Source organism: Sphingobacterium hungaricum (assembly GCF_015210005.1).
GTDB classification, from domain to species: Bacteria; Bacteroidota; Bacteroidia; order Sphingobacteriales; family Sphingobacteriaceae; genus Sphingobacterium; species Sphingobacterium hungaricum.
In genome coordinates, this window is the sequence record NZ_MU158698.1 from 57672 (window position 1) to 288357 (window position 230686).

At 38.5% G+C, this 230686-nt stretch carries 214 protein-coding genes and 4 tRNA genes (2 of these 218 only partly in view); 140 read left to right on the forward strand and 78 right to left on the reverse strand.

The window, feature by feature from the left end:
- Positions 1 to 319, reverse strand: the beginning of a protein-coding gene (locus tag C4F49_RS03290) for an alpha/beta hydrolase (protein ID WP_196934458.1). Its footprint begins 587 nt before the window's first position; 319 of the gene's 906 nt are visible here — the first part of the coding sequence; it begins with the start codon at positions 317 to 319; the stop codon falls past the left edge of the window.
- Positions 320 to 1006: 687 nt separating this feature from the next.
- On the opposite strand from C4F49_RS03290, the gene C4F49_RS03295 reads away from it, so the two are divergent.
- Positions 1007 to 3256 carry a bifunctional alpha,alpha-trehalose-phosphate synthase (UDP-forming)/trehalose-phosphatase gene (locus C4F49_RS03295; protein ID WP_196934459.1) on the forward strand — a complete coding sequence of 750 codons (2250 nt, stop codon included), beginning with the start codon at positions 1007 to 1009 and terminating at the stop codon, positions 3254 to 3256.
- A complete protein-coding gene (locus C4F49_RS03300) occupies positions 3228 to 5033 on the forward strand; it encodes a glycoside hydrolase family 15 protein (RefSeq protein ID WP_196934460.1) in 1806 nt (601 codons plus the stop codon). The genes C4F49_RS03295 and C4F49_RS03300 overlap by 29 nt, the downstream gene beginning before the upstream one ends.
- 89 nt (positions 5034 to 5122) lie before the next feature.
- On the opposite strand, the gene C4F49_RS03305 is transcribed toward C4F49_RS03300, so the two are convergent.
- Positions 5123 to 7033: an amidophosphoribosyltransferase gene (locus tag C4F49_RS03305; protein ID WP_196934461.1), complete on the reverse strand. Its 1911-nt coding sequence runs from the start codon at positions 7031 to 7033 to the stop codon at positions 5123 to 5125.
- A gap of 101 nt (positions 7034 to 7134) precedes the next feature.
- Positions 7135 to 7650, reverse strand: coding sequence for a lipocalin-like domain-containing protein (locus C4F49_RS03310; RefSeq protein WP_196934462.1), 516 nt, complete (start codon positions 7648 to 7650; stop codon positions 7135 to 7137).
- Positions 7651 to 7774: 124 nt separating this feature from the next.
- On the opposite strand from C4F49_RS03310, the gene C4F49_RS03315 reads away from it, so the two are divergent.
- From C4F49_RS03315 to C4F49_RS03345, 7 genes are all read left to right on the forward strand, one after another.
- On the forward strand, positions 7775 to 8647 hold the full coding sequence (locus C4F49_RS03315) for a cupin-like domain-containing protein (protein ID WP_196934463.1): 873 nt from the start codon (positions 7775 to 7777) through the stop codon (positions 8645 to 8647).
- Positions 8648 to 8649: 2 nt separating this feature from the next.
- Positions 8650 to 9024, forward strand: a complete 375-nt coding sequence (locus C4F49_RS03320) for a YchJ family protein (RefSeq protein ID WP_231388193.1) — start codon at positions 8650 to 8652, stop codon at positions 9022 to 9024.
- Between the two features lie 97 nt (positions 9025 to 9121).
- Positions 9122 to 10264, forward strand: a complete 1143-nt coding sequence (locus tag C4F49_RS03325; protein WP_231388194.1) for an MFS transporter — start codon at positions 9122 to 9124, stop codon at positions 10262 to 10264.
- A gap of 192 nt (positions 10265 to 10456) precedes the next feature.
- Positions 10457 to 11698, forward strand: coding sequence for a PQQ-dependent sugar dehydrogenase (locus C4F49_RS03330; protein ID WP_196934465.1), 1242 nt, complete (start codon positions 10457 to 10459; stop codon positions 11696 to 11698).
- Between the two features lie 198 nt (positions 11699 to 11896).
- Positions 11897 to 12664, forward strand: coding sequence for a 5'-nucleotidase C-terminal domain-containing protein (locus C4F49_RS03335; RefSeq protein WP_231388195.1), 768 nt, complete (start codon positions 11897 to 11899; stop codon positions 12662 to 12664).
- Complete coding sequence (locus C4F49_RS03340; RefSeq protein ID WP_196934466.1) at positions 12639 to 13601, forward strand: bifunctional metallophosphatase/5'-nucleotidase; 963 nt, start codon at positions 12639 to 12641, stop codon at positions 13599 to 13601. Before C4F49_RS03335 ends, C4F49_RS03340 begins: the two co-directional genes overlap by 26 nt.
- A 38-nt stretch (positions 13602 to 13639) precedes the next feature.
- Positions 13640 to 14845, forward strand: coding sequence for an MDR family MFS transporter (locus C4F49_RS03345; protein WP_196934467.1), 1206 nt, complete (start codon positions 13640 to 13642; stop codon positions 14843 to 14845).
- A gap of 91 nt (positions 14846 to 14936) precedes the next feature.
- Here C4F49_RS03345 and C4F49_RS03350 read toward each other — a convergent pair whose 3' ends face one another.
- On the reverse strand, positions 14937 to 16847 hold the full coding sequence (locus C4F49_RS03350) for an ABC-F family ATP-binding cassette domain-containing protein (protein ID WP_196934468.1): 1911 nt from the start codon (positions 16845 to 16847) through the stop codon (positions 14937 to 14939).
- Positions 16848 to 17019: 172 nt separating this feature from the next.
- Here C4F49_RS03350 and C4F49_RS03355 point away from each other — a divergent pair, with 172 nt between their 5' ends.
- From C4F49_RS03355 to C4F49_RS03395, 9 genes are all read left to right on the forward strand, one after another.
- Positions 17020 to 18000, forward strand: a complete 981-nt coding sequence (locus C4F49_RS03355) for a hypothetical protein (RefSeq protein ID WP_196934469.1) — start codon at positions 17020 to 17022, stop codon at positions 17998 to 18000.
- Between the two features lie 30 nt (positions 18001 to 18030).
- On the forward strand, positions 18031 to 18570 hold the full coding sequence (locus tag C4F49_RS03360; protein ID WP_196934470.1) for a dihydrofolate reductase family protein: 540 nt from the start codon (positions 18031 to 18033) through the stop codon (positions 18568 to 18570).
- 62 nt (positions 18571 to 18632) lie between these two features.
- Positions 18633 to 18836: a hypothetical protein gene (locus C4F49_RS03365; RefSeq protein ID WP_196934471.1), complete on the forward strand. Its 204-nt coding sequence runs from the start codon at positions 18633 to 18635 to the stop codon at positions 18834 to 18836.
- Positions 18837 to 18925: 89 nt separating this feature from the next.
- Complete coding sequence (locus tag C4F49_RS03370; RefSeq protein ID WP_196934472.1) at positions 18926 to 19486, forward strand: Crp/Fnr family transcriptional regulator; 561 nt, start codon at positions 18926 to 18928, stop codon at positions 19484 to 19486.
- Positions 19487 to 19556: 70 nt separating this feature from the next.
- Entirely contained in the window at positions 19557 to 19886 is a 330-nt protein-coding gene (locus C4F49_RS03375) for a DMT family transporter (RefSeq protein WP_196934473.1), read from the forward strand.
- 90 nt (positions 19887 to 19976) lie between these two features.
- A complete protein-coding gene (locus C4F49_RS03380) occupies positions 19977 to 20366 on the forward strand; it encodes a DUF1398 domain-containing protein (protein ID WP_196934474.1) in 390 nt (129 codons plus the stop codon).
- 4 nt (positions 20367 to 20370) lie between these two features.
- Positions 20371 to 20931 (forward strand): YdeI/OmpD-associated family protein, encoded by a 561-nt coding sequence (locus C4F49_RS03385; RefSeq protein WP_196934475.1) that lies wholly within the window; start codon positions 20371 to 20373, stop codon positions 20929 to 20931.
- 41 nt (positions 20932 to 20972) lie between these two features.
- Positions 20973 to 21506 (forward strand): hypothetical protein, encoded by a 534-nt coding sequence (locus C4F49_RS03390; protein WP_196934476.1) that lies wholly within the window; start codon positions 20973 to 20975, stop codon positions 21504 to 21506.
- Between the two features lie 5 nt (positions 21507 to 21511).
- Entirely contained in the window at positions 21512 to 21712 is a 201-nt protein-coding gene (locus tag C4F49_RS03395) for a hypothetical protein (protein ID WP_196934477.1), read from the forward strand.
- 184 nt (positions 21713 to 21896) lie between these two features.
- Here the strand turns inward: C4F49_RS03395 and C4F49_RS03400 are convergent, their stop codons facing one another.
- The 4 genes from C4F49_RS03400 to rpe form a co-directional block, all read right to left on the reverse strand.
- Complete coding sequence (locus C4F49_RS03400; RefSeq protein ID WP_196934478.1) at positions 21897 to 22475, reverse strand: hypothetical protein; 579 nt, start codon at positions 22473 to 22475, stop codon at positions 21897 to 21899.
- 245 nt (positions 22476 to 22720) lie between these two features.
- On the reverse strand, positions 22721 to 23605 hold the full coding sequence (locus tag C4F49_RS03405; RefSeq protein WP_196934479.1) for a hypothetical protein: 885 nt from the start codon (positions 23603 to 23605) through the stop codon (positions 22721 to 22723).
- Positions 23606 to 23675: 70 nt separating this feature from the next.
- Positions 23676 to 25943 (reverse strand): aconitate hydratase, encoded by a 2268-nt coding sequence (locus C4F49_RS03410; protein WP_196934480.1) that lies wholly within the window; start codon positions 25941 to 25943, stop codon positions 23676 to 23678.
- Between the two features lie 198 nt (positions 25944 to 26141).
- Positions 26142 to 26822 carry a ribulose-phosphate 3-epimerase gene (rpe, locus tag C4F49_RS03415; RefSeq protein ID WP_196934481.1) on the reverse strand — a complete coding sequence of 227 codons (681 nt, stop codon included), beginning with the start codon at positions 26820 to 26822 and terminating at the stop codon, positions 26142 to 26144.
- Positions 26823 to 26945: 123 nt separating this feature from the next.
- Here rpe and C4F49_RS03420 point away from each other — a divergent pair, with 123 nt between their 5' ends.
- From C4F49_RS03420 to C4F49_RS03480, 13 genes are all read left to right on the forward strand, one after another.
- Entirely contained in the window at positions 26946 to 29069 is a 2124-nt protein-coding gene (locus tag C4F49_RS03420; RefSeq protein ID WP_196934482.1) for an HD family phosphohydrolase, read from the forward strand.
- Positions 29070 to 29197: 128 nt separating this feature from the next.
- Positions 29198 to 29284, forward strand: a tRNA-Ser gene (locus C4F49_RS03425).
- Between the two features lie 456 nt (positions 29285 to 29740).
- Entirely contained in the window at positions 29741 to 30028 is a 288-nt protein-coding gene (locus tag C4F49_RS03430) for a WYL domain-containing protein (protein ID WP_196934483.1), read from the forward strand.
- Between the two features lie 198 nt (positions 30029 to 30226).
- Positions 30227 to 32404: an ATP-binding protein gene (locus C4F49_RS03435; protein ID WP_196934484.1), complete on the forward strand. Its 2178-nt coding sequence runs from the start codon at positions 30227 to 30229 to the stop codon at positions 32402 to 32404.
- 1 nt (position 32405) lies between these two features.
- Positions 32406 to 33443, forward strand: coding sequence for a hypothetical protein (locus tag C4F49_RS03440; protein ID WP_196934485.1), 1038 nt, complete (start codon positions 32406 to 32408; stop codon positions 33441 to 33443).
- Positions 33444 to 33724: 281 nt separating this feature from the next.
- The gene (locus tag C4F49_RS03445) at positions 33725 to 34819 is read left to right on the forward strand and encodes a DUF695 domain-containing protein (protein WP_196934486.1); all 1095 of its coding nucleotides are present in this window, start codon (positions 33725 to 33727) and stop codon (positions 34817 to 34819) included.
- Positions 34820 to 34870: 51 nt separating this feature from the next.
- The gene (locus C4F49_RS03450; protein ID WP_196934487.1) at positions 34871 to 35305 is read left to right on the forward strand and encodes a GNAT family N-acetyltransferase; all 435 of its coding nucleotides are present in this window, start codon (positions 34871 to 34873) and stop codon (positions 35303 to 35305) included.
- 164 nt (positions 35306 to 35469) lie between these two features.
- Positions 35470 to 36915 (forward strand): circularly permuted type 2 ATP-grasp protein, encoded by a 1446-nt coding sequence (locus tag C4F49_RS03455; RefSeq protein WP_196934488.1) that lies wholly within the window; start codon positions 35470 to 35472, stop codon positions 36913 to 36915.
- Between the two features lie 9 nt (positions 36916 to 36924).
- Positions 36925 to 37860: an alpha-E domain-containing protein gene (locus tag C4F49_RS03460; RefSeq protein WP_196934489.1), complete on the forward strand. Its 936-nt coding sequence runs from the start codon at positions 36925 to 36927 to the stop codon at positions 37858 to 37860.
- 30 nt (positions 37861 to 37890) lie between these two features.
- Positions 37891 to 38883: a transglutaminase family protein gene (locus tag C4F49_RS03465; protein ID WP_196934490.1), complete on the forward strand. Its 993-nt coding sequence runs from the start codon at positions 37891 to 37893 to the stop codon at positions 38881 to 38883.
- Between the two features lie 194 nt (positions 38884 to 39077).
- Entirely contained in the window at positions 39078 to 39953 is an 876-nt protein-coding gene (locus tag C4F49_RS03470; protein ID WP_196934491.1) for an alpha/beta hydrolase, read from the forward strand.
- A 241-nt stretch (positions 39954 to 40194) separates the two neighbouring features.
- On the forward strand, positions 40195 to 41604 hold the full coding sequence (locus tag C4F49_RS03475; RefSeq protein WP_196934492.1) for a S41 family peptidase: 1410 nt from the start codon (positions 40195 to 40197) through the stop codon (positions 41602 to 41604).
- A gap of 53 nt (positions 41605 to 41657) precedes the next feature.
- A complete protein-coding gene (locus C4F49_RS03480) occupies positions 41658 to 42023 on the forward strand; it encodes a DUF2200 domain-containing protein (protein ID WP_196934493.1) in 366 nt (121 codons plus the stop codon).
- A gap of 172 nt (positions 42024 to 42195) precedes the next feature.
- Here the strand turns inward: C4F49_RS03480 and C4F49_RS03485 are convergent, their stop codons facing one another.
- The 3 genes from C4F49_RS03485 to C4F49_RS03495 all read right to left on the reverse strand — a co-directional run bounded on the left by C4F49_RS03485 (position 42196) and on the right by C4F49_RS03495 (position 44999).
- On the reverse strand, positions 42196 to 43122 hold the full coding sequence (locus tag C4F49_RS03485) for a DUF4350 domain-containing protein (RefSeq protein ID WP_196934494.1): 927 nt from the start codon (positions 43120 to 43122) through the stop codon (positions 42196 to 42198).
- A 9-nt stretch (positions 43123 to 43131) separates the two neighbouring features.
- Entirely contained in the window at positions 43132 to 43785 is a 654-nt protein-coding gene (locus tag C4F49_RS03490) for a hypothetical protein (protein WP_196934495.1), read from the reverse strand.
- Between the two features lie 122 nt (positions 43786 to 43907).
- Positions 43908 to 44999 (reverse strand): helix-turn-helix domain-containing protein, encoded by a 1092-nt coding sequence (locus tag C4F49_RS03495; RefSeq protein WP_196934496.1) that lies wholly within the window; start codon positions 44997 to 44999, stop codon positions 43908 to 43910.
- A 180-nt stretch (positions 45000 to 45179) separates the two neighbouring features.
- On the opposite strand from C4F49_RS03495, the gene C4F49_RS03500 reads away from it, so the two are divergent.
- The 13 genes from C4F49_RS03500 to C4F49_RS03560 all read left to right on the forward strand — a co-directional run bounded on the left by C4F49_RS03500 (position 45180) and on the right by C4F49_RS03560 (position 54492).
- Positions 45180 to 46571, forward strand: a complete 1392-nt coding sequence (locus C4F49_RS03500; protein ID WP_196934497.1) for an APC family permease — start codon at positions 45180 to 45182, stop codon at positions 46569 to 46571.
- An 82-nt stretch (positions 46572 to 46653) separates the two neighbouring features.
- Positions 46654 to 47061: a hypothetical protein gene (locus C4F49_RS03505; protein WP_196934498.1), complete on the forward strand. Its 408-nt coding sequence runs from the start codon at positions 46654 to 46656 to the stop codon at positions 47059 to 47061.
- A gap of 288 nt (positions 47062 to 47349) precedes the next feature.
- A complete protein-coding gene (locus tag C4F49_RS03510; RefSeq protein WP_196934499.1) occupies positions 47350 to 47859 on the forward strand; it encodes a cupin domain-containing protein in 510 nt (169 codons plus the stop codon).
- A gap of 9 nt (positions 47860 to 47868) precedes the next feature.
- Complete coding sequence (locus tag C4F49_RS03515; protein ID WP_196934500.1) at positions 47869 to 48378, forward strand: PPC domain-containing DNA-binding protein; 510 nt, start codon at positions 47869 to 47871, stop codon at positions 48376 to 48378.
- 6 nt (positions 48379 to 48384) lie between these two features.
- On the forward strand, positions 48385 to 48786 hold the full coding sequence (locus tag C4F49_RS03520; protein ID WP_196934501.1) for a VOC family protein: 402 nt from the start codon (positions 48385 to 48387) through the stop codon (positions 48784 to 48786).
- A 12-nt stretch (positions 48787 to 48798) separates the two neighbouring features.
- Positions 48799 to 49938, forward strand: coding sequence for an aldo/keto reductase (locus tag C4F49_RS03525; protein ID WP_196934502.1), 1140 nt, complete (start codon positions 48799 to 48801; stop codon positions 49936 to 49938).
- A gap of 15 nt (positions 49939 to 49953) precedes the next feature.
- Positions 49954 to 50805, forward strand: a complete 852-nt coding sequence (locus C4F49_RS03530; RefSeq protein ID WP_196934503.1) for an NAD(P)-dependent oxidoreductase — start codon at positions 49954 to 49956, stop codon at positions 50803 to 50805.
- A gap of 6 nt (positions 50806 to 50811) precedes the next feature.
- Positions 50812 to 51099 carry a putative quinol monooxygenase gene (locus C4F49_RS03535; protein WP_196934504.1) on the forward strand — a complete coding sequence of 96 codons (288 nt, stop codon included), beginning with the start codon at positions 50812 to 50814 and terminating at the stop codon, positions 51097 to 51099.
- Positions 51100 to 51145: 46 nt separating this feature from the next.
- A complete protein-coding gene (locus C4F49_RS03540; protein WP_196934505.1) occupies positions 51146 to 51622 on the forward strand; it encodes an LIC11966 family surface protein in 477 nt (158 codons plus the stop codon).
- A 92-nt stretch (positions 51623 to 51714) separates the two neighbouring features.
- Positions 51715 to 52389: a DUF421 domain-containing protein gene (locus C4F49_RS03545; protein ID WP_196934506.1), complete on the forward strand. Its 675-nt coding sequence runs from the start codon at positions 51715 to 51717 to the stop codon at positions 52387 to 52389.
- 87 nt (positions 52390 to 52476) lie between these two features.
- Complete coding sequence (locus tag C4F49_RS03550; RefSeq protein ID WP_196934507.1) at positions 52477 to 53061, forward strand: TlpA family protein disulfide reductase; 585 nt, start codon at positions 52477 to 52479, stop codon at positions 53059 to 53061.
- 4 nt (positions 53062 to 53065) lie between these two features.
- Positions 53066 to 54064, forward strand: a complete 999-nt coding sequence (gene gap / locus C4F49_RS03555) for a type I glyceraldehyde-3-phosphate dehydrogenase (RefSeq protein ID WP_196934508.1) — start codon at positions 53066 to 53068, stop codon at positions 54062 to 54064.
- Positions 54061 to 54492, forward strand: a complete 432-nt coding sequence (locus tag C4F49_RS03560; protein ID WP_196934509.1) for a GNAT family N-acetyltransferase — start codon at positions 54061 to 54063, stop codon at positions 54490 to 54492. The genes gap and C4F49_RS03560 overlap by 4 nt, the downstream gene beginning before the upstream one ends.
- Positions 54493 to 54522: 30 nt before the next feature.
- Here C4F49_RS03560 and C4F49_RS03565 read toward each other — a convergent pair whose 3' ends face one another.
- The 4 genes from C4F49_RS03565 to C4F49_RS03580 form a co-directional block, all read right to left on the reverse strand.
- Complete coding sequence (locus C4F49_RS03565; RefSeq protein ID WP_196934510.1) at positions 54523 to 55302, reverse strand: TIGR02757 family protein; 780 nt, start codon at positions 55300 to 55302, stop codon at positions 54523 to 54525.
- 18 nt (positions 55303 to 55320) lie between these two features.
- On the reverse strand, positions 55321 to 56319 hold the full coding sequence (obgE, locus tag C4F49_RS03570; RefSeq protein WP_196934511.1) for a GTPase ObgE: 999 nt from the start codon (positions 56317 to 56319) through the stop codon (positions 55321 to 55323).
- A gap of 20 nt (positions 56320 to 56339) precedes the next feature.
- Positions 56340 to 56909 carry an adenylate kinase gene (locus tag C4F49_RS03575; RefSeq protein ID WP_196934512.1) on the reverse strand — a complete coding sequence of 190 codons (570 nt, stop codon included), beginning with the start codon at positions 56907 to 56909 and terminating at the stop codon, positions 56340 to 56342.
- A gap of 69 nt (positions 56910 to 56978) precedes the next feature.
- A tRNA-Arg gene (locus C4F49_RS03580) sits at positions 56979 to 57052 on the reverse strand.
- Positions 57053 to 57282: 230 nt separating this feature from the next.
- Between C4F49_RS03580 and C4F49_RS03585 the strand changes: the two genes are divergently transcribed.
- Complete coding sequence (locus tag C4F49_RS03585) at positions 57283 to 58110, forward strand: alpha/beta fold hydrolase (protein WP_196934513.1); 828 nt, start codon at positions 57283 to 57285, stop codon at positions 58108 to 58110.
- Positions 58111 to 58112: 2 nt separating this feature from the next.
- On the opposite strand, the gene C4F49_RS03590 is transcribed toward C4F49_RS03585, so the two are convergent.
- Positions 58113 to 58913 carry a patatin-like phospholipase family protein gene (locus tag C4F49_RS03590; RefSeq protein ID WP_196934514.1) on the reverse strand — a complete coding sequence of 267 codons (801 nt, stop codon included), beginning with the start codon at positions 58911 to 58913 and terminating at the stop codon, positions 58113 to 58115.
- A gap of 138 nt (positions 58914 to 59051) precedes the next feature.
- Here C4F49_RS03590 and C4F49_RS03595 point away from each other — a divergent pair, with 138 nt between their 5' ends.
- The 3 genes from C4F49_RS03595 to C4F49_RS03605 all read left to right on the forward strand — a co-directional run bounded on the left by C4F49_RS03595 (position 59052) and on the right by C4F49_RS03605 (position 61878).
- A complete protein-coding gene (locus tag C4F49_RS03595; protein WP_196934515.1) occupies positions 59052 to 59642 on the forward strand; it encodes a TetR/AcrR family transcriptional regulator in 591 nt (196 codons plus the stop codon).
- On the forward strand, positions 59639 to 60268 hold the full coding sequence (locus tag C4F49_RS03600; RefSeq protein WP_196934516.1) for a nitroreductase family protein: 630 nt from the start codon (positions 59639 to 59641) through the stop codon (positions 60266 to 60268). Before C4F49_RS03595 ends, C4F49_RS03600 begins: the two co-directional genes overlap by 4 nt.
- Positions 60269 to 60399: 131 nt before the next feature.
- Complete coding sequence (locus C4F49_RS03605; RefSeq protein ID WP_196934517.1) at positions 60400 to 61878, forward strand: glycoside hydrolase family 130 protein; 1479 nt, start codon at positions 60400 to 60402, stop codon at positions 61876 to 61878.
- 13 nt (positions 61879 to 61891) lie between these two features.
- Here C4F49_RS03605 and C4F49_RS03610 read toward each other — a convergent pair whose 3' ends face one another.
- Positions 61892 to 64111 carry a glycosyltransferase family 4 protein gene (locus C4F49_RS03610; protein WP_196934518.1) on the reverse strand — a complete coding sequence of 740 codons (2220 nt, stop codon included), beginning with the start codon at positions 64109 to 64111 and terminating at the stop codon, positions 61892 to 61894.
- 133 nt (positions 64112 to 64244) lie between these two features.
- On the opposite strand from C4F49_RS03610, the gene C4F49_RS03615 reads away from it, so the two are divergent.
- Entirely contained in the window at positions 64245 to 64844 is a 600-nt protein-coding gene (locus C4F49_RS03615) for a sugar O-acetyltransferase (protein WP_196934519.1), read from the forward strand.
- Positions 64845 to 65085: 241 nt separating this feature from the next.
- On the opposite strand, the gene C4F49_RS03620 is transcribed toward C4F49_RS03615, so the two are convergent.
- Both C4F49_RS03620 and C4F49_RS03625 read right to left on the reverse strand, forming a co-directional pair.
- Positions 65086 to 65736 carry a YiiX/YebB-like N1pC/P60 family cysteine hydrolase gene (locus tag C4F49_RS03620; protein ID WP_196934520.1) on the reverse strand — a complete coding sequence of 217 codons (651 nt, stop codon included), beginning with the start codon at positions 65734 to 65736 and terminating at the stop codon, positions 65086 to 65088.
- 9 nt (positions 65737 to 65745) lie between these two features.
- Entirely contained in the window at positions 65746 to 66120 is a 375-nt protein-coding gene (locus tag C4F49_RS03625; RefSeq protein ID WP_196934521.1) for a YkvA family protein, read from the reverse strand.
- A 176-nt stretch (positions 66121 to 66296) separates the two neighbouring features.
- On the opposite strand from C4F49_RS03625, the gene C4F49_RS03630 reads away from it, so the two are divergent.
- Positions 66297 to 66920: a DUF5034 domain-containing protein gene (locus C4F49_RS03630; protein WP_196934522.1), complete on the forward strand. Its 624-nt coding sequence runs from the start codon at positions 66297 to 66299 to the stop codon at positions 66918 to 66920.
- The gene (locus C4F49_RS03635) at positions 66920 to 67717 is read left to right on the forward strand and encodes a hypothetical protein (RefSeq protein ID WP_196934523.1); all 798 of its coding nucleotides are present in this window, start codon (positions 66920 to 66922) and stop codon (positions 67715 to 67717) included. Before C4F49_RS03630 ends, C4F49_RS03635 begins: the two co-directional genes overlap by 1 nt.
- Here C4F49_RS03635 and C4F49_RS03640 read toward each other — a convergent pair.
- Positions 67714 to 68901, reverse strand: a complete 1188-nt coding sequence (locus C4F49_RS03640; RefSeq protein ID WP_196934524.1) for a class I SAM-dependent methyltransferase — start codon at positions 68899 to 68901, stop codon at positions 67714 to 67716. The genes C4F49_RS03635 and C4F49_RS03640 overlap by 4 nt on opposite strands.
- An 87-nt stretch (positions 68902 to 68988) precedes the next feature.
- Here C4F49_RS03640 and C4F49_RS03645 point away from each other — a divergent pair, with 87 nt between their 5' ends.
- Positions 68989 to 69777 (forward strand): Cof-type HAD-IIB family hydrolase, encoded by a 789-nt coding sequence (locus C4F49_RS03645; protein WP_196934525.1) that lies wholly within the window; start codon positions 68989 to 68991, stop codon positions 69775 to 69777.
- Between the two features lie 105 nt (positions 69778 to 69882).
- On the forward strand, positions 69883 to 70263 hold the full coding sequence (locus C4F49_RS03650; protein ID WP_196934526.1) for a DUF5856 family protein: 381 nt from the start codon (positions 69883 to 69885) through the stop codon (positions 70261 to 70263).
- Between the two features lie 71 nt (positions 70264 to 70334).
- Here the strand turns inward: C4F49_RS03650 and C4F49_RS03655 are convergent, their stop codons facing one another.
- The 3 genes from C4F49_RS03655 to C4F49_RS03665 all read right to left on the reverse strand — a co-directional run bounded on the left by C4F49_RS03655 (position 70335) and on the right by C4F49_RS03665 (position 73687).
- Complete coding sequence (locus C4F49_RS03655; protein ID WP_196934527.1) at positions 70335 to 71417, reverse strand: acyl-CoA dehydrogenase family protein; 1083 nt, start codon at positions 71415 to 71417, stop codon at positions 70335 to 70337.
- Positions 71410 to 72030, reverse strand: coding sequence for a nicotinamide riboside transporter PnuC (pnuC, locus tag C4F49_RS03660; RefSeq protein ID WP_196934528.1), 621 nt, complete (start codon positions 72028 to 72030; stop codon positions 71410 to 71412). Before pnuC ends, C4F49_RS03655 begins: the two co-directional genes overlap by 8 nt.
- A 163-nt stretch (positions 72031 to 72193) precedes the next feature.
- Entirely contained in the window at positions 72194 to 73687 is a 1494-nt protein-coding gene (locus tag C4F49_RS03665; protein WP_196934529.1) for a malate:quinone oxidoreductase, read from the reverse strand.
- A gap of 230 nt (positions 73688 to 73917) precedes the next feature.
- Between C4F49_RS03665 and fabG the strand changes: the two genes are divergently transcribed.
- Positions 73918 to 74661 carry a 3-oxoacyl-[acyl-carrier-protein] reductase gene (gene fabG / locus C4F49_RS03670; protein WP_196934530.1) on the forward strand — a complete coding sequence of 248 codons (744 nt, stop codon included), beginning with the start codon at positions 73918 to 73920 and terminating at the stop codon, positions 74659 to 74661.
- A 136-nt stretch (positions 74662 to 74797) separates the two neighbouring features.
- On the opposite strand, the gene C4F49_RS03675 is transcribed toward fabG, so the two are convergent.
- Complete coding sequence (locus tag C4F49_RS03675) at positions 74798 to 76141, reverse strand: PDZ domain-containing protein (protein WP_196934531.1); 1344 nt, start codon at positions 76139 to 76141, stop codon at positions 74798 to 74800.
- Positions 76142 to 76163: 22 nt separating this feature from the next.
- The gene (locus C4F49_RS03680; protein ID WP_196934532.1) at positions 76164 to 76580 is read right to left on the reverse strand and encodes an NUDIX hydrolase; all 417 of its coding nucleotides are present in this window, start codon (positions 76578 to 76580) and stop codon (positions 76164 to 76166) included.
- Between the two features lie 104 nt (positions 76581 to 76684).
- Here C4F49_RS03680 and C4F49_RS03685 point away from each other — a divergent pair, with 104 nt between their 5' ends.
- Positions 76685 to 77536 (forward strand): TraB/GumN family protein, encoded by an 852-nt coding sequence (locus C4F49_RS03685; protein WP_196934533.1) that lies wholly within the window; start codon positions 76685 to 76687, stop codon positions 77534 to 77536.
- 72 nt (positions 77537 to 77608) lie between these two features.
- On the opposite strand, the gene C4F49_RS03690 is transcribed toward C4F49_RS03685, so the two are convergent.
- Entirely contained in the window at positions 77609 to 78235 is a 627-nt protein-coding gene (locus C4F49_RS03690; RefSeq protein ID WP_196934534.1) for a hypothetical protein, read from the reverse strand.
- A gap of 42 nt (positions 78236 to 78277) precedes the next feature.
- Positions 78278 to 81196 carry an FAD-binding and (Fe-S)-binding domain-containing protein gene (locus tag C4F49_RS03695; protein WP_231388196.1) on the reverse strand — a complete coding sequence of 973 codons (2919 nt, stop codon included), beginning with the start codon at positions 81194 to 81196 and terminating at the stop codon, positions 78278 to 78280.
- A 203-nt stretch (positions 81197 to 81399) separates the two neighbouring features.
- On the opposite strand from C4F49_RS03695, the gene C4F49_RS03700 reads away from it, so the two are divergent.
- From C4F49_RS03700 to C4F49_RS03730, 7 genes are all read left to right on the forward strand, one after another.
- A complete protein-coding gene (locus tag C4F49_RS03700; RefSeq protein WP_196934535.1) occupies positions 81400 to 81876 on the forward strand; it encodes an Lrp/AsnC family transcriptional regulator in 477 nt (158 codons plus the stop codon).
- Positions 81877 to 81887: 11 nt separating this feature from the next.
- Positions 81888 to 83024: an EamA family transporter gene (locus tag C4F49_RS03705; protein WP_196934536.1), complete on the forward strand. Its 1137-nt coding sequence runs from the start codon at positions 81888 to 81890 to the stop codon at positions 83022 to 83024.
- Positions 83025 to 83131: 107 nt separating this feature from the next.
- Positions 83132 to 83506 (forward strand): 30S ribosomal protein S6, encoded by a 375-nt coding sequence (rpsF, locus tag C4F49_RS03710; protein WP_196934537.1) that lies wholly within the window; start codon positions 83132 to 83134, stop codon positions 83504 to 83506.
- Positions 83499 to 83762, forward strand: a complete 264-nt coding sequence (gene rpsR / locus C4F49_RS03715; protein ID WP_196934538.1) for a 30S ribosomal protein S18 — start codon at positions 83499 to 83501, stop codon at positions 83760 to 83762. Before rpsF ends, rpsR begins: the two co-directional genes overlap by 8 nt.
- A gap of 12 nt (positions 83763 to 83774) precedes the next feature.
- The gene (gene rplI / locus C4F49_RS03720; protein ID WP_196934539.1) at positions 83775 to 84218 is read left to right on the forward strand and encodes a 50S ribosomal protein L9; all 444 of its coding nucleotides are present in this window, start codon (positions 83775 to 83777) and stop codon (positions 84216 to 84218) included.
- Positions 84219 to 84304: 86 nt separating this feature from the next.
- Positions 84305 to 84598, forward strand: coding sequence for a LapA family protein (locus C4F49_RS03725; RefSeq protein WP_196934540.1), 294 nt, complete (start codon positions 84305 to 84307; stop codon positions 84596 to 84598).
- Positions 84599 to 84722: 124 nt separating this feature from the next.
- Positions 84723 to 84798: transfer RNA gene (locus C4F49_RS03730), tRNA-Lys, on the forward strand.
- Positions 84799 to 85310: 512 nt separating this feature from the next.
- On the opposite strand, the gene C4F49_RS03735 is transcribed toward C4F49_RS03730, so the two are convergent.
- A complete protein-coding gene (locus C4F49_RS03735) occupies positions 85311 to 86546 on the reverse strand; it encodes a hypothetical protein (protein WP_196934541.1) in 1236 nt (411 codons plus the stop codon).
- 389 nt (positions 86547 to 86935) lie between these two features.
- Between C4F49_RS03735 and C4F49_RS03740 the strand changes: the two genes are divergently transcribed.
- The 10 genes from C4F49_RS03740 (at position 86936) to C4F49_RS03785 (ending at position 96676) form a co-directional block, all read left to right on the forward strand.
- On the forward strand, positions 86936 to 87883 hold the full coding sequence (locus tag C4F49_RS03740) for a TolB family protein (RefSeq protein ID WP_196934542.1): 948 nt from the start codon (positions 86936 to 86938) through the stop codon (positions 87881 to 87883).
- Between the two features lie 171 nt (positions 87884 to 88054).
- Positions 88055 to 88948, forward strand: coding sequence for an alpha/beta hydrolase (locus C4F49_RS03745; RefSeq protein WP_196934543.1), 894 nt, complete (start codon positions 88055 to 88057; stop codon positions 88946 to 88948).
- Positions 88949 to 89262: 314 nt separating this feature from the next.
- Positions 89263 to 90015 (forward strand): hypothetical protein, encoded by a 753-nt coding sequence (locus tag C4F49_RS03750; protein ID WP_196934544.1) that lies wholly within the window; start codon positions 89263 to 89265, stop codon positions 90013 to 90015.
- A 353-nt stretch (positions 90016 to 90368) separates the two neighbouring features.
- Entirely contained in the window at positions 90369 to 90971 is a 603-nt protein-coding gene (locus C4F49_RS03755; protein WP_196934545.1) for an HD domain-containing protein, read from the forward strand.
- Between the two features lie 87 nt (positions 90972 to 91058).
- On the forward strand, positions 91059 to 91397 hold the full coding sequence (locus tag C4F49_RS03760; RefSeq protein ID WP_196934546.1) for a hypothetical protein: 339 nt from the start codon (positions 91059 to 91061) through the stop codon (positions 91395 to 91397).
- Between the two features lie 1512 nt (positions 91398 to 92909).
- Complete coding sequence (locus C4F49_RS03765) at positions 92910 to 93263, forward strand: hypothetical protein (protein ID WP_196934547.1); 354 nt, start codon at positions 92910 to 92912, stop codon at positions 93261 to 93263.
- A 73-nt stretch (positions 93264 to 93336) separates the two neighbouring features.
- Positions 93337 to 93537 (forward strand): hypothetical protein, encoded by a 201-nt coding sequence (locus C4F49_RS03770; RefSeq protein ID WP_196934548.1) that lies wholly within the window; start codon positions 93337 to 93339, stop codon positions 93535 to 93537.
- A 292-nt stretch (positions 93538 to 93829) separates the two neighbouring features.
- Entirely contained in the window at positions 93830 to 93994 is a 165-nt protein-coding gene (locus C4F49_RS03775) for a hypothetical protein (RefSeq protein ID WP_196934549.1), read from the forward strand.
- Positions 93995 to 95180: 1186 nt separating this feature from the next.
- On the forward strand, positions 95181 to 96305 hold the full coding sequence (locus C4F49_RS03780) for a DEAD/DEAH box helicase (RefSeq protein ID WP_196934550.1): 1125 nt from the start codon (positions 95181 to 95183) through the stop codon (positions 96303 to 96305).
- A 50-nt stretch (positions 96306 to 96355) separates the two neighbouring features.
- A complete protein-coding gene (locus C4F49_RS03785) occupies positions 96356 to 96676 on the forward strand; it encodes a hypothetical protein (RefSeq protein ID WP_196934551.1) in 321 nt (106 codons plus the stop codon).
- 88 nt (positions 96677 to 96764) lie between these two features.
- On the opposite strand, the gene C4F49_RS03790 is transcribed toward C4F49_RS03785, so the two are convergent.
- The 9 genes from C4F49_RS03790 to C4F49_RS03830 all read right to left on the reverse strand — a co-directional run bounded on the left by C4F49_RS03790 (position 96765) and on the right by C4F49_RS03830 (position 106941).
- Complete coding sequence (locus C4F49_RS03790) at positions 96765 to 97226, reverse strand: MaoC family dehydratase (protein ID WP_196934552.1); 462 nt, start codon at positions 97224 to 97226, stop codon at positions 96765 to 96767.
- A 124-nt stretch (positions 97227 to 97350) separates the two neighbouring features.
- On the reverse strand, positions 97351 to 99882 hold the full coding sequence (locus C4F49_RS03795) for an ABC transporter permease (protein ID WP_196934553.1): 2532 nt from the start codon (positions 99880 to 99882) through the stop codon (positions 97351 to 97353).
- Positions 99879 to 100544: an ABC transporter ATP-binding protein gene (locus C4F49_RS03800; RefSeq protein WP_196934554.1), complete on the reverse strand. Its 666-nt coding sequence runs from the start codon at positions 100542 to 100544 to the stop codon at positions 99879 to 99881. The genes C4F49_RS03795 and C4F49_RS03800 overlap by 4 nt, the downstream gene beginning before the upstream one ends.
- A gap of 20 nt (positions 100545 to 100564) precedes the next feature.
- Positions 100565 to 101251: an arylesterase gene (locus C4F49_RS03805; protein WP_196934555.1), complete on the reverse strand. Its 687-nt coding sequence runs from the start codon at positions 101249 to 101251 to the stop codon at positions 100565 to 100567.
- A gap of 182 nt (positions 101252 to 101433) precedes the next feature.
- Positions 101434 to 103029, reverse strand: coding sequence for a hypothetical protein (locus tag C4F49_RS03810; protein WP_196934556.1), 1596 nt, complete (start codon positions 103027 to 103029; stop codon positions 101434 to 101436).
- Positions 103030 to 103062: 33 nt separating this feature from the next.
- Positions 103063 to 103233, reverse strand: coding sequence for a hypothetical protein (locus C4F49_RS03815; protein ID WP_196934557.1), 171 nt, complete (start codon positions 103231 to 103233; stop codon positions 103063 to 103065).
- 687 nt (positions 103234 to 103920) lie between these two features.
- Positions 103921 to 105576: an ABC1 kinase family protein gene (locus tag C4F49_RS03820; protein WP_196934558.1), complete on the reverse strand. Its 1656-nt coding sequence runs from the start codon at positions 105574 to 105576 to the stop codon at positions 103921 to 103923.
- A gap of 7 nt (positions 105577 to 105583) precedes the next feature.
- Positions 105584 to 106249: a hypothetical protein gene (locus tag C4F49_RS03825; protein ID WP_196934559.1), complete on the reverse strand. Its 666-nt coding sequence runs from the start codon at positions 106247 to 106249 to the stop codon at positions 105584 to 105586.
- Between the two features lie 80 nt (positions 106250 to 106329).
- The gene (locus C4F49_RS03830; protein ID WP_196934560.1) at positions 106330 to 106941 is read right to left on the reverse strand and encodes a WbqC family protein; all 612 of its coding nucleotides are present in this window, start codon (positions 106939 to 106941) and stop codon (positions 106330 to 106332) included.
- A gap of 76 nt (positions 106942 to 107017) precedes the next feature.
- Between C4F49_RS03830 and C4F49_RS03835 the strand changes: the two genes are divergently transcribed.
- The 6 genes from C4F49_RS03835 (at position 107018) to C4F49_RS03860 (ending at position 112994) form a co-directional block, all read left to right on the forward strand.
- The gene (locus C4F49_RS03835; RefSeq protein ID WP_196934561.1) at positions 107018 to 107884 is read left to right on the forward strand and encodes a lysophospholipid acyltransferase family protein; all 867 of its coding nucleotides are present in this window, start codon (positions 107018 to 107020) and stop codon (positions 107882 to 107884) included.
- On the forward strand, positions 107881 to 108915 hold the full coding sequence (locus C4F49_RS03840; protein ID WP_196934562.1) for a glycosyltransferase family 2 protein: 1035 nt from the start codon (positions 107881 to 107883) through the stop codon (positions 108913 to 108915). The genes C4F49_RS03835 and C4F49_RS03840 overlap by 4 nt, the downstream gene beginning before the upstream one ends.
- 84 nt (positions 108916 to 108999) lie before the next feature.
- On the forward strand, positions 109000 to 111018 hold the full coding sequence (gene ligA, locus C4F49_RS03845) for an NAD-dependent DNA ligase LigA (protein ID WP_196934563.1): 2019 nt from the start codon (positions 109000 to 109002) through the stop codon (positions 111016 to 111018).
- Positions 111019 to 111054: 36 nt separating this feature from the next.
- Complete coding sequence (dapA, locus tag C4F49_RS03850; protein WP_196934564.1) at positions 111055 to 111936, forward strand: 4-hydroxy-tetrahydrodipicolinate synthase; 882 nt, start codon at positions 111055 to 111057, stop codon at positions 111934 to 111936.
- 171 nt (positions 111937 to 112107) lie between these two features.
- On the forward strand, positions 112108 to 112449 hold the full coding sequence (locus C4F49_RS03855; protein WP_196934565.1) for a YegP family protein: 342 nt from the start codon (positions 112108 to 112110) through the stop codon (positions 112447 to 112449).
- Positions 112450 to 112727: 278 nt separating this feature from the next.
- Positions 112728 to 112994, forward strand: coding sequence for a hypothetical protein (locus tag C4F49_RS03860; protein WP_196934566.1), 267 nt, complete (start codon positions 112728 to 112730; stop codon positions 112992 to 112994).
- A 114-nt stretch (positions 112995 to 113108) separates the two neighbouring features.
- On the opposite strand, the gene C4F49_RS03865 is transcribed toward C4F49_RS03860, so the two are convergent.
- Positions 113109 to 113193, reverse strand: a tRNA-Ser gene (locus C4F49_RS03865).
- Between the two features lie 62 nt (positions 113194 to 113255).
- Here C4F49_RS03865 and C4F49_RS03870 point away from each other — a divergent pair.
- The 5 genes from C4F49_RS03870 to coaA are packed head-to-tail and all read left to right on the forward strand — an operon-like array spanning position 113256 to position 117376.
- Positions 113256 to 114305 carry a patatin-like phospholipase family protein gene (locus C4F49_RS03870; protein ID WP_196934567.1) on the forward strand — a complete coding sequence of 350 codons (1050 nt, stop codon included), beginning with the start codon at positions 113256 to 113258 and terminating at the stop codon, positions 114303 to 114305.
- A 34-nt stretch (positions 114306 to 114339) separates the two neighbouring features.
- Positions 114340 to 115569 (forward strand): nucleoside recognition domain-containing protein, encoded by a 1230-nt coding sequence (locus C4F49_RS03875; protein WP_196934568.1) that lies wholly within the window; start codon positions 114340 to 114342, stop codon positions 115567 to 115569.
- A gap of 18 nt (positions 115570 to 115587) precedes the next feature.
- Positions 115588 to 115959, forward strand: coding sequence for a methylglyoxal synthase (locus C4F49_RS03880; RefSeq protein ID WP_196934569.1), 372 nt, complete (start codon positions 115588 to 115590; stop codon positions 115957 to 115959).
- Entirely contained in the window at positions 115959 to 116366 is a 408-nt protein-coding gene (locus C4F49_RS03885) for an OsmC family protein (RefSeq protein WP_196934570.1), read from the forward strand. Before C4F49_RS03880 ends, C4F49_RS03885 begins: the two co-directional genes overlap by 1 nt.
- A 56-nt stretch (positions 116367 to 116422) precedes the next feature.
- Positions 116423 to 117376: a type I pantothenate kinase gene (coaA, locus tag C4F49_RS03890; RefSeq protein WP_196934571.1), complete on the forward strand. Its 954-nt coding sequence runs from the start codon at positions 116423 to 116425 to the stop codon at positions 117374 to 117376.
- Positions 117377 to 117387: 11 nt separating this feature from the next.
- On the opposite strand, the gene C4F49_RS03895 is transcribed toward coaA, so the two are convergent.
- From C4F49_RS03895 to C4F49_RS03920, 6 genes are all read right to left on the reverse strand, one after another.
- Complete coding sequence (locus C4F49_RS03895; protein ID WP_196934572.1) at positions 117388 to 118692, reverse strand: hypothetical protein; 1305 nt, start codon at positions 118690 to 118692, stop codon at positions 117388 to 117390.
- 11 nt (positions 118693 to 118703) lie between these two features.
- Positions 118704 to 120743, reverse strand: coding sequence for a hypothetical protein (locus C4F49_RS03900; protein ID WP_196934573.1), 2040 nt, complete (start codon positions 120741 to 120743; stop codon positions 118704 to 118706).
- Between the two features lie 36 nt (positions 120744 to 120779).
- Positions 120780 to 121466 (reverse strand): hypothetical protein, encoded by a 687-nt coding sequence (locus tag C4F49_RS03905; protein WP_196934574.1) that lies wholly within the window; start codon positions 121464 to 121466, stop codon positions 120780 to 120782.
- Positions 121467 to 121990: 524 nt separating this feature from the next.
- Positions 121991 to 122953 carry a TQO small subunit DoxD gene (locus tag C4F49_RS03910; RefSeq protein ID WP_196934575.1) on the reverse strand — a complete coding sequence of 321 codons (963 nt, stop codon included), beginning with the start codon at positions 122951 to 122953 and terminating at the stop codon, positions 121991 to 121993.
- Positions 122954 to 123004: 51 nt separating this feature from the next.
- The gene (locus C4F49_RS03915) at positions 123005 to 123385 is read right to left on the reverse strand and encodes a hypothetical protein (RefSeq protein WP_196934576.1); all 381 of its coding nucleotides are present in this window, start codon (positions 123383 to 123385) and stop codon (positions 123005 to 123007) included.
- A 105-nt stretch (positions 123386 to 123490) separates the two neighbouring features.
- Positions 123491 to 125491 (reverse strand): M13 family metallopeptidase, encoded by a 2001-nt coding sequence (locus tag C4F49_RS03920; RefSeq protein WP_196934577.1) that lies wholly within the window; start codon positions 125489 to 125491, stop codon positions 123491 to 123493.
- A 113-nt stretch (positions 125492 to 125604) separates the two neighbouring features.
- Here C4F49_RS03920 and C4F49_RS03925 point away from each other — a divergent pair, with 113 nt between their 5' ends.
- Genes C4F49_RS03925 through C4F49_RS03935 form a run of 3 tightly spaced genes read left to right on the forward strand, consistent with a single transcriptional unit; the run spans position 125605 to position 127795 of the window.
- The gene (locus C4F49_RS03925; RefSeq protein ID WP_196934578.1) at positions 125605 to 126270 is read left to right on the forward strand and encodes a YgjP-like metallopeptidase domain-containing protein; all 666 of its coding nucleotides are present in this window, start codon (positions 125605 to 125607) and stop codon (positions 126268 to 126270) included.
- Complete coding sequence (locus tag C4F49_RS03930; protein ID WP_196934579.1) at positions 126239 to 126610, forward strand: hypothetical protein; 372 nt, start codon at positions 126239 to 126241, stop codon at positions 126608 to 126610. Before C4F49_RS03925 ends, C4F49_RS03930 begins: the two co-directional genes overlap by 32 nt.
- A 3-nt stretch (positions 126611 to 126613) precedes the next feature.
- Positions 126614 to 127795 (forward strand): oxygenase MpaB family protein, encoded by a 1182-nt coding sequence (locus C4F49_RS03935; RefSeq protein WP_196934580.1) that lies wholly within the window; start codon positions 126614 to 126616, stop codon positions 127793 to 127795.
- Positions 127796 to 127868: 73 nt separating this feature from the next.
- On the opposite strand, the gene C4F49_RS03940 is transcribed toward C4F49_RS03935, so the two are convergent.
- On the reverse strand, positions 127869 to 128183 hold the full coding sequence (locus C4F49_RS03940) for a hypothetical protein (RefSeq protein ID WP_196934581.1): 315 nt from the start codon (positions 128181 to 128183) through the stop codon (positions 127869 to 127871).
- A 119-nt stretch (positions 128184 to 128302) separates the two neighbouring features.
- Between C4F49_RS03940 and mazG the strand changes: the two genes are divergently transcribed.
- The 5 genes from mazG to C4F49_RS03965 all read left to right on the forward strand — a co-directional run bounded on the left by mazG (position 128303) and on the right by C4F49_RS03965 (position 134073).
- Positions 128303 to 129115: a nucleoside triphosphate pyrophosphohydrolase gene (mazG, locus tag C4F49_RS03945; protein ID WP_196934582.1), complete on the forward strand. Its 813-nt coding sequence runs from the start codon at positions 128303 to 128305 to the stop codon at positions 129113 to 129115.
- A 5-nt stretch (positions 129116 to 129120) separates the two neighbouring features.
- On the forward strand, positions 129121 to 130260 hold the full coding sequence (locus C4F49_RS03950; protein WP_196934583.1) for a serine hydrolase domain-containing protein: 1140 nt from the start codon (positions 129121 to 129123) through the stop codon (positions 130258 to 130260).
- Positions 130261 to 130552: 292 nt separating this feature from the next.
- Positions 130553 to 131404, forward strand: coding sequence for an ATP phosphoribosyltransferase (gene hisG, locus C4F49_RS03955; protein ID WP_196934584.1), 852 nt, complete (start codon positions 130553 to 130555; stop codon positions 131402 to 131404).
- A gap of 2 nt (positions 131405 to 131406) precedes the next feature.
- Positions 131407 to 132702 carry a histidinol dehydrogenase gene (hisD, locus tag C4F49_RS03960; protein ID WP_196934585.1) on the forward strand — a complete coding sequence of 432 codons (1296 nt, stop codon included), beginning with the start codon at positions 131407 to 131409 and terminating at the stop codon, positions 132700 to 132702.
- Between the two features lie 306 nt (positions 132703 to 133008).
- The gene (locus C4F49_RS03965) at positions 133009 to 134073 is read left to right on the forward strand and encodes a fatty acid desaturase family protein (RefSeq protein WP_196934586.1); all 1065 of its coding nucleotides are present in this window, start codon (positions 133009 to 133011) and stop codon (positions 134071 to 134073) included.
- A 148-nt stretch (positions 134074 to 134221) separates the two neighbouring features.
- Here the strand turns inward: C4F49_RS03965 and C4F49_RS03970 are convergent, their stop codons facing one another.
- The gene (locus tag C4F49_RS03970; protein ID WP_231388197.1) at positions 134222 to 134650 is read right to left on the reverse strand and encodes a cold-shock protein; all 429 of its coding nucleotides are present in this window, start codon (positions 134648 to 134650) and stop codon (positions 134222 to 134224) included.
- 256 nt (positions 134651 to 134906) lie between these two features.
- On the opposite strand from C4F49_RS03970, the gene C4F49_RS03975 reads away from it, so the two are divergent.
- On the forward strand, positions 134907 to 135098 hold the full coding sequence (locus tag C4F49_RS03975) for a cold-shock protein (RefSeq protein ID WP_196934587.1): 192 nt from the start codon (positions 134907 to 134909) through the stop codon (positions 135096 to 135098).
- Between the two features lie 88 nt (positions 135099 to 135186).
- Here the strand turns inward: C4F49_RS03975 and C4F49_RS03980 are convergent, their stop codons facing one another.
- From C4F49_RS03980 to C4F49_RS03995, 4 genes are all read right to left on the reverse strand, one after another.
- On the reverse strand, positions 135187 to 135906 hold the full coding sequence (locus C4F49_RS03980; protein ID WP_196934588.1) for a menaquinone biosynthetic enzyme MqnA/MqnD family protein: 720 nt from the start codon (positions 135904 to 135906) through the stop codon (positions 135187 to 135189).
- Positions 135893 to 136525, reverse strand: coding sequence for a histidine phosphatase family protein (locus tag C4F49_RS03985; protein WP_196934589.1), 633 nt, complete (start codon positions 136523 to 136525; stop codon positions 135893 to 135895). The genes C4F49_RS03980 and C4F49_RS03985 overlap by 14 nt, the downstream gene beginning before the upstream one ends.
- Positions 136526 to 136533: 8 nt before the next feature.
- Positions 136534 to 137730: an aminofutalosine synthase MqnE gene (gene mqnE, locus C4F49_RS03990; RefSeq protein WP_196934590.1), complete on the reverse strand. Its 1197-nt coding sequence runs from the start codon at positions 137728 to 137730 to the stop codon at positions 136534 to 136536.
- Between the two features lie 69 nt (positions 137731 to 137799).
- The gene (locus tag C4F49_RS03995) at positions 137800 to 139620 is read right to left on the reverse strand and encodes an ABC transporter ATP-binding protein (RefSeq protein ID WP_196934591.1); all 1821 of its coding nucleotides are present in this window, start codon (positions 139618 to 139620) and stop codon (positions 137800 to 137802) included.
- Positions 139621 to 139779: 159 nt separating this feature from the next.
- Between C4F49_RS03995 and C4F49_RS04000 the strand changes: the two genes are divergently transcribed.
- The 3 genes from C4F49_RS04000 to C4F49_RS04010 are packed head-to-tail and all read left to right on the forward strand — an operon-like array spanning position 139780 to position 142308.
- Positions 139780 to 140940: a pyridoxal phosphate-dependent aminotransferase gene (locus tag C4F49_RS04000; RefSeq protein ID WP_196934592.1), complete on the forward strand. Its 1161-nt coding sequence runs from the start codon at positions 139780 to 139782 to the stop codon at positions 140938 to 140940.
- 6 nt (positions 140941 to 140946) lie between these two features.
- On the forward strand, positions 140947 to 141786 hold the full coding sequence (locus C4F49_RS04005) for a prephenate dehydrogenase (protein ID WP_196934593.1): 840 nt from the start codon (positions 140947 to 140949) through the stop codon (positions 141784 to 141786).
- A gap of 6 nt (positions 141787 to 141792) precedes the next feature.
- Complete coding sequence (locus C4F49_RS04010; RefSeq protein WP_196934594.1) at positions 141793 to 142308, forward strand: GNAT family N-acetyltransferase; 516 nt, start codon at positions 141793 to 141795, stop codon at positions 142306 to 142308.
- Here C4F49_RS04010 and C4F49_RS04015 read toward each other — a convergent pair.
- The 3 genes from C4F49_RS04015 to C4F49_RS04025 all read right to left on the reverse strand — a co-directional run bounded on the left by C4F49_RS04015 (position 142305) and on the right by C4F49_RS04025 (position 144854).
- Entirely contained in the window at positions 142305 to 142841 is a 537-nt protein-coding gene (locus tag C4F49_RS04015; protein WP_231388198.1) for a DUF962 domain-containing protein, read from the reverse strand. The genes C4F49_RS04010 and C4F49_RS04015 overlap by 4 nt on opposite strands.
- 85 nt (positions 142842 to 142926) lie before the next feature.
- Positions 142927 to 144366: a dicarboxylate/amino acid:cation symporter gene (locus C4F49_RS04020; RefSeq protein WP_196934595.1), complete on the reverse strand. Its 1440-nt coding sequence runs from the start codon at positions 144364 to 144366 to the stop codon at positions 142927 to 142929.
- A 137-nt stretch (positions 144367 to 144503) separates the two neighbouring features.
- The gene (locus C4F49_RS04025; RefSeq protein ID WP_196934596.1) at positions 144504 to 144854 is read right to left on the reverse strand and encodes a 4Fe-4S dicluster domain-containing protein; all 351 of its coding nucleotides are present in this window, start codon (positions 144852 to 144854) and stop codon (positions 144504 to 144506) included.
- Positions 144855 to 145026: 172 nt separating this feature from the next.
- Here C4F49_RS04025 and C4F49_RS04030 point away from each other — a divergent pair, with 172 nt between their 5' ends.
- From C4F49_RS04030 to C4F49_RS04110, 17 genes are all read left to right on the forward strand, one after another.
- Entirely contained in the window at positions 145027 to 146040 is a 1014-nt protein-coding gene (locus C4F49_RS04030; protein WP_196934597.1) for an acyl-CoA reductase, read from the forward strand.
- A 63-nt stretch (positions 146041 to 146103) separates the two neighbouring features.
- Positions 146104 to 146307 carry a fructose-6-phosphate aldolase gene (locus C4F49_RS04035; protein WP_196934598.1) on the forward strand — a complete coding sequence of 68 codons (204 nt, stop codon included), beginning with the start codon at positions 146104 to 146106 and terminating at the stop codon, positions 146305 to 146307.
- Positions 146308 to 146312: 5 nt separating this feature from the next.
- Entirely contained in the window at positions 146313 to 146993 is a 681-nt protein-coding gene (locus tag C4F49_RS04040) for a cell division ATP-binding protein FtsE (RefSeq protein ID WP_196934599.1), read from the forward strand.
- A 156-nt stretch (positions 146994 to 147149) separates the two neighbouring features.
- Entirely contained in the window at positions 147150 to 147677 is a 528-nt protein-coding gene (locus C4F49_RS04045; RefSeq protein WP_196934600.1) for a nucleotide exchange factor GrpE, read from the forward strand.
- 9 nt (positions 147678 to 147686) lie between these two features.
- A complete protein-coding gene (gene dnaJ / locus C4F49_RS04050; protein ID WP_196934601.1) occupies positions 147687 to 148838 on the forward strand; it encodes a molecular chaperone DnaJ in 1152 nt (383 codons plus the stop codon).
- A gap of 162 nt (positions 148839 to 149000) precedes the next feature.
- On the forward strand, positions 149001 to 149909 hold the full coding sequence (gene rlmF / locus C4F49_RS04055; protein WP_196934602.1) for a 23S rRNA (adenine(1618)-N(6))-methyltransferase RlmF: 909 nt from the start codon (positions 149001 to 149003) through the stop codon (positions 149907 to 149909).
- A 449-nt stretch (positions 149910 to 150358) separates the two neighbouring features.
- On the forward strand, positions 150359 to 153283 hold the full coding sequence (locus C4F49_RS04060) for a SusC/RagA family TonB-linked outer membrane protein (RefSeq protein ID WP_231388199.1): 2925 nt from the start codon (positions 150359 to 150361) through the stop codon (positions 153281 to 153283).
- A gap of 11 nt (positions 153284 to 153294) precedes the next feature.
- Positions 153295 to 154800, forward strand: coding sequence for a RagB/SusD family nutrient uptake outer membrane protein (locus tag C4F49_RS04065; RefSeq protein ID WP_196934604.1), 1506 nt, complete (start codon positions 153295 to 153297; stop codon positions 154798 to 154800).
- Positions 154801 to 154810: 10 nt separating this feature from the next.
- Positions 154811 to 155911, forward strand: a complete 1101-nt coding sequence (locus tag C4F49_RS04070; RefSeq protein WP_196934605.1) for a fasciclin domain-containing protein — start codon at positions 154811 to 154813, stop codon at positions 155909 to 155911.
- 116 nt (positions 155912 to 156027) lie between these two features.
- Entirely contained in the window at positions 156028 to 157047 is a 1020-nt protein-coding gene (locus C4F49_RS04075) for a DUF5007 domain-containing protein (RefSeq protein ID WP_231388200.1), read from the forward strand.
- Between the two features lie 13 nt (positions 157048 to 157060).
- Complete coding sequence (locus C4F49_RS04080) at positions 157061 to 160204, forward strand: SusC/RagA family TonB-linked outer membrane protein (protein WP_196934607.1); 3144 nt, start codon at positions 157061 to 157063, stop codon at positions 160202 to 160204.
- Between the two features lie 13 nt (positions 160205 to 160217).
- Positions 160218 to 161759: a RagB/SusD family nutrient uptake outer membrane protein gene (locus C4F49_RS04085; protein ID WP_196934608.1), complete on the forward strand. Its 1542-nt coding sequence runs from the start codon at positions 160218 to 160220 to the stop codon at positions 161757 to 161759.
- An 11-nt stretch (positions 161760 to 161770) separates the two neighbouring features.
- Complete coding sequence (locus C4F49_RS04090) at positions 161771 to 162520, forward strand: fasciclin domain-containing protein (protein WP_196934609.1); 750 nt, start codon at positions 161771 to 161773, stop codon at positions 162518 to 162520.
- A gap of 10 nt (positions 162521 to 162530) precedes the next feature.
- Positions 162531 to 164147 (forward strand): DUF5008 domain-containing protein, encoded by a 1617-nt coding sequence (locus C4F49_RS04095; protein WP_196934610.1) that lies wholly within the window; start codon positions 162531 to 162533, stop codon positions 164145 to 164147.
- A gap of 5 nt (positions 164148 to 164152) precedes the next feature.
- Entirely contained in the window at positions 164153 to 165874 is a 1722-nt protein-coding gene (locus C4F49_RS04100) for a DUF4983 domain-containing protein (RefSeq protein WP_196934611.1), read from the forward strand.
- A 12-nt stretch (positions 165875 to 165886) separates the two neighbouring features.
- Positions 165887 to 167266: a discoidin domain-containing protein gene (locus C4F49_RS04105; RefSeq protein ID WP_196934612.1), complete on the forward strand. Its 1380-nt coding sequence runs from the start codon at positions 165887 to 165889 to the stop codon at positions 167264 to 167266.
- Positions 167267 to 167297: 31 nt separating this feature from the next.
- A complete protein-coding gene (locus C4F49_RS04110; protein WP_196934613.1) occupies positions 167298 to 168335 on the forward strand; it encodes a PKD domain-containing protein in 1038 nt (345 codons plus the stop codon).
- Between the two features lie 236 nt (positions 168336 to 168571).
- Here the strand turns inward: C4F49_RS04110 and glmM are convergent, their stop codons facing one another.
- Positions 168572 to 169954, reverse strand: coding sequence for a phosphoglucosamine mutase (glmM, locus tag C4F49_RS04115; RefSeq protein ID WP_196934614.1), 1383 nt, complete (start codon positions 169952 to 169954; stop codon positions 168572 to 168574).
- Between the two features lie 199 nt (positions 169955 to 170153).
- Here glmM and C4F49_RS04120 point away from each other — a divergent pair, with 199 nt between their 5' ends.
- Together C4F49_RS04120 and C4F49_RS04125 are read left to right on the forward strand one after the other, a co-directional pair.
- The gene (locus tag C4F49_RS04120; RefSeq protein ID WP_196934615.1) at positions 170154 to 170750 is read left to right on the forward strand and encodes a phosphatase PAP2 family protein; all 597 of its coding nucleotides are present in this window, start codon (positions 170154 to 170156) and stop codon (positions 170748 to 170750) included.
- Positions 170747 to 171583: a ZIP family metal transporter gene (locus tag C4F49_RS04125; protein WP_196934616.1), complete on the forward strand. Its 837-nt coding sequence runs from the start codon at positions 170747 to 170749 to the stop codon at positions 171581 to 171583. The genes C4F49_RS04120 and C4F49_RS04125 overlap by 4 nt, the downstream gene beginning before the upstream one ends.
- On the opposite strand, the gene C4F49_RS04130 is transcribed toward C4F49_RS04125, so the two are convergent.
- On the reverse strand, positions 171584 to 172045 hold the full coding sequence (locus C4F49_RS04130; RefSeq protein WP_196934617.1) for a MarR family winged helix-turn-helix transcriptional regulator: 462 nt from the start codon (positions 172043 to 172045) through the stop codon (positions 171584 to 171586).
- 109 nt (positions 172046 to 172154) lie between these two features.
- On the opposite strand from C4F49_RS04130, the gene C4F49_RS04135 reads away from it, so the two are divergent.
- From C4F49_RS04135 to C4F49_RS04155, 5 genes are all read left to right on the forward strand, one after another.
- Complete coding sequence (locus tag C4F49_RS04135; protein WP_196934618.1) at positions 172155 to 172391, forward strand: FeoA family protein; 237 nt, start codon at positions 172155 to 172157, stop codon at positions 172389 to 172391.
- Positions 172391 to 174493 carry a ferrous iron transport protein B gene (gene feoB / locus C4F49_RS04140; protein ID WP_196934619.1) on the forward strand — a complete coding sequence of 701 codons (2103 nt, stop codon included), beginning with the start codon at positions 172391 to 172393 and terminating at the stop codon, positions 174491 to 174493. Before C4F49_RS04135 ends, feoB begins: the two co-directional genes overlap by 1 nt.
- Position 174494: 1 nt before the next feature.
- Positions 174495 to 174647: a FeoB-associated Cys-rich membrane protein gene (locus C4F49_RS04145; RefSeq protein WP_196934620.1), complete on the forward strand. Its 153-nt coding sequence runs from the start codon at positions 174495 to 174497 to the stop codon at positions 174645 to 174647.
- Positions 174648 to 174724: 77 nt separating this feature from the next.
- Positions 174725 to 176038, forward strand: a complete 1314-nt coding sequence (locus tag C4F49_RS04150; protein ID WP_196934621.1) for a type IX secretion system plug protein — start codon at positions 174725 to 174727, stop codon at positions 176036 to 176038.
- 11 nt (positions 176039 to 176049) lie between these two features.
- Positions 176050 to 177486, forward strand: a complete 1437-nt coding sequence (locus tag C4F49_RS04155) for an amino acid permease (RefSeq protein WP_196934622.1) — start codon at positions 176050 to 176052, stop codon at positions 177484 to 177486.
- Between the two features lie 82 nt (positions 177487 to 177568).
- Here the strand turns inward: C4F49_RS04155 and C4F49_RS04160 are convergent, their stop codons facing one another.
- A complete protein-coding gene (locus tag C4F49_RS04160) occupies positions 177569 to 178120 on the reverse strand; it encodes a DUF1543 domain-containing protein (protein ID WP_196934623.1) in 552 nt (183 codons plus the stop codon).
- Between the two features lie 115 nt (positions 178121 to 178235).
- Here C4F49_RS04160 and C4F49_RS04165 point away from each other — a divergent pair, with 115 nt between their 5' ends.
- Positions 178236 to 179084: a serine hydrolase gene (locus C4F49_RS04165; RefSeq protein WP_231388201.1), complete on the forward strand. Its 849-nt coding sequence runs from the start codon at positions 178236 to 178238 to the stop codon at positions 179082 to 179084.
- Between the two features lie 13 nt (positions 179085 to 179097).
- On the opposite strand, the gene C4F49_RS04170 is transcribed toward C4F49_RS04165, so the two are convergent.
- The 3 genes from C4F49_RS04170 to recQ all read right to left on the reverse strand — a co-directional run bounded on the left by C4F49_RS04170 (position 179098) and on the right by recQ (position 183345).
- Positions 179098 to 180117: a hypothetical protein gene (locus tag C4F49_RS04170; protein ID WP_196934624.1), complete on the reverse strand. Its 1020-nt coding sequence runs from the start codon at positions 180115 to 180117 to the stop codon at positions 179098 to 179100.
- A gap of 197 nt (positions 180118 to 180314) precedes the next feature.
- Positions 180315 to 181130 carry a 3-deoxy-8-phosphooctulonate synthase gene (gene kdsA, locus C4F49_RS04175; protein ID WP_196934625.1) on the reverse strand — a complete coding sequence of 272 codons (816 nt, stop codon included), beginning with the start codon at positions 181128 to 181130 and terminating at the stop codon, positions 180315 to 180317.
- A gap of 22 nt (positions 181131 to 181152) precedes the next feature.
- Entirely contained in the window at positions 181153 to 183345 is a 2193-nt protein-coding gene (gene recQ, locus C4F49_RS04180; protein ID WP_196934626.1) for a DNA helicase RecQ, read from the reverse strand.
- A 98-nt stretch (positions 183346 to 183443) separates the two neighbouring features.
- Here recQ and C4F49_RS04185 point away from each other — a divergent pair, with 98 nt between their 5' ends.
- The 4 genes from C4F49_RS04185 (at position 183444) to C4F49_RS04200 (ending at position 186585) form a co-directional block, all read left to right on the forward strand.
- Complete coding sequence (locus C4F49_RS04185; protein ID WP_196934627.1) at positions 183444 to 184409, forward strand: KpsF/GutQ family sugar-phosphate isomerase; 966 nt, start codon at positions 183444 to 183446, stop codon at positions 184407 to 184409.
- Between the two features lie 124 nt (positions 184410 to 184533).
- Positions 184534 to 184908, forward strand: a complete 375-nt coding sequence (locus C4F49_RS04190; protein ID WP_196934628.1) for a DUF1573 domain-containing protein — start codon at positions 184534 to 184536, stop codon at positions 184906 to 184908.
- Positions 184909 to 185003: 95 nt separating this feature from the next.
- The gene (locus tag C4F49_RS04195; protein WP_196934629.1) at positions 185004 to 186206 is read left to right on the forward strand and encodes a pyridoxal phosphate-dependent aminotransferase; all 1203 of its coding nucleotides are present in this window, start codon (positions 185004 to 185006) and stop codon (positions 186204 to 186206) included.
- A gap of 85 nt (positions 186207 to 186291) precedes the next feature.
- Positions 186292 to 186585, forward strand: coding sequence for a hypothetical protein (locus C4F49_RS04200; RefSeq protein ID WP_196934630.1), 294 nt, complete (start codon positions 186292 to 186294; stop codon positions 186583 to 186585).
- 117 nt (positions 186586 to 186702) lie between these two features.
- Here C4F49_RS04200 and C4F49_RS04205 read toward each other — a convergent pair whose 3' ends face one another.
- From C4F49_RS04205 to C4F49_RS04245, 9 genes are all read right to left on the reverse strand, one after another.
- On the reverse strand, positions 186703 to 187272 hold the full coding sequence (locus C4F49_RS04205; RefSeq protein ID WP_196934631.1) for a gluconate 2-dehydrogenase subunit 3 family protein: 570 nt from the start codon (positions 187270 to 187272) through the stop codon (positions 186703 to 186705).
- An 11-nt stretch (positions 187273 to 187283) separates the two neighbouring features.
- Positions 187284 to 188717 carry a Gfo/Idh/MocA family protein gene (locus C4F49_RS04210; RefSeq protein ID WP_196934632.1) on the reverse strand — a complete coding sequence of 478 codons (1434 nt, stop codon included), beginning with the start codon at positions 188715 to 188717 and terminating at the stop codon, positions 187284 to 187286.
- Between the two features lie 16 nt (positions 188718 to 188733).
- Entirely contained in the window at positions 188734 to 190419 is a 1686-nt protein-coding gene (locus C4F49_RS04215; protein WP_196934633.1) for a GMC oxidoreductase, read from the reverse strand.
- A gap of 21 nt (positions 190420 to 190440) precedes the next feature.
- The gene (locus C4F49_RS04220; RefSeq protein WP_196934634.1) at positions 190441 to 191691 is read right to left on the reverse strand and encodes a nucleoside permease; all 1251 of its coding nucleotides are present in this window, start codon (positions 191689 to 191691) and stop codon (positions 190441 to 190443) included.
- Between the two features lie 82 nt (positions 191692 to 191773).
- Positions 191774 to 192682 carry a hydroxypyruvate isomerase family protein gene (locus C4F49_RS04225; RefSeq protein ID WP_196934635.1) on the reverse strand — a complete coding sequence of 303 codons (909 nt, stop codon included), beginning with the start codon at positions 192680 to 192682 and terminating at the stop codon, positions 191774 to 191776.
- A gap of 12 nt (positions 192683 to 192694) precedes the next feature.
- Positions 192695 to 193696: an FAD:protein FMN transferase gene (locus tag C4F49_RS04230; protein ID WP_196934636.1), complete on the reverse strand. Its 1002-nt coding sequence runs from the start codon at positions 193694 to 193696 to the stop codon at positions 192695 to 192697.
- Positions 193697 to 193698: 2 nt separating this feature from the next.
- Positions 193699 to 195021: a Gfo/Idh/MocA family oxidoreductase gene (locus C4F49_RS04235; protein WP_196934637.1), complete on the reverse strand. Its 1323-nt coding sequence runs from the start codon at positions 195019 to 195021 to the stop codon at positions 193699 to 193701.
- A gap of 25 nt (positions 195022 to 195046) precedes the next feature.
- A complete protein-coding gene (locus C4F49_RS04240; protein WP_196934638.1) occupies positions 195047 to 196030 on the reverse strand; it encodes a formylglycine-generating enzyme family protein in 984 nt (327 codons plus the stop codon).
- Positions 196031 to 196179: 149 nt separating this feature from the next.
- The gene (locus C4F49_RS04245) at positions 196180 to 197076 is read right to left on the reverse strand and encodes an AEC family transporter (protein ID WP_196934639.1); all 897 of its coding nucleotides are present in this window, start codon (positions 197074 to 197076) and stop codon (positions 196180 to 196182) included.
- A 135-nt stretch (positions 197077 to 197211) separates the two neighbouring features.
- Between C4F49_RS04245 and C4F49_RS04250 the strand changes: the two genes are divergently transcribed.
- The 6 genes from C4F49_RS04250 (at position 197212) to C4F49_RS04275 (ending at position 203073) form a co-directional block, all read left to right on the forward strand.
- Positions 197212 to 198342 carry an acyloxyacyl hydrolase gene (locus tag C4F49_RS04250; RefSeq protein WP_196934640.1) on the forward strand — a complete coding sequence of 377 codons (1131 nt, stop codon included), beginning with the start codon at positions 197212 to 197214 and terminating at the stop codon, positions 198340 to 198342.
- Between the two features lie 60 nt (positions 198343 to 198402).
- Positions 198403 to 198699 (forward strand): phosphoribosylpyrophosphate synthetase, encoded by a 297-nt coding sequence (locus C4F49_RS04255; RefSeq protein WP_196934641.1) that lies wholly within the window; start codon positions 198403 to 198405, stop codon positions 198697 to 198699.
- 25 nt (positions 198700 to 198724) lie between these two features.
- Positions 198725 to 199042 (forward strand): GNAT family N-acetyltransferase, encoded by a 318-nt coding sequence (locus C4F49_RS04260; protein ID WP_196934642.1) that lies wholly within the window; start codon positions 198725 to 198727, stop codon positions 199040 to 199042.
- Between the two features lie 64 nt (positions 199043 to 199106).
- Positions 199107 to 199868, forward strand: coding sequence for a sensor histidine kinase (locus C4F49_RS04265; RefSeq protein WP_196934643.1), 762 nt, complete (start codon positions 199107 to 199109; stop codon positions 199866 to 199868).
- A complete protein-coding gene (locus C4F49_RS04270; RefSeq protein WP_196934644.1) occupies positions 199837 to 200559 on the forward strand; it encodes a LytR/AlgR family response regulator transcription factor in 723 nt (240 codons plus the stop codon). Before C4F49_RS04265 ends, C4F49_RS04270 begins: the two co-directional genes overlap by 32 nt.
- A gap of 204 nt (positions 200560 to 200763) precedes the next feature.
- On the forward strand, positions 200764 to 203073 hold the full coding sequence (locus C4F49_RS04275) for a cation:proton antiporter (protein WP_196934645.1): 2310 nt from the start codon (positions 200764 to 200766) through the stop codon (positions 203071 to 203073).
- Between the two features lie 122 nt (positions 203074 to 203195).
- On the opposite strand, the gene C4F49_RS04280 is transcribed toward C4F49_RS04275, so the two are convergent.
- Positions 203196 to 203702: a GNAT family N-acetyltransferase gene (locus tag C4F49_RS04280; protein ID WP_196934646.1), complete on the reverse strand. Its 507-nt coding sequence runs from the start codon at positions 203700 to 203702 to the stop codon at positions 203196 to 203198.
- Positions 203703 to 203799: 97 nt separating this feature from the next.
- Here C4F49_RS04280 and C4F49_RS04285 point away from each other — a divergent pair, with 97 nt between their 5' ends.
- Positions 203800 to 205554 (forward strand): tetratricopeptide repeat-containing sensor histidine kinase, encoded by a 1755-nt coding sequence (locus C4F49_RS04285; protein WP_196934647.1) that lies wholly within the window; start codon positions 203800 to 203802, stop codon positions 205552 to 205554.
- Between the two features lie 52 nt (positions 205555 to 205606).
- Entirely contained in the window at positions 205607 to 206257 is a 651-nt protein-coding gene (locus tag C4F49_RS04290) for a response regulator transcription factor (RefSeq protein WP_196934648.1), read from the forward strand.
- 1051 nt (positions 206258 to 207308) lie between these two features.
- On the opposite strand, the gene C4F49_RS04295 is transcribed toward C4F49_RS04290, so the two are convergent.
- The 7 genes from C4F49_RS04295 to C4F49_RS04325 all read right to left on the reverse strand — a co-directional run bounded on the left by C4F49_RS04295 (position 207309) and on the right by C4F49_RS04325 (position 217620).
- On the reverse strand, positions 207309 to 207884 hold the full coding sequence (locus C4F49_RS04295) for a hypothetical protein (RefSeq protein WP_196934649.1): 576 nt from the start codon (positions 207882 to 207884) through the stop codon (positions 207309 to 207311).
- A 132-nt stretch (positions 207885 to 208016) separates the two neighbouring features.
- Positions 208017 to 208652, reverse strand: a complete 636-nt coding sequence (locus tag C4F49_RS04300) for a hypothetical protein (protein WP_196934650.1) — start codon at positions 208650 to 208652, stop codon at positions 208017 to 208019.
- 1407 nt (positions 208653 to 210059) lie between these two features.
- Positions 210060 to 213155, reverse strand: coding sequence for an efflux RND transporter permease subunit (locus C4F49_RS04305; RefSeq protein WP_196934651.1), 3096 nt, complete (start codon positions 213153 to 213155; stop codon positions 210060 to 210062).
- A 4-nt stretch (positions 213156 to 213159) separates the two neighbouring features.
- Positions 213160 to 214251 carry an efflux RND transporter periplasmic adaptor subunit gene (locus tag C4F49_RS04310; protein WP_196934652.1) on the reverse strand — a complete coding sequence of 364 codons (1092 nt, stop codon included), beginning with the start codon at positions 214249 to 214251 and terminating at the stop codon, positions 213160 to 213162.
- Positions 214252 to 214253: 2 nt separating this feature from the next.
- Entirely contained in the window at positions 214254 to 215528 is a 1275-nt protein-coding gene (locus C4F49_RS04315) for a TolC family protein (RefSeq protein ID WP_196934653.1), read from the reverse strand.
- Between the two features lie 67 nt (positions 215529 to 215595).
- Entirely contained in the window at positions 215596 to 216939 is a 1344-nt protein-coding gene (locus tag C4F49_RS04320) for a sensor histidine kinase (RefSeq protein WP_196934654.1), read from the reverse strand.
- Positions 216940 to 217620: a response regulator transcription factor gene (locus C4F49_RS04325; RefSeq protein WP_196934655.1), complete on the reverse strand. Its 681-nt coding sequence runs from the start codon at positions 217618 to 217620 to the stop codon at positions 216940 to 216942.
- A gap of 101 nt (positions 217621 to 217721) precedes the next feature.
- On the opposite strand from C4F49_RS04325, the gene C4F49_RS04330 reads away from it, so the two are divergent.
- From C4F49_RS04330 to C4F49_RS04340, 3 genes are all read left to right on the forward strand, one after another.
- Complete coding sequence (locus C4F49_RS04330; RefSeq protein WP_196934656.1) at positions 217722 to 218252, forward strand: hypothetical protein; 531 nt, start codon at positions 217722 to 217724, stop codon at positions 218250 to 218252.
- 312 nt (positions 218253 to 218564) lie between these two features.
- A complete protein-coding gene (locus tag C4F49_RS04335) occupies positions 218565 to 221837 on the forward strand; it encodes a SusC/RagA family TonB-linked outer membrane protein (protein WP_196934657.1) in 3273 nt (1090 codons plus the stop codon).
- 30 nt (positions 221838 to 221867) lie between these two features.
- Entirely contained in the window at positions 221868 to 223589 is a 1722-nt protein-coding gene (locus C4F49_RS04340; RefSeq protein ID WP_196934658.1) for a RagB/SusD family nutrient uptake outer membrane protein, read from the forward strand.
- 59 nt (positions 223590 to 223648) lie between these two features.
- On the opposite strand, the gene C4F49_RS04345 is transcribed toward C4F49_RS04340, so the two are convergent.
- A complete protein-coding gene (locus C4F49_RS04345) occupies positions 223649 to 225391 on the reverse strand; it encodes an aromatic amino acid hydroxylase (RefSeq protein ID WP_196934659.1) in 1743 nt (580 codons plus the stop codon).
- Between the two features lie 215 nt (positions 225392 to 225606).
- On the opposite strand from C4F49_RS04345, the gene C4F49_RS04350 reads away from it, so the two are divergent.
- The 3 genes from C4F49_RS04350 to C4F49_RS04360 all read left to right on the forward strand — a co-directional run bounded on the left by C4F49_RS04350 (position 225607) and on the right by C4F49_RS04360 (position 227825).
- Positions 225607 to 226182, forward strand: coding sequence for a Crp/Fnr family transcriptional regulator (locus tag C4F49_RS04350; RefSeq protein ID WP_196934660.1), 576 nt, complete (start codon positions 225607 to 225609; stop codon positions 226180 to 226182).
- Between the two features lie 58 nt (positions 226183 to 226240).
- Complete coding sequence (locus C4F49_RS04355; RefSeq protein WP_196934661.1) at positions 226241 to 226675, forward strand: carboxymuconolactone decarboxylase family protein; 435 nt, start codon at positions 226241 to 226243, stop codon at positions 226673 to 226675.
- A gap of 703 nt (positions 226676 to 227378) precedes the next feature.
- A complete protein-coding gene (locus C4F49_RS04360; RefSeq protein WP_196934662.1) occupies positions 227379 to 227825 on the forward strand; it encodes a nuclear transport factor 2 family protein in 447 nt (148 codons plus the stop codon).
- 68 nt (positions 227826 to 227893) lie between these two features.
- Here the strand turns inward: C4F49_RS04360 and dinB are convergent, their stop codons facing one another.
- Complete coding sequence (dinB, locus tag C4F49_RS04365) at positions 227894 to 228937, reverse strand: DNA polymerase IV (RefSeq protein ID WP_231388203.1); 1044 nt, start codon at positions 228935 to 228937, stop codon at positions 227894 to 227896.
- 222 nt (positions 228938 to 229159) lie between these two features.
- On the opposite strand from dinB, the gene C4F49_RS04370 reads away from it, so the two are divergent.
- Both C4F49_RS04370 and C4F49_RS04375 read left to right on the forward strand, forming a co-directional pair.
- Entirely contained in the window at positions 229160 to 229672 is a 513-nt protein-coding gene (locus C4F49_RS04370; protein ID WP_231388204.1) for a DUF421 domain-containing protein, read from the forward strand.
- Between the two features lie 91 nt (positions 229673 to 229763).
- On the forward strand, positions 229764 to 230686 hold the 5' portion of the coding sequence (locus tag C4F49_RS04375) for a peptidase associated/transthyretin-like domain-containing protein (protein WP_196934664.1). The gene runs 331 nt beyond the window's last position; the window shows 923 of its 1254 coding nt (coding positions 1-923); the start codon lies at positions 229764 to 229766; the stop codon falls past the right edge of the window.

Sequence of the window (230686 nt, forward strand, 5' to 3'; positions counted from 1 at the left end):
CGATCCGTTCATTATCAATAAAAGATAATGTCGTAAGATAATCTATCGCACAACGGATATCTTCGACGCGTGTTGCCGGGTCTTCTAAATATCGAGGTTCACCGCCACTCTCGCCTTGAAATGAAGCATCGAATGCCAAAGCAATAAAACGATTTTCAGCAAGTTGACGAGCATAAAGGCCTGCCGTCTGTTCTTTTACACTGCTTCCAGGATGTACGCAGACAATGCTAGGATACTGTTTGCTATCGTCAAAATTTTCAGGAAAATATAAATGTCCTGCTACATCCCATGTATTATTTTTAAAACTAACTCTTTCCATCGTTTTGTTATGTTTAATGTTACCATACAAAAGTCTGAAAATATACAGATGCGATTGTTTCCAAATCACGGTTAGGAGTGTCTATATTACTGCAATTATTTTGATTTTTTGTTAATACTGAATGCGACTTGCTATTACTGCAAATCCCGTTTATTCAAAGGTCGACACCTCCCTGTTTTCAAAGTAAAAATTAAAAATTTAAAAGTAAAAAAACATTTCTAGTCACTAATTTGAGACTCTTCGTTTCAGTTAGAGTGACAATATTCGCTATTCAGGATGTTCGGAAGGGTCATCCTGAATGTCTGATAACAGCGGATTTGCAATCCGCTCTATTTTGCGGGATTGCAAATCCCGTTTATTTAAAGTTCGACATCTCCCTGTTTTCAAAGTAAAAAGTAAAAATTTAAAAGTAAAAAACATTTCTAGTTGCTAATTGGAGACTCTTCGTTTCAGTCAGAGTGACAATTACACATATTGACATACTGAGCGCAGCGAAGTATCTAAAACCGAGAATCTTCATTTTATTCAGATTGACAAAATCCCCGATCCTTACTCCTTACTCTTTGCTCCTTACGCTCAAAAACCCATAAATTTCAAAAAAATTAAAACCATTCATCGTTAAATCAGTTATAGTAGTAGTTATCTAAACCGGTCACCTTGACCATCATCAACCTCATCTAGTACACTATGTTAAAAAAAAGAACTATTATTATTTCAAATCGACTACCCATACGCATTGAGAAACAGCATGATACTTTAGAATTTCTACCCAGCGAAGGAGGTCTCGCTACCGGTCTCGGCTCCATTTACAAACAAGACGACAACATTTGGATTGGCTGGCCTGGATACATTCCCGAAAATGAAAATGAAAAGATTCTGATTACCGAAAAACTTGCTGAATTTAACCTAATACCTGTCTTCCTTACCGCTGAAGAGCTGGAAGGGTATTATGAAGGGTTTTCAAATGAAATTTTATGGCCTATTTTTCACGATAGATTGCCTTACGCTATTTTTGACAAAGAGTATTGGCGACTGTACAAACAAGTCAATCAGAAATTTTGCGAAGCAACATCGCAGCAACAGCTGACATTAAAGGATGAAATATGGATACATGATTACCAACTGATGCTTTTGCCGCAGATGATTCGCGAACAGCACGAATTGATTTCGATTGGCTACTTTCAACATATTCCATTTCCATCGGAGGAGCTTTTCCGTTGCATTCCCTGGCGAGACGAAATCCTCAGCGGATTATTGGGAGCCGATATCGTCGGATTCCATACCTACAACGACACAAAGAACTTCCTCAACTCCTGCCTGCAAATCCTAAACCTTCCGAATACCAACAACAGTGTCATTAGCAGAGACCGGCAAGTATTTGTCGAGGTGTTTCCGATGGGAATTGATTTTGACAAATTTGATTCACTGGCGCAAACGGAAGCGGTGCAGAAGAAGGCAAATGAAATTAAAAACCAGTTTAAGGATTTGAAAATCATTCTGTCGATAGACAGATTAGATTATAGCAAAGGGATTATCGAGCGGTTGCAGGGTTTTGAAACCTTATTGCAAAAGCATCCCGAACTACGCGAACAGATTGTGTTGTACATGCTTGTCGTTCCCTCGCGAGACACGGTTCCGCAATACAAAGCTTTGCGAGATGAAATTGACCGCATGGTCGGACATATCAATGCCGTGTATGGATTTAATTCATGGACTCCGATTGCATATTTCTACAATTCATTTCCGCTGGAAAACTTATCAGCGCTCTATGTTGCGGCCGATGTATGTTTAGTCTCTTCGCTAAAAGATGGGATGAACTTAGTCTGCAAGGAGTACATTGCGAGCAAAGCCCATCGTTTGGATGGAGTTTTGATATTAAGCGAACTTGCTGGCGCAGCCAAAGAACTCACAGATAGCATTAACATCAATCCCTATTCAGTCGATAGCATTGCCTCAGCCATTCATCTGGCGATACACATGCCTGTCGATGAACAGCGAAAAAGGATGAAGAAAAGCGTGGAAATCGTTAAAAAATTTAATGTATTCCATTGGGTTAAAATCTTCTTTAACAGGCTTCGTGAAGTCAAGACAAGACAGAAAAAACATACCACGCGCAAGATTCAGGGCGAAGTCAAAGAAAGTCTTCTCGCTCAATTTAAAGCCAGCAAACGCCGTTTGTTCTTTCTCGATTATGATGGAACATTAATTGGCTTTCAACAAGATGCCGAAGCGGCAATACCGACGGATGTACTCCATGCGACGTTAAATAAATTACAGTCTCCAGATGAAAACCAAATCGTTATTATCAGCGGCAGGCCACACACGAATCTGGATGATTGGTTTGGAAAAACATCGTATTTCTTAGTCGCGGAACATGGCGCTTGGAGCAATTATCCCGACCAAGAATGGCATCCGAAGAACAACTTATCTACCCGATGGAAAATTCCAGTCAAGCGGATGATGAGCAAAATGACAAACCTCACTCCTGGTGCTTCGATTGAAGAAAAAACCTATTCGCTGGCTTGGCATTACCGACGCGTGCAGGCAGGTTTAGGACAAATGCGTTCGGAAGAATTGGTGGATAGCTTGCATTACTTGCTGCCACAATACGGCTTGCAGCTGTTAATGGGCGACAATGTTATTGAAGTAAAAAGTACTCATTTAAACAAAGGAAAAGCAGCAGTGGATATCGTTGCAGAATACCAGCCTGATTTTATATTCGCCATCGGCGATGATTCTACGGATGAAGATATGTTCTATGAACTTCCAGAAAATGCGGTTACGGTTAAAGTTGGGAATAAAAAATCAAAAGCACATTATTACGTGGAAAGCCAGGAAGAGGCGGTCGAGCTTATCTCCTACTTTGCTTCCTCGACAGAATTGAATACAACACTAAATACAAAAGACTATGACACACAAGAAACACACATACGATAGTGGGATTATAGGAAACTGTTCTTACATAGCGCATGTGGAGAAAAACAGCAATGTGAATTGGCTCTGCTGGCCAACATTCGAAGATTCGTTTATATTCGGAAGTATTTTGGATGATGAAAAAGGTGGCGAATTCAGTATTCTGCCAGTAAAAGAAATCACGCAATCTTCCCAGCACTATTTAGAGAACACCAACATATTATGCACCACAATAGAAAGCGAAGACGGCAGTTACAAAATCACTGACTTTGCTCCGCGCTTCGAACAATATGAGCGCTATCATAAGCCTCTGATGCTTATTCGCAAAATTGAACCCTTATCCGGACATCCGAAAATCCGAGTAACCTGTACGCCAAAGTATGATTACGGGTCACATGATTTTAGCAAAAGCCGGGGAAGCAATCATGTGCAATACGAATATGCCGACCAGAAAATCAGGTTGGTGACGAATATGCCTACAAGCCATTTTTTCGATGATAATGCCTATTTGCTCAATAAGCCTATTTATTTGATATTGATTTTTGGAAATTCTTTCGAAGCGTCCATAGAACGAACAGCAGAAGATTTTCTCACGAAAACAACGGCCTATTGGCAAAAATGGGTAAAACACGCTTCTATCCCTTCGTTTTATCAAAAAGTGGTCATCCGTTCCGCGCTGGCATTGAAGCTTCACCAATATGAAGATACAGGCGCAATCATTGCGGCGAGCACAACCAGTTTGCCGGAACATCCGGGTTCGGGCAGGAATTGGGATTATCGATTCTGTTGGGTCCGCGATAGTTATTATGTCCTGACGGCATTAAATCATATCGGACATTTCGAAGAAATGGAAAAGTATGCTTCTTATATTGCCAACATTACCCAATCCGACCTTGGAAGATTGCAGCCGCTTTATGGCATTATGGGCCAAAGCGAATTGGAAGAGAAAACACTGGATTATCTAAAAGGGTATTTGGGAAATCAGCCCATACGCATTGGCAATCAAGCCTCCGAACATATTCAGAATGATGTGTATGGACAAGCGATGATTGCTCTTCTACCTTTGTTCACGGACCATCGTTTTCGCCATCAGAATATGGCTTCGGCTAAAGAATGGACGAATTTTATTTTGAATAAAATTGAAATGACGATTGATGAGAAGGATGCAGGTATCTGGGAGTTCAGGAATTTTGAAAACAGGCATTGTTATTCCAATCTTTTCCAATGGGCCGGCGCAACCGCAGCCTTGAAGATTGCGAAACAATATGGTTTCAAAGAAATGGAAGAAAAAGCAATTGTCATCCGCGAGCAGGCCAGACAGCATATTGAAAGCTGTTATGATGCCGAACGTGGCGTTTATACCAATGCAGCAGGAAGCGATGATTTGGACGCCTCTACCTTGCAATTGATTATGATGAATTATTTAGACCCGAAATCTGAAAAAGCAAGACGGCATTTGGAAGTTTTGGAAAAAGAACTGAAAGGTGAGCATGGGTTATTCTACCGTTATGTGCATAAAGATGATTTTGGGAAACCCAAATCTACTTTCCTAGTCTGCGCATTCTGGTATGTGGAAGCATTGGCTTGCGTCGGTAGATTGGAGGAAGCGCAGGATGTGTTCAAGCAATTATTGTCCTTCGGAAATCACTTGATGCTGTTCAGTGAAGATGTGGACGAACAAGACGGCAGCCAGTGGGGAAATTTCCCTCAGGCGTACAGCCATGTCGGATTAATGAATGCAGCTTATCGCATTGGAGTTCAATTGGACAACCCGACCTTCTTCGAAAGTTTGTATGAATAATAGCGAACGGAATTTATTCTTCCAGCGAGCTTAAACAAAAAAATCCTTCTAATTTCTTAGAAGGATTTTTTGTGAACTTATGTATTTTCTTATACGCTAAAGTAAGCGCGGATATTCTTTCCTTCCATCCAGTTCATGTATGCACGATTAACGACTTTATTTCCTCCTGGAGTTGGATAATCCCCTGAGAAGTACCAATCGCCTTTATGATTCGGACACGCAATATGCAAGTTATCCAAAGTCTGATAAACGACTTCCAATTCAGCATTTAAATTATGCGGACGAATAATGCGAGCAATTTCTTCTGATATTTCTAAATCAGTAAACGGTTCGTAAATATCTTTTACATAATTTTCTACTTCATCTTTAGGCGTAGTGACCGAAGCCATACATTTCTGATAAACTTCGTCAATGATATGTGCCAATCCACGTTGTTTCAATAACGATATCGCTGCTTCGAAAGCAACAAATTCGCCCATTCTCGACATATCAATACCGTAACAATCTGGGTAACGGATTTGCGGAGCAGAAGAAACAATAACAATCTTTTTCGGCTTCAAGCGGTCAAGAATAGTTAGAATACTTTGTTTCAAGGTTGTTCCGCGAACGATGGAATCATCAATCGCAACAATCGTATCGACATCATCGCGCACAACACCATACGTGGTATCATACACATGCTGTACCATATCCTGACGGTCAGCATCTTGTGTGATGAACGTACGCAACTTCGCATCTTTGACATTCAGTTTCTCAAATCGAGGCGTAATGCTAAGCATATCATCCAGCTCCGCATCTGAAATTTTATCAGAACGGTTTAACAAAGCATGCTTTTGGAAATCCCTAACGTAGGTGTTGACACCTTCCATCATGCCGTAATAAGAAACTTCGGCCGTATTTGGAATAAATGAGAATACAGTGTTTTTAATATCGTAATTAATGGATTCCAATACTTGAGGACACAATAATTTACCTAATGATTTTCTTTCTTTATAAATATCGGCATCAGAACCTCTAGAGAAATAAATCCGTTCGAATGAACAAGATTTCTGCTCAACAGGCTGTCTGAACATTTCTTCCGTAATCGAACCGTCTTTCTTCACGATTAAAGCGTGACCAGGCTTGATTTCTTTTACTGCACCCAAAGGAACGTTAAAAGCAGTCTGGATAACCGGACGTTCAGAAGTCACGACTAAAATTTCATCATCTACATAATAGAATGCTGGGCGAATTCCGGCAGGGTCACGCATAACGAATGCATCGCCATGTCCAAAGATTCCGGCAATCGTATAACCGCCGTCCCAAGTTTTCGCAGAACGAGTCAGGATTTTCGCAACATCGATGTTTTTCGCAATCTGTGCAGAAATCTCAATGTTCGAAAGGCCTTTGTCTTTGAAGTGGTCAAACAGTTCCTGATTTTCATCATCTAGGAAATGTCCGATTTTTTCAAGAACCGTAACCGTATCCGCTTGTTCTTTCGGATGCTGGCCTAACTCATACAATTGCTGTAACAGCTCATCCACATTGGTCATGTTGAAATTCCCAGCAACAACTAAGTTTCTGGACATCCAATTGTTCTGACGCAAAAACGGATGGCAGCTTTCAATGCTGTTCTTCCCGTGGGTTCCGTAGCGCAAATGCCCTAAAAGAACCTCCCCCGTAAAACTTACATTGTCTTTCAACCATTGTGTATCCATTGATTGCTGAGGATAAGCCTTTTGAACTGCCACAAATTTCTTTTGCACATATTCAAAAATATCTGCTACCGCAGAAGAACCCATCGCACGATATCTCGAGATATACCGATTTCCTGGTTTGACATCAAATTTAATGGTTGCAATCCCCGCTCCATCTTGACCACGGTTATGTTGTTTCTCCATAAGGAGATACAGCTTGTTTATCCCGTAGTAGGGCGTACCGTATTTTTCTTGATAATAAGACAGGGGTTTTAGCAATCGAATAAGTGCAATTCCGCACTCGTGTTTTATAGCATCGCTCATAGCTTGAATTGATGTCGCAAAGTTACGTATATTTTAAAAAATTGTGAAATCAAAAATGGAGTTCTTTACATAAAAATGAATTAATTAATCTTACAAGCAAATTAATAGGTTTGATTCGCAACTTTTTGTTTCAAATCCATAAATCTATCCCGAGCAGAAGCCATTTCCACTTTCTCCACTCGCTGCCATGTTAAATAAGAATTAACCATCAATTTATTCGATAAAACAGGTTCTACGGATTTCAAACACAAAACATCTCCGTCGAAAACTGCTTTTCTCGTTAATCGCTGCCCTTCCCAATTTGGGTAAAGCGAATTTGAAATATCGTACGTAACAATTGCACTGTAGTTGTCGATTTCAAATTTTCCGCAATAAGCTACATAAGAATTCATACCCGCGATAACTTCTTCTTCAGGTGCAAAGAAACGGTCGCTAGTCGAATAGTGTGCCCGGTTCCCTGCCGAAATCTGAACAGACATGTAATCGTCCGCACCGTAGATTAAGATACCTTTCGGATTTTTCCCCATGGGAAAGATTGAATCTGCCCCGTTGATAGGAACTTCGATGTACGAAAGTAACGTCCAAGTCCCAATTAGTTCATTTTTAATAGATGTCATTATGTTTAGTATTTAGTGTTTCTTTATTAACGCTTAATTGAGCAAAAAAGTTTGTCACTTTCTTGTTGTGATTCTATGCTGACATTTGTAAATAATTTCTAATTTTAGGACAAGATTTAAGCGTATGATTTTATCACCGATAGATACCGTAACGACAATCAGCAAAGATGAATTTGTTGAGAAATACTATAAAGCGCAAAAACCTGTACTAATCAAAGGCTTAGCGCAGCAATGGGAGTCCTACGGCAAGTGGACATTAGACTACATGCACGACCATGTTGGGGAATTGGAAGTCGGTCTATACGACAACAAACCAGCGGACCCGAACAAAGCAACCGATAAACCTGTGAAGGTTATGAAATTCAAAGATTACATTTCATTGATTAAGTCACAGCCATCGGACCTAAGAATCTTCTTTTTTATTATCACGGACAAGCTTCCAGAACTGCTTAAAAACTTTACTTATCCTGATTTAGGGTTAAAATATTTCAAACGTATCCCTACCCTTTTCTTTGGCGGTTCTGAATCCCGGGTATTGATGCATTACGATGTGGACTTAAGCGACCTTTTGCATTTCCAGTTCGAAGGAAAGAAACGCGTACTGCTGTTTGACAATGCACAGTCACCTTATTTGTATCAAGTTCCACTATCGGTCCATACGGTATATGATATCGATTACGAAAATCCGGACTATGAAAAATTTCCGGCATTGCGCTACGCGAAAGGCTACGAAATCATTATGGAACACGGTGATGCTTTATTCATGCCTAGCGGTTATTGGCATTTCAACCGTTATTTAGAAGCTGGCTTCTCGATGTCATTGCGTTCTCTACCGAACACAGCAGGAAAATTTTTGAATATGCTGAATCACGTTTTTGTGATGCGCTACTCAGATAAATTGATGCGCAAATTGTTTAAAGCCAAATGGGTTAATTACAAACAGGAATCAGCGTACAGAAAAAGCCAGCGTGCTTTAGAAAACTCTCAAAAAGCCTAATCATGACTGAATGCCCTTGTGGTTCAGGAAAACCATACACAGATTGCTGTTCTAAAATCCATCAGGATTTACGCCTGGCCTCTTCTGCCGAACAGCTTATGCGAGCACGTTACGCGGCGTTCACCTTGCAACTGATTGATTTTATTTACGACAGTTTTTATTGGAAATCCAGAAAGCTTCAGAACAAATCCGATATTGCCGATTGGGCAAAAGCCAACAAATGGATGAAATTGGAGGTGTTGAACGCGACAGAAAACACAGTCGAGTTCAAAGCCTATTACCTAAATCCGCAAGGCGAAATGGAAATCCATCACGAACTTTCCAAGTTTAAACAAGACAATAAAATCTGGTATTACCTAAGCGGAAAACACGCATAAGCACTGAATTGTTACTTTCATAAAATTGAATTAGCAGTACCTTTGTGGCGTGGAAAAAATGTTGAATCAACCCCTCAGTAAATCCGTTCTGTGGATTATGACTATCTCTACAGGACTTATCGTTGCAAATAATTACTACAACCAGCCCTTGTTAGGCCTAATGGCCAAAGATTTCAATGTCCAGGAAAGCATGGTCAGTAAAATTGCTGTGCTGACGCAAATGGGTTATGCATTTGGATTATTGTTTATTATTCCTTTGGGTGATATGGTATTGCGGAAGCGTTTAATTTTAGTGGATTTAGTGTTGGTGATTGTTGCATTGCTAGGCATGGCCAAAGCACCGACTTTGAATTGGTTATTCGTGATGAGTTTTTTGGTGGGTTTTACTTCGGTTATTCCACAGATATTCGTTCCCATGGCAGCCGAACTTTCCTCTCCGGAAACAAGAGCCAAAAACATCGGATTGGTGATGTCTGGATTGCTATTTGGGGTTTTGCTGTCGCGCGTCGTATCCGGTTTTATTGGCGATGTGTTTGGCTGGCGTGATATGTATTACCTTGCCGCAGGCGTTATGGTCTGCATCTGGGTACTGGTGTATTTCACCATTCCGGAAGTAAAACCAAATTTCAAAGGAAGCTACCGCGAATTGATGAAATCGGTTTTCACGCTCGCTCGTACGCAACCGGTCCTGCAACTTGCTGCATTCCGCGGAGCGATGGGCTTCGCCGCGATGTCCGCGGTATTTACGACTCTAGTCTTTCATTTAGAGGAACCTCCATTTTATGCCGGTTCGAGCGTTGCCGGAAGTTTTGGCGTAATTGGCGCTGTCGGCGCTTTAGCAGCTGCATTTGTTGGTAAACTTACTTTCCGATTTACGACTTACAAGCTAATTTTGTATGCGTTACTCATCCTTCTAAGTTCTTGGGTTTTTATCTATTTTGGAGGTTATAGCTACATCGGATTGATTATCGGCATTATTTTGGTTGATTTAGGATTACAAGCTTCACATATTTTGAATCAAACGGATTACTTCGCCTTGAATATCGGTGCCAACAATCGGTTGAACACGGTTTATATGTTTTGTTATTTTGTAGGCGGCTCTATCGGAACATTGTCTGCAGCCTATTCTTGGGAACATTATGGATGGACTGGCGTTTGCGCTGTCGGTGCAGGATTTAGTTTAATGGCAATCTTAGCCCACGTTTTATTTAGCAAACGTATCCGAACAACAGCTAATTAAGCTTTTATCCATATTTGGCAAAACTTTCTTGCATACAGATTGTTTCTAATCACATGCGGTTGCTGTGAATGAATGTAAAGTAAAAATTACTTGATTGTTTTTTAATATTCACGTAATTATATTACTTTTAAGTCACATTAACTGGAATACAATCAAATCTTAACGAACAATCTATACTAAAATAAACACATAATGAATAAACTTTTCTCATCCCTGTGTCTAATCACAACCACGGCAATCATCGCATGCGGAAGTGGCAATGGACAAACAGATGGTCAGGCGACTCTTCCAACGGATAGCACCTATGCGCCAGTAGAAACTCAAAAAGCAAACACAGATTACAAACCTGCATTTGAAGGACAAACGCGCATCGCTGGTGTAAAAACAACAACTGCTGTCGAAGGTAAAGTCATTGCTGAAGGATTAAAATCTCCTTGGGGAATCGCTTTATTGCCAGATGGACGTTTCTTAATCACTGAAAAAGAAGGAACATTGCGTATTGCAACGTCTGCTGGACAAGTAAGTGAAGCAATCACAGGATTGCCTAAAGTAGATGCTAGAGGTCAAGGTGGCTTATTAGGATTAACGATAGACCCTAATTTTGCAAGCAACCGCTTGGTGTATTGGGTATTTTCAGAACCTGTAGCTAAAGGAAATTTAACTGCTGTCGCAAAAGGAAAACTTTCGGCAGACGAAAAATCAATCGAAGGTGCTCAAGTAATTTATCAAGCTACGCCTGGTTATGATTTAACTTTGCATTATGGCGGACGTATTATCTTCGATAAAGACGGAAACTTGTTCGTTAGTACAGGCGAACGTTCTGATATTAAAACTAGACCTGAGGCTCAAAACTTAAATTCAGGGTTAGGTAAAATCATGCACATCACGACGGATGGCAAACCTGTCGCTGGAAATCCTTTTGAAGGACAAAAAGATGCAAAACCAGAAATCTATTCGTATGGACACCGTAATCCACAAGGGTTGGCTATCCATCCAGAAACTGGAGATTTATGGGAAACAGAATTTGGACCTCGTGGCGGTGATGAGTTGAACATTGTTAAACCAGCTAAAAACTACGGCTGGCCAACTATTACGTACGGATTGGAATATAGCGGACAAGAAATTGGCTCGCCTCCGATTCAACAAAAAGATGGCTTAGAACAACCTGTTTACTATTGGGACCCAGTGTTGTCTCCAAGTGGAATTACCTTCTACACAGGTGATGCTGTTCCAGAATGGAAAAACAACTTGTTCATCACAGGTTTAAGCAGCATGCACATCGCTCGCCTTGTTATCAAAGACAACAAAGTCGTTGGCGAAGAACGTTTATTGGATAAAGAAGGACAGCGTTTCCGTGATATCACGCAAGGAAATGACGGTTACTTATATGCGATTACTGACCGTGGCGCTTTATATAAGCTGGGTAAGAAATAAGATAATTTAAGATATAGCAATACCGAAACCGCCTATACCTTAGGCGGTTTTTTTTGTTCTATCCTGTTTTGGATTTTGCAATAAGTACAATCAACATCCAAAAATGAATTGTAAAATTTCTAACATCACAATTAATTAACAGCTATAATTCGGTTTTTCTAAACTATTCTTAATAGTTTCGCATAATAATTTCGAAAAATGAGGTCTTTACACTTCCTACACAAAATTGCGTCAGCAGTTTTGTTGACTACAGTTTTATTCGTTTCTTGTAAAACATCGTACTACACTAAAGTCGCATCTAAACCGAGCATGCTCGAGATGAATAGCAACATCGCCATGGATTCTGCCATCGTCAATTACATCCAGCCTTACAAAGCACAGTTGGATGCGCGCATGAATCAGGTCATTGGACATTCGAATCTTCATTTAACCAAAACACAGGTTAGCGGACAAAGCTTAGTGGGAAATTTCTTTGCAGACGCTTTGTTGGCCATCGGCCAAAAAATAGACCCAGAGACACAGATTTCATTCGGAACGAAAGGCGGCATTCGTGCGGAATTGAAAGATGGAAATATAACCGTTGGGAATATTTTTGAAATTATGCCCTTCGAGAATTACATTACCATACTGGACTTAAAGGGCTCGCAATTAATTACTTTAGCAGAATTTATTGCGAAAGCAGATGGAAATCCGATAAGCAATATGCAATTAGTCATCAAAGACAAACAGCTGGTCGATTTCAAGATTAACAATCAAGCTGTCGACCCCAATAAAACCTATAAGCTGGTCACCTACGATTACTTGGCGAATGGTGGCGATTATGTCGTGGGCTTAGAAAATCCATCCGACCGCTTCACATCAGACATTCGCGTTCGCGAAGGATTGATTGATTACATAGAGAATTTAGAAAAGAATCACAAAACAATAGATGCAAAAATCGATGAAAGAATTAAACTCCTTAACTAGACGAAATTTTATTAAGAAAGCTTCATCGTTAGGTGCTTTGGCTTTCGTCGGAACATTGCCTGCTTTTGCGTCAGCAAAAGATAAAGAGACAATTATCACGATTTTGCATACCAATGATGTGCACAGCCGAATTGAGCCCTTCCCGATGGATGGTTCGAAATATCAAGGACTTGGTGGCGTGGCGCGAAGAAGCACATTGATTCAGAAAATACGTCAGGAACAGAAAAATGTTTTGTTGCTGGATGCTGGAGATATGTTTCAGGGCACACCCTATTTTAATGTATTTGATGGTCAGTTAGAGCTTGAACTGATGTCGACTTTAGGTTACGATGCTGGAACGTTTGGTAACCACGAATTCGATAATGGATTGCCGGGTATTCTAAAGCATTTTGACAAAGCAAAATTTCCTTTTATAACGTCCAACTATGATTTTACTGGAACGGTCTTGGAGAATAAAACAAAGGAGTACGTGCTCTTCGAACGCGACGGCGTAAAGATTGGCGTATTCGGATTGTGCATTGATGTGGAAGGTTTAGTCGACCCACGAAATCATGCAGGAGTCAAGTACTTAGACCCAATTGAAGTGGCAAACAGATTAACTAAGCTATTAAAGGAAACCTATAGATGTGACATCGTATTGTGCTTATCTCATTTAGGTTATACCTATCCTGACCCATCTAAAGTGTCCGACTTAGTTGTCGCAGCGAAAACAAAAGATATTGATTTAATTATTGGCGGACATACGCATACGTTTTTAAAGGAACCCACAGCCGTTAAGAATTTAGCCGGAGAAATCACCTTGGTGAACCAAACCGGATTCGCAGGAATCAACCTAGGAAGAGTTGATATTGTTGTTTCGAAACAGAAGGGCAAGAAGCGCCTTGTAGCGCAGAGTTACCTAATCGACCAGCAATACGACAAATCTTTGCTGGCTTAATTTATTAACACTTTCTACACTTTTAATTTCGTACTGGAATGAAACGTTTATTCCAAATCTATATCGATTCCTACAAAGGGCTGTCGCAAGCAGCTTGGCTGCTCGCCTTAGTGATGCTTATCAACCGAACCGGTTCGATGGTTATCCCTTTTTTGGGAATATACATGTCTTCTGAACTCGATTTCAGCAAACCTCAGGTAGGTATGGTGTTAGGCTGTTTTGGCTTGGGTTCCGTGTGCGGTTCGTACATCGGAGGATGGCTGACCGATAAGTTCGGAAGCTTTATTGTGCAAGCTTCCAGCCTAGTAATGACCATTCCCTTATTTCTAATCGCTCCTAACTTCCGAACATTTGAATCATTGGCAGTTATGATTTTTATCTTAACCTTAACTGCAGATATATTTCGCCCAGCAAACTCAGTTTCTGTCGCGCGATACGCAAAGCCTGAGAACCTGACGAGAGCTTATTCATTGAACAGAATGGCCGTCAATCTTGGCTTTTCAATCGGCCCTGCTTTGGGCGGATTTTTAGCTGGATTTTCATACAATTGGATATTTTACGGAAATGCATTGGCAGCAGGATGCGCTGCAATTGTCTTCTTCTACTTTTTCAGAAATCGCAAAGCGAGAACGGAACTTCCCCTGAAGCCTGCAAAAGAGAAAATCATCACAGGCAAAGACCGGAACGCCTATCGGGATTTACCGTTCATCGTATTTAATATCTTCTGCTGTTTGTTTGCAATGGCATTTTTTCAGCTTTTGAGCACATTGCCTCTATTCTATAAAGATGTGTACGGAATGAGTCCGAGTCAGATTGGACTGATTTTGGGATTTAGCGGTTTTGTAATTGTGGTGTTCGAAATGCTTTTGATACACAGTTTGGAGGATAGGTTTAGCATTCGGCAGGTGATGATTTTCGGAACGGCGGTCTCTGGCATTTCCTATTACATGCTGAATCTGCAATTCGGCATTCCTTGGCTTTACTTATCAATGTTTATCTTATGCATCGGCGAAATGCTGGTATTGCCTTACATGGCGACTATTTCCGCCAAAAGAGCGACGCCTAATACGCAAGGAGCCTATATGGGCTTTAATTCGCTAGCGTTCGCCGCATCGAATATTTTATCGCCTTATCTTGGAACTTATGCTGCCGACCATTTTGGATATCCCGTGCTCTGGCTGATTACTGGAACGGTGTTAATGGGAACGTCATTCGGCTTCGCCTGGATATTGAAGAAATTGTAAAAGCAAAAAGCTATTAGCAGAAAATCAGATAAGATTAAAAAGAAATGCCTTGCAAATATTCATTGCAAGGCATTTTTATAATGATTTGGAACTAACTTTCGAGTCCCATAATCTCTTCTGCCAATTCTTCCCATTGGGCTTGTGTTTTTTCGAAGGTAGCCTTTGCCGAATTATAGTTTCGCGTGTATTCTTGTAATTTTACCGCATCTGAATAAATATCTTCGTTCGCTAGCTCAAGCTCTAAAGCTTTCACTTCCGCTTCCTGTGTATTCATCAGCTGTTCCAACACATTTAATTCCCTATTCTTTTTTTGAATCGTTTGCTTAACATCGTCCGTTGGCGCAGGCTTTTCCTTTTTAGGTTCCGCTTTCGGTTTCTTCTCTTTCTTAGGCTCAGATTTTAAATCGCGTTTGCTGTTCCAGATTTCATATTCTTCGTATGTCCCTGGGTATTCCTTGATTTCTTTATCTTCAATAAACCAAATCTTATTCGCGACATTATCTAGGAAATACCTATCGTGAGAAACCACGATTAACGTTCCTTCGTATTGTTGCAACGCTTGAATCAAAATATTCACCGAAGCCATGTCCAAGTGGTTGGTTGGCTCATCCAGCACCAAAAAGTTTGCATCAGCTGTCAATGCTTTTGCTAATGCTACGCGCGATTTCTCGCCTCCTGACAGCACTTTAATCTTTTTGAATACATCATCGCCCGTAAACAAGAAACAACCTAAAATCGAGCGCAATTCTGTTTCAGTATGTTTTGGAGCAAAAGCCTGCAATTCCTGAATCAATGAATTTTCTAAATGCAAAGCTTCCAATTGATGCTGTGCAAAGAAAGTCTGAGAAACATTATGCCCTTTTAAGCTTGTTCCCTCAAATTCATCATCTGCATCAGCTACGATGCGCAATAAAGTCGACTTTCCTTTACCGTTCGCACCAATCAACGCAATCTTATCTCCTTTTTCAATCAAAGCATCCGTATCATCTAAAATTTCTAGATTCGGATACGACTTGCTTAAGTGTTCAATCGTGACGACGTGACGGCCTGAAGGCTTCGAAAACTTAAAGCTAAAGTTCACAACAGGATTGTCATCATCCACATCGTCAATCTTTTCCATTTTATCTAAAGCCTTGATGCGTGACTGAACCATTTTCGCTTTACTCGCTTTTGCACGGAAACGCTCAATCAATTTCTCTTCCTGCTTTATTTTTGCTTGTTGATTCTTAAATTGATTTCCCTGAATCTCTTCACGCAGGGATTTCTCTTCCAAATAAAAGGTATAGTTTCCAGCGTAGAGGTTCAGTTTTCCTTTTCGGGATTCCACCGTTTTATTGATAATGCGGTCAAGAAAATACCTATCGTGGGAAACAATAACGATAGCCCCTTCAAATCCTTGCAAATAAGTCTCGAGCCATTTAATGGACGGTAAATCCAAGTGGTTGGTAGGCTCATCCAGCAACAAGATATCAGGAGTCTGCAATAAAATCCGCGCTAACATCACGCGCATCCGCCATCCTCCAGAGAAGGTTGCTAAAGGGCGTTGTTGCTCATCTTCTGAAAAACCTAAACCTGCTAAAATCTCATGTGCTCGGAATTCGATGTTGTAGCCATCTAAAGCTTCGAACTCCATCTGCCGGTCGCTCAGCTTATTCAGGATATCATCCGAATAATCCGTTTCTAATTTCTGAAGCAATATTTCAATTTCAGCATGCAGTTGATTCTGACGGGCGAATGCTTCCATTGCCACATGCAGAATGCTCTTATCTGAATGATAAGACAATAAATCTTGGTTCAAATAACCGATTTTCAAATCTTTAGCCATTGAAATAGAACCTGACGTAGGCGCATAATCCCCCACAATCAGTTTCAGCAAAGTAGACTTTCCAGTTCCATTTGCTCCAATCAAACCCACCTTATCCCCTGGTTTTATGTGCCAATTGGCTTCATCATACAATGCCCGAGACCCAATCTCAAAAGTTAAATTATTTATTGCTATCATTTCAGGTGCAAAAATAGCAATATTTCTTCTGGTTTTTGGCAGAATGGGGATTTTTGAAAAATCATGTACATCTGATAAAAATATGAGATGTTTTATAGTTAAAATTCAAAGGAAATAATTAACTTAATAGAATAAATAAAACTAATTATCCCGAGCATTTTTTCGTATCGATATGAAGAAAATGACGAACTTTATTCCATTTTTTGTTTTAGTTGCAAGCATATTGCTTCTTCAATCCTGCCAAGCGCAACCTACTAACGAAAAGAGCAAAAATCTTCTGAAGACGGACTCTACCGTTCTCAGCAATGAACCTATTCAGATTCTAGGAACCCAATGCACCATCATTCCGCCAGACGGTTTCGTCAGAGTTGATAATTTCAGCGGGGTCAAAAATCTTGAGCGTCTAGCCTCCATCAAAGTCCTTCAACTTGACACATCCTGCCAAGAGTTTATTTCTGGTTTTGCGGTTGAAGAATTAACTAATCAAGGCCTGAAAATTATAGATGAAGAAGAAATTGAACACAATGGTTCGAGGGCGCTGATGTTCCTGACATCCATTGAGGAATATGGCATTACCTATTATACAAAGACTTTATTTTGCGGAACCGATGATGTTCTTGTTACGGTTATTGCGAGCTACACGCAAGAGTCTTTGGATTTAGAAGAACAGATTACCGCATCGATGCTATCTGTAAAATACGACAGCAATTTAGACGACAGACTCGACGAAGCTTCAACGATTAGCTTCGATGTGGGAAATGACTTTAAATTAGTTGAACACAGCTCTGGAGATTATTTATATACGGCTGATGGCAGTGTAGGAAAAAACGTACCTTCTTTAATTGTATTGACTTCCGACAATCAATTATCGCTACAACAAATGGGCAATCTGACAGAAAATGATATTCAGAGGCTTACTGGCACGGAAAACAATAAGATAACAGAGTTAAATGAAGTTAAGGCAAATAACCTATTCGGGATGGAATTAGTTAGTTATGCCCAAACCAAAAATGATAAAAAACAATTGGTGTACAATGTTATTTTCTTCAACAAAGACGGCTTTTATTACCTAATTACAGGAACTACTGTAGAAGAGTTTGACAAATACCTTGCTATTTTTCGAAAAATAACGAAGACCTTTAAAGAAAAATAAGGAACTTAGCTATTGCAAACTTGAACCTTTATGAAAAAAATAATTTTGGACCTTGCTGTATCGTTGGATGGATTTATCGAAGGGCCGAATGGCGAAATCGATTGGTGCATTATGGACGAAGACATGGACTTTGATGGATTTATCGATGGCATTGACAGCATCTTTTATGGACGAGTGAGTTATGATGCTTGGGGAAATTATCAACCTGAAGCTTCGGCAAGTCCCGCAGAGCAAAAACTTTGGACAGCTGTCCACAGCAAAAAGAAATATGTATTTTCTCACAAAACGAGAAATGACCCGAATGCGTCCTTTATTTCTGAGAACCTACCTGCTGAAGTGGAAGAAATCAAACATGGAGAAGGCAAAGATATCTGGCTATACGGCGGAGCAAGTTTAATCAGTTCATTTATTAAGCTGGGCTTAGTCGATGAATACCGGATTTCTGTACATCCAATTGTTCTCGGAAGCGGAAAGCCTCTATTCGAAGACTTAGATAAACGAATAGAATTGAAGCTGATTAAAACAAAGCCATTTAAATCCGGAGTTGTACAGCTTATTTATCATAAATAATTTCGGACATTCTATCTTTTTAGTAATTTACCCCTTGTTAACACGACCAAATCAAATTAACAATGAAAGAATACAAAGTTGAAACCCTAATTTTCTATACAAAACTTACATTTGACATCAACCACATTGCGACGGCATCCAAAGAAGACATACAGAAGCAATTAGACAGATATGCCTTATTAGGTTACCGTTTAGCTTCAACAAGCTCTACAAACTTTGGCGCTGCGTTATATATTTACTTATACTTTGAGAAAGATGTGGCTTAGCCCACTCGCAATTGAATTGAATAAATAGAACCAGTCGTGCGCATTGCAACTGGTTAAAATCACATTGATAGAATCCTAATCCTGCCGGAATGAATGCTTTCCTTACTCATTTAAAAAAATATGGATATATCTCTGATGAATTAGAGGAAGCAATCAATCAACGTACAAAAAGAGTTGTCCGTCAAAAAGGTGATTATTTCCTTAAACAAGGTCAGGTCGTATCAAGTCTTTTTCTGATTGAACAAGGCTTGATACGAGCCTTCTATGTTCACCAAGGCCGTGAAATCAACCTCTGGTTCGGTTTCGAAAATTATGTTCTCGGTTCTATACTTCCTGTCTATTTTAACGAACCTTCATTTGAAAACATTCAATTTTTAGAAGAGACAACTTTGGTTTACATTTCTTCTAGTGACCTGAATGAACTTTATGACAGTTATAGGGAGATGAATCTGATTGGAAGAAAAATGGCGGAAGAAATCTGCAAGATTTTGGAGAAAAGAGCGCTTTCCCTGCAGATAGAATCTGCAGAAGAGCGTTATAAAACTTTACTTGCTAGCGACCCAGAAGCCATTCATCGCATATCTTTAGGCAATATTGCATCATATCTTGGAATCGCTCAGGAAACCTTGAGCCGCATCAGAGGCAAATAACCGAATTTGACTTAAGTCAAAAAAACATCGCTAAATCCATCGTTTCTTTGCTGCATAAGTAAAAGATTATATGAAATATTTATTTTTAGGATTGGCGATTATTTTTGAAGTGATCGGATCAAGTTTTATCAAGGCATCAAATGGATTTACCAAACTAATTCCGACAGCAGTCGTTGCGATCGCTTTTATCACCTGTTTTTATTTTCTTTCCCTAGCACTGAAAAGCATTCCGTTAGGAACAGCTTATGCCATTTGGGCGGGATTAGGAATCGTTTTAACTGCAACGGTGTCCGTTGTTGTCTTCAAACAAAAGTTGGACCTTGCTGGCATCATCGGAATCTTGCTAATCGTGGCAGGCGTAGTCGTAATGAATGTATTTTCCAAAACTGCTGCCCACTAACCGTCAGAAAAAGAATTAAGCTAGAGTTAAAAATCTGCTTGTTCATTCCAGAAATTCAGTTATTTTTGGTCAAAAAATAGACGAATACATATGTTTACAGTTCAACAAATCGACGAGGCGCATAGCAAAGTAAAGTCAGGGGCTGAATTCCCTGCATACATACAAGAAATCAAGACCTTTGGCGTCAAAAGCTTCGAAACGTTTGTTTCCGATGGCCACACGGATTATCATGGCGATCAGGATTACCGGACTTCGTCAGATCCTTTGTACGCTCCGCTAGTCATTGCGCAACATACAAATGCCGAACAATTTTCAAAAGATTTAAAGAATCATCAACAAGGAGGAACCGATTTCTTTACATTCTGTGCTGACTGTGCAAAATCTGGAATAGAAAAATGGATAGTCGATCTAGATAAGATGACTTGCATTTATTATGATCAATCGGGGCAAGAAATCCTGACCGAACAAATCCCTTCGTAATCCGATGGACGTCCTGTTTTTCGCGACTGCATCTTCGTTCAGGGATTGGCTTAAGCAGCATCACGGATCCGAAACAGAGCTCTATGTCGGTTTTTATAAAATCGGAAGTGGCAAAGAATCAATCACCTGGTCTGAGGCAGTGGATCAGGCTTTGTGTTTTGGATGGATCGATGGGCGAAAGAATACGCTCGATCCAGAAAGTTACAGCATTCGCTTCACGCCGAGAAAGAAAAACAGTATTTGGAGCGCCATCAATATCCGCAAAGTCGAACAACTGACCGAAGCAGGTTTGATGCGAGAAGCAGGTTTGAAAGCCTATGCCCTTCGCGATGAAAACAAAGACAATTCCTACTACCATGAAGCGGGCGAATTGAGCTTGGAGGCAAGTCAGGAAAAGCTATTCAAGAAAAACAGATCCGCTTGGAATTACTTCAGCAAGCAAGCGCCTTCATACAAAAAGACAGTTATCCATTGGATTACCTCCGCCAAACAAGATAAAACCAAGGCCGCACGATTAGAAAAAGCGATTTTGGAAAGCAAAGAGAAGCGCCGACTAAACGTATAGTTCTAGCCGATGGCACCCTCCTGCCCTCTTAAACCAGTCCTATGTTAACTGCTATTGAAAACTATTTTCTGTTTTCAGCGTTAAAAGAAATAGATTTACGACCAATGAAACAGAACTACAGCTATTTCTTTATTTGTTTGCTGATGATGGCATGCAATCCAAAAAATAAAACTATTGAGCAAGCTTCGAATGAACTAAATCCGACAGTTGCAACTGTTAATCAAAACTTTGCATTTACAGAATTCTTTCCCGACAGCCTGTCAAACGCGAAACTTGCAGATTTTTCGATTCGCTCCGCATATCTTTTGGATTCCAACCAACTTATAGTAGCTTCACATTGGACAAAAGATGGTTCCATCGAGGCTCCGGATACGGAAACAGATTATGGCGCAAGGCTCATGTTGTTGAGCAAAGACAATAAACAGCTTTTCGCTTCGCATGGTTTTATGGATTTATTCCTTGTAGAACCACATTTTTATAAGAACGATCAGGATCAGCGTATTATCATTCTTTGCCAGACCGCATTCGAATACTTTCAGGAGCTGAACTATTTATCTATGAAAACAACAGTTTAAAACATTTGGGAAATTTAGATCTGTCGGGAAAAGACATGGACACTTCGTTGGTGGATATTGTTCGTGTCAATCAGCAGGCAGATAGCCTTCTGTTTACTTTTGATTCGGATTCCCTGCTCTTAAATCCAGGAGGCAATGAAGAAATGGTTAAAAACAACAACATACATTATCTTTACAAGGATGGCGTGCTGACGTTTAATCGATAGATTGGCAAGCATAACCAATGCTGACGTTTAAGTTTCTTGCTAACTATGGAAACGAATTAATCCTCCTTTTGGAATAGATAAAAAGTCTTCCATCTACATGGAACAAATTGAAAAATTAATGTAAGGAAGGACACCATGCACGCAGCCATCTTGTTATCGCTGTGATGTTCCGTTCAGGTGTTACTTATTTCCTCACTTTATTTATGGATTCAATAATTTGAAGAACTTCTTCTTTTAATTCTTTATAGGGTTGTATCCTATATGCAATCCCATTAAACGAATATAGTGTTCCTTTTGGCAGTTCAATTATTTCAGCGTCTGCATCCACTTTAAGCTTTTCAAACTCCTCAACTCTTTTTTCTGAAATTTCGCCCCATACAGCACATGGGATTTCCACACTTTTACCATTATTAGGATTCGAAACGTAATAATGAAAATCTGTTTCACTTCCCTTATTCGTTTGTACAAGCATAATCATCAATTGAACCTGTTCTCCCTGATGAACCGTAAACGCATAGGACGGCAAATCTCTAGAGAATTTCAGATAATCTGAAAGACTCGGGTTGTCATTGATATATACAGATGAATTTTTATCAGAAATATTATTGGCAATCGTAAAATAACTTGAAGTGAGCTCAAAATCATCGAACTTTTCTTCGCCGATTACGACCGAATTAAATATCGGATTTCCTTTACTGTCTATCTGAGCGAAGGATTTTGTAAAAGCGATAAGCGCAATTAAAATAAATGTAAGTGTTTTCATAATTTATTGGAGTCAATTGTTAACGATTTCAAATCTTTTCAAAATCTGATTGGCCACAAAAGAAAATTGTTAGATCTATCATAAAAGTTCTAGCAAAAGTAGAAAAATCTGAGCGATAATCAAGTGTCAATTCACACTCACCTGATGGCAATACAAAGAATATGTAATAAATTAAAGCCAACCAAAAATAAAATCCCAAAAAAGAAATGCCGTTTCAAGAACTTCGAAACGGCATCGCAAATGTATTAAAATCGGAATCCGACGACCCAATAGTTTTCGAAAAACCAAATGCCTTGCTGAGCCTTGTCAATACCTCTTCGTCCCGTGGTCGGAATTTTCAAAAGCTCGGTGTATCCTGTCTTAAAGCTGCTCTGAACATACCAACCTTTGTAGATATGGTATTGAACACCCACTTTCGCAGCAGCACCATAGCCCGAAATATTCCAGAAATGATTATCGCCTACGCCAAACAAATGAACATCCGAACGAGGAACCATCAACCCTGCCTCGACTCCAGATTCTAAAGTCAATAGTTGCTTTCCTTTGCTGCTAACCAGAATATCATCATAGCGTTCCAAACCCAAAGCGGCAAAGTTATATCCATCTGTATGTTCGAAGCGCAACATATCGGCATCGACCTCGATGGTTTCTCCGTTATACTCCCCCGCGCGATCTCCTGTCGGAATTCCTGGATTGGAAATCTCCTCATGGATATAACCGGAAATCTTAACCCTCTGCGGAATATCGACGACATATTTCATGTGATCCCAGCCTAAGGAAAGTGAATACTTATCAGAAATAAAATAGCCAAAGTGGAAATTGAACTGAGGAATCGTAATGCGGCTCGGATCAGCATAGCGCAATCCGAACTTGGTCGGACGATCGCCGGCCGTCACTTTATGCAAGGTGAAATCATAGCCAGGCCCTGTAAACTGTATATCCGATTTGGCGTAAGCCGAAATATTATAGCCCCAATGAACAAAGAATTTCCCTTTATTGGATTCGGTTCGTTCGTATCGAGTTTTGAAAATGTTTTTTGTGAAAAGAGAATTTTTATCGTCATTTTCTTGAGAAAATGCAATAGAGCTCCCTAACGCCAACGCGCCTATTAAAAGGAAAAGTTTTTTCATGAAAGGAAATAAGAATCCCGGCTTATGTGAAAGCCGGGATAAATTTCAATCTACTGAAAGATTGAAAGAATTAATTTGCTTGGTTTCTGCGAATAATATTCAACGCGCCACCTGCTTTGAACCATTCAATCTGTTGTTGATTGTAGGTATGGTTCACCGAGATTTCTTCCGAAGTCCCGTCTGCATGATGCAATACCAATGTTAATGGAGTATTTGGAGCAAATGTTGTCAAACCTACGATATCTACCGTATCATTTTCCAAGATTTTATCGTAATCATCTTTGTTTGCAAAAGTCAATCCCAACATCCCTTGTTTTTTCAAGTTAGTTTCGTGGATACGAGCAAATGATTTCACTAAAACTGCACGTACACCTAAATGACGTGGTTCCATTGCTGCATGCTCACGAGATGAACCTTCACCGTAGTTTTCGTCACCAACAACAATCGAACCGATACCAGCTGCTTTGTACGCACGTTGCGTAGCAGGAACTGGACCGTATTGACCTGTCAATTGATTTTTAACAAAATCAGTTTTGTCATTAAAGTAATTGACAGCACCAATCAACATGTTGTTCGAAATATTATCTAAATGACCGCGGTACTTTAACCAAGGACCAGCCATTGAAATATGATCTGTTGTACATTTACCTTTTGCTTTGATCAAAACTTTCAACCCTTTAAGGTCTGTGCCTTCCCAAGCAACAAATGGCTCTAACAATTGCAAACGATCCGAAGTCGGAGAAACTGCTACCTGAACTCCTGAGCCATCTTCAGCTGGAGCTTGGTAACCTGCATCTTCTACTGCAAATCCACGTGCTGGCAATTCGTCACCTGTTGGTGGATCCAATTTAACCTGCTCGCCATTTTTGTTTGTTAATGTATCTGTAACTGGATTGAAACCTAAATCACCAGAAATTGCAATCGCAGCAACCATCTCTGGAGATGTTACGAACGCATAGGTGTTTGGATTGCCATCCGCACGTTTAGCAAAGTTACGGTTGAACGAGTGAACGATGGTGTTCTTCTCTTGTTTGTCCGAACCTGCTCTATCCCACATACCGATACAAGGACCACATGCATTTGTGAAGATCGTTGCATTCAAATCAGTGAATGTTTTGATTAAACCATCACGGTCTGCTGTGTAGCGCACTTGCTCAGAACCTGGGTTAATACCAAATTCAGCTTTAATATCCAAACCTTTTTCAATCGCTTGACGAGCGATCGATGCTGCTCTCGCCAAATCCTCGTAAGAAGAGTTTGTACAAGAACCGATCAATCCCCATTCTACTTTTGTAGGCCATCCATTTTTAGATGATTCTTCGCGCATGCGAGAAACTGGAGTATATAAATCCGGAGTAAAAGGACCATTTAAACTTGGCTCCAATTCCGAAAGGTTGATTTCAATTACTTGATCAAAATATGTTTCTGGATCAGCGTATACTTCTGGATCAGCGGTTAAATGTTGTTTGATTTCATTTGCTGCATCCGCAACATCCGCACGGTTTGTCGAACGTAAATAACGCTCCATTGACTCATCGTATCCGAATGTAGAAGTTGTTGCACCGATTTCTGCACCCATGTTACAGATTGTACCTTTACCCGTACAAGACATCGATTCAGCACCTTCACCAAAATATTCGACAATTGCACCCGTACCACCTTTTACCGTTAAGATACCTGCAACTTTCAAGATCACATCTTTAGGAGAAGTCCAACCACTTAATTTTCCAGTCAACTTCACGCCAATTAATTTAGGGAATTTAAGTTCCCAAGGCAATCCAGCCATGACATCACAAGCATCAGCACCGCCGACACCAATCGCGATCATCCCTAAACCACCGGCATTTACTGTATGCGAATCCGTTCCGATCATCATTCCGCCAGGAAATGCATAGTTTTCTAGCATCACTTGGTGAATAATTCCCGCTCCCGGTTTCCAGAAACCAATACCATATTTGTTCGATACAGAACTTAAGAAATTAAATACTTCCGAACTTTCTTGCTTCGCACGATTTAAATCTTGCTCTGCACCGTCTCTTGCCTGGATCAAGTGATCACAGTGTACTGTCGAAGGAACTGCCACTTTAGGACGACCAGCTTGCATAAATTGCAATAAAGCCATTTGCGCGGTCGCATCTTGCATCGTTACACGATCTGGAGCGAAATCCACATAGGAATTTCCTCTTTCATATGTTTCCGTTGCATTACCTTCCCATAAGTGGGCGTATAAAATTTTCTCTGATAAAGTCAAAGGCTTGTTGACAATTTTACGAGCCGCTTGAATGCGTCCGTCAAATTGACTGTACACCTTTTTTATCATATCTATATCAAAAGCCATGTATGATTTATTTAATTATTTTTAACTTAAAATTTGTATTTAATAAGATAACTTACCTATACAATCACAAAAATACAAAATTCCAAGGTTTTGTGCTAATATTTACCCGATTGCATCTTATTTGGAAATATTCTAAACTAAAACCTAAAAATAAGATTGCTAAACGATTATTTCAGCCTAAACCCTGTCTAATTTTATCTAGACAGAAAACGTATTGACGTTCACTTCTTTCAATCCTTTAATCGTTTCTATCGGATCGGAAGCAGAAAAAACAAAATTGCCCGCAACCAGCACATCCGCTCCGGCACGCAATAAATTCGCTGCATTCGCACTGCTCACTCCCCCATCGATTTCAATCAATAATCCCGGATTGCTAGCCACTGCCAGTTCACGCAAAGCCGAAATTTTGCGATAGGTATGCTCAATAAATTTCTGTCCGCCAAAACCTGGATTCACAGACATTAAACAGACTAAATCAAGATCCTGCACAATATCCTTTAACACATCGACCGATGTATGCGGGTTTAACGCAACGCCAGCTTTACAGCCTAACTCTTTAATCGCTGCTAGGGTGCGGTGCAAATGTGTACAAGCTTCATAATGAACGGTAATGACCTCAGCGCCATTGTCTCGGCAAGTCTGCAGATAACGGTCAGGATCGACAATCATCAAATGGACATCCAACGGTTTTTTCGCATGCTTGTTTATGGCTTGCATAACCGGAAAACCAAAAGAGATGTTTGGCACAAATACGCCGTCCATAATATCAATATGAAACCAATCTGCTTCACTGCTATTGACCATTTCGATTTCTTTCTGAAGATTAGCGAAATCTGCTGCTAAAACAGATGGTGCAATAAGGTGTTTTGAATAAGACATTTTTTAAGAAATATTTTGTTAGGCAAAGATAGTAAGTTAAAATAGATTCTTAAAGAACTTGATAAACACATCAATGAAATAATATTTACATTTGTTAAAGATTTTGGAATAAAAACACCTTACGTGGCGAAACTTAAAATAAATTACACTAAAGACGGCTTTCAATATAATTCGGTATTCATCAAATATGCGATGGTGGTTCTGACCATTGTCTTAATCTGTTTATTTCTTCCAAAACAGCCCCGCTTTCGGTATGAATTTGAAAAAGGAAAAGTCTGGAATCATGAAAACCTGATTTCGCCCTATAATTTTGCTATCCAAAAAACTCAGGAAGAATTAAACCGCGACAGGCAATATATCCTAAAGACTGTTCAGCCTATTTATATTTTAAACGAGGTCGTCAGCAAAGAGCAGATTGACGAGTTCAACACCAACCTCGCGGAAAAATGGCAGGCTTCACAAATGGACACCTTGCCCAATTTGGACATTAAAGAATATCGCGACATCGGAAATTCGCTCCTTAATTACATTTATGCCCGTGGCGTGATTTCGTTGAATAATCGCTATCAAAATAAAGGAAATGATGCTGACAAGGTCGATGAGACAAATTCTCAATACAACTTTACTTTAGTTCATGATAACATTGCGCAGCAAAAAAATACGGTCGATTGCTTTACCATTGAATCAGCTAACGTCTATTTAAAGGACGCGATTGAACGCAATAAAAACATTACGCATAAGGCTTGGCTGTTTGAAGTGATGCGCAATTACATCACCATCAATTACATTTTCAATGAAAGCCAGACCGATAAGATAGAGCAGAATGCGCTGGCTAATATTTCCACGACGCGCGGAATGGTCCAGAAAGGCGAACTGATTGCTGAGCAAGGGAAAACGATTAATAGCGACACCTATCAGAAACTGGAATCTTTGCGAAAAGTATTTGAGGAGGATATTCAAATCAGCGGCAATCAGAATTACGTGACCATGGGCCATTTTATGATGGTGAGTTTGGTGATGACGTTATTAATGGTCTTCCTGTATTTCTTCCGATTCGACATCTATAACAACAACCGCCTGTTGCTGATTATCTTTATTATTATTTTAGGTATGCTCGGCGTGCTGTCATGGGCCGTGAAAGTCAAGATTCCAAGCTTATATTACATTCCTTATTGTGGTGTTCCGATTATTCTGCGCATTCTATTTGATACGCGCGTAGCGCTCAATATCCATTTATTGATGGTTTTGATTGCCGCTATCTTTGTTCCGAACAGCTATGATTTTGTGTTCTTGCAATTTGTGGCCGGCATGGTTTCGATTTACAGCATCAAGACTTTGGTCAAGCGCGAACAATTCCTGATTTCCAGTTTATTGATTTTAGCAACTTATATTGTTGGTTTTGTTGGATTGAACTTGACGAGGAATGGTTCCTTCAGCACCTTGTATTGGTCGGATTTAGTGCCTTTTGTTGTCAGCGTCGGTCTGACTTTGCTGGCTTATCCGTTGATTTATGCTTTCGAACGCTTGTTTGGCATTGTTTCAGATTTAACCTTAATGGAATTGACCAATAGTAATTCCAAACTTTTGCGCGAACTGTCGTTGAAAGCCCCTGGAACATTTCAGCATTCTCTGCAAGTAGCAAACCTTGCGGAAGCTGCGATTTATAAGATTGGAGGAAATCCTTTACTGATTCGCGCTGGCGCACTGTACCATGATATCGGTAAAATGACGAACCCTTTGTATTTTATTGAGAATCAAAAAACTGGAGTGAATCCACATGAGGAATTGACGCCTGAGCAAAGTGCGCAAGTCATTATCTCGCACGTATTAAAAGGCATTGAAATCGCTCGCCGAAACCAACTACCGGAAGTGGTGGTTGACTTTATCCGTACACATCATGGAACGACGCGCGTCGATTATTTCTACAATACGTTTATAAAGAATAATCCCGAAAAACTGGTGGATGAATCCATTTTCAAATATCCAGGCCCAATTCCGTTTTCGAAAGAAACTGCGGTCTTAATGATGGCCGATTCCGTGGAGGCTTCTTCTCGTGCATTGAAAGAACCCACGAAAGAGTCCATCAGTAACTTGGTTGATAAAATTATTGAGCATAAGTTAATGCAAAAGCAGTTTGCGAACTCCAATATTACGATGCGCGATATCTCTGAGGTATCAGAAATCTTTAAAAATATGTTGATGAGCATACATCATGTGCGCATTGATTATGAAAAGAGCAAGAAATAAGTGCGAAACGAATAAAAAATAAGTTGACTGTCAGAAGTTTATTTTTGAGAGGAAGAAAATTGTTAAAAAATCAGTTTAACAGCTTTGCAGAATGAAAATTTTGCCTTATGTTTGCACAGTCCAAATACGGAGAGGTGCCTGAGTGGCCGAAAGGAACAGTTTGCTAAACTGTCGTACTGGAAACGGTACCGCGGGTTCGAATCCCGCCCTCTCCGCAAAGAGAAGAGCAACTGTAAAAGTTGCTCTTTTTTTGTGCGTATATTTTAATGTGAAGCGGTAAACTAATTTGGATTTGGATGAGCTAAAATGGAATAAAACAATGAATTTTGAGCTTGCCGATATAGATTTCGATTCTTTTTGCTTAATCAGTAAGTATTAAAAATTCGAAAAGCGTTCCCTAGTTGCTATTTCGAAAACGATAAAAAACAATTATAAATTCATCTTTTTAGTTAATTGACGTTCTCCGAATTTTTTACCATTTTCATTGCTTCCTCAATAGGAATTTTCTCTATTTCCTTTTCATAATAATTAGATTTTGAATTTTGATCAAATTACGGTTTTCCGTAATCTAGAGAGCTCTTATTTGGTTATATTTGTGTGAATTGCAATTTGTTGAACTACTGTTGTTTACAATTCTTTTACACCTTATAAATCATTAAAAAACTAAAAATATGAACCAAGAAATTATTGACGCAATCGAAAATCAAAATGTAATAGAATTTTATTACGAAGGAGAATTAAGAGTCGTAGAACCACATTGTTACGGTGAGACTACTGCTGGTAACGAAGGCTTGAGAGCTTATCAAATTGATGGATATTCTTCATCTGGTAAAATGGGATGGAAAATGTATGATTTAAGCAAAGCTGATGATATCGTAATTACAGAAGATACATTTGAAGTTAGAGGTGATTACAAAAGAGGAGATAAAGGAATGTCTGAAATTTATGCCGAAATCTAATTATGGAAAGATATAGAAACTCAGGAAGAGATTCGGGAGTATCTGCTTTCGAAATAGGTTTAGATTATATACTTGTACAGTTTTCCGGAACAGCCAGAACATATAGGTATAGTTATAGAAAAGCAGGACAAAACCATGTAGAAACTATGAAAAGACTCGCTCGAAGTGGTAGTGGTTTGAATAGCTATATAAACCGGTATGCGAAAAAATTATACGATTAAAAATATGTGGGATTTATTAGAAGTCGATTTAGAGAGTTGTTTCGGTATAAATAAGTTAAAACATAGTTTCAGCTTCACTAAATCAAACACCATAGTCATTTACGCATCAAATGGAATTATGAAGACCTCTTTTGCCAATACTTTCCAAGAGTTGTCAAAAGGAAAAACTCCAAGAGACAGGTTATTCGGAAAGGATACTTTCTGCTCGATAAAAGCAGGCGATAACGACATTGATGCAAAAGATATTCTGGTTATTAAATCTTTTGAAAATATTAATACAACTGAGAGTCAATCAAAACTTCTCGTAGATGAACAATCAAAAGAAGAATATAATTCTATTTTTAGAGGTTTGATTGATTTGAAGGACAAAATAATAGTTGATTTAAATCGTAAATCTGGTGTACCAAAAAAAGAAATTGAACAAATCTTATTAAATGATTTTGACAAAAATAATATTTATGATTTATTCAAAGATATTTATCAGCAAGATTTGGTAGATAACCATTCTTTATTAAAATATAGTGAACTTTTTAATGGTGACGTTATAGAATTTTTAACAAAACCTGATGTTAAAAATAAAATTGAAGAATATTTTACTACCTATAATGATTTAATTAAAAAATCTAATGTTTTCAAAGCTGGTGTTTTTAATCCGGGAAGAGCTGATACTGTAGCCCAAACGTTAATAAAAGAAGGATATTTCTACGCTAATCATAAGGTTTTATTTGACGGAGATGAACATCCTATTACAGATGACAAACAACTTGCATCGAGGCTTCTTGAGGAAAAAAAAGCTATAATTGAGAATGAAAACCTGTTGAAGATTGAAAAAGAGATAAAGAAAGTTGCGGTAAAACAATTCCGAGATCTTATTGAAAAAAATCCATTAATTGTATCAGAGTATAATGATATTAAGGCGTTCAGAAAGAAAGTTTGGATTTCATACTTTTCAACCATATTTTTTTTCTTAACTGATATTGTAGAATCTTATAATACTGGAAGTAAACGCCTTTCGGAAATTGAGCAAACAGCGAAAGATCAAGAAACGGAATGGGACAAAATTGTAAAAAAATTTAATGAGAGATTTTTTGTTCCTTTTAAAGCTACCATCACAAATAAGGATAGTTCAATACTTGGAAAATCTGCTCCTAACATTGCATTTCAATTTGACAATAAAACCGGGGATCCTAGAACTTTTAATAGCGATGAACTAAATCGAGAAGATATTCTAAGCCAAGGAGAAAAGAGAGCAATGTACTTAATGAATGTGTTATTTAATATCGAAGCAAAGAAGAAAGAAAATAGAGAGACTCTGTTAATAATCGATGATATTGCAGACTCTTTCGATTACAAAAATAAATATGCCATTATACAATATCTTTCCGACATTCATAGAGATGGTTCGTATAAACAAATAATTCTAACTCATAATTACGACTTTTATAGAACAATCCAGTCCAGATTACTTGATGGAACTAGTAAAAGAGATTGTTCGTTTATGGCCCTTAAAAATGATGATGAAATAAAATTGATAGGAACTGGCCATAATTATCAGAGTGAGCCATTTAGTTATTGGAAAAAGAATCTAGATACCCCTCTGATGTTTCTAGCTTCAATTCCTTTTGTTCGGAATTTGATTGAATTTAAAGATGAGGATTTTTCTGATGATTTTATATTATTGACTTCATTATTGCATATAAAAAGTGATACCGATACGATTACAGTTGCACAGCTTAAAACAGTTTATGAAAAAGTGATAACATCAAGCGGGTTAGAAAAATATAATCAAACAGATACAGTTAAATCTATACTAGAAGCCGAAACAAACAAAATTATTTCGAATCCTATTACACAAGGTATTAACCTTGAGGAGAAAATCGCTTTATCAATTGCTATCAGATTGAAAGCTGAAGAATATATGTTTTCAAAAGTTAGTGATAAAACACCATTTAATAAATATCAAACGGGTAAGTTATTTGAAAGATTTAAAACTGAATTCGAAGGGGTGTTAGATGAGGAAATAACCAAACTAGATGAAGTTAATTTAATTACCCCTGAAAATATACATCTTAACTCGTTTATGTTTGAACCTATAATAGATTTGGCAATAGATCATTTAGTTAGACTTTATATCGATTTAAAAAATTTAAGGTAATATGGCAACAATCAAAATTAACCAACAACTCAAACGAGTTGAAATAAAGGAATTTGAAATCGAAAATCAAATAGTTTTCAACTATTTTGACAATCTTCCTGCTTCAGAAAGAGATGAAAAATTACTCCGAGCTATTTATATAGGGGTATTGGCACTAATGGAAGATCGTATTTCTGCATTTCTTTCAAAAACCAGTAATGAACTGGGTACGGAACTCGAAAGTTTGAAAATGATTTTCGAAATGAAAAAAGAACTATTTTACAAGTCCTCCATCAAAGGAATATTGGCAGAAGATGAAATAGCCGATTTTCTTAATCAGTACTTTGCAGAGAAAAAATTAAAAGACCGTGCAATACTAACTGGAAATACAGCAGGAACAATTCCAAGAAATAAAACAGGTGATATCATTTGTGAAGTCGACGGCAATCCCAATCTCAGAATCGCGATTGAATGTAAATTCGATAAAAGTATCCGTTTAGGAGATATTGAAACTCGAGACCTGTTTACAAGGAAGACTGATACCGCTTGGAGCCAGTTGCTGGAGGCTCAAGCTAACAGAGATGCAAAAATAAGCATTATTGTTTTTGACATTTCGTTGTTAGACAACTCTATTCTTAGAGAATTTGAAAATGTAGGCTATATTCCTGGAGTTGGGATGGTTGCCATTATCAACTCGCAAAAGGGTGATTATTCCAATTTGGCAATTGCTTATATGCTGGCGAGAGACGTCGCCATAAATGCCAAACATGTGGAATTAGATAAGGACTTGTTGGTAATGTTGGTCAATCGACTGATAAAAGATATCAATGAAATTACAACAATAAAAAGCCTAGTCCATAATAATATTGAGAATAATAAAGCCATACTTAAACAACTTGAAAAAAGTATGTTGTTAATGGAGTTTAACCAACAATACCTTAGAAAATTCTTAGTGGATGGTACCTTAACCAAAGAAGATTTGTTGAATTATTATCAAGGGGAAGACGTAAAAGATAAATACAGGATAATAGAAAATGAAATCAATGCGATGAAATCATAGACATCCCTCAATTATCAAATATCCTATGGACTAAATCTTGAGTTGAGAAATTAATAATAGTATTGATAGTTGCAAACACTAGGACACCTTGAGCGTATCAACATAGGAAGAGTAGCAAAACGCACTGGTTATCAACTCGATTTACCTTTTGTATCTTAAGAAAAGTGCTTTTTTCAAGAAAAATTTTCGGAATCACTACAGCTGAGACCGAAAAAAAAGATTCAAGAAAATAATCTCCTTTTATTATTACTTTAGTAAATAACAAATTAAACTATCGTGTTATGAGTTTTATAAGAAATATATTCGGCAATAAAGACACAGCAGTAACAAGTTACAGCGACTTCTGGAATTGGTTTCAAGACAATGAGAAAACATTTTTTACTGTCGTGAAAGAACAGAAAGACATTGAGCAAGAGTTTTTCGAAAAACTTTCGCCAAAGCTTGCTGAGCTTAAGGATGGTTACTTTTACCTGACGGGTATGTTGGACGAAAACACGGTTGACTTGGTGTTTACGGCAGATGGCAACACTAAAAACATTGTTTTTATAGAGGAACTAGTGGAGCAAGCACCGAAAATCGAAGGCTGGAAATTTACGGCAAATAAGCCTGCAACAAATATTGATCATATAGGAATCCGAATGGGTGGTTATACGTTTGATAGCAGTAATTTATTCTTCTATTCCAACGATTACCCAGAATACCCGGACGAAATTGATATATCGATCATACACGATGATCGGACGGAAGAAAACAAGGAAGCAATCGGAAATGGCACCTATATTTTCTTAGATAATTATTTAGGCGAATTAGCCTTTCTGAATAGCATAGACAACTTCACCTTCATTAGCAAAGAGCAAGCTGAAAAAGAACTTGTTCCTATTTCAAAATTGAAAGACTTTTTGATATGGAGAGAAAAGGAGTTCGTCGAAAAGTATGAGGGGCTTCGTTACGATACTGAAAACGACAGTTATTCAAGCTTTGAAGCAGAACTTAAAAATGGAAGACCGTTAGTTGCCATTGTCAATTCGACTTTGCTTAACTGGGACAGCAAAGCATCTCACCCTTGGATTTTGAGCGTTGAAATCGAATTTGATGGCGAAAACAGCAATGGCCTGCCAGATAGAGAAACTTTTGAATTTCTCAACGATTTTGAGGATGAAATCATGCTCGAGCTGAAAGATGTTGACGGCTACTTAAACATCGGCAGGCAAACTGCAGATGGTTTACGAGAAATTTATTTTGCTTGTATAGACTTTAGGAAACCTTCAAAAGTTTTGCATGACTTGTCAAAAAAGTATGCAAACAAACTGAAGGTAAATTATGAGATTTATAAAGATAAATATTGGCAATCTTTTGAACGATTTAGACCGAACTAAGAAGAGGCTTTATATAAAAAATTTCCTTTACTTCTATCAACAGTCTGCTCCATGCAAATCCGTCAAGAAAACCCAGGTGATTACAAAGCTGTATTCGCTTTACTAGAACATGCATTTAGGAATGAAGTTCATTCTGACCATAAAGAACAATTTCTTGTAGAAGATTTACGAAAATCAGCGCAATTTATTCCTGAATTATCGCTAGTCGCTGAACTCGAAAATAAAATTGTCGGCTATATTCTTTTGACGAAAATCAAAATAAAAAACACGGAAAATGAATATACGTCACTAGCCCTTGCCCCTGTCGCAGTCCACCCCGATTATCAAAACCAAGGAATTGGCGCTGAGTTAATTAGGCATGCTCATCAAAAAGCAAAAGAACTAAATTTCGACTCTATTATCTTATTAGGCCACCAAGATTACTACCCAAAGTTTGGCTATAAACCCGCGAAATCAATACCGCTCGATAGAGCGCCCATCAATTAACTTCTAACTAAATTCAACACGAATCCATTCAGCTACAAAAAGTGAACTCACGGCTACAATAATATCCAAAAAGCTATTTATTTCATTCTTTTAAAGCAAAATTTAAACAAATAGCATATAATTTTTATTAATTTTCGTATATTAAAGCAATAATTAGTTGAATTATGGAGAATTTTATCGGGAATTATCAAAATAGCCAAAACACGTATGACGAAATGTTTCTCAATAATGATAATTACAGAAATCATTATCTAAATTTCATCAATAACTTCTCTAAAGAGTCTTTAGACAATTTAAATAAGAAAGAAGAGTTGGCTAAAAAACTTTTCATGAGCCAAGGAATCACTTTTACCGTATATGATTCGGGAGAGGGAATCGAAAAAATATTTCCTTTTGATATAATTCCGCGCATCCTGACGGCAAGCGAATGGAGCTTCATCGAGAAAGGGATTACACAGCGATTAAAAGCATTGAACCTTTTTCTTAAAGATGTTTATAGCAATCAATTTATTATTAAAGACAACATCGTTCCGATCAATGTCATTTACTCTTGCCCTCATTTTCTTCGGGAAATGTATAATGTGCAGGTCTTGCATGACATTTACATTCATATTGCCGGCATCGATTTGATACGAGATTATGATGGCACTTTTTATGTCTTAGAAGATAATCTTCGTACGCCTTCGGGTGTGAGTTATATGCTCGAAAACCGCGAAATCACCAAGCGCTTATTTCCTGATCTGATTCCACAATGCGGTGTTAAGAGCGTGACCGAATACCCGGCGATCCTTTACCGGAATCTTTTGGCGCTCTCCCCTCGTGCTGTTTCTAATCCGACAATCGTGCTGCTAAGTCCTGGAATGTATAATTCGGCTTATTATGAACATACAACCCTTGCCCGTTTAATGGGTGTAGAATTGGTGGAAGGGCGCGATTTAGTAGTCAAAGATCAGAAGGTGTTTATGAAAACCACGATTGGCTTACAGCAAGTCGATGTCATTTATAGACGTGTGGACGATGATTACCTTGATCCATTGGTCTTCAACCCAAATTCTGTTTTGGGGGTCGCAGGATTAATGGGTGCTTACCGCAAAGGCAATGTCGCTATCGTGAATGCCATAGGCAATGGCGTGGCCGATGACAAAGCAGTGTATACCTACGTGCCGGATATGATCAAGTATTACCTGAACGAAGAGCCCATTCTTAAAAATGTTCCAACCTATCAGCTGAGCAATCCAGATGAATTGGATTTTGTTTTTCAGAACATCAATAAACTGGTGATTAAGAAAACAAATGGAAGCGGTGGTTATGGCATGTTAATGGGTCATTCGGCCTCCGAACAAGAGATTACCGAATACAAGGCTGAAATCCTGAAAGATCCGCGCAATTTTATTGCGCAACCGACAATCAGCTTATCTTCTGCGCCTTGTTTTATCAACGGAAAACTTGCGCCACGAAGAATAGATCTTCGGCCTTTTGCTTTGAACGGACCTGATGGAATTTCCATCGTGCCGGGAGGATTGACGCGAGTGGCACTGAAAGAAGGTTCTTTGGTAGTCAATAGTTCGCAGGGCGGTGGCAGTAAAGACACCTGGGTATTAACTTCTTAAAAATACAGTATGTTAAGTAGAGTAGCTTCAAGCTTATATTGGTTAAGTAGATATGTGGAGCGCAGCGATGGTATGCTGCGCATGATCAAGATTAATTATGCGTCTTCACAAGACAGCATTCAGGAATTTACATGGAGACCAATCATTAAAATTTTCTCTTCGGATGATGAACATGAGCTTTTAGCCATTCAGCATGATAGCCGCGCGGTTATCGAATATCTTTTACTGAACCGTGAAAATCCAAATTCCATCTTAAATATCGTGACGCTGGCGCGCGAGAACGCACGCAGCGTGCAAGAGCATATTCCAAAAGATTTATGGCAGTGCCTGAATGAATATTACCATACCGTGAAAGACCCTAACTTGCTTTGGTACGTGCAGAAAGATGACCCGATTACCGCGTTGGACATTCTGATCCGCCAGGTCATGGTGTATCATGGAACGTCGGACAGCGCGATGGAGCGAGGCGAAAGCCGGAGCTTTATGAAAATCGGAAAACACCTGGAACGAAGCATTCAGTCCATTGATATTTTGGATATCAAGTTCAGTTCAATCAGCGGCAATCCCGACTTGTTGACCGACATTGCCTATTGGAAACATTTATTGCTTTCCATCGGTGGGTATGAACTATACCTTAAAACCTATAGGCAGGGTTTTGATGTCAAGAATATCATTGAATTGGTGATGCTCAATGATGATTTTCCGCGTTCGGCATTGTATTCGATCAACAACATCGACCGGTACTTTAGCCGGCTTAAAAGCGAAAGCAACATTGTACATTACAACAATCTTTCCTTTAAAATTGGCCGTTTGAAGAGCATGATTACTTATAGCTCTGTCCATACGATGGAAGAGCAGCAGTTGCATCAGTTCCTGACCGAAATACGTTCGGAACTTTTTGGCATCGGAAATTTATTAAATGAATATTATTTTGCAAATTCATAGTTCGAATCACAGCAGTAAACACATCATATTATGCCCGTTTTTAAAATAAAGCACATTACCAATTACAAATACGAATCTCCAGTTCGCGATAGCGCGAATCAAATTATACTGTTCCCTATAAAAGACGATTTTCAAAAAGTCATCAAGCATGATTTAAATATTTCTGGAAGTCCAGAGATTGAATTATTTATTGATTATTATGGCAATGAAGTCGGAACATTTGCGCAGAACGAACCGCATACGCAGCTCAAAATATTTTCCAAAGTCAGCGTTGAAACCATTCCACGGCCTTTGCCTCAAGATGATATTTTCAGCAGCGAGCAATGGAATTATTTAGAAAAAATAAAATACGAGGTTCCTTATATTGATTACCTGACCCAGGAATATTTTGAGGGGATAGGACAATTGAAAGATACAGCGCTTGCGCTGAAAGAAGCGGACGACACGCCCCAGCAGGTTGCCTTAAACTATTGCAACTACGTATTTACCAATTTCGAATACATCAAAGGCATTACGGCAGTGAACACCACTATTGATGAAATTTTAGAGCTAAAGGCCGGAGTCTGTCAGGATTTTGCCCATGTGCTGACTGCAATGCTCCGTCTGACTGGTATTCCAGCACGTTATGTCAGCGGCTATATCTGTCCGAACAGAGATGGAATGCGCGGCGAAGGAGCGACACATGCTTGGGCAGAAGTCTATCTTCCCGAATATGGCTGGTTTGGCCTAGACCCTACGAATAACTGCATTGCAAATGAAAATCATGTGCGCTTAGCCGTAGGCAGAAATTTCGCAGATTGTTCGCCCGTAAAAGGTGTCTACAAAGGCTCTTCCGAACATATTATGGAGGTCAATGTTTCGGTTGGATATAATGATGATGATTTTGTAGATAATGAAACTTATTATCAGCAAAAAGAGGTGAATTACCCAAAACCAACGGTTACTTCTGCGCCATCAAAACCTAAAAATAGCTATCAGCAATACATGGAAGCGATGCAACAACAGCAGCAGCAACAACAGTAAATTGTCTAATAGGGAACAAAAACGGGTTCCTAATTATTCAGATTTGGCGTAGAATGCTTTCGGACATAGGTTAAATAAAGTTAATCATTTTGAGCTTAACCGTTTGATTAATAGGTTTGGAGAGAGAACTAGTTCGGTCTAAAAAACTAACTGGGCTAGTTCAAAAACTTAGTTAAAAACGTAAACCTATTCCCATGAAGAAAAATTACCTAATCCCTAAAAGCTTCCTTTTTATCCTCGCTGCTTTGGTTTCGCTCAGGTCTTGCAACCAGGCTTCCGAACCGCAGAAAAAAGATTCAGAACTCCAGATTGATTACGCATTGTACTCACCCAGCGTAAAAGATAGTTTTTATATTTCCCTGCAGCTGCCGCTGGAATATGCTTCAGCAAGCGACAAGAACTTTCCAGTTGTCTATCTGACCGATGGAAATTTCTTCGGCCCCATGCTTGGACCAATCCTGCATCAATACGAAAAAGGAGGATTATTGCCTCCGCTGATACTTGCCTCGATTCACTATAAATCCTTTGAAGCAATGGATTCCTTGCGCGTTCGCGATTACCTCTACCCTGCTTCGATTCCTTCCGATGAGATGCGAGCAGTCGGTGGCGGACAGCGTTTCTATCAGTTTATTACGGACGAACTTATTCCAAAAATCGATTCGAGCTATAGAACCCTTGCTGATAGCAGAACTTTGCTAGGCCATTCTTTCGGAGGATATTTCTCGCTCTTGGCGCTTTCCGAACAGATTAAAAATAGCCGCCATGACTTTAATGGATTTGTAGCTGCCAGTCCTACCCTATGGTACAACGACTTTTACATGAAGCAGTTGGATTCTTTGTCCAAGTCGATACTTTCGGCAGACAGTCTGCATTTATTCTTGAGCGTAGGGGGCGATGAAGAACCTCAATGGTTTGTAAAACCGGTCAACGATTTGGCTAAATCATTGGCAACGCCAACACCAAAGAACCTAAAGACCGATGTAGAAATTTATTCCCATCTAGACCATATGAATGTCGGACTAGTCGCTTTTGTAAAAGGATTGCAACGCATCTACAACCCAAATCCTTAAGCAAGCAATAGTTACAGAAAGACATTATCTAGTTCACCTAAAATTCTGCTGAATTAAAAAAATCAGCCATTCTTTGCACGAATGGCTAGATTTTATCCGAAAAATTTATACTATTCCAGCATGAGCCAGATTTTTTGTTAAAAGTTAACGTCTTTATCAATAATTTGATCAAATCAAGAATCAAATGTCTCTCAATTAGACTTTACTTTTGTATATTCGGGCATCCGCTACACTATAAAACATGATGTTAAAAAAAATCCTAATCCTTTGCCTATTTCTTCAATTCCCAGTCACTATTTTCTCACAAATTCCGAATACCTTATCGTTAGATGAAAAGATTTACGGACTTTCAAAATTTTGGAGCGAAGCGAACTACAATTTTGTCTATCTATACAAAGTCAATCAGGCGCAATGGGATGCTGCTTATAAAGAAGCCATCACGAATATCCAATCGACCAAAAATGATTATGATTATTTCAGGGAGCTTCAAAAGTTATGTGCACTTCTAAAAGATGGACATACGTTGATTCACATGCCAGAAAATCTTCAAAACCTGGTCATGACGACCCATTTTGGAGCGTATCGCCTTTTCCTGACGAATATCGATGGGAAAGTCTATGTGATGGATGTCAATAAAAGCAAAGAACTTGAAATTCCGGTAGGCAGCGAAATCGTAAAAGTAAATGGACTTGCGACAGCAGATTATCAAGCACGATTTGTAAAGCCTTACCTATCGACCTCGACAATCGATGCGCTAGATAACCAAGCCGCCTACAGCCTATTGGCTGGTTTGGAAGGCGATCAGTACGAAATAGAATTGCTTACGCCAAAAGGCGAACGGAAATCATTTACGTTGACGCATGCTACAACAGAAGAAACTGCGCTAAGTTCCGTGCCCCTGCCTCCAAGTCAAAATTTCGAATTTAAATGGGTACAGAAGGATATTGCTTATGTAGCGATTCGGACCTTTGAAGATGCAACAGTTGTAAAAGAGTTTGAAGCCAAGCTTCCTGAATTGCAAAAAGCAAAGAAAATCATTCTTGATATCCGAAACAATGGCGGTGGCAGTAGCCGAAATTCATTGAATATTGCCAAGTATTTTATCGAGCAAGATACTATTTATGGCGCGAGAAACTACAGCAGGGAAATCATTCCGACAGATCGAGCAATCGGTTCATTCTTGACCGCCGCCGATACGGTGAATGGAAAAGAACAATGGGGGCTTTCCAAAGAAGATGCTACTGCATTTTACAAGGCAGCTCAAGGTGCGAAGTTCCATGAGTTTGCGCAAAACCCGATCCACATACAGTCCGATAGTAAGCTCTCAGTACCTACTGTGATTTTAACTAATAACTACACGGCCTCCGCAGCCGAAGATTTTCTAATCTATTTGTTAAATTCGAAGAACAGCACCCAAATCGGTGAATATACCAATGGAAGTACCGGACAGCCTTTGCAAGTGGAATTGCCGGGAGATGCGTCCGCTTGGATCTGTACAAAAAAGGTGACTTTGCCAAATGGCGAGGAGTTTGTCGGAATTGGAATAAAACCCGATATTGTAGTGAAAAGAAATTTAAATGATGCTTTATATCCCTCAAAATTTGATTCTCAATTAACAGAAGCGATTCATTTTCTGGAGAATAAAAAATAAGACTTGAAGGCAAGTAAAGCATATCCATATATTCCACTTTAACAGATGTTACGATGAAGACAACAGCAACACATGATGAAAAGATTGCAAAATTAACGTTTGCAGGCGTGTATCCGCATTATGTTACTAAAGTAGTTTCTAAAGGCCGTACGGAAGAAGAATTGCATGAAGTCATCGAATGGTTAACTGGTTTTAATCAAAAAAAACAGCAAGAACTAATCGATGAAAAAGTCATGTTTGAAACCTTTTTTCAGCGAGCGACCCTCAATCCGAACGCGCATTTAATTACTGGTACAATCTGTGGCTATCGCGTAGAAGAAATTGAAAACCCATTGACACAGCAAGCACGCTATTTGGACAAACTAGTTGATGAATTGGCCAAAGGCAAGAAAATGGAAAAGATATTGCGAAGCACATAAGAGCTTCCATCATTAAAGGCTACTATGCTCGCCTAAGACCGTAAAAAAGCAAAGAGGATAAAAATCCCCTCTGCTTCCTCAAGTTGAATTCGGTTAAATAGCTTTTAACTAAAAATCTTGTAACGCAGCTTAGCCGTAAAGAAAAGTTGCAAACACCGGTCTATTTATCCAACTAGGGCTTCTCTGCTAACCACTGCAATACGTTCAGCAACAAATTGACATGATGCTCGGCGTCTGGATGGTTCATTCCCCTTTTCTCACTTTTAACGCCTTGGAGCTGCGCCGAAAACACAGCGCCATCAGCGAATAGCGCGACTCTACCCTTTCCGACTTTTAGCAAAGCACTATTCGCTAAGCCTTTGCCCGAAATATAAGGGACGGTACTGGCAACCGGATACGTAACATCTTCAATCTTTGAAGGCAAATAAACTTTGTAAGCATCCGTCAAGGCCGTAATCACCTCTGCTTCTTTGGGAGCAATAAAACCTGTGCTTCCCCAAAACCGAATCTGTTCGACTGGCCGTGATGCATGTTGCGTGACAGCGCTCGCATACAGGTTGCCTAGTGAAGCTGAAAATAGTTCTGGCGCAGGATAATCCAACAAAGCAAATCCATTGATTAGATTGAAACCGAACTTGGTCGCTAATGCGCTGATGGATCCTGCACAAGGCATATGGTCGGTGACCAATAAGAGGCTCCCTCCTTCCATCACCCAATTAAATAGGAGTTCTATTTCTTCATCCGTATAGATTGAATGCGTTGGCAGGTTCCAATCTGTTGGATTATAAATGGCATTAATGCTAACGAAAATCCTAGCTTCTTCAAGCTGATTTGCGCTTAAAGCTATGTTGGTGGTCGAAAGCCGATATCCATCCTTTGCAGCTACCTGCGCAAATCCTGCATATTGTCCCTTCATCGAAAATGGATTATTGTGCGCTTCATCCACTAATAGCATCGGCCCCTTTTCTGCAAGATATGATGGATGCTCAATGCTGACCAAAAAATTGGGATCTGCGACTTGTTGGGATTTGCAGTCTGCAGCTAAAGAGGCCTGAAAAACCAAGATGAACAGATAGGCTTTGATATTGAAACTAACCATAATCGATAGCTAATTAATCCGCAACCAAACATCATTCTCAAATGCACGCATTTGCATCTTTTGATTTTCCTTTTCCTCAAAGCTAATTGGAAAAGTCAATTCATCATTATAAAAAAAGTTTGCTGTTTTGGGAGAGAATTGTATTACCTTATTATCCCAAAGCTGCTTTAGAGATAATCCACCATCCTTGACCCGCAATTCTAGATGCATCTCTTTGTTCCGTGTCAGTTCATACTTCCCTTCGTACTTGCGCATGGCCCCATCGTCTAATCGGATATAGGCATCGGGATTGAAATCCACTTTCACTAATTCTACCCGATTAAGAATTTTCGCTCCAACAATCATTTTGTTGCTTAAATGAAATTCAATAACATAGCCTTCATCTACGGAAGTGAAATTCAGATCTGCATTCCTTTTCAGCTTGTATTGTCGAGAATCCCAAGTTTGCTTTGCAATCAATTCGTTGCCTTCGACAATAAATTCGATGTAGGCGACTTGATTAGGGAATTGATAAAATCCCTCAAATGCAGACAGCGGTGTGCTATCGGCAACGGAGATTGACGATGTCGGATGATTGGGTTGACTGCTGGCATGTAAGCTGTTGCAAAATAAAAGTGCGGAACCAATCAAAACGCTCAATTTTACTGTGTTTTTTGTTTTCATATCTTTTGTTATTAGTAAATATGAAAGCAAGTATACGGGCATGGACGAGTTTATACGTTCTGCTGTATCCAAACGAACAACTTCTACCGTTCAGATTTACCCAAACGAACAAAAAGGCTTTGCTAGTTTTGGTTTTTCTTATAAAATTCAGTCGGAGTTTCCCCAGTGATTCTTTTAAAGGTGGTATTAAATGTAGTTTTAGAATTAAATCCAGCGAGCGTGGCGATTCCGATCATGTCCAGATGTCGATGTTCCTTACTCATCAATAATTTTTTGGCTTCATCGACACGCATTTCGTTGACGAACTGATAAAAATTTTTCTTAAAACCTGTATTGATTACATACGATAACTCATGCGTCGTCAGCTCGAGTGCGGTTGCCAAAGCAGTCAAGTTTAAGGCAGGATCAAGAAATACTTTTTCGGCTTGCATGTATTGATCAACCCTTTGCATGACCAATTCAACCTGATCAGCATGTAAACGTTCATTCGAACTTTTGTTTCCGGAAACATCTGCTGAGATGCGCACATCTTTTTCGTCTATATTTTTCTGTGACGTTACCGAATAGGCCATGTAAAGAGTTACAGCGAAATACCCTATGGGTACAAAGTAAATAACGGAAGGAAAAAACTTGCTGAGTGCCCAAAGCGCAACTAAAAGAACATAACTGGCGAAAAGCTTCTGAATCCAAACGAGATTGATTTCATCTATCGTGGAATTTGTCTGCTGAATAATTTTCTGATGACGATGAATCTGGAGTAAGGAAAGAGTGCCATAAAAAAATATTTGTAAAGGAAAAAAGCTAGCAATTATCCAGATGGCTTGCCTAGGCAAATCAAAATCGACAGCACCTGCATGAATAGCATTTGGGATAAGAACAGCAACTGTATAAAACAAGAACAATACTGAAGGAATAAAATGCAGTAGGCTGTTTTGTTTTCTGAAAGGATGAATGTAAGCGGTTACAGCTAGGTAGAAAGAAGGCATAATAGCCCATCGAGACAATTCTAAGAAGATAATTAGTGTTGGATTAGTTCCCATTCTGCCGTCAAACTCCAGAAATAATTGGCAAAATAAACAGCTAAGACAAAAACTAAACAGAATAAGCCATCTATTCGAGCGCTCATTCACCGCTGGCACCTGCTTGATTAGCAAAAAGGCCAACAAAAGCAAAGCTCCTGCACTAAACGCATAAAAAAGACTGCTGTATTCCAAATTAGAGTTTCAATTAATTCGTTTAAATCGATATTTTCTAAAAATAACACAATAATTTAACTTGTCACATAAAAACAACGACGGAGCGAATAGTTTTCTATGCTTAATTACATATTTGTAATTCAAATCCGATTTTAAATAGCTATTTTTATTTTAAGTAATTTATCCTAACAGAAATCTATGCAAAAAAAACTTAAATTATGGGATGCCGTTATGTTGGTAATGGGATCCATGATTGGAAGCGGAATATTTATCGTCAGTGCAGATATGATGAGAAATCTCGGTTCTGGTTATTGGCTAATTATTGTTTGGCTGATTACGGCAGTAATGACTGTTGCCGCAGCGATTAGTTACGGTGAACTCTCAGCCATTTTCCCCAAAGCTGGTGGCCAATACACCTACATCACGGAAATATTTGGCAAGAAAATGGGTTTCTTATATGGCTGGGGCTTGTTTACGGTTATACAGACCGGAACGATCGCTGCTGTTGCGATGGCATTCGGAAAATTTACGGCCTACCTAGTTCCTACCCTCAATGATGCGGCTCCTATCGTACAGAATGGGGACTTTCAGATTACTTGGATTCAGATTTTGGCAATAGGAATTATCTTGTTGCTGACCTACATCAATACACGTGGAGTACAAAGTGGAAAACTGTTGCAAAATGTGTTTACAGGTTCCAAAATCATCGCTTTATTAGGATTGATTGCAGCAGGATTTATTTTGATTGATGTCTCTCATTTGGCTGAAAATTTCAGTTTGGGAACACAGGCCTTTCAAAACTTTGACCAGATTAATTGGCAACCGATCGACGGCATGACGTTAATGGGCGGTATTGCTGCCGCAATGGTCGGTTCGGTCTTCAGTTCTGTTGCTTGGGAAAGCGTGACATTCGTTTCAGGAGAGATTGAAAATCCGAAGAAGAATGTGGTCAAAGCAATGATTATCGGGACATCCGCGGTCATGATTTTATATGTTCTGGTAAATTATGTGTACTTAAATGCCTTGGATAGAGATGGCATTGCATTCGCGGCAAACGACCGGGTAGCTGTGGCAGCTTCGCAGTCGATATTCGGCAACGCCGGAACAATTATTATTGCCGTTTTGGTGATGGTTTCGACGTTTGGATGCAATAACGGTTTGATATTGGCTGGTTCAAGAGTCTTTCAGACGATGGCAAAAGATGGTTTGTTTTTTAAACCTGCTGTCAAAAACAACAAAAATGATGTTCCGAGCAATGCATTGTGGATGCAAGGCGTTTGGGCTTCCCTACTCTGTTTGAGCGGCCAATACGGCAATCTATTGGATATGATTTCCTTTGTAATCGTGCTATTCTATATGATCACTGTTTTTGGGGTCATCTATTTAAGAATAAAAGAACCGCAAATCGAAAGACCTTACAAAACCTGGCTTTATCCGATTACACCGATTATTTATTTACTTATAGGAACGGCATTCTGTGTTTTGCTTCTGATTTACAAACAGCAATATACCTGGCCAGGATTTATTTTAGTATTGATTGGCCTTCCTGTTTATTATTTCATCAACCGAAAGAAGCGAAATTCGATTTAAATCATTGATAAATTACTTTGGCTTACGTGTTCCAAACCAGCAATTTTTCACGTTATAGCTAATAAACATAAAAACAACCCCCATGAAAAAGATTTTAGCATTGTGCCTAACCCTAATCGTTCTGACGGCTTCAACCTGTAAAAAAGAAAACCTTGCTTTGGTCACTGGAACATACTCCGGAGAATTTACAGTCGTTTATGAAGACGGCAAAACCCACACAAATCCTGTCAGCGTGACTTTCACAGAAAACACCTATAACAGCACTGCTTCGGAAGATCGTTTTCCGGCCGGGGGATCAGGAACATTTACACTAGATAAGAACAGTATTTCATTTTCTGACGAGCATATGTGGACTGCGGATTTTGATTGGGCATTGATTTTAAATGGAAAATATGATTATCAGCTGAAAGGAAAGACATTGATTCTATCTAAAAAGATTGGCGAGAATCTTAAAGGTACAATGACTTATACGCTGACGAAAGACAACTAGATTTCAGTCAATCACTATTGACTATAAGCCCTAAAATAAAAAATGGGCTGATAGCATTTGAAAATCACATGCATGCCGCATGTGATTTTTCCGTTTTCTTATTTTTTCCCCTGCGCCAACGCAATAAAACAACTCTCAGCTTAGGCTTTTCTTACAATTTCTAAAAACTCTTTAGGCATCTGGTTGTTAAAATAAGTACTGGAGGATAAGACAATGAATAAAAGACAATTGATAAAAAATTGTTGTTTATTAATTTTTGCTACATTTTTAACAGCCACTATGTTTTCAATGCAGATACAAGAGCCAAAAATAGTTTATTTCAAAGACGATGGCGTGATTCCGAATAGCAAATTGCCTCTTCTCGTCTACCCTTCTGCTTTTGAAGGCAACGGAGATGGCTTAGCAGAAAAAATTGAGAAAACATTCGCTGCAAATAATTGGATAAACTCATGGCGTTGGGGTGTTTATCCATTCCATCATTACCATAGCAATACGCATGAAGTATTGGGTGTTTATCAAGGAACAGCAACCTTATTAATGGGCGGAGAAAAAGGAGAAAAATTAACGGTCAAGGCGGGCGATGTATTGATTATTCCTGCAGGTGTTGGCCATAAATGCTTAACACATTCTGATGATTTCAACGTTGTCGGCGCATATCCAAACGGATTAAAGCCGGATTTGAGAAAAGGAGAACCTACCGATCGGCCCTCAGCCGACGTCAACATAAACAAAGTACCTAAACCTGCTACAGATCCCATTCAAGGAAAGAATTTGGGATTAACAAGAATTTGGAAATAATTATTTTTTATGAAATCATTAAAATTAATTCTAGCAGTCATTTTTATTCAAATTACTATGCAAACGCAAGCACAACAAGTTTTAAAAGGAAGTCTTTGGACAGCAAAAAAGGTAGAACAGGGATTTATTATCAGCATCAATGATAAAGCTAGCATTACAGATGCATTGACGGATTTTGTGACCCAAAACAAGATCGTAGCGGGAAATATCCTCGGCGTAGGTGCGGTTAACGAAGCGACTTTGCGGTTCTTCGATCCCGAAACAAAAGAATATGTTGATAAAACATTCAAAGAACAAATGGAGATCAGCAACATTACGGGCAATATCGCTGTGAAAGATGGCAAACCGTATCTTCATGTCCATGCCACTTTAGGCCGTAAGGATTATACAGCTTTAGCTGGGCATTTGGAGGATGGAAAAATTAGAGGTGCAGGTGAAATTTTCATCATGCCTATTCAAGCAGATATTCAACGGATTAAATCTGAAGAAATCGGATTGAATGTGTATGATTTTAAATAAAATTTAATGGAATTAACAAATCGATTACCAAGAGATTTCTTCAAAATAAATCATGTGCTGATCAATATTCCGACAGGAACAATTGACGATGCCATTGTATTTTACACAGACATTTTAGGCTGTGAGCAGATAACCGGTGAACATCCGAATGAAGCAGTCTGGTTTACATTTGGAAATATTGAATTGCATGTCCGAGAAGAAGAGGATATCAACGTCGCAAAATCTAGCCGCCATATTGCAATGGAAGTAAAAGATTTATTGCTGTTCACGATTTACCTTGAATCAAAAGATATGGAAATACAATACAGCTCAGAAATTGAAGGCCGCAAGCGCCTATTTATCCGAGATCCTTTTGGTAATCGATTTGAATTTATCGAATTCAAAAAACCAAATTACACACTGAAATAATCCTTCGAGAAGATGTCAGGTAAAATCAATAGAAGAAACTTTATAGCACAATCCGGAATGGCGACAGCCGGAATTGCCTTGAGCCCGCTCATGCAAAGCTTTGCCAATACCGCAACTAAACCACAGCAGATGAATACATTTGAAAATGCACAGACACACAGCCGATTTAGACCGAAACACAAAGCAGGTTTTGGTGGCGTTGCCATCGGCAATGGATTTAATGTTAATCCAGATATTGAATGTTTACAATCGTTAGAGGCTGCCTGGGATGCTGGGGTTCGCTATTTTGACACTTCGCCTTGGTATGGTTTGGGAATCAGCGAACGCAGAATGGGAACATTTCTTCGGAATAAAAACCGGGAAGAATTTACGCTTTCGACAAAAGTTGGCCGTATTCTGAAACCACATGAGAATTTCAAACCCACACAGGCAATCTGGGAAGGCAAGCTCGAGTTTAGTTATGAATACGACTACAGCGCTGCCGGCGTTCGTAAAAGTGTGGAAGACAGCATCAATCGTTTGGGCGTTTCATCAATCGATATTGTTTTTATCCACGACCTTTCACCAGATAATGGAGATATGAAAGAAGATTGGGTAAAGTATTTTGAGATCGCACAAAAAGGTGCCATGCCAGAATTGACAAAAATGAGAGAGGAAGGCTTGATTAAAGCTTGGGGTTTTGGTGTCAATACCATTGAGCCTATCCTAAAAACCATTGAAGTCGCTGATCCTGATATTTTCTTGTCTGCTACGCAATATTCCATTATCAAACATGAAGATGATTTAAATCTTGTATTTCCAAAGTGTGCAGAACGTGATATTTCCATTGTTGTCGGTGCGCCTTTGAATGCAGGATTTTTAGCCGGGAAAAATCGCTATGATTACGGTGGAGAATTTCCTGCTGGCGTAAAAGAAAAATTGGCAGCAATCGAGCTAATTGCGAAAAGGCACCAAGTCGATGTCCGCACAGCTGCGTTGCAATTTGCAGCGGCGCCAGAGGTTGTTTCTGCGGTTATTCCCGGAGCACACACGGTGCAGCAAGCAAAAGAAAATGCCAAATCATTGCTAGAAGACAAGATACCGTCCGGATTCTGGACGGAATTAAAAGAGCAGAAATTGATTTTGGAACATGCACCCGTTCCTAGCGCTTAATTCAAACCATTTACGATGTCAACAGAAAAATTAGGATTTATAGGTTTAGGCAACATGGGACATCCGATGGCCAAAAATCTCGAAAAAGCAGGCTTCTCCTTAACCGTTTATAATCGAAGCAGCGATAAAGCGGAGGATTTCAAAGAAAAATCAGCAGTCGCAGATTCCATAGCTGATCTTGTGTATCAATCGGATATTGTGTTCACTATGCTTTCCAATGACCAATCGGTCGAAGAAGTGTACAAAACAATTGAAGAGGAAACGATTGAAGGAAAATTATTTGTGGACATGAGCACGATATCGCCTGCATTATCCCAATCCATTAGTGAAAAATTGAAAGCAAAAGGAGCTTTCCTTTTGGATGCTCCAGTAGCGGGAAGCACGAAGCCTGCAGCAGAAGCGACCCTGATTATTATGGTCGGCGGTGATGAAGATTCATTGCGCCGAGCAACTCTTTATTTAGAAAAATTAGGAAAAAGCATCAAGTATTTAGGTGAAAATGGCAAAGGCTTAATGGGCAAACTAGCGGTAAATTACTATTTGGCAATGGTCTACGAAGGTTTGGCCGAAACGTATCTGTTCGCTCAAAAATTGGGAATTGATGGAAGTCTGATGCTGGACATTATCAACGAAAGTGCGGCAGGCAGCGGAGCGACAAAAGTAAAAACAGCTCCCCTTCTTGAAGCAAACTACGCTCCTGCTTTTACATTGGATTTTATGCTGAAAGATATCAAGCTGGCGAAAGCCGTAGGCGCGGCTTATCCTGTCGGAAATTCCATTTTGAACGTGTATCAGGAAGCAAGTGATGCAGGATTCGGTAAAGAGGATGTAATTGGAGTTATTAACTATTTAAAGGAACTTAAGTAAAATAGTATGTTATACGTTATAGCAAAAAGTGTTTCTAAAAAAGAAAATATCGAAGAAACCAAAGAAGCCATGTTGGCTTTGATAGAACCAACTCGCGTCGAAAAAGGCTGTGTGCAATATGATCTTCATCAAGATCAAGAACACCCTGAAAATTTCTTTTTCATTGAGCAATGGGACACGAAAGAAGATTTGGACAAGCATTTAAAAAACAAACATTTGGTAAAATGGGCTGAACAGCAAAAAGTCTTGTTAGCTAGTCCCATGGAAGTTTTTATGATGGACCGACTGGCATAGTAGTTGTTTAGTTTTAAATAATTAATTATAAACTAATCACAAATACATGAAAAATTTAATTGCAAGCGGACTATCCCTGATAGCAATGCTGCTGATTGTCGGCTGTGGTTCGAACGAAAAAAGAACTCCTCAAGAATACAACAATGAATTGATGACAATCATCAATGGCAATGAACAAGAAATCAGCAAAATGAATGCAGCGATGACTGCTTCAAATTATGACCAAGCAACCATTGTTCAAAAAGAATGGTCTGCCGCGGTTGACCGAGATATTAAAAAAGTGGATAGCATCGGCGCTTACAAAGATGATAAGCAGTTGCAAGAGGCTGTCTGGGATGGTTTAAAAGGCTACAAGAAAATCGTCAATGAAGATTATCCGAAACTGATCGAAATCCGCAAAAGCAATCTCACTGACCCGACAGGTGAACAGCAAGCATTAGAAAATATCAATGCTGCTTTTGAAAACATGGCCAATAAAGTGAACGTCGCATCGGATGCTTTTGAAGCCAAGCATGTTAAATAAGATGTAAAATCTCAAGCCCTATGCATTAATTCGCTAGGGCTTGTTTTTATAAATGAGGGGAAATATATCACTTTGAAAACAGATCAACGCCTATGGATTTTGAAAAAATATTCTTAAACAATACCGAATTGCAGTTCGTATGGGAAATTCTATTGCGCTGTTTGGTCATGTATATTTTAATCATTGTCTTTTTACGTCTTTCCGGAAAACGAGGTGTGCGGCAATTATCGATTTTCGAAATCACAATCATTTTGAGTCTGGGTTCTGCCGCAGGCGACCCGATGTTTACAGAGGACATTCCCATTTTGCATGCTTTCCTTGTACTCTTTTCTATTATTGTGTTGTATAGAACCACAACTTACTTTATGATGAAAAGCAAAAAAATCGAGCAATTGCTGGAAGGAAAACCGATCTGCATTGTCGAAGATGGTTTGCTGGTCACGCGTGACGTGAAGAGAGAGTTATTTTCGCACGACGAATTTTTTGCTGAATTGAGGCAACAGCATGTTGAGCATCTGGGACAGGTTCGAGTAGCCTTACTTGAAACAAATGGCTCCGTAAGTATTTTATTTTATGATGATGACGAAATTAAATATGGCTTACCTTTATTTCCGAAAGCATATACCGAAATTGCTTATTGCAAACCTGACTCCAAGTATGCCTGTATGCATTGCGGACAAATAAAACATTTGCAACAAATCGATGAAATCTGTTCGAGGTGCGGAGAGCAACATTGGACGTTGGCCATGAAAACAAAAAGAATCTAATCTTATTTATCATCCAAATGTTAATAATCGGCTTTTCGGATATGAAAAGCTATTTTTTTGGTAGATTTGCCCATATTTATTAGAATCATGAAAATAAACTATTGCTCAAGTTTGGCTTTATTAGCAGTACTATCATTGACTGCTTGTAACAACGAGCCTAAGAAACAAGAAGCAGCGACTCAACCTGCAGCACATACAACGGAAACCCCTCATCAACAAGCGCCTCCTGCTCCTGTTGCGAATCCGGAACCTGCAGCTTCGATTCCAGAATTTACATTCTACAAAGTAAAATCAGGCATGTCTTTTTCGAAAGCAGATATCAAAAGCGGAAGAAATTCAGTTTTTATATTGTTCGATCCTTCTTGTGGACATTGTCAGCATGAAGCAGCTGGTTTGGCAAAAAACTACAGCAAAGTAAAAGACATCAATATCTATTATGTGTCGATGAATGACCCGGCTTTAATGGTTAAATTCTTCCCGACTTTCGCCAAAGAATTGGAAGGCAAAGACAATGTCGAATTGTTATACGATAAAGACCAAAATTTCATTCAGAAATTCCACGTTCCAAAACAATTTCCAGCAAACTATATCTATGGTACTGATGGTCAGCTAAAAGGATATTGGGACGGCGAAAAGGACATCAACGAAGCTATCGCAGCATTTACAAAATAAAAAAATGAAAGTCGCCATTAATGGTTTTGGACGGATCGGAAGGCATACGCTTCGCAATTTACTAGCGCGTAATCTTCCATCCATTCAGGTTGTTGCTATCAATGATATTAGCGATACGGAAACGCTTGCTCATCTATTCAAATACGATTCGGTTCATGGCCCTTTTCTTGGAAAAATCAGCCATACAGCCGACAGCTTGATTATCGACGGACATGAAATTTTTATTTCAAAAGAGAAAAATCCCGCTCAACTACCTTGGAATAAACACGGAATTGATGTAGTCATCGAAGCTACAGGTTTATTTACAAAACTGGCGGATGCGGGACTGCATTTGGATGCTGGCGCAAAACAAGTGATTATTTCTGCGCCTTCGCCAGATAAGGAAGTACCAACCATTGTTCTTGGGATAAATGATCATGATTTTGATTGGAACACGAATATCTTTTCGAATGCATCCTGCACGACCAACAACGTCGCTCCCTTAGTTAAAATTTTAGATGAAAACTGGGGAATTCGAGATGGATATATTACAACCGTGCATTCCATGACTGGCGACCAGAATCTACATGATGCCCCTCATCGTGACCTGCGTAGAGCACGAGCCGCGTCAGCTTCCATCATCCCGACTTCCACAGGTGCAGCAAAAGCAATAACGAATGTTTTTACGCATCTGGAAGGAAAGTTAGGTGGCGCTGGAATCCGAGTTCCGGTTCTGAATGGCTCATTGACCGATTTTACATGCACGTTGAAAAATGAGACAACTGTCGAAGAAATCAATGCAAAATTCAAGGAAGCGGCAGAAAACGAATTGAAAAATATCCTTTACTACACCGAAGATCCGATTGTGTCCGTAGACATCATCAACAACCCCTACTCCTGTGTTTTTGATTCGCAATTGACGTCCATCGTTGGCGGACTTGTTAAAGTTGTGGGATGGTACGACAATGAGTTTGGGTATTCCAACCGGTTGGTGGATATATTGGAAATTTTAGCTAAACGATGATTCGCTTTATTCAAGCTAAAGACACCTTGCCTTTAAGAAGTCTGGTGCTGCGCAATGGTCTTGCGGAAAACGAGTGTTATTTTGACCAAGACAAATTGGATGATACCTTTCATTTGGGATATTATCATGAGGATCAATTGGTTTGCATTTTGACTTGTCAAAAAGAGAATCATGGAAAGTTGCCGAAAGACGCTTACCGCTTGTGCGGAATGGCCACACATCCTGATTTTTTGAGAAAAGGCTATGCGAAAACAACATTGGATGCCGCGATGGAACATCTAAAAACACAGTTGCAGATTGATTATTTGTGGTTTAATGCACGCAAAAATGCTTTCCCCTTTTATGAGCGCATGGGTTTTGAATTTATGTCTGACGAATTTGATATTCCGGGAATCGGCCCGCATAAGGAAATGTTTAAGTTTCTGTAATAAAGAAACTTGCAAACAATCCATTTTCGCTTACATTTCCTTCTCAACGCCTAATCCAAACAAAGCAAAATCGTATTTCACAGGGTCGTTTGCATCCAATAATCGAAGATTAGCCGTAAGTTCCAAAGCTGTTTTCCAATTGACTTTTTCTGAGCTAATCAAATGAAATTTTCGGGCAACGCGCTCAACATGCAAGTCCAACGGACAGATTAAATCTTTGGGAGCAATCCGTTTCCATATTCCAAAATCGACGCCATTCTCATCCGAGCGAACCATCCACCTCAGAAACATATTGATGCGCTTGCAAGTCGATTTTTGTTTTGGCGAGCTGATGTGTTTTTTAGTTCGTAAAGGAAAATCAGGCAGCGAAAAGAAATATTCTTTGAAATTGTCTAAAGCTATTTCGATAGCATACTCTTCTTGGTATTGGTCTTGCGCTAATAAAAATGCATCTTCTAGCGAATCAAATTGCTGGTAATGGAACTTAAAAAATGAGACAAAATAAAGCAGGTCAGTATCATTAAATGTGCGGTGTTTAAATCCTAACAGCTGTTTTAAATCGGCATCCTGATGATGTAGAATAAAATCGTACGGATTGCCATTCATGCGTTCGATCAGCTCTTTGCATTTATTGATAATGGTCTTACGCTGTCCCCAAGCTAAAATGCTAGCAAAGAAACCCATAATTTCAATATTCTGCTTGTCTTGAAATAAATGTGGAATGCAAATCGGGTCATTTGCAATAAAACTAGGACGGTTATATGCCGCAACTTTCTTATCTAAAAAATCTTTGATATCAAATGATTCCATAGGAAAAGAAATGTAAGATTATTGATTAATCTCTTTCCAGATTAAATCTTTAAGTTGCGTAATGTTTTTGCCTGTAACCGATGAAATAAATAAGTACGGAATATTCTCTGGAACTTGAGCCCTCATTTCGTTCTCTAATTCTTCATCCAGCATATCCGATTTGGTAATCGCCAACACTTTCGGCTTATCCAATAATTCTGGATTGTAAACCGTCAATTCATTCAGCAAAATCTCATATTCTTCCTTAATCGTGCGGTCAGTATCGGCAGGAACCATGTACAGCAATACGGAATTTCGTTCGATATGGCGCAAGAATCGGTAACCCAATCCTTTACCTTGCGAAGCACCTTCGATAATTCCGGGAATATCTGCCATCACAAACGATTTGCTATCGCGGTAGCTAACAATTCCTAAGTTTGGAACTAAGGTAGTAAATGGATAATTAGCAATTTCAGGTTTTGCAGCTGAGACAACCGACAGCAAAGTAGATTTTCCAGCGTTTGGAAATCCTACCAAACCTACATCAGCCAATACTTTCAGCTCCAAAATCACCCATTGCTCTTTACCCGGCAATCCAGGTTGCGCAAAGCGAGGTGTCTGTTGTGTCGGCGATTTAAAATGCCAGTTTCCCAAACCACCTTTGCCGCCAGGCGTTAAGATTTTTGTTTCGCCATCTTCTGTGATTTCGAACAACACTTCACCCGTTTCAGCGTCTTTGGCAACAGTTCCCAAAGGAACTTCAAGCACATCATCCGCGCCGTTGGCTCCCGTACTTAAAGCACTTCCGCCACGCTCGCCATCTTTGGCAATAATATGTTTACGGTATTTTAAATGGAGCAAAGTCCAATGTTGGGTAGATCCTTTTAAGATAATATGACCTCCGCGACCACCATCTCCCCCATCTGGACCGCCTTTTGCAGTCAGCTTATCCCTATGTAAATGTGCAGAACCTGCCCCTCCATGTCCGGAACGGCAACACACTTTTACATAATCCACAAAATTCGATCCCTGAGCCATAATCTTACCTAACTTACAAACTAATATGCGTCAATGACAGCAGTTAAGTTTGCGAAAATCTCTTCAATTTCACCAATACCATTTACTTTAACAAGCTTTCCTTGCGCTTCATAATAAGGAAGCACATGAATTGTTTTGTTAAAATACTCTTCAATTCTCTTTGTTAATTTGTCGGCAGCATCGTCCGCACGTCCAGAAATTTCCTGACGTTTAGCAATACGTTGCTTCAACTCATCTTCATTCACATCCAAAGCAATTACGCCAGAAATTGATGTATTATTTTCTTGTAAGAATTGATCCAATGATTCAGCTTGAGGAACTGTTCTTGGAAATCCATCAAAAATAAAACCTTCTGCTTGTGGATTGTTTTTAAGCTCTTGTTCTAACATCGCAATCGTAATGGAATCCGGAACTAAATTACCGTCAGCAATAATCTGACTGACCTCTTTCCCTAATTCTGTTTGATTTTTAATGTGAGCACGAAATAAATCCCCTGTAGAAATATGATGTAAATTATATTTAGCAATTAATTTCTCCGATTGAGTACCTTTACCTGCCCCAGGAGGCCCAAAAATAACAAGGTTTAGCATAGTTCGTTGTTATGTGATTAAAAAATAAAAGCCTAATTCAGACGAAGAATTAGGCTTGAAGTTAATAAGTGCGCTCAAAGGGAGTCGAACCCCTAACCTCCTGATCCGTAGTCAGGTGCTCTATCCAATTGAGCCATGAGCGCGTCTACCAATCCGTCAAAAGTATTTCCTTTTCTGTTTTGGTGATGCAAATATAGGCAAAAACCAATCTTCCGCAAATTTTTTTTTCATTTTTATGCCTCTCGTCCATAAACTCCTTTAGAATCAACATGCTAAATTTCAATTCCCAGATTCTATTTATTCCATAATTTGCAAAACAATTTTGTAAAGTATATATTTATTAAATAAGCAGAATTAAACAAACGACGAACAGATGGCAGATAGATTGATTAAAAGCAGCAAATTACGTGTAGGTGATATCAGCATTTCTTATTACAGCAAGAAAGCGACTGACAAAGAAAGACAGGTTATCATTTTCCTGCATGGATTTCCGTTCAACAAAAATTCATGGAGAGATCAGCTGTCGGCTTTGGCTGATGATGTTACTGGAATTGCGATTGATATCCGCGGACATGGCAATAGCACAAGTGGACATGGATTTTTTTCGATTGATGTGTTTGCGAAAGATTTAAGGGTCTTTATGGAAAAACTGGAGATTGAAAAAGCGGTTCTATGTGGTGTTTCCATGGGTGGATATATTGTTCTTCGTACCTTTCAGCTTATTCCTGATAAAATCAGTGGTTTGATTCTTTCTGACACACATAGCAAAGCTGACGATGACAAAGGGAAACAAAAACGCTTTGATAGCATACAAGCTGTACTTCAATTTGGCCGCAGGCCATTCGCTATTGGATTTATCGAAAATCTGTTCACAAAAGAAACCATTGATGAAAAGCCGGAAACTGTCGAATTAATAAAAAGCAGCATCCGGAGAAACAGCGTCAATTCAATCTGTGCTACGTTATTAGCATTAGCATCACGGACTGACACAACATCTTCATTGGAAAAAATAAAAGTGCCTACTTTGGTTATTCGAGGTAAAGAAGATAAAATTACACCGGAAAATTTGATGAGCGAGCTGGCGAATGACATCCCAGGAGCTGAATATATTCAATTTGAAAATTGCGGACATTTACCAAACTTAGAAGACCCAGAACGCTTTAATCAGGTCTTAAAAGATTTTCTTGAGAAAGTAAATTAAGTCTATCCTATTCGTAAACTTTTCTCATGTTCTGGAATCACTTGATTGGCTAACTCAAAACCTTGGTCAATCAAATCTTTGGAACGGTCAAAATCCCAAATTCCTGATATGTTATGCGGAACATGAATGACGTAGTCAGGTTTGTATAATTCCAGGCTCATGGCACTTAGTTTTCTGCGCATGGCATAATAGGATTCTTGAATAAGCGCAAAGGTATTTAAGCGATGGAAGGATTTATGCTCCGTAAGCAAAGGAGCACCGTCTAAATTAACGGCAACAATCAGGTTATCTTTCTTGGTGACATAGTTTACAGGGATTGGATTTAGCACGCCGCCATCCACGAGAAATTTATCCGCCAATTGAATTCCGGTGAATACTGCTGGAATGGCAATGGACGCGCGGATTGCTTGGTAAACGCTGCCTTTATCAAATATTTCTTCGCGCTCGTGCAATAAATCCGTCGCAATCGCCGTGTATTTAATCGTTAAGTCTTCGATGTTCTTATCTTCGAAAACTTCTTTCAATGAATTTAATGCGCGCTCCCCTTTCAAAAATCCGAAGCGAGGGTCCGTAAAATCCATCAATTTAAATACCTGCCTTTTGGTTAGCCGGCTCATCCATTCTCCCAAATCACCAACTTTTCCTTGTGCAAAAGCAGCTCCGACTAAACTTCCGATAGAACATCCAACGATTTCGTCAATCTCATAACCGCGCTCGTGCAACAAATTAATGATGCCGATTTGTGTTATTCCTCTTGCTCCGCCGCTTCCTAACACCAAAGAAACTTTCTTATTTATTTCCATATCCAATTGCCCTCATTGATATCTCATTAATAATATGTCAATATAAAGTATAATTTTCACATTCAGTAATTATAAAATAAACTTAATATCTACATTTGCTAACACTGTTAACAAGGAGTTTAAACATTTAAAATAAACATGTCCAATCATCATGAAAATTTGAAGAATCAGATTGTTTGCCAATCTTGGATGATTATCCAAGAAGAAGGTTGGCAAGCTTTGTCGATTCGCAAAATTGCAACGGCGATTGGCTACAGTTTACCCGTAGTGTATAAATATTTTAGCAGCAAAGACGATTTAATCGAACATTTTTCTAAAGAAGGATTTCTTAAACTAACAGAAGATTTAAAAAATTCAATTGCCGAAGAGCATGATTCCAAACAGCAACTTAATCTGTTGGCTGAAAGTTATTGGAATTTCGCATTTAATCATAGGAAGCATTACGAAATCATGTTTGGCTTGGGCATCCCCACATGTGAGAAAATCAATAGTCATGTCGAAATGCAGGACACCTGCCTGGTCTTTGAAAACACAATCCAGCAAGTCATTGCGCAGCATCAAAATACAAACTTGGATGTTCACTTGAAACTAAAAACATTTTGGTCTATTTTACACGGATTGGTCGCTATAGAATTGCTGACTAATTCCGAAGAGTCGGCCAGCCCATCACTAATTTTAAAAGACGCGATAGAAGGTTTTATTCTATCCTTAACAAATAAAAAAGCATGAGTATATTAGATAATTTAAATTGGAGATACGCTACAAAAAAAATGAACGGCACTCCAGTAGAACAAGAAAAAGTTGATTTTATATTGGAAGCAGCCCGTCTGGCGCCAACGTCTTCAGGTTTGCAACCATTCCGCATTATTGAAATCACCGACCCAAAATTAAAGGAGCAGATTTTGCCGATTGCATACAATCAATCTCAAATTGTGGATGGTTCGCACCTATTGGTATTTGCCGCCTACGATAAGTACACAAAAGAACGCATCGACAATACGTTTGCATGGCAAAATAATGAACGCAATCTTCCTGAAGATTTCGCAGCAGATTATAAAAATAACTTGTGGGCAACATACAGTCAGTTATCTGAAGACACCCAATTTAATCATGCCGCAAGACAGGCTTACATTGCTTTTGGAATCGCAATTGCGGCGGCTGCAGAATTGAAAGTTGATGCGACGCCAATGGAAGGATTTAACAGTGCTGAACTGGATAAATTGTTACAATTAAGCGAACTTAATTTAAAATCGGTAACTATTTTAGCGCTCGGAAATCGAGATGAAGAAAATGACTGGCTCGTTAACTTAAAGAAAGTCAGGGTACATCAAGACGATTTCGTTATCCGTAAATAATAAAAGAGGCTAAGCCTCTTTTATTATTTATAGCAAATCCGCTAGAGAAAATTAAATATCCCATTTTAATGCAGATTTTAAACAAAAACTTTTAATTTACATTGAAATCATTTTCTAATTAAAATTAAACTATGGCTTTTGAAATAGTAAGAAAGAATGTTTTGTTTAAACCCGACCCCACAAGAGTTTTGGCGAGACACTTTTCATTAAGTGAAGAGCGGACAAAGAAAGTAGTTCGTCGCGTACTGGAATTGCCTCGCGCGAAACAGGACGAAATGATGCGTCAAGTGTTGCGGAAGTATTCAAAAAGACACCGCAGCATCATAACTGTTTTCGAGAAAAATTTCAAACGCATTAAGGCAGTTGTCGACAGCATGAATCTTTCGGACGGAGAAATTTCTTACCGTGAAAAATTGTTGATTGGTTCATATTTTACGATGGAATATTCGATTGAATCTGCTGCATTTTTTAATCCTTCCGTTGTAGAAGACATCGACCAAACTCAATTATCACCTGGTGAAAAAAGATTGATTTTCAGTTTTAGGGCGACAGGCGAAGGGCACGTTTCTTCGATTGTATTTCGCTCAGCGGTAATTGATAAAAATCTGGACCTTAAAGTAGAAAATGTTGGGAATTTATTGGAAAAACCTTTACAGATTAAAAGCCACCGGTATCACAAAGATACATTTCTATCTAAGCTTCTTGAATTACATGAACCAGAAGAAGAAATTCTTGAAATCATCAAAAATAAATTAACAGATACATTTATTTATGAAGAATTGATTCGGTACATCGCTGAAATCAGGCAGGAAAATAAATTGAGCGTTGATTCAGAAACGTTGGTTAACCAAATGAAATGGTTAGCTTCTTCGCATTATGAGATGACTTATTCGTTGGATACTGCACTTTCAGAACGCGTTATTTTTCCGCTTACGGATACCGAAAAAAGAGGAATTGAAGATGCACGTTTTGTGCGCTTTTTGGACGACAAAGGGCATGCAACTTATTATGGAACATACACGGCTTATGATGGATTTTCCATTTTACCGAAATTATTAAAGACAAAAGATTTTATCCATTTCAAAGTCGTGCCTATCAATGGTTACATTGCCAATAAAGGGGCGGCTTTATTTCCTAGAAAAATAAACGGAAAATATGCGATGCTTTGCCGAATTGACGGCGAAAATAACTACATCGCTTTCTCTGACTCCATCAATAACTGGCAAGAAGAAGCGATTTTGCTTCGCGAACCAGAATTGCCTTGGGAATTTATTCAGATTGGAAATTGTGGTTCTCCGATTGAAACCGACAAAGGCTGGCTAATGATTACGCACAGTGTTGGTCCAATGAGAGAGTATGTGTTGAGTGCGTCGTTGTTAGATATTGACCATCCTGAAAAAATCCTTTCCTCGCTAAAATTTCCGTTAATGAGTCCAAATGATTTTGAACGCGAAGGGTATGTTCCAAATGTGGTCTATTCCTGCGGTTCCATTGTCCATAACGGACATTTAATCATCCCTTATGCCGTTTCAGATTACGCATCTACGTATGCAACAGTTAATCTGGAAGACCTTTTGGAAGATTTAATAAAACATGGAAGTAAAGGATAATTGCTTAACGCAATTATCCTTTAAATTTTGATAAAGCTTCATGCACAACAATGTGCGAAAGCCAAAAGCAGACTGTACTTTCTGCGCCTTGGTTGCGGTTGATTCCGTGCGTTTCGAGACCATCGCAACAACCTTTTGTTTCGGAATCAAATAAGGTTAATTTCAAATCATTTGCTCCGGAAAACCATTGGAAGGCATGAACACATTTTTCTAGATACTCCACTTTTCCTGTCAACTTATAGACTTCATTGTACAACAAAACAACCGAAGTAACCTCGATGGGCTGCTGTCCAAATTTCGCAGCTTTTTTGCCTTCGCTATACCAACCTTGATTTCCTATCGCAGACAAATATCCATTCGTAAATAAAATTTCATCCAGAAAATCCAAAGTCTTCATTCCGACATCTTTCAATTCTTCATCCTTCAAATAGGTGTAAGACCGTAACATTGCCAGAGGCAATATCGCATTGTCATACGAGACAATCCGCTCATACCATTGCCAGCTTTCACTCTGATGTGCTTTATATTCGCGAAGCATAAAATCAATCAACTGACGCAATTCCTGCAACATGCGCTCGTCGTTTGGCTGATGTTCCAAATAATGGGTAATGCCTAAAATGGTGTAGGCTATTGCACGGATGGAAATCAATTTAGAAAATTGAGGAATCGCTCTGAAAAACATTTCCTTCCCAATTTGGTAATAGCTGATATAAGGCGCTCGCTTAAATAAATAACCCAAAGACCAAATCGCCCGTCCAAAGGAGTCATCAGAACCCTCCTGGTCTAGAAAGCGATTATCGAAGGAAAGAAAGTTCCTAAACCTTCCGTCTTCCAGCTGCACATAACTCATGTAGCTTAAGTATGTCGATATCAGATTTATTGAATCTTCATCCCTAAAATCTTTGTAGCTCGCCAAAACCAGCAGCAGCGCACGTGCATTGTCATCGAGACAATAGCCTTCTTTATAATTCGGAATGGAATAAGTCGCATGCTGAATAATTCCAACATTATTTGTTAAGCGTTTGATATGCGATAGATCGAATTTTGGCAAATCCTCCAGACCAATCATGTCTTTATTGGCATGCCCATTGTACTGGCTGGCTGTCGTTTTCTTGAATAAGTCAATGTATGCATCCACCAAATTCGACCAAGAAAGATGCCGTCCAAAATCATGTGATTTTTTTCTATAAGCCGAAAGTTTTGCAGGGTCAGCAAACAAACCATTCAACTCTTTTGCAAGGACTTCTGAATCATTGAATGGAAAAAGTATTCCTCTGCCATTTGCCAACAAATCTTTCGCATGCAAATATGGTGTCGACAACACAGCAGCGCCCGCACCGATAGCGAATGATAAAGTGCCGCTCGTAATCTGAGCTTCGCTAATGTAAGGTGTTATGTAGACATCACATGCCGACAGGTAGCTCGATAACTTGTCATCGTCGAGAAATTCGTTAACAAATTTCACATGCTCCTGAACACCTAAATCTGCAATCAGCTGCACTAAAGATTCGCGATACTCCTCTCCTACACTCTTTAAAATATTCGGGTGAGTTTTACCAACAACTAAGTAAACTACATCAGGGAAATTTTTGACGACTTCGGGCAATGCTTTGATTGCAACCTCAATTCCTTTGCTTCGTCCGATAAAGCCAAAGGTTAAAATGATTTTTTTATCTTCATAACCAATGATTTTCTTCGCTTCCAATTGTGTTTTTGGAAATGTTGGAACACCATGAGGAATATAGGTCAATTTGCTTTTCGGAATATGATAAACCGCTTCTAGAATACTGCTTGCATCCGAATTCATGACAATCAGCTTCGACGAGCGCTGTGCAATCGCAATTAAAATTGCTTTTTCATCGGCTGAAGGTTTTTCCAAAATAGTATGCAAAATACTCACCAATGGAATATTCAGGTTATGGATAAGCGACAGAATAAATACGCCGCTATTTCCTCCAAAAATTCCATATTCGTGTTGCAGAATACAAATATCATAATCATTATTATTGATGTAATCAGCGACTTTTAAATAGGAATCATGGTTTTGAACATTGATTTGCATCTTAACTTGTTCGGGATAGTCATACTGTCCATCCTCATCGGTTAATGCGAATACATGTTGTTCGTGTTGCTTATAATCAACTTTCTTATCAATATGGGAATAAAGGTCATTTGTAAACGTGGCTATTCCGCATTGCCTCGGCAAATAAGTACTGATATAAGCTATCTTCATATATAGAGTTTTAAAAAAATGTGATGTGTTGTACTCTATTAATACAGAAATGTGCCTAAATGTTTTAAGAATTTGAATTATAGTTTATTTCTGACATATTTGTGTTAATTTAATGGATAAAATCGAAAAAAACATGGATAGTCAAAAGGAAAAAATGCTGAATGGAGAAGCTTATCAAGCGATGGGCCGTGAATTATTTGACGAGAGACAACATGCAAAGGCTGAATTATTTACCTATAACAATTTACACCCTTCGAAAATCAAGCAAAGAAACCAAATTCTTAAAAATCTTTTTGGAAAAACAGGCAAAATGATATTCGTTGAACCGCCTTTTCGTTGCGACTATGGCTACAACATTGAAGTAGGTGAAAATTTTTATTCAAATTATAATTTAACTATTCTGGATTGTGCTAAAGTTTCCATTGGTGATAATGTGATGATTGCACCAAATGTTTCAATTTTCACTGCTGGCCATCCGATTCATTTCGAGCCTAGAAATGCGGGTTGGGAATACGCTATTTCGATTACGATTGGAAACAATGTTTGGATCGGGGGCAATGTTGTTATCAATCCGGGCATCACGATTGGAGATAATTCGGTTATTGGTGCGGGCTCAGTCGTGACAAAAGATATTCCCGCAAATGTTGTTGCCGTTGGCAATCCTTGCAAAGTAATTAAAGAGATAAAAGAAGAAGATAAAGAGTTTTATTTTAAAGACAAGCGATTCGAATAAGCTAATAATTTGGAAATTAACAATTTAATACTTAACTTGTTTAATTACCAAATTAACTGCTATGAAGATAAAAAAGATGGACAAGGGATTTTCTCAGCTTTTGATTGTAGTTGTGCTCCTTTTGATTTCTATATTTTTGATCTATGTTAACCATAGATATGCAAAGAAACAACTGTCAAATCACTCACTCAGCACCGCAAAATAATTAGCGTGTCAACTTTGCTTAAAATCATTCATACTCTTACAACACCGCCCCGATAAATGCCAATTTCTCGGAACTCGCCAATCCATTTGGATTACAGCCCAACTTGCCTTCTGGAACTTCCAAATTCTGCTTTTTGTAAAACTCCTTCCAAAAATCATCTATCTGTCCCGTTTTAGGATTCACAAAAGTCATCGGTTCTAATACAAAAATATTATCCTGACGGAATGCGCGCTCTACAAAATCCGAACAATAATAGGAGCTATCGTTCAAAATGTAAGACCAATTGTATGGCTTTCCTAGCATTGATTTTGCCGAAAGAATAGCATTTGGAATAGCTGACTGAAACTCTTGTTTAAGCCTATAAACGGCCAACACCGTTTTAGATTCTTTTTGAGTTGAATAAAAGCTTTGAAAGGGTTCCCGAATAGAGCCTCTTTTTGAAGAAGCATGGATTACGAAAACAGAATCCGCCGTTCGCTCCACAATCCCCACATGGTCAAAAGCAATGTCTGCTGATTTTTGGGTAACCCGGTTAATCGCGCCGGAGAGATTTTCTTTGTCTGCTCCTACAAAAATCAAGTCGCCATTTTCTAAATTAGCTAAGGAAACCTGTTGCGCAAGAACGCTCGAAAAAGAAATTAAAAAGACTAAAGCAAAAATAGTTAGTCTAAAAGATTTAGAAATCATTTGAAACAATTATTTAGCCAGTTGATTGCTCTGTCCTTTAAACTCCTTGTATTTTTTGATTTCTTCCGTTAATTTAGAAATGGAATAACCCACAATAGTAACATCATCTAGCCAGCCTAAAACTGGAATCAAATCTGGCACCGCGTCCAATGGAGAAACTACATAAACAATTGTCCCTACAATAACTGAAAGATTCCATTTATTCATCTTATAGTCGCCACTGTAGGTATCTTTTCCCATCGACACCAACGTATTGAAATCATCCTTCATCTCCTTCAGATTTGGAGCTTTTAATTTGGCTTCGTCCAAATCAGAACTATTAAGCTGCTTTAACTTATACACGCTAAAAAGCGTAATTGCTTTTTTAAATATACTGCCCTTCATTGTTTACCTCGCTAGTAATAATTTGTGTAAAGATACGTAATCAAAAATTACAATGCATTAACCTGTTCTCAACTGGCAACAAAACGAATTTTATTTAACAAAAAATTAACCAATTAACTGTAGCGATACACCTGTTGCTCTCGTATTTTTAAATACAATTATTAACAGATATATTTATGAGCTATAAAAAAATAATACTCATCCTGTTCGTTCCGTTTTTATTACAAGTTATTATCGCTTGTTGTGAATGTGAAAACACATTAAGAACGTTAAACTTTACCAATAAAAGCATCTTATTAGACAACCTAGATCATAGCGGGAGCGAAATCAAATTTAGTGCAACTAATACAGTAGTTAAAGAAGCCTATGGAATCTACGTGCGTGTATTGCGTGAAGAAGTTTCATTTTACGACCCAATAAAATCGCTATCTCTTCAAGGCGCTTACGCATGCAGCTGTGTTGAAGATATTCGATATCTGCCGAAAGAAAATGTAACTTCCGTTCAAGTGCTAACTTTACGCGATTTTGATACAAATCATCCAACAAATTCAGATGTAACTTCGCTTTTTAAAGCATTTGAACAAGGTAACGCCCACTACGAAATTAAATATACGCCCATTGTTGATTACTTTGACCTTCTCAATAAAACACATTACAATTATGGCGTTGAAGGAATTTCATTTGATATCTTTTTATTAACTCCTCCAAGCGTTGCTAGCAGCCAGCAGTTTATGGTTCGAATGACCTTATCCGATGGAAGAATAATCGAGGGAGTTACACCTTTAGTTGAATTGATTTAATGAAAATAGGACTAGTTCTTATTCTATTTATTACTGCTGTTGTAAATAGAAGCATTGCGCAAGATTATTTTAGTTATCGGTCGTCTTTACACTTGAAGCAAAGTGTCGGAATAAACCTTCCAATTACCAAATTATTGAAAGGCATACCTACTGATCGATTGATTCATCATAGCGATTTATCAGATTATGTCCAAGCCTTATCAGCGACATATTTCTGGAACAAAAGATGGGGTGCAACTATTAGTTTCCAAGTTGTGAGCGAAAATGATTACGAAGACCCAGATCGATTTAATCAATCGATTATCGAGGAGTTTGAAAAAAATTACTACATCACCATTGATGCGATTTCAAATTCCAGGAATTTCTATCCCTCAGGCGGTGATTTCAATCAGATCAGTATGGGCGTGACTTATCGTATAGAGAAAAATAGATTATTTGTTTATCCCAAATTATCGGCTATATTTAATTCTATACAGACCGAGTCAAAAAACATCAATTTAAAAGAAAAAAATTCCAACAACATCCTAACTGTAAATTATGATTGCGGTAAAAAAGTTTCTAATTACCTTTCTGTCTCTCCAGGTGCCATTTTTGGATATAAAATAACAAAATGGCTGTATGCCACAGCCGATGTTCAATTTGCATACAGTAAACCGAATCTTGTGTATACAAAAACGACTACAAATGTAGTTACGAATGCCGTAAACAAGGAAGAGATACGGTATGACCAGTCTTTGGTCGGATTTAGCGTTGGTGCTGGTTTGACCTTCGCCTTATTTCATCGAAAAATGAACTAGTTGATGATCTTTTCCAAATAATGATTGTTGACACCAAAGAATGATTTTATGTCTTGCAATTTATTGAGAATTTCTTCTTGCTTTTTAGAAGAAATTTCTTTTTTCGTTGCCACGATCATCACGTTTTTAGGTGTGTGCGCATCTGAAATAAATTGCTGTACTTTTGTTTGGTATCCAAAATATTCCAAGATTAACGATCGAATCGCATCCGTCAGCATTTCTGCATGACGCTCTAAAAATATGCCATGTTTGGTCATGAAATCTAAAGGATTAGCCGTTTTACTTGCTTCTAATTCCCGACGGATTTGCTTGTGGCAACAAGGAGCAACAACGATTAAGGAAGCATTATTTTGTATGCCTTTGGCAATGGCGTCATCTGTCGCTGTATCGCAAGCGTGCAATGCAATCAGCACATCGATATCATCGCTCGGCTGAAAACCTTCGATTGTACCTTCTTCAAATTTTAAATCCGAAAATTCTGAATCTTGTGCAATCTGATTGCATAAATCAACTAAATCTTTTCTAAATTCAATTCCCTTAACTTCAATCTCACGCTTTAACTTGTTTTGCAAATAATCATAGAGAGCAAAGGTCAAATAGCCTTTTCCAGCGCCCATATCAACAACTCGCAATTTCTTCGTCGCATCCAAATCTGTTAAATGAGAACTCAGCAATTCGATGTAATGATTGATTTGGCGAAATTTATCTTGACCGCTTTTAAACACATTTCCGTCCACATCTGTCAATCCCAATGCATGTAGATATGGTTTTTGGTTGGCATCTAATTTTCTATTTTTCTGCTTGTCGTGATGCAATTCAATCGGCTTGAACGTGCTTGTGGTTTCTTTTCGGATTTTCCAGCTCGATTTGTTTTTTTGCAAAATCAAATTGTAAGCTATAGAAAATAATGTCGCTACCTGGAAATTTGCTTCGCTCAATGCTTTCAGAAGGTAAGCATTTGTTTCTTCTGCCGAAAAATTCTTGGTAATGTCTTTGGTTTGATAACGAAAAACGAAACTATATTTAAGCTCTCGCTTGATGAGCACAGGTTTGATGTGAACTTGCTTTAGGTTGGGCTCCTCTCCTACATAGCCACCCAAACTAATTTTTATCATGGTTTGATTCGCTATAAATTGTTGAGCCTCTGCTAACCATTCACCCAAAACATTCTCTTTTCCTTGCATCTGACAAAGATACGCAAACTATAAATTTATTTATTCTTAATATTGGATTGCATTAAGGATTCTTCAATAAACCGTATATTTGATACTATGAGTAACCCAAACATAAAAGCCGTCTTTTTCGATATCGACGGAACCTTATTAAGTTTTAAAACACACGAAGTATCCCCAACAACGGAAGAAGCATTGGCTCAGTTAAAAGAGAAAGGAATCAAAGTTTTTGTTTCTACCGGACGTTCCATCAATAGCATTGACCATATAAAATATTTAGGTTTTGATGGGTACATCACGTTCAACGGTGGATATTGTGTTTCTCAGGAAGGTCATGTATTGCACCGCAATCCAATTGCCAAAGAAGATATTCAATCGATATTAGATTATGCGAAGAATGAATCCTTAAGCTTTTCCTTTATGTCAGAAAAAGACATTTCAATTCACGATGTGAGTCCAGAAATTGCTGGAATGTACGCTCATCTGAATTTGCCGGTTCCAAAATCAATCGATTTGGAGACAGTGGAAACAGATTCTATTCTGCAGACAAATATTTTTCTTCCTCCAGACCAAGAAGCCGCATTTATGACCGCTATTATGCCCAATTCAGTAGCTTCTCGATGGTCGCCATTATTTGCAGATGTAAATCCTAAAGGACAAAGCAAGCGTGTCGGCATCGATGTGATTTGCGAAAACTATGGAATCGACATTGCGGAAACCATGGCTTTCGGAGATGGCGGAAATGATATCGAAATGCTAAAACATGTTGCTATCGGTGTTGCCATGGGCAATGCCAATCCGGAGGTAAAACAGATTGCAGACTATACAACAGATGATGTGGATAGCGATGGAATTTGGAATGCATTAAAGCATTTCCATGTGATTTAGCAGGAACTAAATCCATCAATTTTGGTACATGCATAAAATCATAATTCTTTAAACATTTTTCTCTCTTAATTGTTAAATTAGTATAGATATTAAACACATTATAAAATGGCTACAAAAGATAAAAAAGAAAACATTACGGTTTTAATTGGAGAAATGATTTCATTCCGAAATTCTTTGAAGTTAGTACATTGGGCAGTAACCGGAAAAGGCAGTTATGAAACACACCTTTCTTTGGACCAGGCTATCGATGCATTAGTAGATATTACGGATAGATTGGTTGAAACAACCATTGCAGATACAGGAACGTTGGAAATCGTTATTCCAGAAACGAAAAGGTCAAAAGATTTCATTAAGCACATTGCTGATTTCTATGACCATATTGAAAAGAAAAGAGATGTCTTCGAAGAAACATTTTCTCAATCCATCATCGATGATTTTCAGGAAACAATTAAACAATTGCTTTATCGTTTGAAACGATTAGAATAATTTTACTTTAAATTTATTTGGAAAGGGAAATATGAAATACATTTTTCCCTTTCTTAGTTTTAGCATGAATATTAATCCCTAATATTCAACAAACTGTGTTGGGTCGCAGTAAATAAATTTCGGAATACGATATTCAATTCAGATTCTTTTTGCGCTGCCACAATGCCACATAGCGGAAACAAAGCAACAACGTTTAACTTAATCTGTTTCACGATTTCTCTGCTCAACAAGCCAATTTCCTGATAGAGCGAATCATCATTTTTAGCATCGCCATTTTCAAGAAGGTTGTAGCTTTGCTCGATTAATTCATAGATTCTATTGCGCTGTTGCGTAAACTCTTGTTCAATTTCATCATGAAGCTTGAAAAATTCTTTAGAATTGGATGTTGCCCAGCTTAAAATTTTAGATTTTTCAAAGAAATATTTCTGCACCAAATCCATAAACCTTCTGAACATACCCATATAATTGACCAGCAACGTTACTTCAGCAAAAGGCTTAAATGGATAGGCAAATAGCGCATTGTCAATCGTTTTATATTTTGGGTCTAGAATGAACGAGCGATTTTCAGAAACCAAGATTTTATGAACGGAGAAACTATGGCTGGCGGTACATTCCAAACCAAAGGTATCCCAATCGTAATGTATCAGCACATCATCACGGTCCAGAAAAAAACTGCGGAACTCCTGAGTTCCGTCCTCATTTAAAACAGGATTGCCATTTTCATAGATATAGCAGTTGGCCGTAAAATGCGTAAGGTGTGGTGTTCCGGTAGCATAGCGCCATTCGCCACTGACTAAATAATATTCGCCCAATCGCTCGGCTTTGCCGCTCACCTGTCCGCTTCCTCCGAAACAGACATTCCGTTTAGGGAAAATTTCTTGTGCTATGTTAGGTTCGATGAAACCGGCAAACATGGTCGCACCTGAACATAACGTTACCGTCCAAGCAAATGCACCATCGGCATAAGCCAAATCTTCCAGCAATTCGCAACCTTCTTTCAAACCCATTTCCAAACCGCCGAGCTTTTTTGGAACCCAAATCGTAAACCACTGCTGCTCATAAATCAATTCCAACAAAGCGGGCGTTAGTTGCTTTGCTTTAATCGCAGCGTGCTGGTATTCTTTAATGGTCTTTTCTAATTGTTCGTTAAGCATAGTTAGTTTTTTGATGTTTCACAATACGTTTCCAATTTAGATATCCAAAAATGGCCATCACAAATAAGAACGAGGTCAGTGCAGCAAATAGATACAAGTCTTTGTGAATTAATAAAGGTATAGCGAATAAATTGCTGACATTTAGCAAAATCCAATTTTCCATTTTACGTTTTGCCAGCAGCCACATCCCGGCCCAAGCCGTACATGAAACCCAAGCGTCCCAAACCGGCACGTCGGAATCAGTATAATGAACCAGCGCAAAATAAAGAATAAAAAATCCGCCCACAACAATTCCGATGACTTTAAGCCATTCGCTTTTTGTTGAATACGTAATCGGTTGCTCCCGAGCTTCTTTGCTCGAAAGCCAAAACCACCATCCGTAAACGCTCATCACCAAATAGTACATGTTCAAAACAATTTCTGCATAAAGTTTGGATTCAAACAGAACATATGAACCCAATAAAATGCCCATTATTCCAAAAAAATAATTCGACACTTTGTTGTTTTTGGATAAAATAACTTGCGTAATTCCGCAAAGAACAGAAATGCGCTCCAGCCAGGAAGTTTGTAGAATTGCAGAACCGAGTTCTGCCAGAATAGTGTTGATGTCCATATAGAGTGTGTATATCTACCCACCTACAGAATCGCTTCAAAAACAATTTACGAAATTAAAATTCCCTACGCCAGCATTATCTGGATCAGGTTCCTATCGAATAGAATCGATATTGGGTATAATCTCAGCCTTTTAAAAGCACCCCTATAAGTTGTTATTTATATTAATTTAATTGTAAAATCGAATGTGTACGTTTTCTAGTTTCCTCGCACAACGATTCATTTTCATTCAAGGATTGTCCCCAAGTCGGAATAATCTGTCTTAATTTTTTTTTATATTCATCTGAAGCAGCACGCTCAGGAAAACATTTTTTCAATAATTCAACCATAATCGCAACCGAAGTCGAAGCTCCTGGCGATGCACCCAATAGAGCCGCTATCGAACCATCTGCGCTCGAAACGACTTCCGTACCGAATTCTAAAATTCCGCCGTGCTTTTCATCTTTCTTGATTACTTGCACGCGCTGGCCTGCTTTTTCGATTGCCCAATCTTCTAATTTTGCCGTAGGCATAAATTGTTTCAGTGAATCCAATTTGTCCTTAGGTTTTTTCATCACCTCCGTAATCAAATATTTTGTCAAAGGCAAATTATCTAATCCTGCCGAAAGCATTGGGCGGATGTTTGATAATTTAATGGATGCTGGCAAATCAAAATACGAACCTTTTTTCAAAAATTTTGTCGAGAAACCTGCATATGGGCCAAACAACAAAGCTTGTTTTCCATCAATGTAGCGTGTATCCAAATGAGGAACAGACATCGGCGGCGCTCCTACTGAAGCTTTACCATACACTTTTGCATGATGCTGCGCAATGATTTCGTCATTCGTACAACGTAACCATTGTCCACCAACCGGAAAACCTCCATAACCTTTAGCTTCTGGGATTCCTGATTTCTCCAACAGCAGCAGTGAATGTCCACCCGCTCCAATAAAAACAAATTTTGCCTTGATTTTGCGTTTCTGGCCAGTTTCCGTATCTTTCACTTCCACCTCCCAGCGGCCATCTTCTTCTCTATCGATGTCCTTCACTTCTTGGTTTAGTGAAAGCCTGATGTTTGATTTTTTATCTAGATTTTCGATTAAATCACGCGTCAACGTTCCGAAATTCACATCCGTACCGATATCCATTTTCGTTGCTGCAATTGCTTCTGCCGGATCGCGGTCATGCATCATTAACGGAACCCATTCTGTCAATAAAGCAGGATCTTCTGTGTACTCCATTCCTTTGAACAACGTGCTTTTAGACATCGTTTCAAAACGGGTCTTCAGAAATTCCACATCTTTCTCGCCGAAAACAGCTGACATGTGGGGAACTTGACGAATAAACTCTTGTGGATTTTTTATAATATCATGCTCAACTAAATAGGACCAGAATTGTTTAGAAACTTCATATTGCTCCGCAATCTGAATCGCTTTATCAATTTTGACCGAACCGTCTGGTTGTTGTGGTGTATAATTTAATTCGCATAAAGCCGAATGGCCAGTACCTGCATTATTCCAAGCATCAGAACTTTCTGCCGCCACGACATCTAATCGTTCAATAATTTCGATATTGATTTCAGGATTTAATTCATTGATTAATGTTCCTAAAGTAGCGCTCATAATGCCCGCGCCAATTAAAACAACATCAACTTCAGATTTGATTGTTTTTTTACCCATGATATTTTAAACCTCAACAAAATTAACATTCCTATCGCTTTATAAAGAATGTCAATGTCAAATTTCTTTCAAATAAATAAGAAATGTTTAACTAATAGTACGAGTTATTAAAACTCCCTAAATTATTTGCCCCTTTTATAACTATTTTATTATTTAGTCGCTCTAATTTTGATAATGCAAGCTAAAAATTACATTTTTGTAGTTTGCGATTATAGATTAGAAAGAACATCATGAAATTATTAGAAGGTAAAATAGCCTTAGTAACGGGCGCTTCAAAAGGTATAGGACGTAAAATTGCGGAAGTTTTTGCGCAACAAGGAGCGCATGTCGCTTTTACATACCTTTCTTCTGTAGAAAAAGGACAAGCTTTAGAACAAGAATTAACTGTTCACGGCACAACAATCAAAGGTTATCGTTCAGATGCCTCTGATTTCGCACAAGCTGAAAAATTGATTGAAGATATCGTTGCCGGTTTTGGTTCATTGGATATTGTTGTCAACAATGCCGGAATTACAAAAGACGGTTTATTGATGCGCATGACGGAAGAAAATTGGGATGATGTATTAGACATTAATCTAAAATCCGTTTTCAACGTAACTAAAGCAGCATCAAAAATATTTATGAAAAACCGCAAAGGTTCTTTCATCAACATGAGTTCGGTGGTCGGTATCCAAGGAAATGCCGGACAAGCGAATTACGCAGCATCTAAAGCTGGAATTATTGGTTTCTCGAAATCAATTGCCAAAGAGTTGGGATCGCGCAATATCCGCACCAATGTCGTTGCTCCAGGATTTATCCGCACGGAAATGACAGATGTGCTAGATCCAAAAGTTGTCGCTGGATGGGAAGCAGGAATTCCGATGAAACGTGGCGGAGAAGCTGAAGATGTAGCCAACACCTGTTTATTCTTAGCATCGGATTTGTCAGCTTACGTAACCGGACAGGTTATCGCGGTAGATGGCGGCATGTTATAATATAAGATAAAAAGTAAATTTAATAAGCCCTGTGAAATTTGTTTTTCACAGGGCTTATTTTTTTGAGCGCTCTGCAACTTTTTTTTGTATTAAGAGTTTGTGTTGATAACTTCAGTAGGCAAAATATTCTTTTAATCTATTCCTTAAAAGGAATTGGATCAATCAGTCGAAAGCTCACTCTTAGCTGTTCTCCATTGCGCAGCAACAAAAGATTCATGTCGTGATTGCTTGGTTTCTGCAGCCGGCTATTGATCTCCAATAAATTCAAGTCCCGGACATGCTTGCCATTGATTTTCAATAGGGTATCCCCCACTTTCACACCAGCGATTTCGGCAGGAGAATTTTTTCGAATTCCAGAAACGACATAATTGGGCTTTAAGCTAAACTGATAATTAAATTTATCGGTATCAAACGTAATCACAGTATTGAAACTATTGTTCGGATCGCGACGCTCCCGTTGCGTCTGCATATTGATAAATGTTTTTTCCCAAACCAATCCATCATGTTTGACGTCAATGCCGCTGATGTTAAAGTAAAATGGCTTTCCAAAGTATTTGTTCTTTCGAATCAACAACCTGTTTTTCTGATAGTCTATGAGAATGTTGAAACGCAGCAAAGTCTGATTGCCGATCGAACCCTTTCGGCCTTCGGCTAATTTAGCGAACTGAACCGCGCTAGAATCAGGATAGGAAACTACGGGATGTCGCAATGTAAACTTGCCGATTTTATAAGAGTCAATCCGATTTCTTTTTCCGAAAATCTCCCCACTAAATCCCTTTCCTATATAATCATCCACATTGGGTTTTGCGACTTCAAAATCTTCGAAGGTAAACGGAAACAGCATCAGAGCATCTGTATTTCCCATATCCACCAGCAACTTTGCTTCTACCCATTCTTTATTCAATAAAATTGAGGTTTGGAAGTAGGGTCTATCGCGTTCGAGCGTGATCCGAATCTCCTCGTACTTCTTCAGTTTATTTTCTGGGATCACATACTCTTTTGGATAAATCCGAATGTGCTTCTTCACGTAATCCATTTCGATCAAATGATCCCTAAAAAACTTCGAACCAATAATTCCATTGATTTCTACGCCCAAATGAGCAGAAAGATCCAATTGGTCCGAAAGCACCACATACAGATTATGGTTGGTATCAATTAGACTTTCACCTACCTCTATCGTATTGGATAAGGCCAACAAACCTTCAATACCTTCTTCGATACCGAGTCCTGAAAAGCGAACTTTGTATACATTTTCCAAATCAACGGAATCTTGGTTGTTACCGAATAAAATGGTTTCTTTAACACCCGTATCCAACAGAAAAGACAAGGGCACGCCATTGATTTTTACAGGAACAACTACCACGTTGTTGATCAATTCAAAAGAAAATGTCTGGACTTTATTATCCTTCAATGTGAAAAAGCCTTGCCCTACGACAGCATTTGACAGCAAACACAGCAAAAGAACTATAGCGCATCTCATCGAACATGGTATTAGGTAAAAACTATTTTTTTTGGCGGATTATTTCCAGCCATTTAGGAATCGTAAATTCAGACAACAGGTGAGCCGATTTAAAATTAGCATAATCTTGTTCGGTATACCAATGCAATTCTTGAATTTCGGCTTGCGGCTTGAGCAAATCATGGTTGTCTACATGCACAGAAAAAACTGTTCCGTACACCAAAGTTCCTTTCTCATTCGCTGCAAAAGTTTGGTGGCAACCGACCAATTCAAGATCATCCAATTCAACCTCTAGATTCAGTTCCTCTTTAAGCTCTCTTTTTAAAGCCTGATCAGGACTTTCGTCGACCTCGACTTTTCCGCCAGGCATCATATAATAAGGAGATCCTTTTTTTCGAACCACCAATAAGCGATCGGAATCGTCCATAATCAGTGCGCCAGCTAATTGTAAAGTTTTCATTAGATTTAAATCCTTTGGTTAAGAGCAAGTTAAATAAATTACTTAATATATCATGTAACAAATCACATAATTATCGACTTATTAGATGAACTAAAATACACATTATGAACAAATTTATTGCCATCCTCGTCTTCTGCCTTGCCGTATGTACGCAGTTAGTTGCACAGGAAAACACATTATTATGGAAAGTCTCTGGAAAAGGATTAAAACAAGATTCTTACCTTTTTGGAACCATGCATATTCTTTGTCCAGATGATTTTGAAATCAAGGAAAAAGTAAGCAAAGCCCTGAAGGCTTCATCCACTTTAACCTTAGAAGTCGACGCGTTCAGTCCTGAAAATCAAGAGCTAGCGAAGCAGTTAACTGCACCAAACAAAGAGTTTTTGAAATCGCTTTCTCCTGAACAATTAAAATCAATTGAAACAGCATTTGTTGCTGAGCAAATCCCAATGCAATTATTCGATATGATTTCTCCTGTAGGAATTATGTCTTTCTTGGCTTTGAAATCTTTCAACTGCCCGGATCCTACCCTGGTAAAATTAATGGAAAACGAATTAGTTGCCTTAGCGAAAGCTGACAACAAACCTGTTGAAGAACTGGAATCTTTGAAATTTCAAATGGACTTGATGAATTCCATTTTTATAGCCGAGGAACTATATAATTACGTTCAGAAAATGGATACGTATCCTGCTTTGACTCAACGCATGGTGAATGCTTACAAAGAAGAAAACTTAGCTGAGTTCAACGCAATCATGTTTGACAACAGTTACCTTTCTAAAGAAAACCAAGAAATGATGTTGACAAAAAGAAATGAAAACTGGGTAAAATTAATGCCTGAACGTTTGAAAAAAGGTTCGAATTTCTTTGCTGTTGGTGCAGGACATTTAATTGGCGAACATGGTTTGATCAGTTTGTTAAAGAAACAAGGATATAAAGTGACTCCGATTTTCAAATAACAACTATTTAAATAAAAGAAAAGGGCTTTAGTGATTTTATTCGCTAAAGCCCTTTTAAGTTATAAGCTATTTTTAATTGCCCTCGAATGCTGAAAGCAACTGCACTCTGAATGTTGAATCTTTTTCAGACAATTCAAATGCTTGGCGATACGTATCTACCACTGCAAAAGTTTCTGCCTCTGCTCCTTTTGTATTCGGAAAAAATAATTTAAAGCTGAACGTTTTCTTTTCGCTCAAATCAACTTCTGTATTATTGGATGAAAAAACCAAAGGACTGATGGTTGCTGTAGTCATTTTTCCTGTTGTAGGAAGTTTGAATAATTCTCCCAAACTAGCGACCAAAGCATCAGACTGTGCCCCAATTGAAGAAAAACGAATCGCACCACTGCTAAAGCCTTGAGTTGTATCTGCAGATCCGTCAGCGGAAATTCCAGGAGCAATCTTCTTCAATACTTCGATATTTAGTCCCACTGTATCGGTTTTAAACAGCGACTTTGCGGTGTAAATTATGGAAGAATCTGTCTGTTGCTCGCTTACAAAACGTAAAAACAACGTCTGTTTAACCGCTGAGGTATCGCTCGACAACTGTTCGATGGTATGACCAGATTCTGTAGTTGCTTTGTCTTTTGCTGGATTATTACAACTTGCAAGCAATATTCCCGCACTTGCAATGCTAAGGATAATTTGTAAAGATTTCATAATGTGTTTTTTAAAACCAACAATAAATTTAGCAAAATGTTTTTACTTACTTAAAAGTGCCGTGTACAAAATTTCAACAGGATGGTAGCTTTCGCGGCCTACGCCATCCTTGATTTGATGCCTGCATGATGTTCCCGCGGCGGCAATCAATGTTTTTAAATCTGTCTTGCGGACTTCCGGAAGCAAGACCAATTCGGCTACTTTCATGGACACTTCATAATGTTCTTTCTCAAACCCGAAAGATCCAGCCATACCGCAGCATCCTGAAGGAATAACTTCTACTTCGTAGTTAGAAGGAAATGAAAGCATGCGCTTGGTGAAATCCACCAAATGAAAAGCTTTTTGATAGCAATGCCCATGCAATTTAATCTGCCTGCGCTCATTGCTAAATTGTTCCTGATGAATGTGTCCAGCCTTCATTTCCCGAACGAAAAACTCATCGATCATCAAAGCATTCTTCGCTATGCGGTGTGCAGCTTCCTTTTTCTCTTGCGGTACCAAATCCAAATATTCATCCCTAAATGTCAAAATCGCTGAAGGTTCGATTCCAATCAATGGCGTATCATCTGTAATCAAATTTTCCAGCAAGGCGACGTTTTTTTCAGCAATTTGTTTGGCTTTTTTGACAAAACCTTTCGACAAGTAAGTACGTCCACTTTCTACATGCTTTGGAATTTCAACTTGATAACCCAGAGCGGTCAATAGTTTGTAGGTTGTGATACCAATTTCGCTATCGTTATAATTAGTAAACTCATCGCAGAACAAATAGACTTTGCGGTTCGACTGAATCGGCCGCTGTTGATTGACAAATCGCTGTAGCGTTGTCCAAGTCACCAATGGCAATGAACGTTCTTTGGCAAAGCCAATGGTTTGCTTTATGATATTTCCAAAAAATCTGGACTGCGCCAACGTATTATACAGAGGAGCAACAAACGACCCCATTTTTTGGCTAAATGTAAAATTGGCAATGAGCTTAGATCGAAAAGAGCTTCCATGTGCATCATAATAATGCTGCAAAAACTCCGCTTTCATTTTCGCCACATCCACGCTTGATGGACATTCCGTCTTACAGCCTTTACAGCTCAGACATAAATCCATCACCTCCTTGATCTCTTCATGATCAAAGCGGTTTTTCTTAGTCGAGTTTGTCAAAAACTGGCGCAGCATATTCGCCCGAGCGCGAGTCGTATCTTTCTCGTCTCTAGTTGCCATAAACGATGGACACATGGTCCCGCCTGTGATTTCAGTTTTTCGGCAATCTCCAGAACCCGAACATTTCTCCGCTAAGCGAAGGATACTTTCTTGTTTGGTAAAATCGAAATATGTTGAAATATCTTTTCCATCCCGAACTGTATCATACCTTAATGAAGTATCCATCGGAGGCGTATTCACAATTTTATTCGCATTGAATACACCATTCGGGTCAAAAATATCTTTTACTTCCTGTAATAATGCATACACTTGTTCTCCAAGTACCTTTCCAATAAACTCGCCTCGCAAACGCCCATCGCCATGCTCACCGCTCAGCGACCCATTGTATTTGACTACAAGGTCGGTGGTTTTTTCCAATATGGAACGAAAAGTCTTCCTGCCTTCTGTCGTCTTTAGATTCACAAATGGCTCAATATGCAATTCGCCAGCTCCTGCATGCGCATAATACGAAGCATGCACATTCTCTTCATTCAATAGCTGCTGGATTTCGGCTACATACGCTGGCAAGTCATTCGGTGAAACCGCACAATCTTCAATTAAGTTAACTGGTTGGCTATCGCCAGGAAGATTCCTGATCAGGCCCAATCCAGCTTTACGAACATCCCAAACCAAATCGGTCTGCTGTTTGCCCGTAATCAACGGATAGGCATAGCCAAGCTGATTGACAATCAATTCTGCTTTTAACGCTTCTGCCTTAAGCAGAATTTCGTCCTGTGTCTTTGCCCTAAATTCGATAATCAATAAGGCCTGCGGATCTCCTTCAATAAAAAAGCGATTGTACTGATAGGTAGGATGGCCAACGGTAAAATCCATGATGTATTTATCGACCAACTCCGACGCTTCGGGATGATGCCTTAAGGCAACGATATTCCCTTCCATACAAGAGATCATATCCGAGAAATGGACGCACAAAAGTCCTATTTCAGGATCCGGAAGATCCATCAATTGCAGTTTCGCTTCCGTCACGATCCCCAACGTCCCTTCCGAACCGGCTAACAGCCTGCAAAAGTTAAAGGGCTTTTCCATATCGATCAACTCATCCAATGCATAGCCCGTATTTCGGCGGGTAATGTTTTTCTTTGGATAACCGCTTGTAATAATATCTTGATTCTTTTTATCAGAGATAATGGAATTGATCTTCCGATAAATATCTCCTTCTCTATTTTTTGCTGTTAATTTTTGAAAATATTCTGATTCGCTGACGGAAGAAAAGCTAACTTTCGAACCGTCATTCAACAACACTTCAGCTGAAATCAAATTCTGTCGTGTATCGCCCCAAACAATAGAATGCAAACCTGAAGAATTATTGCCGATCATCCCACCGACCATTGCGCGACTCGCTGTGGACGTTTCAGGGCCGAACTGCAATCCAAACGATTTCAAATAGGCATTTAAGTCATCCCGAATCACTCCTGGCTGAACCCTCACCCATTTTTCTTCGGGATTGACTTCTAAAATTTGGTTAAATTTCTTCGAGACATCAACCACAATCCCCTTTCCAACCACTTGTCCCGCCAAAGAAGTTCCCGCTGTCCTAGGAATCAAAGTCGTCTGATGTTGCGAAGCAAAATGAATCAAGCTAACTAAATCCTGTTCGTTCGCAGGAATGGCTACTGCAAGAGGAATTTCCTGATAGACAGATGCATCTGTTGCATAAGCGAGGCGAATCGTTTGATGTTTAGGATTGGATTCGTCAAAAAACAAATCCCCTGTAAGTTGTGTTGATAAATTGTGTAATGCAGTTTTCAATATGGATTGCTTTATGTAATTGAGCAAGACAAAAATAAAGAAACATTTGTATTATTGTATTAAATCGGAAAGAGATCTCAATAATTCCGCAAAAACATGCATCCTGAACAAATGTTTTATATGAGTAAAAATATCAGAAGATAATTCATAATTTATAAACATTTTTTGAATTATATTCTTGCAATAATTATCTTTGTAGAATTATGGCAAAGTTAGAATTCAATTTAGATCAAATAGATTATCAAATCATACGCATTATGCAGAATAATGCACGCACGAATAATGCAGATATTGCCCGCGAATTGGGCATGGCACCTTCTGCAATTCTGGAACGTGTTAAAAAATTAGAGCAAAAGGAAGTTATTTTGGGTTATCATGCGCGGATAAATCCGGTGGCGCTAGACCAGAAGATGCTGTCTTTTATGTTTATCAAAGCACAAGATATTATTGGCGTGCAGAAAGTCGGTTTGCTTTTGGCAGAAATTCCAGAAGTGTTGGAAGTACATGACATTGCTGGCGATGATGGATACTTAATTAAAGTGCGCACAAATGATTCAGCTGGATTGGTTGATTTAATGCGCAATACGCTGAGCAAAATCGAAGGAATCATTTCGACAAGAACGACCATCGTTCTGGAAACCGTCAAAGAAGAGAATAAATTAGTTATCCCGAATTCATAAACAGTACGCGAATGAGACAAAACTCAACCAAGCCAATAACGTCCATTATATTTGCATACGCTGTAGTTTATGTTGTTTGGGGTTCCACATTTTTCTTTATCGAAAAAGCACTGCATAGCTTCCCTCCTTTTGTGCTGGGGTCGATTCGATTTGTTATAGCCAGCGTGCTATTGATGGGCTACTGCTGGATAAAAGGCTATAAGCTCTTCAACAAAGCAGCGGTCAAACAAGCGGTATTCGTTGGCTTCCTGCTATTATTTGTAGACATGGCCGCGATTATCTGGTCTGAACAATATATTTCTTCAGGAATTGTATCTATCCTTTCGGCAGCGACGGCTATCTGGTTTATTATTTTTGATAAACGAAAATGGAAAGAGAATTTTTCTAGTCCAACCATTGTTTTGGGATTGATTTTAGGATTTATCGGTGTCATTATGTTATTTGCCGAACAGATTTTCACGTCCATCCCTGAAGAAGAAAAATCACAGAACCTGATCGCTATGCTGGTGTTGACTTGTGGAACCATCGGCTGGACAATCGGTTCCTTGTACTCCAAATACTCGAAAAAACCTGAGCAAAAAGAAGAGCAGGAAGAAGATTTAAATGTAATGGTCAAAACTGCTTGGCAAATGGCCATTGCAGGATTAGCATTCTCTCTAGTGGCTTCTTTAAATGGAGAATATGCAAACTTTCAACCGTCGGCTGTAGCTACTGAAGATTGGTTTTCGATTATTTATCTAGCGCTCTTCGGTTCAATTTTAGCGTTTAGCTGTTATATCTGGCTGTTGCAGATGCGCCCTGCGACAGAAGTCAGCACCTATGCTTATGTGAATCCGATCGTCGCATTGGTCTTGGTGCATTTTTTCTCCGACCATTATGTAACGCAAATGCAAGTTGCCGGTTTGGCCGTTGTGCTGTTCAGCGTTTTGCTGATGAACTGGAATCTGTATAGCAACAGCAAGCTTTACAAAAATTACAAACGCAAGAAGCGCATCAAAAAACTCCGGTATATGGCTCCGAAGAGCAGTATTCCAAGAATTATAGAAGTTGCTGATTTTGGGACTTCCGAAAAGAAAGAGAAGCAAAAAGCGGAAGGGAAAACAGAAGTGAAACAGAAAGAAGTTGCGGAAGCAGACGAATTTGTTTAAAAAGATACATATTTAGCGATATAAATTATGATTTATTATCAAAATAATTTTTATCTTTGCAATCCGTAAAAAGCGGAATTATTAAATTAACATAATTATTTAAAACAATGCAACAGTACGAATCTGTCATTATTCTTACCCCGTTGCTTTCTGAGGAGGCTGCGAAAGAAGTTATCGCAAAGTTCAAAACTATCCTTACAGAAGGCGGAGCCGAGATTGTCGCTGAAGACAATTGGGGTTTGAGAAAATTAGCGTATCCAATCCAGAAAAAAACGACTGGATTTTATCACTTAACTGAATTTAAGGCTCCAGGTGAATTAATTAACAAATTAGAGCTTCAATACAAGCGTGATGAGCGTGTGATGCGTTTCTTAACAATCTCTTTAGATAAGCATGCACTTGCTTACAACGAGAAAAAACGTAGCGGAGCATTTAACAAAAAGGCTGAGCCTAAAAATGAGGAGGTAGCAAACAATGGCTAACGAAAACATTCAATACGTGACTGCTCCTAAAGTGGATGACAACCGTAAAAAATATTGCCGTTTCAAGAAAAATGGTATTAAGTACATCGATTACAAAGACGCAAACTTCTTATTGAAATTTGTAAATGATCAAGGTAAAATTTTACCTCGCCGTCTTACAGGTACATCTTTGAAATTTCAACGTAAAGTAGCTCAAGCAGTAAAACGTGCGCGTATTATCGGTTTGATGCCTTATGTAACTGATTCATTAAAATAAGGAGGAAACGACATGGAAGTTATATTAAAACAAGATATTAAGAACCTAGGTGAAAAAGACGACTTAGTTGTTGTAAAACCAGGTTACGGTCGCAACTACTTAATTCCACAAGGTTTTGCTTTATTAGCAACATCATCTGCAAAGAAAGTTTTAGCTGAGAACATTAAACAAGCTCAGTTCAAACAAGATAAAATTAAGAAAGATGCTACTGCATTAGCTGAGAAATTAGAAAACGTAAAACTTTCTATCGGCGCTAAAGCAGGTGAAACTGGAAAAATCTTTGGTAAAGTAAATAGCATTCAGATTTCTGATGCATTGAAAGCACAAGGATACGAAGTTGATCGTCGCCGCATTACATTTGAAGTTGAACCAAAAACTTTAGGTGAATATGTAGCTAATTTAAACTTACACAAAGAAGTTAAAGTTCAAGTTCCTTTCGAGGTTGTTGGCGAATAATTAGTCTTTAAAAATTTATTTTGAGGGGGATAGCTTTTAGTTATCCCCTTTTTTATATTTTTGCTGATAAACTTATACGAAAGAAAATGAAACCAAAGTCAATATTCGCAGGCCTATTTATTGCATTTATTCTTATTGTTCTATTCAACAACAAAGAAGAAGCTAGTTTTTGGCTATTTGGCGACATCCGCACCTCGAAATTATTTATCATCGGTGCTTTCTTTGTTTTAGGCGTTATCACCGGCGGATTATTGTTCAGCCGAAAGAAATCCCACCCGAAAGAATACGGCGTCTCTAATCCCAACGTAAACAATTTTACAGACGAACAAAAGGCAGATAATCTTTCTGAAGAAGACCGCAAATACTTGAGCAACGATTAAAAAAGAGGAGAATGCAAAATAGGTCAAATATTTGTTCAATTATATTTGTTTATTAGATTTAAATTTCTACCTTTGCATCACTTTAAACAAACAAAGAAACTTATTTCTTTCGCGTTTTAAAAAGGATTCCGTAGCTCAGCTGGTAGAGCAATACACTTTTAATGTATGGGTCCTGGGTTCGAATCCCAGCGGGATCACCAAAGTCACTCCAAAAGAGTGACTTTTTTCGTTTATAGCATGATGAGAACCCAGCGTTCGATTCGAAGAAGGCTCAGGAAATTGTGTGTCAGAGACTATTTTTTATAACGGGTATCTCATAATCCTAAAGGTTTAAAATGAAGCCAATATGCCTTTCCAAAATTTGTGATTATAACTGAGCTCTTTTCATAAGACGGGACGAAGTCAGGGAAGATTTATTGGCTTTCTTGTTCATTATGTTTTTTGGTAAGGATCAATGAGATTTTTAGTAAATTTAAAATCAATATGGCTACTTAGAATCATCAATATCTTTCGATAGCTACCTTCAAAAAAGGCTACAAAACGAGACTATTGTTGAACTCTTTAAACCATTTTCAGAAGACTTTTCATCAGAGTTATCAGGGCTTGATTTTTCATTGTCTGAATAAAAAGAATTTCTTTATGTTACCCTTTAGTTTTTATACTTTCGTACGGACAATGTTTCTTTTCAGAATGAGACTTATGTTACAAATCATTATGTATCAAATTTCTCTAAATCTCCTTTGTAATGTGGTACTAAAATAAGTTCATCATAGTCAGTTACATTTTCGCTACTTTCATAAATATTGAAGATGTCATCTTTAAAAGAGTAGGTAATAGCATAGATTTTATCCAATGACGTTGTGGTTTTTGCAATTATTATTTTGCTATGCTCTATTTGAAATAACTTCACTGTCGCACAAATGAAATCTTCGAATTTATAGATTACAATAGAATACGTGAATCTATCCTCATCTTTTAAAACTAAGGTAGGAATTCTTGCTTTCGAATTATGAACTAAGTTGTTGCAAGGTGTAATCCAATTCGGATAATTTAATCTCTTAACTGCAAATCCTTTTTCACTAATATTTAAAATCGAAAGATTATCGTATTTGCTTGTGGGGTTAAGAAGTGAGCTCCGAAAATCATCGAAATCTGGATTAAGAGTGAAGTGAGCACCTTTTATTAATGTAAGAAATTCAAATACAATCTTTGAGGATAAACTTATATATCGTTTAATAGACCATTTGTAATGCACGTGCATTTGTTCAATCTTTCCAATTCGATTGTCAACAATAAGTTGAATTGCCTCATTCTTTATATTACATGAAAAGAATTTTAAAACAAAGCTTTCCGCTTCATCATCACTTTTCGCAACTAAAATATATTTACCCTTATGTAGAAAAAGACGAGGGTGATTTTCAACGTCTAACAGATGTGATTTGTATATGCTATATTCCCTATTTTTAACTGCAGTAGTAAACTGTTTGAAAATTTCATCCAATGTATATTTAGAGTTTGAAATTCTATGAAAAAGTTTGAATTTATTTTCTTTTGTTAAAAATATTTGTGTCGGTAATATTTCACCGTCTTCGCTGTGATTAATGACTATCCATTCTTTAAAATACTCTAGGTATATAAAATTAGGCACGAATTTAAAATTTCTTGATATGGATTTTTTTGTCTTAATATTTCGGATGTTTTCCTTCCAATGACCAATTGGCGTATATTTTAGGAACCAGTCCTCGATTGTGTTCCCCCAAAATGTATTACATTCTCTACAAACACTGATTTTTAATTTGTTTTCATGTTTTTCATTTACCAATAATGATTTGCTAATAATGTGTGCGATGTTTTTAGGTTTTTTTTTGCGACACCATATGCAAAGATTTGAGCTATTGGCTTGTTCTATAAAACGAGTTTTTTTGATTGGATGTCCTTTTATTTCCATATGATAAATTTACAAACATATTCTAACTATAAAAAGGTCGTTCCATGCAATAAATAGTTGACCTCTTGTAAATAAAAATAGAACTTTATATTTTCACTATTTCCTAAGGTTTTGAGTTCGTTTTGATTTGGGTTGATTAATCTTTTCCACGAATGTATCAGATTGGTACGGACTGTCCTTTAAATTGTTGATTTTACGTAAATCTTTCAAAAAAGAGTTCGAGTTTTGTACCATTGGGATCACCAATACACTACAAAAGAGTGTATTTTTCGTTATAGCGGGATAAGAACCCAAGGTTCGATTCGAAATCAACTTAAAGAATACTGGTTTTCGGGGATAAGATATGACTGACTTAATGTATACCTTGCTTATAGCAAATAATACAAGATATGAAAACACTAGCTTTTTTTTTCATCGCATTTCTATTGGTGGGTTGTTCCAAAGAGGATGGCCCTGAATCTAGTATACCTTCAAACTTGAAGGGAACGTTGTTTTTTGATTGGGCAGACGAAGGTACCTTATCAATCGATGCTACAACGGGCGTCAAGGCAACATTCCTACCCATCAATTCTAAACGAAACGGTTGGGATATCTCGAGGGATAAGGAATGGATTCTTACCGCCAGCAAAACCAGTATTTGGAATGACGATATTACCTTTGTGATCAGCAAAATGTCCAACGGCGAAATTGTGAACCAGTTTGATTATACGCCGTTGAATGGCGGGAGTGGATTTCATTCAGGCATATTGTCACCTGATAAGACGCTAATCGCCATTGCCCCTACATTTGAAGCAGGCTGGGTATTGCTTAAAACTGATGGATCCCTGTTAGGGCATATCGATGCCATTAATGGCGAAAAACCAGCAAGAGGATCGGCAATAATTTGGTTGCCGGGCAATTCGCTTCTGCTTACCCACAAATCGTCCATCATCCGGCTCGACCCACCCTATAGTAGCGGCAAGCTAATAAAAGAGATGAACTACGAAGATTGGGGAGATCTTACGGTTAATGCTTCCGGTACAAAGATAGCTTTGGCCGCGAATAAACATATTTACATGATGGATATCGATGGCAATAATTTCGTACAGGTCACAGAGAGCAACGACCGAGAGGTACTTCCTGAGTTTTCGCCCGATGGAAACTATCTGCTCGTAGGTACAGACTATACGCCTTCTGGAACATTCAGCGCTATCTGGCGACTAAAAATTATTCCAGCCGATGGCAATACATACAATGTGGATCCGATTCATCAAAATAGTCCAGGGGTAATACCTGTGATCGCCAATGGGGATGAAACTATTCAGGCCGCCAGCAATCGAGGGATGCTTTGGCGATAGAACACATACGGATAAACTCAATGACACTCCTAACCTGCATTCGTCTTGGGACGACTCAGGTAATTGCATATTATTTTAAGTTGATAAAAACAAGATGTAGGCTATAAATTCATAAATTGAAGCGCGTTCAAAAAATAACTATCTTGATGCGTCTTATAACAATAAGAAATTATGAAAAAGAGCATTACCTATTATTTGCTGGTATTTGTTATCAAAATCAAGGGCATAAAAAAGATTCTTAGCGGCGATCCTGTTGATTATAGGAAGCTTCGCAAAGATGATGTCTTTAACCCTAGGAATAGCTACCTACGGAAAAATACGCATTCAAGGACTTTCACAGTGTTGGAGACCACTATATCGGAAATAAGTTCGAAGGAAAAATCAAGTAAATTATTGATATTTATACATGGCGGTGCTTTTGTTTCTGGACCTGTGCAACATCATTGGGACGCTGTCGAAAAAATTGTTAAACAAACAGCGTATACTGTCTGGATGTGCAATTATCCCAAAGCACCTGAACATACCATTTCGCAGCTATCAGAAAATATCGATCATGTGTATGGTAAAGCTTTGGAAAAATTTAACCCAGAAGATATTACAATAGTAGGTGATTCTGTAGGAGGAACATTGGCAATTGCGCTGGTCCAGCGGCTTATTCAAAAGAATATGATCCTGCCGCATCGCTTGATAGTAATCTCACCGGTAGTCGATGCAACGCTTTCTAATCCTAAAATCGAAGAAATTGAGCCATTAGATATCATGCTTTCCAAAAAAGGAGTATTGAGCGCGAAGGAAATGTGTGCTGGCGAAAGTAGCCTGAATGACGCATCGATCTCACCGATAAATGGCAGTTTTGAAGGATTTCCAAAAACACTATTGTTTATTGCCGAAAATGATATTACCTACCCTGACCAGCAACGTCTAGTAAAGAAGCTAGAAAAATCCAATATTGACCATCAGGTAATTCTAGGCTACGAGATGCCCCATATCTGGCCTCTTCTACCCGTCATGAAAGAGGCAAAATCGTCATTTAACATCATTATAGATTTATTGAAACAACATTAGCTGATACTTTATCTCGTTAAATATTATTTGCAATAATTCAACTTATCGGTTCTAATTTTTCTAAAGTCATTTTATCCCCGGCCTAGAGAATCGAAAACTACGGCATTATTACCTTTAATAAAGTTTATTCGTAGATAGGATTTATTACCCTCCGAAATTTTTTTTTCGCCCACAGCTTGTCCATTAATACATGCATTACTAATAAAAACAGGTTTAAATCTACAAGAAGCTTGTTAACTTAACAATTTAGCTAAAGCAACGAAATACAAACTTAATAGCAATTGTAGATTTTTGTAAAAATTTAATTTATAGCTATGAAAACCTTAACCAAGAAAAATTATTCTTTTAGTATAAAATACATATCACTTTCTTTCTTGTGCATTCTTTGCTTTTCATTTAAGAAAAAGGAACAACAAAATCAAAATTGGTCTTATATTCATAGCTTCACAGTAAATGATTCCTTGGCGCTATTTAGTGCTGACACCCTTTATCAAATAAATCATTATCTACTTAAACGGATAAAAACAAGAAGCTTTCATACGAAGATTGATAGCCTAGGAAATAAAACAGAACGGAGATATGATGATATCAAATCCATAGAAGTGATAAATATTGAAACAGATAGCGTCTATATATTTTCGATACAAAATGGAGATACGACTTTATCTAACACCAAAATCTATTCATCGAAAGAACTACAATTTGGGTTTGACATTAATCAATTGAAAGATATTCCGCATAAAATCGCTTCAAATGATTTTGTGATGAATTCAAAAAAAGACACTATTTTGAACCTATACACCCTTAATCTTGCCAACAGGGATTATAGCATGACTTTGCTTATTAATAGCAATATACAATCGCCCTATAATATATCGATACAAGATGAAAATAAAAATACAATCAATGGAGCTTTAACAGAAGTGCAAAATCACAGTGCCAACGTAGTATCTAAAGATAAATTTGACTATATACCCTCTGTCCCACATGATAAAATTATGTTATTCGAACGATTAAAATTTATTGCTAACAAGAATAGCTTGAACATCAGTATCTCTACTTTGTAATAACCCATCTTAAACTGGTTCTATCTGACTATTAATTTCATATTTTCAATCCTAATTTCGCTTAATGTTAATTTTATAAACAAATGCATTTTTAAGTATAGATAGAGCGTCAATTCCAGCTAATACACTATTTCTTTCAAAGCATATTTTAGTACAATAGCACTAAAAAGCCACTAATAAATCGAAAGTGCCTCCGCATCAGTTGAAAAACTGCACTTTTCGGCTTCCGATATGAAAAAGTTGACCAGCTGCGCAAGTTACTTTTCGTGATTCCTTAATCTGAAAAAAAATTATTCCTCTTTCTCTCCTTTTGAATAAAGCTATATTTGTAATCACCGTTTGATTTTAGAAAAATGCCATCAGAAAATTTAAGTAAACAGATTGCCTTTATCAAAGAAATTGATAAGCTTAAATACATACAGCGAAAAACAAGGCTGTTAAATAGCGAACGCCAAGAGAATGACGCCGAGCATAGCTGGCATCTGGCGGTTATGGCCATTATTCTTGCCGAACATGCCAATCATGCCGTTGATATGCTAAAGGTCGTCAAAATGGTTTTGATCCATGATCTTGTCGAAATTGATGCCGGAGACACCTTTATCTACGACAGCCAAAAGAACCATAGCAACAGCGAAGCCGAACGCATAGCAGCCGAACGTATTTTCGGATTGCTGCCCGAAGAACAGGCCGCAGAATTAATTGATATCTGGGAAGAATTTGAAGCGGGGAAAACCGAGGAAGCCAAATTTGCCCGATCAATGGATCGGCTAGAACCGCTATTGCAAAACACGTCCAATAACGGCGGCACCTGGAAGGAATTCGATGTGCCTTATGAAAAAGTGTACGAAAAGAAAAAAGTCATCAAAGAAGGATCCGACCGCCTTTGGAACTTTGCAGAACAACTGCTTGATGAAAGCGTAGAAAAAGGTATTTTAAAGAAGGATGCACCGCAATAGGCCTTGTATTTTACGAGGCTAATATATTTGCAGCTATTAAAAAATCTACGGAACTTTAATAAACATTGAATCTAAATTATAAACAAAATGAAATTTATAACATTGATACTATTTCTACTGTTTCCCCTTTTAGGCTACACACAAATTGATGTAAGTAAAGCTACAACCGAGGTCACAAAAGATCTTACGCTACCGACACGTAAAGATGCTGGTAAAAAAGAACTAGTTGGTAAATACACTTTTGTTGTAGAGCTTGACGGTTCAGCAAGCACAGTTGCAGTAAAAGATAGCATGGGATTTGGTATTGATGAAGATATTGTAAAAAAGCTATCGCAGGCAAAAGGCTGGAAAGTCGCTGAAGTTAATGGAACACCGACACGAATTTCCTATAATCTACCAATTCGGTTGGTTTTACCAAAGAAATAGTGTAGAAAATAGGCAAATACTATCCAATTTACGCTATTCAGGATGTTCCGAAGGGTCATCCTGAATGTCTGATAAAGTCGGATTTGTAATCCGCTCTAGACTCATTATTACTTTGTCATTCCGAACTCGGTTCGGAATCTCGGTAGGTAAGTAAATCTTAGAAATGCTGAAATAAGTTCAACAGGACGTTAATCCGCATCGTCATTCCGAATTTGTTTCGGAATCTCAAACGAAGAGATGCTGAAACAAGTTCAGCATGACGCAAATACGCTTACAGCTAAAGCCTATCGCCAATCGCCAGAAAACTTCACGCTATTCAGGATGTTCCGAAGGGTCATCCTGAATGTCTGATAAAAGCGGATTTGTAATCCGCTCTAGACTCATTGTCGGGATTGCAAATCCCGTTTATCTATAGTTCGACATCGCCCTCCGGAAGATATCGAACAGCGGTTTTCAAATTCAAAAGTAAAAAGTAAAAATTCAAAAGTAAAAAATCCTTTCTGCGTGTTAATAGATTCGTCATTCCGAACTTGGTTCGGAATCTCAAACAAAGAGATGCTGAAACAAGTTCAGCATGACGCAAATACGCTTACGGCATAAAGCCTAAAGCTTATGGCCTATCGCCATCACGCTAGCGCACGCGTTTCGCGTGTGAAAAAAAATTTCCGTTTAGTAGCCGGCTTACAGCCGAAGGCTTATCGCCCTTTGCAAAAACCTCAATTTCTTAAAATGAAAAACTTTCTATACAAGAGAAGAAAACAGTTAACCCAAACGGAATTTTAGGTTAAAAGTTCGCGAAGAAACAAAATTCGGCCGCGAATGATGGATATAAGTCGCGGCAAAATCATGATCAAGAAGAGATTTATCTTGATCTTTTTCTTTATGAACATTCGCCGGCGCGGCTGAAATCTTATTTTAAAGCAAATGAAGGACGTTCAGTCCCACCGCAGAGAAATACATCGTAGAATTAAGGAAATTTATCCCGACGTTTTCTCTTTATAGTTCGGATTGATCAGCGTCATTTTTAACTACATCCTATTAAAGTTTAAGATAATATCAATAAACTTTCGACTTTTACTCTTCATTCGCGGCTTGAAGAGGATAAAGTCCAAGCAAATTTCTTATTTTCTCCACGAAAGAGCCTTCTTTCTGGACAAGATAAAGTGCATGTTCGACTAAATAGAAAACCTTCGCCTCAGGACGAAGATAAATTTACGCAGGAAGAAGATACCGCTCGGTAAATTTTTCTTTCCGATGCCTATTAAATCAATCTATCCGCCTATTCTTATCGTTTGCTTTGCCACCTAAACCCTTGCCCCCCACCGGCTGCCTATTATTCCTATAAAGATTAGCTTCGCCTAAAGCTTATCGCCTCTAACTTGTGCATCTTATTTCTACAAATTCATTCATTTGCACAGCAAAAACTTCGATTAACTTCATATTGGTTCAACGCTGATTTGCAATAGGTTACAGAGATCCGTAAACTTGTTATTCATTTTAAATTTTATAAAAATGTCAAAAAAATTAAAAATCAGTTATTCGTTCTTTAAGAATACGGATCTGAACGCTTTTGCGAAGAGCGTCGTTGCTTCGCTAACTGGAAATGCAAATTTCCCTACCGCCCAAGACTTAGTGGACACACTAAGTGAGGCTCAAGTTGCTTTTGGAAATGCTTGCACAGCCGCTTTATCGCGCGATCGGAATAAGATCGCCCAGCGCAACACCTTGCGAACAGATTTATTGACTTGCTTAAGCTCCTTAGCTAGCTTGGTAAGTTCTATTGCACAGGGCGATGAGGAGAAGCTGGTCAGCTCTGGTTTCGAGGTGATTTTTCCGACCCACCACACCACCATGGCCTCCTTATGATTTTAAGGTAGAGCCAGGTGTTCTGCCTTGGTCTCTAATCGCCAGCGCTAAAAAGCCTGTCAGTGCGCTTATTATGATCCTGCAGTATACTGCTGATCCGATCGATGATTCCAAACCTGTATCTTGGGTCGACAATTACAGTTCGACCAGCAAGTTTGAGTTGTTGGATCTGCCAGCCAATGAGCGCCTAAATTTCCGTATGAAAGCTTTAGGCACCCGCGGAAAGGTATCCTTCTCCACAATTATCAACCGGTCAACTAATGGATATTCGTAGGTGAAGGAGCGCTTAATGGATTGCAGCAATGATGGTATTCAGGATATTTGCCCTTTAAATTCTGAATACCATTGTTTATTTTATTGAAAAATTAAAAAGTAAAAAATCAAAAGTAAAAAATCCTTTCTGGGTGTTAGTTGATTCGTCATTCCGAACTCGGTTCGGAATCTCAAACAAAGAGATGCAGAAACAAGTTCAGCATGACGCAAATGCGCTTACTGCCTAAAGCCTAAAGCTTATCGCCTAATTTTTTCAAATTCAAAAGTAAAAATTCAAAAGTAAAAAATCCGTTATGGGTGTTAATTACTTCGTCATTCCGAACTCGGTTCGGAATCTCAAACAACGAGATGCTGAAACAAGTTCAGCAGGACGCAAATACGCTTACGGCCTAAAGCCTATCGCCATCATCACATCAGCTAGCGCACGCGTTTCGCGTGTAAAAAAACTTTCCTTTTAATAGCAGGCCTAAAGCCTAAAGCTTATCGCCTACAGCCGGAAAACTTCACGCTATTCAGGATGTTCCGAAGGGTCATCCTGAATGTCTGATAAAAGCGGATTTGTAATCCGCTCTAGACTCATTGTCGGGATTGCAAATCCCGTTTATCTATAGTTCGACATCGCCCTGCGGAAGATGTCGAACAGCGGTTTTCAAATTCAAAAGTAAAAAGTAAAAAATCCTTTCTGCGTGTTAATAGATTCGTCATTCCGAACTCGGTTCGGAATCTCAAACAAAGAGATGCTGAAACAAGTTCAGCATGACGCAAATACGCTTACCGCCTAAAGCCTATCGCCATCATCACATCAGCTAGCGCACGCGTTTCGCGTGTGAAAAAACTTTCCTTTTAATAGCAGGCCTAAAGCCTAAAGCTTATTGCCATCATCACCTAAAAAAAGAATCTTCGTTGCACTCAGATTGACAACGCAACAGCCCAAATCCTTGTTCCTTATTCTTTGCTCCTTACTCTATTTAAAGAGATGCTGAAACAAGTTCAGCAGGACGCAAATACGCTTACGGCCTAAAGCCTATCGCCATCATCACATCAGCTAGCGCACGCGTTTCGCGTGTGAAAAAACCTTCCAATTAATAGCCGGCCTACGGCCTAAAGCTTATCGCCAATCGCCAGAAAACTTCACGCTATTCAGGATGTTCCGAAGGGTCATCCTGAATTTCTGATAAAAGCGGATTTGTAATCCGCTCTAGACTCATTTTCGGGATTGCAAATCCCGTTTATCTATAGTTCGACATCGCCCTACGGAAGATGTCGAACAGCGGTTTTCAAAGTAAAAATTTTTTCAAATTCAAAATTCAAAATTCAAAAGTAAAAGATCCGTTATGGGTGTTAATTACTTCGTCATTCCGAACTTGGTTCGGAATCTCAAACGAAGAGATGCTGAAACAAGTTCAGCATGACGCAAATACGCTTACGGCCTAAAGCTTATCGCCTACAGCCGGAAAACAACAGTTTCCCCTTCGGGGGTTAGGGGGAATCCTTGCTCCTTGTTCTCTTCTCCTTTATCAACTTTTTAATTTCCTCAATAATCCCCCTTCAGGGGTTAAGGGGAGTCATCACTTCCTTCACCTTTATCACCTCCTACAGCCCAAACCCATAATATTTGCTTAGTTTTGTCGAAACGAAATGTATATGTCTTTTGAATCTTTAGCTTTAGCGCCTTCCTTAGTAAACACCGCAGCTCATCAGCAATTTAATGAGCCTACGGCAATCCAAAATGCAGCTATTCCTGCTATTTTGGCTAACAAAGATGTGCTAGGAATCGCTAAAACGGGAACAGGAAAGACTGCTGCTTATGTTTTGCCGATCCTATCTGGTCTTCAAAACGATAATTCAGTCAAGAATCGGCATGTCACTACATTGGTATTGGTTCCGACACGCGAATTGGCTGTTCAGGTCAAAGATGTTTTCGAAGTCTTTAGCAAAGACCTACCGCAGCGGATTAAGACACTCGCTGTATACGGTGGCGTTTCGATCAATCCTCAAATGATCGGTTTGCAAGGTGTACAGGTGTTAGTTGCTACGCCAGGACGGTTATTGGAATTGCTGGAATCAAATGCTGTTTATCTATCGAGCGTCAAGACGCTGGTCATGGATGAAGCGGATAAACTGCTTAACCAAGAGTTTAAAGCTGAAATCGACAAAATCCTTGCCCTATTGCCAAAAAAACGTCAGAATATCCTATTCTCTGCGACCTTAAGTCCTAACCTGGATCAATTGCAAAGCATGGTATTGAATGAACCTACGATAATCAAAATTGAGCAGGCGGAAGAATTCATAGATTCCATTGAGCAGATTGCATACCTTCTTTCTCCTGAGAAAAAAGGCCCGTACCTAAGGCATTTAATCGAAAAACACGCGATGAAGCAAGTATTGGTCTTTGCTTCGTCGACACATCAAGTGGATTCAATCGTCCATAAATTACGCAAAAATAAAATTGATGCCCGGGCAATGCATGGCCAAAAAAGCCAAGGCTCTCGTACGGAATCCCTGCTGTTATTTAAGACAGGGAAATTAAAAGTGTTAGTTTCTACGGATTTAATGGCACGTGGTATAGATATTATCGAGCTGCCTTTTGTAATCAATTACGAATTGCCGCGTTCGCCCAAAGACTATGTGCACCGCATAGGACGGACAGGACGCGCTGAGGCGAATGGTTTGGCAATATCCTTAGTGACTTTGAATGAGTTGCACCACTTTGGCGTTATCCAGAAGAAGATGGGCAAAACCGTCGAATTAATTGATATCGAACGATAAGTCAGATTATTTATAAACAAAAAGGAATAAACTGTACTTTTACACGAATTATGGGTTACGCAAAAGAAAGAAAAAAGCTGGAGAAGCTTTCCGAGAAAATCACAGGTTTAGGACATTACGACGGTAAAAATTTAGAGATTATCACCGATATCTTTGAGCAATATTCGCACACGACCAGAATATTAAAAAACAAAGATCCCGAACATTTTAATGAGCTTTACCTCAATGAGCTTCAAGAAATAAAGGAGCAGAAAAAGGCATTAAAACTGACAACTGATGAAGGCGAGCGAGACAGTCTTTTCTTGACGTATAAAGAATCATTGTCCAATGCGCTAACCAAAACAATCCAGGTCATCAGCGAAATAAAATAGTTTACGCTATACACGGCAGGGGTTTATTTTTAATACAATCATTAAAAATAAACCCCTGCTCATTTTTTGTAAATCTTATGCTATGCGCTTAATCATTAAAGTGGTATAGAAAAATAACATCGCCAACATAAGCCGGTTTCGCGCTATCTTTAATGTTGAGCGTCGCTTGAATAATCACTTTCACCGTTCCCCTTAGATTCAATACCGTTTTCACTTTTGCGCTCAGCTGTACCTCACTATTCACCGTAACCGCTACGCCAAATTTAAAATTTTCGATACCGTAGTTAATCTCCATTTTCACATTCCTGACTTCTGCAATTTGTTTCCAAAGGTATGGGATAAGCGAAAGCGTTAAGTAGCCATGTGCTATGGTCGACTTGAATGGCCCTTCCTTTTGCGCTCTTTCTTCATCGGTATGTATCCATTGATGGTCTAAGGTGGCATCAGCAAATTTATTGATCTGTTGTTGATCGATCAAATGCCAGCTGGACACGCCCAATTCTTTGCCTTCGTAGGATTTGTAATCCTCGTAATTATTTATAATTAACATATTCAGTAGGTTAAGTAATCTATTTTATAAATCCCTTTTCTATTTTTCTTTAACATCCTTTTTATTGGAATAATTGCTGATTCCAACTTTTTCTAAGTTACTATTTTAAACGTTAGTTTAGGTACTAATCTCTTCGTAATACCTCCAATGGCGGACTATTCAATACCGACCGGCTATTCAGCATGCCGATTAAAATCGTTAGTGCCGAGACTGCCAAAGTAAGCAAGATAATCACTGCAAATGACGGAATAAATGTCGTTTCGAATACAAAGACGGCCAATAAATTGCTAGCAAGCAATGCAATGATTACTCCGGTTATTGAAGCTAATATTCCTAAAAATAAATATTCACTGACCGTAATGGTTAAAATCTGTTTTCTGCTAGCTCCTAAGGTTCTTAATAGCACATTTTCTCGGATACGTTGAAACTTGCTAACCCTGACGGAAGAAATCAACACAACAACCCCAGTAAGAATACTGAAAGCACCAATAAATTGAATAACAAATCCAATCTTTTTTAGAATATCATCCAAAATGCTTAGCACCGTATTGATGTCGATAACAGAAACATTTGCAAATTGCTTCACAACCGCTTGCTGATAAGCCGAAGATTTTTGCTCGTCTCCTATTTTTGTCATGAGCAAATAAGTTTGAGGAGCTTGGTCGATTGCGCCTTTGGCAAATACCACTCTAAAATTCGATTGAAAGCGGTTCCAATCCACTTCCCTAAAACTGCTGACCACCGCCGGAACGGATACTCCCTGCACGTTAAACACCAATTTATCGCCTATCTTTACGCCTGTTTCCTCAGCGTAATTTTTATCGAAAGAAACTTGCGCGGTCTCACCGTCGGCAACTTGTCCGACCCATTTACCCGCAGTTACTTTTTCAGCCTGCGTCAATGAATCCCGGTAGGTAGCTCTGATCTCGGAACGGAAGATCCGGCCTGAAATCGCTGAGGTAGTATCCTTGGAAACATCGCTGCTTTTTAAATCATTGATCGAACTGATTTGCATAGTCACAATCGGAACTTCATCCATAATCGGCAATCCCATATCTAGAGTCAGTTGTTTGAGCGAATCAATCTGCGAAGTCTGAATATCGAAAAGCACCATGTTGGCTTGGTTTTCGGATGATGCCATTTTCACGCGTTGCAGAAGCATATCCTGAACGAAGAATAAAGTAGCTATCAAAGCGGTTCCGAAGCCAATTGAAATCAGCAGGACGATGGTTTGGTTGTTGGGTCTATAGAGATTTGACAATCCTTGCCTCCATACATAAGGCCAACCCGACGGAAAATATTTTTTAACTAGGAACGTAACGCCATTGGCCACGCCATACAATAAGAAAAACGTGATTCCGATTGCTAGCGTAAAGAACAGCGTCTGCACCCAATCATTTAATTGCAGCCTCGCGAAGCCGACAATAAACGCCACGATCAATGCATAAATCAACCAGCGAAATTTGTCTTTCCACAGTTCTTCCGGCTGATCGCTGACGCGCAATGAATTTAATGGGGAAATATGGCGAACTGAAATCAAAGGCAACAAAGCGAATAATACGGCAATGACAACTCCCAGACCGATTCCTTTGCCTATCGCAGCCCAAGATATTGCGCTGCTTAGCGCAACAGGAACAATATCCTGCATAACCAATGGAATCAGGTATTGAATCAGCGTACCTAAGATTGCACCGACTAATCCGCCTAAAAATCCAATGGCAGCAAATTGAATCAGAAAAATATAAAAGGCCTGTCTGGAACTAGCGCCAAGACATCTTAAAATCGACACAGAAACCAATTTTTCGCGCACATAAATATGCACCGCACTCGACACGCCGATACAACCTAAAAGCAAAGCCACAAAACTGACTAATTCCATAAAACTGGCCATATCGGAAAACGATCTTCCTGTATTTTCCTTCGTGGTCGAAATCGTTGCGCTTTGCAATTGCAATTCGGTTAACCGATCTTTAAGGCCAGTCATCAATTCATCGACAGGATACCCTTTCGGAAATTTAAAGTAGTAGTGATATTCTATCCTGCTTCCCGCTTGCTGAAGACCACTATTGGCAAGTGCTTCCAAAGGAACAAAAACAGTGGGTGCCATAGCGCCACGAATAGCCGTTTGACCCGGTTGGGCAAGTAGCGTTGCGCCTATATTAAACTGATTCAAACCCAACTGGACGCGATCACCTGCCTGCGCATTGAATTGCATCATTAAGGTTTTCTCAACCAATACTTCCTTTTTGTTTTTGAAATCAGCATACACATGATCTGGCGAAGTTTCTACTTCCCCGTAAAACGGAAAGTCGCCCGATATCCCGCGAACTTGAACAAAACGCGACCCATCATCCTTCAAGAACCTAAGCATGGACATAAAGCGTTCTTCTTTAGCCATATCTTCACTTAATCCTTTGATCGAATCGATAAAAGCCAACACATCTTCATCGGGTTTGCGCCGGCTCTCCAATTCGAGATCAGCACCGATCAATTGCGCAGCTTGAAGATCAATATCTCGCTTTAGATTATCATTAAATGAATTCATTGCGACCAGAGAAGCAATTCCTAAAATAATCGACGAAATAAAAAGAAATAAGCGCGAGCGATTTTTTCGGCTATCGCGCCAAGCCATTACAAATATCCAGCGCCAATTCATACAACAACACCTCCTTTAATAGGGATGATGCGCTGTGTCTTGGCTGCCAGTTCCATATCATGCGTCACCAAAACTAAAGTCGTTCCGGATTCGCGGTTAAGCTGAAAAAGCATTTCTTCAATAATGACGCTATTTTCTGCATCAAGATTTCCCGTGGGCTCGTCAGCAAAAAGAATTTTAGGGTTATTGGCGAATGCCCTAGCTAGAGATATGCGCTGTTGTTCGCCGCCGGAAAGCTGTGAGGGATAATGGCCTGCTCTTTCGGACAATCCTACCCTATCGAGCAATTCCATAGCCGTGCTTTTTCCGTTTTTGATACCATGCAATTCCATCGGAACCAATACATTTTCAAGTGCTGTCAATGTAGGCAACAATTGAAAATTTTGAAAAACAAATCCGACATCTTTATTGCGCACTTGCGCCAATTGGTCTTCGCTTAATCCGTTAAGCTCTATCCCGTTCAGGACAATACTCCCATTACTGCATTTATCAAGTCCAGCACATAAGCCGAGCAGCGTAGTTTTGCCACTTCCCGAAGGACCGACTATGGCCGCCGTTGCGCCTGCATCAATGCTAAAACTTATATTTTTTAAAATGGCAATCTCTTGATTGCCCAATTTATAGTTTTTCGAAACGTTATTTAGTTGTAAAATAGCTGACATGTATGGGTGGTATAGTATGATTAAAGCAAAGGTTGTAGAACTGGCCAAACATTATCCGCTAAGATAATCTGCCCTTCAGTTGTAGGGTGTACGCCGTCTTCTTGATTTAGATTGGCTAAGCCAGCAACATTCTCCAAAAGAAACGGAACTAATGCCATGTTGTACTCTTCGGCAAGACGCGGATAAATGGTTTCGAAATCTTTGAAATATTGATTTCCCATATTAGGTGGCACTTTCATTCCTGCTAGGACTAATTTGCAATCTGGGTACGCGGCCAATACTTTATCTATAATGCCTTTTAAATTTTCATAGGTCGAATTCACAGATAAACCTCGCAAGCCATCGTTTGCTCCTAGTTCTAAAACGAATACATCAATTGGCTGTTTCAGCAACCAATCGATCCGTTCATTGCCGCCAGCACTCGTCTCGCCGCTCAATCCAGCATTTATGCATTGGTAAGGAAGTTTTAAGGAATCAATCTTTTGTTGGATAAGTGCCGGAAATGCTTCCTCTTGGGTTTCTAATCCGTAGCCAGCAGTCAGGCTATTTCCGAAAAACAAAATATTTTTTATTGCCGATTCTTTCGATGTACTATCTGTTGTGTTATTTCCATCGGAGTTTGTCGTAGTACCTGAGCCTCCGCTGTTGCAAGACGTAAAAAACAGAGCAACAACCAGTAGATTCAGATAGCTAGTTAATTTAATCATATATCAATTTTAATCTATTATATCTTATAAAGATATTGATTAAACTTTTTGTTTGTGTAAAATTTGAAATATGCTCAAATTATTACTTTAAAATAACTTTATTTTACTGTGGAGAAGAAACTAAAAAAGAGGGAAACCGAAATCCCCCTCTTTAAATCAACTATATAAAATAATTTTTAGCGTTAGTTACAGGAGATTTTTGTTTTTCCCGAACCTTTTCCTACGATAAATGTTCTGCCATCCACCAGTTGGGTAACTTTCACTGTGTTGGTTCCTGTTCCACTCCATGGGAATGTATTGAATGTATTGCCATTAAATAATTCTAATTCATAAAGCGGGCCTCCATTAACTTTACTGCCAAACATTGTCACTTCTCCAAAGCGGCTAATCACAATTTTAACTAGTGGTTTCGCTTCCGTTCCTTTCATATTATACACTGCCGCAATATCATCACCTCCTTGTGTATTTGAACCCTCATAACGGCTTCCATCTTTAAATCGGATATTTTGAGATGATGAACCATTCACTCGCTGAAATTGAATCTCTTTGGTAGCTAACTTAACGCCATTAACTTCCATGTTAAATGCATTATCCAATTCCGTGATATCAAACAAAAAGCCATAATCTGCTCCAGGTGCAGTAATTGTTTTACTGATTGTCTCACCGTTCTTGTAAAATGTATTCCCAATATAAATTCCCACCTCACCCCAAAAATTCTTTGATTGAGGATATCTCCAGTTCAAGCCGTCAGCTCCAGAAACATCTTTTGTACAAGTCTTGAAATTAAGGTTCAAGTTGTATTTATAGCCTGGCTTAACCTTTAGATTCGCAACATTGACATTGGATTTAGTTTCCCCATCAATTGTAATAGACCCGAAGTTTAATGAGCCTGTTGTCGAACTCGGATTGATTAACATCGTTGCCACGCTAGTTACACTACGCAAACCTTTAGTTCCTAAACTTGGAAAGGTAACCGATGCCCCATTTTTATTTTCTCCATTATAGGTGATCTTATCATCTTCAAGACTAAGCGTAGCCGTGCTATGCGTAGGTTTCATAACGGCGCTTGCAATTTTTGTAAATGCACCGGTGGTATTGGGATCCATCGTCATCACGGTCGTAATCTCGCTAAACTGATGTTTTAAAACAACATTCAAGTTAGTAACCCCGAATTCAATTTTTAGCTTCGTTTTGAAATACATTAAATCCGCGCTGACCTGATCAATCTTTGCCGTTGACAATTTATTCTTATTTACCAAATTGGGTAAAGCGGATGAATTGTTAATGGAATAAGCTACAAACGTGTAGTTTTTTCCAGCATACAATGTTATTCCTCCAGTTGTGGATTCATTTCCGTAGGTATACGATTTCTCCGTGACATAATTTCCCTCATCTGAATAGACAACAACGTTATATTTTACACCTTTGGTCAAAGGTACTTTTCCTGTTGTAGCAACTTTCCCACTCGAAGCTAATAAATTTCCAGTTGACGAAGCATTGCTTGTAAGCGAAACACCAATTGTGCTGCTATTACTGAATGCGATCGTTGCAGGAACGTCTGAGGTTAAATTTGAACTCACTTTAGAGTTTTTAGTGCCTGCTAGTAAGATTTCTTCGACGTTGGAATCTACACTCACCATCGATACGTTAACAGTCGCTTCGCCAGCTTCCAATAAAGTTTCTTCGGAATTCTGACAAGACTGCAGGGTAAGAAATAAAATAGCAAATGCCGCAAAAACCAATTTGGGTTCGATCGGGATGTATTGTTGTTTTTTCATATCTAATGTTCTTTAGAATTTTTAGTCAAGGAATTACCAATTAATAGTTCTGTTGTCATCGCTATCTATTTTCCACTCTTCATGGACTACACCGTTACTATCTGTTGGAACAACAGTAGCGGAGCCAGTTGCAATCCCTTGTTCCAATTCCACTAAGGAGATATCCATTGTTGGAGATTTATAGGGTAATAGGTCATTTCTCATGTGATTATTAGTTAAATTTTAGGGGGTTGATTGATAAAAGAAATTCCAGGCGATTTTTGGCAATCGATATAGCGAACGCATTTTTAAAATCCTGAAAATTTCCTGATTTTTTAAATTAAAATGCGTAGACTAAAAAAATGGTATTAGAATTAATTATAATTGTATTAGAAAATTTAATTCCTAAAGGTTTTTTATGGAAGACAGCAAGGCGCTCCATTTTAATTAATTTATTCATTTTGGACAGTTTTGGTGGTTGATTTTATTGGTTACAAAACTCCAAAATTTTCAATAGAGCAAAATAAAATTAAATTTAGTTGTAGTGATGTTGCTACATGATTTAGAAGGGAAAATCTGTAAAGTGCTCATTAGCATTTCTTTGAAATTAATTATATTAATTTAAATGTAGGTGTTCAGCTACAAGGAATTAACCTTTAAGTAACAGAATCCTATGAATATTTTGCTTACATATTCAGGATTTTAGAATTTCGCGTAGCGAATTCCACTAAAAAGAAATACCTGAAGCGGGGAACTCCAGGTATTTACCAAACCAATTATTAACCTAAATTATGAAATTATGAATCTCAATATTATACACTAAAAACGCAGCTATTTGAGAATTAGTATGTACTCAAGAAAATAAATGAAATTTTAACGTATTTTTAACTTTATTTAATAAAATTGAGCTGTTTACTTAGATTTCAGCACATTTATTAACAGTATGGTGGAAATCACGAAGCTGACCAAAAAGCCCAGCCAAGATAAAATCGGCATTCCCCATAAGAGATAGCCAACTCGTCCATGCGCCAAAATACTTGCTCCTACACCGAATGTCATGGCCAAAATGGAAAGTAAAAATTTATTTCCTAGACGATATAGATTTAACAGCAGGCTTTCGAAATCAACAATTTTATGCTTCAACAGCAATTTATCATTTTTCACTTTATCTAAAATAGACAGCAAATCTGTTGGCACTTCCGAAACGATATCTTTCAGCAGTTTTGCTTTCTCGATAATTTCCTCTTTCAAATGTTCAGCAGAAAGCCTTTCCTTCGCTATTTTCTTAGCAAAAGGCCGAATGCTATTCGGAATATTTAAATTGGCATCCAACTGCCTTCCTGTTCCCTCCAAAATTGACACGCCTCTCAAAAGCAAATACACAAAGTCAGGCATCAAAATGTAATTTTGTTGCAGAACGGTATTCAGCTTATCCAACATGACCGCAATATTGATATCCTTCAAGCTGTTTTGTTCGATTAAATAGAAGATTTCAAAGACATCCCTCGTGAGTTGTCTTTCATTTTCAATATGATGGACTACAGCCAATTTTTTAATGTTGCGAATAAGTCCTGGAGCATCATTCATTAAAAAATTAATGACCATTCCTTCAATCAGCTTTCTGTCGTAGGGAATCATCAAGCCCATCGAACCGAAATCAAGAAAAACAATCTGCCCTTTAGCATTGACAAACATATTTCCAGGGTGAGGGTCGGCATGGAAAAAGCCGTGAACCAACACTTGTTCCAAGTATAAATCAAGGCCATTCTGAACAATGGATTTCGGATAAAGTCCCATTTTTTCCAAACTATCCAAATCATTTATTTTGACTCCGTCAATAAATTCCATACAGAGAATCCCATCGGAGCAATAAGTCCGATAGATTTTTGGAACATAGATATTCGGATTGCCTTGAAAGTTTTTACGGAACTTTTCTATGTTATTCGCCTCGTTAGTGAAAGACAATTCTTGCATTAAGGAACTTTCAAAAGACGATACGATGGCATACAAATTCATTTTTTGAATGATTTCATATTTCTTCTCGAGAAATTGAATTAAATCCTTGATAAACGAAATGTCCGCGCGGATAACCTCTCGGATGCCGGGTCTTTTAATTTTAAGGATGACAGGCGTTCCATCAATTAACGATGCCCGATAGACCTGAGCAATCGATGCTGCTGCAATCGGTTCAGGGTCAATGTAGGAAAAATGAGCATAGACGTCTATCTTAAATGCTTCCTCAAGCAATTTTTCGACCTGTAATTTCTCTGCTGGAATAGTGTCTTGGAGTTTTTCCAATTCCAAACGCAATTCATCCGGAATAATATCCGGCCGATTGCTCAGCAATTGTCCTAACTTAATAAAAGTTGGGCCTAATTCTTCAATCGCTAAACGAACACGGACATTAAAATCCTGTTCAAATAATGTCTTCGTATACGTATTCCATGATAAAACCGAGTCGGGAATGACTCGGTCAATGTTACTTCTCGAAAGCAGTTCATCGAAACCATATTTTGATAAAACCTGAACTATTTTTCCAACTCGTTTTATTCTATCAAAACCGAACATACGCTTCTTATTCTGGACTACTTCTTGTGATTACATCTACTACCTTGTCGCTAAGCCGTGTAATATCCGACTTCAACCCTACCATTAACGTTAAAATTGAAACAGGATTGCCCTGAAGCTTCTTAAAATTATACAGATAGCCTGCTTCAAATCCTAAAAAGAATCCGTTGAATTTGTAATCAGAGCCAAAACCGATTTTCACGCCCGGCGAAATGGAATATTTGTTTTCGATCATTGTCATACCCGAGGCGGCGTCATCCTGCGCTCTAGGTTCCGTAATTAATCCGACGACTGGACCAGCGTAGCCATACGTATTTAAGCGGTCGTATTGCTTTCTGATTCCGCCAGCGAAACTCAACATATAAAAACTCGACCGACCGTTCTCAATCATTCGGTTGTATTTCGTATCATCGACCAGCTGGTCATAATCAAATGACATCAGATACAGGGTCGGCATTAAATAATATTTCGGATTTTTCAATGAAATATCCAAGCCCATGCTCCCCGTAAATAATTTTGGCGACAATACTTTATTAGTTTTTCCTAACGGAAATGCTAGACCAGTGCCTCCAAAATAATAAACTTTGCGATAATGAAGCGTATCCGCTCCTTGTTGCGCAAATAAAGTGCTGGACGAAAGTACCAATAACGCGAGTAATGTAAAAAGTTTCATTGATTTCTTAATTTACAGACAAAACACCTGTTTTCATCATTATGTTTTAAAACAGCAGATTTAAATTTGTAGTAATTTAGCTACAAAAAGTTTTTGCTCTGCGGCCCTTGGTTACATAACAAATCTAAGATACTCAAATTCGGAATAAATCCCTGTCTATCTTCAAAAACCTGATGATAGGGCTTAATGCTGTCAATATCGAGAACCTGCTTTGGGTGAATGCCCCTGCGATAGTCAATTTCTTCTGTATTGTACGGCTCAAATGTTTCGGAAAAACTTACTTCTCGTTTGATTTTCAGCATCTTCAAAAATAGCTTTACTTGCTGTGCATTATAATCCACCAGATATTCAAATTTGTTTTCGTAGAAATAATTCAAGTCATCTTCATAATATTCAAAATAAGCCGAACTTCTGTAAGCTGTTTGAATACTTTGCCAATGCAAACGTTGCCAAGGATGGTCGTCCGAAATTTTTACATCCTTCATGGGAATATGCGTTTTCCGTCCATGAAGTATCGGGACAAATAATTCCAAAATTCCATTCGCTGTTCCGATGCGCGTCCTCGTTCTATACGTTTGTTTGGGATAATGTTCAGATTGGTCAATCACTATCTCATCAGGCTGTTGGACAATCGCCTGAAAGTAAGAAATCGGGGGCATATAGTAAGCGGGCAGTAGTAATTTTCCTTGCATTTTGAGAATTAATCTTGTATTCGTTGTGCAAAAATAAACTTATTTAAGATATTTGTACAGAATGTCAATCGCTTTAATGAAAGAAAAAACCTTATCAGCTTTATTATTTATAGTATCCTTGCTCCCCTTTTGGTTTTTGTATTTCCTATCGGACATTCTTTACGTATTGATTTACTATGTTTTCGGCTATCGCAAGGCCGTTGTTTTTGATAACCTGCGAAATTCTTTTCCTGAAAAAGATGAAAAAGAAATAAAAAGCATTGCCAAAAAATTCTACAAATATTTTCCTGATTTAATTGTCGAAGCGATTAAAATGAAATCCATAACGGAAAAACAGGTCAGGGAAAAAATCGAATTGCTAAATATCGAAGAGGTCAATGATTATTTAGACCGAGGAATAGCGGTTATCGGCGTAACGGCACATTATTGCAATTGGGAATTGGGAATCCATACCATGTCCTTAATGAATGACAAGCCCAAATTAGTTATCTACAAACCATTGAGCAACAAAACTTTCAATGATGTGTATAACGAAATGCGCACGCGCTTTGGGGCAACCATGGTTCCCATGAAACAAATTTTAAGGCATCTGGTTAAATTGCGCGGAACACCGAACTTTAGCATTTTCGTAGCCGACCAAACTCCTGTCTATCAAGATTCGGATTATTACTTGGAGTTTCTGAATCAAGAAACGCTGGTTTACACAGGTGTCGAACGCTTAGCCAAATTGACGAATAGCCCGGTTGTTTTTTGTGAAATCAGAAGAAAGCCCCAGCGTGGTAAATATTATTGTAGATTCACTACCTTAGTCGAAGACCCATCTCTTTGCGAACCTCATGAAATCACCAAAATGCACAATGCATTTACCGAAAGGATTATTCAAGAGGAGCCTCAATATTGGCTTTGGTCGCACAGACGCTGGAAAAGAAAACGCAGAACATGAAACAGTACCCAAAAGTAGCTGTTGTTATTCTCAACTGGAACGGAAAATTCTTCTTGCAAAAATTCCTTCCTTCGGTCTATAACAGCAGTTATCCAAATATAGATTTTATCATAGGTGACAATAATTCAACAGATGACTCCCTGGAGTTTGTCAAAGCGAATTACCCTACCCTTCGTATTATTCAGAATAGCGAAAACTTAGGCTTTGCCGGAGGCTACAATGAGATCTTAAAACAGGTTGAAGCCGATTATTTTGTCTTGCTGAATTCGGATGTCGAAGTCACGACAAATTGGATTGAACCAGTTATTGAATACCTGGAAGCAGACAATAAACGTGTTGCGGCGCAACCAAAAATTTTGTCATTTCATAATAAAGGATTTTTCGAACATGCCGGCGCCGCTGGAGGAATGATTGATGCTTATGGATTTCCATTTTGCCGCGGGCGAATGATGCATGAAGTTGAACAGGACAATGGGCAATACAATGATAACTGTGAAGTCTTTTGGGCTACAGGTGCGGCATTATTTATTAAGTCAAAAGCTTGGAAAGAAGCTGAAGGTTTTGATGCTGATTTTTTCGCGCACATGGAAGAAATCGATTTATGCTGGCGATTAAAGAAAATGGACTACAAAATTGGATACGTGCATAATTCCACCGTTTATCATGTTGGCGGCGGCACATTAAACACGAGCAATCCGCAAAAAACGTATTACAATTTTAGGAACAACTTGGTTATGCTCCAAAAGAACCTACCCTTCTGGTCAGCTATCTATATTATCTTCTTACGATTATGGTTTGATTTGGCTGCCATATTTAAATTTATTGCCGATGGCAAAGGAAAAGATGCCTGGGCAGTTAGCCGTGCACATCAATATTTTTTTCTGAATTTCTTTAAAAATGCGCGCAAACGGAAGCACTATACCCAACGTGAGAATAAAATCGGCCTATATAATCATTCGATGATTATGGACTTTTACATGAACAATATCCACAAATATTCTGATTTAGATAAAAATAATTTCACAAAGTAAACAACTTACCGAATTATATATACAGCAACTCATAAAGCGCCAAAGGCTGTTTTTTTAGGGGAATAATTTGTAATTTCGTAGCCTATGTCGCTAGAGATTCAACACAAGATGAATTCCCTTATCGAGGAGTTAAACGCTTACAGTTACCAGTACTACGTCTTGGCCGAATCTGCTATTTCAGATTATGACTTTGACCAAAAATTGAAGGAACTGGAAGCGCTGGAAGCGGCATATCCCCAATATTTAAACGCGAATTCACCTACACAAAAAGTCGGTGGAGATTTAACGAGCAAATTCGAAACGGTTCGCCATCGATGGCCCATGCTGTCTTTGGGAAATACCTATAGCCAGGAAGAACTGACCGACTTCGATACCCGCGTACGTAAATTAATTGGAGACGATGTCCGCTATGTTTGCGAATTAAAATTCGATGGCGTATCGATTTCCATCACTTACGAACAAGGAAAATTAGTTCGGGCGGTTACTCGAGGTGACGGAGTTCAAGGAGATGATGTGACGAAGAATGTCAAAACAATCCGCAGCATTCCTCATCAGATTACTGTTCCCGAATTGCCTGACAGCTTCGAAATCCGTGGTGAAATATTTATGCATAAAGCTGCATTTGTGCGCTTAAACGCGGAACGCGAAGAAAATGAAGAACAGACCTATGCGAATCCACGTAATTTTGCGGCTGGCACATTAAAACTTCAGGATTCCAAAGAGGTTGCAAAACGTCCTCTCGACTGTTTTCTATACTTTTTATATGCCGAGAACAGAAATCAGCTGTTTCATTCCCATTGGGAAAGCATCCAAGCCTTAGAGCGCTGGGGATTTCCAACTTGTAAACATACTGCACGCTGTCAGAACATGAGTGAGGTTTTTGACTTCATCAATTATTGGGACAGCGAAAGACATAATCTATCGTACGACATTGACGGAATCGTTATCAAGGTGGATGAATATGCGCAGCAAGAAGAACTTGGCTTCACTGCAAAATCACCGCGATGGGCAACGTCTTACAAATTTAAAGCCGAACGTGTCGAAACTATCCTGGAAGATGTGAGCTATCAAGTTGGCCGCACTGGAGCTGTGACTCCCGTAGCACATTTGAAGCCCGTCTTACTTGCCGGCACAACCGTAAAAAGAGCATCGTTACACAATGCGAACGAAATCGAACGTCTGGATTTATATTTTGGAGATACTGTTTTTGTAGAAAAAGGTGGTGAAATTATCCCAAAAGTTTTGGGAGCGAATGTTGACAAAAGACCAGTTAACGCGCAGAAAATAATCTATCCTTCTGAATGTCCGGTCTGCCATACAGCATTGCAGCGAAAAGAAGGCGAAGCCATCCATTATTGTCCCAATGAAACGGGATGCCCACCACAAATTGTTGGGAAATTACAACATTTTATCGGCCGGAAAATGATGGACATTATGGGTATGGGTGACGAAGCGATTGAAACATTTTATAAACATGGATTGTTGCGGAATATTTCAGACATCTATGCGTTAAAAGACCATCAAGAAGATTTGGTGAATATTGAGCGATTAGGAAAAAAATCGATTCAGAATATGCTTCAAGGCATTGAAGATTCAAAAAATAAACCTTTTGAAAAATTTCTTTTTGCTTTGGGAATCCGATACGTTGGTGAGACCGTTGCCAGAAAATTAGCCATTCATTTCAAAAATTTAGATGCGATTGCGCAAGCATCCTTAGAGGATATTTCGAGTGTTCCGGATATGGGCGAAAGAATCGCCGAATCTGTATTTGGTTATTTCAGAAATGAAGTTCACTTAGAAGAAATCGAAAGGCTTCGTCAGGCAGGGCTCCCCTTTTCCATTATTGAAAAAGAAATTATTTTAAATAGCAGCAATCTCGAAGGTAAAACGTTCTTGATTTCTGGGGTTTTTCAGAATTACTCACGTGAAGAACTGACCGCTTTAATTGAATCACATGGTGGTAAGATGCTTAGCGGAATATCAGCAAAGCTTAATTACCTCGTAGCAGGAGATAAAATGGGACCTTCAAAATTGGTGAAGGCCGAAAAACTAAAAGTACCGCTTATTTCAGAGCAAGAGCTACTTGATTTAATCGGCGAATAAATACATAGCAAAGAATACATAACACAATAAAAAATAATGAACGAGTTTCATGGCGCTGGAGTTGCATTGGTCACTCCTTTTCATACAGATGGAAGTATAGATTTTGAATCTTTAGCGAATTTGATTGATTATCAAATTGCTTCTGGCATGAATTATTTGGTATCGTTGGGAACAACCGGCGAAACCGCAACATTAACCGCTGAGGAAAAGTCGGCTGTATGGGAATTTACATCCAAACAGGTGAATGGACGCCTGCCTTTAGTTGCTGGTATTGGCGGAAATAATACATTAGAAGTTGTCAAACAAATCAAAGAATTTGCAATTGAAGGATATTCGGCAATTCTTTCCGTATCACCCTATTACAACAAGCCTACTCAGGAAGGGATTTATCAGCATTATAAGGCAATTGCTGAGGTCAGCCCTTTGCCTATTATTATGTATAATGTTCCAAGCCGTACAGGAAGCGTGGTATCTGCTGCAACGACCGTTCGTTTGGCTCGAGATTTCAAAAATATTGTGGCAACAAAAGAAGCTTCTGGAAATTTTGCGATTTTCAGCGAAATCTTGCGCGATAAACCTGAAGAATTTTTATTGATTTCCGGAGACGACCCTATTACATTGCCAATGATGGCGTTAGGTGCGGTTGGTTTAATTTCGGTTGTTGGAAACGCATTGCCAAAAGAAGTTTCTGACTTAGTACGTTTATGTAGTGAAGGAAATTTCGCTGAAGCGAAAGGTATTCACGAACATTTACTAAAAATCATTGATTTGTGTTTTGTGGATGGAAATCCTGCTGGTGTTAAATATGCTTTGCAAAAGATTGGTGTCGGACAAGACACGCTAAGACTCCCTTTGGTTCAAGTGACATCAGCTACGAAAGCGGCTATTGAAAACGAACTACTTTCTTTTGGGAAATAGCTAGAAATTTAGAAATAATGTATAGAAATGGAGCCCATTGATGGGCTCCATTTTTTTTTGTTTAAAAATCCCCAAACAAGTTCTAAAAACGGAATATATTTCTTTGAAATAAAATATTTGCATTATACTTTAAAAATTAATAAATTAGCCTATTGCATCCAACTTATGCTCATGGGTAAGTTTATCATTTTAAACGGCGCAAATAATGATTTTCAATTCTTTCTAAGGAGTAAGAATGGGAGAATCATATTGACAAGTGAGAGCTTTCCGACCAAATCAGACTGTTTAGATGCCGTAAAACAAGTCCAGATTAACTCCAATCTAAAACAGAATTTCGAATCAGCGACTAATTCAATAGGATACCATTATTTCAACATTAACGACTCAAACGGGAAAAGGCTTTGTTATAGCGGTTTTTACGTTTCCGCAGGAGTTAGAGACCGCGGAATTGGTTTTATTATCGACAATGCAAAAAGCGCGACAATAGAAGACCAGACGACCGCAGCGGATTAATTCTTTCTCTTCTCTATTTGAAATAATTTTTTTGAAATCATAAATAAAATTTTCGATTCTCGAATCACAAATTTGAATTAACTTAAAATGCGCACTGGATAAATACCTACTAAATAATTTATTTATCTTATTGATAATTATAATAAAAGACCCTAAATTTATGTAGCGTTTCGGCCACAAACCATAGGATGGTTTTATGCTTGCTAACTTTTACTATTACACTTTATTGTTTCAAAAACAATAATCCATCTACTAAGGAAATCATAGTATTGAAAAACATGGAATATATAGTTATTATTCTGATTTTTATCGTCAATTATCTTTTGTGGAGGTATTTATTCTACTCTATACTTTTAGGGATTCTAAATCTTCCAAGATACTTTAGGCTGTTCGTGGTATTGATATTTTTCCTCTTAATCCCCTATGTCACTTTACTTATGATTTTTGATGTTTTCAATTTAAATCAATCCATCGTTGTGAATCCGATGGTAAATTTCATCATGGTCTATGTCGCAATGGCGAGCTACAGAAGTCTTGCAAATTAAAATGAGTGGGCATCACTTGAAAAAGGAACGGAGCTACCGTCAAAACAAATTTGACCGACCAAAAAGAGCATAAACTAAAACAGGAATTCCAAAAGAAATTCCTGTTTTAGTTTGCGGAGAGGGCGGGATTCGAACCCGCGGTACCGTTAAGTACACACGCTTTCCAAGCGTGCTCGATCGACCACTCTGACACCTCTCCGAATGGGTTTGCAAATATAAATTATTTTTCTAATTTTAAGTGGACAAATCACAAAAATTAGCATGAAAAGAATTTTATCGATTGACGGAGGTGGTATTCGTGGTATCATCCCAGGAATGTTTTTGGTCGCACTTGAAAAGCGCCTTCAAGACACTTCTGGCAATCCTCAAGCGCATCTTTCTGACTATTTCGATTTCTTCGCCGGAACAAGTACCGGAGGAATTCTGACCGCTTTGTTATTAAGCCCATCTAATGAAAACCCAACAAAACCTAGGTTTTCCGCACAAGAAGCAGTGGATATTTACATCAACCACGGAACAGAGATTTTCTCAACAAGCAATTGGCGCCGCTTTTTAAATCGCTTCGGCTTATTGAGCGAATTGTATAATGCAGGAACTTTCGAAAAAGTATTGCTGGATTACTTCGCTGATTCAAAATTGAGCGAATTGATTAAGCCGAGCATTTTTACAGCCTATAATATTGAGCTCCGAAAAAACCATCTTTTCCGTCAGCAGAAATCCATCTCGCATGGAGATTCACGAGATTTCTATTTGCGTGATGTTTGTCGGGCAACAGCCGCTGCACCGACTTATTTTTCCGTAGCAGAAATATTTTCCATATCCAATACGCGATACACGCTTCTCGATGGGGGAATGTTTGCTCATAACCCATCCATTGTAGCATTGCTCGAGGTGCTGAAAACATTTAAGACATTTAAAATTGATGACATCCACATCCTATCTTTAGGAACAGGAGCAACAAAAAAATCGTATGAGTACGAAGATTTCAAAAAAATGAGAAGTATTTCCATAGGACCTGCTTTGGTCGACATCGTAACGAGCAGCGTATCGGAAAGTAATGACTATTTCCTGAAACAGCTTTTTAGTTCCGTCAAAAGATCTGGCAATTACAAACGCATCGAACCTCATAACTTGTCTTCCATAGACCCTGCAATGGATGCTGCATCAAAAACAAATATACAGCGCATTATTTCCTTAGCCGATAAGATGATTAGTGAGAACGAACATGAGCTTGATTTGCTTGCGGAAGATTTGGTTAAAGATCAAAAAAATAGAAACGATAATTCTATGTGGCGTTTTTTGAAGAATTGATCTTAAACCTTACATTTACGCAAACATTATTAACATGGCTCTAAACTACGTCTGGATTTCATTTTTCTTAATCACCTTTGTGGTCGCACTAGTAAAGCTGTTGGGCGGTGACACAGAAGTTTTTCAAAACATCGTCAACTCCTTATTCGAAGCCGCAACAAACGGAGCGACCATTTCACTCGGCCTGATTGGTATGATGGCCTTTGCGCTAGGAATTATGAAAATCGGAGAACGCGGAGGCATGATTGCAATCTTCGCTCGACTTGTTGGCCCTTTCTTCAATAAATTATTTCCAGAGGTACCGAAAAACCACCCTGCTTTAGGTTCTATTCTGATGAATTTTTCAGCCAATGCCTTAGGGTTGGACAATGCGGCAACGCCAATGGGTTTAAAGGCAATGAAAGAGTTACAAGAGCTTAATCCAAATAAAGAAACAGCGACGAATGCCCAGATTATGTTTATTGTGCTCAATGCATCAAGCTTGACACTCTTGCCGATTTCCATTATGGCTTATCGTCAAGAAGCTGGCGCAGCGCAGCCATCCGATGTATTTTTACCAATTTTGATTGCCACATTCTTTTCAACATTATCTGCTTTAGTCCTTGTTGCCATTTATCAAAAAATCAACCTGTTAGACAAAACTATCCTTGCCTATTTAGGGGTTCTTTCGATACTTGTGTTTGGAACATTGTATTATTTTAACACCCTCGATCAGGAACAGATAGGAACTATTTCGAAGGTCGTAAGTAATGTGATTTTATTTGGAATATTTGTCTCCTTTATTGCGCTAGCCGCATTTAAAAAAATTAATGTTTATGACGCGTTTATTGACGGTGCAAAGGAAGGTTTTGATGTCGCCGTGCGGATTATTCCTTATTTAGTTGCTATATTAGTGGGTGTTGCCGTGTTTCGTGCTTCAGGATCGATGGACTATTTGGTAACTGGTGTTTCCAACGTGGTTTCTTGGCTGGGGTTCGACACAGGCTTTGTTGAAGCATTACCTGTTGCCTTTATGAAACCGTTGAGCGGTTCAGGCGCTAGAGGTTTGATGGTCGAATTAATGAATACCAAAGGAGCTGATGATTTTGCTTCGCGAGTTGCCTGCGTCATCCAAGGTTCAACCGAAACTACATTTTATGTTTTAGCGGTTTATTTTGGCTCTGTAGCAATCAAAAACACCAGACATGCATTGCCTTGTGCTTTGTTATCAGAGCTAGTTGGTGTAATTGCTGCAATCGTTGTAGCGTACATATTTTTTGGATAAGTGAAAGAATAAAAAACCATGAAAAAGACAATTGCCTTAATTGCGCATGATGGAAAGAAAGCAGAAATGGTCGGTTTTGTAAAAGACCATATCGACTACTTAAAAAATGCAAATTTAGTCGCAACCGGAACTACAGGTTCTTACGTCAAACAGACTGGTTTAGATGTTGAATTAAAATTAAGTGGCCCAAAAGGTGGCGATGCGCAGATAGCGGCATTGGCTGCTGAAGGCAAAGTAGATGGCATTATCTTTTTTAGAGATCCATTAGGCAAGCACGCTCACGAGCCAGATATTCAGATGCTCCTGCGTATTTGCGATTTATATAATGTTCCGCTAGCGACAAACCCCGCGACTGGTTCATTGATTATTGAGGGTTTATTAGCAGAATAATGGATAACGAAGTAAAAGTAAGCATAGCAAAAGATAAATATAAAACAGAAGTAAACTACGGAAAGCATCTAATTATCGCTGATGAACCGACAGATGTCGGCGGAACAGATTTAGGAATGCCTCCTACCTCCCTTTTTCTTTCTTCGTTAGGCACATGCAAAGTCATGACGATGCGCATGTATGCTGACCGCAAAGGATGGGACCTTCAAACGGCACAAATTAGACTTTCTTCTGAAGTTGTCAAAAGCGAACAGCAACAGACAACTTACATCAAATGCCACATTACCATTACTGGCGATTTGGATGATGAGCAACGCCAGCGCATTTATAAAATTGCAGACCGTTGCCCAATCCAAAAAATCATCAGCAATCCGATTGTGATAGAGAGTAACCTATTATCGAATTAATTCTGATGAAAAATTCATTTCAGGTTGTATATTTGCTGACCCTTTAAGTTAAGAATATGGTTTCAACAGCAGATTCAACAATGAGCAGTCCTTTCGAGACATTTAACCGTCTGGAATGGAAGAATCTAAATGGTCATTTGACAAACACATTAATTTCAGATGATTTGGACAATTTGCACGCTGTGAATGAACCATTGACCTTAGAAGAAATTGAAGACATTTACTTTCCTTTAGCTCATTTATTGCACATTCACGTGCATGAGTATCAGCGCTTGCATGGAAATACAAATGACTTCTTGCAACGCAATCAGCAAAAACTTCCTTTTATTATTGGTATCGCGGGTTCCGTGGCTGTAGGAAAAAGCACGACCGCGCGCGTTCTGAAAAAAGTGCTTTCCTTTCTTCCTAACAAGCCAAAAGTCGATTTGGTAACGACAGATGGTTTTCTTTATCCGAATAGAACATTGATTGAACGAAATATCCTCAATCGAAAAGGGTTTCCGGAAAGTTACGACACCAAAATGCTGATCAATTTCCTTTCGGAAATGAAATCTGGAAAGCAGAACCTAACTGTCCCAGTTTATTCGCACATGGAATATGACATCGTCGAAAACGAAACGCAACTAATAGAAAATCCAGATATTTTGATTGTTGAAGGCATCAATGTGTTGCAAGTCAATTCGCAGCGAACGTCAGGTTCCGGGGTATTCGTTTCGGATTTCTTTGATTTTTCGATTTATGTCGATGCTGAAGAAAAAGATATTGTGGATTGGTACGTCAACCGCTTTGAATCCTTGCGCTCTACGGCTTTTCAGGACCCTAGCTCCTACTTCCATAAATATGCGGACATGACCGAAGAAGAAAGTACTAAAATGGCTACGCAAATTTGGAATGAAATCAATAGGCCTAATTTGTTGGATAATATTCTACCGACGCGTTACCGTGCGGATTTGATTTTGTTCAAAGATTCTCATCACTTCGTGAAGAATGTGAACGTAAGAAAAGTGTAATCCTTGCTCGATTAGAGCAATTGATATAAAGCGTGGATACTTTTCTTTTTTAGCAAAAATTCCCCTGACAACTCTGATTTATTCTCTTGTGTATTCTTCACCTGAACATCAATTTTCTCAAATTTATTTAAGAAATCAGAAAGGGAACTTAAAAATGGCAATTTAACTTTTTGAGGAAGTACCGATAAACTAAAGTAATACGGCGTATTGTGCGTAGCAACTTTTGGATTGTTTGCTTGGTCGGTTCCCAATAAAAGATATTCGCCAATTTGTTGCTTATTGAATTTATAAAACATCTTTTCAGGCAAATAATTTTTCAAATGAGTCGATGCTTTAAAACCCAATTCAATATTCGGAACTTCTGTTTCTTGAACTTCTTCTTTTGCCGTCATTTCAAAATTATCGTCTAAATCATACGTCACAATCGTATCAGTCTGTTTGACGCTTCCTTCCCTAAGCTGCACATCAACGTAACCTCCGTAGTAGGCAACCAGCGTATCGACAGGAATTCCATAGTTCGCTAAAGTTTCTTGATGCTTGCGCAATAAAGGACGTATATCAGCATTCAGGTAAAAATTTAATGGGTTGGATAAAGGCAATTCACGGACTGAAGATTCTACCTTTGGTGCTTGCCAAAGCGCTGTCGTAAACTGACCATCAACAATAACTTTTCCTTTCTTAAAATTAGCTCCGTAGCTGTTTTGATTTTTCAAATCATAGTAGGCGATATCGCTGTTGTTTTTGTTTGTGATTTCAATGTCCTTTACCGAAATCAAGAGAGATTGATTGGTTAACAAGTCGAGCAAATTTCCCGATTTATCATTTTGATTTTGAGAAATTGCGATAGCAAATTGCTTATCGTTGAGCAGTAAAGAAACGCGTTTATCTTCGGAAGAATAAAAGGTGTAGGATTGCTGGTCGAATAAAGAGTCGATACTCAATTTAAGTTTTTGCTGAACGAAAACCTTGAATTCATCGATTGACGTTATTTCCTGAACCGAATATAAGGCCGTCGAGTCATTTGGCAACGAAAAGAAATAGAAATGAGCTGGAAGTTTCCAGCCCATATTCCAAGGTCTTATTTTCTTTTCACCGTCAGAAACCTTTGTGGAATCTTTTAGGTAATATCCTGGATTTGCCAACGAATTGAAAGCAATATCTGTCAGGATATCATCGATTGATACATCAATCAAAATAGAAGTCTGCGAATGAACTAAGGCCTTTTGCGATTGAGATTCTCGGACGCTTAACAAAATCCAGCAACCAATCACAAAAACTAATACAAGAACAACTATTCCAATCAGTACCTTTTTCATCCGATTTGATTTTAATTATTTTCTTCGATTAAGTTCGTAACAAAATCAAATAAATAGTTTAAGGCGTTATCATTTTCTTTTGGAAATTCAATAGCCAATTCAGCAAATAGTTTATTGCCTTTCATTCCAGTTGAAGTCAACGAAACATCGCCATACGAAGCCAAAGTTTCTACAGTCTGTTTCATCGTAATAGGAATTGGCACATCCATTTGATTCAATAGTGTTGGTACTTTATTGATGTTGAATAACATCGAAAAGTTATTTTTCTTAATCAATTTTGTGTACGCCGCGTTCGCTTTGCTTTTGTACGAGTTCGAATGAATAGATGCTATTTTATCATAATCATTTCCTAGAAAAATAATTCCTTTTTCAAATGCGAAATAAATTTCGGGAATTAACTTTTCGCCTGTCGAAAGTGTGTAAATACCATTTTCTTGGAAAACCTGATTTTCTTGAATTCCTAACTGCATTATTTTTTCGAAGATGCGCTGGTCATCCGAACCAAACATGTACAAGAAACTTGGAACAGTTTCCATTTTAGTTCTTTCGGTCTCAATCGGATTGTAATCATCGTCATAATCGTAGTCGATATACGTAACTTCTTTTTGCGTCAAGCCATTTAAGACAAATAAATTATCTCCTTTATAAACTTTGCTGATTGCCTTCTCATCCAATAGGACATCAAATAATACGGCTCCAATCTCATAATAAGAAGAAAGTTTTTCGCCAAAAACATTCTTATACTGATTTAAATACGCAGGAATATATTTGATATATGCTTCCGTATTCATATGAAAAGAGATAAAACCCAAATCTTCCGGTGATACATAATTTAAAAACTTCGGATTGATTTTGCTTTTGTAAACAGCCTTTAAATGCGAAGCCATTTCATCCGCAACACCCAAAGTTCCGCTTAATTTCATCACGTTGTTATCAACTATGAAATCGTAAGACAATTCTCTAAAACCTAAATCAAAATTTGCGTTAACGCCGTAGTAAGCGGTCAACACACTGACAGGAAGAAAATCAGAATACAACCTATTCAAATCGCGAACATACACATTAGCCACTGTATTCGGTTTTAAGCGATTTACCAAAGCTGGAAATTCCTTTCCGTATGTTCTGGTTCCCTGAATAGTCTGTGCCATTTCCGCATTCAGCCACTCTAATTTAAGCACATTTTTAATCGAATCATCGACGCGAGCTACACGCATGCTTTCTAGATAAGCCTCATCATCATAGGTATCAATATCATAATAGGTAGAGTCATCATCATCATCGTAATCCGGCATACTAATCATTGGAGGCGCTGGAGCTAACATGATAACATCTTCTTCATTTCCAATTTTTGCCGTATCAGCATAGATTTCAACGGTAACTGGCAATTCGCCCTCATCCCAAATCTCTTCTACAGCGACAACAGTGTCAGCCGTAGCCCAAGCTTCTGAATCATAATCCATAACGGCAACTGCTGCTGTATCAGCGGCCATGTCGGTATACTCCCAACTAGCAGAATAATCTACAGCAACCCGCTCGCTTAAACCATACAATGCCCTATTATCAGAGTCGTTAAAGAAATTCTCATCTAAAATCGTAGACAAAACATATAAGGTATTGTTATCCCAGCTTAGACGAACGTCTCCTCCGTCCAAATACATCGATTCTAAACCATTAACAGTAGTAATTTCTTTGCCTCCGGCAACCAAAATATTTTTCAATTTCTGTTGGTCTATCAAAGGAATCAACGCTCCAACAAAGGTCACGCTATCCGTTTTGCGAGAATAGAAATAGCCTTTCGCTTGCATATTTATCCCAAAATCAGCAATACCTGAAATCGGACTGCGAAGAGTTTGGTTTAAACCTTCAAAAACTCCCAAAGCAGTAAATTTCTCGTCAATCGAACTGGCTGGTAATAACGAAAAGAATTTTTGGCTATCGAAAGTCATCACAATATTTGCGTCTTGTGGGACTTTACGGATTAAATCCTGAGCATAAACAGGAACTGAAGCGGCGGCTAAAAGCCCAAGGAACAATAGGTTTTTTATTTTCATGCGTTAATATTGATTCTATGTATGGATGATTAATCGTTATTTCTCTAAATATATTTTGTTCGACAAATTGATACTTCCTTGCGCCAATTGTGGAATTGTCGTTCTAAGCATTACTGCCTGCTTATTTGGCGAAATTTTAGCTTGCGTATTTTGTTGCGATTTTACAGAACTTTCAAAACGATAAATCCCAGTATAAGACGCTGCCGCAATGGATTTCTTTGCTTCAGCATCCAATTTGTTCCACTCTTTTTTAATGTCAGGCGAATACGTGTATCCTCGGTTAAACAATCGATTTGCCGCGTCGTATGAATAACTTGTATATCCTGAAATCTTAACCTTAAAATGGTCAGAAACCGTTTTTGTGAACGCGTTGAGTGCTTTAACATCACTGAAGTCACATTCGATAGACGCGATGTAATTCGTGAAATCTAAACTTGAAGATACATTCGAAATTCCAGCGGTTTTCTTTAACAGCGCAACAACGGTGTTCATTTCTTTTTGAATACTCGCTTTGGATGGTATCTTAATTCCACTAACCGAATCCAACAACATGATGGAAGCCACTTTCGTTTTGCTTTTTGACATGTTTACGGTAGCTTTTATTTTACCAGAACCGTTATTTTTTAAATTGATTTCTTCTACTACATCAAAACAAGAACTAAATAAAAGACAAAAAACAAATAGACTGAAAAGGCGAACGGTTAATGCTTGTAATTTCTTCATTAAAACAAAAATAAGGTAATTATTTATTAATACTTAACACGTAAAATGAAATATTGTTATAAAAATGTAGAATTTCATAAAATAAATCAGTTCGAACGATGAAAATACATTTAAACGTAAGGTCATTTTTTTAAAATTCATTCAACTTTTTTAATCGAATGAATGAATTATTTTTCTTTAAAAACATAGCAAACATTCCATTTTCAATGCTAACAACATCAGCAGATTTTCTATTTTTATCACCTAGACTATTCATGATTTAAATTCGTTATCTTTAATAAATAATTAATTCATTCCTATCAGTTTACACTAAATATTCAGAACCATGGCAAAAGAACAAAAAGCTCAGAAGAACGATAAGAAGAAAGCTGAGAAAACATTGAAAGAAAAACGTGCTGAAAAGAAAACGAAGAAAGATTCAAAAAGCAAATCTGACTAAAGTCGTCTTTCAGCAGGAAAGAACAACATGTCCGTTCTTTTACAAAACAATCCTAAATAGGTTTACCCTATTTAGGATTGTTTATTTAGCGACTAAATGTCCATTCCGCTCCACTAATATCCGTAATTACAAACTGCTTTATTTCCTGCTGAACTATCGAGTTGTCCAGCCTTAAGTTTATTTTAGCCTTTGCTCCTAAAGGCATAAGTAGACTGTGCTTGCTGGGTTTTACTTTTGCAACATAGCTGTTCTGAATTGCCTCTTTCGGCAAAGTGGATAAATCATGTGAATCCCATATTTGAAGAATTGAATCCTGCCCATTTGAAATATGCATCTGAATAATAAACGCGCCGTACACATCCGCTCCTTCCACACGCATCAAATCGACCGATAGATGATTCGCAGATACATCCACTGCATAAATTTCAACTTTTGGTTTCACTGATTTATTATGTAGCTTTCCCCAGAGCCCACCATGAAAAACCTGATTCGTCGCCAAAGCAATCCCAAAAATAAATAGCGACAGAATCAAAACGAATGATGGTTTCCATCGAATGGAATCTAAAAATCGAAACGGCAACTTCTTCTCGATTTTATAATCCAAAGAAAATTTGCCTCCGCCGGCTAATACTAAAGTAAATCCTCCGGCAATTCCCAATATGCCGATTTGCCATTCATCCAGACAAGTCGTGCCTAACCAGCCCGAACCCAATAAAATCCCAAGGGCTAATCCAATAACCGCAATGCTCATCATTCGCGTCATGAATCCCAGCATCAGGCATAGACCAACGATTGCCTCGATAATCGTAAATGCCAACATGCTATACCACAGTTGTTCAGGATTCGAAACTAGATATTCGATAGTTCCCTTGATTAAAATTGCGTTTGGTAGGAAATGGTTAAATTTTTCTCCGATGTATCCGACAGCGTCGGGGTCAAGTTTATTTTCTAAGATTATTCTTCTCCAGAAAGCGGAGAAATACGTCCAGCCGATAACCAGACGTAAAGCCAACGCATAATCGCCAGGCTTAAGTTGATAAGTTTGCATGTTTATTGATTTAAATAAATACCTAATTGATAGTCGAAAAAAGTAGATTATTTAAGATGCAATTTTAAGCTGTTGGTACAGGATGTATAAAGCCGGAGTCGACTGATGATATTGGTTGGCTCCAAATAAATTTCCTGTCGATAATCCGCTACTTGAAATCAAACGAAAATCAATTTTATAGGGATTTACAGGAAGCAGAAAAACAGCAGGTTGATGGAGTGAAGAAACGGACCTGACGAATTCTTTAGCAGAACAGGAAACGTTTTGTTGCGTAAACTTGTATTTCGCAAATTGTCCCTCTTGCTCTGTTGTTGGGCTAGAGGCCAACAGCATATTTCGAATAGCACACTGGCTTATTCCAAGAATAAGGAACAAGAAACCCGAAATGAAATAGAGTTTTAACTGTTTATGAAGCACTTCCCAAAATAGCATTATTTAGGCTGTTAACAAAATACAATGCTGTAAATTTCCTGTTAAAAAAGAAACCCGAATGGTTATTACCAATTCGGGTTTCTGATTTTATAGTTTTGGATTAATCTACCAAATAATAATACGTTTGTCTTTTGGCACAAACATTTTGTCACCTTCTTTGGTTTCAAATGCATTGTGGAAAGCATCCAAATTAATGATTGGACCTACCGCACGGTATTGACCTGGAGAATGCGGGTCAGTTTTCACTTGATTAACCACAGCCTCATCCGTCACCTTGCTTCTCCAAATAGTTGCCCATGACAAGAAAAAACGTTGGTCTTGCGTGTAACCATCGATTAAGCCTGGATTTCCTTTGTCTTTCAAATACATTTGCAAAGCATCAAAAGCAACAGAAGAACCGCCTAAATCGCCGATATTTTCGCCCAAAGTAAAACGTCCGTTAACGAAAACTCCCGGTACTGGTTCGTAAGCTTCAAATTGAGCAACCAATGCATCGCCTGCTAATTTAAATTTAGCTTTATCATCTTCAGTCCACCAATTATTTAAGTTACCGTTTCCATCATACTGAGAACCTGAATCATCAAAACCATGAGATAGCTCATGTCCGATTACTGCACCGATGCCACCGAAATTAACCGCTGCATCTGCTTTGTAATCGTAGAAAGGAGGCTGAAGAATTGCTGCTGGAAATACAATCTCATTGTACAATGGACTGTAATACGCGTTCACAGTTTGAGGAGACATTCCCCATTCTGATTTATCAACCGGCTTGCCTTGTTTAGCTAAGTTTTCTTCGAAAGCCCATTTGCGGATGCTTTTTACATTCTCATACAAAGAACTTCCAACTTCCATTTTAGAATAATCTTTCCATTTATCTGGATAACCGATTTTAACATTGAACTTAGAAAGTTTTTCTAAAGCTTTCACTTTGGTTTCTGCAGACATCCAAGCCAAATCATTGATGTGTTGGTCGAATGATTTCAATAAATACTGAACCAATTCCTCACAAGCTGCTTTCGCCTCTGGCGGAAAGTTTTCCTTCACATATAATTTTCCTAAAAGTTCGCCAACGTTGCCATTAACGAATTGCAATCCGCGTTTATCCAAAGCACGTTGCTCTTTTTGCCCGCGCAAAGTACGTCCGTAAAAATCGAATGACAAATCGTCCAATTCTTTCGTCAAATACGAAGTAGCACCATTCATTAAACTAAATTTCAAATAATCTTTAATGACCGGAAGGTTTTCCTGATTTAAGATTTGGTCTAAGTTCTGGTAATATTTTAGCTCGCCGATAATGACTGTATCTGCTTTGAACCCTAAAGTTTTCAAATAAGCAGCCACATCCATGTTTTTAACGATGGTTTTCAAATCGCTAACCGCAACCGGATTATAACGCTTTTGAGCATCGCGAGACTCTTCGATAGTTTTTAGATTTGACGCAATCAGTTTTTCAAAAGCAACGACTTTAGGCCCTTTAAAGTCTTTGGTCTTCGCATCAACTTTACTGTACAAATTATTGATAAAGTTGTTGTAGTCAGCTAGTGTTTTTTGATTTTTCTCATCATCAACTTGGTAATACGAACGGCCTAATCCTAGTCCGCCGCCACCCAAATACACCGCATTGATTGCTGAATTTTTCATGTGTGCTGAAACATATCCACCGAAAAATGGATTACCTCCTGAAGTTCCATACTTCAAGAAATAGGCATACAAATCCTTCAGGCTTTTTACAGCATCAATATCTTTCAATTGAGTTTTAATCGGTTCGATTCCTCTCGCGTTACGCGTATCGAAATCAACGTATGATTTGTACAAATCTGCAATCTTTTGTCCATCTGAACCTTTTGGAAAAGTCTGGCTCAACGATTCTTTCAGGATTTTTAATGTAGCATTGTCCGTGTTTTCCGTCAATTCATCAAAAGAACCCCAGCGCGACCTATCGGAAGGGATTTCTGCTGTTTTCATCCAATTTCCATTTACATAATTGTAAAAGTCATCCTGAGGTCTAACCGATTTATCCATATACGATAAATTAATAGCTTGATGTTGTTGAGCGAAAGAAGTACCGGCAGTTAACAAAGCTGCAATCAGTATATATTTCTTCATAATAAGTAATTTTTATATGCAAACATAGCAAAACTAATGCTTGTTGCACGTAACGATTTTATTTAATTTTGCCATTTCTAACGTGATAACTCACAATTTATTATCTTACGGCAATGATTTTCGAAATTGAAGGCCAACAGGTTGAACTAATTTATGCGGATACCGATAAAGTGACGGTCGTAGCTGAAAAGGATGGGATTTTAACTTTACGCATCTCTCCTTTACTTCCTCAGTATGAATTAAATCAATTTGTAAAATTATTTAAAAGGAGAAAACAGAAGCAACAGCGCACGATTGGCTTTGATGGCGATTATGTAACGATTTTCGATACGAGATTCCCTGTGCGGTATTTAGATTCTTCTTCGTCCAAAGGTTATTTAGCCGATGGTATTATTTCTGCCCCTTTCAACTTTAAGCACAAAATCGACAATAGACTTTTCATAGAAGACTTCAAGATTTACTTGCTGAAAGAACACATCATAAAGTCGTTGAGCAAATGGGAAGAAAAAACAAACCTATTTATCGCGCATAATAAATTCAGAAAACTAAAAACAAATTTGTATACCAGTTGTCTTCAAAGTAACACGATAACCTGGAACACAAAATTAATGGACTTCAACCAGGAAACAATCGATTATGTGGTATTGGATGGTTTACTAGGTTTATCATCTGTTACGGACAATCAATCCGATAGACTAAAAGATAAATATGTCGCCAATTGTCGGTTTTATCAAAAAAGCATTACTCATGAACCAGCACAGCCAAACTCATACGATTAAATTTCAGTTAGATGATGCGCTATTTCATCAACTAATAACTGACCCCAATCTTCTAATCAATCACGATTCTTTTGATACGATTCAACTTTCTTCTTTTATTTTAAATCATATAGAAGATTTAGATGGAGCTCCAGAACTAACAGATTTTCGTATGGACCGCTGGAGATTTGATTCAGAAACCAAAACAGGAAAATTCAGGTTGCATTTTGCAATTAACAGAAGATTTTGTTGCAGTGACCAAGAAAGTTGCCGTACAGATTATCTGGATTTTTCATTTTCTTATGCAAATCAAAATTTTGAAGCGACAGCAAATTATTTTGATTGGACCGTTAGTGCTTAACTTATGGAAACAGTTCCTTTTCGTTATCGACAAAATACATCATCGTTTGCGCATTATTGGACGGAAGGGATTGGTAAAGACTTGTTAGAAAACTTAGGTTTCCAACCTGACATAAAAAATGCGGACCAATTTGTCCCCTATCTATTTAAATGGGACAATCCTGCCGACCAAGTCGTTTTTGACCTTTATCAAAAAATTGGCTTTCCGAACGGAAATAGAGCTTTATCGAATTACATCTCCAAAAAATATGTAGACAGTGATGAGAAGAAAGCGTTCGACCAACTTTTCGATTCGTTTACGATTGAGCCCGATTGGGTAGATTTTAGCCGAATTCGCAAAGGAGCAGAATTGAGCCGGCGTGCAGGGATTTCTGCATTAATCGTTTTGCGCGATTACTGTTTGATGGGCGGTTACGAATCTTCGGCAATCAATAAACCTTTAATTTATACAGGCGCATTGAAAAAAGGCGCTGTTAAGCGATTGACGGATACTGTGGAATTTTGGGTGCAGATTACAAAAGAAGATGCATTAAGAAATCACGCCGAGGGATTTAAACAGGTGATGATGACGCGCATGATTCACGCTTATTCGCGCGTAAATATTTTACAGCATTCCGATTGGGATTCGCACAAATGGGGAATCCCGATTAATCAGTGGGATTTATTGGCGACGCAATTGGGATTTTCGCTAGTCTTCTTAGTTGGGCTTCGCCGAATGGGATTTCAGCCTTCTGAAGAAGAAATCGATGGCTTATTCCACAAATGGAAATACATTGGTTATCTATTGGGAATTCCATTGGAATTGCTTCCTGAAACGGAAGCAGAAGCCATTGAAGCTTTGTATTATTGGACAATGACGCAAGCGAATGGCGATGCCGATTCAAAGGCATTGGCCAAGGCTTTGCAGAATGAACCCTTGGAAGCAAATTATCCTAAAAATGAATTGATGCGCAAATTCATGCGTGAGGTGCATTTGTATTATAATTATTATTTATTGGGTGATTATTCGTGCAACCTATTGGAACTGCCAAAAACAACTGTTGGTAAATTAGCGATTGTAAACATTTGGAAATACAAGAAGTTAGAGAAAAACATGCACCTTGACGAAGTCAGGCAAAAAGCTATTTTGGATGGCGGAAACGAACAGGAAAATGTTAGGGTGATTTATCAAACATTTAATAAATAAAGTTTACTTAATTCTGAACACAAAAAAACGAGCGTATCAAAAAGTACGCTCGTTTTTTATCTAAAACTAAACCTTACTCTACATTTCCTGAATTGCGCGCGCGCAACTCCATTTGTAAAATAATATCTCTTTTCTTTCCTTCTAGAAAGGACAGATTTCCGGCAACTAAAACACCTTTATCTTCGGTTTTTTCATTTCGAATACCATAAACGGTAGATTCATCTCCTGGGTCTGAAGCCCCTTCGTAACGATACAAATAATCAATTGTATAGTCGTCAGCTGACTCAACCAAATGGTCAAATTCAACATTAAAATCTATTTCATATCCCTTAGCTTTTAATTTATCTAAAGCAACAGACGGCGTGTCGTAATTAAAAATAGTTTTCATAGTCTAATTTTTTTTTAAGTGAATACATTGTATAAATAACACATAAGAATAATTTCTGTTTAGATTTTTTATACTTAAATTCATCGAATAATAAATAAAACATAGAAAAAGCAAAGATTATGCCCCATCCGATTCCCGAAAAAGGTTTGACAACAACAGATGCATTTCAGCGATTGCTGGATGTATTGTATGTTTTGAGAAAAGAATGTCCATGGGATAAAAAGCAGACAATGGAATCATTACGTCCGTTGACCATCGAAGAACTTTATGAGTTGTCGGATGCCATTATCGAAAAAGATACAGAAGAAATCAAAGAAGAATTAGGTGACATCATGATGCACTTGGTTTTTTACGCCCGAATAGCTGAAGAGGAAAATTCATTTACGCTAGTGGACGTGCTGAATACTGTTTGTGAGAAATTGATTGTCCGCCATCCTCACATTTATGCGGATATTGAAGTGGCAAACGAAGATGATGTCAAAAAAAATTGGGAAAGCATCAAACTCCAACAAGGAGGGAAATCGGTTCTTTCAGGTGTTCCTGCTGGATTACCTGCTTTGGTAAAAGCTTACCGCATTCAGGATAAAGTGCGAGGAGTGGGTTTTGACTGGGAGGATAAAAAGGAAGTTTGGAAAAAAGTGGAAGAAGAATTGCAGGAATTTAAGGATGAATTTGATGTTGAAAATTCCAATGTGTTGGATATTGAACGAGCAGAAAATGAATTTGGAGACTTGCTGTTTTCGTTGATTAACTATGCCCGTCATTTGGGAATCAACCCAGAAAATGCTTTAGAAAAAACGAATAAAAAATTTATCCATCGCTTCTCTCATATTGAGAAAAGAGCCACTGAAAATGGGCAGGAAATACAGAACATGACCTTAGAAGAAATGGATGTCTATTGGAATGAAGCAAAAACATTAAATTATAAATAAGCATTATGAAAAAGTTTTTCATCTGGTTCATTGGAATTATCCTTTTGATTGTCGCATTGGCATACATTTTTCAAGTTGACTATATTTTCAGAGCTGTTCGCGTAACCTACCTGACTGGACATAATTCTGCATTTATCGATGATTACACTTATTTCGAAAACAGAGTCGTAAAATCAGATACAGCTCAAGAGTGGCCGTTGGCCAAAAACTACAATACGATGTCTTCTACAAAGCGACTGGATTCTTTGCATACCGCTCTGCAATCCATTGCTTATGTTCTGATTCAGCGCGATTCTGTGGTTTACGAAAAGTATTACGATGATTATGGCCGAGAATCAAAGACCAACAGTTTTTCGATGTCAAAGAGCATCGTTACGTTGGCTTTAGGAAAAGCCATCGAGCAAGGTTTGATTTCGAGTTTGGATGAAAAAGTAATGACTTTCCTGCCGGAATTGAAAGGTGATTTTGCAAGTGAATTGACCGTTGGTGATTTAGCAAGCATGAGTTCTGGACTGAAATGGGACGAAAGCTATTACAGTCCCTTTTCGGTTACAACGGAAGCTTATTTTGGTAAAAACATACGCAAGACGATGCTCAATCTACCAATCGCTTCACAACCGGGACAAAATTTCAAATACCAAAGTGGAGATACGCAATTGTTAGCAATGGTCTTGGAAAAGGCAACGAAACAGACATTGAGCGATTACATTTCCACCAATTTCTGGAAACCGATGGGCGCTACTCAAGATGCTTTATGGCAATTGGATGCCAAAGATGGGATTGAAAAAGCGTATTGCTGTCTAGCGAGCAATGCGTTGGATTTTGCACGTTTCGGGAAATTATTTCTTCACAATGGAAAATGGAATGACCAACAGTTAATCTCAGAAGATTATGTGCAAAAATCAACGCATCCACGTTTTGAGAATAGTCCAGAATATGGCTACGGCTGGTGGTTAAATACCTATGCCGGGAAACGAATATTTTACATGCGCGGACATTTGGGACAATACGTAATCGTCATTCCAGAATTGGATGTAATAGTTGTTCGATTAGGACAATTCGATGGTACCGAAGTTTCTACGGACCCGCATAACACGGCTTTCTATGTTTTAGTGGAAGAAGGATTAAAGATGTTAGGAATATAAGGAAGGTATCGGCTTTTCGAAAATATTCATTATTGTGAATAGCATATTCATAACGAATAGTTAATTTTTGGCAAAAAACTACAACAAGAGTTCGTATTAATTTTGAATTTTAAAATATCCTTTCTACATTTACGCTTGTTATTAATAAACACATGAGTATTACGCACATCATTCACATTCATTATAACCATCGCCATCATGGCGATATATAATTACTGTGTTTCTACGCGAAATACCCCTCTCAATTTGTGTTTTTCTAATATTAATAATTACCATATAAAATCAATTTACATTGAAAAATCTTAAAATAGCTATCCAAAAATCGGGTAGATTAAATGAAAAATCTGTACTGTTATTAAAAAACTGCGGTCTAAAATTCGACAACTATAAAAGCTCTTTAATCACTACTGTTTCTAACTTTTCTTTAGAAATCTTGTTCCTTCGGGATGATGATATTCCAGGTTATGTAGAATCGGGAATTGCAGATTTAGGAATCGTGGGCGAAAATGTAATTGATGAATCGGAAGCGAAAGTACATTATGTGCAACGTTTAGGATTTGGAAAATGTACGCTAAAATTAGCTGTCGCGAAAGATTCAACCATGAAAGATTTAAAAGATTTGAATGGCAAATCCATAGCGACCTCCTACCCTACTATTTTAGGAAATTTCCTTAAAGAAAATCAAATACAAGCTGACATCCACGAAATATCAGGTTCGGTTGAAATCGCTCCGGGACTGGGATTAAGCGACGCGATTTGTGATATCGTTTCAACTGGCGGAACATTGAAAAGCAATGGGTTAAAACCATTTGCTGATGTGCGCAATTCGGAGGCCATTTTAATTTCAAGGCCAGAACTTGAAACAGACCCTATTCTTTGCGAATTATTGCAACGCATCCAATCTGTTCTTCGTGCCCAAGAAACCAAATATGTCGTCTTGAATGTTGAAAAATCAAACCTTCCAAGCATTGTCAATCTTTTGCAAGGCGTAAAAAGCCCAACCATTGTTCCTTTGGCTGAAGAAGGCTGGGTAGCGGTTCATACGGTTATAACGGAAGATGATTTTTGGCACAAAATCAATCAATTAAAATCTGCTGGCGCACAAGGAATTGTGGTTATGCCAGTTGAAAAAATCATTATGTAATCATGTTAAAAACTTATACATACAGCGATTTAAGTCAAGAAGACATTGATAAATTAGTCGCAAGAAATGTAGACACATCGAATGCAATTCAGGACGTGGTTGTTGATATTGTTGATAATGTGCGTTTAAATGGCGACCAAGCATTAAAAGATTATACAGCAAAATTTGACAAAGTCGAATTGGAAAAGCTGTATTTGGATGCTGATGATATCCAAGAATTGGCGATGACCATCAATCGCGAACAGCAACGTGCTTTGGAAATCGCTTTTCAGAATATCCATAAATTCCATAGCTACCAACTGCGTAAAGAACGGGTGGTAGAAACGATGCCTGGCGTAAAATGCTGGAGAGAAATCCGACCGATTGAAAAAGTCGGCTTATATATCCCTGGAGGTTCTGCTGTCCTTCCTAGCACGCTTTTAATGTTGGGCGTTCCGGCACGAATTGCTGGTTGCAAAGAAATTGTCGTCTGCAGTCCCGCGCAATCTTCGGGAAAAATCAATGGCTTCGTAGCCTACTGCTTGCATTTATTGAAAATCGAAAAAATATATTTAGTAGGCGGTGCTCAGGCAATAGCGTCGATGGCATTTGGAACAGAAACTATTCCTAAAGTTGATAAAATTTTCGGCCCTGGAAATCAATTTGTCACGAAAGCGAAAAGCTTAGTACAATCCTTAACCAATGTCAGCATTGATATGCCGGCGGGACCTTCAGAAGTTTTGGTATTGGCAGATGCCACAGCAAATCCAGAATACGTTTCTGCGGATTTATTGGCGCAAGCGGAACATGGAACTGACTCCCAAGCAGTATTGGTTTCAGATAATGAAGAACTTATCGAGCAAGTAAATAGTGCGCTGAAAGAACAGCTAGCCATTCTGCCACGAAAAGAATTGGCTTCGAAAGCGCTCGAAAATTCATATGCAATTTTAGTTTCCGACTTAACGGAAGGCATGAAATTCTCAAATGCATATGCGCCCGAACATTTAATTATTGAATCCAATAATTGGGAAGTATTGTCGAGACAAATCTTAAATGCCGGTTCGGTGTTTTTAGGACATTTGACGCCAGAAAGCGCTGGAGATTATGCTTCGGGAACGAATCACACCTTACCAACAAGCGCTTACGCACGCTCTTATTCAGGTGTTTCTGTTGACTCTTTTGTAAAGAAAATTACTTTTCAGCATATCAATGAACAGGGCTTAGAACAGATTGGGTCTATTGTCGAAATCTTGGCTGAATTGGAAGGTTTGCAAGGACATAAAAATGCAATTAGTATCCGCAAAAAGATTGTAAACTAATTTTATTTAAACTTCATTATCTCAGTTAAATTCAACTTGGATTTAACTGGCGATGTGAGTACAAATCTTGATTTGTTGTCAGATGAATCTTTATTTTTATCGTTTGACTAACCATCTTATTAATCTTCAATTATATAAACTCTATATTAAATTTAAGGTCTATTAACCTTTATTAACTAAAAAATAGTATTATTTAATTATCTTTACCATAAAGATTATTTAGTCTTGCTCTTCGAATGCTACTAAACTGGACAAAGCATGGAAAAATAGGGTTATTAAATAATTAAAAGTAGCACCATATTTTACATGAAAACTATAAAATTCAACAATACAAATACCCACTTTTCAAAAGCCCTGAAAGAAAAAATAAATCACTATTTTAAAAGCAATAACCTACAAAAAACTGGCGAATCCAAAATACTTTGGAAAGCAATTATTTTGTTCGCTGTTTTTTTAACGACCTATTTAATTCTTTTGGTTGTACAACCACATTGGGCAATAAGCGTTGTACTTTGTTTGCTATTAGGTGTAAATTTTGCGGCAATCGGATTCAACATCATGCATGATGCTGGTCATGATACATTCTCCAAAAACAAAAAATTGAATACTGCTTTATCGTACAGCCTGAATTTAATGGGCGCGATTATTTTCTTCTGGAAACAAAAGCACAACATTGCCCATCATACCTTCACGAACATCGAAGGTGAAGACCACGACATCGACGTAAAATTTATGCGCCTTCATGCTGAGCAGGAAGTTAAAAAGCACCATAAATACCAACCGTATTACTTTTTGGCTTTATACAGCGTTTCATATTTAGCTTGGATTTTCTACCAAGATTATGAAAAATATTTTCGTTCGGCGATGGGAAAGAACAATCAGTTATTCCATTTTCCGCTTCGCGAGAAAGTAATTTTCTGGATAACAAAAGCGGTGCACGCAACGGTTTTTATCGTAATCCCTATTCTTGCCGTGGGTTGGGTATCTTGGTTAGTCGGACTTTTAATCGCTGGATTAGCATGCGGATTATGTCTGGCAGTCGTGTTCCAATTGGCGCATGTGGTTTCGGAAACAAACTTCTCAGTTGTCGATGATGAACGCAGAGTGGAAGATGAATGGATGATTCACCAATTGAACTCTACTGCAAACTTCGCAACGAAAAACAAATTTTTAACATGGATTCTTGGCGGACTGAATTATCAGGTAGAACACCATCTATTTCCTAAAATCAGTCACATCCACTACCCTAAGATTAATTCGATTGTAAAACAGACTTGTAAGGAATTCAACATTACCTATATTGAGTTTAACACTTTCGGGAAGGCATTTCAATCACATGTGAATGTGATTCAGAAAATGGCTATCAATTAGAAGAGCCATTTCTTATAAAACTTTAAAAGTCCAATTATAATTGGACTTTTTTTGTGAATAGATATTTTAAAAATAAAAAGTATACGTAAAAAAAAAATCCAATTGCATCACGCAATTGGATTTTTATATACTTATTAAGTAGTAAAATCTATTTATCTACAATCACTTCAACAACTTGATTTCCTTGTTTAGAAGACTTGTATTTATAACGAACCTTCTGGTCTAGCTTCAATACAAAACCTACCAGGTTATCATTAAAATACGTTGTTTCTTTCGATTCGTTATCACGGATAAATCCAAAACGGCCTTGCTCGTTATAATAGGAAACTTTTCCATGAAAGTATACATCCTCAACTTCTGGACGATGCAAATCTTCTTCTTTAAACTCGTACTTTTTAAGAGGTGGCGTATCAGAGATGTTTCCATTCTCGTCCACGTAAGCAAACATTTCTTCAAAGCCTTTTCCTTTGTCGTTGTTTTGCTTGTTAAACTCCTTACGCTCTTGCTTTTGTTGTTTTTTGAGCTGTTTCTTTTTTGCTTGTTCTTTTTTTCTAAATGTAATTTGACTTTGCCCCATTGGCTATAATATATTTTAATTAGTGAAGAATTAATGAAAAATGTCTTTGACCTGATGCATGCTGAAGAGCACTCGATAAGGATTTAGAAAGGCCTTTTTTTTATAAAGGTACGAAAAATAATCTTATTTATCAAGAATTCCAAATTCCAGCCTCGCTAACCTCTATTTCAATTGTCACGCGAAAGTCCTTTTTTCCTGTTCGTAGCATATTTCATTTATTAAACGGTAAACTTGTGTATTACTAATAAATAATACAATGAATACAGGAACTGTAAAGTTTTTTAATGAAACTAAAGGATTTGGTTTTATTACTCCAGAAAATGGTGGAACTGATGTGTTTGTACACACGTCAGGTTTAAAAAACCAAATTAAAGAAGGTGACTATGTAACGTACGAAGTAGAACGTACGCCTAAAGGCCTTAGTGCTATTAATGTGAAATTGAGTTAATCGAATTTATATTTAATATCCATAAGCCATTCACAATGTGAATGGCTTATTTTTTTGGCAATTATTTTTTTTAGAAAAAAATAGCTTGTTACAATGACCGATAATATTCCAAATACAATTCTATAGCTTGACGTTTTGGATTGTCTAGATTAAAATCAAGATTTTTCGTTAGGTAATATTCGTAATCGAAATTTTCGATTTTATCGATTGATGGAATAATCGCTGTAGGATTTGCGACTCCATGTTTTAGCGCTTCATTAAATGCTTGAATAAAATCCTCCGGCAACTTCGTATTTGAAACCCAAGCGGCAAATGCAAAAGGTAAGCCCGTAAACTCTTTCCAATAATACCCTAAATCATAGACGTAAGGAACGGAATCCTTTTTGCCGAAAGTACGGTCGCCTATCAAAACAAAAGCATCAGCCTCCCCTTCCGTCACAATTTCAATATCCTTTTTCCAAAACTCTTTCAATAGGATTTGCGCTAGGCCATTGCTTGTCCTAGATTGCTTATCTAACAGTAAAGTTTGAATCTCTTCAATCGGTTGATGAGAGAAAATAAAAACAGAATCTACCGCACCATCCGAGCCGATGCAATAGTCTGTGATAATATGATACTCATCCATCTTGGTCAAAGCAGCTATTGGAATAATTCCTAAATCAGCTTCATGCTGGATGACTTTCCGCGCACATTCGCTTGGATAATCCACCGACAAATCAATCTCATCTAAAATAGACGAAGATTTGATGCCAGCTAAAAAGGGTAATGTGTTGGTATAAGATACTGCTGAAACTTTAATTTTGCTCATCAGCTAATTGCTCTAAATGTTTGGTGTTGTAAAAATCAACGATAGAAAATTGTCCATTATCATATTCGACAACGTATAATGAAGTATTGGTATGTGGAAATTCATCCATGCGACAGACTTCGACGTCTGTTAGATGGCATAGAATAACGCGTAAAGCTCGGCCATGCATACAAACCAAAACGGTATCTTCATCTTCTTTGCTTAACATGTATTCAATGGCTTGCTTCTGGCGAAGAACCAATTGATTCGGCGATTCGCCATTTTCAATGGCTAAATCTAACTCATTATTTTTCCAAGATGTGACAACTTGCTCAAAACCCGAAAGAATTGTTTCATCTTGCTCCTTCCCTTCGTAAATCCCCCAAGAAATCTCATCAAGCCCTTCAAGCTCTTCGAATGGAATGCCATCCTTAATAAAAGGTTCGACAGTTTGATACGTTCTTAATAATGTAGAGATATAAATTTTGTCGAAAGAAACATCTTTAAACGCTTCGTAGAATAATTCGCTTTGACGAACTCCATTTTCGTTCAATGGAGAATTAACACCACGACCTTGAACAATTCCTTTTAAATTTAAATCAGTCTGTCCGTGTCGGATAAAATAAAATCTTTTCTTCAAAATTTAAATTAATTTACAACAGGTAATGCATAATACTTTTTGCTCGCTCCAGCATCTTCGAAAACAACATCTTTATAATCTGTCACCACATTATAAAGCGTGTCACGTTCGATAGGGTGTCGTCCGACTTTGCGTATTAACTCAACGAGTTGTTGTGTGCTCATCGCTGGATTTTGCTCTTCAGCTCCAGCCATGCTATAAATTTTTGTGGTATCGTCCAATGTCCCGTCAATATCATCCACGCCAAAGCTCAAAGACATTTGTGCGGTGTCTCTTGAAATCATCGCCCAATACGCTTTGATATGTGGAAAATTATCCATGTAGATACGCGCAATGGCATAATTCCGCAAATCCTCAATAACAGAAACTTCAGGAACATTTTCCATCTGGTTTTCTTTGTTTCTGAATTTTAATGGAATAAATGTTTGAAATCCGCCTGTTTTATCTTGTAGGTCACGGAGACGTTCCATATGGTCGACACGATGCCAAAATTCTTCGATATGCCCGTACAACATCGTTGCATTGGTATGCATCCCCAATTTATGTGCTTGCTCATGAATATCCAACCACTGTTCGGCAGTACATTTATCATGTGCAATCTTTTCGCGGATTTCAGGATGAAATATTTCGGCTCCACCACCTGGCATAGAATCCAAACCGCATTCTTGCAAATATTTCATGCCATCGTAATGGCTTAATTTTGCTTTCTTGAAAATATAATAATATTCAACGGGAGTCAGTCCTTTGATGTGCAAATCTGGACGATGTGCCTTGCAACGCTGAAAGAATTCAGCATAAAAAGCCAGGTTCTGTTTAGGAACAACACCACCCGTGATATGTACCTCGGTTACTGGTTCACCATCGTATTTTTTTACGATATCCATCATACCGTCCACATCCATTTCCCAACCTTGGTCACGCTCTTTAATCAAGCGGGAATACGAACAAAATTTGCAATCATAGACGCAAACGTTCGTGGGTTCGATATGAAAATTCCGGTTGAAATAAGTGACATCGCCGTGCTTTTGTTCACGAATATAATTCGCCAAAACACCTAAATAGCTAAGCTCACCTTTTTGATATAATGTTACGCCCTCATCAAACGTGATGCGTTCGTTATTTAAAACTTTTTGAGCAATGTTTTTTAATTCTACATCCAGGCGTGGATTTTCAATTAAAAAGTTAAGTTTTTGTGTACTGTCCATTTCTCTATCCTTACTTAACAAATGTAGCAATTAAGACCCGAAATAGCCAATCAAATTACATTTGTTTGCTTAATCGACAAATTGTTGCATATCAATAAGTCGTCTATATAATCCATTATTTTGAATCAATTCCTGATGGTTTCCTTGCTCCACAATTTCACCTGCCTCAATCACAACGATTAAGTCGGCACTTTGAATCGTGCTCAGTCTATGGGCAATCACCACAGTCGTTCTATTTTCCATCAACTTGTACAATGAATCCTGAACCAATTTTTCTGATTCTGTATCCAAAGCCGATGTTGCTTCATCCAACAGCATAATTGGAGGATTTTTAAGAACTGCTCGCGCAATACAAATACGCTGGCGCTGTCCACCAGATAATTTGGACCCACGGTCACCGATATTTGTTGAATAACCGTTCTCAGTTTTCAGTATAAATTCATGTGCATTTGCAATTTTCGCTGCGTGCTCCACTTCTTCCGGAGTCGCGGTTGTGTTTGCAAAAGCAATGTTATTGTAAATTGAATCGTTAAACAAAATAGATTCCTGATTAACAACACCGATTTGAGCTCTCAATGAATCCTGAGTAACGTCGCGCAGGTCTGTGCCGTCAAAATAAATCCCACCGGCGGTCACATCCATAAAACGCGGAATCAAATCAACCAAGGTCGATTTTCCTCCGCCCGAAGGACCAACTAATGCAACAGTTTTTCCTTTCGGAATGCGTAAATTGATGTTGTTTAAAATCTGCTTTTCACCATAAGCAAAATCAACCTGTTCAAAAACAATCGATTCATTAAATCCTGTAATTACCTTTGCATCTGGCTTATCTTCAACCACATTTTTCTCATCAATCAATTCCAAAACACGCTCACCCGCAGCAATTCCGTTGTGGATGTTGCTAAACGAGTCCGTCAATGCTTTTGCCGGGCGCATCACCTGCGAGAAAATCGCAATGTATGCGATGAAATCAGCAGCTTGCAAATCTCCAGTTCCGCTCAATACCAAATGGCCACCGTATAATAAAATCACTGCAACCATAATCACGCCCAACAATTCAGAAACAGGCGAACCCATTTGCTGACGGCGAACCATGCTGCGCATAATGTTTGAGTAATTCTCGCTCTCATTATTAAAGCGGTTCTTAACAAAAGGAATCGCGTTAAAAGCTTTGATAATCCGCACACCAGACAAGGTTTCGTCCAGGTAAGTAATCATTTGTGCATAAGATTCCTGACCTTGAATAGCCTGAGATTTTAGATTTTTTACAATTCTCGATATAAAAAATGCGGAAACCGGAATAACCAATAACGAAAACAAAGTCAATTTTGCAGAAATAACAAATAGCATAATCACATAGGCGATTAATTGCAAAGGCTCTTTGAATACGACTTGCAATGTTCCCGTCACTGAAAATTGAACAACCTGAACGTCCGTCGCGATTTTAGAAATAATATCTCCTTTTCGCTGGCCGCTAAAATAGCCTAAGTGAAGGTCCATTACATTGTTATATACCGCTTTTCTTAAGTTCAACAAGGTATGAATGCGCAAATTCTCCATGACACGTTGCGAAAGGTATCGGAACAAATTGCTCATAAAAACCGAAATGATGATAATGATACAGACGTATTGCAAGGCCTTGTATGGCCCGTAATATTGATTCGCGTAATTCGCATAATAATTAAAATAATCCAGCAGATTGAATCCACCTTCTGGTTTCACCAAGGGAGCCGTAGATTCCGCTGTATTGAACAAGGTATGCATCAATGGCGCCAAAAGAGCCAGATTTAAAGTACTAAATACAACTGTTATTAAGGTGCAAATAATATAAGGAATAGCATATTTTTCAATAGGCTTGGCAAACGAAAGAAGTCTAAAATATGTCTTCATATTTATTTTTGAAGCTACAAAAATACTAAAAACTACCCGAATGACAGGCTTGTTCTCGTAAATACCAAAATTGTTGCATTGTATTGATATATTTTAATGATTATAAAATAGGCATTACAGTGCATTATTCTTAATTTAGGCTTCTTAAATCTATAAATAATGCAAATAGAAGTTGCGAAAAGGCTTCAGCAAACAGAAGAATATTACTTTTCAAAAAAACTGCGTGAAATCGACCAGTTAAATAAGGCTGGAGCTCAAATCATTAATTTAGGCATCGGAAGTCCGGATTTACCACCTCATCCTGAGGTGATAAAGGTATTGAGCGAGCAAGCCAATTTACCAACCGCTCATGGCTATCAAAATTATAAAGGTTCGCCAATCTTAAGACAAGCGATGGCAGATTGGTATGCGAAGTATTATCGCGTCTCTCTTGATGCCAATTCAGAAATCCTACCATTAATCGGTTCTAAAGAAGGTATCGTACATATTTGCATGACTTATCTTCAAGAAGGCGATGAGGTGCTGATTCCAAATCCTGGGTATCCGGCTTATGCGAGCGCAGTTCGTTTAAGCGGGGCTACAAGCATCCCTTATGCATTGCTTGAAGAAAACAATTGGTTTCCTGATTTGGAAGAATTGGAAAAATCAGATTTATCAAAAGTCAAAATCATGTGGATTAATTATCCACATATGCCGACAGGAACTTTGGCGACAAAAGAATTTTTCGAAAAAGTGATTGATTTCGGCAGAAGAAATAACATTTTAATTTGCCACGATAATCCATACAGCTTTATTTTAAATGAGCACCCGTTAAGCATTCTTGAAGTTGAAGGCGCTCTGGATGTAGCGATTGAATTGAATTCTTTGAGCAAATCTTCGAATATGGCCGGATGGCGAATTGGGATGCTGATCGCAAACGAAGCTAGAATAAGCGAAATCTTACGTTTCAAAACGAATATGGATTCAGGCATGTTTTTGCCACTGCAATTAGCGGCCGCAAAAGCATTGTCTTTGGATAGCTCATGGTATAAACAACTGAATGAAGTATATGGAAAAAGACGAAATAAGGTTTATGAAATCATGGATTTGTTAAATTGTGATTATTCAACTGAGCAAGTAGGCTTATTTGTTTGGGCAAAAATCCCATCCAATTTTGCTAGCGGCTATGAACTAATTGATTCGGTTTTGGATAAAGCCCGAGTTTTTATTACACCTGGCGGGATTTTCGGCGATGCCGGAAATAACTTCATTCGCATTAGTTTATGTGCGAGTGAGGATGTGTTGGACCAAGCAATGGAAAGAATTAAAAAAAGACGATAAATTAACATGAATATTGGAATTGTAGGTATTGGACTTATTGGCGGGTCCATTGCCTTGCGGCTAAAAGCCACGGATTTTAAAGGCAAAATATTTGGCGTCGAAAAAAATGAAAGCCATCAAAAAAAGGCACTTCAATTAGGCTTAGTAGACGAAATTATTTCGTTGCAAGATGCACTTGCTCAATGTAAGGTAATTATTCTAACCGTGCCCGTTGATGCGATTGTGAACTTGTTGCCTGAGATTTTGGATCAAGTGACCGATCAGGTAATTATTGATATGGGTTCGACAAAAACCAATATTCTTAATCTAATTGAAAATCATACGAATCGAGGACGTTACATTGCAGCGCATCCAATGGCTGGAACGGAATATTCTGGTCCTGAAGCGGCCATTCCGAATCTTTACAAAGATAAAGTCATGGTGTATGTCGACGCATTTCGCTCGGACGAAGATGCATTTGAAATCGCTGACGGAATTACAGAACAGCTTGAAATGAAATCTGTTTTCATGAATGCAGATGAACACGACATGCATACGGCTTATGTATCGCATATTTCGCATTTGACTTCATTCGCGCTAGCACTGACTGTTTTAGAGAAAGAAAAATCGCAGGGACGCATCTTCGAATTGGCCGGTTCGGGTTTCGAATCGACGGTTCGTCTAGCGAAAAGTTCGCCTGATATGTGGACGCCGATCTTTAAACAAAACAGGACAAATGTGCTCGAAGTGCTCGAAGAACATATTAAACAATTGACTATGCTTCATAGCAAAATCAAAGAGGAAGATTATGAAGGCTTGCATAAGTTAATTAAGAAATCGAATAAAATAAAACGCATCATTAAGTAATCGATTATGGTTTTTGGTCAATTGGAAAATGATACTGTTCTCCTTCAGCCTTTAGTTGCTGAAGATTTCGACAGGCTGTTTGCGGTAGCTTCCGATAAAGAAATTTGGGAACAGCATCCGAAATTTGATAGGTATAAACGAGAAGAATTCGAGAATTATTTTAACAGTTTATTGCAAAGCAACCAAGCGTATCTGATCATTGACAAAGCCAACGAAGAGATTGTCGGAGCAACATGTTTTTACGAATACAGCGAAGCCCAGAAGTTGGTAGCGATTGGCTTTACATTTTTGGCCAAAGCATATTGGGGAGGCTCATTCAACTTTCAGGTAAAAAACCTGATGCTGACATCTGCTTTTCAATACGTGGATACCGTTATTTTCCATGTGAGAAAAGGAAATCTACGTTCGCAAAAAGCATTAGAAAAAATTGGAGCCAAACTGAGCAAAGAATACCCAGAACCTAATTCAGCTACTGGAATTCGATTAGAATTTAAAATTAAGAAATCAGATTTTGTGAATTAATATTTGATGTTCAACCGCTTGAAAACAGAACTCCAAAGCCAAATCGGCCCGATAAGAATTAATTGATAAACATCTTTAGGAACCAATGCTTTTGGTTCCTTTTTTGTTGTCAGCACCAGGCCAAAAAATCCTATCAAAGCGATAATCAAACAAACAAGCCACACCGCCGGTCCACCGTCGCGTTCTACGTATTCCAATTGTACGATAAAAAAGCTCATAATCCCAATTGTAAATAAGATTGCATAGGAAAGCGTGGGTGCTAACTTGAGGTAAAAATAAATCAAGACAGCAATAAATATGGAGCCCCAATTCAGAAAAGTATGCATGTTATTTCTGACAAGAAAATCAAATTGGGGAAATGGAATCATCCAAATCATCCCCATGATTCCGAACAACAATAAAGTCAAAAACAAAGCATACAAACCACGAAGTTTTTTATTAACAAACGTATTTTCTAAACTTTGAAATTTTTGGTCAACAGGTCTTAGAATCTCTTTGACAGGTTGCGATTTATTGTTTTTCTTCTTATTCATAATATTTGCCAAATATACCTATTTGCATAGAAACTAAAAAAGCCTTCTCGGTTAAAGAAGGCTTAATATCTATAATATCGTAAATCTATTGTTCTTCTACATCAGTTCGGTATGGCGCTTCTTCATCGAACTCACCCTCCCATTTTGCCACAACTACGGTTGCCAAGCAATTTCCAATCACATTAACAGACGTTCTCGCCATATCCATCAACTCATCGATTCCTAAGATTGCCGCGATAACAAATGTTGGCAAACCGAATTGGTCCGCTGTCGCAATTAAGATAATCAATGATGCTCTCGGCACAGCAGCGACGCCTTTCGATGTAATCATCAACGTAAATGCAATCAGCAATTGCTGTCCAATTGTCAAATCGATTCCCGCAGCTTGCGCAACAAATATCGAAGCAAGAGAAAGATAAAGGGAAGTTCCATCCAAATTAAAACTATATCCTGTCGGAATGACAAATGACACAATCTTGCGCGGCACACCAAATTTCTCCATCGCGCTCATTGCCTTTGGCAATGCGGCATCCGAACTCGTCGTTGCAAAAGCAATAGAAACAGGCTCTTTTACAGCCGCGATAAATTTCAGCACTGGAATCCGTAAATACAGAGCAACAGGGAACAACACCAAAGCTAAGAACGCAATCAGCGCCAAGTACAATGTTGCCAGAAGCATAAATAAGTTTTTGAGAATATCGACACCTAAATGTCCAACCGTGTAAGCCATCGCCGCTCCTACGCCGATTGGCGCAAAATACATGACGAGATTGGTAAATTTAAACATCGCTTCGGAAAGACTTTCCGTAAAATCGACCAGCGGCTTTCGTTTCTTTTCTTCCACCAAAGCCAATGCTATACCGAATATCACAGCAAACACGACAATCTGCAATACTTTATTCTCATAAACCGCTTTGACAATATTTTCAGGAAATGTATCACGGATAAACGCATTGAACTTATACACACCTTGAGCGCTTTCGTCGATATGAGATAAAGCGACTTGGTCAGATTCGGTCACGCTGCTCACTTTCGGCAATTCTTCATGAGGCATGTTTTCAATATCCACACCAACACCTGCTTTCGTTAAATTAATTGCAGCAAGACCAATAAATATCGCTAAAGTTGTTGCGCAAGTAAAATAGAGCATGGATTTCCAAGCCATTCGACCTACTTGTTTCAAATCAGAATGCCCAGCAATACCAAACACAAGTGTCGCAAAAAGAATTGGTCCGACAATGGTTTTGACTAATTTAATGAACGCCTGGCTCAACGGTTGTAAAGCTTTCGCGAGTTCCGGAAAATCGAGACCTACAAAAATCCCGAAAACCATACAGGTCAAAATCCAAGTTGTTAAATTCTTTCTGGTCAAAGCGTTCAACAAAAGAGCCGCCGCCGTTATCCATCGCACTCCAATCATCACCATTGGTGAAATCTGTACGATATCAAACTCGTAAAGGAGCGTTATAAGTATAGCAATCGAAACAGTGATGAGGGTAATATATCCTACTCTAATTTTTGACATTCAATTATTTTTAAGGTTTTATACAACGCAAAAATATAAAAATAGGGATGGAAACCAAATTTTGTACCTGCCACATTGAAAATAAAAAAGGCATTATTTCAGAAAATAATGCCTTAAAATTCAGTTTAAAAAAAATATTATTCGGCGTGAAGCCAAGCTTTCTTTGCCAATAATTCTTCGTTTGTTTCGACAACGTCTTCATCTTCTACACAGCAATCAACCGGGCAAACTGCCGCACATTGAGGCTCGTCATGAAAACCTATACATTCTGTACATTTATCCGAAACAATATAATATACTTCATCAGAAATTGCATCCTGCGAAGCAGAAGTGTCTAACGTTACACCATCACCAAAATCAATCACACCTTCTAATGCGGTTCCTTCAGAAAATTTCCAAGGCACACCTGCATCGTAAATGGCATTATTTGGGCATTCTGGCTCACAAGCCCCACAATTTATACACTCATCCGTAATTTTAATAGCCATTATATCCTTACAATCTAATAAATAAACTAATTTTGTAAACTCAAAGTTACTATTTAACGAGCAAATACACGAAGAAATAAAATTTATTCTATAAAAATGGTCGTATATTATTTACTTTGACTTTGCAAAGATAACGCAAAATTCTATCAGATTTATTCTAAATAAAAAGATTTTGACACAGAACAAACGAATACAAGCTTTTACAGAATTAGGAACTTTTTTAAATTCCGTAACAGAACATCAACCTGATTTAGTAAAAAAAGCCACCCATATAAATCCTTGGTATACTGAAGAATATATTAAACAACAATTCGAAGCCTTAGCTTCAAATCTTGCCGAAGAAAAACTAACATCTTGGTTAGCAAACTATCCAGACATTGATTCTTCAAAACGCGTTGGACTAATTCTAGCTGGAAATATTCCGCTTGTTGGCTTTAACGATGTATTGGCTGTTTTAATCGCTGGATTTACGGCTTCCATCAAATTATCGTCAGATGATGCAGGGCTTACGAGCTTTGTGTTAAATAAGTTAATTGAAATCGAACCTGAGTTTAAAGATAAAATTGACATTACCGAGAAGCTCGCCAATTTCGATTTGATTATTGCGACAGGAAGTGACAATAGTTCTCGTTATTTCGACTATTATTTTGGCAAAAAACCACATATCATCCGAAAGAATAGAAATTCAGTCGCTGTATTAAGCGGAAATGAAACTGCTGAAGAATTAACTGGTTTGGGTCACGATATTTTTGATTATTTCGGATTAGGCTGTCGTTCGGTTTCTAAATTATTCGTCCCTAAAAACTATGAGATTTCTCAATTTTTTGAAGGGGTTGAATCATTTTCTCCGATACGAAATCATTACAAGTATTCAAATAATTACGATTACAACAAATCCATCTACCTGATTAATAGAGATGAACATTATGATAATGGATTTTTAATCTTGAAAAAAGATGAACGTACGTCCTCTCCTTTGGCTGTTGTTTATTTTGAAGAATATGAAGACATCAATCAGGTGGTCGATACAATAAACGAGCAAAGCAATCAGCTTCAATGCTTGGTTAGCCACATTCCTTTAGACACGTCCGTTGCTCAGTTTGCATTCGGAGAAAGCCAAAAACCATCACTGACCGATTACGCAGACGATGTTGACACATTGGCTTTTTTATTTGCCAATCAATAAATACGAAAATGATACGTTAATAAACCGTAGGTGTTTATTAAAAAATTTTAACTTTGTCACTCGATGTACATTATAAAAGTAAAAGGTGTCGCTAAAATCCCGGATTACGTTCAATTACGTGATGATGCGTTTACACTACTGGCATATTTTCGAGTAGACCGACCTGACAAATCCTTGGATAAAATCGGATTGGCTGACAAAGCCGAATACATTATGGAATTGGTTAGGGAATTGCCATTTGGCGAAATAAAAAAAATTGAAATATAATTACAATGGCTCAAAACACAGTTATTAAGCTTAAGAACGTAGATATTTACCAACAAAAGCATTTGGTATTGTCCAACGTGAACTTAGATATTGAACAAGGAGAATTTTTATATTTAATCGGACAATCAGGAACTGGTAAGAGTAGTTTGCTAAAAATTATTTACGGCGACCTGTACATTTCTTCAGGAGAAGGAGTTGTCGCTGGTTTTGATTTGAAAAAATTGCACGAAAACGATGTTCCTTATTTGCGCAGAAAATTGGGCATTGTTTTTCAGGATTTTCATTTGTTAAATGACCGCACGGTAGAGAAAAACCTGGAATTCGCATTGCGCGCGACTGGCTGGAAAGAGAAATCATTGATTGAGAACAGAATGCTGGATGTGCTTGAGAAAGTAGGCCTTCGTTCGAAATTAAAGAAAATGCCTCATGAATTATCCGGTGGTGAACAGCAACGTGTCGTCATTGCGCGAGCATTATTGAATAACCCTGAAATTATTCTTGCCGATGAGCCGACTGGAAACTTAGACCCTTCCACCTCAGAAGAAATCGTTTTGTTGTTAAAAGACATTGCCTCTGCAGGAACTGCTGTTTTGATGGCAACGCACGATTACCAAATCATCAAAAACATGCCAGCCCGCATTATCAAAACGGCAGATGGCGTGCTGTATGACAATGTAAGTATCTAAACCCTGTACTGACAAGTTTTGTTATTTAAGACATATTGTTCTATTCCAAAAAAATAAACTGACAGCTTGTCGGTGTTTTTGCTATTGGCAGAAAGTTTGAACAGACAAATTGATGTTTAATATTTTATATAGTATATTTTACTTTAACAGTTAATTATGAGCGAAAAGGATTTTCAAGACGAAAATAATCATACAGAAGAGAATTTGAATGAAGCAAATTCAGCCGAAGAAATTTCGACTGAAGAACAACTACAAAAACAATTAGACGAAGCAAATGACAAATATGCTCGTTTGTTCGCTGAATTTGACAATTACAAAAAAAGAACTTCAAGAGAAAAAGTAGATTTAATTCAATCTGCGGGAAAAGAAGTGATTGCAAAATTATTGCCTGTGCTTGATGATTTCGACCGCGCGCTTGCTTCAATGGAGAATTCGCCGAGCGTGGAATCTGTAAAAGAAGGCATTGATTTAGTAAATAATAAATTTAGAAAAACATTAGAACAACAAGGTCTGAAAGAAATGGACGTTTTGGGACAACCTTTTGATGCAGAATATCAAGAGGCCATCACAACAACTCCGGCTCCTTCAGAAGATTTAAAGAATAAAGTGGTGGATGTGCTTGAGAAAGGATATTTTTTGAATGACAAAGTTGTTCGATTTGCCAAAGTTATTATCGGTCAATAAGGAGAATAAATGTCGAAAAGAGATTACTATGATATTTTAGGTGTTACTCGGTCTTCGGATGGAGCAGAGATAAAAACAGCCTATAGAAAATTGGCAATAAAATATCATCCCGATAAAAACCCGGATGACAAAGCTGCTGAAGATAAATTTAAAGAAGCGGCAGAAGCTTATGAAATCTTAAGCAACCCAGAGAAACGTCAGCGCTATGACCAATTCGGCCATTCTGGCAATTCAGCTTCTGGATTCGGCGGCGGAAATATGAACATGGATGATATCTTCAGTCAGTTCGGAGATATTTTTGGTGGCGGAAGTCCTTTCGAAGGATTTTTTGGCGGAGGCAGGTCTTCCAGAGGAAATGGCCGACGTGTTCAAAAAGGAACCAATTTACGCATCAAAGTGAAACTTACTTTAGAAGAAATCGCTAAAGGAGTTGAGAAAAAAATAAAAGTCAACAAGCAAGTTGCCTGTGAAACTTGTGATGGAACTGGAGCAAAAGATAAATCTTCTTACCACACATGTAGCACTTGTCAAGGTTCGGGTTCGGTAAGACGCGTCACCAATACGATTTTAGGCCAAATGCAAACAACCAGCACTTGTCCTACGTGTAATGGTCAAGGTGTTGAAATCACCGCGAAATGTACAGTTTGTAAAGGCGATGGTTTGGTTCGTGGAGAAGAAACTATTTCTATCAACATTCCGGCAGGTGTCAGCGAAGGCATGCAATTGTCGATGAGCGGAAAAGGAAATGCGGCTCCGCATGGCGGAATACCGGGCGACCTAATTATTCTTGTCGAAGAAGTTGTCCACGAATCGCTGAAACGCGATGGCATCAATGTAATTTATGATTTGTACATCAATTTCGCAGATGCTGCTTTGGGTACAAGCATAGAAGTTCCAACAATTGATGGTAAAGCTAAAATAAAAATCGACCCAGGAACCCAAGCTGGTAAAATATTGCGTTTAAAAGGCAAAGGTGTGCCTGAAGTCAATTCGTACCACAAGGGAGACCAGTTGGTGTATGTGAACATTTGGACACCGAAAGCTGTTTCAGCTGAAGAACGTTCATTATTGGAAAAACTAAAAACTTCGGTTAATTTTAAACCTCAACCCGGAAAAAGCGAGAAATCATTTTTCGAACGGATTAAAGAATATTTTGAATAATTAGAAGTCTTATTTTAATGGAAATGCGAAGCCTTAAAGGTCTTCGCATTTTTTGTTTCTAGAGAAATTCGCCCCTCACATCAGACACTAAATACAAATATTGCGTGCAATTTGTTCCGAATTGCTATTGCTTAATGGTATATTTGGAGATATTACAGAAAAATGAACGATAGCAATTTAGTGGATAAGAAATTACATCCGAGAAATAAACATAGAAATGGGTATGATTTTTCGACATTGTTAAGAAAGAACGAAGAACTCAAACCTTTCGTTTTTGTTAACGATTATGGGAATCAAACGATAGACTTTTCAAATCCAGAAGCTGTTCTTAGTTTAAACAAATCCCTACTAAAGAAGCATTACAACATTACCTTTTGGGAAATCGGCAAAAACAACCTCTGCCCTCCTATTCCAGGGCGTGTGGATTATATTCATTACTTGGCTGATTTATTAGCCTCTGATAATGACGAAGAAATTCCGACAGGAAAAACGGTAAAGATTTTAGATATTGGTACAGGTGCTAGCGCAATTTATCCGATTTTAGGCGCACAGGAATATGCATGGGATTTTGTCGGAACGGATATCGATGCAGCAGCTTTACATTTTGCGCAGCAAAATATCAGCAAAAATGCTTGGTTGAAAAAACAGATCAGCTTTAGGCTACAGCCCGATAAAACAAAAATGTTTGATGGTGTTTTAGAAAAGTCAGACAACTTTACAGCGGTGATTTGCAATCCGCCATTTTACAAATCAAGAGAAGACAATTGGACCAGCACCACAAAAAAATTCAACAACCTCAATAAATCAAAAGAAGCATTGCCTCAGCAAAACTTTGGCGGGCATCCGAACGAATTGTGGTATGAGGGTGGCGAACGCGCTTTTATCAGGAATATGATTTACGAAAGCATGAAGTACAAAGACCAATTGGGTTGGTGTACGTCATTAGTTGCGGACAAAGCAAACTTAAAACCGCTGATCTCCGTTTTGGAATACAACAAGGCAAAAAAAGTGACGATCATTCCTATGGCTCAAGGAAATAAGATCTCCAGGATCTTAGCTTGGAAATTTTAAATAGCCACAGAACATATTTAACGAATCAATTTAGCTCTTCTACATGAAGAGCTTTTTTATTCTGCGAACTAAATAATAGTTTTGATTAACTAACTTAAATTAAAATCAAAATAAATGTTAAATTTTATTTTGATTTTAATTTATTAACTGTATCTTGCTCTCAATAACTATAAACTGAATTAACTTAATTTTAAAACTTAACCTGATAAAGAACGAATTATTATGAGTAAATTTTCCAATCAACACAACTAAATCCATTTAGCAAATAGATTTTTTGACGCTATGCTCTTCGCATACTGTCGCTACGAATTATAACCATTTTTTCATTGTAACCATTTGTTATGCAATTAAAGTTTTTAATTAACTTTCGTAAGCTATTTTATGTCCTATCCTTATTTTCAATAAGTTTATGTTTTCAATTAATAGTTAATGATGTTAATGCTAGTACTTTGTTTGTTCTTCAGCAGGACAGCACTTCTTTAGAAAAGGATATCGAAAACGAAGTCGATCCATCGGGAGCATTTGTGGATACTGTCGTATTTATTGATAAAAAAATATTTACGGACAAGCCTCAGCCAATTTCTGAACGATCACTGAAAGATATTTCTTTATCTCCATTTATTAGTTTACAACAACTTCTAAAAGCCGAAAAAGCAGGATTAACTGTTTTTGAATCCACAGGCGAACCGGGCACGAACCAACACATGTTCATCCGCGGTATTTCTCGTCCTTTGCTTTCTAAGAAAGACAGTTACCAATCACAGCCTTTGGTTGTATTGGATGGAATTCCATTAATTGGAGAACACCCATTCTCTTACATGATCCAATCCTATGATTTGGAAAGAATCGGAACCGAGAACAATTTGTTGGCGAATATTGACATCGACAACATCGAATCCATTCGGGTTCTAAAAGACCTTTCGACCATGGCCATTTATGGTCCAATGGCCGCGAATGGTGTGATTGAAATCACATCGAAACGGAATGTAGAAAACAATGACCGCCGCATCAGCTTGAATGCGTTCTCCGGTTTTGTTCAAAGACCATCAGTGACTACAATCAATGGCAGTTACGAAAATAATTTCAGGAAGCAATTTTATGATCTATACACCACAAACGGTAAGTATTCAGATGATGATAACTACCCTGTGTATTTAGGAGATTCATTGAACAATGCCTATTACGGAGTTTCAAATTGGTCCGATAGTTATTATAAAACTTCCTTTCAGCATGGCATTAACGGAAATATCTCTGGCGGTGGCCCTCGTGCGAACTTCCAATTTGCTTTAGGAAATATTAAGAACTCTGGAATCGCTGATCAAACTCAGGTTGAACGTTACAATGCTCGCTTTTTGCTAAATCTTAAACCGGTTAAATGGTTGACGTTTTCGTCCATGATTAATGGAAATAGATTAGACAGAGACCGCAACAGGAATTTAAGCAGCCGTTATGCGATGATGTCTTATTTCCCCGATCTAAGCGCTCCTTTAGCACCTAACAAAGAAATATATGACAGCTATTTAGCTCAGTACGACAACAGTTTTGACGATAATTTCTCAAATATTGTTGAAGGATATGTAAACCTAAAATTTGAATTTGAAAAATTCAGGTTCCAATCCCGCATTGCATTAGATTACAACGAAAGTTACAGAGATGTTTTTTATTCGAGACCATTGATGGAATCCAATAGTTTCGCATCCAATTACTATGGATTTAACCAGCGCTTAATTTTTGACAACGTTGCCTCATACGACTGGATGATTGATGACAAGAATACATTTTATGTAGAGGCTGGAGGAAAATTACAATGGGACGCACATAAATACAATTATGCATATGCTTATAAAGGTGTAAACGATTTTATAAAAGTGAACCTGTTAGACAATGATCCAAGAAATGGTGACAACCCAAATTACCTAAATCCAACAGCATTTCCTCGTCAGTTAGTTTACAAATACTTAGACCGCACGCGTCATAACCTGGTATCGTTCCACACACAGGGAACATACAATTATGATAAGAAATACACCGCTTCAGTTTTATTGAGATATGACGGATCATCAAATGCACAACCGCTTGCGCGTTGGTTATTTACACCTGTAGTTTCATTGGGATGGAATATTAAAGAAGATCTTTTAAAAGACAACTCAAGCTTACAAGGACTTAACCTAAGAGCAAGTGCAGGACGAATTGGCGTTCTTAATCAATATGATGATTTTTCTCAGGGACCAAACTACACCGCACAAGTTGGATTCACTGGAAACGTAACTGTTCCAGGTTATAACGGATTTGCTGTATTGACGAGACCTTACGAAAGTGGCTGGGTGGGCTATGATATTCCTTGGGCATATTCAGATCAGGCAAATTTAGGCATTGACGCATCCTGGGAAAAACGCGGTTTATATGCTTCGGTTGACGTTTACTTAAAAGAAACTAAAAACCAGTTAATTCCTATCCCTTCTCTTTCTGAATATGGATACAGATACATGCATTCAGCAGGCATGAGCGTTCAAAATTCAGGAATTGATATTTCCTTTGGAGGTAATATCATCGAGAATAATTCAAAAGAATTATACTGGAAATCTGGATTGAACTTCTCGTTCAACAGCAATAAATTAACTGCATTGCCAAATGGCCTTGATGAATTGGTTATTGACGGAAGATTATTAAAAGTCGGAGAAAGAATCGATAAATTTTGGCTGTTCGAAAACCAAGGAATTTACTTAACCGATGCAGACGTTCCTGAATTTGACGGCAAAAAATTGGCTTACAACGGCATCACGATGAAAGCTGGAGATCCGATATGGAAAGATGCAAATAATGACCAGCAAATCAATGAAGACGACAGGCAATTGATGGGCAATATTATGCCAAAAGTTTCAGGGAATTGGTACCATACGGTAAACTATAAAAACTGGGACTTAAATGTGAACTTGTTTTTCAACTTAGGCCGTCAGGTGGTGAATCAAGAAATGTCCAATCGTTTCAATTTCATCAACAATGAAGGTTCAAAAGATTTAAGTGCCATTAAAGAAATCACGTATTGGGAAAAGAGAGGCGATTATTCTAAGTATCCAATCTATAATCCTTGGAGCTCAGTGAACGCCTACCAAACCGATCAGGATTTATTCTTAGAAAACGCTTCTTTCTTAAAGTTAAGAACAGTTTCTCTGGGTTACAAAATGACAGACAAGATGCTTTCTTTCTTAAATGAAGGAGCAAGCCTGTACTTATATGTAACAGCGAATAATTTATTTACAATAACACCTTATTCGGGCAGAGATCCTGAGTTGGTTAACTTCTTAGGTTATGATAATGGAAACAGCCACATCATTCCTAAAACATACACAATTGGATTTAAACTAGGATTATAATATTGAAGAAGATGAAAAATAAAATTGTTCTATTCTTTGTGGTTTTGATTACGTCGAGTAGTTGTTCTAGTATGTTGGATGTAGATTCAACACGATTAGTATCAGAGAAAAATAAATGGACATCACTAGAGGATGCTCGAGCATCTATTCTAGGGGTTTACGCATTGACAAAAGCAGCATTAGGTGATTACAACGCGCATTGGCTTTATGGAGAAATGCGTACGGGAGAATTTATCAGTCCCAATCGTCAGGATTTAAAAGCCATTGGTCGGAATGACCTGAATGCCTCCTACCCTGCTTTAGAAGCATTATCAAATTGGAGAAGATGGTATGCTGTAGTGAATTCTGCTAATACGTTTCTGGAACGTATACATGAAATTCGTGCAGCGGATAATCGCTACACTGAAAACACCATGGAAGTGGATATTGCGCAGGCAAGATTTTTAAGAGCCTTTGCTTATTTCTACATGGTTAGAATCTGGGGAGATGTGCCATTAATTGCGTCATCTCGTGAAGGTAATTTTGAAGACATGCCAAAAGAGGATGGAAATAAAATATTGGCTTGGGTCGAGCAAGAGCTTTTGGCGGCTGGCGAAAAGCTTCCTTACAGATACAGTGCAAATGACGAACAGCAACAGGGAGATTATTACAACGAAAATAGCGGAAGATGGGATGGTGCATTAGTTCGTAAAGTCACTGCCTATGCAATTTTAGCGCACGTTGCAGCTTGGCAAAGTAATTATGCAGATGCCGCTGCTTACTCCAAATTTGTTTTAGACAATTATTCTAAAGCGAGCATTGGCTATATTTCTACAAGTACACTGACGAATGCGAATGGGTTTTTCTTTAACAAAAATATCAACCACCTTCTAGGCTTCAACTATGATTGGGGACACGTAGAATCTTCATTCACAGGACATATCGAAGAGCTGACTTTGGCTGCTCCTGTTGTTGACAAAACAGTTCCAGACATGTATTTGCCAAAAGAAGTCATTTTGGATGTTTTTGACGAAATGTCCGATGAACGATTCAGCATTGATACTTTGGGCAACCCGGTGACCGAAAACTACTTTAGAAATTTCAATGGACGCTATCCAATCTTTAGTAAAATAAAATGCATTCAGGGTGGTATCGCTGATCCTACATTTAGAATCTTTAGCAGCGCGACTATCATTACTCGACTAGAAGATGTGACTTTGCTTCGTGCTGAGGCCTTAGCTGCTTTGGGCGAAAGCAATGGTGCAATTTTATTGTTGGATGAAATTCGCGAACGCAGAGGATTGGAAAAATACACACAGGCTGTCAACGGAGATTTAATTGATGCGATTTTCTTAGAGCGTCAGCGCGAGCTGATGGGCGAAGGTCATCGCTGGTACGATTTGGTTCGCTACAATCGTATAAAAAACAATGATCCGGATTTTGTGAACCTCATTCAATCTGGCGGAATCTATTGGCCGATTTCGAAAGACATTCGCAATCAAAACAAAAAAATTGTTCAAAATGATTATTGGAAATAATACCGTTCTCATGAAAAATACGAATTATATCATTTTATTGGTCAGCCTATTTTTTTGCATGAGTTGTGCAAAAGATGGAGGGTTTTATGATCAGCAAATAAAGTCTGTTGAATACAACGGAACAGTTTACGAATATTTAAAAAGCCAGCCCGGGGTATTTGATTCCTTGATTCAAGTGATCGATCGAGTTGGACTGCAAGAAATTCTGAACGATAGCGCAATCACGCTCTTCGCTCCTTCCAACCAGAGTTTCCGATTGGCTATTGAAAATTTGAACAACACGAGGAAATTAGCGGAACAACCTATTGAATTTTTGTCGAGTATTCAATATGAACATTTAGACACGATGGCTTCGCAATATATTATCAGAGGAGTTCTGCCTACTGATTCTATGCAACGTCAAGATGGAATTGCAATGAGGGATTTTAAATACAATTATCCAATGCATGCTAAACTTCATCTAACAAGTTCATCAGGATATCAAGGCGGAGGGCCGACATTGATTGATTTCAGTGATACCAAAAGAAGTCAATTCTATAGAAATTGGGTGACGACAAGCACCGCGTCAATCAATATCAAAACATCCAATGGAATTGTTCATGTGGTGAATCAAGATCACGTATTCGGGTTTAATGCATTTGTTAGCCGATTGACTTACATTCCACCTCCACCAAATCTTTTCGTAACTGTAGGCGGTACGTACTCAGTTTCTAATGAAAACAGCGGAGGACCAAATGCGGTAGAAGCATCTAAATATGTATTTGACGGAAATCCTGAAACAAAGTATTTATACGGAGGAATTCCAGGAGACTTCTGGTTACAAGTTCAATTTGCCGAACCACAGGTAGCGAATGCTTACACCTTGACATCAGCTAATGATGATCCGAATAGAGATCCAACAGATTGGCGTTTGCAAGGTTCGCAAGATGGTTCGACATGGGTGGCTTTAGATTCGAAAGTATCCGAAGTATTCGCGTCAAGATTCCAGTTGCGAGTGTTCAGGTTTGCGAATACAACTGCATACAAATACTATCGAATCAACTTCATGCGGTTAAGGAGTGGAAATGTATTCCAATTGGCAGATTGGTCAATGAATATTGAAGAAAGATAAACTTAAATTAAGATCAGATAATGCAACATATTGTCAACATAAGAAACAAAACGTATTGGTCAAAATCTTTAGTTTTTGGAAGTATTATAGCGCTTAGCCTATCATCTTGTCAAAAAATGTATAATCTCCCAGAAGACAAAGATTTTATCAGCGAAAACATCAATTACTCGAGTAAGGAATTCTATCCAATTTTGGGTAGAACCAATGTCATGGGTTCCATCAACCTAGATAATTCGACACTTCCTTTGAAGTTTGAAATTATTAATTCCAGGTATGGAGATGGACGCCCAGCAACTGATTTATTTCAAGTTAAACCTACTTATACATGGATTGATATGTATGATGGTGAAGAAAAAAGCCTTGAAGAAATCGAGAGAAAAAGGGTCAAAGTAGACAGACCTCTTCTTGAAGTGGATTCTGCAGGTCGATTTATTCTACATTATACGGCTACAAATGATTTAATCGAACCCAGACCGACAGATAGTACAACATTAACTCAGGATGTGCGCTTTTTCGATCTGAAGATCACCAATTCTGGTGGTGTCCGCTACGTAAATGATTTTGTATTCATTCCTTGGAGGCAACGTGATTATGAACCAAACAATGATATCAATCCATATACTGGAGGAATTGCACCGGATCCTTTAAGTCCTAGAGACCCTAATAGAAGAGATTACATTATACCAACCTACATGGAAAATATCGTTGGGGAAGTCTCAAACATTCCATTGGTAAATAATACGCTTAAAAAAGATGTGGTAGTATATATCCGACGCTTTGAACCAGGACCTGGAAACAAATTGCGCTTTGTCTTTCTGGACAAGAACCAGAACCCAATTGATCCCGCAAAGTTCAATGAAACTAGATGGGAAAATTTAGTACATGGATTTAACATGACCAAAACGGCCGAATACGTTCAATATGATGTAGCCTATCCGATTCCGTTAACGAATTATCCGACATTTTATACAGACAACGGTAATGCAAAAGCACAATTTTCATATTCCAGAATTGGTTTTGGCGGAACAAGATCCACATCGATTTTTAGACTGAATTTTAGAATTTTTCAAGAAGGAAACTGGGAGATCGTATTTCATTTCAGAAACGAGAATCCAAGATTTGCTGACGAACAATAAGACTATTTTATACATGGAAAACCAAATTAAATCAATTATTATATTTCTAGTACTTTCTTTGTACTCATGGGATTTGTGTGCTCAAAATACGTCTATAAAAGGAAAGGTCGTCGATAGCAAAAATGTCGGTCTTTCTGGAGTTAGTGTCTCTACCGCAACTCCTTATCGCCAACTAACTGCCACAGACGACAATGGAAATTTCACAGTTTCAGTTCCGGCAAATGCAACTTTGCTATTTAAATCTGTTGGATTTGATGACGTACGCTTTACGGTAAAAGCTGGCCAAACAAACATAAACATTACCTTAACTTCATCCGATAGCGATATCGGTGAGGTGGTAGTCCGCGGATATGCAACGCGATCGAAACAATTAAACACAGGATCTTCTACCATCATTACACGTGATGAGGTTCAGGATGTTCCAGTAGGACTAGAACAGCTCCTTCAGGGTAAAGTTCCCGGAATGAACATTCAGGTTAACACTGGAGCGCCGGGTTTTAGAGGAACAACACAGATCCGTGGGCTATCTTCGATTGCAGTTTCTGGATCGGGCGATCAGTCATTCCTTCAACCGACTTCTCCGCTTTATGTAATCGACGGAGTTCCTTTGGATGCTGATCGTGCTTCTGAATTTGGATTTGAACAGCAAGGACCGGGTGTCAGTCCGCTATCTATGATTCCTCAAGAAGATATTGAAAGCATAGAAATCTTAAAGGATGCGCAAGCAACTGCTTTGTATGGATCTTTGGCTGCATATGGGGTAATCATCATAACCACTAAGCGCGGAAAATCTGAAGTACCTCGCGTTCGCTATACGCATAACTCATTTATTCAAACTCCTCCAAAACTTAGAGAAACCTTGGGTGGAAATTTAGAACGTTGGATGAAAATCCAACAAATTATCAATAATGCAGAATTTGAATCACAAATCGATCAGATTTCTCAAATCCCTCATTTAGCAGATAGTTTAAATGCTTATTTCAATAATTCAACGGATTGGCAAAATCTATATTACCGTACGACTTACAACCAAAGTCACAACTTAAATATCGATGGTGGTAATGAGAAATTAGCTTACAAAGCAAACATTGGTTACTTAAATCAACAAGGTATTATCCGAAACACAGGTTTCGAACGATATTCTGCGAACTTAAGAATGGATTATAATCCAGACCGTAAGTTTAAATTCGTTGGACAGGTATTTGCTCAATTGGGTAAACAGAATAAAGGGGATGGATTAGGTATCCTCCAATCAGGCGTAGCGAATGGCGGAGAATCATCCACACTCTTGCCTCCTCCATCATTCTATTCTTCATCAACGAGTTATTTATCTTCGATCAATACCAGAAATGATAATAATGTTCGATTGATCAAACCATTTATCGAGGCTTCGTATGAAGTGTTGACAGGACTTCGTGTAAGCACAACCTTGAGTTACGAATTTGTTTCCAGTACAGAAGATACATTCACACCTGCAGCTGCTAACAATCAGTTTTCTCAAGTATATTCTTTTTCAGGACGTGAGACGCAGTTATATAGCCGTAACGCCATTAACTACAGCAAGTCTTTTAACGATAAGCACAATATATTCTTCAACTTCTTTAATGAAATCAGGGACGTGACTCGCTTGAATACGATTACTCGCCAAGCTAGAACACCTAACGATCAGTTTGAAGGACCGTTGGGATTTGATGGATATTCTTCAAGAGGTGGAGGTATCAGCGGATTTGCTGATGAGAAATCATTGTCTTTTGCCTTTGGTGGTTCATATGATTACATGAAGCGTTATGTGTTGGATTTATCTTACCGTATGGATGGTTCATCCAGAAATGGATTTGAAAACCTATACACGACGAATCCGGCAATCGGTATGCGCTGGAATGCGCACAATGAAACTTGGGCAGAAGATCTTTCTTGGTTATCACTTGCTTCATTGCGTATGAGCTGGGGTGTAAACGTCATGCCAAATAGTACCTTAGACCGGATTTATGGGCGCTATGTATTGAACGGGTCTTACAATAATTTGATAGGTATCGGAATCGATTACGATTTAATTCCTAATCCAAATTTAAAACCGACTACATCGTCTCAATATAACTTAGGTTTGGATTTCTCATTCTTAAACAACCGAATTGATATTGTGTATGATACCTATTACAAAGAAGTTACCAACCTACTTTTCGATGCATTCTTGAATAACACAACCGGTTTTAACAAACTGCAATCCAATGATGCAGCGATTACCAATTTTGGACATGAGTTAGCGGTTACGGTAAGGCCTCTTCGCCCGACTAGCAATTTGAAGTGGACAATTTCGGTAAATGGGGCTTACAACAAAGATATATTGACTCAATTGCCTTCGCATTACAGCGGACAATTTGTTCGATTCGATCCTGACAATAATGGACAGCATAATATCTTCCGAGTAGGAACCTCTACCCTATCAAATTATTTATTGATCAACAAAGGTGTTTATGCCAATGATAGTGATGTGCCGGTTGATCCAAATACAGGTTTGCGTTATCGCATGGCCAATGGCGAATTCTTTCAAGCAGGTGATCCGATTTGGGAAGATCGCAATGGAGATTATATTTTGGACGATCGCGATTATATGCGTACAGGTAATTCACAGCCCTTATTCACGGGTGGTGCGTATACAAATTTAATGTACAAACAATGGGGATTAACCATTAATGCATCTTATACTGCCGTAAGAACTATTTTGAACAATGCTTTAGCAAGACGTTTAAACCTAATGAATAACCCGTTGGGACAAGGCGGAGACAATAAAGTGTATGTGCCATTAGACGATGTGAATGTATGGTTAAAACCTGGTGATCAAGCAACTTATCCCTACCCGTATGATTATTCGAGAAGTGGCCGTGTAAGCCCATTTAGATATGATCAGACCTTATGGGCAGAGGATGGCTCTTATTTCAAAATCAACAGTTTGATCTTGAGCTACAATTTTGATAAAGATGTTGTAAGAAGATTTGGTTTACAGCAATTCAGGATGTATGTATCGACAGAGAACGTGATTACTTTCTCGAAATACAGTGGTCCAAATCCGGAAGCAGTAACCAGTATGGGTAGAGATTTAAGTAGTGGTTATCCTGTTCCAAGAACATATAACCTAGGTTTTAATATTGAATTCTAATAATAACCAGAAGATGAACAATATATCAACAAAATTTATACGAATCGGCCTGTTAGTCTTAGCATTGACAGTTTCAAATTCTTGTAAAAATTATTTAACGGTAGAGCCGATTGACCGATTGACTGGGAATAACTTTTATTTATCCAAAGCTGATGTGGAAGCCAATATTGCTTTTATCTATAGTCGCTTTTTTGAGAAAATAAATGAGACTTGGGTAATGGGTGCCATCGGTGAAGCAAGGTCAGGAGAAATCAAAGTTTCTCCAGGAGCCAACAATGAAAACGCACGAAGAGTGGTCGAAGCGTTAGGAAGGAATGACATGAATTCAGCCATCTATTCGACTCAATACGAAATGTACAATTTGGCGCAAGTCACTCGTTGGAAAAAGTATTATGAAGTGATTCAAAGTGTCAACATCCTCTTGGAAAAACTGGAAGAAGGAATTCCAGGTGTTTCTGAATCAGATTATGTTCGCTACAAAGCGGAGGCAACTTTTATCCGTTGCTTTACCTACTTCTGGATGGTTAGGTTGTATGGCGATGTGGTATATTATACAGATACTTATTTCCGGGAATCCCTACCGCGTGAGAATATGGTCAGTGTCTTGAATAAATGCATTGCGGAACTGACTGTTCAAAAAGATTTAATGCCTTGGGCTTTCGACGACATTGCTCAGCGAGGCGCTCGGCCTGCAAAAGGTGGATTAATCGCTTTGTTAATGCACATGAATATGTGGAATGCAACGTTTGACTTTTTAAATACTAGAAAATACCAGGAAGTAACTGCCTCTTTAGGAAGAGAATTAATTACAAGCGGCTATCACAAACTTTATCCATTGACTGATGAGTCATGGGCTGAAGTAATGAAAGGAAGAACAGAGGAATCTTTGTTTGAATTTTACAGGAGTATCAACTACGGTGACAATGTTGCTGCCCTTGCTCCTTTTTGGGATCACTTCTTAAGATGGCCATACAAATTTCCTCGTTTCAACAATAACATGAGCCACTGTTATTTTACATCCACCTACATGGAAACAATTTATCCAGAAGCAGAAGCGGATAAAAGACGTGATTTATGGTTTGAGGATATATTATCTGACAACGGACAGTTTGTGTTAAGAAAATACGGAACAAACGTGTATGCATCTGGAAACGAAGACAAAAATCCCGACATCACTTTCATGATCTTCCGTTATGCAGACGCCATCTTGCTTCATGCAGAGGCTTTGGCCGAATTGGGAAATAGAGATGATGAAGCGAAGGCTTCCTTAAATTTAATCCGTAACCGTGCCGGCGCAAATCCATATGATGGTGGCGGAGGTGCTGAATTAAAAGACTTTATTTATTTGGAACGTTGCAGAGAACTCATTGGAGAAAGCCATCGGTATTTCGATTTGATCCGTACGAAACGAATTTTGAGTGCACAATGGACAAATGCTCCAATGAATTTAGATCAATTTAATCGTGGTGCTTGGACATGGCCTATTGACCCAGCCGCACGAAATAACAATCCGAACATGACATTAAACGAATATTGGATATCAACTGGTTGGTAGAACATAGACATATGAAAAAGATTATTTTTAACAGCAAAAAAATATTGTTTTTAGGATTGAGCATTTTTGCTTTGCTCGCATCCTGTGCTAAAGACGATTATTACATCGATGGAGGATTAGCGAATCCACATTTTGATGGTACAATGTTGGAATATTTTGATTCCAAACCAAGGCAATTTGATACAATCGCCCAAATCATTCGATTGGCAGAAATGGAAGAAATTTTCAGTACTGGAGATATTACCTTCTTTGCCCCTAGCGACGATTGCATTAAGCGTTTTATCGGAACGATTAATACAGATGGGTTGAACAGGGATTTGTACAATAGTCTATTGGATACTATTGTCAATCTTTCGGATGTTTCTCCCGAAATCTGGCAAGCCTATTTAACACCGCTGATTTTTAAATCCAAAAAGTTATTGGCCGACTACCCACAAGTAGATTTTAACTTGTTAAATGTACATGGCGGACAAAATTACATTTCTGAATGGCAGACCGTGAGTAATATCGGTGTCGTTTTCAATGATGCAGTTAGCGCAGATGGAAAATCAGTTTTGAAATACCTAGGATATAGACAACTGAATTTTACCCCATTTTACGCAAATTCAGCGACAATAGATAACAATAACACCATACCAGTCGCCTCATCTGATATTCAACCGACGAATGGTGCGGTTCACGTTTTAGATTACACCAGGAGAGATCGAACGATACGACTAACTTATGAAATCAGACAATTAATATTTGATAGTAAACGATAACCTTTAAATTATGAAAAATAGAATTTACCCCATTATTTTAGGTTTTTGCAGTCTACTACTGGTCTGGAGCTGCAATAAGGAAGCGGAATTTTTCTCCGAGCCTTATCCTGAACCAAAAAACCCATTAGGAATCATCATAGACCGATCCCAAATTGCCAATCCTGCGACAGGTGGCCCTGGAACAGTAGTAACCATTAAAGTGGCTGGATTACAAGAATTTCAAGACAAAGCTGTCTTTCAGTTCAATGGTCAAAAAGCGGAAATCGTTTCGATAACTGCTACTGAGGTACAGGTTAAAGTTCCAGCCTTTGCAAGTACAGGCCCAACTGCTATTATTGTCGACGACATCATCGTATATGGCCCTGAGTTTATGGTAGAAGGTATCGTGAAAGTAGATCCTACATGGACTGCGATCATGGGAGCGAACAATTCGGTACACAATCATTTGGTCACTACGGACGGAAAAATAATTTATGTTGGTGCGTTTAATAATTACAACAACAAAGGTTTGGTAAAACCTACGAATAGATTGGTCAGAACATTTACTGATGGAACCTATGATGTGTCATGGAGGACAGGTGAAGGATCTACAGGCACAATTTACAAAATCTTGCAGATCAATGATCGCTACTATATTTCTGGTGCTTTTGGAGGTTACGATAAAAAACGCGAAAACATCAGTAACCTGACCCGATTGAACCTCAATGGCGAATTGGATACTTTGGGTGTAAAACCTTGGAGAAGACCGAATCAAAGTGATACGACTAAATATGTACCTTTTTTCAACGGCGGATTTAATAACACGATCCAAAATATTTATGAAAGCAATGGCAAAATAATTGTCAGCGGATTCGACATCAGATATTATGTAAAGAGAGATTATTTAAAACCAAATGCTCGCGAAACAAGAGACACCACAATTCTTGATAGTACCGAAATCAGACATCTTGCACGCTTGAACCTAGATGGTTCATTAGATAAAACATATCGCTTCACTGCTGGAGGACAGCCTTTTGCTGGCGCTAATGGTTATGTAAAATCAATGAAGCATGAGTCAGGATCTTTAAAGGAAAAAATAGTTGTCTTCGGTTCATTCACGCGTTTTGACGAAAAGAGTACGGGTTACATCGCAAGAATAAATGCTGACGGTACGATCGATAATACCTTCAACAGCAATGGGAACGGTGCAGACTTCAATATTGATGAAGTGACATTTAATCCAGTAACGAATAAATATATGGTTACAGGGGAATTTAAATCTTTTAATGGCACAACGGTTAATCGAGTTTGTATGCTAAATGCGGATGGAAGTTTAGATGCAAGCTTTCAAGCTAAAACATTTTTGAATGGATTCCCTCGCTATGCCAAACAATTAAATGATGGAAAAATCGTGATTTCAGGGAGTTTTGGTTCCTATGCGGGTATCGTCAGAAATGGTTTTATGATCGTAGATGCCAAAGGTGATTTGATTCCAGAACTGAACACAACAGGACAATTCAGCGGAAGCTTATCTAATGTTGTTGAAACAACTTCTGAAGATGGTAAACGAGCTTTGTTACTAATGGGCAGTTTTTGGATGTTCGACAGCGAGCCAGTGAATAATATTACTAGAATTATTTTAGAATAAAGAGCATGAAAAAGAAAATTAACATGTTAGTCAATAAGAAGTTTTTAGGATTAATATCAGCAGGGATACTTTTATGGAGCTGTAATTCTGATTTTGCTAAAGTAATCCCGGAGGTGGGTGAAAATGAAGAGATCAATGTAACGTATGGAACGCCCAAAGTTCTCTTGTTAGTCGTAGATGGTGCGCGCGGTGAGTCTGTTCGCACAGCTAATGTGCCTACAATCAATAGCATTCTGCCAAAGTCAATTTACAGCTTCGTTTCTTTGAGCGAAGACAATTCCATGGGAATCGCAAATAACTGGGCAGATTTATTCACGGGAGTAAGAAAAAACAAGCACAATGTTTCAAGTGATTTTGCAACAAACAACTTTGAGTCTTATCCCCTCCTATTCGATCGGATCATCAATAAAGAAGCCGATGCTAAATTAAAAATGTTCAGTACGTCTGAAACATTTTTAGAGGGTTTGGGAGAACATAACACGACAACCTTAAGCGGTTCGGATGGTGACGTAACGAACAACATCATCTCTGCGTTGAACGAGGATGACATCACCATGATCACTGGACACTATACGTCCGTAGATGCCGCTGGAGCAAGCAGTGTGTACGACAATTCTTCAGCAGCATACAAGCAGGCTATAGAAAATTTTGATGCTGATTTCAGCAAAATTCTAACAGCTGTAAAAGCCAGAGCGAATTACGAAAGTGAAAATTGGTTAATCGTCGTTACGTCTAGTCAAGGAGGAGAATTTCAGCTTCCGGACAGCCAAAATGATAATACCATTTTCAGTGTGCCAGCGGTCAATACATTCACGATTTACCACGCATTAAGTTATAACTTGCGTTTTATCGGAAAACCCTACATTGGAAATAGAATGGTCGGCGATTACATCCGTTTTAACGATACGAAATATGCCGAATTGGTAGAAGGCGACAACACGATTTACAACCTTGGGGAAGGCGAATTCACTGTTGAATTAAAAATCAAAAAGAACAAAGGCCCAAACAACACGTATAAATTTAATTATGCTTCCGTTTTAGGGAAAAGACCGTACTGGCAAGATGGCTGGACAAACGACCGCAATGTACGTGGCTGGGTAATTTATTTAGAAGAGAATTATTGGATGTTCAATGCTGGAGGAACTGGCGCAACTGCGCAAGTCAAAGGTGGTGTTTTGAACAATGCAAGCTGGAACAGCATTTCAGCCGTGGGTTATATGAAAGAGGGAAAACGTTTCCTAAAAACCTATACCAATGGTGTAGCTAACGAAGACATTGACATCTCGGGCTGGGGAAATATTGACAGCGATGCCTTATTGCGTTTCGGAACATTGCCAAGCACCAATACATGGAAACCTGACGTTTACCTCGCCGATGTGAGAATCTGGAAAGTTGGATTGCCTGAAGAGGTAATCAAACAGTTCAGCTGTGAAGTCGGTTTGGACAATCGCCATCCGTACATTGACAATTTAGCTGGAAGCTGGTCTGTATTGGGATCCGATGGTGAATATATTTTAGATGAAAGCCCGTATGGCGGAAAGCTGAAATTGGGTGGAACAGGTTATCAGATTGAGCGACTTAACGATTACATCTGTGCTCCTTCTGTGGCAGATCTAGGATTATTGGTACCAAGAAATCCAGACATTTCTGCACAAATTTTTAGTTGGTTAAAAGTGCCAAGACAGACGAATTGGCAACTGGACGGCCGTGTATGGTTAGATAAATAAATCGTATAGATCATGACGAAATATAAAAATATTCAGCTATTCTTTTTAGCGAGCATGCTGTTGACATCAATGGCATGTAAAGACCATATGTTAGACGAATTTTCATTGGGTGGAAATTCAGTATCTACGGTCAAAACTTCAGGAATCTCCGGTCCAATAAATAAGACCAACGAAAGTGTGATCGTTCCAGTAAGCATAAAATTGAATAAACCTGCTTCAAAAGCATTTGAGGTGAGTCTAAGCATTAACCAAGATTCAATTAGCAAATTGATTGCTTCGGGAAGCCTACCAGATGCTGTCGCGGTAACAGGCGATGCCATCACGATTCCGAATACAGCCAAAGTAGAATATGGATCGGATAGTGCTACATTCACTATTTCTATCCTAAGAACGGCGCTAGAAAAAAATTACGGTAAAAATGTAGCCGTCGGCTATACGATTGTTACTGCAGGGAAAGGAAATGCCATTGATTCCAAAGGCAATTTTCAGGTGATCAGTTTGAATACAGATGATATATTGGACAATTCTGACATTCACTTCCTGTCCCTAACAAATGGTGCGGGGACCATTATCGAAGCCAAAAACAGAACAAATTATACAAGTTCCTCATCAGGACTTTCGGTTCCAATCGGTGTTTCCTTAGCGAGTTTTCCAGGAAATGCTTTTCGTGTGAGCGTTGTTACGAAGCCAGATACCATAGCCAATCTGGTAACAAGTGGCTATCTTCCGGAAAATACGATTGCGCTTAAAACAGGAGAATACACAATAGCTTCTACCGTAACTTTCGCAAGCAACTCGAGTCAATCCAATTTGGTATTGGATGTGCCATGGAGTATTGTCGAGAAATATGTAGGAAAAAAACTAGCGGTTTTTGTGGAGCTGAAAAACCCAACCTTGCATGTACTCGATGAAGCCAAAAAATACACAACGATAGTCATTGACTCCGAATTTGTTCTAGAAATGGATGTGACCAATCAAGGTGTGTTTTCTGTAAATCAGGACAACAATGGCGGAGCCACGCACAATGAAGGGTCGTTGAAATTAGTTGACAACAATTACAATTCTAAGTTTTTGAAACAAAGTTTCGATGGAACCTTGTGGGCACAGATTGTGTATACTACGCCTCAAAATATTGGCGCATATACCATTACATCTGCAAACGATGCTCCAGAGCGTGACCCGAATGCTTGGAATATTCAGGGTTCTAACGACGGAGTTAACTGGACAGTAATCAGCAACATAGCAAATGAAACATTTGCGCAACGATTTCTGACCAAACGGTATGAAATTACAAACCCGACACCATACACTCACTTTAGAATTAACTTCACTTCGAATATCGGAAGTAATTTACTTCAAATCGGAGAATGGAGGATGATTAGAACACCTTAAATTCATATAAACCAATTTTAAGTAGAAGAATATGAAAAATATAGTATTTTATTTAGGGTTAAGCGCCTTGACCCTAATGGCATGCGAGAAAGAGTCCAAGGAAGAAATTGTAGAATTTGTTGAACCAAAACCCTCTGCAGCTTTCAGTTATTCTGTACCTAGCGAAGCAGATCCTTTCACGATTAGTTTTAAAAACGAATCAAAGAACTTTTCGATTTCGAGGTGGTCGTTTGCGGACGATAGCACCTCCTCAGATGCATCGCCAACGCACACCTTTTTAGGTACAGGAACCTATAATGTCAAACTCTTCGTACTGAATGGGGAAGACTATTGGGCTCAACGTGAAGAAGTCATCAAAATAATTCCAAGCCAATTGGTCAATCTAGAAGCGCAGAAAAACGGCGACGGTTCGCTAACGCTTAAATATACGACTAAAATGACAGTTGGGGAAACGATTTGGCAAAGAAGGATTAGCTCAACGGCTACCGAAGTGGTGTCTAATGATGCGACTACGAAAGTTGTTGTTCCTCCAGGCACATTTCAAAGCTTTATCTTAAATGTCATCACTCCAAAAGGCTCTTTAACACAGATTCCTGTAATGTTGACTGATGTTGGAGTCGTCAAAGACATCACCAATTTTGACAACAACTTCACTGTCTCCAAAGAGAACAACAGTGGAAAAGAAAGCGGCGAAGGAAGCTTAAAGGTCATTGACAACAACATCGACAGCAAGTTTTTTGTCGGTGATTTAGTTTCACCGGGCATTGTTTGGTTGCAATTCGAATATTTCGAACCTCAAGTTGTACGAGCTTACACCATGACTTCAGGAAATGATGCTGATGCGCGTGATCCGAAAGACTGGAAAATGTTAGGTTCGCAGGATGGAGTAACTTGGGTTGATTTGGATGTCAAAACTGCACAACCTCCCTTCCCTGGAAGAAAGCTATCCCAAACGTATTTATTTAGCAATTCAGTTGCTTATAAATATTACAGACTTAGCATAACCTCATTACAAAGTGGTACAGCCTTTCAGTTAGGCGAACTAAGATTATTGCAAATTCCAGATTAATAGGGAATACGAATATGTAAAAACAGCAAAGATGGAAGACGTCTTTGCTGTTTTTTGTTTTATAACGTTTTTGAGGATATAATTTCAGGCTTGCTCTCATCGTCTTATTCACCGTTAAGGAGAAATAAACTTTTTTTGTGGCCAATTACATACAGCAGAAAAAAGAGCAAAGCATAAAAAAGAGCAACGATCTTAAAATCCTTGCTCTTTTACTAATGAATTCAGATTGCTATCGATTAGCCAACAATCTCGTTTATCTCATTGATAATCTTCTGTGCAATTGCTTCCGCAGCTTCCTGCGTCGGTCCTTCTGAATAAATACGAATAATAGGTTCCGTATTGGACTTTCTTAAATGCACCCATTCATTTTCAAAATCAATTTTCAGCCCATCGATTGTTGTATGATTTTCATGCGCATATTTTTGTTGCATTTTAGTCAACAAGCTATCGATATCCAATTCAGGAGTCAATGTGATTTTATTTTTTGACATAAAATACTGAGGCAACTGCGCACGGTATGCTGATGCTTTGATATTTAATTTAGCCAAATGTGTCAGAAACAAAGCAACTCCTACCAACGAATCTCTTCCATAATGTGAAGCAGGATAGATAATTCCTCCATTACCTTCTCCACCGATAACAGCGTGCACTTCTTTCATCTTCGTTACCACATTCACCTCTCCTACTGCAGCTGCGAAATATTCGCCACCATGCTTTTGAGTGACATCTCTCAACGCGCGGGTCGAAGATAAATTAGAAACTGTATTTCCTTTATGGTGCGTCAAAATGTAATCAGCTACAGCAACAAGCGTATATTCTTCACCAAATAAATCCCCGTCTTCCATCATAAATACCAAACGGTCGACATCCGGGTCAACAGCAATTCCTAAATCAGCTCCATTGCTCAACACCGCAGCAGATAAATCCGTTAGATTCTCTTTTAATGGTTCTGGATTATGAGGAAACTGTCCATTCGGTTCGCAATGGATTTTATAAACCACATCAACTCCGAGCGCCTTCAATAAATTCGGAATAAAAGTTCCTCCTGTACTATTGACAGCATCTACAGCAATTTTAAAATTCGCTTGCTTAATGGCTTCTACATCGACCAATTCCAAATCCAAAACATCTTGAATATGTTTCTGCTCATACGAATCGTCACGGGTAACTGAGCCTAAATTTTTATAATCCGCAAATTCAAATGATAGGCTCTCTCCTAAGCTTAGGACTTTTTTGCCTTCTTCGTCGTTGATGAATTCACCTTTTTCGTTTAAAAGTTTCAACGCATTCCATTCTCCTGGATTATGCGAAGCTGTCAGGATAATTCCTCCTGCAGCATTTTCTTTTGGAACTGCAAGCTCTACAGTCGGCGTAGTTGAAAGACCTAAATCAATCACCTCCACTCCAATGCTTTGCAATGTTCCGATAACCAAATTATTGACCATTTCTCCAGAAACTCGCGCATCTCTTCCGATAACAATTTTCTTTTTCGTCGAACCTTCGGTAATCATTTTACCAAATGCCGCCGTAAATTTTACAATATCAATCGGAGTTAGATTATCTCCTGCTAATCCACCTATTGTTCCACGTATTCCAGAAATAGATTTTATTAATGCCATATATTCATGCTTAAGTTATGCCGTAAATTTAGTTGAATAAATAAACTTTTTCAGATTTATCTTCATATTTCGATAAACAAAGTTTACTTTTGTTGCAACATTGTTTCATTATTACATTTTATAACGTACATCGGAAAATATTTTTAGCTTTGAATTGCTTTTGTTTATGAAAAAACTTTAAAGACTAAAAATTAGAATTATGTTAGAACAGCTGATACATATCGATAAAGAAGTATTTTTGGCCATAAATCAAGGTTTAAGCAATCCTTTTTTTGATTGGTTATTGCCGATAATGCGCAACCCGTTTACCTGGGCACCATTGTATCTTTTTTTGATTATCTTTTTCATACGCAGTTATGGAAAGATGGGATTTATCATAGTTGCTTTTACGCTATTGAATTTTGCAGCATCTGATGTAATCTCATCGCACTTAATCAAAAAGACTGTCAAGCGTGTTCGTCCGTGCAACGATGTAGAATTTAAAAATGAAGTTAATTTGCGTGTTCGCTGTGGCTCTGGATACAGTTTCACTTCGTCTCATGCAACCAACCATTTTGCAATGGCCTTTTTCTGGATTATGTTATTCCGCAGAAAATGGAAACATGCTTTATGGCTGTGCGTTACCTGGGCAACGATTGTCTCTGTATCTCAAATCTATGTTGGCGTTCATTATCCGCTGGATATTATCTGTGGAGCGCTGCTGGGTATGGGAATCGGAATTTTGAACGGCTACCTGTTCAAGCGATTTTTCCCTCAATTTTACGAAACTAAAGTTCCATTATCACCAACACCATGAGTTCGACGACGATTGTCTCCATTTTATTTATCTCCGCGTTATTAAGCGGTCTAGCTGTATTTTTTGTAAAAAGAGACAATACGAATCTCCTAAAGCTCATCTTAGCTTTTAGTGGTGCTTATTTATTTTCTATTACCGTACTGCATTTAATCCCACATGTGTACCATAGCAGTACCACAGCTCCAGAAGTCATTGGATTGTATATCTTAGGCGGGTTTATCTTTCAGTTGCTGCTGGAGCAATTCTCTCAAGGTATTGAGCATGGACATATCCATCACCAAGAGAACATACAGTCATTCCCTATCGGAATCATGTTTAGCTTGTGCTTGCATGCTTTTCTGGAAGGAATGCCATTGGCCGCAGGCCATCAAAAAGAATTGGTTTTTGGAATTGCGATTCACCATATCCCTGCAGCGTTTGCATTGGGAAGTCTGTTGATCAACACCAAACTAACTAAACGCCAGATTATCTTTGCCCTGTTTGTTTTTGCTGCCATGACGCCACTAGGTTTCATCACAAGTAAAGGTGTTAGCCAAGGTGATTTGGGCAATGTTTCACAATACTTTGATAAAATCATGGCCGTAGTGATCGGGATTTTCTTGCATATAAGCACGACAGTCCTATTTGAATCGGGTTCTGCCGATCATCATAAATTCAACAAAAAGAAAATGATTGCTGTTTTTCTAGGTATTTTGGTTTCGCTGGGTAATTTTCTGTTCGATGGACATGACCATAGCCACGGTGCAGAAGTTCCTCATGAACAACATGACCACTCACATGACCACAGCGACCATGACCACGACCATAGCCATGATGACCATTCACATGAATAATTAAACTTCGGATTCACCCCTGAATTTTTCCAGCAATCTGCTTAATTGCTGACATTCTTCTTCCGTGATATTGATAGGCAATAGGTCGCTCAACATCATTTCTTCTTCGATTTCAGCTAGTAGCTTCAAACCTCTCTCTGTTATCAATAAATCAACGGCGCGCTTGTCCGTATCGTTTTTACAGCGAGAAACCAATTCCTTAGCAACAATACGGTCTACTAGCCTGGAAATATCCGGAGTCGCAGTAATCAAGCGGTCTTTGAGCAGGTTGTTGGTCGCTGGTTTGGGAAATTGTCCCCTCAAGATACGCAACACATTGAATTGTTGCATGGTAATATCCCTTTTATTTGCTCGCTTTTCCAATTCGACAATCAGCCAATTGCTTGTATACACAATGTTTAATGTAGCCTTATGCCAATCGCTGGCAAATTTCTTGACTTTAAGTTTTTCTTCTAGACTCATTAATTCCCCTCCTTTTTTTTAATTGTTATAAATAAAAATAACGTCCAAAACTCATTTTTTAGCTATATTTGTTCTTTTTAATTTATCATTAGATAATCTAATATACAAAATGCAACAGAGTAGTTTAGATAAAATAAAAATTGGCGAACAAGTCAGTGTCACAGATTTCAAATCCCTAGAGCTTCCAGCGAAATTTTATGAACTTGGTTTTTTTCCTGGTTCGATAGTCGAAGTTAAATATAAAGCTCCATTTAACGGCCCTATCTGTTTAAAAATAATTGACAACGATACACTAATCGCAATCCGCAAATCTGAAGCTAAACTTATTATCACCAAAGCAATTTAATGAAAAATAAATACATTGCGCTTCTCGGGAATCCGAATGTTGGAAAAACATCCTTATTTAACCGCCTGACGAAGTTAAATCAAAAGGTAGGAAACTACCCAGGAATTACTGTTGAGAAACGAGAAGGCGACTTACACGCCAATAATAAAACTTATAAAATTGTTGATTTACCCGGAACGTATACCTTGTTTCCGAACTCGATCGATGAACGCGTTGTTTTTGATGTTTTAAGCGACAAAAACAACAAATATTATCCGGAGTTAGTCGTTGTGGTCAGCGAGCCTTCTACACTAAAGCGTTCGATTATTCTTTACCAGCAAGTTAGAGAATTAGGGCTTCCGGCGATTTTCGTCATCAACATGATGGACGAAATTGAAATCAAAGGGATTGAAATAGATATCCCTAAACTTGAGCAATTTTTGAAGACCAAAGTATATCTAACAAATGCACGGACTGGCGATTCGATTTCGAAATTAATCAAAGATTTCGATGCTGTCCCTTCTGCTTATTACGGAAGTTTCACTATTCCCGAAAAATATACCGAAGCTTTAGACGAAGCAAAAAAATTATTTCCTTTAGAAACGGAATACGCGACTTGGCAATATCTTGCGCAAGAATACATTTCTTTTTTACCGGGCGAAAAGAACAAAGCCATTCAAGCAATCCGCCAAAAACATGGTTTGGATATTCAGGCTTTGCAAAAAGACGAATCGATTATTCGAAATGATTCCATTGGACATTCATTAGACAGCATTCTTGTAAAAAAAGAAAACCGACGCTTAAATTCAACTTCCAAATTGGATAAAATCTTGTTGCATCCGATATTTGGCTATGTGATATTCTTTGGGATTTTATTTCTAATCTTTCAGGCAATCTACGCTTGGTCGGCTCCTTTCATGGATTTTATCGATGAAAGCTTTGCGAGTTTGGTAGGCACGTTCCATGAATGGTTGCCAGAAGGCCCATTGTCCTCGTTATTTATCGACGGAATTATAGCAGGTATCGGTGGTATTGTTATTTTCCTGCCGCAGATTATTATTCTGTTTGTGTTTATCTCGTTAATGGAAGAAACGGGCTATATGAGCCGCGTTGTTTTTATTATGGATAGATGGTTAAGGCCATTTGGGTTGAACGGAAAATCTGTTATTCCTTTAATGTCTGGAAATGCCTGTGCAATTCCTGCGGTCATGGCCGCGCGCAACATTGAAAATCCAAAAGAGCGATTGATTACCATGCTGGTGACTCCATTTATGACTTGTTCGGCTCGTTTGCCGATTTACATTGTGATTATTGGCTTGGTTATTCCGGAAGAAACCTTTTTGGGTTTTAATCTGCAAGGCGTTGTCCTGTTCATTATGTACATTTTAGGAATTGTAGGTGCATTATTCTCCGCGTTGATTCTCAGCAAAATCATCAAAAGCTTCCAGAAGTCTTATTTGATTTTTGAATTGCCTACCTACAAGATGCCCGATTGGAAAAATGTGCTGTTGAATGTTTGGGAGAAATCTTCAGGCTTTTTATTTGGTGCAGGTAAAATTATTTTAGCTATTTCCGTTATTCTTTGGGTTTTGGGTAACTTTGGACCAGGCGAGAAATTTTCCAATGCAGAAGAATTTGTAAGGGCTGAAAACCCTACAATAGCCGAAGAAGATTTGCCTAACGAAGTCGCTTCTTATCAATTGGAGCACTCCTATTTAGGATATATCGGAATGGCCATAGAGCCGGTAGTTCGTCCTTTAGGTTATGATTGGAAAATGGGAATTGGTTTGATTTCATCCTTTGCAGCCCGCGAAGTCTTTGTAGGAACAATGGCTGTGGTATATAGCTTAGGCGATGAAGTCGATATCGAAGATGATGAAAGCCGAAAATCGCTATTTACACGTATGCAATCGGAAATCAACAGAAATACCGGAGAACCGGCTTATAACTTTGCTTCAGGCGTCTCTTTGCTTTTGTTTTATGCATTCGCAATGCAATGTATGGCGACCATTGCGGTTGTCAAAAAAGAAACGGGTTCATGGAAGTGGACTTTGATTCAGACTGCGTTTATGACAGGTTTTGCGTACCTTGCAGCATTCATTGCTTATCAATTTTTAAAATAAGATGGACAATACACTCATACAATACCTGCTTATCGGTTTGCTATTCGTAGCAGCAGTTTATTACGTCGGAAAAAGACTCTTCCCCTCAAAGAAAAATCAAGGAGGATGTGGCAAAGGTTGTGGTTGCGATGCAATGCCCAAAACCTCGAAATAAGTATTTATTTAAAAATAGGACAAAACCGCTTTCAATATGGAGCGGTTTTCCTATTTTTATGCATATTGTAACAATTCATGAAGCAAGTCATTTTTTTATTCTTTTTGGCAATCCTATGCTGTGGCAATGCTTCTGCACAGCGCAAAAAACGGAATGTGAAAGAAGAAATCCGTTCGCCAAAGCAAGAATTGGTTTATCAGGATAAAAACTACTTGCCGACGATTAAAAGTGTTCAATTTAGCCCCTTGGGCAAAGAAGGAGATTTACCGCTGATTAGTTTAAATTCGGATGAGAAATTAAACCTCGTGTTTGATGATTTACGTGCAGATGTACGAAATTTCTATTTCAGCATCGAGCATTGCAATTACAATTGGGAACCAAGCCGCGTTTCTCCCCTGGAATACGCTGCCGGTTATAACGAAGATCGCATAGAAAATTTCACAAGTTCTAAATCGACCGCACAAGCTTATACAAATTACAACTTAACGTTTCCTACGGAATATGTTAAGCCTAAAATCTCTGGAAATTATTTATTGAAAGTCTATGAAGATGCCGACAAAAACCGATTGATTCTGACAAGAAAATTCTATGTCTATAGGGATTTGATTCAGGTTCAGGCTTCGCTGCTTCAGTCGCCAAATGTCAACAATCGTGCTTCTCACCAGAAAATCAATGTAACCATTAAGACAAATGCTTTGACAATCACGAACCCGCAACGTGACATCCATGTCGTTGCTATTCAAAACCGGCGGAATGATTATCAGTTAGAGACTGTCGACCCACTATTCATTGGGAATAATGAAGTGCGTTATGAAAAAACAGAAACGTTAGATTTTAAAGGAAACAAAGAATTTCATTATGTGGATTTGAGGAGTTTTAGATTGGCAGCGGCCACAATAAGAAACATTCGACAAGATTCGATTCCTTACGTCACACTGACTGTTGATGAGGACGAATCTGGAATAAGTTATGCTTCGACATTTGATGAAAATGGCAAGTTTTATATTCGTAATTTAGACCTAGAGGATGATGCCGCGAATTCGTCGGATTATGCGAATGTAGAATTCTCTTTGAAAACCAATCAACAGCCAAAAGGAAGAATTTACCTCGCGGGTGCATTTAATAATTTCATACCTTCGGAGGAATTCGAATTAAAAAAGGACGAAGCTTCTCTGGTATGGAAGCTGACAACGAAACTTAAGCAGGGATTATACGATTATGATTATATATTTGTAGACGAAAATGGAAAGTCGTTTACAGATACCTTTTCGAACAGTCATTTTGAAACTGGAAATTCATACCAAATCCTAATTTATAATCGACGTCCGGGAACATATTGGGATGAGTTATCAGGCTATTCTGAAATTACAACGAACAAAAAACAAAATTAACACATATACGAGTGGCTAATACAACAGAAGACAATCAAAAAAAACTTAAGCGTGGCTTGAGCAACAGGCATATTCAGCTAATTGCTTTAGGGGGCGCTATCGGAACAGGCTTATTTTTAGGCATTGGCCAAGCGGCCGTATTAGCTGGTCCTTCCGTTATTTTGGGTTATGCGATCGCGGGGATTATCGCATTCTTTATTATGCGACAATTAGGGGAAATGGTCGTTCAAGAACCTGTCTCCGGAAGTTTTAGTTTTTTCGCAAATAAATATTGGGGACCTTTCGCTGGTTTTGCTTCAGGATGGAATTATTGGGTCTTGTATGTGTTGGTCAGTATGGCCGAACTGACTGCCATCGGTGTGTACGTCCAATTTTGGTGGCCTGAAATTCCTTTATGGGTTTCCAGTCTATTTTTCTTTGTGATTATTAACGCAATCAACTTGGCTTCGGTAAAAGTCTATGGCGAAACAGAATTTTGGTTCTCCATCATCAAGGTCGTCGCTATTATTGCGATGATTATTTTCGGAACGTACTTATTATTGAGTGATTCAGGAGGCCCTCAAGCAACTGTAGCTAACTTATACAATGATGGAGGATTCTTTCCAAAAGGCTGGTTGACGCAATTGTCCGATGGAAGTTATCAAGGGTTACTCGCTGCGCTGGTGATGATTATGTTTTCATTCGGCGGTCTAGAACTTGTGGGAATTACTGCGGCAGAAGCCGAAAACCCTGAGAAAAACATCCCCAAAGCAACGAATCAGGTATTGATCCGCATTTTGATTTTCTATGTTGGGGCATTGATTATTCTGTTTTCATTGATGCCTTGGAGAAACATTACGGCAGACACAAGTCCTTTCGTCGAAGTTTTCAACTCGTTGAAAGGTTTCGAATTTACTTTATTTGGCAAAACATATTTTTTCACAACAATTATTGCGAATGCATTAAACATTATCGTTTTGACCGCTGCGCTATCTGTTTACAATAGCTGTGTTTACAGCAATTCAAGAATGTTGTATGGTTTGGCAGAACAGGGAAATGCACCTAAATTTCTGACTAAACTAAATAAAAACTATTCACCTGTTAATGCGATTTTAATATCTGCTGCCTTAGTTGCAGTTACGATCGTAATCAATAAATTGATACCGGAAAAAGCTTTAGGCATCTTAATGTCCTTAGTTGTTTCGTCGCTAATCATCAATTGGATCATGATTTCATTGACCCATCTGTTCTTTAGAAAACAGAAAGACAAGGAGCATACAAAAACTAAATTCCCGAGCCTCTTCTACCCGATCAGCAATTACATTTGTTTAATCTTCCTAATTGGAGTTTTGGTGATGATGTGGTTTACAGGTTTGAAAATTTCAGTTGAATTGATTCCGATATGGTTAATCATTTTATACATCAGCTATCTGTTGGTGCAGAGAAATAAACGAAAAACCAACGTTTAAGGGCCTAAAGAAAAAGGGATTTATTTTAAAAAAATAGATCCCTTTTTCTGCTAATCTGTTAAAACGGAGTAACAAAGTTGCTTTATGACTTTAGTAATTTTGAGATTTTAAGATAACCGATTTCCAAAACGTCTTCCTCCTCAGAATCTGCTTCCTCGATGTTTATCGTAAACTGATCTTTAAATTCTGGCAGGAACATATCTTCAATCTCATAAATATCATCCACGTCAATTCCATACTTATCATCGATATGCGAAGATGTATGGTGTTTCCAAAAGACAGTATCTTTCGCTAAGCGAGTTGCTTCTGCTAAACTTTCCGCAACAACCACTTGCTTGTAATGGTATTCTTCCATGTCCTCTTCCTTGTATCCACCCAGATTTACAAAAAATAACTTCTTGGTGCTCACCGCTCGATCGGCTTCCGATTTTGGGAGAATGGAGATGCTGTAATCGCCAACCTTTGACACATATCGCCAAGAGTCAATGTGCATGCGATCGGTAAGTTCGGGCCAAAAGCTATAAAATGCAGGAACTAAATCCTTCAGCTCGTTGGCTACGCCAAAAAATATATCATGCTGTTCCGTATATCGGCCATCAGGTTTGCCACCTAACAAAACCATAAATAAATTCATACCTGCTCGATTTAAGAGTTTTTTTCGTTATTTTAAATTATCTATTTAAAATAACGAAAATATAATGAAATTACGTTTGATTTTATTCCTAAGCTTACTTTTCTCTACACCTACAATGGCTCAAAAAACAGACAGCAAACTGCAAAAACTGCTTGAAAAAGAAGTGGAAAACTTTCGCGGAGACATCGGCATTTATGTCAAAAATCTTAAAACAAATAAAGTAGCTAAAATCAATTCGGATACTATTTTTTCAACAGCAAGTATCGTCAAAGTTCCGATATTAGTAGGCGTGTTTGATAAAATCAACAACAACCAATTGCAATTAAATCAAAAATTCACGTACAGCGAAAAGCAAGTCTATGGCGGTTCGGGTTTAATGCAATTTTTTAAAGATAGCTCGGAAACAGATTTGTCGACGATGGTCTCGTTAATGCTGTCTTACAGTGATAATGTAGCTTCTCTATGGTGTCAGGATTTAGCCGGAGGAGGAAAAGAAATCAATGTGTTAATGGAGAAATTAGGATTCGCGCACACAAAAGTAAATTCTAGGACACTTGGACGGGAAAGCGATTGGAAAAAATATGGCTGGGGACAAACAACGCCTGAAGAAATGGCTCGCCTATTCATATTAATTCGTCAGCAACAATTATTGACGCCTCAATTGGATGATAAAATGTACCGATTTCTGAAGAATCAATTCTATAACGGCCGCTCTTTGTCTCAAATCCCTTCGACTATCAATGCAATTGACAAGACCGGTTCAGTCGATGCCTCGCGTGGCGAAGTCATTTTAGTCAATGCCCCAAGCGGAGATTACGTATTCTGCATTTTGACAGACAATAATCAAGACAAGTCTTGGGGGAATACAAACGAAGCCGAAGTATTGACAAGAAAAATTTCGAACTTGCTTTGGAACTATTTCGAACCCAAAAATCAATTCACGCCTTTTCAGGTCGTAGAATAGCTGTGAATAGTGTTTATTTTTTTATTTTGAATTGGGCATCAAATACGGCAAAATATCCTAAACTCCTATAGGTTTCTAAGCTTGTTAATGTGAAGTTGATTGGGTAATCATAGCGATTATCTTTTCTATCCATCTGGATCAGAAGCTCTGCCATTGTCGATTTAATGGCTGCTGTACCCTTTGCGTATTGAATAAAACTATTTTTACTTCCACCACGATAATACGCAAGTAAATTACTTGAAGCCAAAACTTGCTCGTCAGCAGTACTTAACGCTTTATTTTCAAGCAGTTTGTCGATGGCCGCATTGAGATCCGGCCGAGGAGAATTACTTTCAGCCATCAAAATCAGATGCGTTCCGTAATTAACGGAATGGACAAAATATGGATTATAATTTTCCTTCTTCAGCTTATTGATGTCGTCATTCGTATAATTATTTTGGTAATCGCTAAAATCTACATCTAAAATTAGATTCACATTAAAAGCACGTCTTAAAGTACTATGTGATTTGACAATGGTGGTGGAATCCTTATGTTTCACCAATTCGATCACTTTTTGAATATCTTTGCTATAGCCTAGATAAGCCTGTATTTGTCGATAATCCGAGAACTCGCTATTTTGCGTACTTATTGGGCCACTTGAACTAGTTTCACTATGCGTATCAGCATACCTACGAATGGCTGCATAACTAGGAACACCTTTAAAAAAATCCATTTGAAAAGAGCTCGGCATTACATTGACTTCAAATGATTTAGCTTTCGAAGCTAGATTCTCGATTAGCAATCGACCGACTGTATCTTTAAGATTCCAAAGGCTACCCAGAAATAGTGATTGATCAAAAGTCTCATCGACATAGACCTCACTAAATTCAACAGACTGGGTCTTTTTTTCGAAGATAGAATCTTTGGTCACTGGAGTTTTTATTGTATCGACTGGTTCTGGATCAGGCTTGGGAGTAATTGGAGGAACAGGATCCGACCCACAGCCTAAAATGGTGATAAATAAAAACGAATAGAGCGCAACTTGAAGTCTCATAAAAATAAATTTATATTCCTACAAGATAAAAATATTTATTTCAAAACAAATAAATCTCGCTAAAAAGCTTTTTACGTGATTATTTAGTTAATCTTTGTAACAGCGCCAATCAACCCATTTGATTAGTTTAGTCGAGGTATATAAACAAATAGATATGGTCTCTTTCGAAACCATATCTATTTGTTATTTGATTAGAACTAAAGAATAGCTTTGCGTATTCTGACTAATTTACCCAATAAATCTTCTAAATAATCCAAGTGCAACATGTTCGCTCCATCGGATTTCGCATTCGCAGGATCTGGATGCGTTTCGATAAACAAGCCATCCGCTCCGACTGCAATCGCCGCTTTCGCGATTGTTTCAATCAATTCTGGCTTTCCTCCAGTTACTCCGGAAGATTGATTAGGTTGTTGCAACGAATGCGTACAGTCCATAGCTGTTGGCACGCCCAAATTTTTCATCGCCGGAATCCCTCTGTAGTCGACAATCAGATCTTGATAGCCAAAGGTATTTCCACGGTCTGTTAAAAACACGTTATCATTTCCAGCATCCTTAACTTTATCAACTGCGAATTTCATCGATTCAGCAGAAAGAAATTGACCTTTTTTAATATTGACTACTTTTCCTGTCTCTGCCGCCGCGACCAACAATTCTGTTTGGCGGCATAAAAAAGCAGGGATTTGTAAAACGTCCACATACGCTGCAGCCATTGCTGCTTCGTGGCTTTCATGAATATCCGTAACAGTTGGTACGCCAAATGTCTTTCCGACTTTTTCTAAAATCTTCAACGCTTTTTCATCTCCGATTCCAGTAAATGAGTCTGCTTTCGAACGATTCGCTTTTCTATATGATCCTTTAAAAATATAAGGAATTCCTAATTTATCGGTAATGTTTACAATTCGATCTGCAATACGCAAGGCAATTTCTTCACCTTCAATCGCACAAGGGCCAGCCATTAAAAAAAACAAATCTGAATCTGCATTTTTGATAGTTCGTAAATAGTTATTAATCATAAATAATGTAAAAAATATTGTCTTAATTTCCTAGTTCGGACATGAATTTGATGCGCATCAGCTGAATATCTTCATACGTGTAATCCGCTTCTCCAAGTTCTTTTAGTGCCGTTTCAATTGAATCGACTTCCGCAGCGATGAAGTATTCATACACTTCATCTTGACGGTCTTGATCGATCATCTCATCGACGAAGTAACCTAAATTCAGCTTTGTACCCGAATTGACAATGGATTCAACCTCTCTCAATAAATCTTCGTAGTTGATCCCTTTAGAGGAAGCAATATCATCAAGCCCGATTTTACGGTCTATGTTTTGAATAATAGATACTTTCAAAGCTGATTTATTTGCGGTGCTTTTGATGATTAGATCTTGCGGACGATCGATGTCATTTTCTTCCACATACTTCTTAATCAGCTCAACAAATGGCGCTCCAAATTTAACGGCTTTTCCAGAACCAACTCCATGAATTTGCTTTAGCTCATCGATGGTTACCGGATAATGCGTACACATTTCATCCAGCGAAGGCTCCTGAAAAATGACAAATGGAGGTAAAGATTTTTGCTTCGCAATTTTCTTAAGCAAATCCTTCAGCATTTTCAGCAATTCGACATCCAATGTACCGGCACTCTGTGAATGCGGTTCATCATTGCCATCGGCATCCGCCTTTTCCATTGGATTGTTTAAAATAAATTTCAATCCATACGGATTGGCAATGTATTTTTTCCCGGTTTCTGTCAGCAATAAAAGTCCATAATGATCGACATCTTTCCGGATAAAATTAGAAAGTTCAGCTTGGCGGATCAATGAATTCCAATAATTGGCACCCAATTCTTTTCCAGTTCCGAATAGAGCATGCTGATCATGTTTGTAATCTGAAATATCTTTGTTATTCTGACCAAGAAACACATTGATCAAATGCTGATCATTGAATTTCTCGCCTTGATTCTGGATAAAATTCAACACTTTCAACAATGATTCTTCAGCGTCAAAATAAGTTTTCGGTGCACGGCAATTATCGCACATGCTATTACAGCCAGTTTCATCAAAATTCTCACCAAAATAATGAAGAATTTGCTTTCTGCGACAAACCGATGATTCCGAATAGTCAATAACTTCTTTTAAAATCTGAGTCCCAATATCTCTTTCTGACACGGGCTTATCTTTCATGAATTTGGTCAGCTTTTCTACATCCTTCTCGGAATAAAAAGCAACACAAACCCCTTCGCCCCCATCACGGCCAGCGCGTCCTGTTTCTTGATAATAACCCTCCATAGATTTTGGAATATCATGGTGGATCACATAACGCACGTCCGGCTTATCGATTCCCATTCCAAATGCAATGGTAGCGACAATAACTTCTACATCTTCCATCAGGAATTTATCCTGTGTATCCGATCTGGTTTTCGCATCCAATCCAGCGTGATATGGAAGCGCTTTGATTCCATTAATGGTCAATACTTCCGCAATTTCCTCAACCTTCTTTCTGCTCAAGCAGTAAACAATACCTGTTTTGCCTGAATTATTCTTGATGAAACGGACAATTTCCTTAATTACATTCTTCTTAGGGCGAACTTCATAGTAGAGGTTCGAACGGTTAAATGACGACTTAAACAAAGTTGCGTCTGTCATTTGAAGATTTTTACGGATATCAAACTGTACTTTTGGAGTAGCCGTCGCTGTTAAAGCAATGATCGGAATATTATCTCCTATGCCGTTAATGACTTGTCTAATCTTGCGGTATTCAGGTCTGAAATCATGTCCCCATTCGGAAATACAATGTGCTTCATCGACTGAAACAAATGAAACAGTAATGCCTTTTAAAAAATTAACGTTATCTTCTTTGGATAAAGATTCTGGTGCGACGTACAGTAATTTTGTCTTTCCAGAAGTGACATCCTCTTTTACTTTGGTAATTTCGCTTTTGGTAAGCGAAGAGTTTAAAAAATGCGCAATGCTGTCATTGCCGCCAAACGCCCGTAACTGATCCACCTGATTTTTCATTAAGGCGATCAAAGGTGAAATCACAATTGCTGTCCCCTCACTCATTAATGCTGGCAATTGATAACAAATGGATTTTCCTCCACCGGTAGGCATGATAACAAACGTATCTTTTTTGTTAAGAATATTTGTGATAATAGCCTCTTGGTCTCCCTTAAAATTATCAAAACCAAAAAATTCTTGCAGATTGTCAAATAGTGATTTTTCTATTTCCATTGACTTGGTGAAAAATTAAAAATAGGATAGGTAACTGAACAAGTTCTAAAAACAATTACTTTTGCTATAAATTATATATAAAAATAGATATTATTTTCGTGAATAACAATATTGACATAAAAAAGCTTGCCAAGGAAACCTTGACCTTAGAAGCTAACGCAATCCAGCAAATTGGGGAACGCATTGATAGTAACTTCATTAATGTTGTAAACTTGATCTTGGAACTGAAAGGCAGGGTCATTTTAACGGGTATAGGAAAGAGTGCAATCATCGCACAAAAGATTGTTGCAACACTTAATTCGACTGGAACGCCCGCTATTTTCATGCATGCCGCCGATGCTATTCATGGTGATTTAGGCATTGTCCAACAAGACGACTTATTGATTGCTATTTCAAAATCTGGAAATACGCCAGAGATAAAAGTGCTTATTCCGTTTTTAAAACAAATGGGAAATCCGTTAGTTGCCATTGTCGGAAATCTATCTTCTTTTTTGGCAACAAATGCGGATTATATTTTAGATACAACTGTCGAACGGGAAGCCTGCACAAATAACCTCGCTCCAACCACAAGCACCACAGCACAGCTGGCTATGGGCGATGCGCTAGCTGTATGTTTGCAAGAATCAAGACAATTTTCTGATCAGGATTTTGCTAAATATCATCCTGGGGGCGCATTAGGTAAGCAATTGTACTTGAAAGTACAGGATTTATCCGAGCAAAATGGAAAACCTGTAGTTTATGTGAATAGTTCGGTTCGTGAATTGATTATTACGATTACGAAATTTAGGCTTGGGGCTACCGTTGTTCTTGAAAATGAAGCTATCGTGGGCATTATCACGGATGGAGATATCCGAAGGATGCTTGAAAAACACGAGGATACGAAATCCTTAACTGCCCAAGATATCATGAGCAAGAATCCAAAAGTTATTGAGAAAAAAGAGCTTGCTATCGATGCGTTACAATTGATGCGAGAGAATAACATTTCCCAATTGATTGTAGTGGATGAAGGAAAATATGATGGAATCATCCATATTCAAGATTTATTGAAAGAAGGAATAATCTAGTAATTCAGATGCAGGATATTGTAATATTGTTGTGTAATTAATTGATTAAAGGGATTTTTAAATTGAAATTCATAATTTTGGTATATCAATTGATAAGTTATATTGATTAAATAAATATTGAAATATGAAAAAAGTAATAAACGTTTTGGCTATAGTAATTGCATTTGTTGGTTTAACATCAATGACTGTCGCTATTGGGGAATTTAAATTCGAAAAAGAAACGCATGATTTTGGTAAAATCGCGCACAATAAACCAGCAACGTTTGAGTTCAACTTCAGCAATGATGGAGATGCTCCAATAATTATTTCAGAAGTAGTTTCTTCTTGTGGATGCTCGGTTGCAGAATTTACAAAAACGCCAATCAAACCGGCTGGAACTGGCGTAATTAAAGTAACTTACAATGCGGCTGTTACTGGTCCGTTTACAAAATCATTTACTATCAAATCAAACACAAAAACACCAGTAAAGATTTTAACGATAAAAGGTATTGTTGAATAGATTTATTCTATACTCAAATCGAAGCCATCTTATTCAATTAAGGTGGCTTTTGTTTTATAATTTTAGTATTATTGTAGTCAAAATAAAAGATAAAAATGCCATCAATTTCACATAAAGGGGCGCTCATGCCCGCTTCACCTATCCGCAAATTGACACCTTTCGCGGATCAAGCGAAAAAACAAGGAAAGAAAATTTACCATTTGAACATCGGTCAACCGGATATTCAGACTCCGGAAATCATGTTGGATGCAGTAAAAAATATCGATTTCAAAGTTTGGGCATATACCGCTTCTGAAGGAACAGAAACCTACAGAACAAAATTAGCTAGCTACTACAACAAATTGAATTATGGGGTTTCTGCATCCGATATCCTGGTCACAAATGGCGGATCTGAAGCCATTACCATTATTTTTCAAGCTTGCTTAAATCCTGGAGAAGAAGTGATTATCCCAGAGCCTTTTTACGCAAACTATAATGGTTTTGCGTGTTCGGCAGATATCGTGGTCAAACCGATTATGTCTTACATTGAAAATGGATTTGCTTTGCCTTCCATTGAGGAATTTGAGAAATTAATTACCGAGAAAACTAAAGCAATAGCCATTTGTAATCCAAATAATCCAACAGGTTATTTATATTCCAGAAAAGAACTGGAGGATTTAAGAGCCTTGTGCTTGAAATATGATTTGTATTTATTCTCTGACGAGGCCTATCGTGAATTTTGCTATGATGGAAAGGAATTCATCTCTCCTATGCACTTAGAAGGCTTAGAAGAACACGTGGTTGTTTTTGATACAGTTTCTAAACGTTATTCGGCTTGTGGCGCTCGCTTAGGCTGTATTGTCACCAAGAACAAAGAGTTGTATCAAGTTTCCTTGAAGTTTGCACAAGCGCGCTTATCACCGCCGAGCGTTGCACAGATTGCAGCTACCGCAGCAGTTGATACTCCTGACAGTTATTTTGAAGCCGTTTCAAAAGAATACACCAAACGCAGGGATGTATTGGTTGCAGGACTAAATGCGATTGAAGGGGTTTTTTGTCCAAATCCTGGTGGTGCATTTTATGTGGTAGCTAGGCTTCCGATTGACAATGCAGATAAATTTTGTCAATGGATGCTGGAAGAGTTTGATTATCAAAACGAAACCGTTATGATGGCACCAGCAACTGGTTTTTATAGCACCGAAGGCGCAGGAACGGACGAAGTCCGCTTGGCATATGTGCTGAATGAGACAGATTTGAAGAACGCTTTGGTTTGTCTAGAGAAAGCGCTGGAGGTATATCCAGGAAAAACTAGCAAATAATTAACTGATAATCAAGACTATTGAATTAAACTAAAACATTTTCAATCCTTATTCGTTGTATAGGTAAGAACAATATAAATGTATTATGGATAAATTGAAGAAGTTTGACTTGATGGCAAAAATTGCGAGAGAATTAGAAGACGTACGTAATAGCCAACAAGCAGTTTTAGAAAAAATTGGTAAGATTGAAGTTGATAATATTGAATTGGGCGATAAAACCATTGAAAGCAAAATTCCTGATATTTACCAACGTACAGCTGATAATTCAGATGCAATTAAAGAAATCTTAGATTCGTTTCAACAAAAAACCGAAGAGTTCGGTGAGAAAAACAATGTTGAAAAACTGAGAGAACAAGAAGAAATCAATAAGTTAAAATAAGTATTTAGACTTATAAATTAAAAACGAGCGGTGTATATGACATCGCTCGTTTTTTTATGGATTTTTAAAATCAACTCATGACGATTTCCGACAGGAAATCATCATGAGAAAATAAGATTAAGCTGAGAATGCTCTATCTCCTTTTTTGTAAGGGTAGTTGCCATCGAACTTTCCAGGAACTTTCACAAAACGCAAAGCTTTGGTCATTCCAACTTCCGAAGTAAAGAATCCCGTCAACGTCAATTGCTTGAACATGTTGAAGAAATGATTCGCATCTCCATCTTTTTTGTTTTTCTGGTATTCCTGAGCTTCCTTATCGTACGTATTCACGAACTGCAATTGTTGCTCCTTCGATAATTCTTGGAATTTCTTCCCGAATTCTTTGTTAGCACGTTCGTCAACTTTACTAAATCCATCTAAGAATGCTTTTTGATCCTCAACTGTATAGCAGTCACGAATCATTACAGGAATAAACTCTCCTACTCCAGCTTCTTTAGCACCAGGAGTCGATGTTTTCGGTAAAATTGCTTCGGCTAAATCACCCAAAAGATCCGTAGATTCTTTTTCGAATAAAGCTGCGACATCTTTACTCGCAGATCGTGTACATCCTTCTAAAAAAAGATTTGCACCAATCACGCTACCGCCGACTAAAAAAGCTACGCGTTGTATTGCCTCTCTTCTATTCATACTATTTCAGTTTAAAATGTATAATTTACTTCCCATCCTGGGCGATATGTTCTCTTCACAAATTGATTAACCTCATCAAAGTTGGTTACTTTCATTTGCTCATTATCCCATAATAATTTCAAGCTACGTCCCGGATATTTATTGTCAACACGCATATCTGATCCACGGATCGCTAAGTTTGCCATCAATAAAGCCTCAGTTAATGGTCCTGCAATCTCGAATGGAGAAGACATTTCCATTTTACCGTATCCAGCGATACATCCTTCAACCCACTGAGCCCAGTGTCCAGAAGCTGATCCCGGTACGCGTTTGTATTTTTGAGGAACTTTAGGATATTCTTTCGTAGTAGGTAACAAACGAGGGTTTTCAGTGTATGTATCTGCTAAAACTTTACCTTTAGTTCCAACAAACAAAATACCATTTCCACCGTCACCAAATAATTCGTTAGCACCTAATTCATCTGGTCTAGGTGGTTGAATTCCACCATCCATCCAGTGCAATTTAACATCACCAACAGTTTTATCTGTTTTAGGGAATGTCATTGTTGCATAACTTGATGGAGGACAGCTTTCAGGGAAATATCCGCGTTTGAACTCATCCACATACACAGAACCTACACTTGCTTGAACGTCTTTCACGTATTGCAAACCGTAAATACTGAATGGTGCTTCCATGTTGTGACATCCCATATCACCTAATGCACCTGTACCGTAATCCCACCAGCCTCTCCAGTTAAATGGAACTAGTTTGTCTACATAGTTTTTCTGAGGTGCTGTACCTAACCATTTGTCCCAATCCAAAGTCGCAGGAACTTCTTTTTGTTGCGGAGGCCATTGGATTCCTTGAGGCCAAACTGGTCTATCTGTCCAACAGAAGATTTCAACTAAATCTCCGATCAATCCAGCATCAACCCACTCGCGCATTTGTCTTACGCCGTCACCTGATGAACCTTGGTTACCCATTTGAGTAACTACTTTATATTTTTTAGCCGCATGTGTCAATGCTCTTGCTTCCCACACATCGTGAGCCAAAGGCTTTTGAACATATACGTGCTTTCCTAATTGCATTGCTGCTAAAGCTTGGATAGCGTGGTTATGATCCGGTGTAGAAATAGATACTGCATCGATGTTTTTGTGCTCCTTATCTAACATTTCACGGAAATCAGTAAAGAACTTCGCTTTTGGAAATTTCTCTACAGAACCTTTAGCGCGAACAGTATCCACATCACATAAAAATGCGATATCTGCTTTTCCACTTTTAAAGATATTATTTACATCTGCTCCTCCCATACCACCAACACCGATGGATGCAACTTGCAATTTATCACTTGGTGCGACAAAACCTGTTCCACCTAGTACGTGTCTTGGAACGATGGAAATTCCGGCAGCTGCAATAGCTGAATTCTTAATAAAATCTCTTCTTGATGAATTTTTTTGATTGCTCATAGATTAGTTTAGTTTATTATAGATTACCTTTTTTAAGTTCTGAAACAGCATATTCTACGGCTCTAGCTGTTAATGCCATGTACGTTAATGATGGATTCACACAAGCTCCTGAAGCCATTGCAGCACCATCCGTTACGAATACATTTTTAGCATCCCATACTTGGTTATGCTTGTTCAATACCGAATTTTTAGGATCTGTACCCATTCGTGCTGTTCCCATTTCGTGGATACCCATTCCGAAATGATACTCATTATCGTAAGTATATACATCTTTCACACCAATGGTTTCCAACATATCTTTCATTTCGTTCTTCATGTCATCACGCATCTTTTTCTCGTTGTCTTTGATTTCCATGTCCATTGCCAAAACAGGAAGTCCCCATTTATCTTTGACATTTTTATCCAATGAGATTTTGTTTTCGTGATATGGTAAAATTTCACCAAAAGCAGTGAAACCTACACCCCAGTCTCCCGGTTCTAATGTTGCATCTTTCCATGCACCACCAACGCTCATTTCTGCAACTTCGCCTGACCACCGGCCACGGCTTGCCGCACCTTGGTATCCGAAACCACGAACGTAATCGCGTTTTTTAGTATCGCCGTCAACATTTACAAAGCGAGGAACATACAATCCCGTAGGGCGTCTACCGAAAACATATTTGTCTTCGTAACCTTCCACGCGTCCACCAGCTCCAACACGGAAGTGATGATCCATTGCATTGTGGCCTAATTCACCACTGCTGCTTCCTAAACCACCTTCCCAAACGTCTGTAGCGGAGTTCATCAATACCCAAGTTGAATTGAATGCTGAAGCACATACAAAAATCACTTTTGCATGGAACTCGTATGTTTTGTTTGTCTCAGCGTCAACAATTTCAACACCTGTTGCTTTCTGAGTATCTTTATCATATAAAATGCGGGTAACGATAGAAAATGGACGTAGAGTCAAATTTCCAGTTTTAACCGCAGGAGGCAAAGTCGATGATTGCGTACTGAAATACGCACCAAAGTTACATCCCAACCAACATTGATTTTGATATTGACAGTTGATACGTCCTGTATGAGGAACCGTGATATTTGCTGTTCTTCCCATAATGAAATGACGTTGACCGCCATATTCCTTTTTCAAACGATCAGCAAGGTCTTTCTCAACCACTGTAAAATCCATTGGCGGCATAAAGTCACCATCAGGCAATACAGCTAAACCATCTCTGTTTCCAGAGATACCAGCCCATTTTTCAGCGTAGCTGTACCATGGAGCGATATCTGCATAACGGATCGGCCAATCTGTTCCATGACCATCTTTTGCATTCGCCTCGAAATCCAAATCCGAAAAACGGTAACTTTGTCTTCCCCACATTAGTGAACGACCACCAACGTGATAACCTCTAAACCAGTCAAAACGCTTAGTTTCAGTGTATGGACTTTCCTTCTCGTTTACCCAAAAATCCAAATTTTTCTCATTTAATGGGTAATCGCGTTTCAAGACAGGATAATCATTTTCCATCTCAATGGTTCTACCCCCGCGATGAGGATATTCCCATGTGTTTTTATTGGCATGATAGTCTTTAATGTGCTCGACATTTCTACCACGCTCCAACATGATGGTTTTTAAGCCTTTTTCTGTAAGCTCTTTAGCTGCCCATCCACCACTGATTCCAGAACCAATGACAATAGCATCATAAACATTATTTTGTACCATTTATAATTGTTTTTTGGTTGATTATACTGTTTCTATTTTATTTTCTACTTTTTCGTTCTTAAAGAAAATTAAGAACAAAAGAAATACTACAAATGCAATTCCTGCAGGAACTAACCATACTTGTTGCCAGAAAGCACCAACATCCGTTGCTTTGATATCCGCATACATCGTTCCTATGTAACCTGCTACCCAGAATCCAATTAACTGACCAACTCCATAAGTTGCCAATGTAATCAATCCTTGCGCAGCACTTTTATATTTTATACCTGCTTTCGAATCCGTATAGATTTGACCTGACACGAAAAAGAAATCATAACAAATACCGTGTAATGCAATACCGATCAACAACATGTACATTCCAGAACCTGCGTCGCCATAAGCGAACAACAAATAACGGATAGACCATGCCAACATACCGATTAAGATGGTATTCTTAAATCCAAAACGAGTGAAGAAAACCGGAAGCAACAACAAACATAACGCTTCAGAAATCTGTCCGATGGTCATGAAACCTGTTACGTTCTCCATGCCGACCTCACCTAAGAAGTTGTTGGCATTTTGGTAATAGAACGCTAAAGGAATACAGATAAGAATCGAAGAGATAAAGAATACTAAAAAGTTTCTGTCTTTCAACAGCTTAACAGCATCCAGTCCAATAATTGATGCAAATGATGGTTTTTCCGAAGAATCGATTTTTGTCGGAGGAGTTTTAGGTAGCGTAAAACTGAACAATCCTAAAATCAACGAGCCGATAGCCGCCATTAGAAATGTGTTTTTCAGCAAGCCTTCTGCTACGCCTTCGTTTGAATCCCAATGGAATAAAAACGAGATACTCAAACCCGCTACGATCCAACCAATTGTACCCCAAATACGAATATTTGAGAATTGTTTTTCTGGATTAGTCAATTGTCTGAATGATACCGAGTTTACCAAAGCCAAAGTCGGCATAAATAAAATCATGTAAGCAAATACGTACGGGAAGAAGGTCGTGATATCCGTCGCTTGGTACATCAAGTACATTAGCACTGCACCAATCAGGTGCAAGACTCCTAAAATACGTTCTGCATTAAAAAAGCGATCGGCAATCATTCCGATAATAAACGGGGCAATAATAGCTCCCCAAGATTGAGTTGAAAATACATTCGCAATTTCAAAATCAGACGCATTTAAATTTACTGGAAGAAATCTTCCTAACGTTACAAACCATGCTCCCCAAATGAAAAATTCCAGGAACATCATAAGTGAAAGTTTGAACTTTATTGATGATGACATAAGTGAGGTTTATTTATTTTTCTGATGCTAAATATATAAATAAATTTATGATTTATAAAGAATCGCTAAAAGCTTTTAGTATTTAGAAGTTGTCCACTTCACGGTATGCAGCGACCAAAACATCCTCACCCTCTTTGCCTTGCTTCGACATTCCGTGTTCCATGCCCACAATTCCCGTATATCCTTTTTCGTGTAACCATTTGAATACATTCTTATAATTGATCTCTCCGGTCGTCGGTTCCCGTCTTCCAGGGTTGTCGCCAACTTGAATATAAGCAATCTCACTCCAGCATTGATTCATTAAATTAATCAAGTTTCCTTCGTTCTTTTGCTGGTGATACGCATCGTATAAAATCTTACATGACGGGCTGTTTACGGCTCTGCAGATTTCGTATCCTTGGTCAGCAAATCTTAAAAACAAATCCGGAGTATCGCTTAATGGCTCTAATACCATTGCGATGCCATGCGGTTCGAAAATCTCGGCTCCACGCTTAAGCGCTTCAATAACATTTGCAGTTTGTATGCCGATTGGCAAATTGCGCTGATAATCGCCAGGAACTACAGTAACCCATTTCGCGTTCGTACGTTTAGCAATCTCTACTGAATCTTTACAGCCTTTTAAAAAGATATCGACGAATTCTTGTTTTCCAGCGGCTAAGGTGTTTGCGCCATTTCCTCCTTTCGGAACTACAAAAACGCCCATGCGCATACCAAGTTTAGCTAAGAGCTCTCCTATTTTTGTCTGCTCGTCAACTGATCGTCCGGGCATTCCATTGTCTTCAATGCTCCTAAAACCTAGATCGTGATAATAGTTGATTTCATCCAAAAAGTTCTTTCCTGCCGTTGCAGCAAACATTCCTTGGTGCGGTGCATAATCCAATTTGAATGTTTTGTTCTGCTTTTGATCGGCCTGCTTCGCTTCTACTTTACTTCCTAGCAAACCTCCACCAACAAGCATAGAACTATTTTTTATAAATTCGGATCTTTTCATTTTTATAATTGATTAGTTTGGACTGATATATTTTGAAAAACCTTTGGAAAATCCTTCTTTGAGAATTCCATTTTCTTCATATATCAAGTAAATATCTATTTTTTTTCTTGAATTCGCAAAGCGAATAGCTTCATCTGGATGCATGGCAATCAGCACATTATCCAAAGCATCTGATTCCATTCCTGTATTTGCTATAACAGTAGCTGAAAGAATCGATGATGTAAATGGATAGCCTGTTTTAGGATTTATATGATGTGAGATTTTTTGGCTCTTGTACATCCTGAATTTCTCATAACTTCCAGACGTCGTTATGGCTTTGTTCTTTAATTCAATAATGTAATTTGTTTCATTATTTTCTTGACCTGGTCGTTGTACAGCAATCCGAAAGTTTTCTTGATTTGGTTTTACTCCTCGAGCAACGACCTCTCCGCCAATCTCAACAATGTAATCTTTGATGCCCCGCTTGGATAAATACTTTGCGACAACATCCACACTGTAGCCTTGAGCGATGCCATTCACATCAATAGAAATGCCCTTTGCTTTTTTGCAAAGTTTATTCTTGCTAAAGACGAGTTTATCCATACCTACGCTATTTAGTGTTTCAGATACTTTCGCGCTATCTGGGTAATTGATTACTTTTTCTGGTCCAAATCCCCATAAGCTAACTAAGGGTTTTACTGTAATGTCAAATAAGCCGTTTGATTCTTTATATGTTTTAAAAGCAAATCGAAGTACATCTTGCAAATAGGAATCGACTACTATACAATCAGTTTCAACAGCATTAAAATTAGATATATCGGAATTTCGCTTATAAATGGACATTGATTGGTCAATATCGACTAAAAGACTATCAATTTCTTTTTTGATAACGATTTCTTTGGAAGAATAGTATGTGATTGCATACGTTGTTCCCTGCGCGAATCCATTAATCTGAAATTGACTTTGCTGAGCGAATGCATTTTGTGTAATGAACAAGCATACAATAGCCCAGCTAAACCCTTTCAATCTAATCATTATTAAATGTAACGGTCCATATTTTGACCCGGAATCGGTTCTGGATATAAACCGTCGCCATTCGGAACAATTTTAGGCATCGCATCCCAAGAATACACAGCTGGCATCAAATCCAACGATGTTTCCAATGCTTTATCCCATTTGATGACTTGGCCGGTATAACAAGCCATACGTCCGATAATACCAGTTAAAGTACTATATGCGCCGTACTCCGCATTCTCAAATTTATATTCTCCTTTTGCAATCGCTTCAAATAATTCTTTGTGTTCTTGCTGATAAGCATTTGGATTTAAATCTTTGTTTTTATTGTCGTGACGGAAAATTTCTTTTCCGTTCTTATCCCACAATACGGCTTGGTTCCCTGCAGATAAAAATGCTTTTCCATTCGATGCTTGGAATGTTTCATCCACACGATTTGAAATTCCTTCAAAATGACGACATTGGCTATAGACAACTGCTCCATCATCGTAGGTTAATTCGACAGCGAAATTATCAAAGATTTCACCATATTCTTTTCCTCTACGATATGCACGGCTACCAGTCCCTTGAATCGAAACAGGGTATTTTCCTTTTACCCAATTGGCTACGTCAATGTTGTGCACGTGTTGCTCAACAATATGATCACCACATAACCAGTTGAAATAATACCAGTTACGCATTTGATATTCCATTTCTGATTGTTCAGGTTTGCGAGGTCTAACCCATACGCCACCCGAATTCCAATAGACTTGTCCCGAAACAACATCACCGATCGCCCCATCTTGAATACGTTTGATGGCTTCACGATAATTTGTTTGGTAACGGCGCTGTAAACCCACAACGACATTTAATTTCTTTTGCTTCGCAATAGCGGCTGACGCTAAAACTTTCTTAATTCCGGGAATATCCACAGCAACCGGCTTTTCCATGAAAACATGTTTGCCAGCGTTTACAGCTTCTTCAAAATGAATAGGCCTGAATCCCGGAGGCGTTGCCAAAAGAACAACATCCGCATCTTTGATCGCAGCTTTATAGCCATCAAAACCTACGTACTTGCGGCTATCTGGAACATCGATCTTATCACCAAATTTTTCTTTGAACGAATTGTATGCAGAATCCAAATTATCTTTGAATGCATCGGCCATCGCCACTAAACGAATGTTTTGTCCAGAAGCAAAAGCATCGAAAACCGCGCCTGTACCTCGTCCGCCACAACCAACAACAGCGATTTTAATCACATCAGAACCCGCTGCAAATACACTACTTATTGTTGAAGAACCCACTACAGCCGCACCTGCTATCGTGCTTGTAGTTTTAATGAAATCTCTTCGTTTTAAATTTTCCATTATGAATTGGTTTAATTGAGTTAGTTTAAAAATCTTTGATTGGCGCTTTGTCGTAATAAGCCATAATTTCTTCTTTCGAAGGAACATTGACCGGTTTAACTAAACGCATTCCTACAAATGGAGCTTCTGGAAACCACCAGTTAGATTTAGGAATCTGCGGATCCAGTTGTTTCCAAAATGGATCAGATGCTAATCGAGAAGCCGAACGCGCATCTTCCGCTGTGCTTAAGAATGAGCCCCCTCGAACACTATGTGGATACAAGGTCGTCGGAACTGCGACTGGATTTTTGACAGATTTGCCTGCTGATTGCGCATAGAAATCGGCGATGTATTGGTCATAAGTCCATTCAGCGACATTGCCCAACATATCATATAATCCCCAAGCATTAGGCTTCTTCTGCCCTACTTTTGCTGTCTTTTCATCACTGTTGCTTTCATACCATGCATAGTCATTCAGCTCCGCTGCATCATTTCCGAAATAATATTCATCCTGGCTTCCTGCGCGGCATGCATATTCCCATTCTGCTTCAGTTGGCAATCGATAAAATTCTCCGGTACGGACATATAGCCATTTACAAAACTGGATCGCGTTGTAATGTGTCATTGCCAAAGCAGGCTGATTTGCTTTACCCATCCCGAAAGTCATATCTAAATAAGGCTTTGTCGGGCGAGTGACTGCATCAACTTCGGCCGGGATAGTTCCTGCTTCGGTCTTTGTTTTCTCAAAATCTTTGTATAAAAACGGTTCGAACAAATCCCAGGTCACTTCGAACGTACTCATGTAGAAGGGATCCAAAATAACTTTATGAACTGGCATTTCATCAGCAATACCTGAAGTTGCACTGCCCATTAAGAACTCACCTCCCGGAATAGCTTCCATCGAAAATTCGAGATTGGTTCCTTCAAGTTTTTGAGTGTATCGGATATGTTTTTCCTGTCCTTTGGCAAAAGACAGCGTGGAACAAGCGGTAAGTAATAATAAGGTATTTTTAACCGTATTAGATATCATTAGATTAGGAAGTTTATAAATTAAATTCAATAAAATTTTAAAAATCTACGATAAATTTTTAAAACAATATGATAAATATAGTGTTTCAGCGAATTACTTGCGAAATTAACAGCAATAATAACAATTTAGTTACAGATTCGGTATTTAAATTAGAGGATTAAATACCAGAAATATGTCGTTACCAAGCCAATAAGGATACTTAAGCCGATAATGGAATTGCCTAGACCTGTATTTAGTTTGTATTTTTCCAAAACCATGCTTGTAGAAACCAACGAAGGCATTGCCATTTCGAAAATGCTGATCTGAACCACATCCCCTTTTAATTTAAAAAGCAGGGAAGCCGTCAATGCAATTAGTGGTGCTAGTATTAAAATATACAGGATGGAAATACTGATGTATTTAAACTGATAGCCGAGATTTAGATTCAGCTGTAAGCCGATAGAAAATAAAGCCAATGGAGTTATCGTCGACGCCAATTGATGGAAAAATGGCTTTGTTGGTTCGAGATCCACGAATCTCGAAAGTGCAATCGCCAATAGACAACCGATTAAAGGCGGGAATGAAATAATATTCTTAAAGATTTTCAAGCGGTCGACTTTCTCATTTTTCTTCGAGCTTGCTTTTATTGCGAACCATACGCCAAAAGAAGACAGCATAAAGAAAGTCATTTGGTCACATAATATTCCGATCTCGATAAATTCTGGGTCGTAGTAAGCGGATATTAGAGGGAATCCGACAAAGGATGTGTTGCTTAATCCGGAGATCAAACTCAAGGTGACTCGATTCCGTTTGGAAATTGTGATGAATTTCGAGAGCACATAGAAAAACAATACAGACCCGAAAAAAACCAAAATCGGCGCAACGAAAGCGAAAAGAAGTTCAGAATGCCATTTCAAATAAGGTAGATAGGTGAATGACATCGCAGGAAGTGCAATGTAGATAATCCAAGCATTGATTGCTTTATAAGAATTTGCCGGCACAAGATTCTTTCTTTTAAAAAGATATCCTGCAAGCAAGCAAAAGACAATGATTACAAAATTGACCACTAAAATTCTTACGCTGATTTTTAACTATTCCTCAAACTTTTGAACCCTTATTTTTGTTTTTAATTCGTGAGTTACTTCAAGTTCTTTTTTAAATTTGCGGCAATTTACAAATAGTTACACGATTCTATTATCTTGATGTTGCGTTTTTTTAGTCTTGCTTTATTTATCTTTTCCATCAATGTAGTATCCGCACAGGTGGATTCTACCCAACAAAATTCAAAACGAAATCCATTCATTGTGGAACTGGAAGTCGAAAATGGTGGAATTCTAGCATCCAAAGATGTTAAGAACACCACCTTTGAACATGCCTATTACAATGGCATCAACTTGCGCTTAGGCTGGAAAATCATCCATTCTTCAGATAAACTATTTAAGCTCTATAACAATCCGATTTATGGATTCGGTATTTATTCGAGCACATTCAATACCGATATTATCGGAAGTCCTTACGCCTTATATGGCTTTATCCAAAGTCCATTCGGAAAGTTAACCAGCCAGAAATGGCATTTCGATTATCGCATCGGATTAGGGATGTCAGGAAATTTCCGTCCTTACGATGAAGATACCAATCCATTGAACTTAGTCATCGGGACGAAGAACAATGTATACATTGATTTGGGCATCCGGACTCAATATCAGATAAGTTCGAAGTTCAGAGCCGGAGCAGGATTATCCTTTCACCATTTTTCAAATGGCGCCATGCGCCTGCCAAACAAAGGCATTAATCTGATTCCAATTGCTTTATCCATTACCTACAAACCAGCGGGTGAACAACGATTGCAAAAAGAACGTCCGTTGATGGACAGCCTAAAGGGCAAAATCTATTACCATGTCAACTATGGATTAGGGTTTAAACAGATCAATCGAGATGTGGAGAAACGCTACATGAAAACGACTTTAAGCGCTTATGCCAGCACACATGTATCTCCAAAATGGCGAATGGGTGGAGGTTTGGATATCTTTTATTCTGCCTCTGGCAATAATGAAGAAATCGCGGGCGATGAACATGGAAAATTGGCGGCAAAGCTTTCGGGAGGCCCATCCTATTACATTGCACATATCTTAAATAAAAACCTGGTTCTCAACGGAAACATTGGTTACTATATCCACAACCAGGAATTCAATGGAGAAATCCAGAAAATCTTTTTGCGTGCCGGCGCTCGCTATTATGTATATAAAAACTTAAATGCAGGAGCATCGATCAAGGCGCATATGGGAAAAGCAGATTTTATAGAATGGACCATGGGGTATACATTTAATCGGTAAGTAACCACAAAAAAGCCGTTAAAAAAACGTACTTTTATTCATTAATACACAAAATATAAAATGGAAAACTACGACAACCTAGTGGATGGAATCAATGGATTAAAGAAAGAAGGATATATCGAAGACTTCAACCTTAAACAGAATTGCATCGAGTGCAGAAATGGCGAATACAAAATCTTTCACGATGAATTTCAGATTGATAAATTTTTCCGTTTTGATGATGATACCGATCCAGGAAACGAAGCTATTTTGTATGCTGTTTCTTCTGGCAAATATGACCTGAAAGGTGTTTTAGTTAACGCGTATGGCATTTATTCAGAAGACATCACCAATGAAATGCTTGAGAAATTAAAATAAGTTTTACGATTGAAACAACAGCCCGATGAAAGCGGAATTTGAACCTATACCTTTAGTTAAAAACCTAGAAAACAAGAGATTTGAAATCGAAGTAAATGGCCATTATGCGTTTATTGATTACGGCGAGAAATCCAAACAGATCTCATTAATCCATACAGAAGCCGACCCTGAATTAGCAGGAACGGGCGCAGCGAGCGCTGTTGTTGAAAAAGCGCTTCATCACGTCGAAGAAAGCGGCAAAAAACTCCTACCCTTTTGTCCATACGTTTTTGCTTACATCAAGAAAAACCCAGAATGGAAACGAATTGTGGATCCCGGTTTTTCTGGATATGACAATCTGTAATTATCTATACGGATTGCTAAGCCATAAACAGCAACAAAAGATGAAACTTGCTTAAGTTTACTTAATGCTCAATCTTCAGTACATCATCGTCATTCTTCTAAGCTTACTTGTCGTAGGATTAGTTGCGCTGTGCGTGTTATTGTACAGAAAGAACAAGCATTTGAAGAAAGCGAAAGAAGATGCCGATAAGATGCATAAGAATTTTGCTTTGCAATTTAAAGACATGCATTTAGATAAAGTTCATGCGCAATTAAATCCTCACCTGCTAAAGAATGTATTCAACTCCATTCTTTCCCATGCCTACCAAACTTATTACACAATGGATAAATTGGCTAACGTGCTGGACTATGTGCTGTATGAATCACCGAATAAATTGGTTTCACCGAAGGAAGAAATCGAATTTGCTTTAAACCTGATTGAAATCAATAAGATTAAAGTAAGTCCGCTTTTCGACATGAAAGTGAAAGTAAAAGTAGATCCGCTGACAGAAAGCTTGTACGAACAAAAAGTAATCGCTCCTCTGCTGACGATTGATTTGATTGAAAACGCGTTCAAGCATGCAGATATCCAAAACCCGGATGCATTTATTTCCGTACTCATTACTTTTGTCGAAGGCGTGCTCTCTGTTAAAGTGTCCAATAAGATTTCAAATAAAACTGCTTTAAAGAAAACGAACAGCGGCATCGGCACGAGGACTTTGCAAGAACGTCTTGAAGTGCTTTACAAAAACAGATACAGCTTAAATCGATTCGTCGAAAATGACGTTTACATCGCTCACTTAACCCTTGACTTAAATGCCGAAAACGATACGCTGCATACTTCTTGACGATGAGTTGCCAAGCCTGACTTACTTAAAAATGCTTTGTGAACAGATCGAAGATTTAGAAGTCGTGCGTTCGTTTAACAATGCGTTGGTCTTAATAAAAGACTATGAATCTTTGGATTTCGACTTCTATATTTCAGATATCGAAATGCCCGGAATGAATGGATTGGAATTGGCTTCTGTCCTGAACAATTACCCGGTTATTTTCACAACGGCTTACAAACAATATGCCCTAGAAGCTTTTGACAAGAATGCAATTGATTATTTGAGCAAACCTGTGCAGATCAATAGGCTGGAGCAAGCGATCGCTAAAATGCGAAAATACCTAAGCCATGAAGTTGAAAAACCTACCTTTTTTCAAGCACAGTCCAATAAAGGCAAGGCCATGCTATTCTTCAAACAGCTAAACTACATTCAAAATTCGGAAGTAGACAGCCGAGATAAATTGGCTTTTCTAACAGATGGAAGTTCGCTCGTTCTAAAAAACATCACGTTCAAGAAGCTACTGGAAATTCTACCTGATGAGGAATTCGTGAGGATCAACAAAAAAGAAATCCTTGCGCTGCGCATCATCAAATTCTACAGTTCTGATGAGATTACGACGAAGCTCCAAGACGAATCTGACAAACCTCTTGTATTTTCCCTAAGCGAGACCTACAGAAAAAGCCTGCTCGACAAGACCAACCAAGATTAAATTACATCATTTCCCCAACTTATTACATTTTTCCATCAAATCGGCTGCAAGGATTTTCCTGAGCGGCTAATACTTTTATATTTGTACTGCGCAAGGCAAAAAAGCAGTATCGTCATCGTTTTAATCTCCACATTTTTGCGGATCAATCTATTCTAAAACTGCGCTGCAATTCCTATTGCCACTGGCATAATTAATAAATTAAGAATGAAAAATAACGTAAAAAATATATTCTACATCGTATTGATTGCAGTATTTGCATCCATCATGTATTGGGTCATTGGCGAAGGCACAAAACTTGAAGATGGAAGGATCATCGAATCGGTGCAATCTGAAGGCACCGCTTGGGAAAACTTCATTGATTCCTTGCTTCACAGTTTAAAGCACCCTTTAGCTATTCTTCTCGCACAGATTGTCACCATTATTTTAGTTGCGCGGGTTTTCGGATGGATCTGTATCAAAATCAATCAGCCCGTAGTGATCGGTGAAATGATTGCCGGAATTGTATTAGGCCCCTCCTTATTAGGAATGTATTTTCCTGAATTTTCTGCTGCATTATTTCCTGTAGAATCGATTGGAAACCTTCAGTTCTTAAGCCAGATCGGCTTGATCCTTTTTATGTTTATCGTGGGAATGGAATTGGATTTAAAAATCCTTCGCAATAAAGCGCATGATGCTGTGATCATCAGCCATGCAAGTATCATTATTCCATTTACATTAGGTATAGGGCTTTCTTATTTCTTATATGCGGAATATGCACCCTCTGGCGTGGAATTTCTGTCCTACAGTTTGTTCATCGGTATTGCGATGAGCATCACGGCCTTTCCTGTTTTAGCGCGCATTGTGCAAGAGCGGGGATTGCAGAAAACACGCTTGGGAACCATTGTCATTACTTGTGCTGCAGCGGATGATATTACCGCTTGGTGTATCTTGGCCGCCGTCATTGCCATTGTGAAAGCCGGATCTTTTGGCAGCGCATTCTACACGATTTTATTGGCTCTGGCTTATGTGTTCGTGATGATAAAAATTATCCGTCCATTCTTAAACCGTGTGGGCAATGTAACCGCATCGAGGGCTGGAATGAGCAAGCCCATTGTTGCGATTTTCTTTCTGACTTTAATACTTTCTGCATACGCAACCGAAGTTATTGGCATTCACGCATTGTTTGGCGCATTTATGGCTGGAGCAATTATGCCTGAAAGTGCAAAATTCAGAAGCATTTTTGTCGAAAAAGTAGAAGATGTAGCCATGGTGCTATTGCTTCCTTTGTTCTTTGTTTTTACAGGATTGCGTACGCAGATCGGATTGCTTGACGATCCAAAACTCTGGCTGATTACGCTGGCAATTATTGCTGTTGCTGTTATCGGCAAGTTTTTCGGAAGTGCCATCGCAGCTCGCTTCGTGGGCCAAAGCTGGAAAGACAGTTTAAGCATTGGGGCATTGATGAATACCCGAGGACTGATGGAATTGGTTGTCCTGAATATTGGTTATGATTTAGGTGTATTGAGCACGGAGTTATTCTCGATGATGGTGGTTATGGCTTTGGCGACAACCTTTATGACCGGACCAGCATTGGATTTGATCAATTGGGCTTTTAAGCCTAAAGCTACAGAAGGCACCGTCAAAGATTCTAGCAAATTTAAAATACTCTTGTCCTTTGCTAAAAGCGAAACAGGGATTGCCTTGTTGCGCTTAGCAGATGCATTGACCGGAAAGAACAAAAGCAACTCAAGCATTACCGCGTTGCATATTGCGCATGCAAATGAATTCCACCATTATGAACTGGATGATCAGGAAACGAGCACATTCAAAGAAATTCTAGAAGTTGCTGATAAAATCGAACAGCCTCTTGAAACTGTCTTTAAAATCTCTAGCGACATCGATCATGAAATCGTGCAAACGGCAAATGATACCGATAATGACCTCCTTCTCTTGGGGGTCAGCGAATCTATTTATGAGGGTAGTTTCTTAGGGAAATTCTTAAACTTTACGAGCCGCATCATCAATCCCGAAAAGCTATTGTATACCGTCGCGAACCAGACAAACATATTTAGCACTTACGAACGCACGGATCAGATTCAGAACAAAGTGGAAGGAGCTGTTGGTATTTTGATTGACAAAGAGCTGCAATCGATCGACCGCGTTTTTGTTCCTATTTTCACTAATGACGACAAATTCTTGATCAGCTATATCCAAAAGCTAATCCATAACGCAGAAGCGCAAGTAACCATATTGGACGTCGGCGGAACGATCAAGAACAATACGGACATCAAAGAAAAAATCCGTTTTATCGAACAGCAAGCGCCTAATTACATTAGTCTTGAGCATAGCAAAATCATTGATAAAGAATTTCTGAAAGAGCAGGACTTAATGCTGATCAGTTTGATGAGCTGGAAAAAGTTAGTTGAGAGCAAAAGCCAATGGCTTAAAGATGCTCCTTCTACCCTAATGTTAGTAAACAGTAAAAATGAAATCATTGACAAAGTCAATGTCTATGAAAACAGCACGCAAAATTAGCTACATCAAGCATTGAAAGGTATTCCAAGCGAATGGAACAAACATTATTTTCAATCTATTCTATAAAAACAACCATCCAAATGAGGCTGCTTCGAAACGAAGCAGTCTTTTTTATTTTTGGCTTACACGATTACTTTTTCAAATGCCTTTCTTGCAGATCCTCTGAAGAAAACTTCTCCGCAATAAACATATCCTAGTTTCTCAAATATCTTTAACATCGCCACGTTGTCATGGTTGGTGTCGACTTTGATGCTGAAAATCCCATTGTCTTTGGCAAAATCTTCAATAGACAGCAAAATCTGTTTGGACAATCCTTTTCCAGTATGGTTTTCGGCTATCGCAATGCGATGCACAACGACAAAATCCGAATCGCTTAACCACTTCCCTTGAATATCTGCGTAAGCCGGTTCGTCATTGATGATAACCGCGCTGTAACCTGCGATTTCATTTCCCGATTCCAAGACATAGCCTATTTCCTTCTCAATATCATCCTTCACTACATCGGCATTTGGGTAGCCATCCTGCCATTGATTGCTCCCGTCTTTCTTTCTTCTTAAAATGCCTTCTTGAAGAATTGACCAGATTGCATCCTGATCTTCTGGATTCGCTTTCCTAAACGTATAGTCCATTTTTTGATTTCTTTAAATTAGTCATTCATTCCCCGAAGGGAAAAAAATCCAAGCCTAACAACACTGGTTTGAATCCTCAAATTTACTATCTTTAACAATGAATTATTGCCTATTGTTCCTTTTTCTTTTCCCTTTGGCGCTGTTTGCACAGCCGACTCGCTCAGCGGAACTGGATCGGAAGGATCAGGCACTTATTCAGGAAGCATTCAATCATGCGAATGCTTACATGGAAGCCAACCAATACGATTCGGCACAGGTTTGGCTGAATAGCATTTACTTGAAACTAAGCTATAGCGAACCTTCCTTATTTTCTTATCTATTAACGTCAAGGCAGGCCGAGGTTTATTATTACAACAATTTGCATCAGTTAGGGTTGCAAGAAGCCTTAAAGGGCGAAAACATTGCAACGCTCCTCAAGGATAGTTTATTGATTGCCGATGCCTGCAATTTCATTGGCTTATTTTATTTGAACAGCAACAGACCCGAAGATGCGTTGCGCTATTTCCGCAAAGGGCTCCGCCATATTCATCCGCCACCTTATCCGCCTAAATATGATGATCTGTCTATGCCCCATCACATTTATGGAAACATGGCCGAAGCATTCGAAAAGCTCAACCAGCCCGATAGCGCGATTGCAAATAGCCGATTGTCTCTATTGAAAGCAAAAGAAGTCAATAAGGATCGTGGAATTGCTATCGCCCATTTAAATCTTGGAATGGCATTTATCCATAAACCGATCATCGATAGTGCCAGAAAATATTTTCAGCTTGCCAATGTACTGTCGATTCAAGGCGATGATTTCGATGTGGAACTTACCAGTTTCGGAGGCTTGGCAGAATGTGCGTCATTAGCCGGTAACGAAAACTTAGCATTATCGGTATTGAATCAAGGATTTGAACTGCTCAAAAAATACCCACAGCTTAATGATTATTTCAGCATGCTATTTCTTGAAAATGCCTTGCAAATCTATCAGAAGTTTGGAAAGCAGGAAGAGCTAATTCATGCCTTGGGGCTGAAAACCCAAATCCAAAAAGAAACTTACGAACGAAATAATACGCAGATCCAAAGCATCCTCTCGACGAGCCTTTCCAACGAAAAGTTGATCTTTAATCTCGAGCTGGCAGAATCGAAGAACAAACAAAGCCTCGCAAACACACGCCTCTATTTGGTATTGCTTGTCTTTTTGCTCTGCATCATTGGATTTATAGCTTATCGCTATTACAGTTTGCAACGTTTGCGCCTAGCTAATCTTCGAACGAAAATCAGTCAAGACCTCCACGATGAAGTAGGCGCGACACTAAGTGGAATTGCGATGTACAGTTACATTACGAAGGAGCAAATTAAAAAACAGCAACATCAGGATGTCGACGCTTCATTGGATCTAATCAAAGACAATGCTGGAGAAATGGTCGCTAAGCTGAATGACATTGTCTGGGCTGTTAACCCTGCGCATGATAGCTTGCATGCCCTGTTGTTCCGCTTAAAAGAATTTGCTTTGCAGCTGACTGCAGCTAAGGAAATAAATCTGCAATTCGCTATTCCCGAATCGCTAGGTGATTTAAAATTATCGATGCAGGAGCGCAAGAACAGTTACCTGATCTGCAAAGAAGCGATCAACAATGCAGTTAAATATAGCCAATGCCAACGGTTGGAGATTGAAGTCATTGCTTCGCAAAATGCCATTCAGTTTCTGATAAAAGATGATGGAAAGGGATTTGAAAAGAGTTCTGCAATTTATGGGAATGGACTGATAAACATGGAACATCGCGCACAAGAAATCGATGCTAAACTTACGATTGACAGCTCGCCAAATCAAGGAACGACCATTAAGCTGAATTGCAAAATCACCTAAAGGGGGATGGTTTTTAGCAACAGAAAGGTAGATATTTATAAAAATTTGAACCATGGAAATCAAGGTTGCCATATTTGAAGACAATAAGCTTATTCGCGATGCGTTGCAAACAATCATCAACAGTCATCCGGATTTTAGCTGTACCGGAACATTTGCCAATGTGAATCAGGTCGAAGCTGATGTCGCATTCAGCCGTCCTGATGTCGTGATGATGGATATCGAAATGCCTGGACGGAATGGTATTGAGGCTACTAAAATTATCCGCTCTGCGTTTCCAAACGTAAAAATCCTGATCCAGACAGTCTTTAATGATAACGATAAAATATTCAATGCACTCTGTGCTGGTGCTTCTGGCTACATTTTAAAGTCAGATGCGCCTGAAAAGCAAATGCAGGCCTTGGAAGAAGTGTACTATGGAGGTGCGTCTATGTCTTCCTCTATTGCACATAAAGTCATGCAGTTTTTTGTTCGCCAAAACATTATTCTGGTCGAGCCCAATGACGAAGAATACAATCTGAGCGGACGAGAAAAAGAGATTTTACTGCTGATGGTCGATGGCCATAATTATCGAAAAATCGCCGATCTAGCCTTTATCAGCTATGAAACTGTACGAACGCACATCAAACATATTTACAAAAAACTGCATGTTGCCAGCCGTGCAGAAGCAATCCTTAAAGCTAAACAGCAAGGTTTGTCAAATTAGTGGGTGGCACTCCCCCTAACCCCCGAAGGGGGAACACTAAGGATTTCGAAGTAAAAACCTTTCAAAGTAAAAAGTAAAAATTCAAAAGTAAAAAACCTTTCTGGGTATTAATCATTTCGCTAGCGCATGCGTTTCGCGTGTGCGTATATAAAATGCGAAAATGTTTATGCTATTTATGCTATTCTGGATGTTCCGAAGGGTGATCTTGAATACTTGATAAATGCGGATTTGCAATCCGCAAATAGACTAGTCTTTCGGGATTACAAATCCCGATTTATCCTAAGTTCGACATCTCCCTTCGGAAGATATCGAACAGCGGTATATACTTTAAAGCCTCGTAGAGGCTAAATATTTGTAGGAATTTTAAGGGAATTTAAAGCGTGCCGTAGGTACGCAACCCCGAACCGATAGAATTTCTGTACAAACTGTTGCGAACCTACGGATCGCTAATTGCTGTCCGTATTATTTGCTACAAATATGTCGCTCCTACGGAGCAATGCCCTCACTTTCTAATATGCTCCGTACGAGCTACCGCTTTATAGCATCAAAATATTTGTAGAATTGCGTGCCGTAGGTACGCTCCTTTTGGAAAAGGATTGTTCCTATCATACAAATATTTCGCTAAGATGTTTGCTACAAGTCGGTTATACCTACGGTACATGGAGCGGAAAATGTATTGCTTTTTAATTTGCTCCGTAGGAGCAAAATGTTTGTAGGAAAAAAATACGTAATGTTAGTAGCGTGCCGTAGGTACGCAACAATTTATTTTAAAGCTATATAAATCTTATCGATTGGATTGCGTACCTACGGCACGCATTTAATTCTCCTAATTCTTTCTACAAACATTCAGCCTCTAACGAGGCTTTAAAATAAAGTATAATCTGAACTTTATTCTTTGTTCCACATACTTTACTATCTGCAGGTCTTACGCAACAAAACATCAATCAGCTAAACATTGTCATCATGTTCCAAAAGTTTTGTGAACAAAATTTAGCTCCTCAGATTGACAATTTGTGTCTTCATTACAATAGCACATTAATTAGGTAGCACATTAATCAGGTCTTTTTAACACTTGCTCGACTTCCAAAATCAGAATTTCTTTTATTTGCATGCGCAGGTTTTCAATATGCTTGGAACCGCCTGCCCATTTATATTCATAGACAAAGCCATATTTTAGCGACGAACTTACTGCGCGGCCATTGTAATTCGCAGCAATCCAGTTGCAACTTAATTTTTTTAATTTCTCAACAAGCAAACTATCGATAGAATTTTCTGTCTCTTGCGTATTCATGCGTCCGAATCGAGCTTTGGAGTCGACCAAAAAAGAAACCGCAACCGTATTTAGCTTGACATTTGTCTCTTTAAAAGGCTTCTCATTGAGCAGTGAATTTAAATCCAGCATAAGTTGTTTCCGCCCACTGCGATATGATGCCTTTACCTGCGGTTCGGAAAGCACATAAGTAAGGTATTTACCATCTTGGTCCCGTAAGCGATTGTTGATTTTATTCAAGGTAAATACTTGGTAACAATCTGATGGCGGATTTTTCTTGGCGCTTCCTACAGGAAGCTCTTGCCCAAACAAATAGCTTGCCTGAGCAATTAAAAAAAGGGTCAATATGATTTTCATCTGGGTAAGATTTACTAGCTAAATTTACTCTATATTCTAGAGTATGCCATTCCTAAAACCGTTCATTGAATATATAAAAAGCCCTAAAAATCTCTCTTTAAGGCTTTCATAATTAATCCAACAGAAATCTCTTTACATACCAATTTTAGAAATCGCAAATTCATATACAGTAGATTCAACGATGTCGTTATTGTCGGCAAACAGCACCAGTTTTAAAAAGATGGTTCCTGAAGTCAGGCCTGACTCAAATAGAAATTTAGATTTGTAATGATCGGAAGTTGACCAGTTCACATTGGTTTGACCAGCAGGATTGATAGGCGTAAAATAAATCGATGCTTTATTCATCGAGTGCTGTGCTTTAAATTTAATTTTGAATACGCCCATTCGTGCTGTGTAGCCTACTTCAAATTCAGTGATTGGCACAAGCGGAACTTTTGCTTTTGCGCCTACTTTGGTAGTAGGCAATCCGCATCCTTTTAAGATAGCTTCATCCCCATGCGCAAGCTTGTTCACTCCTTTTACATTATCTCTTAAAATGTTTTCCGCTTTCGTTCGCTCATTGTTGCGATTCGAAATCGAATTGCGCTGTTTGTTATTTTCAACTTCATCAACATACATAAAAAAGGCTTCCGAAACGGGCTCAAGCAAGGTAATATTCGGCCATTCGTCTTTGTAAGTCTGGTTGTTTTTTTGTTTTTTAATGACATCCAGCATCGTTTTTCCAAAATTATCAATGGAATAACTCAAAAATTCGCACGTACATTGCATAATAATTTAGTATTAAATGTTTTCCAATAGATAGCAGTCCATACACAGGCAAGACTGCATATCGTTAACTAAGAACCAAATTAAAAATAAATTTTAATATTTCAAAATTATTTTATAATTTCTTAATAATTAATTAAAGATTTGATATGTGGATATATTGCTATGCTCACAGCTGACGTATACTGCTTCATAATGAAAAAGTAATTCAATATGCAAGATTTATCTATTTTAAAGGTCATTTAATACCGTAAAGGAAAGTTTTGAAAAGAAAAATATAGAATATTTTATTTTTATTAAAAATTGCAAACTCAGCAGAAGTAGGTTAGAAGGGCATTAAACAACAATTTCTAAACTATCTAGCGCTTCTAGTATGACTATGTGAACTTCTTATATACGCGTTAGAAGTTCTATCGTCACCATCAGAAGTTCTAATGCTTATGTTAGAAGGATTATTGCGAGCATTAGAAGTTATTTCGTGACCATCAGAAGTTCTAATGAAGCTATTAGAACTTCTTGTGTGAAGATAAGAAGCATCTGTTTGGCCATTAGAAGTTTTAGTCTATAAATCAGAAGTTCTAATAAGACTATTAGAACTTCAAGGAAAGGCTAGCTAGCTTCCTTAAGACATCAAAAAGGCATTTGTGAGAAGACCATAAGGTTATGTTAAAGAAGAAATTGATTTATTTATCAAGTTTGAAGGTTATTTGGTGGTGAAAACCTAGCATTTTCAGGTAGTTTTAATGGACTTTTGCAAAAATGAGACTTGAAGGATTTTTGGATTAATTTAAATAATAGATTCTTCGCTACGCTACCAATGACAGATTTAATACTGGCTAAGCAGTATACATATTGCTCCGTAGGAGCTACCGCTTTGTAACAGGATTAATTGATAAATATATGCGTGCCGTAGGTACGCTCCTTTTGGAAAAGGATTGTACCTACGGCACAAAATATTTCGCTGGTTTTTTACTACAAAGCGGTTGTGCCTACGGCACATTGAGCGGAAAATGTATTGCTTTTTAACTTGCTCCGTAGGAGCAAAATGTTTGTAGGAAAAAAATACGTAATGATAATAGCGTGCCGTAGATACGCAACAATTTATTTTGAAGCCATATAAATCTTTTCGATTGGATTGCGTACCTACGGCACGCATTTAATTCTTCTAATTATCTCTACAAACATTCCGCCTCTAACGAGGCTTTAAAATAAAGCATAATCTGAACTTTATTCTTTGTTCCACATACTTTACTATCTGCAGGTCTTACGCAACAAAATATCAATCAGCAAAACATTGTCATCATGTTCCAAAAGTTTTGCAAACAAAATTTAGCTCCTCAGAATGACAATTTGTATCCTTGTCGCTCTATATTGTATATGTCACTCTGAGTGAAACGAAGAGTCTCCAATTTAAATTGCCTTTTCTTTTTTATAAACCCAATAAAACACAATTGGCAATACGGTAAATGAAAGCACCAAACAGAATAGTAATCCGCCGACGATCATAATCGCTAAGGGCTTTTGTATTTCCGAACCCATTCCGGTCGACAGAGCCGCCGGAAGCAGACCCATCGAACCCATTAAAGCTATCATTATTACGGGACGGACACGGCTTCGGACGCCAATGGAAATCGCTTCCAATAAGGGCATTTTCTGCTTCAGGTTTTCACGCATCACACCTATTAATACAATCCCATCAATGGTGGCGACACCAAAAAGAATAATAAACCCGATACCTGCCGAAATCCCAAATACCGTTCCGGTCATCCATAGCGAAAGAAATCCGCCGATAAAGGCAAAAGGCAAGGTCAGCGAGGCAATTCCTGTGTCTTTAAAATTCCCAAAATTGCTGTAAAGCAATACCAAAATCAACAGCAGTGATACAGGTACGACCATCATCAACTGCTTGCTGGCGCGCTCTTTACTCTCGAACTCCCCTGCCCATTCCATGTAGTTTTCCTTCGGCAGTTTTACCTCATTTGCTACGACCTGTTTTGCTTCTGCAATCGTGCTTCCCAAATCGCGCCCTTCAATACTGAATCCAACGCCAATATATCTACTATTTCCTTCTCTGTAAATAAAGGCAGGCCCAGTTTTATACGAAATCGTTGCAATTTCCTGCAAAGGGACCGAACGCCCATTGGATGTTGGAATGGAAATATTTCCAATCTTCTCTGGCGTATCGCGGTAGTTTTCTTCAAAGCGTAGCAAAACATCAAACTGCCGATCATCCTCATAGAATGTAGTCGCAGCCTGCCCTCCGATTGTCATCGCAATCACGGCCTGAACATCAGCCGTAAACACGCCATATTTCGCCATTTTAGAATCATGCAGCTGAATCCGCAATTCCGGCAGGCCAATGTTTTCGTATACATTCAAATCCGTAATGCCATCTACTTTCCGAATCGCTGTCGCGACCTGATTGGCATAATCTTCCAGATCGTATAAATCATTTCCAAAAATCTTAATGACCAACGCGCTCTTCACACCCGCTACATATTCTTCGACATTATCCTGAATCGGTTGGCTAAAACCAAAATTAATGCCCGGATATGCATCCAACTTCCCACGAATCTCCTGAATAATATCGTCTTTGCTTACCTTGCGTGCCCAATCGGATTGGTCTTTAAGCTGCACATTCAATTCAATATTGAAAAAGCCTGTTGGATCTGTTCCATCATTCGGTCGGCCGGTCTGTGTTAGCACAAAATCGATTTCTTCGAAATCTGCTAAGAGCATGGATTTCATTTCTTTAGTCAGGCGTGTCGATTCTTTCAAGTTAATGCTATTGGGCAAGGTCGCCCGAATGTAGATCGCACCCTCATTTAATTTAGGCAGGAATTCAGAACCATAATGAGAGAACTTAACCGCACATATAGCCAGCACACCGACAAATAGCGCAATAGTCGTTTTCTTATAGGTAAAAGCATACTGATACAGCTTGTAGACATTATTGATGAAAAACTTTGAAATAAAGTTTTCACGCTCTTCCATATCCTTTGTGAACAGCAGTTTACACATGGCTGGCACATAAGTCAAGCTCAAGAGAAGAGAGCCTAACAATGCATAACCAAGTGTAAATGCTAAAGGAGTAAACATCTTGCCTTCAACTTTCTGAAAAGAAAATATCGGCAACAGTGCCACAATTAAAATTAGCAATGCGAAGAAAATATAGGATGCAACACTACCCGCACTCCGCTTGATAATGCCCATTTTGCTCATTTTGGCAAAGCGCGCTGGCCCGACTTTGTGAGAAACGGTAGCAAGAGCGACGAAAACTGTTTCGACCATGACCAGTGTCCCCTCCAGCAACAGACCAAAATCAAGCGATCCCATCGAAATCAGGTTCGCCGGCAAACCTTGAATTTTGAGCATAATAATCGCAAACAAAAAGGCCAAAGGAATAACCGAAGCGACGATAAATGTGGATTTCCAATTGTATAAAAAGATAAAGACAATCAAGGCCACCAAAAGCACACCTTCAACCAAATTTTTAGATACTGTATGTACGGTATTATCGACTAATTTAGTCCGGTCAACTACCGTTTCGATTTGCACATGTTCAGGCAAGGTACGGGTATTCAGTTCCTTGATTTTATCTTTTAAGCGCTCGATCACTTCCGATGGATTTTCGCCACGCAACATCACAACAATCCCTTCCACTAAATCATCTTCTGCATTGTAGCCGACCTGACCTAATCGAGGCTTAGCCGAAATCTCGACTTCCGCAATGTTCTTGATCAATACAGGGGTCGATCCATTTAATTGAATGGTGATGTTTTCGATGTCTTCAATCTTATCCAGCAAGCCGACACCGCGAACAACATAAGCTTGATCGCCCTGCTCGATCACATCTCCACCTACGTTAATATTGGATTTGGAAACCGCATCGTAAACATCCAATGGCGATAGGTCAAAACTCTTTAATGCAGTCGGATTAATCTTGATCTCAAAGATTTTTTCCTCGCCTCCGAAACTGACAACGTCAGCTACACCCGGAACACTTAATAGTTCACGCTCGATTACCCAATCTTGCAATGCCGTAATTTCTTTGATCGGCAGATCGCTCTTGATGACATAGCGGAAAATTTCTCCGGTTGCACCCGATGGTGGTTCGATGGAAGTTTCTACCCCATCCGGCAAATCCACATCCGATAAACGGCTGGAAACATATTGCTGCGCATAAAAATCATCCACATCATCTTCAAATAGAACTGTGACAACCGACAGACCGAATAAAGAAATCGAACGCACGTTGGATTTCTTCGGAATGGTATTCATGACTTTAGAAACCGGCAAAGTCACTAGCTTCTCAATCTCTTCGGCACTTCTTCCGGGCCATTGCGTAATGATGCGCGCGCGCGTATTCGTCACATCGGGATAGGCTTCAATGGCAGTATGCATTAGGCTGTAAATTCCAGAAGCGAGCAGCGCTACTGTCAGGAAGATAATCAGCAATGCATTTTTTAAGGAAAATGAAACAATATTTTGTACAAACTTCTTCATCCTCTTATTTATTTATTTCTTCAAAAAGCAACAAAGCATTCGCATCCACAATCTGTGTGAAATCAGCCAAACCTTCTTTTATGTAAACCATTTCTTCATTGGAAGCAAAAGGTTCAATGCGGAAAATCTGCAGATTGCAATCATCTTTGTACCCAACTACATATTCTTTGTTGTTGTGAAATACGACCGACTTTCGTGGAATGGCGAAACCTTTGCCCGTACTGTTATTTTTATGGATCAAGATATCTGCTGACATGCCCGGCATTAGGTTGATGTTTCTGTTTTCCAAGACAACGCGCGCTTTCAGCACATGTTCGTTTTCATCAAAGACCTTGTAAATCTTATCGATCTTTCCATCATACAATTCATCTGGATAGGCTAAGGTTCTTACCTTCACCACATCGCCCTCTTTAATGTATTGCAGATTATTTGCATAGATATTGACCATGACCCAAATCTGATTTAGGTTTGAGATAGCGAATAAAGGACCTTCATCGCTCGTGACCGATTGCCCGACGCTCATATTTTTTTGCACAACAAAACCGTCTTTGGGCGCGATGATCTGAAATTGTCCTTTGGTATCCGAAGCCCTATATAAGCTAAGGTTTTGATTGATTTTATCGAGTTCCAATCGGCCATTGGCCAATTCATGTTCTGTCTCTAACACATCAGTCGATGAAGTCATTCCATCTGCCAATAGCGTCTGCTTATTTTTCAATACTTTTTCTAACAGGTCAATCTGATTTTGGGAATAACTTTTCTGTTGGTAGAGGTCTTGGATCTGAATGGAATTCACCGTTGCCAAAACTTGTCCCTTATGCACTCGGTCACCGAGTTCAAACTTCACCTGTTCGACAATCCCTTCCAATAAACTTTTGAAGGCGACTAAATCATTTTCATTGTACGATACTTTTCCAGTCAATGTCAACTGTTCATAAATCGCCTGTTCTTCCAAAGGAATCGGATGCGTATTTTTCCTTAAGGTTTCGCTGATGCAATAGCTTTTCTCTACGGCAGCAGTAGTTTCTTCGGCTGGTTTTGATTGACAAGAAAATAAGGAGATCGCGCCGAGCGCGTAAACAAAATGCAATTTCATAATTATAAATCTGTGCCTAAGCTGTATTGTAGTTCTTGATAAAGTTTGCGGTAATTCTCTTGCAGGTTCCAAAAGGTTTGCTGTGCTTCGAGAAAAGAGGTTGAAAAGTCAATAAATTCCAATAAGGTGATCTGCTGATTATTCAAATGCTTTTGGTAATTGTCCATCATCATTTGGTAAGACTCGATCGCCTCTGGCGGATATTCTTTCAATGCTTGTTCGTAAAATGAAAGCTGCTGGATCTGCCGGTCGATATCATTTTCGATCTCCTGTTTTAAATAGGCTGTATTTTTCTGCTCCTGTTGGATAGCTAGCTGTGCAACCTGAATATTTCCCTTGTTGCGGTTGAAGACAGGAAGATCAATACGCAACCCCAATCCCACGAAATCTTGCATAATGTTACCGCCGCGATCGTAATTGACCATAAAGTTTAAATCAGGAACCGCTTCTGCTTTCGCTAAGCGGTGCGTGCGCTCTGCTAACTGCTGTCTGTTCAACGCGCGTTTGATTGCGACTCTATTTTCAGAAATATTTTCTTTGGCTTCTAGGAAAGCTTGTTGCTCAAACGCAATAGGTTGATTTGAGTCGATTCGGCTAATCGATCCATGTGGCAATCCCGCAAATAAATTGATCTTGGATAGCAGTTCTGCTTTTTCGCTCCGTAAGTCGACCAACTGTTCTTTTTGTTGGATAAGTTCAGATTGAATCCGATAATATTCGGCTTTAGAAACAGTTTTGTTCTCAGACTGGCGGCTGTATTGTCCGCTTAACTGTTCGAAATAACTGACGGCATAATGCACTTGCGTTTCTTGCTTTTGCAAGCGATCCAACTCGATCAGCGAAGTCCGCAGTTCTAATTTCAACGAGCGCAATAATTCTTCGAAAGCTAATTCAGTATCTACTTTTTCAAGTTCTTTGATCGAAATGCGCTTCTTGCGTTTATTCGAAGTTTCAACAAGCTGTTCCAATTCTAACGCGAATTGCTGCGTATGTCCATAATCACGCCACAGCCTTGGCAACTGTTCGCTGGTACTGTTAGCCCATAGATTGACTTCAGAAATTTCAAGGCTTGGATTAGGCCAGACTTTGGCTTGAAGAATTTCAGCTTGCGCCATGTCGACATCGTACTTTGCAGCAAATAGCTGGATATTATTCCTCAGTAACAAACTTTCGATTTCGACAGGAGAAAAAACCCGATCAGCATCTGCTTGTTGAGCGGAAGAAATTATGGGAATGCAAGTAATAAAAATAAGGAGGTAAGTATAGTTGAATCGCATAAAATGTATTTGATTCAAAAGTACCGTCCTAAAATTAAGGTAACTTTTGGCTTAGATTAGAATTCGATTAGAATTGATTCAATCTTAAGAAGACAACCGTTCCGATATCCGGAGATAATAGATTTAGATCAATCTGATGGAGGTTAAAAATCGTTGACGCCATTGATAAGCCAATTCCTTTTCCGTTAAATTCTTTTGCATTCGCACCGCGGTAAAAATTCTGCAGAATCTGATGCCGGTCGGATTCAAGAATTCCTATTCCCTGATCGATAATCGCGATGGACAGGTGATTATCCTCTTCGCTCAGCACAATTTTAATGGGCTTATTGTGCGAGTACTTTATGGCATTTTCGAGCAAATTGTTGAATGCCATTTCCAATAGCTTGTCATTGCCCTGCATCAGAAATAGGTTCGAATTGCTGACCTGAATATCCACATCAATATGGGCATTGTGATACAGAATGGCATTTTCTACCGAATTCCATATGATTTCGTCAATGCGGATCTGTTTGAACTCAAAGTTCGTTTTCACCCCAGAGAGAAGCATCATCTTATCCAATGTTTCTTCTAGATCTTGGGTGTATTGCTGAAGTTTGATCAAGACGGATTTATACTCTTCTTCGCTGCGATTCTTTTGATTGGTGACTTCCAAGGTACCAAGAAGCGCGGCCAATGGAGTTCGCAATTCGTGAGAAACATAGTCCGTGAAATTCTTCTGAACGCTAAATGTTTTTGCAATCTGATCGATAAATCGGTTGTAGGTTTTTACTAAGTCCTCGATTTCAGAATAGGTTCTTTCGAGCTCGATAGGCTGCGAAAAATTCTGCTGATTGCGGTTCTTGATTTGATCAACAATATTGACCAATGGCGCATATGCCATTCTACCGAAAACGCGAGCAATCAGAAAGATCGCAATAATACCAACAAAAAACGCCAGCAATAAAATGTAAAAAAGAACGTCTGTCTGTTGGTTATAATTATCTTTCGATTCTCTAGTAACCACCACAAAGTCCCCTTGATTGTCCTCGTAATAAATAGAATGATAGAAGTATGCATCTGTCGTAAAAAAACGCTCTTGTTGCGCGCGGACCTTATCCAGAAAATCGGCAGAAAGGTATTCGTTTAATTGCATTTCACCGTAGGTGACCTGATTGCGGTCATCGACAACGGATATGTTGCTTCGCGAAATTAATTTCTGCAGCTCCTTTTGGATATTCTCATGTTCGGAAACGCTTTGTTCGTCCTTTTCTAGGTAATAGATTGCAGCGATGAATGTTTTGTTCTTAAGATTATTGCATTCGTTTCCTTCGAGCCATTGGCAGAACAACACATAGATAATGCTGGATACCACCAATGAAATCACCGAGTAAGTCAATACAGCTAGGATAGAAAGGCGTTTGCTTAATTTCATTTACTCATCGTTAAATAAGTAACCTACTCCTTTGATGGTATAGATGTACTTGCGTGAAGCGGTTTCAATCTTGTTTCTCAAATAAGAAATATATACATCGACAACGTTTGTCTGGTTGTCAAAATTTATTCCCCATACCGCATTTAGAATCTGCATGCGCGATACAGCTTTATTTTTATTTTCGGCCAAATAATACAAGAGCTTAAATTCTCTTGGCGAAAACTCGACGGCTTGGTTATTCACTAACACTTTGTAGGAATCGCTATCTATCTGCAAGCCTTCAAAAGACAAGACATTCGACGCTTTCACCGAAGATTTATACGAGTTGCGGCGAGTCAGTGCGTTGATTCTGGAAATCAGTTCATCAAAATGAAAAGGTTTGGTCATGTAATCGTCCGCGCCCATATCCAATGCCGTTACCTTATCTGTACTTGTATTTAATGCGCTTAACATCAAGATTGGCGTAAAGTTCTTCTTATACCGCATCGTCTGTACAAACTGAATCCCATCCATACCAGGCAACATCACATCTACAATGCATAAGTCCCAATCCAGGTGCATATAGGATTTCAATGCATCTTCTGCATTGCTGCATAAAGTCACTAAATAAGCTTGCTCCTCTAATCCTTTGATCAGAAAATCACTTATTCGCTTATCATCCTCAATTACTAGAATTTGCATACGGGGTATTTTTCCAAAAATAGGCAAATTATTAGGCATAGATTTCTTTCCATCGAATTTCTAATGGAATTCTAATCGAATAACTGTAATTTCGAAAGCAAATGAAGCCCACGAAATCAACTCCAAAGACCGTACATGTACAGGATAGTATGCAGAAAAACTATTCGTATACATTAGTAGAACCAATGGGAAAGAACTTTCATGAAGAATTCAAACCTGATCTGACACCTCAAGATATGTTAGAACTTGGTGTTTTTGCAGGACGTTATTTAAGGGATTGCCGTGATGAATTTCCTGCCGAATGGTATGAAAACGCAAAATTATATACCGGTACCGATAAAAAAGGAGATTGTAAATTGAACTTCTTTGAAGTCTGCGCTTCGCAATCGCTTGATGAATGGAAACGTAAGGGATGGATTCATGATCAAGATCCCCGAGGCTGGTTTCAATGGTATTGTAGATACTTTATGGGCCGCCGAACAGAAGACGATCTGCGTCAGATAAAACGCTGGAAAAACATGAAACGGCATGTTTCTCAAGTCCGCAACAAATGTAATCCTGGAGATTTTAAATGCAACACGCGCCAGCGTCAGGCCTTGCTGCATTGGGCATACGACAGTTTAAACATGTAATTAGCTCCACGGCCTTTTCATTCTGCGGAAACCCCTATTTTCCTGCTTTTATAATTTTCTTGTTACAAAACAGTGTATTCACTACACGATGCAACGAAATATTTAACCGTATTCAACTGTTCTAAAGCGATTTAGTAAAATATTTTTATTTTAATTACATAAATTATTGAATCCATTAATTTAATTTTTTATATTGAAAATAATTATAAAACTAAACACCTAACTCTTATGGTATCCAAAAACATTCATGCTCCTTAGATGGCTATTATTTTCGTGAAAAAATAATTTTTATCTAATCTTAAAAACTAAACTATGAGGAATCTTAATTCATCAAAATTAAGGATTCCAGGGCTGTTTCATGCATCAATGAAAAAGGCCTACTGGATTCCTTTGGCTACAATTTTACTAACTAACCAAACGTTTGTAGTCCATGCTAAAAATGTAAACCACTCAAAAAGTACAGCTTATGAAGCCAACAAGTACCAGCAAAAAATCAGCGGAACAGTCTTAGATGCCGCGACAAACCTGCCTATTGCAGGGGCAACCATCAGAATAGTCGGTAAACTAGATGCAACGTCAACGGATGTCGATGGAAAATTTCAATTAACTGCTGCGAAAGGCGATGTGTTGGAAGTTTCGTACGTAGGTTATCTTAAAAAAGAATTTCCTGTTGCTGATGCGACTACGGTCACAATTAGTTTATCTGAAGATTTAAGTTCACTAGAAGAAGTTGTTGTAACAGGTTATGGAACGCAACGAAAAAAGGATTTAACGGGTTCGGTTGCTGTCGTTGATGTAGCGCAGTTAAAACAAACCCCTGCTGCGAGTGCTGTAGAATCATTACAGGGTCGTGCAACAGGTGTTCAAGTTGTTGTGGATGGTGCGCCAGGTTCAACACCACAGATTAAAATCCGTGGTTTCAGTACAATTAATAATAACGAACCTTTATATGTTATCGACGGTGTGCCTTTCGAAGGTAAGCTAAGTTGGTTAAACCAGAATGATATCGAAACCATGCAGGTTTTGAAAGATGCGTCTGCGGCTTCTATTTATGGTGCACGCGCAAACAATGGGGTCGTGATTATCACGACAAAAACCGGTCGCTCAGGTAAACCTCAGATTTCCGTTGACGGATATTATGGATTGCAGGTGCCGCGCAAATCTACATTCCCTCAAATGCTAACCCCACAGCAGTCATTGGATTTGGATAATGCAGCTAACGGAACTTCATTGACATTACCAGAATATTTGATTGCTGGAGCAAAAAGAGGAAATGATATTACTCCTGCAGATGTGGATATGTCGAAATACAACTACTTAGGAAAAGACAGAAGCACATTCTACCAGATTACGAAAGCCAACCATGAAGGAACAAAATGGTTTGACGAACTATCGCAGGTCGCTCCTACCCAATCGTATCAATTAAGTGCGACAGGCGGCGGTGAAAATTCGACTTACGCGTTATCTGGAGGATACCTAAAACAAAAAGGTACGTTAATCCATACAGGATTCGAACGTTTCAATGTAAGAACCAATACAACAATTTCTGCATTTGACAACAAACTTCGTTTTGGTGAGAATATGCAATACAGTTTCACACGCGGTTACGGTATTGGTGTGAATCCAAATACAGCAGGCGGTTATCAAGGTGAAGGATCTGTTCTGGGATTTGCATATCGTATCCACAATATTATTCCTGTATATGATGAAGGAAATAATTTTGCAGGATCTTTAGGTGGCTGGGGTAATGGAGAAAATCCCGTTGCGATGGCTTACCGCGCGAAAGACGATGTCAATATGAGCAATTTCTTTTTTGGAAATGCTTTTGCCGAATATGATATCATTGACGGTTTGACACTCAAAACCAATTTCGGTATGCGCTATGAAAATTACAATGGAGTCGATATCGCTTATCCGAATCCTGAATTTACAGAAGGTGGTTTCAACAACGGTGTAAGTGAGTATTTTGGCTATACAACCGAATGGACTTGGACAAACACGTTGAACTATCGTCCTAATTTAGGAAAAGATCATTCCTTGAATGTTTTGTTAGGTACTGAAGCGATAGCAAACAGAAACAGACAGCTTAACGGAAGCCGAAACGGTTATTTCACCATGAGCAGTTTGGATTATTTATATGTAGGCGCCGGTACAACCAATTTAGGTAATAACGGAACTGGATCTGTTGGATCGATGTATTCGCTTTTTGGTAAAGCGGATTATAGCTACAAAGATCGTTACATCTTAAGTTTGACTGTTAGACGAGATGGATCATCGAATTTCGGACCTAATAACCTATATGGTACATTCCCTGGAATCAGCGGTGCATGGCGCGTGTCGGAAGAAGAATTTTTGCAAGACGTATCTTGGTTAAACGATTTGAAGTTTAGAGCGGGTTACGGGGTAACAGGTAATCAGCGCATTCCGGGATACCAATTCTTAAACCGTTTTGCTCCGAACATCAACACCTCATCTTACCCGATCGGTGGAGCTGTCGAAACTGGAATCTGGCAAACATCGTATGCTAATCCAGATGTGAAATGGGAAGAAGTTAGCTCATTGAACTTAGGTTTGGATTTCTCTATTCTTCAAGGTGATATCGATGGTAGTTTCGAATGGTATAACAAATCAACTACGGACATGTTATTCCGTGTACCGATGCCTTCTTCAACGGTTGGTGGTGCAGACGCTCCTTACCAAAACATTGGCGAGATGAATAACAAAGGTGTTGAATTTAGTCTTGGCTACCACTATGGACGCCGTCAGAACAAAGATTTCACGTTAGACATCACTGGAAATATTTCACGCAACGTAAATAAAATCGTTTCATTAGCTCCTTCTATTACGCAAGTAAATTACGGTGCATTTAGAAGTATGGAAACATCTATTCTACGTCCTGGGGATCCATTTGCATCTTTCTTTGGGTATAACGTCATCGGTATTTACCAAGATGCTTCCGATGTGTCAAGCAATGCATCCTATGAAGGTGCACGTCCTGGTGCTTTGAAGTATGAAGACATCAATGGAGATGGCATTATCGACGCGAATGACCGTACGATTATCGGAAGTCCACATCCTGACTTTGTTTATTCGTTAAACATTAGCGGTGCATACAAGAAATTCGATTTCTCGATGTATTTCTACGGTTCTCAAGGAAATGATTTATACGAAGCAACACGTTATTTCACCGATTTCGGTGTATTCAACGGACAGAAAAGCGTTCGTTTGTTAGATGCTTGGAGTCCTGAAAATCCAGGAAGCATGACCCCATCGTTTGGCGGTAATGATGCATCTGCATACGAATATGCTACGTCAAGCTATTATATTCAAGATGGAAGTTTCTTAAAATTGAAAAACCTGCAGCTTGGTTATAATTTTGACACCAAAAAGATTTTCAACGAAAACACATCATTTAACAAGTTCAGAGTTTATTTTGCAGTAAGCAATGTATTTACGATTACGAACTACCAAGGATTAGACCCTGAGATTTCATCGACGCCGTCGGATTACCCGGCATTAGGAGTTGATTTCGGTATCTACCCTCAAGCCCGCCAATACATGGTTGGTTTAAGCCTTGGATTTTAATCGATTGTTTATTTAACTAGTAAAAAGATTATGAAAAATATCAAAAAAAATATTGTTTACCTATTGGGATTAGGTCTTTTGACCTTAAACTCCTGTGGGGATGAATTCTTGACCAAGTTGCCTCAGGGTGAATTATCCCAGCCGCAAATTGAAAATCAAGATGGTGTCGAAGCGAACTTACTGAGTGCATATGGAATTATGAACGGGAACATCAACGGAACCTGGGGTAATTACGGAGCAGCGCCGAGCCAATGGGTTTTTGGAGAAATGCCTTCGGACAATGCACACAAAGGTTCGGAAGCTTCCGATCAGCCTAACATGAATATGATTGAAGGGTTTAATACGAATAGCACGAATGACAACCTAAGCAACATGTGGCGCGTGTATTATGAGGGCGTGCTGCGCGTGAATAATACGTTGAAATTATTAGCTGCAGAACAAGCCGGAACACAGCAGATTTCAGCTGATCGCGCGCTTGTTATCCAAGCGGAAGGACGTATGCTGCGTGCCCATTATTATTTTTACTTATGGCGCGTGTTCAAAAACATCCCTTATGTTGATGAAAACACGACTTACGAAGAGTCCATCACCAAGCCAAATACAGAGGATGTATTGCCTAAAATCATCGATGACTTAGAATTTGCAGTCGCGAATCTGCCAGTTGAAAAAGTAAATGGTCAAGCAGGCAGAATGAACAAAGCAATTGCTCAGGCTTATCTAGGAAAAGTTCTTTTATACCAAAAGAAATATCCTGAAGCGTTGGTTCTTTTTAATGCGGTGATGACTGGAAAGGACATTACGACAATGCCTTACCAGAATAATTTTGACGTGACGAAAGAAGATGGACCTGAAGCAATTTTAGTGGCGAAACATGCCATTAATTCTGACGGTGGTGGCGATAACGCGAACGTAGGCGACATGTTAAATTCAATCAACGGGTCATTCACCGGATGTTGTGGATTCTTCCAGCCATCCATTGATTTGGTCAATGCATTTAAAGTGGATGCAAATGGTTTACCATTCTTAGATAATTCGTATCGTACAAATCCATATTTATCAGATTTAAAAATCACGAATCCTACTGAGTTGGCAAACTATAAAGTGAATGTTAATCTAGCTATGGATCCACGTTTAGATTATACTGTAGGCCGTAGAGGCGTTCAGTATTTGGATTGGGGCATTATGGCTGGTAATACTTGGGTTCGTTCTCAAAACTATGCTGGACCATTTGTCGGTATTAAATCAACAATTCCCCGTTCTGAATTTGGAGCAAATGCTGCAGCCGGAGTTAACTATCTGACAGGATTAGATGTGAATATTATTCGTTTGGCAGATGTGTATTTGATGGCAGCGGAGTGTAATGTGGAGATGAATGATTTGCCTGAAGCCTTAAGACTCGTTAATGCAATTCGTACTCGCGCCGCAAATCTGCCTCATAAAAAGAATGAAGATGGTGTAGACGCAGCGAAGTACAATGTTAAACCTTACCTTTCTTTTACTGACCAAGATCATGCGCGTAGAGCGGTTCGATTTGAGCGCAGATTGGAATTGGCGATGGAAGGCCATCGTTTCTTCGACTTAGTTCGCTGGGGCGTTGCGAAGCAAACTATTGAAAGCTATTCTGCATTTGAAGGACAACATCTTTCCTCCTTCTTAGGAATTACATTTCAGCCAAGTCACGAATATTGGCCTATCCCACAGGGAGAGATCGATAGAAGTAATGGAAGCTTAACCCAAAATACAGGGTATTAGTTTTTGACAAAACCTTTAACATAGATAAGCTGCCTCAAAAATATAAAGAGGCAGCTTTTTTATTTTTCGATTAACGCTATGCCGTCTATGATTAGATGCGCAACATCCTCATTTTTCTTGCTCAAATCCATTAGGTAGGATTTAAATGCTTTTTTCGATTCAAAATCAAAAGCGTAAGCCAGTTCATAGATTTCAACAGCCAATAGCCATTCATCCGGATAATCTGTTTTTAAGGCATTGAAAACTTCAATCAGATTTGACTCTTGCGCTGCGTTTCTTTCGCGCATTGCGCGAACAGTTTGATACATCTCTCTTAGCAATTGCTCCTTAGGAGCGATCGAAACAATTTTATCCTTTGTCTCCAATACATGGGTTTTGAAATCGAAAGACTGGTAATCAGCAGGGCCTGCATAAGCTGACACAATGGATTTACCAATCGCCATATCATAAACTCCCCAACTTGGATGAAATAAAATTTCATCGAAATATTTGACGGTACAGTTTTTAAACGAAATGAGCAGGATCTTTCCCTTTCGGTTGCGCGTTCCGGTAATAACTTCTCCTTCCACCGTAATTCCGCCGACAAATTCTAGTTTAGCCAGCTCACCCTCTCTAATGTTATATGCTTCCAGATCATGAGGAAACATATTCTCGATAGCTATGTTGATGTTCTTCAATTTGCCAACCGGTGAACCAAATCCTTCAGCATGATAATTTGTCCCATGGCCAATCAATTCGTTCTCATGATAAGATAAAGCAGTTTTTCCTTTCGTTTGAATATAAATCGGCTGGTCTTGCTCATCCGTGATTACATGTGTAAACAATCCGGAGACCTGAATCCCTGTATTGTATTCTATTGTGCCTAAATTTTTGGATTCGATTAACTGGCGAATGCAGGAAGCGCCTCCCCTTCGCAGTCCCATATTGTTTGCAAATTGCTCCAAGACAAAATTCAGATACGCAAAGTCTGGCGTCACATACAATTGAGGCTGGGGCTTCGTAATATCAAAGGAAACTTCCGACGCCTGAAGATCATACGGCAGTTTCTTGACCTGATCTTGCATGCACCATTTGCTTTCACCAATCGATGATAGCAAGCCAGCACCATATATTTTAGGGTGTTCTAAACTGCCAATTAAACCATATTCAACCGTCCACCAATGCAGGTTACGGATTTTTGCCATTTCGGATAAGGAAGTCATTGAATTTTGAATATCCAGCACCCGTTCATTCGCAAGCTCAACTGTTTTCGGGTCGCTATGTCGATCTTCTTTGACAATCGACAAATGTCGAATGGCTTCATACAATTCATAGTCTAACGAAGATGAAATGGCTTTGCCACCAATCTCACCAAAACGGCGGAGGTATTCCGCATATTCTGGATTGGCAATAATTGGGGCATGCCCTGCCGATTCGTGGATAATGTCAGGCGATGGCGTGTATTCCAAATTTTGTATCTGGCGAATGTCTTGTGCAATAACCAATACATTGTAAGCCTGAAATTCCATAAAAGCAGTTGGCGGAATAAAACCATCCACCGCAACTGCAGCCCAGCCAATATCTTTGAGGATGCGATTCATCCCATACATATTTGGAATCTGTTCGGTCGAAATGCCTGTTTTATCCAATCCTTCCAAATAGCTTCCATGCGCAACCTGTTTCAGATAATCTACATTTTTGCGCATCACGTATCGCCAGACAGCTTGGTCAATGGGCGTGTAAGATTCGTAATCTTGATTATTTATAAATTGCCGTAAATGTTCCGGTAAACGTTTAAGAACCTCGTTTTGTTCGTATAACATCGTTTAATCCTGTTTATAATGGTCTAGCTAAGTTACAAAGTTTTCCGAAATTTATTTTATTCAAGGAAGCTTCAAAATCTGAAGATGTTCTTTTTAGACAATCCGTCTTCGTTGTTTTAATTAGCTAAAAATTTGGGGAATTTTTCATTAGCTGACCATAATAGCTGTAAATATTAAAATCGTTTTCGTACCTTATTCCTTGCTAAAACCCATTCATGAATCTTTCACTTAAAAATCATATACAAAAATTCGTAACGGTATCCGATACCGAATTTGAACAGATGGAATCCTATTTCGAAGAAATTACAATCAAAAAGAAAGAAACTTTGTTGGAAGCCGACCATGTAGCAAGCTATAATTATTTTGTTGTTAAAGGTTGCTTACGCATGTATTTTGTCAATGACAAAGGTGTGGAACAGACCACTGAATTTGCAATCGAGAATTGGTGGCTGACGGATCTAAAATCTTTTCACGAACAGAAGGCTTCCAACTTTTATATCCAGGCTGTCGAATCTTCGACAGTTCTCCGTATTCAGAAATCGAAGCAGGAGATTTTATTGGATAAACAGCCAATTCTTGAAAAGTATTTTAGGAAAGTATATCAGAAAGCTACTGCCGCATCACAGGTTCGGGCTAAATTCTTTAAGCAATATTCGAGGGAAGAATTGTATTTTCATTTCAGTTCGAATTATCCTTGGTTTATCCAGCGCGTGCCTCAATATTTAATAGCCTCTTATCTTGGTTTCACACCTGAATATTTAAGCGAAATCAAAAAGAAAAGCTTTTCTTAAACCAGTTTAAGAAGTTTAGGTTCAGATTAGCCGAACTTTGAAAAAAAGAAATTAACACATGAAAACAAGATTTAACATTCAGAAATTAGAGCCAAAAGCATACGAAGCAATGTTTGGTTTAGAAAGCTATCTAGCGACTTCCGGTTTGGACAAAACAATATTGGAATTAATCAAAATCAGAGCTTCTCAAATCAACGGATGTGCATTTTGTATCAACATGCATACAAAAGATGCCTTAAAAAACGGAGAGACAAACCAGCGCATCTTTCTGTTGAATGCATGGAAGGAAACCAACCTATACAACGAACAAGAACAGGTTGCGTTGGCAATGACTGAAGAAATTACATTGGTTAGCCACAAAGGATTGACCGATGAAACATTCGAATTGGCTAAATCTGTCTTTTCCGAAAATGATATTGCGAAAATCATTTTTGCCATCTCCACCATCAACGCCTGGAACCGCATCGCGATAAGTTCTAGGACGAGTATCTAGGTAGATGTGAGATATGAGAATTGCTAGCGCAAGCGTTCCGCGTGTGCTTAAGTTATTTGAGACTCAGAGCGACAAACGAGGTGCTGACCAACGATATAGACTGTCATTGCTAGCAAGGCGAAAATCTACTGTGCTCATTAATTTCTGCGGAGATTGTTAGAAAGCGATGGCATTGCTTCGTAGGAGCAACATATTTGTAGAAAATAATACGGTCTGCAATCAGCGATCCGTAGGTTCGCAACTGTTTAACAGAAATTCTATTGGTTTCGGTTGCGTACCTACGGCACGCTTTACATCTCGCTAAAATTTCTGCGAATATTCAGCCTCTACGAGGCTTTAAAATGTATTTTCTGCTGGTAATAGGTTCTTATTTATAAAGCACACGCGAAACGCGTGCGCTAGCATTGGCTTTAAAGGAGCGGATTACAAATCCGCCTTTATCAGGAATTCAGGATGACCCTTCGGAACATCCTGAATAGCGGATTGTTATTTATAAAGCACACGCGAAACGCGTGCGCTAGCCAACTTAACCTTTATAACCCCCGTCACCTTCATCACCCCCACCACTTCCATCACAACAAACCCTTCACCGACCGCTTTGCAACGTTTACCGACTTTTTAAGTCTTTCATCTAAATGCAATGAATTATCGGCTGTCGACGTCCTAGTTTTGAATCAGAAAATAACAACAAAAATATAAAGACATGAAAAATTTAATCAAAACAATCGCTTTCCTTTCCTTCTTAGTATTCTCCATGAGTTCATTCGCTAAGACCGCTAACCCTTACAAAAATGCATCTGCGCCATCCATTGTTGATAGCTACATTCAGGCTGTTTCGATGGGGAACACAAAATATAGCAAGTATTTATTTACTGAGGATTTCAAATTTATCCAAGCGAATAAAAACAGCAAACAATACAACAAAAAAGAGCTTACGGCCTTTTTGAAAAAACAAGAAGGTTTTATAATGAATTGTGAAACAAGCTACAAAATCATTGAACAAAATAAAGATTTCAGCGTTGCCAAAGTGACTATGGTCTTCCCTAGTTTCACACGTACAGACTACGTTACACTTTCCAATTCTGACAAGACATGGGCAATTACACAAGTGGTGACAACATTCGACAACAGCCGTAGCTTTTTTCAATAGCCTGAGCTTTTGCAAAGCAAAACCTTTTCAATCTTCGGATTGAAAAGGTTTTTTTATGCTTTCGGCAATTAAAATAATTTCAATTGTATGCCTTCCGTTTTCTCTTCGGTGTAATAGAAATTTGATGAGGTTACGCCCAATAGCCTAACCTTTTTGTCCATTAAATCCACCGCGTTGAATAACTCTTCAATAATTTCATACAAAGCCTTTGCATGTTGGACAGGATTGGGAACGGTCTTGCTTCTCGTGATGCTTTGGAAATCCGAAAATTTTATTTTTAAAGTCAGCGTTCTTCCAAACTTTTGCTTCGCATCGAGACGCTTCTCTACTTTTTCACATAATTTGTACAATTCCAACTTCATTTCTTCTGGGTCATTTAAATCCGTCGAAAAAGTATCCTCCGCACCAATGGATTTGCTTACCCGATTGGGTTGTACCGTGCGGTCATCAATTCCTCGGACAATCTGAAAGTAGAATTTCCCCGATTTACCAAAATGACGCATAAGCGAAGATTCCGAAAATGTCTTTAAATCCTTTCCTCTGAAAATCCCCAAACTATTCATCTTCTTTGCGGTCACCTTCCCAACTCCAAAGAATTTTTCAATCGGCAATTTCTCTAAGAAATCTACAATCTTCGAAGGGCCAACGAAAGTCAATCCATCGGGCTTGTTCATATCCGAAGCAATTTTGGCCACAAACTTATTAACGGAAACCCCAGCCGAAGCCGTTAAATTTAACTCTGTTTTTATCGCTTCTTTAATCTGCTTCGCAATATCGATTGCCGAACCAATCTGTAATTTATCCTCGGTAACGTCCAGATAGGCTTCATCCAACGATAATGGCTCGATAAAATCGGTATAGCGTTTGAAAATACTTCGCACATGTGCAGAAACTTCTTTGTAGACATCAAAGCGCGGATAAGTAAACAATAAATCAGGGCATAATTGCAGGGCTTGCCGTGAAGACATTGCTGAACGCACCCCAAACTTGCGCGCTTCGTAACTCGCCGTAGCGACAACACCTCTCCCATCCGGAGAACCGCCGACAGCCAAAGGCTTGCCACGAAATTCAGGAAAATCACGTTGCTCTACGGATGCATAAAATGCATCCATATCAATATGAATAATCTTGCGTTGCACTATTTGCTCTTCTTTCGACACTAAATAAAGGTAGCAAAAAACCGAGATTTCTTAAAAGCAAATGTAGTTTAGACATACTATCTTTTGTGATAAAATAGCCTAGGGCTGACAGAAGCAGACCTATTGCAAAATTTTGATAGACAGGACTGAAAAATTCGCAATTAATAATACATTTACGTAATAAAAGTACGTTCCGTGAATCCAATTTTAGATATAGTTATCCGTTCCCTTTGCGTTTATCTTTTTATGGTAATCGCGATTCGCTTATTTGGAAAAAATCAGCTCTCGCAATTAAATGCCGGCGATGTCGTGTTGTTGATGCTGATATCAAATGCCGTCCAAAATGCGATGGTTGGCGAAAACACCTCGCTTGCAGGCGGAATCGTCGCTGGCTTGGTTTTATTTTTAGCGAACTTTGGACTTAAGAAAATCATGTTCGCGAAGCCGGCATTCAGAAGCATCATGGAGGCTGACCCTGTGATTTTGGTTAAAGATGGCGTGATTGACTATAAAGCGATGGTCGAAGTTGAAATCACGCTTGACGAATTGCAAGAAGCTATCAGAGAGCATGGAATTGAGCATGTGGAAGATGTCAAACTTTCCATTTTAGAAGTCGATGGAAATATCAGTGTTATTTCGGAAGACAAATCGAACAAAGGAACGCAGTACTCCCGCATCAAAAGAAAAAACAAACGCAAATACCATTGATTTTTATTTAATCAAACAGACACAACATCAACTATTTTCGTTAAGTTTAACTTAATAAACCATCAGCTAATTATTTTGCAAACATTTCATTATGGTAAAGTCATTCATCGTGTTCTGTTTTCTTTTTATTTCATTCCACGCAGTGGCTCAGGATGTATTGGAGATTCGTCTCCGCGATAAAGAAACCCAAAACGCGGTCGATGGTGCAAGCATTCGCTATCCACGATTGAAAGAAGGAACCATCAGCAACAAAGATGGCAAAGCCGAGCTCTCTAAGAAAACTGGGGAATCTATACTAATCACGCATATCGGTTACGACAGTTTGTCTGTTTCGGCTTCGGAAATATCCGGAAAATCCTCTTTAGTCTTCTATTTAAAACCCAGACCGAATCAGATTGAGGAAGTCAGCATTCAATCCTTTGACCTTCAAAAAGCAATCCTGTATGTCATTGATAATTTCCATAAACTTTACCAGAACAGCCCAACCGAACGTATCGGAAATCTAAAAGAAACCGCTTATGTGGATAATGAATTAAAGAGAATCGTATTGACTAAGTTCGGATGGTGGAGCCGAAATTACATTTTCAGCCGATATGCTGAACCAAAATTTAAATTATTCGAAGTCGAATACAACAAAAGCGTGCCCTTTGATATTTTTGTAGACCAAACCGCTTACAACAAAGAGTCGTCAGAATTTTTAAACGTGGAATCCATTATCAAGACGTTGTATTTTGATAATTTTCTGAATAAACTGTACCAGCATACACCAAGTTTACGGACCAAAAGCATGTCTTCGGATGAAAATAGGATTACGGTTCATTTCGAATCCGACTGGAGTACCGTCAAAACTATGCGGACAAAATCGACCGGAACCGTGGTCTTTGACAAAAAAACCAAAGCGATTATTGATTTGGTCAATGAAATTGAGCACATGGATAATATTAAGCAAATGCAATTTCAAAATTCGAATGTACGCTATACAAATCAAACCTTAAAATCCTATTCAAGACACCA

What these genes read in the sequence shown, in the direction of transcription:
- C4F49_RS03795 (WP_196934553.1), bottom strand. Translation starts at nt 99,882, where the DNA reads ATGAATTGGCGCTGGATATTTGTAATGGCTTGGCGCGATAGCCGAAAA.
- C4F49_RS03320 (WP_231388193.1), top strand. Translation starts at nt 8,650, where the DNA reads ATGACTGAATGCCCTTGTGGTTCAGGAAAACCATACACAGATTGCTGT.
- C4F49_RS03815 (WP_196934557.1), bottom strand. Translation starts at nt 103,233, where the DNA reads ATGAGAAATGACCTATTACCCTATAAATCTCCAACAATGGATATCTCC.
- C4F49_RS03705 (WP_196934536.1), top strand. Translation starts at nt 81,888, where the DNA reads ATGAGACAAAACTCAACCAAGCCAATAACGTCCATTATATTTGCATAC.
- C4F49_RS03630 (WP_196934522.1), top strand. Translation starts at nt 66,297, where the DNA reads ATGAGCTATAAAAAAATAATACTCATCCTGTTCGTTCCGTTTTTATTA.
- C4F49_RS03535 (WP_196934504.1), top strand. Translation starts at nt 50,812, where the DNA reads ATGTTATACGTTATAGCAAAAAGTGTTTCTAAAAAAGAAAATATCGAA.
- C4F49_RS03345 (WP_196934467.1), top strand. Translation starts at nt 13,640, where the DNA reads ATGAAACGTTTATTCCAAATCTATATCGATTCCTACAAAGGGCTGTCG.
- C4F49_RS03645 (WP_196934525.1), top strand. Translation starts at nt 68,989, where the DNA reads ATGAGTAACCCAAACATAAAAGCCGTCTTTTTCGATATCGACGGAACC.
- C4F49_RS04075 (WP_231388200.1), top strand. Translation starts at nt 156,028, where the DNA reads ATGTATAATCTCCCAGAAGACAAAGATTTTATCAGCGAAAACATCAAT.
- C4F49_RS03300 (WP_196934460.1), top strand. Translation starts at nt 3,228, where the DNA reads ATGACACACAAGAAACACACATACGATAGTGGGATTATAGGAAACTGT.
- C4F49_RS03305 (WP_196934461.1), bottom strand. Translation starts at nt 7,033, where the DNA reads ATGAGCGATGCTATAAAACACGAGTGCGGAATTGCACTTATTCGATTG.
- C4F49_RS04300 (WP_196934650.1), bottom strand. Translation starts at nt 208,652, where the DNA reads ATGCAATGTACGTGCGAATTTTTGAGTTATTCCATTGATAATTTTGGA.
- C4F49_RS04235 (WP_196934637.1), bottom strand. Translation starts at nt 195,021, where the DNA reads ATGGAAAATTTAAAACGAAGAGATTTCATTAAAACTACAAGCACGATA.
- C4F49_RS03880 (WP_196934569.1), top strand. Translation starts at nt 115,588, where the DNA reads ATGAAAAAGACAATTGCCTTAATTGCGCATGATGGAAAGAAAGCAGAA.
- C4F49_RS04025 (WP_196934596.1), bottom strand. Translation starts at nt 144,854, where the DNA reads ATGGCTATTAAAATTACGGATGAGTGTATAAATTGTGGGGCTTGTGAG.
- C4F49_RS03405 (WP_196934479.1), bottom strand. Translation starts at nt 23,605, where the DNA reads ATGAAAAAACTTTTCCTTTTAATAGGCGCGTTGGCGTTAGGGAGCTCT.
- C4F49_RS03600 (WP_196934516.1), top strand. Translation starts at nt 59,639, where the DNA reads ATGAGTATATTAGATAATTTAAATTGGAGATACGCTACAAAAAAAATG.
- C4F49_RS03500 (WP_196934497.1), top strand. Translation starts at nt 45,180, where the DNA reads ATGCAAAAAAAACTTAAATTATGGGATGCCGTTATGTTGGTAATGGGA.
- C4F49_RS03310 (WP_196934462.1), bottom strand. Translation starts at nt 7,650, where the DNA reads ATGACATCTATTAAAAATGAACTAATTGGGACTTGGACGTTACTTTCG.
- C4F49_RS03340 (WP_196934466.1), top strand. Translation starts at nt 12,639, where the DNA reads ATGAAAGAATTAAACTCCTTAACTAGACGAAATTTTATTAAGAAAGCT.
- C4F49_RS04315 (WP_196934653.1), bottom strand. Translation starts at nt 215,528, where the DNA reads ATGCGATTCAACTATACTTACCTCCTTATTTTTATTACTTGCATTCCC.
- C4F49_RS03625 (WP_196934521.1), bottom strand. Translation starts at nt 66,120, where the DNA reads ATGAAGGGCAGTATATTTAAAAAAGCAATTACGCTTTTTAGCGTGTAT.
- glmM (WP_196934614.1), bottom strand. Translation starts at nt 169,954, where the DNA reads ATGGCATTAATAAAATCTATTTCTGGAATACGTGGAACAATAGGTGGA.
- C4F49_RS03585 (WP_196934513.1), top strand. Translation starts at nt 57,283, where the DNA reads ATGGCAGATAGATTGATTAAAAGCAGCAAATTACGTGTAGGTGATATC.
- C4F49_RS03680 (WP_196934532.1), bottom strand. Translation starts at nt 76,580, where the DNA reads ATGAAAACTTTACAATTAGCTGGCGCACTGATTATGGACGATTCCGAT.
- C4F49_RS04260 (WP_196934642.1), top strand. Translation starts at nt 198,725, where the DNA reads ATGAAAGCGGAATTTGAACCTATACCTTTAGTTAAAAACCTAGAAAAC.
- C4F49_RS03970 (WP_231388197.1), bottom strand. Translation starts at nt 134,650, where the DNA reads ATGGGGCAAAGTCAAATTACATTTAGAAAAAAAGAACAAGCAAAAAAG.
- C4F49_RS03910 (WP_196934575.1), bottom strand. Translation starts at nt 122,953, where the DNA reads ATGCAAACTTATCAACTTAAGCCTGGCGATTATGCGTTGGCTTTACGT.
- C4F49_RS04095 (WP_196934610.1), top strand. Translation starts at nt 162,531, where the DNA reads ATGAAAAATAGAATTTACCCCATTATTTTAGGTTTTTGCAGTCTACTA.
- C4F49_RS03435 (WP_196934484.1), top strand. Translation starts at nt 30,227, where the DNA reads ATGCGAAAAAATTATACGATTAAAAATATGTGGGATTTATTAGAAGTC.
- C4F49_RS03385 (WP_196934475.1), top strand. Translation starts at nt 20,371, where the DNA reads ATGGACGTCCTGTTTTTCGCGACTGCATCTTCGTTCAGGGATTGGCTT.
- C4F49_RS03545 (WP_196934506.1), top strand. Translation starts at nt 51,715, where the DNA reads ATGGATTTTGAAAAAATATTCTTAAACAATACCGAATTGCAGTTCGTA.
- C4F49_RS03445 (WP_196934486.1), top strand. Translation starts at nt 33,725, where the DNA reads ATGAGTTTTATAAGAAATATATTCGGCAATAAAGACACAGCAGTAACA.
- C4F49_RS03805 (WP_196934555.1), bottom strand. Translation starts at nt 101,251, where the DNA reads ATGATTAAATTAACTAGCTATCTGAATCTACTGGTTGTTGCTCTGTTT.
- C4F49_RS04005 (WP_196934593.1), top strand. Translation starts at nt 140,947, where the DNA reads ATGAATATTGGAATTGTAGGTATTGGACTTATTGGCGGGTCCATTGCC.
- C4F49_RS03330 (WP_196934465.1), top strand. Translation starts at nt 10,457, where the DNA reads ATGAATAAACTTTTCTCATCCCTGTGTCTAATCACAACCACGGCAATC.
- C4F49_RS04305 (WP_196934651.1), bottom strand. Translation starts at nt 213,155, where the DNA reads ATGAAGAAGTTTGTACAAAATATTGTTTCATTTTCCTTAAAAAATGCA.
- C4F49_RS03835 (WP_196934561.1), top strand. Translation starts at nt 107,018, where the DNA reads ATGAAAGAAAAAACCTTATCAGCTTTATTATTTATAGTATCCTTGCTC.
- C4F49_RS03355 (WP_196934469.1), top strand. Translation starts at nt 17,020, where the DNA reads ATGAAGAAAATGACGAACTTTATTCCATTTTTTGTTTTAGTTGCAAGC.
- C4F49_RS04250 (WP_196934640.1), top strand. Translation starts at nt 197,212, where the DNA reads ATGTTGCGTTTTTTTAGTCTTGCTTTATTTATCTTTTCCATCAATGTA.
- C4F49_RS03370 (WP_196934472.1), top strand. Translation starts at nt 18,926, where the DNA reads ATGAATGCTTTCCTTACTCATTTAAAAAAATATGGATATATCTCTGAT.
- C4F49_RS04290 (WP_196934648.1), top strand. Translation starts at nt 205,607, where the DNA reads ATGGAAATCAAGGTTGCCATATTTGAAGACAATAAGCTTATTCGCGAT.
- C4F49_RS04010 (WP_196934594.1), top strand. Translation starts at nt 141,793, where the DNA reads ATGGTTTTTGGTCAATTGGAAAATGATACTGTTCTCCTTCAGCCTTTA.
- C4F49_RS03665 (WP_196934529.1), bottom strand. Translation starts at nt 73,687, where the DNA reads ATGGGTAAAAAAACAATCAAATCTGAAGTTGATGTTGTTTTAATTGGC.
- C4F49_RS03365 (WP_196934471.1), top strand. Translation starts at nt 18,633, where the DNA reads ATGAAAGAATACAAAGTTGAAACCCTAATTTTCTATACAAAACTTACA.
- C4F49_RS03610 (WP_196934518.1), bottom strand. Translation starts at nt 64,111, where the DNA reads ATGAAGATAGCTTATATCAGTACTTATTTGCCGAGGCAATGCGGAATA.
- C4F49_RS03870 (WP_196934567.1), top strand. Translation starts at nt 113,256, where the DNA reads ATGAAAAGAATTTTATCGATTGACGGAGGTGGTATTCGTGGTATCATC.
- C4F49_RS03575 (WP_196934512.1), bottom strand. Translation starts at nt 56,909, where the DNA reads ATGCTAAACCTTGTTATTTTTGGGCCTCCTGGGGCAGGTAAAGGTACT.
- C4F49_RS03840 (WP_196934562.1), top strand. Translation starts at nt 107,881, where the DNA reads ATGAAACAGTACCCAAAAGTAGCTGTTGTTATTCTCAACTGGAACGGA.
- C4F49_RS03700 (WP_196934535.1), top strand. Translation starts at nt 81,400, where the DNA reads ATGGCAAAGTTAGAATTCAATTTAGATCAAATAGATTATCAAATCATA.
- C4F49_RS03430 (WP_196934483.1), top strand. Translation starts at nt 29,741, where the DNA reads ATGAACCAAGAAATTATTGACGCAATCGAAAATCAAAATGTAATAGAA.
- recQ (WP_196934626.1), bottom strand. Translation starts at nt 183,345, where the DNA reads ATGGAAATAGAAAAATCACTATTTGACAATCTGCAAGAATTTTTTGGT.
- C4F49_RS03640 (WP_196934524.1), bottom strand. Translation starts at nt 68,901, where the DNA reads ATGCAAGGAAAAGAGAATGTTTTGGGTGAATGGTTAGCAGAGGCTCAA.
- C4F49_RS03770 (WP_196934548.1), top strand. Translation starts at nt 93,337, where the DNA reads ATGATCCTGCAGTATACTGCTGATCCGATCGATGATTCCAAACCTGTA.
- obgE (WP_196934511.1), bottom strand. Translation starts at nt 56,319, where the DNA reads ATGGCTCAGGGATCGAATTTTGTGGATTATGTAAAAGTGTGTTGCCGT.
- C4F49_RS03790 (WP_196934552.1), bottom strand. Translation starts at nt 97,226, where the DNA reads ATGTTAATTATAAATAATTACGAGGATTACAAATCCTACGAAGGCAAA.
- C4F49_RS04255 (WP_196934641.1), top strand. Translation starts at nt 198,403, where the DNA reads ATGGAAAACTACGACAACCTAGTGGATGGAATCAATGGATTAAAGAAA.
- C4F49_RS04040 (WP_196934599.1), top strand. Translation starts at nt 146,313, where the DNA reads ATGGCTCAAAACACAGTTATTAAGCTTAAGAACGTAGATATTTACCAA.
- C4F49_RS04335 (WP_196934657.1), top strand. Translation starts at nt 218,565, where the DNA reads ATGAGGAATCTTAATTCATCAAAATTAAGGATTCCAGGGCTGTTTCAT.
- C4F49_RS04100 (WP_196934611.1), top strand. Translation starts at nt 164,153, where the DNA reads ATGAAAAAGAAAATTAACATGTTAGTCAATAAGAAGTTTTTAGGATTA.
- rplI (WP_196934539.1), top strand. Translation starts at nt 83,775, where the DNA reads ATGGAAGTTATATTAAAACAAGATATTAAGAACCTAGGTGAAAAAGAC.
- C4F49_RS03920 (WP_196934577.1), bottom strand. Translation starts at nt 125,491, where the DNA reads ATGAAGAAATATATACTGATTGCAGCTTTGTTAACTGCCGGTACTTCT.
- C4F49_RS03655 (WP_196934527.1), bottom strand. Translation starts at nt 71,417, where the DNA reads ATGCTTAACGAACAATTAGAAAAGACCATTAAAGAATACCAGCACGCT.
- C4F49_RS03650 (WP_196934526.1), top strand. Translation starts at nt 69,883, where the DNA reads ATGGCTACAAAAGATAAAAAAGAAAACATTACGGTTTTAATTGGAGAA.
- C4F49_RS04295 (WP_196934649.1), bottom strand. Translation starts at nt 207,884, where the DNA reads ATGAAAATCATATTGACCCTTTTTTTAATTGCTCAGGCAAGCTATTTG.
- C4F49_RS03995 (WP_196934591.1), bottom strand. Translation starts at nt 139,620, where the DNA reads ATGAAGACATATTTTAGACTTCTTTCGTTTGCCAAGCCTATTGAAAAA.
- C4F49_RS03800 (WP_196934554.1), bottom strand. Translation starts at nt 100,544, where the DNA reads ATGTCAGCTATTTTACAACTAAATAACGTTTCGAAAAACTATAAATTG.
- C4F49_RS03325 (WP_231388194.1), top strand. Translation starts at nt 9,122, where the DNA reads ATGACTATCTCTACAGGACTTATCGTTGCAAATAATTACTACAACCAG.
- C4F49_RS03605 (WP_196934517.1), top strand. Translation starts at nt 60,400, where the DNA reads ATGGCTTTTGAAATAGTAAGAAAGAATGTTTTGTTTAAACCCGACCCC.
- C4F49_RS03335 (WP_231388195.1), top strand. Translation starts at nt 11,897, where the DNA reads ATGAGGTCTTTACACTTCCTACACAAAATTGCGTCAGCAGTTTTGTTG.
- kdsA (WP_196934625.1), bottom strand. Translation starts at nt 181,130, where the DNA reads ATGATTAATAACTATTTACGAACTATCAAAAATGCAGATTCAGATTTG.
- C4F49_RS03940 (WP_196934581.1), bottom strand. Translation starts at nt 128,183, where the DNA reads ATGAAAACTATTTTTAATTACGACACGCCGTCTGTTGCTTTAGATAAA.
- C4F49_RS03895 (WP_196934572.1), bottom strand. Translation starts at nt 118,692, where the DNA reads ATGAAAAAGGTACTGATTGGAATAGTTGTTCTTGTATTAGTTTTTGTG.
- C4F49_RS03480 (WP_196934493.1), top strand. Translation starts at nt 41,658, where the DNA reads ATGAAGACAACAGCAACACATGATGAAAAGATTGCAAAATTAACGTTT.
- C4F49_RS04135 (WP_196934618.1), top strand. Translation starts at nt 172,155, where the DNA reads ATGCAACAGAGTAGTTTAGATAAAATAAAAATTGGCGAACAAGTCAGT.
- C4F49_RS03460 (WP_196934489.1), top strand. Translation starts at nt 36,925, where the DNA reads ATGTTAAGTAGAGTAGCTTCAAGCTTATATTGGTTAAGTAGATATGTG.
- C4F49_RS03860 (WP_196934566.1), top strand. Translation starts at nt 112,728, where the DNA reads ATGGAATATATAGTTATTATTCTGATTTTTATCGTCAATTATCTTTTG.
- C4F49_RS03390 (WP_196934476.1), top strand. Translation starts at nt 20,973, where the DNA reads ATGTTAACTGCTATTGAAAACTATTTTCTGTTTTCAGCGTTAAAAGAA.
- C4F49_RS03505 (WP_196934498.1), top strand. Translation starts at nt 46,654, where the DNA reads ATGAAAAAGATTTTAGCATTGTGCCTAACCCTAATCGTTCTGACGGCT.
- C4F49_RS03410 (WP_196934480.1), bottom strand. Translation starts at nt 25,943, where the DNA reads ATGGCTTTTGATATAGATATGATAAAAAAGGTGTACAGTCAATTTGAC.
- C4F49_RS03565 (WP_196934510.1), bottom strand. Translation starts at nt 55,302, where the DNA reads ATGGAATCATTTGATATCAAAGATTTTTTAGATAAGAAAGTTGCGGCA.
- C4F49_RS04045 (WP_196934600.1), top strand. Translation starts at nt 147,150, where the DNA reads ATGAGCGAAAAGGATTTTCAAGACGAAAATAATCATACAGAAGAGAAT.
- C4F49_RS04035 (WP_196934598.1), top strand. Translation starts at nt 146,104, where the DNA reads ATGTACATTATAAAAGTAAAAGGTGTCGCTAAAATCCCGGATTACGTT.
- C4F49_RS03925 (WP_196934578.1), top strand. Translation starts at nt 125,605, where the DNA reads ATGATTTTCGAAATTGAAGGCCAACAGGTTGAACTAATTTATGCGGAT.
- rlmF (WP_196934602.1), top strand. Translation starts at nt 149,001, where the DNA reads ATGAACGATAGCAATTTAGTGGATAAGAAATTACATCCGAGAAATAAA.
- C4F49_RS04065 (WP_196934604.1), top strand. Translation starts at nt 153,295, where the DNA reads ATGAAAAATAAAATTGTTCTATTCTTTGTGGTTTTGATTACGTCGAGT.
- C4F49_RS03685 (WP_196934533.1), top strand. Translation starts at nt 76,685, where the DNA reads ATGAACAAATTTATTGCCATCCTCGTCTTCTGCCTTGCCGTATGTACG.
- C4F49_RS03455 (WP_196934488.1), top strand. Translation starts at nt 35,470, where the DNA reads ATGGAGAATTTTATCGGGAATTATCAAAATAGCCAAAACACGTATGAC.
- C4F49_RS04285 (WP_196934647.1), top strand. Translation starts at nt 203,800, where the DNA reads ATGAATTATTGCCTATTGTTCCTTTTTCTTTTCCCTTTGGCGCTGTTT.
- C4F49_RS03360 (WP_196934470.1), top strand. Translation starts at nt 18,031, where the DNA reads ATGAAAAAAATAATTTTGGACCTTGCTGTATCGTTGGATGGATTTATC.
- C4F49_RS03540 (WP_196934505.1), top strand. Translation starts at nt 51,146, where the DNA reads ATGAAAAATTTAATTGCAAGCGGACTATCCCTGATAGCAATGCTGCTG.
- C4F49_RS04125 (WP_196934616.1), top strand. Translation starts at nt 170,747, where the DNA reads ATGAGTTCGACGACGATTGTCTCCATTTTATTTATCTCCGCGTTATTA.
- C4F49_RS04165 (WP_231388201.1), top strand. Translation starts at nt 178,236, where the DNA reads ATGGCTCAAAAAACAGACAGCAAACTGCAAAAACTGCTTGAAAAAGAA.
- C4F49_RS04275 (WP_196934645.1), top strand. Translation starts at nt 200,764, where the DNA reads ATGAAAAATAACGTAAAAAATATATTCTACATCGTATTGATTGCAGTA.
- fabG (WP_196934530.1), top strand. Translation starts at nt 73,918, where the DNA reads ATGAAATTATTAGAAGGTAAAATAGCCTTAGTAACGGGCGCTTCAAAA.
- C4F49_RS04130 (WP_196934617.1), bottom strand. Translation starts at nt 172,045, where the DNA reads ATGAGTCTAGAAGAAAAACTTAAAGTCAAGAAATTTGCCAGCGATTGG.
- C4F49_RS03525 (WP_196934502.1), top strand. Translation starts at nt 48,799, where the DNA reads ATGTCAGGTAAAATCAATAGAAGAAACTTTATAGCACAATCCGGAATG.
- C4F49_RS04070 (WP_196934605.1), top strand. Translation starts at nt 154,811, where the DNA reads ATGAAAAATACGAATTATATCATTTTATTGGTCAGCCTATTTTTTTGC.
- C4F49_RS03750 (WP_196934544.1), top strand. Translation starts at nt 89,263, where the DNA reads ATGAAAACCTTAACCAAGAAAAATTATTCTTTTAGTATAAAATACATA.
- C4F49_RS04110 (WP_196934613.1), top strand. Translation starts at nt 167,298, where the DNA reads ATGAAAAATATAGTATTTTATTTAGGGTTAAGCGCCTTGACCCTAATG.
- C4F49_RS04000 (WP_196934592.1), top strand. Translation starts at nt 139,780, where the DNA reads ATGCAAATAGAAGTTGCGAAAAGGCTTCAGCAAACAGAAGAATATTAC.
- coaA (WP_196934571.1), top strand. Translation starts at nt 116,423, where the DNA reads ATGGTTTCAACAGCAGATTCAACAATGAGCAGTCCTTTCGAGACATTT.
- C4F49_RS04090 (WP_196934609.1), top strand. Translation starts at nt 161,771, where the DNA reads ATGAAAAAGATTATTTTTAACAGCAAAAAAATATTGTTTTTAGGATTG.
- C4F49_RS03745 (WP_196934543.1), top strand. Translation starts at nt 88,055, where the DNA reads ATGAAAAAGAGCATTACCTATTATTTGCTGGTATTTGTTATCAAAATC.
- C4F49_RS04265 (WP_196934643.1), top strand. Translation starts at nt 199,107, where the DNA reads ATGCTCAATCTTCAGTACATCATCGTCATTCTTCTAAGCTTACTTGTC.
- C4F49_RS03735 (WP_196934541.1), bottom strand. Translation starts at nt 86,546, where the DNA reads ATGGAAATAAAAGGACATCCAATCAAAAAAACTCGTTTTATAGAACAA.
- C4F49_RS03855 (WP_196934565.1), top strand. Translation starts at nt 112,108, where the DNA reads ATGGGTAAGTTTATCATTTTAAACGGCGCAAATAATGATTTTCAATTC.
- C4F49_RS03820 (WP_196934558.1), bottom strand. Translation starts at nt 105,576, where the DNA reads ATGTTCGGTTTTGATAGAATAAAACGAGTTGGAAAAATAGTTCAGGTT.
- C4F49_RS04280 (WP_196934646.1), bottom strand. Translation starts at nt 203,702, where the DNA reads ATGGACTATACGTTTAGGAAAGCGAATCCAGAAGATCAGGATGCAATC.
- C4F49_RS04020 (WP_196934595.1), bottom strand. Translation starts at nt 144,366, where the DNA reads ATGTCAAAAATTAGAGTAGGATATATTACCCTCATCACTGTTTCGATT.
- C4F49_RS03900 (WP_196934573.1), bottom strand. Translation starts at nt 120,743, where the DNA reads ATGAAAATAAAAAACCTATTGTTCCTTGGGCTTTTAGCCGCCGCTTCA.
- C4F49_RS04205 (WP_196934631.1), bottom strand. Translation starts at nt 187,272, where the DNA reads ATGAATAGAAGAGAGGCAATACAACGCGTAGCTTTTTTAGTCGGCGGT.
- pnuC (WP_196934528.1), bottom strand. Translation starts at nt 72,030, where the DNA reads ATGGACATCAACACTATTCTGGCAGAACTCGGTTCTGCAATTCTACAA.
- rpsR (WP_196934538.1), top strand. Translation starts at nt 83,499, where the DNA reads ATGGCTAACGAAAACATTCAATACGTGACTGCTCCTAAAGTGGATGAC.
- C4F49_RS03350 (WP_196934468.1), bottom strand. Translation starts at nt 16,847, where the DNA reads ATGATAGCAATAAATAATTTAACTTTTGAGATTGGGTCTCGGGCATTG.
- C4F49_RS03615 (WP_196934519.1), top strand. Translation starts at nt 64,245, where the DNA reads ATGGATAGTCAAAAGGAAAAAATGCTGAATGGAGAAGCTTATCAAGCG.
- C4F49_RS04330 (WP_196934656.1), top strand. Translation starts at nt 217,722, where the DNA reads ATGAAGCCCACGAAATCAACTCCAAAGACCGTACATGTACAGGATAGT.
- C4F49_RS03980 (WP_196934588.1), bottom strand. Translation starts at nt 135,906, where the DNA reads ATGAGCAAAATTAAAGTTTCAGCAGTATCTTATACCAACACATTACCC.
- C4F49_RS04015 (WP_231388198.1), bottom strand. Translation starts at nt 142,841, where the DNA reads ATGAATAAGAAGAAAAACAATAAATCGCAACCTGTCAAAGAGATTCTA.
- C4F49_RS03690 (WP_196934534.1), bottom strand. Translation starts at nt 78,235, where the DNA reads ATGAAATCTTTACAAATTATCCTTAGCATTGCAAGTGCGGGAATATTG.
- C4F49_RS03450 (WP_196934487.1), top strand. Translation starts at nt 34,871, where the DNA reads ATGCAAATCCGTCAAGAAAACCCAGGTGATTACAAAGCTGTATTCGCT.
- C4F49_RS03560 (WP_196934509.1), top strand. Translation starts at nt 54,061, where the DNA reads ATGATTCGCTTTATTCAAGCTAAAGACACCTTGCCTTTAAGAAGTCTG.
- C4F49_RS03780 (WP_196934550.1), top strand. Translation starts at nt 95,181, where the DNA reads ATGTCTTTTGAATCTTTAGCTTTAGCGCCTTCCTTAGTAAACACCGCA.
- C4F49_RS04085 (WP_196934608.1), top strand. Translation starts at nt 160,218, where the DNA reads ATGAACAATATATCAACAAAATTTATACGAATCGGCCTGTTAGTCTTA.
- dinB (WP_231388203.1), bottom strand. Translation starts at nt 228,937, where the DNA reads ATGGATGCATTTTATGCATCCGTAGAGCAACGTGATTTTCCTGAATTT.
- C4F49_RS04120 (WP_196934615.1), top strand. Translation starts at nt 170,154, where the DNA reads ATGTTAGAACAGCTGATACATATCGATAAAGAAGTATTTTTGGCCATA.
- C4F49_RS04195 (WP_196934629.1), top strand. Translation starts at nt 185,004, where the DNA reads ATGCCATCAATTTCACATAAAGGGGCGCTCATGCCCGCTTCACCTATC.
- C4F49_RS03635 (WP_196934523.1), top strand. Translation starts at nt 66,920, where the DNA reads ATGAAAATAGGACTAGTTCTTATTCTATTTATTACTGCTGTTGTAAAT.
- C4F49_RS03825 (WP_196934559.1), bottom strand. Translation starts at nt 106,249, where the DNA reads ATGAAACTTTTTACATTACTCGCGTTATTGGTACTTTCGTCCAGCACT.
- C4F49_RS03830 (WP_196934560.1), bottom strand. Translation starts at nt 106,941, where the DNA reads ATGCAAGGAAAATTACTACTGCCCGCTTACTATATGCCCCCGATTTCT.
- C4F49_RS04350 (WP_196934660.1), top strand. Translation starts at nt 225,607, where the DNA reads ATGAATCTTTCACTTAAAAATCATATACAAAAATTCGTAACGGTATCC.
- C4F49_RS03515 (WP_196934500.1), top strand. Translation starts at nt 47,869, where the DNA reads ATGAAATCATTAAAATTAATTCTAGCAGTCATTTTTATTCAAATTACT.
- C4F49_RS03520 (WP_196934501.1), top strand. Translation starts at nt 48,385, where the DNA reads ATGGAATTAACAAATCGATTACCAAGAGATTTCTTCAAAATAAATCAT.
- C4F49_RS03725 (WP_196934540.1), top strand. Translation starts at nt 84,305, where the DNA reads ATGAAACCAAAGTCAATATTCGCAGGCCTATTTATTGCATTTATTCTT.
- C4F49_RS04230 (WP_196934636.1), bottom strand. Translation starts at nt 193,696, where the DNA reads ATGATTAGATTGAAAGGGTTTAGCTGGGCTATTGTATGCTTGTTCATT.
- C4F49_RS03590 (WP_196934514.1), bottom strand. Translation starts at nt 58,913, where the DNA reads ATGGAAATAAATAAGAAAGTTTCTTTGGTGTTAGGAAGCGGCGGAGCA.
- C4F49_RS03530 (WP_196934503.1), top strand. Translation starts at nt 49,954, where the DNA reads ATGTCAACAGAAAAATTAGGATTTATAGGTTTAGGCAACATGGGACAT.
- C4F49_RS04105 (WP_196934612.1), top strand. Translation starts at nt 165,887, where the DNA reads ATGACGAAATATAAAAATATTCAGCTATTCTTTTTAGCGAGCATGCTG.
- C4F49_RS04360 (WP_196934662.1), top strand. Translation starts at nt 227,379, where the DNA reads ATGAAAAATTTAATCAAAACAATCGCTTTCCTTTCCTTCTTAGTATTC.
- ligA (WP_196934563.1), top strand. Translation starts at nt 109,000, where the DNA reads ATGTCGCTAGAGATTCAACACAAGATGAATTCCCTTATCGAGGAGTTA.
- C4F49_RS03885 (WP_196934570.1), top strand. Translation starts at nt 115,959, where the DNA reads ATGGATAACGAAGTAAAAGTAAGCATAGCAAAAGATAAATATAAAACA.
- C4F49_RS03915 (WP_196934576.1), bottom strand. Translation starts at nt 123,385, where the DNA reads ATGCTATTTTGGGAAGTGCTTCATAAACAGTTAAAACTCTATTTCATT.
- C4F49_RS03755 (WP_196934545.1), top strand. Translation starts at nt 90,369, where the DNA reads ATGCCATCAGAAAATTTAAGTAAACAGATTGCCTTTATCAAAGAAATT.
- rpsF (WP_196934537.1), top strand. Translation starts at nt 83,132, where the DNA reads ATGCAACAGTACGAATCTGTCATTATTCTTACCCCGTTGCTTTCTGAG.
- C4F49_RS04345 (WP_196934659.1), bottom strand. Translation starts at nt 225,391, where the DNA reads ATGTTATACGAACAAAACGAGGTTCTTAAACGTTTACCGGAACATTTA.
- C4F49_RS03620 (WP_196934520.1), bottom strand. Translation starts at nt 65,736, where the DNA reads ATGATTTCTAAATCTTTTAGACTAACTATTTTTGCTTTAGTCTTTTTA.
- C4F49_RS03775 (WP_196934549.1), top strand. Translation starts at nt 93,830, where the DNA reads ATGGGTGTTAATTACTTCGTCATTCCGAACTCGGTTCGGAATCTCAAA.
- C4F49_RS04210 (WP_196934632.1), bottom strand. Translation starts at nt 188,717, where the DNA reads ATGAGCAATCAAAAAAATTCATCAAGAAGAGATTTTATTAAGAATTCA.
- C4F49_RS04240 (WP_196934638.1), bottom strand. Translation starts at nt 196,030, where the DNA reads ATGATATCTAATACGGTTAAAAATACCTTATTATTACTTACCGCTTGT.
- C4F49_RS03490 (WP_196934495.1), bottom strand. Translation starts at nt 43,785, where the DNA reads ATGAAAACAAAAAACACAGTAAAATTGAGCGTTTTGATTGGTTCCGCA.
- C4F49_RS03740 (WP_196934542.1), top strand. Translation starts at nt 86,936, where the DNA reads ATGAAAACACTAGCTTTTTTTTTCATCGCATTTCTATTGGTGGGTTGT.
- C4F49_RS03550 (WP_196934507.1), top strand. Translation starts at nt 52,477, where the DNA reads ATGAAAATAAACTATTGCTCAAGTTTGGCTTTATTAGCAGTACTATCA.
- C4F49_RS04190 (WP_196934628.1), top strand. Translation starts at nt 184,534, where the DNA reads ATGAAAAAAGTAATAAACGTTTTGGCTATAGTAATTGCATTTGTTGGT.
- C4F49_RS04340 (WP_196934658.1), top strand. Translation starts at nt 221,868, where the DNA reads ATGAAAAATATCAAAAAAAATATTGTTTACCTATTGGGATTAGGTCTT.
- C4F49_RS03595 (WP_196934515.1), top strand. Translation starts at nt 59,052, where the DNA reads ATGTCCAATCATCATGAAAATTTGAAGAATCAGATTGTTTGCCAATCT.
- C4F49_RS03440 (WP_196934485.1), top strand. Translation starts at nt 32,406, where the DNA reads ATGGCAACAATCAAAATTAACCAACAACTCAAACGAGTTGAAATAAAG.
- C4F49_RS03950 (WP_196934583.1), top strand. Translation starts at nt 129,121, where the DNA reads ATGAAAAAGTTTTTCATCTGGTTCATTGGAATTATCCTTTTGATTGTC.
- C4F49_RS03400 (WP_196934478.1), bottom strand. Translation starts at nt 22,475, where the DNA reads ATGAAAACACTTACATTTATTTTAATTGCGCTTATCGCTTTTACAAAA.
- C4F49_RS03975 (WP_196934587.1), top strand. Translation starts at nt 134,907, where the DNA reads ATGAATACAGGAACTGTAAAGTTTTTTAATGAAACTAAAGGATTTGGT.
- C4F49_RS03295 (WP_196934459.1), top strand. Translation starts at nt 1,007, where the DNA reads ATGTTAAAAAAAAGAACTATTATTATTTCAAATCGACTACCCATACGC.
- mazG (WP_196934582.1), top strand. Translation starts at nt 128,303, where the DNA reads ATGCCCCATCCGATTCCCGAAAAAGGTTTGACAACAACAGATGCATTT.
- C4F49_RS04355 (WP_196934661.1), top strand. Translation starts at nt 226,241, where the DNA reads ATGAAAACAAGATTTAACATTCAGAAATTAGAGCCAAAAGCATACGAA.
- C4F49_RS03475 (WP_196934492.1), top strand. Translation starts at nt 40,195, where the DNA reads ATGATGTTAAAAAAAATCCTAATCCTTTGCCTATTTCTTCAATTCCCA.
- C4F49_RS03470 (WP_196934491.1), top strand. Translation starts at nt 39,078, where the DNA reads ATGAAGAAAAATTACCTAATCCCTAAAAGCTTCCTTTTTATCCTCGCT.
- C4F49_RS03930 (WP_196934579.1), top strand. Translation starts at nt 126,239, where the DNA reads ATGAACCAGCACAGCCAAACTCATACGATTAAATTTCAGTTAGATGAT.
- C4F49_RS04310 (WP_196934652.1), bottom strand. Translation starts at nt 214,251, where the DNA reads ATGAAATTGCATTTTGTTTACGCGCTCGGCGCGATCTCCTTATTTTCT.
- dapA (WP_196934564.1), top strand. Translation starts at nt 111,055, where the DNA reads ATGAACGAGTTTCATGGCGCTGGAGTTGCATTGGTCACTCCTTTTCAT.
- C4F49_RS04150 (WP_196934621.1), top strand. Translation starts at nt 174,725, where the DNA reads ATGAAGCAAGTCATTTTTTTATTCTTTTTGGCAATCCTATGCTGTGGC.
- C4F49_RS04160 (WP_196934623.1), bottom strand. Translation starts at nt 178,120, where the DNA reads ATGAATTTATTTATGGTTTTGTTAGGTGGCAAACCTGATGGCCGATAT.
- C4F49_RS03380 (WP_196934474.1), top strand. Translation starts at nt 19,977, where the DNA reads ATGTTTACAGTTCAACAAATCGACGAGGCGCATAGCAAAGTAAAGTCA.
- C4F49_RS04080 (WP_196934607.1), top strand. Translation starts at nt 157,061, where the DNA reads ATGGAAAACCAAATTAAATCAATTATTATATTTCTAGTACTTTCTTTG.
- C4F49_RS03785 (WP_196934551.1), top strand. Translation starts at nt 96,356, where the DNA reads ATGGGTTACGCAAAAGAAAGAAAAAAGCTGGAGAAGCTTTCCGAGAAA.
- C4F49_RS03510 (WP_196934499.1), top strand. Translation starts at nt 47,350, where the DNA reads ATGCAGATACAAGAGCCAAAAATAGTTTATTTCAAAGACGATGGCGTG.
- C4F49_RS03760 (WP_196934546.1), top strand. Translation starts at nt 91,059, where the DNA reads ATGAAATTTATAACATTGATACTATTTCTACTGTTTCCCCTTTTAGGC.
- C4F49_RS04270 (WP_196934644.1), top strand. Translation starts at nt 199,837, where the DNA reads ATGCCGAAAACGATACGCTGCATACTTCTTGACGATGAGTTGCCAAGC.
- C4F49_RS03375 (WP_196934473.1), top strand. Translation starts at nt 19,557, where the DNA reads ATGAAATATTTATTTTTAGGATTGGCGATTATTTTTGAAGTGATCGGA.
- C4F49_RS03875 (WP_196934568.1), top strand. Translation starts at nt 114,340, where the DNA reads ATGGCTCTAAACTACGTCTGGATTTCATTTTTCTTAATCACCTTTGTG.
- C4F49_RS03675 (WP_196934531.1), bottom strand. Translation starts at nt 76,141, where the DNA reads ATGAGATGCGCTATAGTTCTTTTGCTGTGTTTGCTGTCAAATGCTGTC.
- C4F49_RS03465 (WP_196934490.1), top strand. Translation starts at nt 37,891, where the DNA reads ATGCCCGTTTTTAAAATAAAGCACATTACCAATTACAAATACGAATCT.
- feoB (WP_196934619.1), top strand. Translation starts at nt 172,391, where the DNA reads ATGAAAAATAAATACATTGCGCTTCTCGGGAATCCGAATGTTGGAAAA.
- C4F49_RS04220 (WP_196934634.1), bottom strand. Translation starts at nt 191,691, where the DNA reads ATGTCATCATCAATAAAGTTCAAACTTTCACTTATGATGTTCCTGGAA.
- C4F49_RS03965 (WP_196934586.1), top strand. Translation starts at nt 133,009, where the DNA reads ATGAAAACTATAAAATTCAACAATACAAATACCCACTTTTCAAAAGCC.
- C4F49_RS04170 (WP_196934624.1), bottom strand. Translation starts at nt 180,117, where the DNA reads ATGAGACTTCAAGTTGCGCTCTATTCGTTTTTATTTATCACCATTTTA.
- C4F49_RS03485 (WP_196934494.1), bottom strand. Translation starts at nt 43,122, where the DNA reads ATGGTTAGTTTCAATATCAAAGCCTATCTGTTCATCTTGGTTTTTCAG.
- hisD (WP_196934585.1), top strand. Translation starts at nt 131,407, where the DNA reads ATGTTAAAAACTTATACATACAGCGATTTAAGTCAAGAAGACATTGAT.
- dnaJ (WP_196934601.1), top strand. Translation starts at nt 147,687, where the DNA reads ATGTCGAAAAGAGATTACTATGATATTTTAGGTGTTACTCGGTCTTCG.
- C4F49_RS04200 (WP_196934630.1), top strand. Translation starts at nt 186,292, where the DNA reads ATGGATAAATTGAAGAAGTTTGACTTGATGGCAAAAATTGCGAGAGAA.
- C4F49_RS04320 (WP_196934654.1), bottom strand. Translation starts at nt 216,939, where the DNA reads ATGAAATTAAGCAAACGCCTTTCTATCCTAGCTGTATTGACTTACTCG.
- C4F49_RS03905 (WP_196934574.1), bottom strand. Translation starts at nt 121,466, where the DNA reads ATGAAGAAATTACAAGCATTAACCGTTCGCCTTTTCAGTCTATTTGTT.
- C4F49_RS04325 (WP_196934655.1), bottom strand. Translation starts at nt 217,620, where the DNA reads ATGCAAATTCTAGTAATTGAGGATGATAAGCGAATAAGTGATTTTCTG.
- rpe (WP_196934481.1), bottom strand. Translation starts at nt 26,822, where the DNA reads ATGTCTTATTCAAAACACCTTATTGCACCATCTGTTTTAGCAGCAGAT.
- C4F49_RS04225 (WP_196934635.1), bottom strand. Translation starts at nt 192,682, where the DNA reads ATGAAAAGATCCGAATTTATAAAAAATAGTTCTATGCTTGTTGGTGGA.
- C4F49_RS04215 (WP_196934633.1), bottom strand. Translation starts at nt 190,419, where the DNA reads ATGGTACAAAATAATGTTTATGATGCTATTGTCATTGGTTCTGGAATC.
- C4F49_RS03315 (WP_196934463.1), top strand. Translation starts at nt 7,775, where the DNA reads ATGATTTTATCACCGATAGATACCGTAACGACAATCAGCAAAGATGAA.
- C4F49_RS03765 (WP_196934547.1), top strand. Translation starts at nt 92,910, where the DNA reads ATGTCAAAAAAATTAAAAATCAGTTATTCGTTCTTTAAGAATACGGAT.
- C4F49_RS03935 (WP_196934580.1), top strand. Translation starts at nt 126,614, where the DNA reads ATGGAAACAGTTCCTTTTCGTTATCGACAAAATACATCATCGTTTGCG.
- C4F49_RS03810 (WP_196934556.1), bottom strand. Translation starts at nt 103,029, where the DNA reads ATGAAAAAACAACAATACATCCCGATCGAACCCAAATTGGTTTTTGCG.
- mqnE (WP_196934590.1), bottom strand. Translation starts at nt 137,730, where the DNA reads ATGGACAGTACACAAAAACTTAACTTTTTAATTGAAAATCCACGCCTG.
- C4F49_RS04145 (WP_196934620.1), top strand. Translation starts at nt 174,495, where the DNA reads ATGGACAATACACTCATACAATACCTGCTTATCGGTTTGCTATTCGTA.
- gap (WP_196934508.1), top strand. Translation starts at nt 53,066, where the DNA reads ATGAAAGTCGCCATTAATGGTTTTGGACGGATCGGAAGGCATACGCTT.